General features: G+C 71.6%; 204 protein-coding genes and 12 pseudogenes (2 of these 216 only partly in view). 115 read left to right on the top strand and 101 right to left on the bottom strand.

Annotated features, from left to right (window positions below; genetic code table 11):
* The 4 genes from A4E84_RS04035 to A4E84_RS04020 form a co-directional block, all read right to left on the bottom strand.
* A protein-coding gene (locus A4E84_RS04035) for a PadR family transcriptional regulator (protein WP_062925213.1) crosses the window boundary here: on the bottom strand, window positions 1-420 show its 5' portion. The gene continues 153 nt to the left of window position 1, outside the view; 420 of the gene's 573 nt are visible here — the first part of the coding sequence; its start codon is at window positions 418-420; the stop codon falls past the left edge of the window.
* A gap of 162 nt (window positions 421-582) precedes the next feature.
* Window positions 583-2,286, bottom strand: coding sequence for a SpoIIE family protein phosphatase (locus tag A4E84_RS04030; RefSeq protein WP_062931288.1), 1,704 nt, complete (start codon window positions 2,284-2,286; stop codon window positions 583-585).
* A 138-nt stretch (window positions 2,287-2,424) separates the two neighbouring features.
* Window positions 2,425-3,108 (bottom strand): class I SAM-dependent DNA methyltransferase, encoded by a 684-nt coding sequence (locus tag A4E84_RS04025; RefSeq protein ID WP_062925212.1) that lies wholly within the window; start codon window positions 3,106-3,108, stop codon window positions 2,425-2,427.
* 302 nt (window positions 3,109-3,410) lie between these two features.
* A complete protein-coding gene (locus A4E84_RS04020) occupies window positions 3,411-6,080 on the bottom strand; it encodes a SpoIIE family protein phosphatase (RefSeq protein WP_174569403.1) in 2,670 nt (889 codons plus the stop codon).
* 215 nt (window positions 6,081-6,295) lie between these two features.
* On the opposite strand from A4E84_RS04020, the gene A4E84_RS04015 reads away from it, so the two are divergent.
* Window positions 6,296-7,423 carry a PP2C family protein-serine/threonine phosphatase gene (locus A4E84_RS04015; protein WP_062925211.1) on the top strand — a complete coding sequence of 376 codons (1,128 nt, stop codon included), beginning with the start codon at window positions 6,296-6,298 and terminating at the stop codon, window positions 7,421-7,423.
* Window positions 7,424-7,514: 91 nt separating this feature from the next.
* On the opposite strand, the gene A4E84_RS04010 is transcribed toward A4E84_RS04015, so the two are convergent.
* Window positions 7,515-7,844: a helix-turn-helix transcriptional regulator gene (locus tag A4E84_RS04010; RefSeq protein ID WP_062931286.1), complete on the bottom strand. Its 330-nt coding sequence runs from the start codon at window positions 7,842-7,844 to the stop codon at window positions 7,515-7,517.
* Window positions 7,845-7,951: 107 nt separating this feature from the next.
* Here A4E84_RS04010 and A4E84_RS04005 point away from each other — a divergent pair, with 107 nt between their 5' ends.
* The 3 genes from A4E84_RS04005 (at window position 7,952) to A4E84_RS03995 (ending at window position 15,776) form a co-directional block, all read left to right on the top strand.
* A complete protein-coding gene (locus A4E84_RS04005) occupies window positions 7,952-8,356 on the top strand; it encodes an STAS domain-containing protein (protein ID WP_237304815.1) in 405 nt (134 codons plus the stop codon).
* A gap of 354 nt (window positions 8,357-8,710) precedes the next feature.
* The gene (locus A4E84_RS04000; RefSeq protein ID WP_062925210.1) at window positions 8,711-12,982 is read left to right on the top strand and encodes a HAMP domain-containing protein; all 4,272 of its coding nucleotides are present in this window, start codon (window positions 8,711-8,713) and stop codon (window positions 12,980-12,982) included.
* Window positions 12,983-13,289: 307 nt separating this feature from the next.
* The gene (locus tag A4E84_RS03995) at window positions 13,290-15,776 is read left to right on the top strand and encodes a SpoIIE family protein phosphatase (protein ID WP_079129331.1); all 2,487 of its coding nucleotides are present in this window, start codon (window positions 13,290-13,292) and stop codon (window positions 15,774-15,776) included.
* A 594-nt stretch (window positions 15,777-16,370) separates the two neighbouring features.
* Here A4E84_RS03995 and A4E84_RS40345 read toward each other — a convergent pair.
* Together A4E84_RS40345 and A4E84_RS03985 are read right to left on the bottom strand one after the other, a co-directional pair.
* Window positions 16,371-16,655, bottom strand: a pseudogene (locus A4E84_RS40345) (sigma factor); the annotation flags it as partial.
* 71 nt (window positions 16,656-16,726) lie between these two features.
* Window positions 16,727-18,403, bottom strand: coding sequence for an NAD-dependent malic enzyme (locus tag A4E84_RS03985; RefSeq protein ID WP_062931283.1), 1,677 nt, complete (start codon window positions 18,401-18,403; stop codon window positions 16,727-16,729).
* A gap of 169 nt (window positions 18,404-18,572) precedes the next feature.
* Between A4E84_RS03985 and A4E84_RS03980 the strand changes: the two genes are divergently transcribed.
* The 9 genes from A4E84_RS03980 to hypA all read left to right on the top strand — a co-directional run bounded on the left by A4E84_RS03980 (window position 18,573) and on the right by hypA (window position 25,988).
* Entirely contained in the window at window positions 18,573-19,025 is a 453-nt protein-coding gene (locus A4E84_RS03980) for a DUF6069 family protein (RefSeq protein WP_062925208.1), read from the top strand.
* 213 nt (window positions 19,026-19,238) lie between these two features.
* Window positions 19,239-21,059: a hypothetical protein gene (locus A4E84_RS03975; protein WP_062925207.1), complete on the top strand. Its 1,821-nt coding sequence runs from the start codon at window positions 19,239-19,241 to the stop codon at window positions 21,057-21,059.
* Window position 21,060: 1 nt separating this feature from the next.
* The gene (locus A4E84_RS03970) at window positions 21,061-22,149 is read left to right on the top strand and encodes an NADH-quinone oxidoreductase subunit B family protein (protein WP_062925206.1); all 1,089 of its coding nucleotides are present in this window, start codon (window positions 21,061-21,063) and stop codon (window positions 22,147-22,149) included.
* Between the two features lie 79 nt (window positions 22,150-22,228).
* On the top strand, window positions 22,229-24,022 hold the full coding sequence (locus tag A4E84_RS03965; protein WP_062925205.1) for a nickel-dependent hydrogenase large subunit: 1,794 nt from the start codon (window positions 22,229-22,231) through the stop codon (window positions 24,020-24,022).
* On the top strand, window positions 24,015-24,563 hold the full coding sequence (locus A4E84_RS03960) for a NifU family protein (protein ID WP_062925204.1): 549 nt from the start codon (window positions 24,015-24,017) through the stop codon (window positions 24,561-24,563). Before A4E84_RS03965 ends, A4E84_RS03960 begins: the two co-directional genes overlap by 8 nt.
* Complete coding sequence (locus A4E84_RS03955; protein WP_062925203.1) at window positions 24,560-25,156, top strand: DUF5947 family protein; 597 nt, start codon at window positions 24,560-24,562, stop codon at window positions 25,154-25,156. The genes A4E84_RS03960 and A4E84_RS03955 overlap by 4 nt, the downstream gene beginning before the upstream one ends.
* Window positions 25,157-25,197: 41 nt before the next feature.
* Window positions 25,198-25,404 (top strand): hypothetical protein, encoded by a 207-nt coding sequence (locus A4E84_RS03950; RefSeq protein WP_062925202.1) that lies wholly within the window; start codon window positions 25,198-25,200, stop codon window positions 25,402-25,404.
* A gap of 34 nt (window positions 25,405-25,438) precedes the next feature.
* Window positions 25,439-25,630, top strand: a complete 192-nt coding sequence (locus tag A4E84_RS42820; RefSeq protein ID WP_062925201.1) for a hypothetical protein — start codon at window positions 25,439-25,441, stop codon at window positions 25,628-25,630.
* Between the two features lie 7 nt (window positions 25,631-25,637).
* Window positions 25,638-25,988, top strand: a complete 351-nt coding sequence (hypA, locus tag A4E84_RS03940; RefSeq protein WP_062925200.1) for a hydrogenase maturation nickel metallochaperone HypA — start codon at window positions 25,638-25,640, stop codon at window positions 25,986-25,988.
* A gap of 55 nt (window positions 25,989-26,043) precedes the next feature.
* Here hypA and hypE read toward each other — a convergent pair whose 3' ends face one another.
* From hypE to A4E84_RS03905, 7 genes are read right to left on the bottom strand one after another with little or no spacing between them, the layout of a single operon-like run.
* Window positions 26,044-27,114, bottom strand: a complete 1,071-nt coding sequence (gene hypE, locus A4E84_RS03935; protein WP_062925199.1) for a hydrogenase expression/formation protein HypE — start codon at window positions 27,112-27,114, stop codon at window positions 26,044-26,046.
* Window positions 27,107-28,252 carry a hydrogenase formation protein HypD gene (hypD, locus tag A4E84_RS03930; protein WP_062925198.1) on the bottom strand — a complete coding sequence of 382 codons (1,146 nt, stop codon included), beginning with the start codon at window positions 28,250-28,252 and terminating at the stop codon, window positions 27,107-27,109. Before hypD ends, hypE begins: the two co-directional genes overlap by 8 nt.
* Entirely contained in the window at window positions 28,249-28,530 is a 282-nt protein-coding gene (locus A4E84_RS03925) for a HypC/HybG/HupF family hydrogenase formation chaperone (RefSeq protein ID WP_062925197.1), read from the bottom strand. The genes hypD and A4E84_RS03925 overlap by 4 nt, the downstream gene beginning before the upstream one ends.
* 3 nt (window positions 28,531-28,533) lie before the next feature.
* Window positions 28,534-30,846: a carbamoyltransferase HypF gene (gene hypF / locus A4E84_RS03920; protein ID WP_062925196.1), complete on the bottom strand. Its 2,313-nt coding sequence runs from the start codon at window positions 30,844-30,846 to the stop codon at window positions 28,534-28,536.
* A complete protein-coding gene (hypB, locus tag A4E84_RS03915) occupies window positions 30,843-31,586 on the bottom strand; it encodes a hydrogenase nickel incorporation protein HypB (RefSeq protein ID WP_062925195.1) in 744 nt (247 codons plus the stop codon). The genes hypF and hypB overlap by 4 nt, the downstream gene beginning before the upstream one ends.
* Window positions 31,587-31,626: 40 nt before the next feature.
* Entirely contained in the window at window positions 31,627-32,214 is a 588-nt protein-coding gene (locus A4E84_RS03910) for a hydrogenase maturation protease (protein WP_062925194.1), read from the bottom strand.
* Complete coding sequence (locus A4E84_RS03905) at window positions 32,211-33,956, bottom strand: enoyl-CoA hydratase-related protein (RefSeq protein WP_062925193.1); 1,746 nt, start codon at window positions 33,954-33,956, stop codon at window positions 32,211-32,213. The genes A4E84_RS03910 and A4E84_RS03905 overlap by 4 nt, the downstream gene beginning before the upstream one ends.
* Before the next feature lie 811 nt (window positions 33,957-34,767).
* On the opposite strand from A4E84_RS03905, the gene A4E84_RS03900 reads away from it, so the two are divergent.
* Window positions 34,768-35,526 carry an IclR family transcriptional regulator gene (locus A4E84_RS03900; RefSeq protein ID WP_062925192.1) on the top strand — a complete coding sequence of 253 codons (759 nt, stop codon included), beginning with the start codon at window positions 34,768-34,770 and terminating at the stop codon, window positions 35,524-35,526.
* A gap of 114 nt (window positions 35,527-35,640) precedes the next feature.
* On the top strand, window positions 35,641-36,855 hold the full coding sequence (locus A4E84_RS03895) for a PP2C family protein-serine/threonine phosphatase (RefSeq protein ID WP_079128852.1): 1,215 nt from the start codon (window positions 35,641-35,643) through the stop codon (window positions 36,853-36,855).
* A gap of 22 nt (window positions 36,856-36,877) precedes the next feature.
* Here A4E84_RS03895 and A4E84_RS03890 read toward each other — a convergent pair.
* Together A4E84_RS03890 and A4E84_RS03880 are read right to left on the bottom strand one after the other, a co-directional pair.
* A pseudogene (locus tag A4E84_RS03890) lies at window positions 36,878-37,196 on the bottom strand (phenylacetate--CoA ligase); the annotation flags it as partial.
* A 482-nt stretch (window positions 37,197-37,678) separates the two neighbouring features.
* Window positions 37,679-39,013 carry a S8 family serine peptidase gene (locus A4E84_RS03880; RefSeq protein ID WP_079128850.1) on the bottom strand — a complete coding sequence of 445 codons (1,335 nt, stop codon included), beginning with the start codon at window positions 39,011-39,013 and terminating at the stop codon, window positions 37,679-37,681.
* Window positions 39,014-40,495: 1,482 nt separating this feature from the next.
* Here A4E84_RS03880 and A4E84_RS03870 point away from each other — a divergent pair.
* Window positions 40,496-40,783, top strand: a complete 288-nt coding sequence (locus tag A4E84_RS03870; protein ID WP_237304813.1) for a DUF6247 family protein — start codon at window positions 40,496-40,498, stop codon at window positions 40,781-40,783.
* Between the two features lie 616 nt (window positions 40,784-41,399).
* Here the strand turns inward: A4E84_RS03870 and A4E84_RS03865 are convergent.
* Window positions 41,400-42,248 carry a helix-turn-helix transcriptional regulator gene (locus tag A4E84_RS03865; RefSeq protein ID WP_062925187.1) on the bottom strand — a complete coding sequence of 283 codons (849 nt, stop codon included), beginning with the start codon at window positions 42,246-42,248 and terminating at the stop codon, window positions 41,400-41,402.
* 136 nt (window positions 42,249-42,384) lie between these two features.
* Here A4E84_RS03865 and A4E84_RS03860 point away from each other — a divergent pair, with 136 nt between their 5' ends.
* The 6 genes from A4E84_RS03860 (at window position 42,385) to A4E84_RS03835 (ending at window position 47,748) form a co-directional block, all read left to right on the top strand.
* Window positions 42,385-43,239 carry an NAD-dependent epimerase/dehydratase family protein gene (locus tag A4E84_RS03860; RefSeq protein ID WP_062925186.1) on the top strand — a complete coding sequence of 285 codons (855 nt, stop codon included), beginning with the start codon at window positions 42,385-42,387 and terminating at the stop codon, window positions 43,237-43,239.
* 220 nt (window positions 43,240-43,459) lie between these two features.
* Window positions 43,460-43,855, top strand: a complete 396-nt coding sequence (locus tag A4E84_RS42815) for a peptidase inhibitor family I36 protein (RefSeq protein ID WP_062925185.1) — start codon at window positions 43,460-43,462, stop codon at window positions 43,853-43,855.
* 119 nt (window positions 43,856-43,974) lie between these two features.
* Window positions 43,975-44,727 (top strand): hypothetical protein, encoded by a 753-nt coding sequence (locus A4E84_RS44040; protein ID WP_062931281.1) that lies wholly within the window; start codon window positions 43,975-43,977, stop codon window positions 44,725-44,727.
* Window positions 44,728-44,813: 86 nt separating this feature from the next.
* On the top strand, window positions 44,814-46,166 hold the full coding sequence (locus tag A4E84_RS44035) for a protein kinase domain-containing protein (RefSeq protein WP_107308461.1): 1,353 nt from the start codon (window positions 44,814-44,816) through the stop codon (window positions 46,164-46,166).
* 51 nt (window positions 46,167-46,217) lie between these two features.
* Window positions 46,218-47,165: a peptidoglycan DD-metalloendopeptidase family protein gene (locus A4E84_RS03840; protein ID WP_079128848.1), complete on the top strand. Its 948-nt coding sequence runs from the start codon at window positions 46,218-46,220 to the stop codon at window positions 47,163-47,165.
* A gap of 193 nt (window positions 47,166-47,358) precedes the next feature.
* Window positions 47,359-47,748 carry a peptidase inhibitor family I36 protein gene (locus A4E84_RS03835; RefSeq protein ID WP_062925183.1) on the top strand — a complete coding sequence of 130 codons (390 nt, stop codon included), beginning with the start codon at window positions 47,359-47,361 and terminating at the stop codon, window positions 47,746-47,748.
* Here the strand turns inward: A4E84_RS03835 and A4E84_RS03830 are convergent.
* Entirely contained in the window at window positions 47,697-48,002 is a 306-nt protein-coding gene (locus A4E84_RS03830) for a hypothetical protein (protein WP_062925182.1), read from the bottom strand. The genes A4E84_RS03835 and A4E84_RS03830 overlap by 52 nt on opposite strands.
* 291 nt (window positions 48,003-48,293) lie before the next feature.
* On the opposite strand from A4E84_RS03830, the gene A4E84_RS44255 reads away from it, so the two are divergent.
* Both A4E84_RS44255 and A4E84_RS44250 read left to right on the top strand, forming a co-directional pair.
* On the top strand, window positions 48,294-48,482 hold the full coding sequence (locus tag A4E84_RS44255; protein WP_079128847.1) for a hypothetical protein: 189 nt from the start codon (window positions 48,294-48,296) through the stop codon (window positions 48,480-48,482).
* Window positions 48,479-48,755: pseudogene (locus A4E84_RS44250) on the top strand (hypothetical protein). Before A4E84_RS44255 ends, A4E84_RS44250 begins: the two are co-directional and overlap by 4 nt.
* A gap of 358 nt (window positions 48,756-49,113) precedes the next feature.
* Here the strand turns inward: A4E84_RS44250 and paaI are convergent.
* Window positions 49,114-49,527: pseudogene (gene paaI, locus A4E84_RS41990) on the bottom strand (hydroxyphenylacetyl-CoA thioesterase PaaI); the annotation flags it as partial.
* A gap of 172 nt (window positions 49,528-49,699) precedes the next feature.
* Here paaI and paaA point away from each other — a divergent pair.
* Genes paaA through paaE form a run of 5 tightly spaced genes read left to right on the top strand, consistent with a single transcriptional unit; the run spans window position 49,700 to window position 53,438 of the window.
* Window positions 49,700-50,686: a 1,2-phenylacetyl-CoA epoxidase subunit PaaA gene (paaA, locus tag A4E84_RS03820; protein WP_062925180.1), complete on the top strand. Its 987-nt coding sequence runs from the start codon at window positions 49,700-49,702 to the stop codon at window positions 50,684-50,686.
* Window positions 50,683-50,976 (top strand): 1,2-phenylacetyl-CoA epoxidase subunit PaaB, encoded by a 294-nt coding sequence (gene paaB, locus A4E84_RS03815; protein ID WP_031142175.1) that lies wholly within the window; start codon window positions 50,683-50,685, stop codon window positions 50,974-50,976. Before paaA ends, paaB begins: the two co-directional genes overlap by 4 nt.
* Before the next feature lie 10 nt (window positions 50,977-50,986).
* Entirely contained in the window at window positions 50,987-51,814 is an 828-nt protein-coding gene (gene paaC, locus A4E84_RS03810) for a 1,2-phenylacetyl-CoA epoxidase subunit PaaC (RefSeq protein ID WP_062925179.1), read from the top strand.
* Window positions 51,808-52,323, top strand: a complete 516-nt coding sequence (paaD, locus tag A4E84_RS03805; RefSeq protein WP_062925178.1) for a 1,2-phenylacetyl-CoA epoxidase subunit PaaD — start codon at window positions 51,808-51,810, stop codon at window positions 52,321-52,323. Before paaC ends, paaD begins: the two co-directional genes overlap by 7 nt.
* Complete coding sequence (gene paaE, locus A4E84_RS03800; protein WP_237304810.1) at window positions 52,323-53,438, top strand: 1,2-phenylacetyl-CoA epoxidase subunit PaaE; 1,116 nt, start codon at window positions 52,323-52,325, stop codon at window positions 53,436-53,438. Before paaD ends, paaE begins: the two co-directional genes overlap by 1 nt.
* Here the strand turns inward: paaE and A4E84_RS03795 are convergent.
* From A4E84_RS03795 to A4E84_RS03780, 4 genes are all read right to left on the bottom strand, one after another.
* Complete coding sequence (locus tag A4E84_RS03795) at window positions 53,375-54,619, bottom strand: acyltransferase family protein (RefSeq protein ID WP_237304808.1); 1,245 nt, start codon at window positions 54,617-54,619, stop codon at window positions 53,375-53,377. The two genes, paaE and A4E84_RS03795, sit on opposite strands and share 64 nt — an antisense overlap.
* Entirely contained in the window at window positions 54,616-55,143 is a 528-nt protein-coding gene (locus tag A4E84_RS03790) for a hypothetical protein (protein WP_062925177.1), read from the bottom strand. The genes A4E84_RS03795 and A4E84_RS03790 overlap by 4 nt, the downstream gene beginning before the upstream one ends.
* Window positions 55,140-55,745 carry an RNA polymerase sigma factor gene (locus tag A4E84_RS03785; RefSeq protein ID WP_062925176.1) on the bottom strand — a complete coding sequence of 202 codons (606 nt, stop codon included), beginning with the start codon at window positions 55,743-55,745 and terminating at the stop codon, window positions 55,140-55,142. The genes A4E84_RS03790 and A4E84_RS03785 overlap by 4 nt, the downstream gene beginning before the upstream one ends.
* 62 nt (window positions 55,746-55,807) lie before the next feature.
* Complete coding sequence (locus tag A4E84_RS03780; protein ID WP_062925175.1) at window positions 55,808-57,454, bottom strand: PucR family transcriptional regulator; 1,647 nt, start codon at window positions 57,452-57,454, stop codon at window positions 55,808-55,810.
* Window positions 57,455-57,681: 227 nt separating this feature from the next.
* On the opposite strand from A4E84_RS03780, the gene A4E84_RS03775 reads away from it, so the two are divergent.
* The 3 genes from A4E84_RS03775 to A4E84_RS03765 are packed head-to-tail and all read left to right on the top strand — an operon-like array spanning window position 57,682 to window position 63,250.
* Window positions 57,682-58,950, top strand: a complete 1,269-nt coding sequence (locus A4E84_RS03775; RefSeq protein WP_062925174.1) for an aspartate aminotransferase family protein — start codon at window positions 57,682-57,684, stop codon at window positions 58,948-58,950.
* Window positions 58,947-61,814, top strand: coding sequence for an FAD-binding and (Fe-S)-binding domain-containing protein (locus A4E84_RS03770; RefSeq protein ID WP_062925173.1), 2,868 nt, complete (start codon window positions 58,947-58,949; stop codon window positions 61,812-61,814). The genes A4E84_RS03775 and A4E84_RS03770 overlap by 4 nt, the downstream gene beginning before the upstream one ends.
* On the top strand, window positions 61,811-63,250 hold the full coding sequence (locus A4E84_RS03765; protein ID WP_062925172.1) for an NAD-dependent succinate-semialdehyde dehydrogenase: 1,440 nt from the start codon (window positions 61,811-61,813) through the stop codon (window positions 63,248-63,250). Before A4E84_RS03770 ends, A4E84_RS03765 begins: the two co-directional genes overlap by 4 nt.
* 148 nt (window positions 63,251-63,398) lie before the next feature.
* Here A4E84_RS03765 and A4E84_RS03760 read toward each other — a convergent pair whose 3' ends face one another.
* Window positions 63,399-64,145, bottom strand: a complete 747-nt coding sequence (locus tag A4E84_RS03760; protein WP_062925171.1) for an IclR family transcriptional regulator — start codon at window positions 64,143-64,145, stop codon at window positions 63,399-63,401.
* Between the two features lie 323 nt (window positions 64,146-64,468).
* The gene (locus A4E84_RS03755; RefSeq protein WP_062925170.1) at window positions 64,469-65,215 is read right to left on the bottom strand and encodes an IclR family transcriptional regulator; all 747 of its coding nucleotides are present in this window, start codon (window positions 65,213-65,215) and stop codon (window positions 64,469-64,471) included.
* Between the two features lie 282 nt (window positions 65,216-65,497).
* Here A4E84_RS03755 and solA point away from each other — a divergent pair, with 282 nt between their 5' ends.
* The 13 genes from solA (at window position 65,498) to A4E84_RS03690 (ending at window position 80,529) form a co-directional block, all read left to right on the top strand.
* Window positions 65,498-66,634, top strand: coding sequence for an N-methyl-L-tryptophan oxidase (gene solA, locus A4E84_RS03750; protein WP_062925169.1), 1,137 nt, complete (start codon window positions 65,498-65,500; stop codon window positions 66,632-66,634).
* Window positions 66,635-66,646: 12 nt separating this feature from the next.
* Window positions 66,647-67,618 (top strand): succinylglutamate desuccinylase/aspartoacylase family protein, encoded by a 972-nt coding sequence (locus A4E84_RS03745; RefSeq protein WP_062925168.1) that lies wholly within the window; start codon window positions 66,647-66,649, stop codon window positions 67,616-67,618.
* A gap of 86 nt (window positions 67,619-67,704) precedes the next feature.
* Window positions 67,705-68,808, top strand: coding sequence for an ABC transporter substrate-binding protein (locus tag A4E84_RS03740; protein ID WP_062925167.1), 1,104 nt, complete (start codon window positions 67,705-67,707; stop codon window positions 68,806-68,808).
* The gene (locus tag A4E84_RS03735; RefSeq protein ID WP_062925166.1) at window positions 68,801-69,940 is read left to right on the top strand and encodes an ABC transporter ATP-binding protein; all 1,140 of its coding nucleotides are present in this window, start codon (window positions 68,801-68,803) and stop codon (window positions 69,938-69,940) included. The genes A4E84_RS03740 and A4E84_RS03735 overlap by 8 nt, the downstream gene beginning before the upstream one ends.
* Before the next feature lie 3 nt (window positions 69,941-69,943).
* Window positions 69,944-70,840, top strand: coding sequence for an ABC transporter permease (locus tag A4E84_RS03730; RefSeq protein WP_062925165.1), 897 nt, complete (start codon window positions 69,944-69,946; stop codon window positions 70,838-70,840).
* Window positions 70,837-71,703, top strand: a complete 867-nt coding sequence (locus tag A4E84_RS03725) for an ABC transporter permease (protein ID WP_062925164.1) — start codon at window positions 70,837-70,839, stop codon at window positions 71,701-71,703. The genes A4E84_RS03730 and A4E84_RS03725 overlap by 4 nt, the downstream gene beginning before the upstream one ends.
* Complete coding sequence (locus A4E84_RS03720) at window positions 71,700-73,055, top strand: aminotransferase class III-fold pyridoxal phosphate-dependent enzyme (RefSeq protein WP_062925163.1); 1,356 nt, start codon at window positions 71,700-71,702, stop codon at window positions 73,053-73,055. The genes A4E84_RS03725 and A4E84_RS03720 overlap by 4 nt, the downstream gene beginning before the upstream one ends.
* Window positions 73,056-73,078: 23 nt before the next feature.
* Window positions 73,079-74,032 carry a succinylglutamate desuccinylase/aspartoacylase family protein gene (locus A4E84_RS03715; protein WP_062925162.1) on the top strand — a complete coding sequence of 318 codons (954 nt, stop codon included), beginning with the start codon at window positions 73,079-73,081 and terminating at the stop codon, window positions 74,030-74,032.
* The gene (locus tag A4E84_RS03710) at window positions 74,029-75,492 is read left to right on the top strand and encodes an aldehyde dehydrogenase family protein (protein ID WP_062925161.1); all 1,464 of its coding nucleotides are present in this window, start codon (window positions 74,029-74,031) and stop codon (window positions 75,490-75,492) included. The genes A4E84_RS03715 and A4E84_RS03710 overlap by 4 nt, the downstream gene beginning before the upstream one ends.
* Window positions 75,489-76,427 carry an aldo/keto reductase gene (locus A4E84_RS03705; RefSeq protein WP_062925160.1) on the top strand — a complete coding sequence of 313 codons (939 nt, stop codon included), beginning with the start codon at window positions 75,489-75,491 and terminating at the stop codon, window positions 76,425-76,427. The genes A4E84_RS03710 and A4E84_RS03705 overlap by 4 nt, the downstream gene beginning before the upstream one ends.
* A gap of 36 nt (window positions 76,428-76,463) precedes the next feature.
* Entirely contained in the window at window positions 76,464-77,135 is a 672-nt protein-coding gene (locus A4E84_RS03700; protein WP_062925159.1) for a haloacid dehalogenase type II, read from the top strand.
* A gap of 49 nt (window positions 77,136-77,184) precedes the next feature.
* A complete protein-coding gene (locus tag A4E84_RS03695; RefSeq protein ID WP_062925158.1) occupies window positions 77,185-78,468 on the top strand; it encodes an NAD(P)/FAD-dependent oxidoreductase in 1,284 nt (427 codons plus the stop codon).
* A 96-nt stretch (window positions 78,469-78,564) separates the two neighbouring features.
* A complete protein-coding gene (locus tag A4E84_RS03690; protein WP_062925157.1) occupies window positions 78,565-80,529 on the top strand; it encodes a heavy metal translocating P-type ATPase in 1,965 nt (654 codons plus the stop codon).
* A gap of 10 nt (window positions 80,530-80,539) precedes the next feature.
* Here A4E84_RS03690 and A4E84_RS03685 read toward each other — a convergent pair whose 3' ends face one another.
* From A4E84_RS03685 to A4E84_RS03670, 4 genes and pseudogenes are all read right to left on the bottom strand, one after another.
* Window positions 80,540-81,610 carry a LacI family DNA-binding transcriptional regulator gene (locus A4E84_RS03685; protein WP_062925156.1) on the bottom strand — a complete coding sequence of 357 codons (1,071 nt, stop codon included), beginning with the start codon at window positions 81,608-81,610 and terminating at the stop codon, window positions 80,540-80,542.
* An 87-nt stretch (window positions 81,611-81,697) separates the two neighbouring features.
* Window positions 81,698-84,084 (bottom strand): annotated as a pseudogene (locus A4E84_RS03680) (beta-galactosidase).
* Window positions 84,078-85,841, bottom strand: coding sequence for a glycoside hydrolase family 35 protein (locus tag A4E84_RS03675; protein ID WP_062925155.1), 1,764 nt, complete (start codon window positions 85,839-85,841; stop codon window positions 84,078-84,080). The pseudogene A4E84_RS03680 and the gene A4E84_RS03675 overlap by 7 nt, the downstream one beginning before the upstream one ends.
* A 32-nt stretch (window positions 85,842-85,873) precedes the next feature.
* On the bottom strand, window positions 85,874-87,055 hold the full coding sequence (locus A4E84_RS03670) for an MFS transporter (RefSeq protein ID WP_237304806.1): 1,182 nt from the start codon (window positions 87,053-87,055) through the stop codon (window positions 85,874-85,876).
* A gap of 309 nt (window positions 87,056-87,364) precedes the next feature.
* Here A4E84_RS03670 and A4E84_RS03665 point away from each other — a divergent pair, with 309 nt between their 5' ends.
* Window positions 87,365-87,763 (top strand): SseB family protein, encoded by a 399-nt coding sequence (locus A4E84_RS03665; RefSeq protein WP_062925154.1) that lies wholly within the window; start codon window positions 87,365-87,367, stop codon window positions 87,761-87,763.
* 69 nt (window positions 87,764-87,832) lie between these two features.
* Here A4E84_RS03665 and A4E84_RS03660 read toward each other — a convergent pair whose 3' ends face one another.
* Window positions 87,833-88,258, bottom strand: coding sequence for a MarR family winged helix-turn-helix transcriptional regulator (locus A4E84_RS03660; protein ID WP_062925153.1), 426 nt, complete (start codon window positions 88,256-88,258; stop codon window positions 87,833-87,835).
* A 74-nt stretch (window positions 88,259-88,332) separates the two neighbouring features.
* Entirely contained in the window at window positions 88,333-89,358 is a 1,026-nt protein-coding gene (locus tag A4E84_RS03655; RefSeq protein ID WP_062925152.1) for a LacI family DNA-binding transcriptional regulator, read from the bottom strand.
* 152 nt (window positions 89,359-89,510) lie between these two features.
* Between A4E84_RS03655 and A4E84_RS03650 the strand changes: the two genes are divergently transcribed.
* Entirely contained in the window at window positions 89,511-90,707 is a 1,197-nt protein-coding gene (locus A4E84_RS03650) for an RNA-guided endonuclease InsQ/TnpB family protein (RefSeq protein ID WP_062925151.1), read from the top strand.
* Between the two features lie 38 nt (window positions 90,708-90,745).
* Here A4E84_RS03650 and A4E84_RS03645 read toward each other — a convergent pair whose 3' ends face one another.
* The 3 genes from A4E84_RS03645 to A4E84_RS03635 are packed head-to-tail and all read right to left on the bottom strand — an operon-like array spanning window position 90,746 to window position 93,944.
* Complete coding sequence (locus A4E84_RS03645) at window positions 90,746-91,654, bottom strand: carbohydrate ABC transporter permease (RefSeq protein ID WP_062925150.1); 909 nt, start codon at window positions 91,652-91,654, stop codon at window positions 90,746-90,748.
* Entirely contained in the window at window positions 91,651-92,628 is a 978-nt protein-coding gene (locus A4E84_RS03640; protein ID WP_062925149.1) for a carbohydrate ABC transporter permease, read from the bottom strand. Before A4E84_RS03640 ends, A4E84_RS03645 begins: the two co-directional genes overlap by 4 nt.
* Window positions 92,625-93,944, bottom strand: a complete 1,320-nt coding sequence (locus A4E84_RS03635; protein WP_062925148.1) for an ABC transporter substrate-binding protein — start codon at window positions 93,942-93,944, stop codon at window positions 92,625-92,627. Before A4E84_RS03635 ends, A4E84_RS03640 begins: the two co-directional genes overlap by 4 nt.
* Window positions 93,945-94,128: 184 nt before the next feature.
* Here A4E84_RS03635 and A4E84_RS03630 point away from each other — a divergent pair, with 184 nt between their 5' ends.
* From A4E84_RS03630 to A4E84_RS45420, 15 genes are all read left to right on the top strand, one after another.
* A complete protein-coding gene (locus A4E84_RS03630; RefSeq protein WP_062925147.1) occupies window positions 94,129-96,150 on the top strand; it encodes a beta-galactosidase in 2,022 nt (673 codons plus the stop codon).
* A 134-nt stretch (window positions 96,151-96,284) separates the two neighbouring features.
* Window positions 96,285-97,844, top strand: a complete 1,560-nt coding sequence (locus tag A4E84_RS03625) for a glycoside hydrolase family 53 protein (protein ID WP_062925146.1) — start codon at window positions 96,285-96,287, stop codon at window positions 97,842-97,844.
* 184 nt (window positions 97,845-98,028) lie between these two features.
* Window positions 98,029-98,286, top strand: coding sequence for an ArsR/SmtB family transcription factor (locus tag A4E84_RS03620; RefSeq protein WP_062925145.1), 258 nt, complete (start codon window positions 98,029-98,031; stop codon window positions 98,284-98,286).
* A 49-nt stretch (window positions 98,287-98,335) separates the two neighbouring features.
* A complete protein-coding gene (locus A4E84_RS03615; RefSeq protein WP_062925144.1) occupies window positions 98,336-99,295 on the top strand; it encodes an SMP-30/gluconolactonase/LRE family protein in 960 nt (319 codons plus the stop codon).
* 168 nt (window positions 99,296-99,463) lie between these two features.
* Complete coding sequence (gene crcB, locus A4E84_RS03610; protein WP_062925143.1) at window positions 99,464-99,916, top strand: fluoride efflux transporter CrcB; 453 nt, start codon at window positions 99,464-99,466, stop codon at window positions 99,914-99,916.
* Window positions 99,913-100,293 carry a DUF190 domain-containing protein gene (locus A4E84_RS03605; RefSeq protein WP_062925142.1) on the top strand — a complete coding sequence of 127 codons (381 nt, stop codon included), beginning with the start codon at window positions 99,913-99,915 and terminating at the stop codon, window positions 100,291-100,293. The genes crcB (A4E84_RS03610) and A4E84_RS03605 overlap by 4 nt, the downstream gene beginning before the upstream one ends.
* Window positions 100,290-100,637, top strand: coding sequence for a fluoride efflux transporter CrcB (gene crcB, locus A4E84_RS03600; protein WP_062925141.1), 348 nt, complete (start codon window positions 100,290-100,292; stop codon window positions 100,635-100,637). Before A4E84_RS03605 ends, crcB (A4E84_RS03600) begins: the two co-directional genes overlap by 4 nt.
* An 80-nt stretch (window positions 100,638-100,717) precedes the next feature.
* Window positions 100,718-101,554 carry an undecaprenyl-diphosphate phosphatase gene (locus A4E84_RS03595; RefSeq protein ID WP_062925140.1) on the top strand — a complete coding sequence of 279 codons (837 nt, stop codon included), beginning with the start codon at window positions 100,718-100,720 and terminating at the stop codon, window positions 101,552-101,554.
* Between the two features lie 122 nt (window positions 101,555-101,676).
* Window positions 101,677-102,426 (top strand): FadR/GntR family transcriptional regulator, encoded by a 750-nt coding sequence (locus A4E84_RS03590; RefSeq protein ID WP_079128845.1) that lies wholly within the window; start codon window positions 101,677-101,679, stop codon window positions 102,424-102,426.
* Complete coding sequence (locus A4E84_RS03585; protein ID WP_062925138.1) at window positions 102,423-103,865, top strand: amino acid permease; 1,443 nt, start codon at window positions 102,423-102,425, stop codon at window positions 103,863-103,865. Before A4E84_RS03590 ends, A4E84_RS03585 begins: the two co-directional genes overlap by 4 nt.
* A 32-nt stretch (window positions 103,866-103,897) precedes the next feature.
* A complete protein-coding gene (locus tag A4E84_RS03580) occupies window positions 103,898-104,914 on the top strand; it encodes an asparaginase (protein WP_062925137.1) in 1,017 nt (338 codons plus the stop codon).
* A gap of 123 nt (window positions 104,915-105,037) precedes the next feature.
* The gene (gene aspA, locus A4E84_RS03575) at window positions 105,038-106,447 is read left to right on the top strand and encodes an aspartate ammonia-lyase (protein WP_062925136.1); all 1,410 of its coding nucleotides are present in this window, start codon (window positions 105,038-105,040) and stop codon (window positions 106,445-106,447) included.
* 34 nt (window positions 106,448-106,481) lie between these two features.
* Entirely contained in the window at window positions 106,482-107,414 is a 933-nt protein-coding gene (locus A4E84_RS03570) for a glutaminase (protein ID WP_062925135.1), read from the top strand.
* A gap of 158 nt (window positions 107,415-107,572) precedes the next feature.
* Entirely contained in the window at window positions 107,573-108,967 is a 1,395-nt protein-coding gene (gene mptB / locus A4E84_RS03565) for a polyprenol phosphomannose-dependent alpha 1,6 mannosyltransferase MptB (RefSeq protein ID WP_062925134.1), read from the top strand.
* Entirely contained in the window at window positions 108,964-110,349 is a 1,386-nt protein-coding gene (locus A4E84_RS45420; RefSeq protein WP_062925133.1) for a glycosyltransferase 87 family protein, read from the top strand. Before mptB ends, A4E84_RS45420 begins: the two co-directional genes overlap by 4 nt.
* 59 nt (window positions 110,350-110,408) lie before the next feature.
* Here A4E84_RS45420 and A4E84_RS03555 read toward each other — a convergent pair.
* The 4 genes and pseudogenes from A4E84_RS03555 to A4E84_RS03540 all read right to left on the bottom strand — a co-directional run.
* Window positions 110,409-111,182: pseudogene (locus A4E84_RS03555) on the bottom strand (D-alanyl-D-alanine carboxypeptidase family protein); the annotation flags it as partial.
* A 151-nt stretch (window positions 111,183-111,333) separates the two neighbouring features.
* Window positions 111,334-112,476: a transcription termination factor Rho gene (gene rho, locus A4E84_RS03550; protein ID WP_062925132.1), complete on the bottom strand. Its 1,143-nt coding sequence runs from the start codon at window positions 112,474-112,476 to the stop codon at window positions 111,334-111,336.
* Between the two features lie 251 nt (window positions 112,477-112,727).
* Window positions 112,728-113,555: a class I SAM-dependent methyltransferase gene (locus A4E84_RS03545; protein ID WP_062925131.1), complete on the bottom strand. Its 828-nt coding sequence runs from the start codon at window positions 113,553-113,555 to the stop codon at window positions 112,728-112,730.
* A 69-nt stretch (window positions 113,556-113,624) separates the two neighbouring features.
* A complete protein-coding gene (locus tag A4E84_RS03540; protein WP_062925130.1) occupies window positions 113,625-114,023 on the bottom strand; it encodes a nuclear transport factor 2 family protein in 399 nt (132 codons plus the stop codon).
* Between the two features lie 68 nt (window positions 114,024-114,091).
* On the opposite strand from A4E84_RS03540, the gene A4E84_RS03535 reads away from it, so the two are divergent.
* Complete coding sequence (locus A4E84_RS03535) at window positions 114,092-114,694, top strand: PadR family transcriptional regulator (RefSeq protein WP_062925129.1); 603 nt, start codon at window positions 114,092-114,094, stop codon at window positions 114,692-114,694.
* Window positions 114,695-114,698: 4 nt separating this feature from the next.
* On the top strand, window positions 114,699-115,424 hold the full coding sequence (locus tag A4E84_RS03530; protein ID WP_062925128.1) for a class I SAM-dependent methyltransferase: 726 nt from the start codon (window positions 114,699-114,701) through the stop codon (window positions 115,422-115,424).
* A gap of 21 nt (window positions 115,425-115,445) precedes the next feature.
* On the opposite strand, the gene A4E84_RS03525 is transcribed toward A4E84_RS03530, so the two are convergent.
* From A4E84_RS03525 to A4E84_RS03490, 8 genes are all read right to left on the bottom strand, one after another.
* Window positions 115,446-116,267 carry an alpha/beta fold hydrolase gene (locus tag A4E84_RS03525; protein WP_062925127.1) on the bottom strand — a complete coding sequence of 274 codons (822 nt, stop codon included), beginning with the start codon at window positions 116,265-116,267 and terminating at the stop codon, window positions 115,446-115,448.
* 68 nt (window positions 116,268-116,335) lie between these two features.
* Window positions 116,336-117,145, bottom strand: a complete 810-nt coding sequence (locus A4E84_RS03520; RefSeq protein ID WP_062925126.1) for a GntR family transcriptional regulator — start codon at window positions 117,143-117,145, stop codon at window positions 116,336-116,338.
* 130 nt (window positions 117,146-117,275) lie between these two features.
* Window positions 117,276-118,442, bottom strand: coding sequence for a serine hydrolase domain-containing protein (locus A4E84_RS03515; RefSeq protein WP_062925125.1), 1,167 nt, complete (start codon window positions 118,440-118,442; stop codon window positions 117,276-117,278).
* Window positions 118,443-118,554: 112 nt separating this feature from the next.
* Complete coding sequence (locus tag A4E84_RS03510; protein WP_062925124.1) at window positions 118,555-119,523, bottom strand: acetylxylan esterase; 969 nt, start codon at window positions 119,521-119,523, stop codon at window positions 118,555-118,557.
* Window positions 119,524-119,664: 141 nt separating this feature from the next.
* On the bottom strand, window positions 119,665-120,249 hold the full coding sequence (locus A4E84_RS03505) for an Rv1733c family protein (RefSeq protein WP_062931278.1): 585 nt from the start codon (window positions 120,247-120,249) through the stop codon (window positions 119,665-119,667).
* Window positions 120,250-120,459: 210 nt separating this feature from the next.
* Window positions 120,460-121,215: a ferredoxin reductase gene (locus tag A4E84_RS03500; RefSeq protein WP_062925123.1), complete on the bottom strand. Its 756-nt coding sequence runs from the start codon at window positions 121,213-121,215 to the stop codon at window positions 120,460-120,462.
* The gene (locus A4E84_RS03495; protein ID WP_062925122.1) at window positions 121,208-121,813 is read right to left on the bottom strand and encodes a sulfite oxidase-like oxidoreductase; all 606 of its coding nucleotides are present in this window, start codon (window positions 121,811-121,813) and stop codon (window positions 121,208-121,210) included. Before A4E84_RS03495 ends, A4E84_RS03500 begins: the two co-directional genes overlap by 8 nt.
* Window positions 121,814-121,925: 112 nt before the next feature.
* Window positions 121,926-122,300, bottom strand: coding sequence for a MarR family winged helix-turn-helix transcriptional regulator (locus tag A4E84_RS03490; protein ID WP_418082254.1), 375 nt, complete (start codon window positions 122,298-122,300; stop codon window positions 121,926-121,928).
* Between the two features lie 309 nt (window positions 122,301-122,609).
* Between A4E84_RS03490 and A4E84_RS03485 the strand changes: the two genes are divergently transcribed.
* Window positions 122,610-123,416 carry a putative protein N(5)-glutamine methyltransferase gene (locus tag A4E84_RS03485; protein ID WP_107308258.1) on the top strand — a complete coding sequence of 269 codons (807 nt, stop codon included), beginning with the start codon at window positions 122,610-122,612 and terminating at the stop codon, window positions 123,414-123,416.
* Here A4E84_RS03485 and A4E84_RS03480 read toward each other — a convergent pair.
* Window positions 123,406-125,508 carry a SpoIIE family protein phosphatase gene (locus A4E84_RS03480; protein WP_062925119.1) on the bottom strand — a complete coding sequence of 701 codons (2,103 nt, stop codon included), beginning with the start codon at window positions 125,506-125,508 and terminating at the stop codon, window positions 123,406-123,408. The genes A4E84_RS03485 and A4E84_RS03480 overlap by 11 nt on opposite strands.
* Window positions 125,509-125,757: 249 nt before the next feature.
* Between A4E84_RS03480 and A4E84_RS03475 the strand changes: the two genes are divergently transcribed.
* The 3 genes from A4E84_RS03475 to A4E84_RS03465 all read left to right on the top strand — a co-directional run bounded on the left by A4E84_RS03475 (window position 125,758) and on the right by A4E84_RS03465 (window position 129,056).
* Window positions 125,758-126,126 carry a hypothetical protein gene (locus tag A4E84_RS03475; RefSeq protein WP_062931277.1) on the top strand — a complete coding sequence of 123 codons (369 nt, stop codon included), beginning with the start codon at window positions 125,758-125,760 and terminating at the stop codon, window positions 126,124-126,126.
* 334 nt (window positions 126,127-126,460) lie between these two features.
* Entirely contained in the window at window positions 126,461-128,476 is a 2,016-nt protein-coding gene (locus A4E84_RS03470; RefSeq protein WP_062925118.1) for an NADPH-dependent 2,4-dienoyl-CoA reductase, read from the top strand.
* A gap of 28 nt (window positions 128,477-128,504) precedes the next feature.
* Window positions 128,505-129,056 (top strand): PadR family transcriptional regulator, encoded by a 552-nt coding sequence (locus A4E84_RS03465; RefSeq protein ID WP_062925117.1) that lies wholly within the window; start codon window positions 128,505-128,507, stop codon window positions 129,054-129,056.
* An 85-nt stretch (window positions 129,057-129,141) separates the two neighbouring features.
* Here A4E84_RS03465 and A4E84_RS03460 read toward each other — a convergent pair whose 3' ends face one another.
* Both A4E84_RS03460 and A4E84_RS03455 read right to left on the bottom strand, forming a co-directional pair.
* Window positions 129,142-129,681: a hypothetical protein gene (locus A4E84_RS03460; RefSeq protein WP_062925116.1), complete on the bottom strand. Its 540-nt coding sequence runs from the start codon at window positions 129,679-129,681 to the stop codon at window positions 129,142-129,144.
* Window positions 129,682-129,850: 169 nt separating this feature from the next.
* Window positions 129,851-130,840: a fibronectin type III domain-containing protein gene (locus A4E84_RS03455; RefSeq protein WP_062925115.1), complete on the bottom strand. Its 990-nt coding sequence runs from the start codon at window positions 130,838-130,840 to the stop codon at window positions 129,851-129,853.
* 409 nt (window positions 130,841-131,249) lie between these two features.
* Here A4E84_RS03455 and A4E84_RS03450 point away from each other — a divergent pair, with 409 nt between their 5' ends.
* Window positions 131,250-131,948, top strand: coding sequence for a glycoside hydrolase family 75 protein (locus tag A4E84_RS03450; protein WP_062925114.1), 699 nt, complete (start codon window positions 131,250-131,252; stop codon window positions 131,946-131,948).
* Between the two features lie 99 nt (window positions 131,949-132,047).
* On the opposite strand, the gene A4E84_RS03445 is transcribed toward A4E84_RS03450, so the two are convergent.
* From A4E84_RS03445 to A4E84_RS03425, 5 genes are all read right to left on the bottom strand, one after another.
* Window positions 132,048-132,458: a PTS-dependent dihydroxyacetone kinase phosphotransferase subunit DhaM gene (locus A4E84_RS03445; protein ID WP_062925113.1), complete on the bottom strand. Its 411-nt coding sequence runs from the start codon at window positions 132,456-132,458 to the stop codon at window positions 132,048-132,050.
* Window positions 132,451-133,050, bottom strand: a complete 600-nt coding sequence (dhaL, locus tag A4E84_RS03440; protein ID WP_062925112.1) for a dihydroxyacetone kinase subunit DhaL — start codon at window positions 133,048-133,050, stop codon at window positions 132,451-132,453. The genes A4E84_RS03445 and dhaL overlap by 8 nt, the downstream gene beginning before the upstream one ends.
* A gap of 49 nt (window positions 133,051-133,099) precedes the next feature.
* On the bottom strand, window positions 133,100-134,092 hold the full coding sequence (gene dhaK, locus A4E84_RS03435; protein WP_062925111.1) for a dihydroxyacetone kinase subunit DhaK: 993 nt from the start codon (window positions 134,090-134,092) through the stop codon (window positions 133,100-133,102).
* Between the two features lie 833 nt (window positions 134,093-134,925).
* Window positions 134,926-135,300, bottom strand: coding sequence for a hypothetical protein (locus tag A4E84_RS03430; protein ID WP_062925110.1), 375 nt, complete (start codon window positions 135,298-135,300; stop codon window positions 134,926-134,928).
* Window positions 135,297-135,884 carry a TetR/AcrR family transcriptional regulator gene (locus A4E84_RS03425; RefSeq protein WP_062925109.1) on the bottom strand — a complete coding sequence of 196 codons (588 nt, stop codon included), beginning with the start codon at window positions 135,882-135,884 and terminating at the stop codon, window positions 135,297-135,299. The genes A4E84_RS03430 and A4E84_RS03425 overlap by 4 nt, the downstream gene beginning before the upstream one ends.
* A gap of 881 nt (window positions 135,885-136,765) precedes the next feature.
* Between A4E84_RS03425 and A4E84_RS03415 the strand changes: the two genes are divergently transcribed.
* The gene (locus A4E84_RS03415; protein ID WP_062925107.1) at window positions 136,766-137,392 is read left to right on the top strand and encodes a hypothetical protein; all 627 of its coding nucleotides are present in this window, start codon (window positions 136,766-136,768) and stop codon (window positions 137,390-137,392) included.
* Window positions 137,393-137,454: 62 nt separating this feature from the next.
* On the opposite strand, the gene A4E84_RS03410 is transcribed toward A4E84_RS03415, so the two are convergent.
* Complete coding sequence (locus A4E84_RS03410) at window positions 137,455-139,902, bottom strand: SpoIIE family protein phosphatase (RefSeq protein ID WP_062931276.1); 2,448 nt, start codon at window positions 139,900-139,902, stop codon at window positions 137,455-137,457.
* Between the two features lie 295 nt (window positions 139,903-140,197).
* Window positions 140,198-141,163, bottom strand: a complete 966-nt coding sequence (locus A4E84_RS03405; RefSeq protein WP_062925106.1) for a glycoside hydrolase family 6 protein — start codon at window positions 141,161-141,163, stop codon at window positions 140,198-140,200.
* A 446-nt stretch (window positions 141,164-141,609) separates the two neighbouring features.
* Here A4E84_RS03405 and A4E84_RS45415 point away from each other — a divergent pair, with 446 nt between their 5' ends.
* From A4E84_RS45415 to A4E84_RS03385, 4 genes and pseudogenes are all read left to right on the top strand, one after another.
* Complete coding sequence (locus tag A4E84_RS45415) at window positions 141,610-141,831, top strand: glycoside hydrolase N-terminal domain-containing protein (protein WP_335340820.1); 222 nt, start codon at window positions 141,610-141,612, stop codon at window positions 141,829-141,831.
* Window positions 141,832-142,034: 203 nt separating this feature from the next.
* Window positions 142,035-142,816 (top strand): annotated as a pseudogene (locus A4E84_RS45650) (glycosyl hydrolase family 95 catalytic domain-containing protein); the annotation flags it as partial.
* A 40-nt stretch (window positions 142,817-142,856) separates the two neighbouring features.
* A complete protein-coding gene (locus A4E84_RS45405) occupies window positions 142,857-143,108 on the top strand; it encodes a glycoside hydrolase family 95-like protein (RefSeq protein ID WP_062925103.1) in 252 nt (83 codons plus the stop codon).
* A gap of 236 nt (window positions 143,109-143,344) precedes the next feature.
* Complete coding sequence (locus A4E84_RS03385) at window positions 143,345-144,475, top strand: hypothetical protein (RefSeq protein ID WP_237304804.1); 1,131 nt, start codon at window positions 143,345-143,347, stop codon at window positions 144,473-144,475.
* 12 nt (window positions 144,476-144,487) lie between these two features.
* Here A4E84_RS03385 and A4E84_RS03380 read toward each other — a convergent pair.
* Window positions 144,488-145,046: pseudogene (locus tag A4E84_RS03380) on the bottom strand (DMT family transporter); the annotation flags it as partial.
* On the opposite strand from A4E84_RS03380, the pseudogene A4E84_RS44230 reads away from it, so the two are divergent.
* From A4E84_RS44230 to A4E84_RS03370, 3 genes and pseudogenes are all read left to right on the top strand, one after another.
* Window positions 145,045-145,134, top strand: a pseudogene (locus tag A4E84_RS44230) (LysR family transcriptional regulator); the annotation flags it as partial. The pseudogenes A4E84_RS03380 and A4E84_RS44230 sit on opposite strands and share 2 nt — an antisense overlap.
* A 78-nt stretch (window positions 145,135-145,212) precedes the next feature.
* A complete protein-coding gene (locus tag A4E84_RS03375; RefSeq protein ID WP_062931275.1) occupies window positions 145,213-145,812 on the top strand; it encodes a hypothetical protein in 600 nt (199 codons plus the stop codon).
* A gap of 58 nt (window positions 145,813-145,870) precedes the next feature.
* Window positions 145,871-146,404, top strand: coding sequence for a hypothetical protein (locus A4E84_RS03370; protein ID WP_062925101.1), 534 nt, complete (start codon window positions 145,871-145,873; stop codon window positions 146,402-146,404).
* 9 nt (window positions 146,405-146,413) lie between these two features.
* Here the strand turns inward: A4E84_RS03370 and A4E84_RS03365 are convergent, their stop codons facing one another.
* The 3 genes from A4E84_RS03365 to A4E84_RS03355 form a co-directional block, all read right to left on the bottom strand.
* On the bottom strand, window positions 146,414-146,788 hold the full coding sequence (locus A4E84_RS03365) for a hypothetical protein (protein WP_237304802.1): 375 nt from the start codon (window positions 146,786-146,788) through the stop codon (window positions 146,414-146,416).
* Window positions 146,785-148,497, bottom strand: a complete 1,713-nt coding sequence (gene ctaD, locus A4E84_RS03360; protein WP_107308459.1) for an aa3-type cytochrome oxidase subunit I — start codon at window positions 148,495-148,497, stop codon at window positions 146,785-146,787. Before ctaD ends, A4E84_RS03365 begins: the two co-directional genes overlap by 4 nt.
* 139 nt (window positions 148,498-148,636) lie before the next feature.
* A complete protein-coding gene (locus tag A4E84_RS03355; RefSeq protein ID WP_062925100.1) occupies window positions 148,637-149,311 on the bottom strand; it encodes a hemerythrin domain-containing protein in 675 nt (224 codons plus the stop codon).
* A 279-nt stretch (window positions 149,312-149,590) separates the two neighbouring features.
* Between A4E84_RS03355 and A4E84_RS03350 the strand changes: the two genes are divergently transcribed.
* Together A4E84_RS03350 and A4E84_RS03345 are read left to right on the top strand one after the other, a co-directional pair.
* A complete protein-coding gene (locus A4E84_RS03350) occupies window positions 149,591-150,685 on the top strand; it encodes a carboxylate-amine ligase (RefSeq protein ID WP_062925099.1) in 1,095 nt (364 codons plus the stop codon).
* A gap of 139 nt (window positions 150,686-150,824) precedes the next feature.
* Entirely contained in the window at window positions 150,825-152,114 is a 1,290-nt protein-coding gene (locus tag A4E84_RS03345) for a PP2C family protein-serine/threonine phosphatase (protein ID WP_062925098.1), read from the top strand.
* Window positions 152,115-152,440: 326 nt separating this feature from the next.
* Here the strand turns inward: A4E84_RS03345 and A4E84_RS41975 are convergent.
* Window positions 152,441-152,548: pseudogene (locus A4E84_RS41975) on the bottom strand (hemerythrin domain-containing protein); the annotation flags it as partial.
* 411 nt (window positions 152,549-152,959) lie between these two features.
* Here A4E84_RS41975 and A4E84_RS03340 point away from each other — a divergent pair.
* Both A4E84_RS03340 and A4E84_RS03335 read left to right on the top strand, forming a co-directional pair.
* Window positions 152,960-154,060, top strand: a complete 1,101-nt coding sequence (locus A4E84_RS03340) for a winged helix DNA-binding domain-containing protein (RefSeq protein WP_062925097.1) — start codon at window positions 152,960-152,962, stop codon at window positions 154,058-154,060.
* A gap of 113 nt (window positions 154,061-154,173) precedes the next feature.
* Window positions 154,174-154,755, top strand: coding sequence for an Rv1733c family protein (locus A4E84_RS03335; RefSeq protein WP_062925096.1), 582 nt, complete (start codon window positions 154,174-154,176; stop codon window positions 154,753-154,755).
* An 89-nt stretch (window positions 154,756-154,844) separates the two neighbouring features.
* Here the strand turns inward: A4E84_RS03335 and A4E84_RS03330 are convergent, their stop codons facing one another.
* The 10 genes from A4E84_RS03330 to A4E84_RS03285 all read right to left on the bottom strand — a co-directional run bounded on the left by A4E84_RS03330 (window position 154,845) and on the right by A4E84_RS03285 (window position 163,753).
* A complete protein-coding gene (locus A4E84_RS03330) occupies window positions 154,845-156,077 on the bottom strand; it encodes a cation:proton antiporter (RefSeq protein ID WP_062925095.1) in 1,233 nt (410 codons plus the stop codon).
* 6 nt (window positions 156,078-156,083) lie between these two features.
* Window positions 156,084-156,572, bottom strand: coding sequence for a cation:proton antiporter regulatory subunit (locus A4E84_RS03325; RefSeq protein ID WP_062925094.1), 489 nt, complete (start codon window positions 156,570-156,572; stop codon window positions 156,084-156,086).
* A gap of 128 nt (window positions 156,573-156,700) precedes the next feature.
* Window positions 156,701-157,156 carry a hypothetical protein gene (locus A4E84_RS03320; protein WP_062925093.1) on the bottom strand — a complete coding sequence of 152 codons (456 nt, stop codon included), beginning with the start codon at window positions 157,154-157,156 and terminating at the stop codon, window positions 156,701-156,703.
* Between the two features lie 174 nt (window positions 157,157-157,330).
* Complete coding sequence (locus A4E84_RS03315) at window positions 157,331-158,995, bottom strand: purine-cytosine permease family protein (RefSeq protein ID WP_062925092.1); 1,665 nt, start codon at window positions 158,993-158,995, stop codon at window positions 157,331-157,333.
* Window positions 158,996-159,116: 121 nt separating this feature from the next.
* Entirely contained in the window at window positions 159,117-160,379 is a 1,263-nt protein-coding gene (locus A4E84_RS03310; protein ID WP_079128840.1) for a glycosyltransferase family 39 protein, read from the bottom strand.
* Window positions 160,376-161,650, bottom strand: coding sequence for a bifunctional glycosyltransferase family 2/GtrA family protein (locus A4E84_RS03305; RefSeq protein WP_079128839.1), 1,275 nt, complete (start codon window positions 161,648-161,650; stop codon window positions 160,376-160,378). Before A4E84_RS03305 ends, A4E84_RS03310 begins: the two co-directional genes overlap by 4 nt.
* 137 nt (window positions 161,651-161,787) lie before the next feature.
* Window positions 161,788-162,312 (bottom strand): hypothetical protein, encoded by a 525-nt coding sequence (locus A4E84_RS03300; protein ID WP_062925091.1) that lies wholly within the window; start codon window positions 162,310-162,312, stop codon window positions 161,788-161,790.
* Between the two features lie 11 nt (window positions 162,313-162,323).
* Entirely contained in the window at window positions 162,324-162,830 is a 507-nt protein-coding gene (locus tag A4E84_RS03295) for a SigE family RNA polymerase sigma factor (RefSeq protein WP_062925090.1), read from the bottom strand.
* A gap of 161 nt (window positions 162,831-162,991) precedes the next feature.
* Window positions 162,992-163,345, bottom strand: a complete 354-nt coding sequence (locus A4E84_RS03290) for a DUF8129 domain-containing protein (protein WP_062925089.1) — start codon at window positions 163,343-163,345, stop codon at window positions 162,992-162,994.
* 48 nt (window positions 163,346-163,393) lie between these two features.
* On the bottom strand, window positions 163,394-163,753 hold the full coding sequence (locus tag A4E84_RS03285; protein WP_062925088.1) for a DUF6479 family protein: 360 nt from the start codon (window positions 163,751-163,753) through the stop codon (window positions 163,394-163,396).
* 128 nt (window positions 163,754-163,881) lie between these two features.
* Between A4E84_RS03285 and A4E84_RS03280 the strand changes: the two genes are divergently transcribed.
* A complete protein-coding gene (locus A4E84_RS03280) occupies window positions 163,882-164,256 on the top strand; it encodes a four-helix bundle copper-binding protein (RefSeq protein ID WP_062931270.1) in 375 nt (124 codons plus the stop codon).
* Window positions 164,257-164,352: 96 nt separating this feature from the next.
* Window positions 164,353-165,531, top strand: a complete 1,179-nt coding sequence (locus tag A4E84_RS03275; RefSeq protein WP_062925087.1) for an acyl-CoA dehydrogenase family protein — start codon at window positions 164,353-164,355, stop codon at window positions 165,529-165,531.
* 65 nt (window positions 165,532-165,596) lie between these two features.
* Here the strand turns inward: A4E84_RS03275 and A4E84_RS03270 are convergent, their stop codons facing one another.
* Together A4E84_RS03270 and A4E84_RS03265 are read right to left on the bottom strand one after the other, a co-directional pair.
* Complete coding sequence (locus A4E84_RS03270) at window positions 165,597-165,911, bottom strand: hypothetical protein (RefSeq protein WP_237304800.1); 315 nt, start codon at window positions 165,909-165,911, stop codon at window positions 165,597-165,599.
* A 151-nt stretch (window positions 165,912-166,062) separates the two neighbouring features.
* Complete coding sequence (locus tag A4E84_RS03265; RefSeq protein WP_062925086.1) at window positions 166,063-166,764, bottom strand: response regulator; 702 nt, start codon at window positions 166,762-166,764, stop codon at window positions 166,063-166,065.
* Between the two features lie 215 nt (window positions 166,765-166,979).
* Between A4E84_RS03265 and A4E84_RS03260 the strand changes: the two genes are divergently transcribed.
* The 4 genes from A4E84_RS03260 (at window position 166,980) to A4E84_RS03245 (ending at window position 172,038) form a co-directional block, all read left to right on the top strand.
* Window positions 166,980-167,885 (top strand): universal stress protein, encoded by a 906-nt coding sequence (locus A4E84_RS03260; protein WP_062925085.1) that lies wholly within the window; start codon window positions 166,980-166,982, stop codon window positions 167,883-167,885.
* A gap of 177 nt (window positions 167,886-168,062) precedes the next feature.
* Complete coding sequence (locus A4E84_RS03255; protein ID WP_062925084.1) at window positions 168,063-170,756, top strand: bifunctional acetate--CoA ligase family protein/GNAT family N-acetyltransferase; 2,694 nt, start codon at window positions 168,063-168,065, stop codon at window positions 170,754-170,756.
* A 39-nt stretch (window positions 170,757-170,795) separates the two neighbouring features.
* A complete protein-coding gene (locus A4E84_RS03250) occupies window positions 170,796-171,527 on the top strand; it encodes a CBS domain-containing protein (RefSeq protein ID WP_062925083.1) in 732 nt (243 codons plus the stop codon).
* 16 nt (window positions 171,528-171,543) lie between these two features.
* Window positions 171,544-172,038: a flavodoxin domain-containing protein gene (locus A4E84_RS03245; protein ID WP_062925082.1), complete on the top strand. Its 495-nt coding sequence runs from the start codon at window positions 171,544-171,546 to the stop codon at window positions 172,036-172,038.
* Between the two features lie 75 nt (window positions 172,039-172,113).
* Here the strand turns inward: A4E84_RS03245 and A4E84_RS03240 are convergent, their stop codons facing one another.
* On the bottom strand, window positions 172,114-172,692 hold the full coding sequence (locus tag A4E84_RS03240) for an STAS domain-containing protein (RefSeq protein WP_418082168.1): 579 nt from the start codon (window positions 172,690-172,692) through the stop codon (window positions 172,114-172,116).
* Window positions 172,693-172,974: 282 nt separating this feature from the next.
* Between A4E84_RS03240 and A4E84_RS03235 the strand changes: the two genes are divergently transcribed.
* Window positions 172,975-173,856 (top strand): universal stress protein, encoded by an 882-nt coding sequence (locus tag A4E84_RS03235; protein ID WP_107308256.1) that lies wholly within the window; start codon window positions 172,975-172,977, stop codon window positions 173,854-173,856.
* A gap of 50 nt (window positions 173,857-173,906) precedes the next feature.
* On the opposite strand, the gene A4E84_RS03230 is transcribed toward A4E84_RS03235, so the two are convergent.
* Entirely contained in the window at window positions 173,907-174,794 is an 888-nt protein-coding gene (locus A4E84_RS03230; protein ID WP_062925079.1) for a universal stress protein, read from the bottom strand.
* A 240-nt stretch (window positions 174,795-175,034) separates the two neighbouring features.
* Between A4E84_RS03230 and A4E84_RS03225 the strand changes: the two genes are divergently transcribed.
* The 4 genes from A4E84_RS03225 to A4E84_RS03210 all read left to right on the top strand — a co-directional run bounded on the left by A4E84_RS03225 (window position 175,035) and on the right by A4E84_RS03210 (window position 180,073).
* Window positions 175,035-175,907, top strand: coding sequence for a universal stress protein (locus A4E84_RS03225; RefSeq protein ID WP_062925078.1), 873 nt, complete (start codon window positions 175,035-175,037; stop codon window positions 175,905-175,907).
* A gap of 85 nt (window positions 175,908-175,992) precedes the next feature.
* A complete protein-coding gene (locus A4E84_RS03220) occupies window positions 175,993-178,761 on the top strand; it encodes a cation-translocating P-type ATPase (protein WP_079128838.1) in 2,769 nt (922 codons plus the stop codon).
* The gene (locus A4E84_RS03215; RefSeq protein ID WP_062925077.1) at window positions 178,758-179,417 is read left to right on the top strand and encodes a potassium channel family protein; all 660 of its coding nucleotides are present in this window, start codon (window positions 178,758-178,760) and stop codon (window positions 179,415-179,417) included. The genes A4E84_RS03220 and A4E84_RS03215 overlap by 4 nt, the downstream gene beginning before the upstream one ends.
* A complete protein-coding gene (locus A4E84_RS03210; protein ID WP_062925076.1) occupies window positions 179,414-180,073 on the top strand; it encodes a potassium channel family protein in 660 nt (219 codons plus the stop codon). Before A4E84_RS03215 ends, A4E84_RS03210 begins: the two co-directional genes overlap by 4 nt.
* Before the next feature lie 100 nt (window positions 180,074-180,173).
* Here the strand turns inward: A4E84_RS03210 and A4E84_RS03205 are convergent, their stop codons facing one another.
* The 10 genes from A4E84_RS03205 to A4E84_RS03160 form a co-directional block, all read right to left on the bottom strand.
* Window positions 180,174-181,061: a universal stress protein gene (locus A4E84_RS03205; protein WP_062931268.1), complete on the bottom strand. Its 888-nt coding sequence runs from the start codon at window positions 181,059-181,061 to the stop codon at window positions 180,174-180,176.
* 100 nt (window positions 181,062-181,161) lie between these two features.
* Window positions 181,162-181,773, bottom strand: a complete 612-nt coding sequence (locus A4E84_RS03200; protein ID WP_174569401.1) for a V-type ATP synthase subunit D — start codon at window positions 181,771-181,773, stop codon at window positions 181,162-181,164.
* Entirely contained in the window at window positions 181,770-183,173 is a 1,404-nt protein-coding gene (locus A4E84_RS03195; RefSeq protein ID WP_062925075.1) for a V-type ATP synthase subunit B, read from the bottom strand. Before A4E84_RS03195 ends, A4E84_RS03200 begins: the two co-directional genes overlap by 4 nt.
* A complete protein-coding gene (locus tag A4E84_RS03190; RefSeq protein ID WP_062931266.1) occupies window positions 183,170-184,933 on the bottom strand; it encodes a V-type ATP synthase subunit A in 1,764 nt (587 codons plus the stop codon). The genes A4E84_RS03195 and A4E84_RS03190 overlap by 4 nt, the downstream gene beginning before the upstream one ends.
* Window positions 184,930-185,457, bottom strand: a complete 528-nt coding sequence (locus A4E84_RS43680; RefSeq protein ID WP_062925074.1) for a V-type ATP synthase subunit E — start codon at window positions 185,455-185,457, stop codon at window positions 184,930-184,932. Before A4E84_RS43680 ends, A4E84_RS03190 begins: the two co-directional genes overlap by 4 nt.
* On the bottom strand, window positions 185,454-185,687 hold the full coding sequence (locus A4E84_RS03180) for a hypothetical protein (protein WP_062925073.1): 234 nt from the start codon (window positions 185,685-185,687) through the stop codon (window positions 185,454-185,456). The genes A4E84_RS43680 and A4E84_RS03180 overlap by 4 nt, the downstream gene beginning before the upstream one ends.
* Window positions 185,684-186,100, bottom strand: a complete 417-nt coding sequence (locus A4E84_RS03175) for an ATP synthase subunit C (RefSeq protein ID WP_062925072.1) — start codon at window positions 186,098-186,100, stop codon at window positions 185,684-185,686. Before A4E84_RS03175 ends, A4E84_RS03180 begins: the two co-directional genes overlap by 4 nt.
* Window positions 186,097-187,596, bottom strand: a complete 1,500-nt coding sequence (locus A4E84_RS03170; protein WP_237304798.1) for a V-type ATPase 116kDa subunit family protein — start codon at window positions 187,594-187,596, stop codon at window positions 186,097-186,099. The genes A4E84_RS03175 and A4E84_RS03170 overlap by 4 nt, the downstream gene beginning before the upstream one ends.
* Entirely contained in the window at window positions 187,583-188,539 is a 957-nt protein-coding gene (locus A4E84_RS03165) for a V-type ATPase subunit (protein WP_062925071.1), read from the bottom strand. Before A4E84_RS03165 ends, A4E84_RS03170 begins: the two co-directional genes overlap by 14 nt.
* The gene (locus A4E84_RS03160) at window positions 188,539-189,039 is read right to left on the bottom strand and encodes a hypothetical protein (protein ID WP_062925070.1); all 501 of its coding nucleotides are present in this window, start codon (window positions 189,037-189,039) and stop codon (window positions 188,539-188,541) included. The genes A4E84_RS03165 and A4E84_RS03160 overlap by 1 nt, the downstream gene beginning before the upstream one ends.
* A 173-nt stretch (window positions 189,040-189,212) precedes the next feature.
* Here A4E84_RS03160 and A4E84_RS03155 point away from each other — a divergent pair, with 173 nt between their 5' ends.
* Both A4E84_RS03155 and A4E84_RS03150 read left to right on the top strand, forming a co-directional pair.
* On the top strand, window positions 189,213-190,067 hold the full coding sequence (locus tag A4E84_RS03155; protein ID WP_062925069.1) for a CBS domain-containing protein: 855 nt from the start codon (window positions 189,213-189,215) through the stop codon (window positions 190,065-190,067).
* 46 nt (window positions 190,068-190,113) lie between these two features.
* A complete protein-coding gene (locus A4E84_RS03150; RefSeq protein WP_079128836.1) occupies window positions 190,114-191,436 on the top strand; it encodes a PP2C family protein-serine/threonine phosphatase in 1,323 nt (440 codons plus the stop codon).
* 68 nt (window positions 191,437-191,504) lie between these two features.
* Here A4E84_RS03150 and A4E84_RS03145 read toward each other — a convergent pair whose 3' ends face one another.
* The 8 genes from A4E84_RS03145 to A4E84_RS03110 all read right to left on the bottom strand — a co-directional run bounded on the left by A4E84_RS03145 (window position 191,505) and on the right by A4E84_RS03110 (window position 201,064).
* Window positions 191,505-191,756: an acyl carrier protein gene (locus A4E84_RS03145; RefSeq protein ID WP_062925068.1), complete on the bottom strand. Its 252-nt coding sequence runs from the start codon at window positions 191,754-191,756 to the stop codon at window positions 191,505-191,507.
* Window positions 191,753-193,240 (bottom strand): dihydrolipoamide acetyltransferase family protein, encoded by a 1,488-nt coding sequence (locus A4E84_RS03140; RefSeq protein ID WP_062925067.1) that lies wholly within the window; start codon window positions 193,238-193,240, stop codon window positions 191,753-191,755. The genes A4E84_RS03145 and A4E84_RS03140 overlap by 4 nt, the downstream gene beginning before the upstream one ends.
* Window positions 193,241-193,242: 2 nt before the next feature.
* Entirely contained in the window at window positions 193,243-194,238 is a 996-nt protein-coding gene (locus tag A4E84_RS03135) for an alpha-ketoacid dehydrogenase subunit beta (RefSeq protein ID WP_062925066.1), read from the bottom strand.
* Window positions 194,239-194,240: 2 nt separating this feature from the next.
* Window positions 194,241-195,335: a pyruvate dehydrogenase (acetyl-transferring) E1 component subunit alpha gene (pdhA, locus tag A4E84_RS03130; protein WP_079128835.1), complete on the bottom strand. Its 1,095-nt coding sequence runs from the start codon at window positions 195,333-195,335 to the stop codon at window positions 194,241-194,243.
* Window positions 195,332-197,122, bottom strand: coding sequence for an acetate--CoA ligase (gene acsA / locus A4E84_RS03125; RefSeq protein ID WP_062925065.1), 1,791 nt, complete (start codon window positions 197,120-197,122; stop codon window positions 195,332-195,334). Before acsA ends, pdhA begins: the two co-directional genes overlap by 4 nt.
* A 303-nt stretch (window positions 197,123-197,425) precedes the next feature.
* Window positions 197,426-198,454, bottom strand: a complete 1,029-nt coding sequence (locus tag A4E84_RS03120) for an alcohol dehydrogenase catalytic domain-containing protein (protein WP_062931262.1) — start codon at window positions 198,452-198,454, stop codon at window positions 197,426-197,428.
* A gap of 161 nt (window positions 198,455-198,615) precedes the next feature.
* A complete protein-coding gene (locus tag A4E84_RS03115) occupies window positions 198,616-200,091 on the bottom strand; it encodes a bifunctional aminoglycoside phosphotransferase/ATP-binding protein (RefSeq protein ID WP_062931261.1) in 1,476 nt (491 codons plus the stop codon).
* Window positions 200,092-200,194: 103 nt separating this feature from the next.
* The gene (locus tag A4E84_RS03110) at window positions 200,195-201,064 is read right to left on the bottom strand and encodes a universal stress protein (RefSeq protein WP_062925064.1); all 870 of its coding nucleotides are present in this window, start codon (window positions 201,062-201,064) and stop codon (window positions 200,195-200,197) included.
* A 193-nt stretch (window positions 201,065-201,257) separates the two neighbouring features.
* Here A4E84_RS03110 and A4E84_RS03105 point away from each other — a divergent pair, with 193 nt between their 5' ends.
* The 5 genes from A4E84_RS03105 (at window position 201,258) to A4E84_RS03085 (ending at window position 205,053) form a co-directional block, all read left to right on the top strand.
* Window positions 201,258-202,079 carry a universal stress protein gene (locus A4E84_RS03105; RefSeq protein WP_062925063.1) on the top strand — a complete coding sequence of 274 codons (822 nt, stop codon included), beginning with the start codon at window positions 201,258-201,260 and terminating at the stop codon, window positions 202,077-202,079.
* A gap of 163 nt (window positions 202,080-202,242) precedes the next feature.
* Complete coding sequence (locus tag A4E84_RS03100) at window positions 202,243-202,848, top strand: Rv1733c family protein (protein ID WP_062925062.1); 606 nt, start codon at window positions 202,243-202,245, stop codon at window positions 202,846-202,848.
* Window positions 202,849-202,885: 37 nt separating this feature from the next.
* Window positions 202,886-204,238, top strand: coding sequence for a nicotinate phosphoribosyltransferase (locus tag A4E84_RS03095; protein WP_062925061.1), 1,353 nt, complete (start codon window positions 202,886-202,888; stop codon window positions 204,236-204,238).
* Window positions 204,239-204,272: 34 nt separating this feature from the next.
* A complete protein-coding gene (locus A4E84_RS03090; RefSeq protein WP_062925060.1) occupies window positions 204,273-204,560 on the top strand; it encodes a DUF1876 domain-containing protein in 288 nt (95 codons plus the stop codon).
* Between the two features lie 34 nt (window positions 204,561-204,594).
* Window positions 204,595-205,053, top strand: coding sequence for an Hsp20/alpha crystallin family protein (locus A4E84_RS03085; RefSeq protein ID WP_062925059.1), 459 nt, complete (start codon window positions 204,595-204,597; stop codon window positions 205,051-205,053).
* Window positions 205,054-205,155: 102 nt separating this feature from the next.
* On the opposite strand, the gene A4E84_RS03080 is transcribed toward A4E84_RS03085, so the two are convergent.
* Window positions 205,156-205,830, bottom strand: coding sequence for a CBS domain-containing protein (locus A4E84_RS03080; RefSeq protein ID WP_062931260.1), 675 nt, complete (start codon window positions 205,828-205,830; stop codon window positions 205,156-205,158).
* A gap of 133 nt (window positions 205,831-205,963) precedes the next feature.
* Between A4E84_RS03080 and A4E84_RS03075 the strand changes: the two genes are divergently transcribed.
* Window positions 205,964-206,890 carry a pyridoxamine 5'-phosphate oxidase family protein gene (locus A4E84_RS03075; RefSeq protein WP_062925058.1) on the top strand — a complete coding sequence of 309 codons (927 nt, stop codon included), beginning with the start codon at window positions 205,964-205,966 and terminating at the stop codon, window positions 206,888-206,890.
* 96 nt (window positions 206,891-206,986) lie between these two features.
* Entirely contained in the window at window positions 206,987-207,940 is a 954-nt protein-coding gene (locus tag A4E84_RS03070) for an Acg family FMN-binding oxidoreductase (protein WP_062931259.1), read from the top strand.
* Between the two features lie 52 nt (window positions 207,941-207,992).
* Here the strand turns inward: A4E84_RS03070 and A4E84_RS03065 are convergent, their stop codons facing one another.
* Complete coding sequence (locus A4E84_RS03065; RefSeq protein ID WP_062925057.1) at window positions 207,993-208,670, bottom strand: CBS domain-containing protein; 678 nt, start codon at window positions 208,668-208,670, stop codon at window positions 207,993-207,995.
* Between the two features lie 24 nt (window positions 208,671-208,694).
* On the bottom strand, window positions 208,695-209,150 hold the full coding sequence (locus tag A4E84_RS03060) for a Crp/Fnr family transcriptional regulator (RefSeq protein WP_062931258.1): 456 nt from the start codon (window positions 209,148-209,150) through the stop codon (window positions 208,695-208,697).
* Window positions 209,151-209,413: 263 nt separating this feature from the next.
* On the opposite strand from A4E84_RS03060, the gene A4E84_RS03055 reads away from it, so the two are divergent.
* From A4E84_RS03055 to A4E84_RS03030, 7 genes are all read left to right on the top strand, one after another.
* Window positions 209,414-210,289 (top strand): universal stress protein, encoded by an 876-nt coding sequence (locus A4E84_RS03055; RefSeq protein ID WP_062931257.1) that lies wholly within the window; start codon window positions 209,414-209,416, stop codon window positions 210,287-210,289.
* 57 nt (window positions 210,290-210,346) lie between these two features.
* Window positions 210,347-212,746, top strand: a complete 2,400-nt coding sequence (locus tag A4E84_RS03050; RefSeq protein WP_062925056.1) for a glycoside hydrolase family 65 protein — start codon at window positions 210,347-210,349, stop codon at window positions 212,744-212,746.
* Between the two features lie 113 nt (window positions 212,747-212,859).
* Window positions 212,860-213,738: a potassium channel family protein gene (locus A4E84_RS03045; RefSeq protein WP_062925055.1), complete on the top strand. Its 879-nt coding sequence runs from the start codon at window positions 212,860-212,862 to the stop codon at window positions 213,736-213,738.
* A 120-nt stretch (window positions 213,739-213,858) separates the two neighbouring features.
* Entirely contained in the window at window positions 213,859-215,700 is a 1,842-nt protein-coding gene (locus tag A4E84_RS03040; protein ID WP_269465891.1) for a cation-translocating P-type ATPase, read from the top strand.
* Window positions 215,670-216,494, top strand: a complete 825-nt coding sequence (locus A4E84_RS45350; protein WP_269465890.1) for an HAD-IC family P-type ATPase — start codon at window positions 215,670-215,672, stop codon at window positions 216,492-216,494. Before A4E84_RS03040 ends, A4E84_RS45350 begins: the two co-directional genes overlap by 31 nt.
* A 232-nt stretch (window positions 216,495-216,726) precedes the next feature.
* Entirely contained in the window at window positions 216,727-217,476 is a 750-nt protein-coding gene (locus A4E84_RS03035) for a glucose 1-dehydrogenase (RefSeq protein WP_062925054.1), read from the top strand.
* 82 nt (window positions 217,477-217,558) lie between these two features.
* Complete coding sequence (locus tag A4E84_RS03030) at window positions 217,559-218,236, top strand: hypothetical protein (RefSeq protein WP_062925053.1); 678 nt, start codon at window positions 217,559-217,561, stop codon at window positions 218,234-218,236.
* Between the two features lie 128 nt (window positions 218,237-218,364).
* Here A4E84_RS03030 and A4E84_RS03025 read toward each other — a convergent pair whose 3' ends face one another.
* Entirely contained in the window at window positions 218,365-218,892 is a 528-nt protein-coding gene (locus A4E84_RS03025; protein ID WP_062925052.1) for a DUF6448 family protein, read from the bottom strand.
* 173 nt (window positions 218,893-219,065) lie between these two features.
* Between A4E84_RS03025 and A4E84_RS03020 the strand changes: the two genes are divergently transcribed.
* The 3 genes and pseudogenes from A4E84_RS03020 to pspAB form a co-directional block, all read left to right on the top strand.
* Window positions 219,066-219,842 carry a PspA/IM30 family protein gene (locus A4E84_RS03020; RefSeq protein WP_062925051.1) on the top strand — a complete coding sequence of 259 codons (777 nt, stop codon included), beginning with the start codon at window positions 219,066-219,068 and terminating at the stop codon, window positions 219,840-219,842.
* Window positions 219,839-220,117: a PspA-associated protein PspAA gene (pspAA, locus tag A4E84_RS03015; protein ID WP_062925050.1), complete on the top strand. Its 279-nt coding sequence runs from the start codon at window positions 219,839-219,841 to the stop codon at window positions 220,115-220,117. Before A4E84_RS03020 ends, pspAA begins: the two co-directional genes overlap by 4 nt.
* A 67-nt stretch (window positions 220,118-220,184) precedes the next feature.
* Window positions 220,185-220,351 (top strand): annotated as a pseudogene (gene pspAB / locus A4E84_RS45645) (PspA-associated protein PspAB); the annotation flags it as partial.
* 46 nt (window positions 220,352-220,397) lie between these two features.
* On the opposite strand, the gene A4E84_RS03010 reads toward pspAB, so the two are convergent.
* Window positions 220,398-221,990, bottom strand: a complete 1,593-nt coding sequence (locus tag A4E84_RS03010) for a multicopper oxidase family protein (protein ID WP_062925049.1) — start codon at window positions 221,988-221,990, stop codon at window positions 220,398-220,400.
* Between the two features lie 70 nt (window positions 221,991-222,060).
* A complete protein-coding gene (locus A4E84_RS42810) occupies window positions 222,061-222,507 on the bottom strand; it encodes a hypothetical protein (RefSeq protein WP_063827550.1) in 447 nt (148 codons plus the stop codon).
* Between the two features lie 504 nt (window positions 222,508-223,011).
* Between A4E84_RS42810 and A4E84_RS03000 the strand changes: the two genes are divergently transcribed.
* Window positions 223,012-224,037, top strand: a complete 1,026-nt coding sequence (locus tag A4E84_RS03000; RefSeq protein ID WP_062925047.1) for a 6-phosphofructokinase — start codon at window positions 223,012-223,014, stop codon at window positions 224,035-224,037.
* 4 nt (window positions 224,038-224,041) lie between these two features.
* Here A4E84_RS03000 and A4E84_RS02995 read toward each other — a convergent pair whose 3' ends face one another.
* Window positions 224,042-224,923, bottom strand: a complete 882-nt coding sequence (locus A4E84_RS02995) for a universal stress protein (protein ID WP_062925046.1) — start codon at window positions 224,921-224,923, stop codon at window positions 224,042-224,044.
* A 245-nt stretch (window positions 224,924-225,168) separates the two neighbouring features.
* Between A4E84_RS02995 and A4E84_RS02990 the strand changes: the two genes are divergently transcribed.
* On the top strand, window positions 225,169-226,221 hold the full coding sequence (locus tag A4E84_RS02990) for a class I fructose-bisphosphate aldolase (protein ID WP_062925045.1): 1,053 nt from the start codon (window positions 225,169-225,171) through the stop codon (window positions 226,219-226,221).
* A 192-nt stretch (window positions 226,222-226,413) separates the two neighbouring features.
* A pseudogene (locus tag A4E84_RS41970) lies at window positions 226,414-226,539 on the top strand (IS5/IS1182 family transposase); the annotation flags it as partial.
* Window positions 226,540-226,767: 228 nt separating this feature from the next.
* Here A4E84_RS41970 and A4E84_RS02985 read toward each other — a convergent pair.
* Window positions 226,768-227,952 (bottom strand): ROK family transcriptional regulator, encoded by a 1,185-nt coding sequence (locus A4E84_RS02985; RefSeq protein WP_062925044.1) that lies wholly within the window; start codon window positions 227,950-227,952, stop codon window positions 226,768-226,770.
* Window positions 227,953-228,268: 316 nt separating this feature from the next.
* Here A4E84_RS02985 and A4E84_RS02980 point away from each other — a divergent pair, with 316 nt between their 5' ends.
* Window positions 228,269-228,400, top strand: partial view of a hypothetical protein gene (locus A4E84_RS02980; protein ID WP_062925043.1) — the 5' end (the start) only. The gene runs 162 nt beyond the window's last position; 132 of the gene's 294 nt are visible here — the first part of the coding sequence; it begins with the start codon at window positions 228,269-228,271; the stop codon falls past the right edge of the window.

The raw sequence follows: 228,400 nt of genomic DNA, 5'->3' as shown, positions 1-228,400 counted from the left end.
GGCCCCCGTGAAGTCCCGCTCCTCGCCTGCCAGATAGTGCGCCAGCCGGTCCCGGTGCGCGTGCCGGTGCCGCTCCACCTCGCGGATCAGGGCAGCCGGGTCGTCGAAGGCGGCACCCCGGATCTTCACGGCCAGGTCGTGGCGGACGCTCTCCGGCTCGATCGGATCGTGCAACCACGAGGACAGCGCGGCCCGGCCGAGGTCGGCGACGGAGTACTCCTTCTTGTCCGGCCGTCCTTGCTGCGGGACGTCCCGGGCTTCGACCCAGCCCTCGCTCTCCATGCGCTTCAGTACGCGATAGATCTGTTGGTGGGTCGCGGTCCAGAAGTAGCCGATGGACCGTTCGAAACGCCGGGCCAGCTCATAGCCGGACCCAGGCTTCTCCAAGAGCGACACCAGGATCGCGTGTTCGAGCGCCATGACGACGATCGTGCTATGCAACTTGTTGCATAGCAAGCCTCACTCGTCGATGCGACGCGGCTCACGTCCGCACGTGCTCCCCACCTCAGCGCCAGAGCCTCGCCCGGTGACGGCACCCGGCGGACGATGCCGACAGAGTGCGCCGCACACCCCCATCCCCTGTCATTCCAGGCCGGGCAGCGCCAGCTCGAACCAGACGACCTTGCCCGTGCTCACCCTGGTCGCCCCCCAGCGCTCCGCCAGCTGGTCGACCAGAAAGAGTCCCCGGCCACCCTCGTCACTCAGCCTGGCGTGCCGCATTCTCGGCACCTGCGGCGAGTCGTCGCCCACTTCGCAGCGGAGTACGTCCGTGCGGAGCAGGCGCAGGGTGATCGGCCGGGACGCGAAGCGTACGGCGTTCGCCACCACCTCGCTGACCAGCAGTTCGGCCGGCTCCACCATCGCGTCGAGGCCCCAGTGGTGCAGGGTCCTTCGCGTCAGCCGGCGTGCCTGCCCGGCGGTCTGCGGCCGTGGAGCCATGTACCAGTACGCCACCGCCTCGGGCAGGATGCCCTCGAACCGTGCCGCGAGCAGCGCGATGTCGTCGTCCCGGTCGCGCGTGCCCAGCGAGCCGAGTGCCTGGTCGCACAGGACTTCCAGCGCCGGGGGCTGCGGACCGGCAGTGGCGGCGCGCAGGTGTGCGCACAACCGCTCCACGCCGGACAGCACGTCCGAGTCGCGGGACTCGACGAGCCCGTCGGTGTACAGCAGCAGAGTCGCTCCGGGCGGCGCGTGCATCTCGGTGGTCTCGAAGACGCTCCTGCCGACACCGATCGGTGCCCCGGGCGGGATCGGCAGTACCTCTTCCCGGCCGTCCGTGTGGAGGAGCACCGGGGGTGGATGACCGGCGTTGGCGACCAGCAGTCGATGCAGTACGGGGTCGTACATCGCGTACAGACAGGTCGCCATGTGCTCGTTGCCCAGCCGCTCCGCCTGCTCGTCGAGGTGGTGCAGGACCTCGTCGGGAGGAAGGTCGAGCCCGGCCAGGGTCTGCACGATGGTGCGCAGCTGGCCCATGATGGCGGCCGACGTCATGGAATGGCCCATGACGTCGCCGATCACCAGCGCGACACGGTTGCCGGGCAGGGGGATCGCGTCGTACCAGTCGCCGCCCACCTGGGAGGCCTGCGAGGCGGGCAGGTAACGGCTTGCCAGCCGGACTCCGGTCGGCTGGGGCAGTGCCGGAGGGAGCATCGTGCGCTGCAGTGCGGCGGCGACCGAGGTCTCGCGGAGGTAGAGCGCGGCCTTGTCGGCGCCGAGTGCGGTGTGGGTGGCGAGCTGGGAGGCGACGAGCAGGTCGTCTTCGGTGAAGGCGGGCCGGTCGGCGCGGCGGATGAGGACGACGCTCCCCATGACGTGGCGGCGGCCGTGCAGCGGGGCGATGATCAGCCACGGTCCACGTTGCGCCGCTCCGGCAGCACTGCCCGGTCCCAGCAACTCGGTCAGGGCGGGAGCGACTCCCGGGGCGTCTCCCGTCACGGGCTGCCCGGCTTGCAGCAGCTCGGCCAGCCGGCCGTCGGCAGCCGGACGTATGACGTCCGCCGGCCGCACGTCCGCCGAGGTCTCCGGTGGGAGACCGGGCCCCTGGTCGGCCGGATCCCTCGGCGGCGCCCGGTCCGTGCTGTGCAGCCGCAGCACGGCGGGGGAGCCGGGACCTTCGTCCCCGACCGGCAACGGATCGGACAGGTGGACGAAGGCCGTGTCGGCGAAAGCCGGCACGGCCGCCCGGCACAGTTCGTGCAGCGTCTCGTCGAGATCGATGCCGCGGGCGATCCGGCGCGTCGCCTCGTCGAGGTAGCGGAGCCGGTCGGTCAGCGGTCCCCGCAGCTGTGGCCGAGGCGTGGGCGCGACATGCCCGCTCGCCCTGGCCTCCCTGCCGGGGTGTTCATGAGCTCCCAGGTGCTTCGTCACAGCGTCGCTTCCGTCCGGGTGTTCCCCTGCCGGTGCGGGCGGAGGGTGGAGCCGTCAGTCGCGCCGCCTGCAGCGCAGGAAGATCTGCACCTCGGGCGGTACGTCGGCGCTCGCGGGCGCGTAGGTGTAGGAGGCCTCCTCGACGATCTCGAAGCCGGTCGCCTCGACGGTCTCCCTCAGCTCGTCCCGCAGGTACCCGGACACCCGGATGGTCCTACCGAGGAACGGGATCGAGAAGTCGTCCACGTCGGCCTCCACCATCGACAGCACGAACATGCCGTCCGGCACGAGTAGATGGTGGACGGTCCGCAGCGCGAGGGGGATCTCGGTGCGCGGCAGCATGAGCAGGGAGAAGAAGGCGGCCACCGCGTCGAACCGGCCGAGGTCGCGGGGTCCTCCCGGCCGCAGATCAGCGATGTCCACATGGTGGAAAGTGCCGTCGGGCACGTGCTTGCGGGCAAGGGCGACCATTCCGCCTGACAGGTCGACACCGACGACCTCGAAGCCCGCCTCCGCCAGCTGTCGGGCGGTCGGGAGCCCGGTGCCGCATCCCAGGTCCAGGACGCGGGACCCGGCCAGCAGGGAGTCGACGAGCCACTCGGCGGCCGCGACCTGCCCTTCCTTGTGCGGGAAGGCCTCGTCGTAGTGGTCGCCGATGGCGTCGAAGGCCTCGGCCTGGCCGGTGCGGTCAGGCACTGCGTCCTCGTAGCCCAGGTCGCCGGGAGGGCTGCTGCTCACAGGCGTTCCCCCTTGCCCATCCTGCGTACTTTCCGCATATATCCTCCCCTATCGGGTCCGGGTCGACATCCCGCATACGCACGGTATCCCTTGCGCAACGCCATGTTCCGACCACGGTCGCGACGATGAGGTCACTTCGTGGGATCCGCCTGGCTCCATCGTCCTCAGGCACGGCTCCGGACCGGTGTCCTCCTGGTTGTCCGTGAAGAACCGGCGACTCGTGCTGACGCGAGGGCAGGGAACCGCCCCTGTCCGAGCCGGCCGGTCGATCGGCCTCGGGACAGGCTGCCGGAATCACCTAACTAGGGCAGGGCCTGTTCGGCCCAGATCACCTTGCCCTGCGGGGTGTACCGGGTGCCCCAGCGCTCAGCCATCTGCGACACCAGGAACAGGCCCCGGCCACCCTCGTCCGTCGACGCCGCGTACCGCAGATGCGGTGAGGTGCTGCTGCCGTCCGCCACTTCGCAGATCAGCGTACGGTCGTGGATCAGCCGCACGTGGATCGGCCCGGAGCCGTAGCGGATGGCGTTGGTGATGAGCTCGCTCAGGATGAGCTCCATGGCGAAGCCGAGCTCCGACAGGCCCCAGGAGTCGAGCCTTCGCGACACGGCGTCGCGCATGCCCGCGACGGCGGCGGGGTCCGGCGGTACGTCCCAGTCGGCGACCCGGTCGGGCGGCAGTTGCCGCGTGCGGGCGACGAGCAGGGCGACGTCGTCCTTGGGACGCTCGGGGAGCACACGGTCCAGCACGGCCTGGCAGGTCTCCTCGGGCGCTCGGCCGGGGTGGCCGGTGAGCGCATCGCGCAGCAGCCCCATTCCCACGTCCAGGTCGCGCCTGCGGTCCTCGATGAGACCGTCGGTGTACAGGACGAGCTGGGTCCCCTCGGCGAGGCACAGCTCCGCGGTCTGGAACGGCATGCCGCCGAGGCCCAGGGGTGGGCCGGCGGGCACGTCCGGGAAGGTGACGGTCCCGTCGGGCCGGACCAGCGCGGGCGCCAGATGCCCCGCCCGCGCCATGACGTAGCGGCGCGTCACGGGGTCGTAGATCCCGTACAGGCAGGTGGCGCCCACGACGCCCGCCGCGCTCTGAGCCGCCTCGTTCTGGTCGATGGTTCCGACCAGGTCGTCCAGATGGCTCAGCAGCTCGTCCGGTGACAGATCCAGGGAGGAGAAGTTGTGCACCGCGGTACGCAGTCGTCCCATCGTGGCGGCGGCGTGGAGGCCGTGGCCGACCACGTCGCCGACGGCCAGTGCCACCCGGCTGCCCGGCATGGGAATCACGTCGAACCAGTCTCCGCCCACACCCGACTGGGCGGGGAGGTAGCGGTAGGCGATGTCGAGGGCGTTCTGCTCGGGCATGGCCTGCGGCAGCAGACTGCGCTGGAGGGTGACCGCCAGGGCGTGCTCGCGGGTGTAGCGGCGGGCATTGTCGATGCTGATCGCGGCACGGGCCACCAGCTCCTCCGCCAGCGACACGTCCTCCTCGTTGAAGCGCTCGTGCTGTCGCGTGCGCCAGAAGCCGGCCACGCCCAGCACGACGCCACGGGCCTGGATGGGTGCGGTGATCAGGGAGTAGATGCCGTGGTCGATGATCGCCCTGGCCCGCTCCGGGTCCTGCACGCGCCAGCCCGTGGCGGTGGGCAGATCGCTCACCAACTCGGAGCGGCCGCTGCCGTAGCCGCGCGCGTGGGGCGTGGAGGGAACATAGTCGAACAGCCGGCCCTGTTCGGTGAGCGGATGGTCGTCCACGATGCCGGACACGGCCGCGCGTCGCATGTCCGTTGCCGTGGGGGCCGGCTCCTCGCCGTGCAGGACGGCGTCGGCCAGGTCCACGGTGACGAAGTCCGCGAAGCGGGGAATGGGGACCCGCGCCAGTTCGTCGGCGGTGCGCAGCACGTCCAGGGTGGTACCGATGTGGAGTCCGGCGTCGTACAGCAGCCTGAGGCGCTCCCGGGCCACCTCCGCCCTGCCCGTCACCGCCTGCAGCTCGGTGGAGTCGCGCAGGGTCACCACCGTTTCCCGGGGGCCGCCCGTGCGACCCGTGGGACGCTGGTTGACGGCGATCAGCCGCTCTCCCGCGAGGTGCACCTCGTCGGTGGCCTCGCGCCCGGAGACGAGCAGCGCCTTCAGCTCGGGATCGAGGCCTGGCAGCTCCGGGACGAGCCGCCCCTCGATGTCCATGGGCAGCTCCAGCAGTCGTCTGGCCTCGTCGTTCGCCAGCATCAGCCGCCCGTCGGCGGCCACGATCAGCACCCCTTCCCGAACCGAGTGGAGCACGGTGTCGTGGTGCTCGTACATCAGGGTCATCTCGTCCGGGGCCAGGCTGTGTGTCTGCCGCCGCAGTCGCCGGCCCAGCAGTGCGGTCACGCCGACGGACAACAAGAGCGCTCCGGCCCCGGCGCCCAGGATGATCGGTAGTTGCCGGGCCAACTGACCCTCGACGTTCTCGACCTTCATCCCGGCCGAGACGAGCCCGACGACCTCGTTGCCGGCGTCCTTGATCGGCACCGTGGCCTGCACCTCGCGACCGAGCGGGCCGTCGACGCTCTCCACGTAGAGCATCCCCGCCAGCGACGGTCCGATCTCGCCCACGAACCGCTGTCCGATGCGGTCCGGCAAGGGGTGCGTGTACCGGATGCCCTCGGTGTCCATGACCACGATGAAGTCGACATCGGCGGCCCGGCGTGCCGCTTCCGTGAGCGGCTGGAGGATCTTGCTGGGGTCGGGGGACCGCAATGCCGCCAGGACACCCGGTGAGTGCGCGAAGGTCTGTGCCACGGCCGTCGAGCGGCGCCTTGCCTCGGCGCTGGTGTCCCGCTCCGACTGCAGGATGAGGGCGAAGACACCGCAGGCCACGAGCAGCACCACCAGGGCCACCTGGAAAACCAACACCTGCCCGGCCACGCTCCGCGTGCTCTTGCTGATCAGGCGCTTGACCGACAGGCGTTGAAAACGGGCGAAAAGACTCGCCATGCGACCTTTTTAACACCGGTGATCCCGAGTGGCCAGGGCGCAACCGACCTTGCCCGGCTGACCTGGGGCGCCTGCGCGGCCGTGCCGCGCACGGCCTCGGCCCCTCCGGACATGGCCGTGTCCCCTCGCGGGCAGGGCCGTCAGCCGCGCAATCTCGCGTGTGGCGCATGATCCTTCCGCGCCCTGTGTCCGATTAGGTCGATATGATGCTTTTTGTGATCTCGTCTGCACGGCTGTGGCGCCGTCGCCCCGCCTACAGCGGCCGATGGGAAGCCGCCAGGCTGTCACCCCTGGTCCTGACCGTCCTCATCGCCGGCCTGGCGTTCTCCACACCCAGGGAGATCGCCTTCAGCCGCCTTCTGCCCGCCGCACCCGCCCTCGCGGCCGCGATGTGGCCCGTGCTCCCCACGGTGGCGCTGGGAGCGTTCTGCTTCCTGCTCATGATCGTCCTCAGCTTCTTCCACACCGATCTCGGGACGCAGTACACCTCGGCCGCGATCATCGCGGTCACCTTGGCGGCCGCATACGGCAGTCATGTCCGGCATCAGCGGGAGGAGATGCTCTTCCAGGTCCGCCTCGTCGCCGACGCGGCCCAGAAGGTGCTGCTACGCCCCCTGCCCCGCCGCATCGAGGGCGTCGAGATCGAATCGCTGTATCTGGCGGCCCAGGAACAGGCCAGGATCGGCGGCGACTTCTACGAGGCGATCGGCACCCCGTACGGGGTCCGGCTGCTCATAGGCGACGTCCGAGGCAAGGGCCTGGACGCGGTGGGGGCGGCCTCGGCGGTGATCAGCTGCTTCAGGGAGGCCGCCTATGACGAGCCCGACCTGCGGGGCATCGTCCACCGCCTGGAGACCGCCGTCACGCGCCACAGCGCCGCGTTTCCCGTCCAGGACCAGCCCGAGCACTTCGCCACTGCTCTCCTCGCCGAGATCCCGCACGGCGGCGACCGGCTGCGACTTCTCAACTGCGGGCATCCCCCGCCGCTGATCGAGTATTGCGGGATCGTCAGGGTCCTGGAGCCCACCATCCCCTCCCCGCCCCTGAACCTCGCAGGGCTCATCGGTGACCGCTACTGGGTCGACGTCGTCCCCTTCGCCCCGGGCGAGCAGTTGCTGCTCTACACGGATGGCGTATCCGAGACCCGGGATCACACCGGCCGGTTCTTCCCGTTGCCGGACTGGATGCGGCGGCAGGGCACGGAGTACCCCCGCGAGCTGCTCGACCGGCTGCACGGGGATCTGCTCCGGCACAGCGGCGGAAGGCTCGGCGACGACATCGCGGCCCTCGCGCTGAGGCGCACCACAGCGCAGGACAGGGGAGTCCTGGGCGCCGGGGACTGAATCCCGGTGCCGGGTGGAGGGCCTCCTGTGGCGCATGGGTGCCCGGAACCACCGGATGGGCGCCGCCGACAGGCAGCCGGTTTGGTGACGGCTACCGGGCGACCGGTTTCCTGATGCGGTCCGTCTCGTCCTGGACGAGCAGGGAGAGCAGGGAAGCCACCGACAGGCCCGCTTCGGCCGGGTGGCGCAGCACCTTGTCCGGCTCGATGCGGTAGTTGTTCGTGCGCCCGTCCCGGGTGTGGGACAGGTAACCGTCCTGCTCCAGATCGGAGATGATCCGCGACACGGCACGCTCCGTGAGCCGGCAGCGGGCGGCGATGTCGCGGATGCGGGCGTTCGGATTGTCGGCAATGGCTGCCAGAACGCGCGCGTGGCTGGTGATGAACGTCCATCCGGTGTGGGACTGGGGCACTCCGACCATGCGCAGCATTTTAAGGGACACCGTTGCCGGAACCTAGATACGTGACATACTTTTCATGCAACAGATGACGTGCTCCCGTTCGGGAGAGCCACAGAAGGAGCCCGAAGGTGCCCTGGGACGAGGCCGGCATGCCCGCGCTCACGCGTGACACCGGTGCCATGCCGCTGCCGCAGCAGGCTTCCGCGCATACCCGTCCGGGGGCTGCGCCGTCGCAGTACGAACGGCACGGGGCCTGGGTCGTCGTCGCCCGCGGCGCCTACGACATGGACTCGATCACGCCACTGGCGGAAGCGCTGGACGCCGCGGTCAGGGCGTACCCGAAGGTGATCCTGGACGCCGCCGGCATCACCTTCGCGGACTCGACGCTGCTGAACCTGCTGATCCTCACCCACCAGGGGGGCACCCTGCGCGTGGTCGCCCCGTCACCGCAGCTCCAACGGCTCTGCGAGATCACCGGAGTCGACAGCATCCTGGAGACACGGGATTCGGTCGAGGATGCCGCCGTCTCCTGAACCGCCTCGGCGTGCTCACGTCTTCTTCACAGAAGAGGACCGGCGGCATAGCCTGCGGAAGATCCGTCAGACAGCGGCGGAAAACAGGGCTGGCCCGGGCGTGTGCGGCACTGCCGCAGACCTTGATCGAGGCGTCGCCCGAGGGGCTCGTGACAGGGCGCCGCTGTTGGGCCGAGGACGGCGGCTCCTGCTTTGTTCAGGGCTTGAAACGTGGGTTAACCTGCGGCGTATTTCCACATCACATACACATTGGTGACTGCGGAGATGCATGCACGACAGCCGGGCCGCCCATCGGTCCGGGGGTTCCGAGTCCTCGGTTTCCGAGGGCTCTTGGGGAGCGGAACGAGGGTGCGCATGACCAGCGACAGCACTGGCGTCGTCGATGCGGTGCCGGGCGACCAGGAGTTGCGACGACTGCTGGCCGGCCTGACAGCCGTACGCGACGGGGACTTCGGCACCCGGCTGCCGGACGACGCGGACGGCCTCATGGGCGACATCGCCAAGGTCTTCAACGGCATGGTCGACCAGCTGTCCGTGTTCACCTCCGAAGTCACCCGGGTGGCCCGCGAGGTCGGTACCGAGGGGACACTCGGCGGGCAGGCGGAGGTGCCGGGGGTCTCGGGCACCTGGGCCGACCTCACCGACTCGGTCAACGCCATGGCGGGCAACCTGACCACCCAGGTCCGCGACATCGCCCAGGTGGCCACGGCCGTCGCCAAGGGCGACCTTTCGCAGAAGATCGACGTGCCCGCCCGCGGCGAGATCCTCCAGCTGAAGGAGACCGTCAACACGATGGTCGACCAGCTGTCCGCGTTCGCCGACGAGGTCACGCGTGTCGCCCGCGAGGTCGGCAGCGAGGGGCGGCTCGGCGGCCAGGCCCAGGTGCCGGGCGTGGCCGGGGTCTGGCGCGATCTGACCGACTCCGTGAACCACATGGCGGGCAACCTCACCAGCCAGGTCCGCTCCATCGCCCAGGTCACCACGGCGGTCGCCGAGGGGGACCTGTCACAGAAGATCACCGTGGACGCGCGAGGCGAGATCCTGGAGCTGAAGAGCACCATCAACACGATGGTCGACCAGCTGTCCGCGTTCGCCGACGAGGTCACGCGTGTCGCCCGCGAGGTCGGCACCGAGGGGCGCCTCGGCGGCCAGGCGGACGTCAAGGGCGTCAAGGGCACCTGGCGCGACCTCACCGACTCGGTGAACTTCATGGCGGGCAACCTCACGGGCCAGGTCCGCAACATCGCCCTGGTGGCCACGGCGGTCGCCAAGGGTGACCTGTCACAGAAGATCACCGTGGACGCGCGCGGGGAGATCCTGGAGCTGAAGAGCACCATCAACACGATGGTCGACCAGCTGTCCGCGTTCGCCGACGAGGTCACGCGTGTCGCCCGCGAGGTCGGCACCGAGGGACGCCTCGGCGGCCAGGCCCAGGTGCGCGGTGTGTCGGGGACCTGGAAGGACCTCACCGACAACGTCAACGTGATGGCGTCGAACCTCACCGGCCAGGTCCGCTCCATCGCCCAGGTCGCCACCGCCGTGGCACGCGGCGATCTCTCGCAGCGCATCACCGTGGAGGCCGCGGGCGAGGTCGCGGCGCTGGCCGAGGTCATCAACACGATGGTCGACACGCTGTCGGCCTTCGCCGACGAGGTCACGCGCGTCGCCCGCGAGGTCGGCACCGAGGGGCGCCTCGGCGGCCAGGCCCACGTGCCGAACGTCGCCGGCACCTGGAAGGACCTCACCGACAACGTCAACTCCATGGCCAACAACCTCACCGGCCAGGTGCGCAACATCGCGCTGGTGACGACCGCCGTGGCCAAGGGCGACCTGTCGAAGAAGATCGACGTGGACGCCCGCGGTGAGATCCTCGAACTCAAGACGACGATCAACACGATGGTCGACCAGCTGTCCGCGTTCGCCGACGAGGTCACCCGTGTCGCCCGCGAGGTCGGGACCGAGGGCCGCCTCGGCGGACAGGCCGAGGTCGAGGGCGTCTCCGGAACCTGGAAGCGTCTGACGGAGAACGTCAACGAACTGGCGGGCAACCTGACCCGGCAGGTCCGCGCCATCGCCGAGGTCGCCAGCGCCGTCGCCGAGGGCGACCTGACCCGCTCCATCACCGTGGAGGCCTCCGGCGAGGTCGCCGAGCTCAAGGACAACATCAACTCGATGGTGGAGTCCCTGCGCGAGACCACCCGGGCCAACCAGGAGCAGGACTGGCTCAAGACCAACCTCGCCCGGATCTCGGGCCTGATGCAGGGCCACCGCGACCTGCCCGTGGTCGCCGAGCTGATCATGGACGAGCTGGTGCCGCTGGTGTCGGCCCAGTACGGGGCCTTCTACCTCGCCGAGGACGGCGACGACGGGCCCGAACTGCGGCTCGTCGGCTCCTACGGCTACCCCGAGGAGAGCAGCCGGCCCTCCCGCATCGCCTTCGGCCGCACCCTGGTCGGCCAGGCCGCGCGCAGCCGGCGCACCATCATGGTGGAGGAGCTGCCGGAAGGCTACGTGACCATCTCCTCGGGGCTGGGCCAGGTGGTGCCGACCGCGCTGGTGCTGCTGCCCATCGTCGTCGAGGGCCAGGTCCTCGGCGTCATCGAGCTGGCCTCGGTCACGCCCTTCACCCAGATCCACCGGGACTTCCTGGGCCAGCTGATGGAGACCATCGGCGTCAACGTCAACACCATCGTGGCCAACGCCCGCACCGACGAGCTGCTGGTCGAGTCGCAGCGCCTCACGGTCGAACTCCAGGCCCGCTCCACAGAGTTGCAGGTGCAGCAGGAGGAACTCCAGCGTTCCAACGCGGAACTGGAGGAGAAGGCCTCGCTGCTGGCGGCGCAGAACCGGGACATCGAGGCGAAGAACCTCCAGATCGAGCAGGCCCGCCAGGAACTGGAGACCCGCGCCCAGCAGCTGTCGCTGGCCTCGAAGTACAAGTCGGAGTTCCTGGCCAACATGAGCCACGAACTGCGCACCCCGCTCAACAGCCTGCTCATCCTGGCCCAGTTGCTGGCACAGAACCCGTCCCGCAACCTCACGCCCAAGCAGGTCGAGTACGCGCAGATCATCCACTCCGCCGGGTCGGATCTGCTGCAGCTCATCAATGACATCCTCGACCTGTCGAAGGTCGAGGCCGGGAAGATGGACGTGACGCCCGAGCGGGTGACGCTCCGGCAGCTCATCGAGTACGTCGAGGCCACCTTCCGGCCGATGACGACGCAGAAGAGCCTGGACTTCACCGTGACGACCGCTCCCGGCGCGCCCGCGGACGTGCTGACGGACGACTCCCGACTGCGCCAGGTGCTGCGCAACCTCCTGTCGAACGCCGTGAAGTTCACCGAGCAGGGGGGCGTGGAACTGAGCATCGAACCCGCGTCGGACGACGAGGTGCCCGCGGGCGTGGTCCGGGGCGCCGCCGTGGTCGCCTTCCGGGTCAAGGACACCGGCATCGGCATCCCCGAGCAGCACCTGGAGACGATCTTCGGCGCGTTCCAGCAGGCGGACGGTACGACGAGCCGCAAGTACGGCGGCACCGGCCTGGGCCTGTCCATCACCCGCGAGATCGCCCAACTTCTGGGCGGCGCCGTGTCCGTGCACAGCACGCCCGGCCAGGGCAGCACGTTCACGCTCTTCCTGCCCGTGGCCCGTCCCGACTTCGAGGAACTGCTCAGCCACGGCAGGCCCCTTGAGCGGACCTCGGTCGAACCCGTGCCGCAGGGCCTGGCCGGCTCGGTGCCGGTGCCCCAGATCGGGCCCGGCCCGCGGCCCCGGCGCCTGCTCGTCGTGGAGGAGCGCTCGCGCGGTCTGCTGACCCTCGTCGCGGAGAGTGTGGTCGCCGACCTGGCACACGGCCGCGCCGACGGTGCTCAGCGCCCCGCGATCGACATCATCACCGCCGTCGGAGCGCAGGAGGCGGCCGGTGCGCTGGCGTCCGAGCCGTGCCACTGCGTCGTCCTGGAGCTGGGCATGCGCGACGACGAGGCGTCCCGCTTCCTCCAGGCACTGGAGGGCGACTCGGCGCTGACGAGCGTGCCGGTGCTGGTGCACAGCAGCCACCCCATGGACGTGCCCCTGGACGAGACGCTGCGCTCCCGCTCGGCGGGCGGTGCGCTGGAGCTGCTGTCCAGCCTCGACGAGCTGCGCGAGCGCATCGCCCTGCACCTGTCCGCCGAGGAGCCCGGTGACGTGCTCTCCCTCGTCCGGACCGAAGGGCCGCAGCATGTGACGCCGCCGTCCGTCGACGACACCGCGGCCGGCCGCACCGTCCTCGTCGTCGACGACGACGCACGCAACCTCTTCGCGCTGAGCGGGATCCTGGAGCTGCAGGGCTTCCGCGTCCTGCACGCCGAGAACGGGCGCAGAGGCATCGAGACGCTGGTGAACAACCCGGACATCGCCCTCGTGCTGATGGACGTGATGATGCCGGAGATGGACGGCTACACCGCGACGGCCGAGATCCGGCGGATGCCGCAGTACGCGGAGCTGCCCATCATCGCCGTCACGGCGAAGGCGATGCCGGGCGACCGGGACAAGAGCCTCGCCTCGGGTGCCAGCGACTACGTCACCAAGCCCGTCGACACGCGCGACCTCATGGCCTGCGTCCGCCGCTGGCTGCCCGCATGAGCACCCCGGCGCCCGGTCCGCCGACCGGCGGACCGGGCGCCCCGCAGCGCCTGTCGTTCCGCGCCTCAGGGCGCTCCAGCCGAGGAGCATCCACACCGTGAGCATGTCCGAGCAGCCGCGCGAACCGGGTCAGGACGGTGAGCCGGAGCGCCACTCGGCCACCGGAACCGGGTCGGCCCCGCCGTCGGCGACGTCCGACGCCGGGGCTCAGGCCACCGACGCCGTGTCTCCGACCCCCGACGAGGAGCCGAAGACTTCCGACGAGGAGCCGAAGACCTCCCCCGGGGAGGCGAAAACCTCCGACATGATGGCGCGGACCACCGACGCGGAGTCCGAGACCTCCGACGGGGCCGCGGCGGCACCCGACGAGAACGCGGCGGCACCCGACGGGCGGCCGTGGGCTTCGCCGGGCGAGGCGTGGGCCTCCGACGACCCGCCCGCCGACCTCATCGCGGACCCGTCGTCCGCTTCCCCGGTGGGCCGGCTCGCCGCCACCGTGGAGCGGCTCAGCCGGGAGGTGCGGGCCGCCCAGGCGGAGGCCGAAGGGCGTGCCCTGATCGAGCTCGCCAAAGGTGTCCTCGTCGAACGGCTGAAGTGCGGACCGGCCCAGGCCGCCCGACAGCTCGCCCAGTTGGCCGAGCAGGCCCAGGTCACCCCCCTGGAACTCGCCGTCGACGTCATCAACCAGGCCGCCCGGGACCGGATGTCCGAGGTGACGGACGCCTTCCTCGCCGCCACCCGGGCCGCCGACGACGCCGAGAACGAGTCGGCCGCCGTACGCCTGCGCGCGGCGGAGAGCGGCGTCCTGGCGGCGGACGACGCCCAGGCCGTCGCCGACGCGCTGCTGGAGCAGGCGCTGCGTCCCCTCGGCGCCGTGGCCGTGGCCGTATGGGCCGCGGGCGCCGACGGCTCGCTCACCCTCGCGGGCAGTGCCGGGTTCTCACCGGCTGAGGCCGCGCGCTGGCGTTACGTCCCGCCGGACGTGGTGACCGTGGCGCGACGGGGCCTCATCGAGCGCGAGGGGCAGTGGATCACCACCCTCGCCGCGACCGGGCTGCCCACCATCGGCCTGCACCACCATCCGGACGGCGGCCGGGTCGCCCTGCCCGCCGGCACCGGTGGCCGCATCCACGGCGTGCTGGAGATCGCCTGGCCGGAGCCGCTCACGCCCCAGCCCCCGCAGATCGTCCGCCAGGTGGAGGCGCTGGCCGAACTGTGCGCCCACACCCTGGAGACGCACACGCCGGCCCAGGGCGCGGCCCACGAGCCCCGCGTCCTGCCGGACGCCGCCGAGCTGATGGACCTGGCCGACGGACTGCACGATCCCGCCCTCGTCCTGGTGCCGCACCTCGACGGCGACGGGCACCTGGTGGACTTCCGCATCCAGCACGTCAACAGCAGGTTCCTGGACCCGGCGGGCAGGCCGCGGGCGGTCGTGAACGGTGCGCTGCTCCTGGAGGCCTACCCGATGACCGCCGGGGACAGCGAGTTGTTCCAGCGCGTCGAGCGGGTCTACGCCACCGGAGAGCCCTTCCGGACCCGACGGATGAACCTCACCGCCCTCGTCGACCAGGTGCCCCTCTCGGCTGTCGCGGACATCAGCATCAGCCGCCACGGCATGTCCGTCCTCCTCATCTGGCGCATCGAGGACGAGACGGCACGACTGGCCAGCCTGCTCCAGCACGCCCAACGGCTCGGCCGCATCGGCGGGTTCGAGGAGAACGTGCTCACCGGTGAGATCACCTGGAACGGGCAGCTCTTCGACCTCTACGGACGCCCCCAGACGAGCACCCCGGTCCCCCTGGAGGAGCTGCCGGCCCATGCCCACCCTGACGACGGCGTCTCCATCCGCCGCTTCCTGCGCACGCTGCTGCACCACCAGCGCCCTGCGGCGGCCGCCTTCCGGCTCCAGCGGCCGGACGGGGTGACCCGGCACATCCGGATCGTCGCCGAACCGGTGCTGGACACCGACGACCGCCTGCTCCTCGTGCGCGGGGCCTGCCAGGACATCTCGGCCCAGCACTGGACCGAGGTGGCGCTCGCGGCCACCCGCGACCAACTGGCGCACACCGAACAGCAGGCCACCGAACGCAACCGGCTGACCCTGCAGCTGCAGCACGCCATCATGCCCCCCACCCAGGCACCGTTGCAGGTGTCCGGTCTCCAGGTCGCCGTACGCTACCGGCCCGCGGAGACCGAGCAGCTGGTGGGCGGCGACTGGTACGACGCCGTCGTCCTGCCGTCCCGCAAGGTGCTGCTGTGCGTCGGGGACGTGGCCGGCCACGGTATCGAGGCCGCCACCAGCATGGTCGTCCTGCGCAACGCGTTGCGCGGCCTCGCGGTGACCGGCGCCGGGCCGGGTCAGTTGCTGTCCTGGCTCAACATCGTGGCGCATCATCTGACCGGCAACGTCACCGCGACGGCGGTGTGCGGGCTGTACGACCCGGTCCGGCGGACGCTGCGCTGGGCCCGGGCGGGACATCTGCCGCCGGTTCTCGTCCGCGACACCGAAGCGGCCCCCCTGCCCCTGGTCAAGGGGCTGTTGCTCGGGGCGGTGCCGGAGGCCGTCTACGAGGAGACCGAGCTGCAACTGGCCCCCGGGGACACCCTGTTGATGTACACGGACGGCCTGGTCGAGCGACGGGACCGCCCCATGGAGGAGTCCCTGACCCACCTCCTGACCACCGCCCGCTCGGCCCCCAGCACACTCGACCAGCAACTGGACCGCCTCCTGACCTACAGCAAGTCGGACACCGACGACGACACGTGCATCGTGGGCATCCGGGTCGGGTGAGGGACGCGAGTCCTGAAGCAGCGGACGGTCACCCGCCGCGCGGCGCTCACCCCGGCTGTCACAGATCCGGGCCCCGCCCTGTCTCTCTGGTGAGTCAGCACCTCAGCGAACGGAGACAGCGATGAAGATCGTGGTAGTCGGCGGTACGGGCCTCATCGGCTCCCAGGTGTGCGCCGTCCTGCGCGAGGGCGGACACGAGGCCGTGCCGGCCGCCCCCTCCGCGGGCGTCGACACCCTCACCGGCGAAGGACTGACAGATTCCCTCAAGGGCGCGGACGTGGTCGTGGACGTGTCGAACTCGCCGTCCTTCGACACGGGGCCGACCCTGGACTTCTTCACCCGCTCGGCCCGGAACCTGTTCGCCGCCGAGAAGGAGGCAGGCGTCCGCCATCACGTCGTACTCTCGATCGTCGGCGTCGACCAGTCCCCGGCTACGCGACCGCATCCCCGCGACCGAGGCGACCATGACGCCCGGTGTACTACGAGGCCAAGGCCGCCCAGGACAACGCCGTGCGCGGCAGCGGCGTGCCGTACAGCATCGTGCGCGCCGCCCAGTTCTTCGAGTTCGTCGCCCCCGTGACGGACATGTCCACCGGGTTCCGGCAGCCACGGGCCCACATAGGCTTCGCCGCGCACCCCCGCCGACCGGGCCACGTTGACCGCCAGCCGCGTGGTGATCTTCGCGAGGAACGCGCCCTGGTCCAGCACCGTGCTCCGGTCGGCGCCCTGCCAGCGCACCCACACGTCCTGCACCACGTCCTCGGCCTCCGACACGCTGCCGAGGACGCGGTAGGCGATGCCGAACAGCCGCGGACGCAGCCGCTCGAACGCGTCCGCCGCCGCCTCCAGCGCGTCGGGGAGGGGCCGCTGCTGGTCCATGAAGCCGATGCCTCCGGGGCCGACGGTCGTGTCCTTCGACAGTACGTCCCCCGGAGGACCGGCAAACGCTCCTAGTCCTCGTACAGAGGCGTCCACTGCGCCCGGGCGACGGCCCCTCGCAACTCCTCCTCCGTGGCCTGCGGGGCCACCCCGTCCTCGACGGCGGCGAGGGCCGCGGCCAGGGCGATCTCGCGGGCCGACTCCCGCATCCCGGCCAGCGGCGGCAGCAGCGGCACGGGGCCGTCGTCGCCGTCCGCCGCCCGCACGGCGCACCGAGCGACGGCCTGGGCGGCGGCCACGAGCATGCGGTCCGTGACCCGCGTGGCCCGGCTCGCGGTCACCGCGAGGCCCATGGCAGGGAAGACGTACACGTTGTTCGACTGCGCCACCGGCACCTCGTGCCCGTCGACCGTCAGCGGAGGGAAGGGTGAGCCGGTGGCGATCAGCGCCCGCCCGTCGGTCCAGCGGGTGAGGTCCGCGGGCTCGGCCTCGGAGTGCGAGGTGGGGTTGGAGAGCGGGAAGACCACGGGCCGTTCGCAGGTCGAGGCCATCTGCCGCACGATCTCCTCGGTGAAAGCGCCGTGTGCCGTCGACAGCCCGATGAGCGCCGTCGGCTCGACGCGGCGCACCACTTCGGCGAGGCCGGTGCCGTCCCAGTCGGCCACCTCGCTGTCGTCACGCGCGAACACCCGCTGCTGCGGGGTCAGTTCGGAGCGGGAGGACACCAGCAGGCCGTCGACGTCGAGGATCCAGAACCGGGCCGTGGCTTCGTCCTGGGACAGGCCCTCGCCGATCATGGCCGTACGGATCATGTCGGCGACGCCGATGGCGGCCGACCCCGCGCCCAGGATCACCACGCGCTGCTCGGGCAGCGGGGTGCCGGCCACGTTCGCCGCGGTGGACAGGGCGCCGAGCGTGACGGCGGCGGTGCCCTGGATGTCGTCGTTGAACGTGAGCAGCCGGTCGCGGTAGCGGGCGAGGATCGGGTGGGCGTGTGCGGTGGCGAAGTCCTCCCATTGCAGCAGCGTCCCGGGTAGCTCCGCCTCGACCGCCGAGACGAACGCCTCGATCATCTCGTCGTACTCGGCACCGGTCAGCCTCCGTGCGCGGCGGCCCAGGTAGCGGGGGTTGCCGAGCAGGGTCTCGTTGTCGGTGCCGACGTCCAGCAGGATCGGCAGGGTGCGGGCGGGGTGGATGCCGCCGATGGCCGTGTAGAGGCTGAGCTTGCCGATCGGGATGCCCATGCCGCCGACGCCCTGGTCGCCCAGACCGAGGATGCGCTGCCCGTCGGTGACGACGATGACGTCCACCTCGTGGTCCCGGTGCGGGCGGTTGCGCAGGATCTCCCGGAAGCGGTGCCGGTCCTCCCAGGTCAGGAACAGACCGCGCGGCCGCCGGTAGATCTCGCTGAACTTCTGGCACGCCTCGCCCACCGTCGGCGTGTAGACGACGGGCAGCAGTTCCTCCAGGTGCTCGGTGACCAGACGGTAGAAGAGCACCTCGTTGGTGTCCTGGAGCTGCCGCAGGTAGATGTGCCGGTTGAGGGGCTTGTCGTAGCCGTGGAACGCCTCGTAGGCGCGGGCGACCTGCTCGTCCAGGCTTTCCACGGCCGGCGGCAGCAGCCCGTCGATCCCCAGCTCCTGGCGTTCGCGTCGGCTGAAGGCGGTGCCCCTGTTGACCAGGGGGTCGGCCAGGGTCGTCACGGCGGGGCTGGTGGTGGGGCGGGGGTGATGTGTGGGCTGGTCCATGAGGTAACGCCTTCCCGTGACGCGCCGGTTCGTGCGGGTGACGTGTGCCATCCGGATGAACACCGGCCTGCTGGAAACGTCCCCCGGCCACCGATGAGTTCCGCCTCGCCGTCCGGTCTACCTCTCCGTACGACCCACCGCGCCCCAACGCCCGTCAGGAGACAGTGACATGAGTGCGATTCAGGCACAGGCACAGCAGACCGAGTCCGGCCTTCTCTCCACCCGCCCCGTGTGGCTGGTCGGCATACTCGCCACCCTCGCCGGAGCCGCCGTGACGGAGGCGTTCGCGCTCGTCGCGCGGGCCGCCGGCGTCCCGATGGAGGCGGCCGGTCCCGGCGCGACGGAGGCCGCGGAGATCCCGGTCGGCGGCTTCTTCGGCGGGGTGGTGTTCTGGTCGGTCGCCGGAATCGTCCTCGCCGTCGCGCTCGCCCGCTGGGCCGGGCGGCCCGCCCGCACGTTCACCGTGACCACCGTCGCGCTCACCGCACTGTCACTCGCCGGCCCGGCCGTCGCCCCGCACACCGCCACGTCCACCCAGATCGTCCTCGCCGCGTCCCATGTGGTGGCCGCCGCGGTCGTCGTCCCGCTGCTGGCGCGCCGGCTCGCCCACGTGCAGCGCTGAACACGCCGCACCCCCTCCACACCACCGACACGGGCCCGTCGCGCCTCGGCGCCGACGGGCCCGTCGCTGCGCTCCCGTCCCGCGCCACGCCGCGCGGCCCCATGCCCATCACCCCGAACGGCCCAATCCCGCTGCGCCGTAGGAGGCGACCGTCGATGAGTGGTGTGACCGTGGTGGAAGGGATGCGTGTGCACCCAGGGACGAGGAGGCACGATGGCGGAGGCATGGGCCGAGGGCAGCACGAAGAGCGCTGCCCCGAGGGGCGGCACCGGCCCGTCCCCGGGCGTCTTCGAGCAGCTCGGGGCCGTCGCCGACGCCGTCCTCTACGAGGGCTACCTCCTCTACCCCTACCGCCGCTCCTCCGCAAAGAACCGCGTGCGCTGGCAGTTCGGCGTGCTGTTCCCCCGGGACTGGGTGGAGGCGGACGGCCCCGTCACGCCCGGTGTCTCCGGCTCCGCCGACTCCTGGTACCAGCAGAGCGAGTGCCTGCTGCGGGTGCGGCAGCCCGGCAGCGCCCGCGTACGGGTGCGAGTGCGCTACCTGCAGATGCAGCGCAAGCAGGTGCAGGAAGCAGGTCACCGCCCGGTCGAGTCGCTGCGCACCGACGACGGCACGGTGCATCTGACCTTCGACGAGGCCCTGCCGCGCGAGTGCGAGGTGGGGGTCCCGCTCGGTGAACTCCTGCGGGGCGGACACACCTTCGTGGTGGGCGCCGCGGCAGGTGAGGACGTCGAGACGCTGCCGGAGGGCGCCGGGCGGGTGGTGCGCACCCGCGAGGAGATCCGGGCCGACACCACCGTCACCGCCGAACGGCTCTCCGACGACCTCTGCCGGATCCGCGTACGGACCACCAACACCGCGCCCGCGCCGCCGCCGCGCACCACCCGCGACGAGGCACTGCGCCGGGCCCTCATCGCCACCCACACCCTCCTCGGCGGCGACGGGGTGGAGTTCGTCTCGCTGATCGATCCGCCGACGGGCCTGGAAGCCGCCGTGCGCGCGTGCCGCAACGAGTTCACCTTCCCCGTGCTCGGCGGCGAGGCCGGCGACACCGGGCCCGTCCTGCTGTCCGCGCCGATCATCCTGCCCGACCACCCCCAGGTCGCCCCCGAAAGCCCTGGCGACCTGCACGACGCCGCGGAGATCGACGAGATCCTCACCCTGCGCACGATGCTGCTGACCGACGAGGAGAAGCGTGAGGCACGGGCCACCGACCCGCGGGCCGCCGCGATCCTCGACCGGGTCGACACCATGCCGCAGGAGGTCTTCGAACGGCTGCACGGCGCCGTCCGCTCCCTGACACCGGCCATCCCGACGGCGTCCGCCGACCGGCTGTCCGACGCAACGGTCACCCTCGCCGCGGCGCCTGCCGACCGGCTGCCCGGCGCTGTCGGCTCTCCGGCACCGGCCATCCCGACGGCGTCCGCCGACCGGCTGTCCGACGCACCGGTCACCCTCGCCGCGGCGCCTGCCGACCGGCTGCCCGGCGCCGTCGGCTCTCCGGCACCGGCCATCCCGACGGCGTCCGCCGACCGGCTGTCCGACGCACCGGTCACCCTCGCCGCGGCGCCTGCCGACCGGCTGCCCGGCGCTGTCGGCTCTCCGGCACCGGCCACCCCCACAGCACCCGTCGACCGCCCCGCCTGGTGGCAGGAGGGCGCCGACGACGGGCTCTCCCCGACCAGCGACACCGTGATCGTCGACGGTGTCCCCCTCGGCGGCGGCAGCCGGGTACGGCTCCGTCCCCGGGGACGCGGCGCCGACGCCCAGGACATGTTCCTGGCCGGGCGCACCGCCGAGGTCGCCGCCGTCTTCCACGACGTGGACGGCAGCGTGCACCTCGCCGTCACCCTCGACGACGACCCGGCCGCCGAACTCAACAACTGGTACGGCCGCTTCCACTACTTCCGGCCCGACGAGCTCGAACCCCTCGGGCCCGCCGGATCCCCGGACGAGCCGTCGGCACCGGCTCCCGCCGCAGCTCAGGCGCGGCACACGACCGACTCCGAGACCCCCGCAGCGGAGGCCGAGTGACATGACAACCCACAGCAGCACCACCGAAGTCAGCAAGGAACCCGAGCGGTCCGAGGACCGGCAGGGCATAGACGAGATCCACATCCTCTGGATCTCCGAGGGCATGAGCTGCGACGGGGACACCGTCTCGCTCACCGCCGCCGACCAGCCCTCCATCGAGGACCTGGTGCTCGGGCTGATCCCGGGCCTGCCGAAGGTGAACCTGGTCAACAAGGTGCTCTCGCCCAGCCTGGGCGGCGAGGACTTCCTCGCGCCCTACCGGGCGGCCGTACGCGGCGAACTGGGCCCGTTCATCCTCGTCATCGAGGGCTCGATCCCCAACCAGAACATCATCGAGGGCGACGGCTACTGGACGTCCTTCGGCAACGACCCGGAGACCGGCGAGCCGCAGACCCTCAACTGGTGGATCGACCAACTGGCCCCCAAGGCCTGGGCGGTGGTCGCCGCCGGCACCTGCGCCACCTTCGGCGGCATCCACGCCATGTCCGGCAACCCGACGGGCTGCATGGGCCTCGCCGACTACCTGGGCTGGGACTACACCTCCCAGGCCGGCCTGCCGATCGTCAACGTGCCCGGCTGCCCGATCCAGCCCGAGAACTTCATGGAGACCCTGATCTGGGTCCTGTACCACGCGGCCGGCTCCGCGCCCCCGCCCCCGCTGGACCACATGCTGCGCCCGCAGTGGCTGTTCGGGAAGACCGTCCACGAGGGCTGCGACCGCGGCTCGTACTACGAGCAGGCCAACTTCGCCACGGACTACAACTCGCCCAAGTGCCTGGTCAAGACGGGCTGTTGGGGCCCGGTCGTGAACTGCAACGTGCCCAAGCGCGGCTGGATGGCCGGCATCGGCGGCTGCCCCAACGTCGGCGGCATCTGCATCGGCTGCACGATGCCCGGCTTCCCCGACGCGTTCATGCCGTTCATGGACGAGCCCCCGGGCAGCACCCTGTCGTCCCTCGTCGTCAAGCCGTACGGGGCCGTCATCCGACGGCTGCGCGGCGTGACCAACGAGCTGGTCAACCACGAGCCCAGGTGGCGCCACAACAAGCACAAGCTGACCAGCGGTTACGACCCGCACTGGCGTCCCTGATGACGCGTCTTTGGACGAAACGTCCCCTGACGCACCCCACCACCCCACACATCACCGACAGCGAGGGGCAGTACCGCAGATGACCACCACCGAGGCCCGGCCCACGGACCGCAAGCCGCCACAGCTCGTGGACATGTCCTGGGACCCGATCACCCGGATCATCGGGAACCTGGGCATCTACACGAAGATCGACTTCGCCAACCGGGAAGTCGTCGAATGCCACAGCACCTCGTCGCTCTTCCGCGGCTACTCGGTGTTCATGAAGGGCAAGGACCCGCGAGACGCGGGGTTCATCACGTCCCGGATCTGCGGCATCTGCGGCGACAACCACACCACCTGCTCCGACTACGCCCAGCAGATGGCCTACGGCGTCAAGCCGCCCCCGCTGGCCGAACACATCGTCAACCTCGGCGAGGCCGCCGAGTACATGTTCGACCACACCATCTTCCAGGACAACCTGGTCTTCGTGGACTTCTGCGAGGCGATGGTCAAGGCCACCAACCCCGGTGTCCTGGCCCGCGCCGAGCGCACCGAGGCACCCCGCGGCGAGATCCACGGCTACCGCACGATCGCCGACATCATGAAGGCCTTCAACCCCTTCGAGGGCGAGGTCTACAAGGAGGCCCTCAAAGTCAGCCGGGTCACCCGCGAGATGTTCTGCCTGATGGAGGGACGGCACGTACACCCCTCCACGCTGTACCCGGGCGGCGTCGGCACGATGCCGCAGCCGACCGTCTTCACCGACTACCTCAGCCGTCTCATGCGGGTGATCGACTTCGTGAAGAAGGCCGTCGCCATGAACGACGACGTCTTCGACTTCTTCTACGAGGCGCTGCCCGGCTACGAGGAGGTCGGCCGCCGCCGCGTCCTGCTGGGCTGCTGGGGCGCCTTCCAGAACCCCCAGACCGTCGACTACCGCTACGAGAACATGAACTCCTGGGGCAAGGACATGTACGTCACCCCGGGCATCATCGTCGACGGCGAACTGGTCACCAACAACCTCGTCGACATCAACCTCGGCCTGCGCATCATGCTCGGCAGCTCGTACTACGAGGACTGGGTCAACGAGTCTCCCTTCGTCACCCACGACCCGCTCGGCAACCCCGTCGACATGCGCCACCCGTGGAACCAGACCACCGTCCCGGTCCCGCAGAAGCGCAACTTCGACGACAAGTACAGCTGGGTGATGAGCCCCCGCTGGTTCGACCAGCGCACCGGCGACCACCTCGCCCTCGACACCGGCGGCGGCCCGCTGGCCCGCCTGTGGTCGACCGCGCTCAGCGGCCTGGTCGACACCCCGTACGTCAAGGCCACCGGCCACAGCGTGCGCATCTCCCTGCCCAAGGGCGAGTCCCTGCCGGAGACCACTCTGGAGTGGCGCATCCCGCAGTGGAGCAACACCATCGAACGCGACCGCGCCCGGCCCTACTTCATCGCCTACGCGGCCGCCATGGCCCTGCAGTTCATCGAAGAGGCCATGGGCATGGTCCGCGCCGGCGAGACCAAGGTGTTCGAGAACTACGAGGTGCCCGACGAGGCGATCGGCTGCGGCTTCCACGAGGCGGTGCGCGGCGTCCTCTCCCACCACCTGGTGATCAAGGACAAGAAGATCGCCAACTACCACCCGTACCCGCCCACCCCGTGGAACGCCAGCCCCCGCGACATGTACGGCACCCCCGGCCCGTACGAGGACGCCGTCCAGGGCCAGCCCATCTTCGAGGAGAACGGGCCGGACGACTTCAAGGGCGTCGACATCATGCGCACGGTCCGCAGCTTCGACCCCTGCCTGCCGTGCGGTGTGCACATGTACGTCGGCAAGGGCAAGACGCTGACCACCCTGCACTCGCCGACCTACGGGGCTAACCATGGCTGAGGCCGCCGACGCACGGCTGGCCGACCCGGACGTCGAGGCCAGGCTCGGCCGGCTGGACGAGCTGCTGGAAGGCCTCGAGTCCGCGCCCGCCCCCACGACCCGCTCGGCGACCGAGGCGGTGGCGCTGCTGACCGAGGTCTACGGCGAGGCCCTGGCCCGGGTCCTGGACCACGCGGACGAGCGACTGGCCGAGTGTCTCGCCGAGGACGAACTGCTGGCGCACCTCATGGTGCTGCACGACATCCACCCCGAACCCGCCGAACGCCGGGCGGCCCGCGCGGTCGAACGCCTGCGGCCCGCCGTGCAGGAGCGCGGCGGCGACGTGGAGTGGGCCGGAGTGGAAGGACAGGTCGCCCGGGTGCGTCTGACGGCGGGCGGCGGATGCGGATCCGGCTGCGGAGGCGGAGGCTCCGAGGTCACCGACGCGGTCCGCGCGGCGGTGCTCTCCGTGGCGCCCGAGCTGACGGCGGTGGAGCCCGTGACCGAGACGGCCCCCGCGTTCGTCCCGCTGACCACGCTGACGCACCGGAGCGCACCGTGACCACCGACGGGGCATTGGCCCGCCTCATCCGCTCCTCGGCCGACCGCACGGCGGCGGCCGAGCGGGAGGTGTGCGACCTGTGCGCCGCACCGGTCGCCGACGAGCACGCCCACCTGTACGACACCGGGCAGGAGGAGGTGCGCTGCGCCTGCGGCCCCTGCTCCGTGCTGTTCGCCGACGCGGCGGCGGGGGAGGGCACGTACCGGCTCGTGCCCCGGCGCCGGGTCCGGCTGCCCGAGATCGACACGGCAGTGCTGGGCGTACCGGTCGGTCTGGTCTTCTTCGTGCCCCGCGCGGACGGCTCCGTCACCGCCGAGGGGCCGAGCCCCGCGGGGGCCATGCGATGGGAGGTGGAAGCGGCCGCCTGGCAGAAGCTGTCCGGCACGGTTCCGCAGCTCGCCACCGTGGAACCCGAGGTGGAGGCTCTGCTGGTGAACACCGTCCACGGCCTCGACCACCACTGGATCGTGCCGATCGACGACTGCTACCGGATGGTCGCCGTCGTACGCCGGGAGTGGCGCGGCCTGTCCGGCGGCGGCCGGATCTGGCCGGCCCTCGAGCGGTTCTTCGAGGACCTCACCGAGCGGTCATGACCACGCACTCCGCAGGCCGGAGGCGAGGAAGGAGAGCACCCATGGGAAGCATCAGAGTGGGCCGACCCCAGGCGAAGCCCGACACGCCCCGGCACATCGCCGGTATCCATCAGGGCAACCGGGGACCGCGCGAGCGGCAGAAGGGACACCACGAGGACGGCACCGCCGACGCGCGCCGCTCCACGGGGATCCACTGGAAGCGGCATGACACCCTCGCCGAGACCATGCCGAACATCTCCCCGGGATGAGCACCGTGATGAGAACGAGCAGGGAGTCACTGCGATGAAACGAGTACGCAGACCCGTCGCGCGCAGACGGGGCGGGATGAGCGGACAGCGGGTGCTGAAGACCGAGGCCGTCCTGGTGGGCGGTGTGGCCCTGGTCCTGCTGTGCTGGGAATGGCCCAGCCTGAGGCGCGAGATGCGGATCTGGCGGATGGCCGGCGGATTCCGCGCCGGCCGCCGCTACCCGTGAGCCGGCCGTGCACGAACTGTCGATCGCGACCGCGATCATCGAGCGGGCCGACGAGCTGGCCCGGGCGGACGGGACGGACGCCGTCTCGAAGGTGACCGTCCGGGTCGGCGAGCTGGCGGGCGTCGTGCCGGACGCCCTCGGCTTCGCCTTCGAGGTGGCCCGCGACGGCACCGCCCTCGCGGGGGCCCGGCTCGTCGTCGAGCAGATCCCCGCGCAGGCCTGGTGCGGCCCGTGCGCCGAGGAGTTCGCGGTGGGCATGCCGCCGTTCTTCTGGTGCCCGCGCTGCGACCAGCCCTCCAGCGACCTGCGCAGCGGCCGGGAACTGGAGATCGCCGGGATCGAACCGGTACCGGCATAGACAGGACGAAGGGCCCTGCCGATCCGCCGGCGGGGCCCTTCGTCCTGTCCTGCGGTCAGCAGATGCGCGGCAGCTGCTCCCCGAGCGGCAGGTCCACCACCCGCGTCCCGCCGAGCCCGGTGGCGACCACCACCATCCCCGGGTGCTCGGCGACGCACTCGCCGATCAGCGTCGCCCCTGCACCCTGCGGATGGGCCCGCATCGCCGCCAGCACCTCCTCCGCCTTCGACGGGGGCACGAAGGCGACCAGCCGCCCCTCGTTCGCCACGTAGAGCGGATCGAGCCCGAGGAACCCGCAGGCGTTCGCCACCGCGTCCGGCACCGGGATCGCCCGCTCCTGAAGCCGGACACCGGTCCCGGAGGCCCGTGCGATCTCGTTGAGGGACGCGCCCAGGCCGCCCCTGGTGGGGTCGCGCAGCACATGCACTTCCGGGGTGACGGCCAGCATCGCCGCCACCAGGCCCGCCAGCGGCGCGGTGTCGCTGGCGACCTCCACCCCGAACTCCAGCCCCTCCCTCACGCTCATGATCGCCACGCCGTGCAGCCCGATCGGGCCGCTGACGATCACCGCGTCGCCTGGCCGGGCACGCGACGGCCGGATGTCCACCCCGTCGGGCACGAGCCCCACACCGGCGGTGGTGACGTACACGCCGTCGCCGTGCCCGGACTCCACCACCTTGGTGTCACCCGTGGCGATCGTGACCCCGGCGGCCTCGGCCGCCGCACCCATCGAGCGGGCGATCCGCTCGACGACCGTCAGCTCCACGCCCTCCTCCAGGACGAAGGCCGCCGAGAGGTACGCGGGCACGGCGCCGCTCATCGCGAGGTCGTTGACGGTGCCGTTGACCGCGAGGTCGCCGAGGCAGCCGCCCGGGAAGAACAACGGCCGGACCACGTAGGAGTCCGTGGAGAAGGCCAGCCGCGCGCCGCCCAGTTCGAGGACGGCGGAGTCGGCGAGCCCGGCCAGGGTGGCGTTGCCGTAGGCAGGGGTGAAGATCTGCTCCATCAGCTCCGCCGACAGCGCGCCCCCGCCGCCGTGCCCCATGACCACGACCCCCTGGTCGCGCAGCGGGGCGGGACAGGTCCAGTTGGCCGGGTCCACCACATCGGCTCGTCGCTCAGGCAACGGGAGCCACCTCCTCCCGCTGTGCGGAACCGCCGGTCTGTACCGCCGGGGCGTTCATCCGGCGGTACAGGTAGTAGGCCGCGCAGGCGCCCTCGCTGGAGACCATGGTGGCGCCGAGCGGGGTGCGCGGGGTGCAGGTGGTGCCGAACGCGGCGCACTCGGTCGGCTTGATCAGGCCCTGGAGGACCTCGCCTGCCCGGCACTCGGCGGGCTCCTCGGTACGGATCCCGCTGACGTCGAAGCGGTGCTCGGCGTCGTACGCGCGGAAGGCGTCGGTCAGCCGCCAGCCGCTGGCCGGGATCCGGCCGATGCCGCGCCAGTTCCGGTCGGTGACTTCGAAGACCTCCTCGATCATGCGTACCGCGGCCGGATTGCCCTCCTCGCGCACGGCACGCGGGTAGGCGTTCTCCACCCGGTGCTCACCGCGCTCCAGCTGGCGGACCGCCCGGCGGATCCCCTCCAGGATGTCCAGCGGCTCGAAGCCGGTCACCACCATCGGCACACGGAACCGCTCGGCCAGCTCCGGGTACTCGGCCATGCCCATCACGCTGCACACGTGCCCGGCGGCCAGGAAGCCCTGCACCCGGCACTCGGGCGCCGTCATGATCGCCTCGACGGCCGGGGGCACCCGCACATGCGACACCAGCAGGCTGAAGTTGGACAGGCCCAGCCGGCGCGCCTGGTGCACGGCCATCGCGTTGGCCGGGGCGGTGGTCTCGAAGCCGATCGCGAAGAACACCACCTCCCGGTCCGGGTTGCCGCGGGCCAGCTCCAGGGCGTCGAGCGGCGAGTACACCACCCGCACGTCGCCACCCTCGCCCTTGACCCGGAACAGGTCACGGTCGGTGCCCGGCACCCGGAGCATGTCGCCGAAGGAGCAGAAGATCACCCCGGGGCGCGAGGCGATCTCCAGCGCCTTGTCGATGACCTCCAGTGGCGTGACACAGACCGGGCAGCCCGGCCCGTGAATCAACTCCACCTGTTCGGGCAGCAGTTGGTCGATGCCGTGCCGGATGATCGAGTGGGTCTGCCCGCCGCACACCTCCATCAGGGCCCAGGGCTCGGTGGCCGTGGCGCGGATCTCGTCCAGCAGCCGCCGCGCCAGCTGGGGGTCGTTGAACTCGTCGATGTACTTCACGCCGTACCCGCCTCCTTCTCCGCCTGCTCCCAGGCGTCCCCGAACTCCTCCTCCAGCAGCCCCAGTTCCTCGAACAGCTTCAGGGAGGCCAGGGCCGACTCCTCGTCCAGACGCTGGAGCGCGAAGCCGACGTGCACGATGACGTACTCACCCACCTTCACGTCGGACACGTACTCCAGGCACGCCTGCTTCTGCACGCCGCCGAAGTCGATCAGCCCGGTGAGCGGATCGGCGCTGTCGTCGATGGACACGACCTTGCCGGGCACTGCCAAACACATGGGTCACTCCTCCTGTCGTAGGTGCGCCGCGACCACCAGCTGGCCGAGGGCCAGCCCGCCGTCGTTGGGCGGGACCTCGCCGTGCCGGAGCACCGCGAAGCCGTCTTGGGCCAGCAGCCGCGCGCACTCCTCCTCCAGCAGCGCGTTGGCGAACACCCCGCCGCTGAGGGCGACGGTGGCCAGACCGGTGTCCTGACGCGCCCGCCGGCAGATCTCCGCCACGGCCCGCGCCACGCCGCGGTGGAAACGGGCCGCGAGCACGGCGGCCGGGGTGCCCCGCCGCAGATCGGTGATCAGGGCGCCGAGCGCGGGTGCCGGGTCGAGTCCGCCGGCGAAGGCGTACGCGGTCGTGTCGGCGCCCCACACGGAAGCGGCCGCCGCCTCCAGCTCCAGCGCGGCCTGCGCCTCGTACCCCGCGCGATGGCACACGCCGACCAGCGATGACACGGCGTCGAAGAGGCGGCCCATGCTGGAGGTCGGCACACACGCCAGACCGCAGGTCAACTGCCGCCGCAGCACGGCCCGTTCGTCCGGCGCGCACGCGGTCACGCACGGCAGGTCCGCGTCCCACGGAAGTCCCGCCGCCCACAGCCGGGCCAGGGCCAGCCGGCACGGGTTGGCGACGCCGGCGTCGCCGCCGGGCAGCGGGGCGGGCGAGAGGCGGGCGTAGCGCCGGAAGCCGGTGTAGCCGGCGAGGAGGACCTCCCCGCCCCAGACCGTGCCGTCGTCGCCGTAACCCGTGCCGTCGAAGGCGACACCGATCACCGGGGTGGTGCCGTCGAGGCCGTGCTCGGCCATCGCGGAGGCGATGTGCGCGTGGTGGTGCTGGACCAGCACGGGCGCGCGTCCGGCCAGCCGGGCGGCCCACCGCGTCGAGTGGTACCCGGGGTGCCGGTCCGCGGCGACCAGTCCGGGGCTCACGCCGGTCAGGCCGCGCAGCCGCGCGTCCGCCCGCCGGGCCGCCTCCAGGGTGGCCAGATCACCCATGTCGCCGATGTGCGGCCCGAACCAGGCCTGGTCGCCCTCGCCGAGGCACAGGGCGTTCTTGAGGTCGCCGCCCACGGCGAGGGCGGGCCGCACCGGGACCGGAAGTCGCAGCGGACGGGGCACGAACCCCCGGGACCGGCGCAGCACCTGCTCGGTGCCGTCGGGCCGCACCCGCAGCAGGGAGTCGTCGCAGGGCGAGGCGATGGGCCGGTCGTGGGCGAGCCAGGCGTCGGCGAGACCGGCGAGCCGGGCCAGCGCCTCGTCGTCGTCCGTGACGATCGGCTCCCCGGAGCGGTTGCCGCTCGTCATGACCAGCACGCGCGGGCCGGGCGGGTCACCGGGCAGGCCGAACAGCAGGGTGTGCACGGGCGTGTAGGGCAGCAGCACGCCGAGGTGCGGGCTGCCGGGGCAGACGCCGGGCGCGAGGCCGTTCGCCTCCGGTCGCCGGCGCAGCAGGACGATGGGGCGCCGGGGGCTGGTGAGGGCAGCCAGTTCGGACGCGGAGACCTCGGCGATCCGGCGGACGTCGTCGAGGTCCGCGCACATCACCGCGAACGGCTTGCCGCCGCGTGCCTTGCGGGAGCGCAGCGTGTCGACGGCCCGGGCGTCGGCGGCGTCGCAGGCCAGGTGGTAGCCGCCGAGGCCCTTCACGGCGACGATCCGCCCGGCCGCCAGCAGCGCCCGCGCCGCTGCCAGGGCCTCGGCGTCCCGCGCCGGGCGCACCCCGCTCCCGGCCGCCGGCACCAGACGCAGCCGGGGACCGCACCCGCGGCAGGCCACCGGCTGGGCGTGGAAGCGCCGGTCCAGGGGATCGCCGTACTCCCGGGCGCACTCGCCGCACATCGGGAAGCCGGACATGGTCGTGACCGCCCGGTCGTACGGCATGCCCGTGGCGATGGTGAAACGGGGGCCGCAGTGGGTGCAGGTGACGAACGGGTGCCGGTGCCGGCGGTCGGCCGGATCGCCCAGTTCGCGCAGGCAGTCTGCGCAGATCGCCGTGTCGGGCGGGAGGAGGGTGCTGCCGGGGGAGCGGTCGGTGGAGCGGATGGTGAAGGTGCCGTCGACGCCGGTGACGGGCAGGTCCTCGACCCCGACCCCGGTGACGGAGGCCAGCGGCGGGGCCTCCTCGGCCAGCCGGTCGCAGAAGGCGCCGACCCCGTCCGGCGGGCCCTCCACCTCGATGAGGACACCGCTCGCCGTGTTGCTCACGAAGCCCGTGAGCGCGAGGTCGGTGGCGAGGCGGTGCACGAAGGGCCGGAAGCCCACACCCTGCACGGTGCCGCGCACGGTGACGCGGCGGCGCACGGCCCGGGTGACGGGCGCTGTCACGGGACGAGGCCGGCTTCGGCGCCCTCGTGCGTGTGCGTGTGGCTGTGCGGGCGGGGTGCCAGGGGCGGCCGGTGGACAGGGGCCCCGTCCCGGACGGCCAGCACGCGTTCCAGCAGGGCGTCGACGCCGGCGCCGGAGCGGGCGCAGGAGCGGAGCACCTCCACCCCCGGGTTGACCCGCTGGACGTTCGCCTCGAAGGCCACCTCGTCGAACCCGGCCGGCCCGGCCAGATCGGTCTTCGTCAGCACCACCAGATGAGCGGATCCGAAGGCCGTGGGGTACTTCAGCGGTTTGTCCTCGCCCTCCGTCACCGCCATGAGCACGATCCGCAGGCTCTCGCCGAGGTCGTAGGACGCGGGGCAGACGAGATTGCCGACGTTCTCCACGAACAGCAGCGAGGTGCCCTCGGGCAGCCAGTTCTCCACATGACCGCGCAGCTGCCGTGCCTCCAGATGGCACAGGCCGTCCGTCAGCAGCTGCTTCACCGGGGCGCCCGAACGGGCCAGCCGGCCGGCGTCGTTCTCGGTCGCCAGGTCGGCGGTGAGGGCGGCCACCGGAAGGCTCCGCTCCACCGCCCTGGCCAGCACCCGCCCGAGCAGTTCCGTCTTGCCGCTGCCCGGGCTGGACAGCAGGTTGACCACGCTCACACCACGCCGGGCCAACGCGTCGCGCAGGCTCGCGGCCAGGCCGTCGTTCTTCGCCAGGACGGCCCGGGTGACCTCGTCCACGGAATCGCACATGGGCGCCGCTCCTCGCGGGTCGGTGGGGAAAATCGTTCCGCTACCGATCCTCCGGGCTGCCGCTCACCGTGCCCGGGAGCCCGGCCGACGACAGGGCTGCGGATTCGTCCGGGCGGCTCAACGGGGGCGTGGCGGCCGGGTCGGCGAGCAGCACCGGCACCAGGGTGTGCAGCGCCGCGACCGCCTGCCCGACCGCCTCGCGCACCGTCGCGCTGATGCCCGGGGCGATGTCCTCGTCGGCGGGTGCCCGCAGCTCGGGCTCACAGGCCAGGACCAGGACGCGGGGGAGGGGCTCGTCGCCCAGGTGGGCGGCCAGGGCGAGCACCTTCGCCGGGTCCATGCCGTGGGCCTCGGGCGGGGCGTCCGCCGTGGAGCCGTCGGGCAGGTCCGGCTCGATCAGCGACAGCGTGCCCGGCTCGTGTCCCCGCACGGCCGCGTCGACCAGGACGGCCGTGTCGTAGCCGTCGAGCAGTTCGTATGCCAGGTCCATGCCGCGGATGCCGAAGTCCCTCACCCGTACCTCCGGGGGCAGCGGGTCCTGGTCCAGGGCGCGGATCACCTCGGGGCCGAAGGCGTCGTCGGCGAGGAAGATGTTGCCGACCCCCGCCACGAGCAGCCGCGCGCTCATCGGGCGTCCCCGGTGGCCAGCGGCCGGGCGGAGCCGTTCGGGAGTTTGCGGACGAAGGCGGACCGCAGCGCGTGGTAGGGCGCCTCGGGGTCGAAGAAGACGGCGCGCATCTGGGCGAGTTCGGCCCGCCGGTATTCGGCGAGGGGCCGCGTCAGCTCGTCCGCGTGACGGGCCGTGGCCTTGGCGGTGATCCGGCGCGGAAGGTCCGGGTCGGCGGCCAGGTCGGCGGCCAGGCGCTCGACCTCGGGGGCGAACTCCTGGGCCGCGACCGGCACCAGGCGGTCCACCAGCCCGATGCGCTCGGCCGTCGCGGCGCTCACCGGCAACGCCTCGGTCGTCAGCCGCTCGGCCGTCTCGGCGCCCACCCGGCGGGGCAGCGAGTACGTCCAGTACTCCGACCCGTACAGGCCCATGTTCCGGTAGTGCGGGTTGAGGACGCTGCCGGCGCGGCACCAGACCTCGTCGGCGGCCAGGGCGAGCATCACGCCGCCCGCCGCCGCGTTGCCGCCGAGGGCCGACACGACCAGCCGGTCGGTGGTGCGCAGCACCGCCTCGACCAGGTCGTTCATGGCGTTCAGGTTGGACCAGGACTCGCCCGCCGGGTCGTCCGCCGCCTCGATGACGTTGAGGTGGATGCCGTTGGAGAAGAAGTCGCGGGCACCGCCGAGCACCAGGACCGAGGTGGGGCGGGTGAGGGCGTATCGCCAGGCGGCGAGCAGCCGGCGGCAGTGGGTGGTGCTCATGGCCCCGCCCGGGAAGGAGAAGGCCAGAAACCCGATGGGGCCGCGCTGCCGGTAGCGGATGTCGGTCCAGGTGATGCGGTCCGGGGGCAGTTCGAGCGGGGCGGCGATCTCGGGCAGCCAGTACGGGCGGTCGTACGCACCCGGCATGCCCGGGCTGCTGCCGGGCGGGGCCGGGAAGTTCGCGAGGACCGAGGCCGCCGGGCGGCGGAACGGCGCGGGGTCACCGGAGCTCTTGCGGGGCCGCAGCTCCGGGATCCACACCGCGCCGTCCCGGGTGGCCCGGCAGAGCGCGCCGGCCCGGGTCGCGAGCAGTTCCCCGGGCTCCCCGCGCAGCCGGTCTTCGGGATGCCCGCCGTGCAGGAAGACCTCCCGGCCGCAGATCTCGTCCCTCACACCCGGCTGGGAGTCGGCGCCCCGCAGTTTGCGCAGCACCGTCGCCGTGCTGTCGTTCTCCCAGTCGATCCGCCGCTGCTCCTGGCGGAAGAAGTCCCGCCACACCACGTCGGTCCCGGGTTCGCTCTGCGGGCGCGGCTTGTACGACCCCTCGGCGTAGCGCCGCACGGCCAGCAGCACGGCGGCCGTGGCGGCGTCGGCCACCTCGTTGCGGTACATGTCGCTCTTGCCCGTCGGCGGCACCGTGAAGGAGCCGTCCGCCCACACGTCTCCCGCGTCCATGGCCGCCTCGGCCTGGAGTACCGTCACGCCCCACTCGGACGCCTCCTCGGCGATCGCCCAGTCCAGCGACGACGGGCCCCGGTCCCCGGGCGGCCCTGGGTGCACGATCAGGCAGGTGTGCTCCCGCCACACGTCCTCCGGCAGGGCCGACTTCAGCATCGGGGCGACGATCAGCTCCGGGCACCCCTCGCGTACGGCGGCCCGGACCGCGTCGGGGCCGTGCGAGGCGAGCACGACGTCCACGTGGTGCCCCTCGTTCGACAGTTCGGCGAACACACGCTGGGTCAGGCTGTTGAACGCGCTGGCGACGAGCAAGATGTCCATGACATGGCATGGTCGCCCGTCCGGGGAGGGCCGCGAAGGACCGCTGCGGCGTTTCGCGGCCCTCAGCCGCTTCCGGCCGAACGGGCACGCGGGCGTGCGGGCGCCACCAGGGGACCAGGACCTCGCGCGGCCGGGCCGCGCTGTCCGGTGCCTCGGTCGTGAGGGCCCGTGCGTCCCGGTCCGGGGAGACGCCCTGGCGCCCGTCACCGGGGCCGACGGCGGTCGGCCACGCACCGAGACCGGCCGGCCTGGAGGCGCTGCCGCACCTCCCGCCCTCGGCGACGACGCCTTGGGCCACGCGGAGGGCTCCGACGGATGCGATCGCCTTCACCGCGAGTGGTCTGCCCCGCGCCGCATGGCTCGATCGGGAAGCCGGGGGGGGGCGGGTCTGCCGCCCGCGAGCGACCGGCCTCGTCGGCCTCGTCGGCCGCACGTCCAGCGCTCCTGGGCGCCCGCCAGGCCCGCCAGGCCCGCCAGGCCCGCGGGGCCGCGGGGCGCGGCCCGAGTCCGCGCGACGTTCCGACTCCGCCGCTCACGGTCGCCCTGGCACGAGGCCCGGCCACCGGCCCGCGCCGCTCCGCCCCTCTCCCCTTAGGGGTCCTTTCACTATGCCCGTCCGGGGCGCGCGGCCTGGCACCGCACCTCGCCGCGTTGACGAAAAGCCCGGGAGCTCCGCTACAAGGGCTTCCCGGCGCCTTGCGGTGCACGGCACCAGACCACGCGCCCTGATCGGACGCCAATAGTGAAAGGACCCCTTAGGGCCTGTCCTGCTCCCCTTGCCCGGGCCGTACGCCTGACGCACGCTGTTCGTATGGGTGCGCAAGACGGCCCAACACTCATCAACTCCGTCCAGCGGGCCATGCGGCTGCTGGAGGCGGTGAGCGCGCACGAGAACGGCGCGCCGGCCAAGCTGCTGGCGCGCGAGACGAGCCTGCCCCTGGCCACGGCCTATCACCTGCTGCGGACCCTGGTGCACGACGGGTACGTGCGCAAGCTGGACGACGGCGGCTTCATCCTCGGCGACAAGCTCCAGACCCTGCAGTCCACCGGGCGTGCGCAGGCGCTGCTCAGCCGGGTCCGGCCCACCCTCGCCGCCCTGCGGGACGAGCTCGCGACCGCCGCCTACCTCACTTTCTACGAGGAGGGCGAGATCCGGGTCGCGGAGATCGTCGACGGCCCCGGTACCCCGCGCGTCGATCTCTGGGTGGGTTTCGAGGACGCGGGGCACGCCACCGCGCTGGGCAAGTCCGTCCTGCGCGAACTGGACGAGGAGGCCCGCCGGGACTACCTGTCCCGCCACCACCTCGCCGACCTCACCCCCCGGACCATCACCAGCCTCCCGGAACTGCTCCGGCGACTGGAGACCCCGCCGCTGGCCCCGGCCATCACGGACGTGGAGGAGTACTCCCTCGGCACGGTCTGCGTCGCCGTCCCGGTCTACAGCGGGGACACCGTCGGCTCCCTCGGTGTCTCGCTGCCGTCGAACCGGCTCTCCCGGCTGCCGGAGATCCGCGAACGGCTGCTGCCGACCGCGAGCCGCGTGACGAGGGGCCTCTCGCTCACTATCTGAAAATCCGCTCCTTGCCCGCGCCCCGGCTCACCCCGTTTCCTGGATAAAACGGACATTCCGGGGGCGCGCCCCGAGCCTCGCGCCCCCGCTCACAGGTGAGGACCCGATAGGAACATGAGCCATGCGCGAGACCTTGGTGGCAGCCACCGGCCTGCACGGCCGTTCAGCGTCCGAGTGGCCGGTGCCAGGGGGTCGGCCCGCAAACGCGCGCTCGCGCAGCTGGCCGCCGGCACTCCCGTCCTGCCCGCGCTGGTCGTCTGCGTCGTCGTGCTCTCCGGCCTCGCCGACGGTGCCGGGATGATCTGGCTGCCTCTGCTCGTGGCCGGTCCCGCGCTGGCGGCGACGACCAACGGGCCGCGGGGTGTCTTCTGGGTCGGTTTCCTCACCGCGCTGCTCGGCGCCCTGCTCGGGGTCCGGGACGGTGTGCCCGGCCGGGAGCTGATCGCCGTGCTGGCGGCGCTGGTGACGGTCACCCTCGCGAGCGGCCTGGCCAGCGTCCTGCGCGGGCGTCGGGAACGGGTGCTCGCCGCCGTCCGCTCGGTCGCGGAGACCGCCCAGCACGCACTGCTCAAGCCCGTGCCGGCGACGGTCGGGCCGTTCCAGGCCGCCGTCCGCTACAGCGCGGCGGCGGCCGAGGCCCGGATCGGCGGGGACCTGTACGCACTGATACCCACCCCGCACGGGGTCCGGCTGATCGTCGGCGACGTGCGCGGCAAGGGGCTTCCGGCCGTGGGAACCGCGGCGCTGGTGCTCGGTGTCTTCCGGGAAGCCGCCCACGACGAGCCCGATCTGCTCGCCGTGGTCGAGCGCATCGAGCGGAGTCTCGCCCGCAACCTCGGGCACGACGACTTCGTCACCGCCGTGGTCGCCGGATACCCCCGGGCCGGGCACCTGGAGGTGGTGAACTGCGGGCACGCGCCTCCCCTGCTGGTCAGCGCGTCAGGGAGCATCAGCGCAGTGGAGCCCCCGCACCCGGCCCCGCCGCTCGGTCTGCGGGCGCTCGCGGGCCACACGCCCGCGCTCCAGACGCTGCCCTTCGCCGACGGCGACCAACTGCTGCTCTACACCGACGGGGTCACCGAGGCCCGCGACGGAGGACGGGCCTTCTATCCGCTCGCCCAGGGGCTGGAACGCCACGTCTCCCACGAGCCGGCGCGCACCCTCGACGCCCTGCACGACGAACTGCTGGCCCATGTGGGCGGCCGGCTGCACGACGACGCGGCCCTGCTCCTGATCCGCAAACCGGCCGCCGACCGGGCGGTGGCTTCCGGGGCCGGCCACCCCGGCCCCACCGCCGCCGCCCCGGCGTCCGAGGCGAAGTGCTCCTGAGAGCCGCCGGGGCCGCGGCGGATCACGCCTCGCGCAGGTCCTTCACCCGGCGGATCTTGCCGATGGAGCGTTCCAGGGTCTCCGGTTCGACGACCGTCACGTCGGCGGTGATGCCGATGCCGTCCTTGACGGCTTTCGCGATCGCCCCGGCCGCGGCCTCGCGCTGCTCGGTGCCGGTGCCGGTGCCGGGGTGGGTCTCGACGAGGACGGTCATGTGGTCCAGGCGGCCGCGCCGGGTCAGCCGGATCTGGAAGTGCGGGGCGACGCCGGGCGTGCGCAGCACGATCTCCTCGATCTGACCTGGGGAAGACGTTCACGACCAGGAGATGCGTGGAATCATCGCCGAAGGATTCAAAGAGGTCTGTTTCCAGGACGGCGGTAGCCGGGCTAGCGACCGAGGTAAAACGAGATACACAACTCCGTTGCCTGACCCCAGGAAGGGAGGGGGCTTGAGCGCGTGGTTTCAACACCGTAGAGGTGATTCCAGTTGCCCTGAACTGGGGATCAGGGCGCATCACACAGTGATCACCCGACGACGTCCAGCTCCGGGACGAGGCCCCGTGCAACAGCTTCTCGACTCATTGGTTCGGGGAGTCGGGCGGGGGAAGCCGGATGGTGCGCTCCCGGTCGACGGCGTTGACGCCGTCGACCGCTACCAGGGACGGAATCCGGTCCTCCGCGACCGTTCCGGAGAGTGTGCCAATGGTCGGCTGCTCTCGCTCAACCGTCAGCCCGGCTCGCCGCAAGGCTTCCACCACTCCCGCAAACCGGTCGGGGGCGACAGCGATGATGACCTGGACCGGCTCGGACTGGGACGACTCACTCACGGGGCCTGCAGCAAACCCACGCCGACGTCCCTGGCGAGCTGTGTCAGCGGGAACGCACCGGACAGCAGACTGGCAGTGAGCTCGGCCGCAGAAGCGTCGGGGTTGCCCTGGGAAAGCAGTGCGAGCACACCCGCGACATGCGGCGCGGCCATGCTGGTGCCCGACATTGTCACGTAACCGCCGCCAACGGCAGCCGAGTGCACGACCTTGCCGGGAGCCGCGATGTTGACCTCGCCGCCCTGGCCGTTGATGCCTCCGCAGGAGGTGGACGCCGTCTGCAGTGCCTTGTCCAGGGAGGCTACGGCGAGGATTGAGGGGCAGTTGGCGGGTCGCTCTACGGGTGCAACAAAGCCGGGCCTCAGGCTGCTGTTGCCAGCCGCGGCAACGATCACCGCCCCGCGTGTGAGCGCAAGTTGTGCCGCGAGCTCGTATGTCTGCGGGAAGAGTTCACCGGGCCGGACCGGAGCACCCAGCGACAGTGAGATCACCCGCGCGCCGCGATCGATCGCCCAGGCCATACCTGCAAGGATTTGGCCGTCTGTGCCGTCGCCGACTCTGTTGAGCACCTTGCCGGCAAGCACCCGCGCCTCGGTCGCCACGCCGTAGCGGGGCTGCTGCTGGGGGTTGGCCGGACCAGCGGCGGTGCCAATGCAGTGTGTGCCGTGGCCATGAACGTCCTCCACGGTCTCACCGAACACGAAGGAGGCCGTCTCTTGTATGCACCCGACTAGGTCCGGGTGGTCGGTGTCCACACCGGTGTCGAGGACAGCGATCTTCACTCCGCGTCCGGTCATGCCGGAGATGGTGGCCCTGATCGCCTGGAGGCCCCAGGTCGTGTTCTCCTCTTCCACGACTGGCCCCTGGGAAGTGGCGATTTCGATGCGGGAATGGCGGGTGACCACGTCCTCGTCGCTACGGTAGGCCGGGAAGAACTCGGTCGGAGCCTGCTGCGGCGCGGTGATCGGCGAGGCGTGGACCTTGCGCTCCGGCTCGGCCGCGAGGATCGAGGCTTCGGCCTCGGCCGTGGCAACCAGCGTGTGGCGCTGCTCGGGCCGTACTTCGACGATGGCAACAGCGAGGCCTTCGAAGAGCACTGAAACGTTGGGGCGCTCGAGGAGTTCGACGGCGTTCGCGACTGCGGCTCCTCGGACACGTTCCACAGGCGCGATGTCGGCGGAAGAACGCAGTGCGTTGAATCCGCTCTCCTGCTCACTCGGGTCGAGTGCAATCACGTACCGGCCGGTGTACTCCGTGCCCTGGCCCATGACCTGGCCACTGTGCCGATCGGGCTGCTCGCCGGAGGCACGCCCGTTCATAGGTGCGTTCGCCATTTGAGTTTCCCGCCTTCTGTGCGTTCCCCTGTTTGTGGTGCGGTTTGTGGTGCGCCGATCAACCGAGTGGGAGGCGCCCAGGTTCGTGGGCCGCTCGCGGCGGTCAGTAATCGCGCCCTGAACGACACCCATGCCCGTTGTATCCAACGGCTTGAACTACGCCCAAGAACCGTGCTGGCGAGCGATCAGTCGCCTGTCGGCTTCCACGACCAGAGAAATAGGCCCCGCTACAGCTCCACATCACTTCCGGCCACCGCCGGCGCAGGGGGACCTGCGCCGGCGAGGAGGCATTAACACCCCTGCCCTCTCGTTGAGACCAGCCGCTGTTGTTCGGACTGTGAGACCGATCTAGACCGGTCCTGCCTTCCGATGGACGTTATGGAGCCACCAGGATGTGGAGTCGAGCGTTGACATCAGCGTCCCAACCGATCGAACCCCGTACGGAGATTGTTCCATCGTTGTGCGGCACAATGTTGTGGACTTCCATGCTGGCGGCCCCTTGGAACGGGAGAACTTGCCCGCCGAAGACACCGACTTCACAGATCGATGCGAGCACTACACTGGAAGCGTTGACCCCAGCGACGCCAATCCTCTTTTCGAAACCATGGTGGTCTCGGAAAGGGAAGGTGAAGAGGCGACCCGCGCTCGGTCCCGTTTCGCTAGCTCCAGTTGCTGGTTCAACTGACTCGGCAGGATGCGATACCTGCCACCCGTCCGGGGCCTCACCGTTTGTCGATGTTGTACGCGATTCCCTCGTTTCGCTTTCAAGTTGCATGACTAACTCTCCTCTTGCGCACGTCCCTTGAGAAGGAATGTCACTTCCAGCGTTGCATCCTGAGGCAACTCATGCATCTGGAGAACCCGGCGGCCGGCCTTCGTATCTGCCACTGCGGTCTTCTCGGCAAGTGCGGTTAGCCTCGGCGTTTCAGTTGGGGCTGGTGGGCGGCTGGGAGAGATTGTTTGGGGTCGTGTCGGCCAGTGGACATGGTGAGGGCCTGACGCGGAGTCGGGTTCTCCGAGGTCCTTCAGTCGAGGGTGGGCGGGGACGGTGAGTCAGCCGGCGGGGCGGGGCAGTGCGGCCAGGCGGTGGAATGCGGCCGCGAGTTCACCAGGCGTTGAGCTCCTCGACCCCGGCGCCGGGGAGGTGTCGACCCCGGCCACCGACGTCGCGGCCGCCGCAGACCCGGTTCTCATCAGCAGCCCGAGCGACTCGACCGCTCCGTGGCCGAACTCCTCAACTACGTCGCCGCCACCTGGGAGAAGCCGGACATCCCGCTGCGCGAGCACGCTCAGGCTGTCGCCCACAACCTGATCCGCTCCCTGACCCGCTGGACCCGCGCCCCAGACGCGCCAGCGCGCTGTGGCCCTGGCCCCGGTTCTGTAGGAGGGATCTGCTCGATGCCCGCATCCACGGCGCCCGGTGCGCGTACCGTGGCGGTACGCGCCGCCGGGAGGAACAGCCGATGAGCGCGCAGCCCGACCATGCACCGGTCACGCCCTACGCCCCCCGCGCCCGGGGCTCCGGCCGAACTGCTCGCCCAGTTGCGCGCCGACCGCCGCGCAGAGAGGTGGGTGCCGGCTTTCGAGCAGGAGTGGACAGCGGCGCTGGAAGAGTCGCGCCGCACCTTCTCCCTCGCCGCGCTGTACGAGGTCGTCCAGGTCTGGCAGGCCCGCGTCGCCTCCGCTCCGGCGGTCGACGCGTTCCTCGCCTCCGGCCGTGACGAGTCCGGGTTCGTGGAGCTGCAGAAGATCCGGAGCAGGCGCCGGTGACCGGTCAGCCGTACGCGGTCCGGCTGTCTCCTCCGGACCGCGAAGGTGCTCGATGCCCTGCCCGAGCACGCGGAGCACATGGTCTGGGACGTCCTGGACGCCGCGGCCGCCAACTCGTGGGGCTTCCCACAGATGGGACGCCGGTGATCCGGAGGGCGAGGACGTGCGCATCGCGTCCAGGTACCAGGCTGTCCACCACGCTGCGGTTATGCCAGGACGCTTCGTCCCGTCCCCACTTCTTCTCCGTCTCTTCGGCGCTCATGCGGAGGTCGTCGCCGATCACGTGAAATTCGCGGACGTGGAGTGGCTCGATATCAAGTTTTAGGCACGCCGAATTCGGGGCTCGCCGCCAAGTCTGCGTGAGCCGAAGCACGATAGTTGTCATATAGGCAGGCTTGTTGTCACTGGCGGGGCCGCGGTGTGCTGTCGATCGTCTCGGCCCCGCTGCTGGCGTGGCCGTCGGGCGGGGGCTTGAGTGCTCGGTAGTAGGGGTGGTCGTCCGGCTGCCTCCTGCCAGTGGCAGACGTTGTGCCGCTGTCGGCACCAGATGCGCGGAGTTCTCGATCGTGGGCGATGTGCGGTGGGCAGGGAGCGAACTCAGACGGCGCGCACGCGTTCACGAGCTCGTCGGCATCAGGTCCTGGAAGCCGACCACCCGCAGCAGCTGCAAACGCTGGTGCGACTCCGTGCCCGGGCGGGCTGTGTGGATGACGAGCTGCTGGTTGTGGTCGGAGTTGACGAGGACCTCGCAGTCGAGTTCGAGGATGCCGATCGCAGGGTGTCGGAAGCGTTTCGTGGCGGCGCGGCGTACGGCGACGTGGTGTTCGTCCCAGAGGTGGGCGAACTCCTCGCTCGCGGCGCGTAATTCGGCGACGAGTGCGGCGGGTTCGGGGTCTGTGGGGCGGGCCGAGGCCACCGCTCGCAGGCCTGCGACCTGCTCGCGGGCGCGCTCGGGGCGGTCCTCGGGTGGGAACAGCTCCTGGACCGCCGGGTCCAGGAAGAAGCGGCGGATCATGTTGCGTCCTCGGGACGGGAGGGCGAGGACGTCTCCGCTCAACGCCCGCGACAGCGCGTTCTGGGCCAGGACCTCGCCGCAGTCGGTCGCCACCATCGCCGGGGTGTCGTGCAGCCGGTCCAGCACCAGGAGCAGAGCCGGGCGCACGTGCGTGCTGGTCACCTCCCGGCGCGGCGGCCGTTCACCGGTGAGGTGGAAGAGGTGGTCGCGTTCGTCCTCCGTCAGGCGCAGGGCGCGGGCCAGCGCGGTGAGCATCTGGCGGGACGGGCGCGGGCCCCGAGACTGTTCCAGCCGCGTGTAGTAGTCCACGGACATGCCGGCCAGCTGGGCGACCTCCTCGCGGCGCAGCCCCGGCGTACGGCGGCGGGCTCCGGCCGTGAGACCCACGTCGGAGGGGTCCAGGCGGGCGCGAGCGCGGCGCAGGAAGTCGGCGAGTTCGGCTCGGTTCACCTCTCCAGGGTGCGACAGACCGGCCGGCTTATCCAGGGACTCCCGATCCCCCGACGAAGAGTGCTCTCCCGGTCGCTCCCGCATCCGCCGAGGCTGGTCATCAACAACAGGCGACACAGTGCGTAGGGAGCACATCATGCTGACTTTGGTGACCGGTACGACGGGACAGGTCGGACGCCGCTTCGTGCCGAGGCTGCTGGCCCAGCGGCAGCCGGGCGAGCAGGTGCGGGTGCTGGTACGGGACGCAGCCCGCAGCGAGCGCTTCGCGGATCTGGGGGCCCAGGTCGCCGTAGGAGACATGCGCGACGAGGAGACACTCGGCAAGGCACTCGCCGGCGTGGACGCCGTCGTGAACATCGCCGCCTCCTTCCGCGGGGTGCCGGACGAGGAGATGTGGGCCGTCAACCGGGACGCCGCGGTGGCCCTGGGCCGCGCTGCGCAGGCCTCCGGCGTGAAGCGGTTCGTGCAGGTCAGCACAGGCAATGTGTACGGCGCTGGACGGGGCCGCCCGCTGACCGAGGAGGACGAGAGCCGGCCGGGCGGCGAGATGTGGGGCGCCTACCCCGAGTCCAAGGCCGAGGCCGAGCGCGAACTGCTCGCGCTCGAGAGCCTGGATGTACGCATCGGGCGACTCCCCTTCGTCTACGGTGAGGGCGATCCGCACCTCGCCGACTCTCTGGATTGGGCCGCCGGTTGGGCGCCGCACCAGCGTCTGCAGATGGCACACCACGCGGACGTCGCCCAGGGTCTGATGCGTCTGCTGTACGCGCCAGGCATCGTCGGCCGGATCTACAACATCGCCGATGACGCCCCCGTCACGACGGTCGAGCTGTACCAGCTCAACGGCGTTGAGGCGCCCGCCGGGCTCCATGACCTCACGGACCCCGACCCGTGGTTCGGGATCATGTCCAACCAGCGCATCCGACGGGAGCTCGGCTTCCGGCCGATCTATCCGAGCGCCTGGACGGCCCGGGACGCCGGATCCTTGTGACGGTCACTGCGCGAGGTCACTCCATCCTCTGATCCGCCCCACCAGCAGCGTCCCCGCCAGCCGATCACGACCACCACCGGGCGCAGCCCCCGGCAGCCGCGCGGGTACGTCACGATCGGCACCGCGCGGGCAGGATCTGGTGGCCTTCTGCCCTTATCCCCGCCGCCTCCGCCGACACCAGTCACCTCGTCCTGCCCACCAACCACTACGCCTCGGAGGAGTGGCGCTGCTCGGAGCGTCGGGGGCGTACTTCCTGCGGGAGGACGAGCCGTCGTACGGATATCACCACTGCCCGCTGGGCTCCGTCTGCTTCTTCAGCGAACAGAACGGCAACGGCGACATCTGCAGTTGGAAAGGAGACGACACGGACTGGCTCGCAGGGAAGGAGACCTGCGCCTGGACCCGGGACCGCCCGGTGAAGTCGGTCTTCGTCAACGTTCCCGACGACGGCCGGGCGCCGGGCGGCGTGGAGTACTTCCGGGGCCGCGACTTCACCCCCACGGGCATCGACCGCACCCGGCACAGCCGGCGGACCGGCTGCACCGCGGTCCGCCAACAGGGCAACCTGGCGGGCACGTACGCCCCGCTATCCCACCGTTGGATCGATCACTGCTGAGGCGGTCCTCACCGCGTCCGCGATGCACGCCGCTCTCCCCAGTGGAACGCGTTCCCTTTTCCTGAGAAGGGAACCACCCCTAACTTTAGGGCTCGTTAGGACAACAAGGGGGACAAATGATGTACAGCATCATCGTGGTGCCGCCCGAGTACGGCGGGCCCGGGGAACAGATCCGCCTCGCGCCCGGGGAACAGCTCGACTTCGGCCGGAGCACGGGGGCGCCAGGCCCTCACCTCACCATCGCGCACGAAGGGGTGTCCCGGGCCGCCGGCCGGATATCCGCACACGACACCTTCTGGATACTGAGCAACCTCAGCCACTCCCAGACCTATGTCGTGGAGAACCCGGAGGGTGCGGGCGAGCACATCAAGGTCGCACCGGGCCGCCTCAACGCCCCGGTACCCTTCGAGTTCGCCCGGGTGGTACTGCCCGCCGGCGGCGAGCTGCTCAGCTTCGAAGTGTGGGCGCCACGCCACGACTACCTCGACACCCGGGCGACGGACCAGGAGTCCCCCGGCGGCGCCACCACCGCCCCGGCGTTCGCCCTGGACCGCTCCAAGCGCTACTTCGCGGTGCTGACCGCGCTGTGCGAGCCCCGGCTGCGCGGTGCGCCGCACGCGCAGCTGCCCACCGTCGAGCAGCTGGCCGAGCGGCTGCGACCGATCTGGCCCACCACCAACCGCGCCGCCGTGCAGTGGAACATCGACTACCTGGCGGTGAAGCTGCGCCTCAAGCCCGCCCCGGACACGGCGGAGTCCGGTCCCCGGCTCAACGGCAAGAAGGAGTCGCTCGTCTCGCTCGCGCTCCGCTTCGACCTTGTCCGGGAGGACGATCTCGTCCTGCTCACCCGCCCCCGCGAGGCGGTGCGGTGAACCCGTCCCGTACGAGCCCGGGACATCCGTACTCCGTGCACGTCCCCAAGGGCTATCGCGTCGGCGGCTGGGAGGTCCGCGAGCCCATGGCCGCCGGGGCCTTCGGCAGCGTGTACGCGGGCCGACGCGTCGGCCCGTCCGGGGAGCCACCGTCCGTGTCCGCGCTGAAGTTCCTGCCCACCGGCACCAGCACCCCACGCCAGCTGCGTCATCTGCGGGAACTCGCCGAGCGCGAGGTGAAGTTGCTGAGCCGGCTGCAGGCGCCACGCCTCATCCGGTTGTACGAGACGCTGACGGTGGACGACCCCGGGCACCCGGAGCTCGACGGCGCCACCGTCCTCGTACTGGAGAAGGCCGAGGAGTCCCTCGACGCCCTGCTCTCCCGGACGCCGAGACCACGCGGCGGGCCCGAGCTGCTGGCCCAGATCTGCGCCGGCCTGTACCAGCTGCACCACGCGGGCTGGGTGCACGGCGACCTCAAGCCGCCCAACGTCCTTCTAATGAAGGACGGTTCGGTGCGCCTGGCCGACTTCAACATGGCCGCCGAGATGGAGGGCACGCACGCGTACACCCCCGCCTTCTCCACGCCCGACTACACCCCGCCCGAGCTGCTCTGGTCCGAGATCGGCGAACGCGGCCGCCAGATCCGCCCGGCGGCGGACGTCTGGGCCTTCGGCGTACTCGCCCATGTCGTGCTCACCGGCTCCCAGCCGCTGCCGGGCCCCACCCCGTCCGCCCGCCGGGACGCGGCGGTGCGCTACGCGCAGGGCCATGACGAGTTGCGCCTCTCCCCGGAACTCCCCTCCTCCTGGCAGCAGATCATCGCGGACTGCCTGGCCCGCACGCACCGGGAGCGCGCCGTCCACGACGCGGCGTCACTGCTGCGCAGGGTGGAGTCGGCGGCGGGCACGGCCCGCTCGCCCCGGTCGCACCCGCTGCCTCGGCGGTGGCGCTGGGCCGCGATGGCGGCGGCCGGGCTCGCGGCGCTCGGCCTCGGGGTGAACAACGCCCTGGCGGGGGCGGGCGAGACCGCCGCGGGCGCCGTGGGTTATGACCGGTGCGACAAGGGCAGCGTCTGCTTCTTCACCGAGCGGGACGGCATGGGCGAGATGTGCGCGTGGGACGGCGACGACAACGACTGGACAGCAGGCGAGAACCATTGCGGCTGGGCCGCCCCGAAGAAGGCCCGGTCGGTCTTCAACAACGGCCACGACACCGACGCGGGCGAGGAGTTCGTCGATGTCGCCTACTACGCGCAGAAGCGGCTGCGCGAGCCTCTGGGCTGCGTCGAGGTGGGCGCCAGGGAGAACTTCACCGCGCCGCTGCGGACCCGGTCGCACATCTGGGAGAAGAAGTGCCGAGCCAGTGATGCGCGCCCTTCGGCGGCCCAACCCTCTGAGATACGAGTACGCGGTGACGCCCCTCCGGCGGGACGGTGAGCGGAGCACACCTCCGCCGGGCACGCCGCCCGGCCCTGCGAAAGGGGTCCGATGCCGCAGAGCAAGAGGAAAGTCCGGCGCCTTGGACACCGGCTGCGTACGGCGATGCTCGCCTGTGCGGCCGCGCTGTCGCTGGGAGCCGCCACGATGTCCGGCGCTTCGGCTTCCGGTTCCGCTTCGGCTGCTGGTTCCGCATCCGCCGACGGGGCATCGCTCACGCAGGCGCCACCCCCGGGCAAGCCCGCCTTCCAGATGCCGTTCTCCTGCCAGAGCCAGTGGCAGCTCAACACCTACGACGCCGGGCACGACCCCGCACTCGACATCGTGGTGAAGGGCAACACCGGATCCGACGGCCTGCCCGTACAGGCGTCCGCCACGGGGACGGTCACCGCGACCTACTGGGACAACGGCTCGGGGAACACCATTCAGGTCAAGCACGCGGGCGGCTGGTTCACGGCGTACTACCACCTCAAAGACGCCCCCGACCGCTACGTCAAGAAGGGCGACAAGGTCCAGCCCTCGACGCGCATCGGCCGGATCGGCGCCTCCGGTGGCACGAGTTGGGCCCATCTCCACTACGAACAGCGCTACTTGGCGGCCGGCGACTTCACCGACGAAAGGCACCGCAAGCCGGTCCATTTCAACGGCGTCGAGTACACGGGCGTCGGCAGGCAGTGGCCGAGCGTGACCAGCGCCAACTGCGGCGACTCCGCCGCCTGGAAGGACTGCCCGCCGGGCTCGGTGTGCTTCTACTCCGGCACTGACGGAACCGGCAGTGTGTGCCGGACCGACAGCGACGACCCCAGCAGCGCGTGCGGTCTGCGCAAGTCGTTCTTCAACAACGGCAACGTTCAGGAGGGCTACGACCACGTCCAGGTCACCTTCGTGGAGGGCGGGGGCGCCTGTCTGCACCGCGGCTGGGACGAGGGCCGGGGCAACTTCGCCTCCGGCGGCCGGACCATCGACTCCGTGCGGTGGCGGGGCGAATGCCCGGCCTGAGCGGGGGTTTCGCCGGCGCGTACCGCCACTCCTCTGATGTACGAGGTACCGGCACCCGGCCCGGGTCGGCCATGGTGTGAACACGTCACCGGGAGCGGCGTGGCACACCGGAAGCGACATCACTGAACGTCGCCCACAACGCCCGGCCGCACCGTCATGCGCCTCGATCGAGGCAGACCAAGGGGGAACAAACATGCGCAAACTAGGTGTCACCATCGCCACACTCGCCCTGACGGCCGTCGGCCTGGGCGTCCCGGCCACTTCAGCCCAGGCCGCCAGCGGTTACGACCGCTGTGCGAAGGGCGACGTCTGCTTCTTCTCCGGCAGCGGCGGTAGCGGAAGCATGTGCAGCTGGGACGCCGACGACAGCGACTGGCGGGGCGGTGCCATCACGTGCTCGTGGTCGGGCACCACGACGGTCAAGTCGGTATACAACAACGGCTACGCGGGAGGCTACGACGCCGTCAAGTACTACCGCTACGCCAACTACAGCACCTACGAAGGCTGCGCAGTCAACGGCTTGAAGTACACCTACTCGACCCCGAAGACCCTCCGCTCCCACAAGTGGGCCACCAGCTGCTGATCGGGCAGGCTGTCGTGCCCCGGCGCCGCGCGAAGCGCGGACGGCGCCGGGGCGCTGGGCTGCCCCCCCCGGGGGGCACGGCCGACCCCGACGACGAGACCGGTCGCGGTCCTGCCCTGATCGACGCGATCACCCTGTGCCGAGCCGCCGGGCGGGATCAGCGCACGGCCGGACCGCCACTCGGCGCGCAGCACGGCCGCCCCGACCGGGGTGAGGGTGTGCAGCACCGACGGGCCGTTGCGGTGGCTGGTCACGCACCCCGATCCGGCTGTCACGTCGGAGTGTCACGCTGACGATCCGGCCCGGCACCACGGGCCCGGCCCCGGATCTGGGCCACCTCGCCAATCAGCGTGACACCCCTCCCGGAGCGACTACGGTCCGCATCCGGCTGCGATCCCTCGTGCCCTGTGTCACCGAACTCTGACCGCGTGCCACCGAAGCGTGACGGACGCGAGTTTGCGTCATCGAAGGTTGATCGCGCTGGTCAGAGCCCTGACAGGGTCCGCCCCGATCCCATCCCTGGCACAGGACAGCGGTGAGGGTCAGTGTCCGCGCAGGAGGTCCTCATACGCGGCCACGGCTCGCTCCCTCAGCTCGTCTTCAATGGACTGGACGACCTTGAGGGCCTCCTCGTCGATGCGTTCCGCGTCCAGAACCTCGAAGAGGCTGTGACCTCCGAGCTCCAGGCGCAGCTGCTGCTCGGGGAGATCGCGGAGGGCCCGGCCGTCGCCTGACGCCGTCGGTGCACGGCCCCCGCCGCGCCCGTATAGCCTTCTCCGACTCCGCCGCGAAGCGGCTGGGAGAACATCACCAGCGAGGCGGAGATCCACGCCCTGGACCGCGCCCTGGTCGTCCTCTCCGTCGCCCCGGACGTCGGCGAGCCGATCCCCGGCGACACCGCCGGCCCCCAGCTGCGCCAGTACACCGACCAAGTCGAAGCTGTCCGCGTCCTGTACTTCGTCACCGCGCTGCGCACCGTCGTGGTCGTCGCGTACATCGAGGTCTAGCCGCCGAAGGAGCCCAAGGTGCCGTCCGGCATCGAGCAACTCGACGCCGGCCGACAGCTCACCGGGCTCCGCCAGGTGCTGGACTGCCCCACCACGGCGACCACGCTCCGGCAGGGCCGCGCCACCGAGCCGGGGGAGCCGCCGGACTGGCTCGCACTGCTGTGCCCCGCCCACTGCGAGGCCCTGCCCGGGTGGCCAGGCACCGCCGCCGACACCGACGGGCTGCGCCTCTCCTGCGGATCCGTCCTGGACTACCGGTCGGCCGAGCAACTGCTCCAGTCGCACGCCGACCTGTGGCTGACGCCCCTGAGCGGGGTGGACCCGAAGACGTACGCCGGGGTCTGGCCCGACGTCCTGGACCAGGCCGACCGCGTACTGCGCGCCTGCGGCCCCGGAACTCCGCCATCACCTCGCCACCCCGCCGGACGGTCACGTCGTAGACGCCGCTGCGGCCGTGGCGCACGCGCTCCTCGGCCCGCGCCACGAGGGTGTCGCCCTCGTGCGCCGGGGCCACGAAGGTGATGTCCGCGCCGGCCGCGACGGTCACCGGGCCGTGGCTGTCCCACGCGCAGGCGAAGGCGCTGTCGGCCGGCGGGAAGACGTAGCCGCCATGGGCGGTCCCGTGGCCGTTCACCATCGCGGGGGGCACCGTCATCCGCAGGACGGCGGCCCCTTCGCCCTGCTCCAGCAGCTCGATCACGAGCCCGCGGGAAGCCCGGTCCGCGGCGAACATCGCCTCCGCGGCCGCCGTCGCGCCGGCGGTATGGGTCATGTCTCGCTCCACCTTGTAGCCCGACCGACCATTCGGTTAGTTTGGTGCTGCCAAGTGATCCAGCCGCCCCGGTGGCTGTCAAGGGTCCAGGACTTCCCCGGGAGGTCTTACCAAGGCGCGCCGGCTTGTCCTACCATGGGCCGAACGAATGGTCGGTTGGGAAGTGGGACGGATGGATACGACACGCTCCAGCCCCGCGGGGGCGGACGGCGCCGAGCCGGATCTCCAGCAGCACTTCGACGGGACGATCGCGCGGGACCAGCGGATCGAGCCCCGCGACTGGATGCCGGAGGGCTACCGGAAGACACTGATCCGGCAGATCGCGCAGCACGCGCACTCGGAGATCATCGGCATGCAGCCGGAGGGTGAGTGGATCACCCGCGCACCGTCGCTGCGCCGCAAGGCCATTCTGTTCGCCAAGGTCCAGGACGAGGCCGGGCACGGGCTGTACCTGTACTCGGCGGCGGAGACGCTGGGCGCCGACCGCGCCGACCTCACCGAGCGGCTGATCGAGGGCCGCCAGAAGTACTCGTCGATCTTCAACTACCCGACACTGAGCTTCGCGGACGTCGGCGTGATCGGCTGGTTCGTGGACGGCGCCGCGATCTGCAACCAGGTGCCGCTGTGCCGCTCCTCGTACGGACCGTACGCACGCGCCATGGTGCGGATCTGCAAGGAGGAGTCGTTCCACCAGCGGCAGGGCTACGAGTTGCTGATGACGATGATGCGCGGAACCCCGGAGCAGCGCGAGATGGTGCAGGACGCCGTGAACCGCTGGTGGTGGCCGTCGCTGATGATGTTCGGCCCGCCCGACGACGCCTCGCCCAACTCCGCGCAGTCCATGGCCTGGAAGATCAAACGGCACAGCAACGACGAACTGCGCCGGCGCTTCGTCGACATGACCGTCCCGCAGGCCGAGAAGCTCGGTGTGACGCTCCCCGACCCGGAGCTGCGCTGGAACGAGGAGCGGGGCCACCACGACTTCGGCACGCCCGACTGGGACGAGCTGATGCGGGTCATCAAGGGCGACGGCCCGTGCAACGACCAGCGGATGGAACGGCGCCGCACGGCCCACGAGGAGGGCTCCTGGGTGCGCGAGGCGGCCACCGCCCACGCCGCCAAGCAGGCGGCCCGCGAGCGGAAGGGAGCGGTGGCATGACCGCCGACAAGCAGGACTGGCCGCTGTACGAGGTGTTCGTGCGCGGCAAGCGCGGCCTGAACCACGTCCACGTGGGCTCGCTGCACGCCGCCGACGACCGCATGGCGCTCACCCACGCCCGCGATCTCTACACCCGGCGCAACGAGGGCGTCTCCATCTGGGTCGTGCGCTCCGAGCACATCGCCGCCTCCACCCGCGACGAGAAGGACCCCTTCTTCGAGCCCAGCGCCGACAAGGTCTACCGGCACCCGACCTTCTACGACATCCCCGACGACGTCCCCCACATCTGAAGGACAGGGCATGAGCGACGACCACGTCTACATGACCCTCGCCGAGGGTCACGAGGACGACACCCGCTGGGCCTACGGCACCGGCTTCGAGGACCCCCTGCACGGCGTCGACACCACGGTGCCCGACGACGTGGACGCCGGTGAACTGGCCGCCCTCTGCGTCACGCTGGCCGACGACGCCCTGGTCTCCGCCCAGCGGCTCGCCGAGTGGACCACCCGCGCCCCCGAGCTGGAGGAGGAGGTGGCGCTGGCCAACATCGGGCTCGACCTGCTCGGCCAGGCCCGCCTGCTGTACTCCCGCGCGGGCCAGGTCGACGGCACCGGCCGCGACGAGGACGCCTACGCCTACTTCCGCGACGCCGGCGACTTCCGCAACGTGCGCCTGGCCGAACTCCCCAACGGCGACTTCGCGTTCACCGTCGTGCGGCTGCTGGTGCTCGCCAGCTGGCGCCTCGCGCACTTCGAGCGGCTCACCGCCCACGGCGACCCGGTGCTCGCGGCGATCGCCGCCAAGGGCGTGAAGGAGCTGGCCTACCACCGCCAGTACGCGGCCGAGTGGGCCGTGCGCCTGGGCGACGGCACCGAGGAGTCGCACCGCCGGATGCGCAAGGCGCAGGAGCAGGTGGCGCCCTACCTGGGCGAGCTGTTCACGGCGTACGACGTCCGGGACGAGGTCGTCGCGGTGCTGCGTCAGGTCACCGAGGCGGCCGGGCTGCCCATGCCCGTCTACCGCCCGCTGCCCGGCTCGGGCCGCACCGGGGAGCACACCGAGCATCTCGCCCCGCTGCTGGCCGAGTTGCAGGGTGTGGCCCGCGCCCACCCGGGGGCGACATGGTGACGGCACTCCTGGACGCGCGACGGGCCCGGCGCATCGCCGAGCAGGTGCCCGATCCCGAACTGCCCATGCTCACCCTGGCCGACCTCGGAGTGCTGCGCGAGGTGTCACTGACCGAGGACGGCACGGTGGTCGCGAGCCTGACCCCGACCTACTCGGGCTGTCCAGCGATGGCGGAGATGCGCGCGGGCGTGGCCGCCCGGCTGCGCGAGGCGGGGTACGCGCGCGTGGAGATCCGCACGGTCCTCGACCCGCCGTGGAGCAGTGACTGGATCACGGCCGCCGGCCGGCGCAAGCTCGCCGAGCACGGCATCGCCCCGCCCGGCGCAGCGCCCGCGCACGCCGCCGGCCCGGTCCCGCTCGTCCTGTCGGCGACCCGCCGCTCGGTGCCCTGCCCCCGCTGCGGTCACCCCGACACCGAGGAGACCTCCCGCTTCGGCGCCACGTCCTGCAAGTCCCTGTGGCGCTGCCTCGCCTGCCGCGAGCCGTTCGAGTACGTCAAGGAGATCTGATGGAGGACCTGATGGAGCCGGCCCCCGCCCCGGCGCCGCGCCCGCGTGCCCGCCGACGTCCGGTCTTCCACCCCCTGCGGGTCGCCGCCGTGCAGCCGCTGTGCGAGGACGCGGCAGCCGTCAGCTTCGACATCCCGGCCGAGCTGGCCGAGGAGTTCACCTTCGCGCCCGGCCAGTCCCTTACCCTGCGCCGCGACATCGACGGCCGGGACGAGCGCCGCTCCTACTCGATCTGCGCCCCCGCCGGCACGGCACCGCGCATCGGCGTCCGGGTGGTGCCGGGCGGCCTGTTCTCCTCCTGGCTGGTGCGGGACGTACGCCCCGGCGACACCGTGCAGGTCATGGCGCCCACCGGCGCCTTCACCCCCGACCTGACCACCCACGGCCACCACGTCCTGATCGCCGCCGGCTCCGGCATCACCCCCATGGTCTCCATCGCCGAGTCCGTCCTGGCCGCCGACTCCCGTTCGCGCGTCACCCTCCTCTACGGCAACCGCCGCACCGGCACGGTGATGTTCGCCGACGAACTCGCCGACCTGAAGGACCTCTACCCGACGCGGTTCCAACTCGCCCACGTCCTGTCCCGCGAGCCCCGCGAGGCCGAGGTGCTGTCCGGCCGCCTCGACGCCGAGCGGCTCTCCGCCCTCGTGGACGCCCTGGTCGACGTGGAGTCCGCCGACCACTGGTGGCTGTGCGGCCCGCACGGCATGGTCCGCGCCGCCCAGGAGGTCCTCACCGGCCTCGGCGTCCCCGCCGACCGCGTCCACCAGGAGCTCTTCTACGCCGACGACGAGCCCGTCCGCGAGGTCCACCACGCCGAGAGCGGCCCCACCGGCCCGGTCAGCCAGGTCACCGTCACCCTCGACGGCCGCTCCACCACGTCCCCGCTGCCCCGCGACCGCACCATCCTGGAAGGGGCCCAACAGACCCGCCCCGACCTGCCCTTCGCCTGCAAGGGCGGTGTCTGCGGCACCTGCCGCGCCCAGGTCACCGACGGCAAGGCCGACATGCGCCGCAACTTCGCCCTCGAACCGTCCGAGGTCGACGCCGGCTACGTCCTCACCTGCCAGTCGTTCCCGGTGTCCGGGGAGCTGACGGTGGACTTCGACACCTGATCCCCCGGGTGGTGCGCCGCCCTCCGGCCCCAGGCCTGGGCGGGCGCTTCGACGTACCGGTGGGTCAGCACGCACAGGGGCAACAGCACGGCGAGGAAGGCCACTTCGTGTACGAGGCTGTCCTGCCGCCGTCGGCCCACGGTGCCGTCGACCGCCGCCAGCAGCACCGGATGCACCAGATAGACCGAGTAGCTGATCGTGCCGAGACCGGTCAGCGGCACCGGTATGCGGCGGTGGCGCGACGCCGACGCGGCCGCGAAGGTGAGCACGGCCAGCAGGAAGGCCACGATCCAGCCCCGCCGGGTGAAGTGGTGGCCGTCGCCGTACCGGTAGGCACTGGCCACGGCACCCCCGACCACCAGGACGGCGGTGCCCGCCGCGCACCGCCAGGTGATCAGGCCGTGTTCGGCACGGTGGACGGCCGTACCGAGGAACATCACGGCCAGGATCACCAGGCCCTCCCACAGGGGGACCGTGCCGTTGAACACAACCAGGACGAGCGCCAGGGCTCCGCCCAGCACACCGCCGAACAACCGCAGTCCGGGTGACCCGGCGCTCGCACAGCAGAGGGCGGCCCCCATGCCGATCGACGCACACGCGATCAGAGGGCCGGAGCCGACCGCACCCGACAGGGCGGAGACCGGCAGCCCGGCTCCTGCCGTGACGCTCACCGCCGCGAGCACGGCGAAGACGACGGCGACCGCCGCGGACCGCTGATGCTGCCGCACCGTGAAGAGCGCGACGACCAGCAGGTAGAAGCACATCTCGTACGACAGCGTCCACAGGACGAGCAGCAGATTCGGCGTCCCCAGCAACTCCTGGAGCAAGACGGCGTGTGCCACGGCCACGGCGACCACGCTCTGCCCGTCGAAGCCCCGTACCTCGGCGAGACCGAGAAAGTCGATGACGAGGAGCCCCCCGACGACAGCCGCCCACAGCGGGTAGATCCGGAAGACCCGCCCGATCCAGAACGCCCGGACACAGCCCCGGCGTTCCAGCGACGCCGGGATGATGTAGCCGCTCACCAGGAAGAACACCATGATGCCGTAGCGACTGGTGTTGAACTGCGGCATCAACTCCCCGCGCAATTCCGGCATGAAGGTGTGCGACGAGTGGTCGAACACCACGACGAGTGCCGCGAGTCCGCGCAGCGCGTCGAGCCGGCCCAGCCGCCCGCTCACCGTGTGCAGGGCTTGACCTCGTAGTGCTCGATCTCGTCCCTGGGAACCGGCTCGCCCCAGGAGTTCTCGATCACCAGCGTGCTGCCGCGGCGCAGGGTGACGGGCCAGGCGCGGATGGGGTCGCCTTCGGCGGTGAGGACCATGACCCGGGGGATCTCCCACGAACTGCACATGTCCCCGGGAGCGACCACGTCCACCCGAATGCCCCACGGGCGCATGCGTTCGGCGAGTTCCAGCTGGTCGTCGATGCCGAAGCCCTGTTTGCTGACGGTGAGTTCGACACTGCCGTCGTCGTGGCGTGCCACCGCGAACGCGCTGGGTTCGGCGGGCGAGCCGGGCATCGTCACCGTGGCGGCCAACGCCGCCGCGCAGGCCGCCAGCATGACGATGCGGACCGGGGCGAACCGGCGGCGCACCGGAGCCGTCGTCGTGCCGGTGTCCGCTCCGGACCCGGCTCCGCGCAGCTCGATCTCCTTCTTCAACTCACCCAGCAGCCGGTCCTCGAACGTCGTCCTCGTGCTCATGCTTCCCCCCTCGCGACGTGCACCAGCGATGCCTCCGCCGTCTGTGCGGTCCGGCAGTCCGTCTCCTCGCGCAGCGCCTTGCGCGCCCGGTGCAGCCGGACCCGGGCCGTGACCTGGCGGATGCCCAGGGCGGCCGCGGCCTCGGTGACCGTGAGCTGATCGACCGCGACCAGTTCCATGACGGCCCGCTCGCCCTCGGGGAGCATCGCCAGCGCGGCCAGGACGCGCCGCCCGGGGCTCTCCGCGTCGAGCTTGTCCTCGATGCGGGCGATGTCGTCCGGCTCCAGCAACCGCCGCCCCGAGATGCGCAGATCGCGTGCGGTCTCCCGGGCGACCCGGCGGCGCTCCGACGACACGACGTTACGGGCGATGCCGTACAGCCACGCCGTTTCGCTGCCGAGGTGCGGGCGGTAGGTGCCGGCCGAGTCGAGAACGGCGAGGAAGATCTCGGCCGTCAGATCGGCCGCCGTGTGCGGGTCGTCCACTCGCCGGGCCACGAAGCGCAGCACCGCGTCGACATGGCGCCGGTAGAAGTCCTCGAAGAGCCGCGGGTCGCCGACTGCCGCAGCGGGCCCACTCCGTAACCGTTCCGCGTCGTCCACCGATGTCCCCTTCTCGTCGACAGGTGCCTGTCACTTGTTCTTGGAACGGGACGGGCGAAGCGTTACAGGGGATGCGGCCCCCGGTCGGCGCGCAGGACCCGCAACGCCGTGAGGGCCACGTGGAGTTCGGTGCGGCGCTCGCCGGATTCGAGGTCGGTGTCGAGGAGGCGCTCGATGGTGCGCAGCCGCTGGTACAGGGTCTCCCTGGACAGGCCGCCGCGACGGGCCGCCGTGGTTTTGTTGCCGGCGGCGTCGAGGTAGTGGCCCAGGGTCGCCAGCAGGTCGGTACCGTGCCGGGTGTCGTGGTCGATGAGCCGGCCCAGCCGGCGCTCCGTGTAGTCCTGGATCCGGGTGTCCTCGCGCAGCGCGTACAGCAGCCGGGGCAGGCCGATGTCCGGCAGCTCGTGGAAGGAACGGTCCGCGGGGAGGGGCTGGCCGGGCGGGGTGGCCTCTATGACCCGGGCCGCCTCCCGGAACGAGCGTGCGCTGTCGGCGAGATCCGCCACCTCCGAGCCCACGCCGACGATCGCCTCCGGCGCCAGCGCCAGCGCGGTGCGGCTGAGGCGTTCGGCCACGGGCCGCCAGGGCTGGGCAGGCCGCAGGGCCAGCAGGACACCCAGGCGGCGCGGGGACAGTTCGCCGACCAGCGCCGGGACCCCGGCCGACCGCAGCTCCCGGTGCAGTCGGGTCTCCGGCTCGGCGCCCGCCCCTCCGGGTCCCAGATCCACGAGGACGGCCAGGAAGACGCCGGCCTCCGTGGGCAGACCCAGCGCGGCGCAGCGGGCCCGGACGTCCTCGGCGGGGTGGCGTTGCTCCGCCAGCTCGCGCAGGGCGTTGCGGTGGGCCGTGTGCTCCCATGGCGTGGAGTGGATGAGCCGGGCCACGGTCAGGGCCATCGCCGTCCGCTCCAGCACGGTGACGTGCTCCGGACCGAAAACCGGCCCGTCGGCGGGCAGCATGGCCAGTCGCCCCCAGCGTTCGCCCTGGTAGGAGACGGGGGCGGTGAGCCACCCCTCCGGGCCGCCCACCTCGGTGCGGTCGCCGGGCTCGGCCGCCCGGGAGCGCCGCTCCCAGTCCCCGAGCGCCTCCTCCACCGTGCTCCCCGAGGGCTCGCAGATCAGCGCCTGGTGCACCAGGTTCTCCAGCACGACCGTCCGGCCGCTCATCTCCGCCGCCGCGCGCACCACGTCCTCCGGCCCCGCCCCGCGCAACGTCAGAGCCGTGAAGGCCTCGTGGATCCGCTGCGTCCGCCGCATCGCGTCGGTCTGGTTGCCGAGGATCAGCGCGTGCACGACCTGGGTGACCTCCAGGAAGTTGACGTCCCGGGCGAGGGTGACCAGGGGCAGCCCCCGGGCCCGGCACGCCTGCACGAGGGCGTCGGGCGGCCGGTGGTAGCGGCGTACGAGTTCGATGACCAGGGCGGCAGCCCCCACCTCGGTGAGTTCGTCGACGTACCGGCGGACCCCCGCGGCGTCCTCGGGCAGCGGCATGCCCGTCGTCAGGACCAGCTCGCCGCCCTTGAGGAAGGAGGCCGGGTCCGTCAGCTCGGTGATGTGAACCCAGCGCACCGGCCGGTCCAGCTCGGTCAGGCCCGTGACGACCTGGGGCTGTCCGGCGGCCAGGACCGGCAGGGCGAGGACGTCGGCCAGGGTCGGTGCGCGACCGGCCGGGGCGGAGTCACGGCCGGCCGGCGGGGGGTGAACGGTCACGGGGCCTCCCTGCGTGCCCGGTCACTCTGACAAGCGGGGCTGACCTGCGCAAGAGCTGTCCACCGGAGGGGCAGGCGGTGCCTGGGGGGTCCGGCGGTTGACACAACGTCCGAACAACGGGTTCCGGCTGGACAGATCACGCGTTGTCGCGTTTCGCGGCGGCTTGGATGCTCGGTAACCGGAGCTGAGCCAAGCAACCAGACCTCGTCGTACGGCCGGGAGACACCATGACCGCACTGTCGCCGCACCTTCGCCAGGCCACGCCCGTCGTGGCGGACCGGGGCGAGGGCGTCCACCTCTACGGTGAGGACGGCCGCCGCTACCTCGACTTCACCGCCGGCATCGGCGTCACCAGCACCGGGCACTGCCACCCCAAGGTCGTGGCGGCGGCACAGGAGCAGGTGGGCACGCTGATCCACGGCCAGTACACGACCGTCATGCACCAGCCGCTGCGCCGCCTGGTCGACAAGCTGGGCGAGGTGCTGCCGGCCGGCCTGGACAGCCTGTTCTTCACCAACTCCGGCAGCGAGGCCGTCGAGGCGGCGCTGCGGCTGGCCCGCCAGGCCACCGGCCGGCCGAACGTCATCGTCTGCCACGGCGGCTTCCACGGCCGTACGGTCGCCGCCGCCTCCATGACCACCTCCGGCATCCGCTTCCGGTCCGGGTTCTCGCCGCTGATGAGCGGCGTGGTCGTCACCCCGTTCCCGACGGCCTTCCGGTACGGCTGGGACGAGGAGACCGCCACCCGCTTCGCCCTGAAGGAACTCGACTACACCCTCCAGACGATCTCGTCGCCCGCAGACACGGCAGCGATCATCGTCGAGCCGGTCCTCGGCGAGGGCGGCTACGTGCCCGCGAACCGCGCCTTCATGGAGGGCCTGCGGGAACGGGCGGACCGGCACGGCTTCCTGCTGATCCTCGACGAGGTGCAGACCGGAGTCGGCCGCACCGGCCGCTTCTGGGGCCACGACCACTTCGGCGTCACCCCCGACATCCTCGTCACCGCCAAGGGCCTGGCCAGCGGTTTTCCCCTCTCCGGCATCGCCGCCTCCGAGGAACTGATGACCAAGGCCTGGCCCGGCTCGCAGGGCGGCACGTACGGCGCCAACGCCGTGGCCTGCGCCGCCGCCTGCGCGACGCTCGACGTCGTACGCGACGAGAAGCTCGTCGAGAACGCCGAGGCCATGGGCAAGCGGCTCCGCCAGGGCCTGGAGGCCGTGGCCGACCGGACCCCGGGCATCGGCGACGTCCGCGGCCTCGGCCTCATGCTCGCCACCGAGTTCGTCACCGAGGACGGCAGCCCCGACTCCGAGACCGCGGCCCGCGTGCAGCGCGCCGCGATCGACGAGGGCCTGCTCCTGCTGCTGTGCGGCGCCTCGAACCAGGTCGTCCGCATGATCCCGGCACTCGTGATCGACGAGGCGGGCGTCGACGAGGGCCTTCAGGCCTGGACGAACGCGGTCGAGGCCGGCACGTCGGGAGCCGGAGAGCGATGACCACCGCCACCCGCGACCTGGCGGGTCTCAAGGCGCGCCTCGCCGAGTTCGCGCCCGGTCTGCGGGTGGAGACCGGGGTAGGTGCCACCGGTCCGTACGCCTACGACGCCTCCAACTACCGTGTGCCGCCGCGGGCGGTGGCCTTCCCGCGCACAGCCGACGACGTGGTCGCGGTGCTGCGGGCCTGCCGTGAGGCGGGTGTGCCGGTCACGGCCCGGGGCGGCGGCACGAGCATGGCGGGCAACGCCGTCGGGCCGGGGGTGGTGCTGGACTTCTCCCGGTACATGAACCGGATCCTGGACATCGACGTCGAGGCGCGCACGGCGCGGGTCGAGGCGGGGGTGGTGCTGGACGCGCTGCGCTCCGCCACCGCGTTGCACGGGCTGGACTTCGGCCCGGACCCGTCCTCGCACAGCCGCTGCACCCTCGGCGGGATGATCGGCAATGACGCGTGCGGGAACCGGTCGGTGCGCGACGGGCGGACCAGCGGGCATGTGGTGTCGCTGGAGATCGTGACGGCTGACGGCGTGCGGGCCGTCGCCGACCACGCAGGGCTGCACCCGGTCGATCCTGGCGATGCCGGGCCGGTCGCCCGGCTGGAAGCCGATCTCAAGCGTCTGGTCGGTGAGAACCTGGCGCTGCTCCGGACCGAGCTGGGCCGCATCCCGCGGCAGGTCTCGGGTTATCAGCTCCACCACCTCCTGCCGGAGAACGGCTTCGACCTGGCCCGCGCCCTGGTGGGCACCGAGGGCACCTGTGCGGTCGTCACCGCCGCGACGGTCCGCCTGGTGGCGACCGCACAGGCATCCACCCTGCTGACCCTGGGCTACGAGGATGTGGTCCAGGCGGCTGAGGACGTGCCGGAGATCCTGCGCTTCTCGCCGAGTGCGGTGGAGGGAATGGACGAGGCGATCGTCGCCACCATGCGCGCCCGCCGCGGGGCCGATTCCGTCACCGGCCTGCCCGAGGGGCGGGCCTGGCTGTATGTCGAGCTCGAAGGCGACGACCAGGCCGAGGTGAACGCGCGGGCCGCCGAGTTGCTCGGCGTACTGAAGGACCTGGGGCGGCTGACCGGGGGCCGGGTCGTGCAGAGCCCGGCGGAGCGACGGTCGCTGTGGCGGGTGCGCGAGGACGGGGCCGGGCTCGCCGCCCGGCTCGTCGACGGCGGGGAGTCCTGGCCGGGCTGGGAGGACGCGGCCGTCGCCCCGGAGAATCTGTCCGCCTACCTGCGCGGCTTCCGCAAGCTGCTCGCCTCCCACCAGCTGACCGGTGTGCTGTACGGGCACTTCGGCGCCGGATGCGTCCACGTGCGGATCGACTTCGACCTGGCCAGCGAGACGGGCCGGGAGGTCATGCGCCGCTTCCTCACCGAGGCCGCCGCGCTGGTCGTCGAGCACGGCGGCACCCTGTCGGGTGAGCACGGTGACGGACGCGCCCGCAGCGAACTGCTGAAGGTCATGTACAGCCACCGCATGATCGCCGCGTTCGCCGCGTTCAAGCAGGTCTTCGACCCCCACGGGCTGCTCAACCCCGGGGTGATCGTCGATCCCGCGCCGCTCGACGCCGACCTCGCGCTGCGCGAACTTCCTTTGGTAGAAGCCAAGTTCACCTTTCCGCATGACGAGGACGGCTTCGCCGGTGCGGTGCGCCGGTGTGTCGGTGTCGGCCGTTGCCGCAGTGACGCGGGCGGGGTGATGTGCCCGAGCTATCGGGCCACGGGCGAGGAGAACGACTCCACCCGCGGCCGGGCCCGCATGCTCCAGGAGATGGTCCGCGGCGAGACAGTGACAGAGGGCTGGCGCTCCACCGAGGTGCGCGACGCCCTCGACCTGTGCCTGTCCTGCAAGGCCTGCTCCAGCGACTGCCCGGTGGGTGTCGACATGGCCACCTACAAGGCCGAGTTCCTCCACCAGCACTACAAGGGCCGCCTGCGCCCCCGCTCCCACTACTCCCTCGGCTGGCTGCCGAAGACCTCGGCCCTGGCCGGATACGCCGCCCGCCCGCTCAACCTGCTGCTGCGCGGCCCGCTCGGCAAGCTCCTGGCCCGCCTGGGCGGCGTCACCACCCAGCGCAGGATCCCCGCCTTCGCCTCCCGCCGCACCCTGCGCAAAACCCTCCAGGCGGCGAAACCCAGCGAACCGGCCAAGGCCATCCTCTTCGTCGACAGCTTCACCCGCGCCTTCCGCCCCCAGGTCGCAGGAGCCGCGAGCCGGGTGCTCGCCGACGCCGGAATCCCCTGCACCCCCCAGGACGGCTTGTGCTGCGGACTGACCTGGGTCAGCACCGGCCAGCTCGCCACGGCCCGCAAGATCATGGACCGCACGGTCACCGCTCTCGACGACGGCGACGACCGGCCCATCATCGTGGCCGAACCCAGCTGCGCCGCCGCCCTCAAACGCGACGTACCCGAACTCCTCGGCACCGAGGCCGCCCGGCGCGTGGCGGACCGCGTACAGACCTTCACCGGGGCACTGACCGATCTCGCCGACGATGGCTGGACCCCACCGCCACTGCCCCAGAACGTCGTGCTCCAGACCCACTGCCACGAGTACGCCACCTTCAAGGGCCGCCGCCCCGCCGACCTGCTGCGCCGCCTGGGCGTAGGCAGCGTCGACGAGGCCGAGGGCTGCTGCGGACTCGCCGGCAACTTCGGCTTCGAAGCCCAGCACTACGACACCTCCATCGCCGTCGCCGACCTCGCCCTCACACCGCGCCTCGACGCACTCGACGGCCGATCCGTCGTCGCCGACGGCTTCAGCTGCGCCGCCCAGATCGACCACCTCGCCGGCGACCAGGGCATCCGCGCCCTGCACCTCGCCGAACTCCTCGACCCCGCCGCCGATCAACCAGGAGAGACGACATGACCGAGGTACTGACTCAGTTGTTCATCGGCGGTGCCTGGGTGGATGCCGCGGACGGCGCCACCATGCCCGTCGACGACCCCGCCACCGGTGAGATCCTCTGCCACGTCGCCGACGCCGGCCCCAAGGACGCCCGGCTCGCCGAGGAGGCGGCCGTCCAGGCCCAGCCCGACTGGGCCGGCACAGCGCCCCGGGCACGCAGCGAGATCCTGCGCCGCGCCCACGAGCTCATCCTGGAACGCACCGACGAGCTCGCCCACCTGATGACGTCCGAGATGGGCAAGCCGCTCGCCGAGGCCAGGGGAGAGGTGGCGTACGCCGCCGAGTTCTTCCGCTGGTTCTCCGAGGAGGCCGTCCGTATCGACGGCGGCTGCGGCACCCTGCCGGACGGCCGTAACCGCATGCTGCTCTCCCGCCGCCCGGTCGGCCCCTGCCTGCTGATCACGCCGTGGAACTTCCCGCTGGCCATGGGCACCCGCAAGATCGGCCCGGCGATCGCGGCGGGCTGCACGATGATCCTCAAACCCGCCCCGCAGACCCCGCTGTCCAGCCTGGCGCTGGCCGGGATCCTCAAGGAGGCGGGCCTGCCGGACGGCGTGCTGAACGTCGTCACCACCTCCCGCGCCGGTGAGGTGTGCGAGCCGCTGCTGCGCGGCGGCCGGATCCGCAAGCTGTCCTTCACCGGTTCCACCGCCGTCGGCCGGCTGCTGCTCGCGCAGTGCGCCGACACCGTCGTGCGCACCTCGATGGAACTGGGCGGGAACGCGCCTTTCATCGTCTTCGACGACGCCGACCTGGACGTCGCCGTGGACGGGGCGATGGTCGCCAAGATGCGCAACATGGGCGAGGCCTGCACCGCCGCCAACCGCTTCTTCGTCCACCGCTCGGTCGCCGACGAGTTCGGACGGCGACTCGCCGAGCGGATGGGCGCCCTCGTGGTGGGCCCAGGCACCCGGGACGGCGTCGATGTCGGCCCGCTGATCGACGCCGCCGGGCGTGCCAAGGTGGAGGAACTGGTGGCCGACGCGGTGGAGCGCGGTGCTCAGGTGCTCGTCGGCGGGCGCACTCCGGAAGGGCCCGGCTGCTTCTACCCGCCGACCGTGCTCGCGGATGTCTCTCCCGAGAGCCGTCTGATGGACACGGAGATCTTCGGCCCGGTCGCCGCGATCCTCACCTTCGACGACGAGGACGAGGTCCTGCGCCGAGCCAACGACACCCCCTGGGGTCTCGTCGGTTATGTCTTCACGCAGGGTCTGGACCGCGGTCTGCGCGTCAGCGAAGGACTGGAGGTGGGCATGGTGGGTCTGAACACCGGCCTCGTCTCCAACCCGGCGGCTCCGTTCGGCGGGGTCAAGCAGTCCGGGCTCGGGCGTGAGGGCGGCCGGGTGGGGATCGACGAGTTCCTGGAGTACCAGTACGTCGCTGTGCCCGTGCGGTGACGATGCCACCGCCGAGGCGGCCCGCCTCCCCTGACATCGCAGAAGGGCACCGCTGCGTGGACGCCCTCGCGGCAGTGGTGCGCAGGCCGCGGGCCTGATCACGAGGTAGCCATGCCCCCTGGTGCCGGTCGCACCAGGGGGCATCGCGCTATGCGCCCAGTCGGCGCCCTGTGATCTCCGCTGCCGTGCCGGCGACCAGGCTGCCCCACTCGTCCAGCCGGTCCGCGTCGTAGCGGGAGTCGGGCATGGAGACGGCCACGGAGGCCAGCGGTCTGCCGTCCTCGTCCAGGACGGGCGCGGCGATCGCGCAGACATCGGGACGGTACTGGTTGCGGTTGAGGGCGTAGCCGTCGGCGCGCACCCGCTTCAGTTCGGCACGCAGCCCGACCGGATCGACCATCGTCGCGTCGCTGTAGCGCTCCAGCCCGTGCTCGACCAGTTCGTTCACGTCCGAGGGCGGCAGGTGGGCCAGGATGGCGCGCCCGGTCGCGGTGGCGTGCAGGGGAGAGGTGTCGCCGATCGTGTAGTACGTCCGCACCGCGTGCGCGCAGTCCACCCGGTCCACGACGACCATGCACTGCAACGCGTCCGGCACCGACAGATGGATGGTTTCGTTCAGCGCGTCCCGCAGCCGGATCATGGGTTCTCGCGCCGCCGCGAACAGGCTTGAGCCCTGGAGCGCCGCCGGGCGTACGGCGAGTACCCGGGCGCCGATCTCCCACCGGGTGGTGTCCTGGCGGTTCGCCCGCAGCCAGCCCGCCTCGTTCAGGGTGAGCAGCGTGCGCTGGACCGTCGACTTGGGCAGCCCGAAGAGCTTCGTCAACTCGCCCACCGTCACGGGCTGGTGGTGGGCCACCGCCTCCAGGACACGCAGCGACCTGGTCACACTCTTCATTTCCACAGGGGGCACCGTCAGTTCTCGTTCGCCGGTCTCACCACTTGACTCCGTCCGGAGCCACGAGGCATGATCGTGCCGGATTCTAGCATGGCGTTCCACTATATGGCATGCTCGGGAATCCGCGCCCCCGCGGTGATGAACGGTGGTAGCGCCCTGACCGCGCCTGCCCTCCGCGGGGCAGCCCCCTGTGCCCGGCCTTCCCCCCGGCCGGGCACAGGGTGGCGACACCGGCCGCGACGCGAAGAGCCCCGACGCGACAGATGCGAACGTGAAAAGGACCGGCCCCTGAGGGCCGGCCCTTTGTGATGTCGTGCTGTCGTTCAGGCGCCCAGCCGGCGCCCTGTGATCTCCGCTGCCGTGCCGGCGACCAGGCGGCCCCACTCGGGCAGCCGGTCCTCGTCGTAGCGGGAGTCGGGCATCGAGATGGCCACCGTGGCCAGCGGGGTGCCCTCCTCGTCGAGGACCGGCGCGGCGATCGCGCACACGCCCGGCCGGTACTGGTTGCGGTTCACCGCGTAGCCGTCGGCCCGGATCCGGTCCAGCTCGGCGCGCAGTTCGTCGGGGTCCGCGGGCGTCGTGTCGCTGTAACGCTCCAGGCCCTGCTCGATGAGTTCCTCGACGTCCTGCTTCGGCAGCTGTGCCAGGACGGCGCGCCCGGTCGCGGTGGCGTGCAGGGGCGAGGTGTCGCCGACGGTGTGGAACGTCCGTACGGCGTGACCGCAGTCCACGCGGTCCACCACGACCATGCATTGCAGGGCGTCCGGCACCGACAGGTGGATCGTCTCGTTCACCGCGTCCCGGAGCCGGACCATGGGCTCGCGCGCGGCGGCGAACAGGCTGGACCCCTGGAGTGCGGCGGGCCGTACGGCCAGGACGCGGGCGCCGATCTCCCAGCGGGTGGTATCCCTGCGGTTGGCCCGCAGCCAGCCGGCCTCGGCCAGCGTGACCAGCGTGCGCTGCACGGTCGACTTCGGCAGGCCGAAGATCTTCGTCAATTCCCCCACGGTGACCGGCTGATGCTGGGCGACCGCCTCCAGGATGCGCAGCGACCTGGTGACGCTCTTCATTTCCATCCGGTTTCCCCCTGTTAATCCTCGGAATCTCTTGTGGACACCCTCTTGACTCCCTCCGGAGCCGCTGTCATTCTCTGTGCCAGATTCTAGCACAGCATTCCACAATGTGGCACGGCTCTCCGGGAGATCCGCCGGAAGATGTGAGCCGGACTCCGAGAACCGGGCGAATGCAGTCGGAGGGCCCCGAAGGGCCCGATCGCCGCCCAGACACCCTCGAATCGAACAGCCTCACGCAGGGGCTCAGCATGCGCCCCTGCGATACGAAAGGAAAGCCCCGTGTCAGCTGCCAGGAAGCGCGTCGCCGTCGTCGGCGTGGGAACGATGGGCAGTCAGGCCGCCTGGCGGCTCGCCGCCCGTGGCGCGGAAGTCGTCGCCTACGACCGCTTCGCCCCTGGTCACGACCGCAGCGCGGCCGGCGGCGAGAGCCGGATCTTCCGCAGCGCGCACTTCGAGGACTCCCGGTACGTCCCGCTGCTCAAGCACGCCGACTCGCTGTGGGAGCAGCTCCAGCAGGAGACCGGCCGCGAGCTGCGCCGCCTGACCGGCTGCCTGCTGATGGGGCCCACCGAGCACCAGCAGATGGCCACCGTCCTCCACTCCATCGCCGAGCACGGACTCGACCACGAGGCGCTCGACGCCGAGGCGATGGCCAAGCGCTTCCCGCAGCACCGGCTGCAGGACGGTGACGCGGCCGTACTGGACCGCCGTGCCGGCTTCATCCGGCCCGAGCTGACCGTCCAGACCGCCGCCCGCCGCGCCGAGCAGCTGGGCGCCCGTATCCACCGCTACACCCCGGTCCGTGAGATCGTCCCCCTCGCGAACGGGGTGGAGATCCGCACCGACGCCGGCAGCGAGCGCTTCGACACCGCCGTCGTCACCGTCGGCCCCTGGGTGAACGACCTGCTGCCCGACCTGCCGTGGGAGGTGGACATCCGCCGTCTCATCAGCGCCTGGTACGTGCCCACCACTGACGCCTGGTTCGGTGAGGAGCGCCCCGCCTTCATCCGCACGGCTCCCACGCACTGCTACGGACTGCCCTCACCGGACGGCGTCTCCGTCAAGCTCGGCCTGTCCCGCGCCCTGCACGAGCCCGCGGGCGACCCCAACGCGCTGGACCGCACCGTCCGGCCGGAGGAACTGGAGATCTTCACCGAGCTGATCCGCCGCCACATGCCCGACCTGCACCCGGACCCGACCCGCCTGGCCGTCTACATGGAGGGCTACACCGAGAGCAGCCGCCCGCTGATCGGCTCGCTGCCCGGCGCCGACGACGTCGTACTGCTCGCCGGGTTCTCCGGTCACGGCTTCAAGCTGTCGCCGGCCTTCGGTGACATCGCCGCCGACCTCGCCCTGGAGGGCCGCACCTCCCAGCCGATCGACTTCATCAGCACCCACAGCCGCACCGCGGCCTGAACGAGGTACGACATGACACTGACCATCGGAGCGCTGAGGGCCGAACCGGGCCGCAAGACCCGGGGCACGATCCCCGTGGACCTCGGCATCACGACCGTCGAGATCCCCCTGGTCCTCGTCAACGGCTCCCGTCCCGGCCCCCGGGTCGTCATCACCGGCGGTGTCCACGGCGGCGAGTTCGTCGGCGTCGACGCGGCCACCCGGCTCGGCGGAATCCTGGACCCGGACGACGTGGGCGGCCAGGTGGTGATCTGCCCGGTGGCCAACCCGCCGGCGGTGTACGACGGCCGCCTGGGCAAGTCCCCGCTGGACGACGTCAACATCAACCGCGTCTTCCCCGGCGACCGGGAAGGAGGCCCCACCGAGCGCCTGGCCGCCTGGCTCTTCGAGAACGTCATCGCCGGCGCCGACGCCTACGCGGACCTGCACAGCGGCGGCATCGACGAGACCCTGCTCGACTTCGTGGGCTACCGGCTGACCTCCGACGCGGAACTCGACGCCAGGACACGGGCGCTGGCCCACTCCGTCGGCTACGAGCGGGTCCTGTTCGGCCGCAACGCCGAGGGGGGCAACAGCCACGCCGCGGCCGCCCGGCTGGGCATCCCGGCCATCCTCGTCGAGACCGGCCGGCTCGGCGAACGCCACCCCGAGCAGACCCGGACCCTGCTCGACGGCCTGTACCGCATGCTGCACCACCTCGGGGTCGTCGCAGAGCCGCAGCACACCGCACCCGTGGCCGTGCCCCCACGCGACTGGGTCTGGACCGGCTCGGTGGTCTCCCCGGCCACCGGCCTCTGGTACCCGGACGCCGTCACCGGCGACGAGGTGAGCGAGGGCCAGACCATCGGCCGCGTCATCGACCCGGCCGACGGCAGCGAACACAAGGTCACCTCCCCGGCCACCGGCCGGATCCTCTACGGCATGAACGGTCTCACCGTCGCCCCCGGTGCGGAACTCGCCGCCATCGCCCAGCCCAGCGACTGACCGGCCTCCTCCCGACCAACCTTCCGATCCCCCCCCCTCACCCCCCGCTCATCCGGCCCTCCACGCGCCAGTTCAGGAGATTTGTCATGAGTGATCCAGCAATCGGCCGCAGAGCGCTCCTGCGCGGAGCAGGCGGCATCGCCGCTCTCGCCGCCCTGCCCTCCCTCGCCGCCTGCGGCACCGGCACCAGCCGCGCCTCGTCCGGCGGCGGCAAGGCCGGCGGCAAGTCGGTGGTCGTCCGCGACAGCGGCGGTACCTACGGCGAAGCCCTCCAGAAGGCGGTCTACACGCCGTTCACCCGGGAGACCGGCATCGGCGTCCAGGTCGTCAACCTCCAGGGCACCCAGATGCTGGCCCAGATCAAGCAGGGCCGGCCCCAGTTCGACCTCATCAACAACTCGATGATGGACCACCTCAAGTTCGTGGCCCAGGACGCCCTGGAGGAGCTGGACACCGAACGGATCAAGAGCCTGAAGAGCGCCAGGATCCCCGACAACCAGATCACCGGCCACGCCGTCGGCAACAGCTTCTACGGCCAGTGCATGGCCTACCGCACCGACGCCTTCGACGGCCGCAAGCCGCAGTCGTGGGCGGACTTCTGGGACACCAAGGGGTTCAAGGGCAGCCGCTCGATGTGCAACCCGGACGCCGACCTGCCCGAGCTGGAGTTCGCGCTGCTGGCCGACGGCGTCCCGATGGACAAGCTGTACCCGCTCGACCTGGACCGCGCCTTCAAGGTACTGACCCGGCTCCGCTCCGACATCAAGAAGTTCTGGGACAGCGGCCCGCTCCCCGGTGTGCTCCTCAGCCGCCAGGAGGTGACCATGTCCACCGTCTGGGACGGCCGGATCGCCGACCTGCAGAAGCAGGGCGTCCCGGTCGCGCGGCAGCTCAACGGCATGCGCCGTCAGTTCCAGGGCTACGGCATCGCCAAGGGCGCCGCCCACGTGGACGCCGCCTACCGGCTCATGGACTACGCGCTGCAGCCCGAGGTCCAGGCCCGCCTGGCGAAGACCTTCCCGTCGAACCCGTCCTCCCCGGTGGCCTACCAGAAGCTCACCAAGGAGGAGCGCAACGCTCTCGCCGGTGCGCCGCAGTACTACGACAAGGGCTTCGACGCGGACATCAACTGGTGGATCAAGAACGAAGCGACCGTCACCAAGCGCTGGTTGGAGTGGGCTCGTGGCTGAATTCGGTGTAGTCGCGCCATCCGTCGAGGTGGCCGGTGGCAAGCTGCCCACCGCGACCGGCAAACCGCTGTCGGTGGTGGCCCTGCGCAAGACGTACGGGGACGTCGTCGCCGTCGACGAGGCGTCCATGGAGATCGCCGCCGGGGAGTTCGTCACCTTCCTCGGCGCCTCCGGGTCGGGCAAGACCACGACCCTCATGATGATCGCCGGGTTCTGCGAACCCGACTCCGGCACCATCACCGTCGGGGACCGCGACGTCACCCGGCTCGCTCCGCAGAAGCGCAACCTCGGCTTCGTGTTCCAGCAGTACCTGCTCTTCCCGCACATGACGGTCAGCGAGAACGTCGCTTTCCCGCTCACTCTGCGCGGTGTGCCGAAGGACGAGATCCGCCGGCGGGTGGGGGAGACCCTGGAGATCGCCGGCCTGTCCGGCTTCGGCGGCCGCCGCCCCCGCGAGCTGTCCGGCGGACAGCAGCAGCGCGTCGCCCTGTGCCGCGCACTGGTCTACCGGCCGCCGGTGATCCTCATGGACGAGCCGCTCGGCGCCCTGGACAAGAAGCTGCGCGACCAGCTCCAGATCGAGATCAAGGCCATCCAGCAGGAACTCGGCCTGACCGTCATCTATGTGACGCACGATCAGGAGGAGGCGCTGGTCCTGTCGGACCGGATCGCGGTGATGCGCAACGGCCTGATCGAGCAGTTCGACACGCCGCGCGAGTTGTTCGAGCGGCCGAGGACCCCGTTCGTCGCGGACTTCCTCGGTGCGGCGAACTTCCTGCCCGGCCGCGTGCTGCAGAGCACCGATGAGCACACCGTGGTCCGCCTCGACCAGTCCGGCGGCCTGCTGAAGGCACGACGCCACGCATTGGCCTCCGGCACCCCGGTCAAGGCCGCCGTCCAGCCGGGCCGGCTGCGCGCCTGCGCCCCGGACGACGGTTTCTGTACCGGCACGGTCGAGACCGCCACGTACGTCGGCACCCTGGTCCGCGCCGGCGTACGCATCGACGGCGGTGACGCGCCGCTGATCCGCCTCGAAGTACCGGCCGGCCGCGGGCCCGTCGCAGGCGAGCGGATCGGTCTCACCGTCGACCCCGAGGACGTCAACCTCTTCCCCGTCGAACAGGGCGGGTGAGCCATGGCCGCCACACTGACCGCCAACGCCCCCGCCCGTCCGCGCAAGCTGCTGGCCTCCCGCAGAACAAGGGCCGGCATCCTCTACGCGCTGCCGGTCGTCGTCTATCTGCTGGTGCTGTTCGTCTACCCGATCCTCAGCACGCTCTTCCTCAGCCTGAAGAACACCGACGGCTCCCTGACCCTGCAGTGGTACGTCGACGCGCTGACGGGCGTCAACCTCTCCGTGCTGTTCACGACGCTGCGGATCTCCGCGGAGACGGCGCTGTTCAGCCTCGTCTTCGGGTTCATCCTGGCCAACGCGATCTCGCGGCTGAAACCCTTGTGGGCGGGCGTGGCGATGCTGATCGTGGTCGTCCCGCACTTCATCAGCGCTCTCGTGCGCACCTATGGCTGGATCATCCTGCTCGGTGACAAGGGCCTGGTGAACGAGGCCATGGCCAAACTGTGGGTCCCCGGGGCGCCGTTCCAGCTGCTCTACAACGAGATCGGCGTGGTCATCGGCACCACCTCCGTGATGCTCCCCTACACGGTGCTGCTGCTGTACGGAGTGATGCGCGGCGTGGACCGCCGCCTGCTGGCCGCCGCGGCCAGCATGGGCGCCGGGCGTGTGACGATCTTCCGCCGGGTCTACCTGCCGCTGGTCGCTCCCGGCCTGGCCAGTGCCGGACTGCTCAGCTTCATCCTCTCGCTGGGCTACTACATCACCCCGGCCCTGATGGGCGGCCCGCAGCAGACGATGATCGCCTCCCTCATCAACCAGCAAGTGATGAAGCAGAACCAGTGGAACGGCGCGGCTGCCGAGGGCGTGATCCTGCTGCTGCTCACCTTCGCCGGGTTGCTGCTGGTCAAGCTCATCACCTCCCTCGGCGCGAGCCGGAAGAAGAGGAGCGCGTCATGATGGAGCTGCGCAGAACCGTCACCGGGCGGATCACCCTGACCGCGGTCGCCACCGTCATCCTGCTGTTCCTGGCGCTGCCGATCGTCGTCATCATCGTCACCTCCTTCAGCAGCAACGCGTTCGCCGCGTTCCCGCCCAAAGCGTGGACGTTCACCTGGTACACGTCGTTGTTCGCCGACGGCAGCAAGTGGCCGGCGGCGCTGTCGCTGAGCGCCCTGGTCGCCGCCTTGAGCACCGTGTTCTCGCTGGTCATCGGCGTGACCGCGGCGACCGCGCTGACCCGCAGCGAACTGCCGCTGCGCTCCGCGGTCTACGCCCTGGTCCTCGGACCGCTGCTCATCCCGCAGATCGTCACCGCCCTGGGCCTGTTCCTGCTGTTCGAGCCGGCCTCGATGCTGGGCAGCCCGCTCGCGATCGCCCTGGGGCACACCGTGCTGGCCTCGCCGATCGCGGTGCTCATCCTGGTGGCGACCCTGCGCGGCATCGACGAACGGCTGGAGGACGCCGCCGCCAGTATGGGTGCCGGCCGACTGACCATCGCCCGGCGGATCACCTTCCCCCTGGCCGCCCCCGGCATGATCGCCGCGGCGATCTTCTCCTTCATCACCAGCTTCGACGAGTTCTACATCTCCCAGTTCCTGTCCTCGGTCGACACCGTCACCCTGCCGGTGCAGATCTACAACTCCCTGACCTTCGACATCGACCCGAGCGTCACCGCGATCAGCGCGATCCTCATCGCCTTCGCGATCCTCGCCCTCGCCCTGGTGGCCCTGGTGCGCTGGCTCGGCTCCGGACGGCAGGAGCCCCTGCTGTCGGTCGAGAACACGGCAGGGATCGCCGCCCCCGGAGGTGAGGCCGTATGACCGCCACCGCTCAGCGGCACCTGCTGCTGAACATGACCGCCAACGGATCGCTCGCCAAGCCCGGCAAGGACCTCTTCGTCGTGCGCCACGGCGAGGGCCCCTACGTCGACGACACGGCCGGCAACCGCTTCATCGACGGCTTGTCCGGGCTGTACTGCTGCCAGATCGGCTACTCCTACGCCGACGAGATCGCCGAAGCGGCCCAGAAGCAACTGCGCGAACTGTGCTACAGCCCGTTGTGGTCGGATTCCGCGCACCCCACCGGCCTGGCTCTCGCCGAGCGGCTGGCCGCCCTGGCCCCCGACGGCATCGAGCACGTCTTCTTCAGCGGCGGCGGCGCCGAAGCCGTGGAGACCGCCTGGAAGATCGCCCGCAGGTACCACACCCTGCGCGGTGAGGCGGGCCGCATCAAGGCCATCGCCCGGCGCGGCGCCTACCACGGACTGACCCTGGGGGCGCTGTCCTTCACCGACGACCCCGGCCTCACCGAGCCGTACGGGCCGCCCGCAGTGGAGACCCACTTCGTCGCCAACACCAACCGCAGCGACCTGGAACAGCCCCTCGACGACGCGGCCTTCACCGCGTACCTGCTCGCCGACGTGGAGGCCACGGTCCTCGCCGCGGGACCGGAGAGCGTCGCCATGCTCATCGCCGAGCCGGTGCAGAACCGGGGCGGCTGCATCACCCCGCCGGAGGGCTACTGGCAGGGCCTGCGGGCGCTGGCCGACCGCTACGGTTTCCTGCTGGTCGCCGACGAGGTCATCACCGCTTTCGGCCGGCTGGGGGAGTGGTTCGGCGGCGAGTGCTACGGCGCCCGCCCGGACATCGTCACCGTCGCCAAGGGCATCACCGCCGGCTACGCCCCCATGGGCGCGACCCTGGTCGCGGACCACGTCGCCGAGGTGATCAACCGACCTGGCGAGGTCCTCAACCACGGCTACACCTTCAGCGGTCACCCGCTGAGCGCGGCCATCGCCCTGCGCAGCCTGGACATCATGCAGCGGGACCGGATCCTGGAGAACGTCCGCGGCCATCAGGGCCACCTCGCCCGGCGCATGACCTCATTGGGTGAGCTGCCGATCGTCGGCGACGTCCGGGGGGCCGGATTCTTCTACGCCCTCGAACTCGTCGGCGACCTCGACGGCGGCGGCTTCAGCGACACCGCCCGCACCGCGCTCGTCGCCGACCTGATCCCGCGTCGGCTGCGCGAGGCCGGGCTGCTCGCCCGCGTGTACAACCGCGCCGCCCCACTGGTCCAGATAGCACCCCCGCTGATCAGCGACCGCGCGCTGCTGGACCGTATCGCCGACATCATCGCGGACACCCTCGACGAGGCCTCCGCCCGACTGTGACCCATGTTCTGGAAAGGAATGACATGTACTCCATCGGCCCCCTGACCGTCGCCCCCGGCGAGCGCGCCCAGGGTCTGATCCCGGTCGGCACCAGCAGCTACGGCGTGGAGCTCGGCATACCGCTCATCGTCGTCAACGGCACCGAGGACGGCCCCGTCCTGTGCGTGGACGCCGGTGTGCACGGCGATGAATACGACGGGCAGGAGGCCATCCGCCGCGTCCTCGCCGCGATCGCCCCGGCCGCCCTGCGCGGCACCCTCGTCGGCATTCCGTGCATGAACACCCCGGCCTTCGAGGCGGCGGCCCGCACCAGCGGCCTCGACTACCTGAACCTCAACCGCATCTTCCCCGGCGACGCGGACGGCTCGTACTCCCTGCGCCTGGCCGCCACCTTCGTCGAGCAGGTCGTCCCGGCCATCGACGCCCTGGTCGACCTGCACACCGGCGGCACCTTCGGCGAGATAGCCCCGCTCGTCATCCTCCAGGGCGGCTACGAGGAACTCGCGACGGACCTCGCCCTCGCCGCCGGACACGAACTCGTCTGGAAGGGCGGCAAGTGGGGCGGCACGGTCCGCCACCCCACCCTCGCGGCCGGCAAGCCCGCCATCACCATCGAGGCGGGCGGCGGTACCTACCGCGAGCAGAACGTCGCTCTGCACGTGCACTCGATCCGCAACGTCATGCGCCAACTGGGCATGATCGACGGTGACGCGGAGCTGCGCGACACCTACACGACCGTGTCGGGCACCTTCGCCCGGTCCGCCGCGGGCGGCTTCTTCCTCGGCCACGCCGAACCGGGCGACAACTGCAAGGAAGGCGACCTGATCGCCCAGATCGTCGACCACTACGGCAACACCCTGGAAGAGGTCCGCGCCCCACAGGACGGCATCGTGCTCTGGGTCCGGCGGATCCGCACCGTCCGTCCCGGCGACGAGGTCGTCATCTTCGGCGAGGTGCAGGGAGAGATCCAGCCATGAGCGGCGACCTCCCGCTGACCGAGTTGCTGCTGATCGACGGCAAACCGGTCCCCGCCGCCGACGGCCGCAGCTTCACGGTCCTCGACCCGTCCGACGGGACGGCTCTCGCCGAGGTCTCGCTCGCCGGTCAGGCGGACGTGGACCGGGCGGTGGCGGCGGCACGGGCGGCCTTCACGGCACCCGAGTGGGCCCGGATGCGCCCCGCCGACCGGGGCAGGCTGCTCCACCGCATCGCGGAGGGGATCCGGCGCGAGGGCGACTGGCTGGCGCGCCTGGAGTGCCAGGACGTCGGCAAGCCTCTTCGCCAGGCCAGGGCCGATGTCGAGTCCGCCGCCCGCTACTTCGAGTTCTACGCGGGCATCACCGACAAGCTCGGCGGCTCCACGGTCCCCCTCGGCCCCGGCCTGATGGACTTCACCCTCCGGGAGCCCATCGGGGTCTCCGGCCAGATCATCCCCTTCAACTATCCGCTGCAGAACACCGCACGAGGATCCGCACCCGCGCTGGCCGCGGGCTGCACGGTGGTGCTCAAGCCCTCCCCGGAGGCGCCGCTCACCCCGCTGGAGGTCGCCCGGATCGCGCTGGAGTGCGGGCTGCCACCGGGCGTGCTGAACGTCGTCCCCGGCGGCGCGGAGACCGGCGCGGCCCTCGCCGGGCATCCCGGCATCGACCAGGTCACCTTCACCGGCTCGGTACCGACCGGCATCAAGGTCGCCCAGGCCGCAGCCGCCAATGTGGTGCCCTCCGTCACGGAGCTGGGTGGCAAGTCGCCGTTCGTCGTCTTCGCCGACGCCGACTTCGACCTGGCGGTCAGCGCGGTCCTCGGCTGGTCGTTCAGCAACGCCGGCCAGATGTGCTCGGCCGGTACCCGGCTGCTGCTCCAGCGCGGCGCCGAGGAGTTCCTGGACCGGCTGGTCGACAGAATCGCGGCCCTGCGGGTCGGCCCGGGCCTCACGGACCCGGACGTCGGCCCACTGGTCGCCGCCCGCCAGCGCGACCGGGTCCTGGACTACCTCGAACTGGCCCGGCAGGAAGGCGCGGTGGCCAAGGCCGGCGGCGGTGCCCCGTCCGCTCCCGAACTCGCCGACGGCTTCTACATCGAGCCGACCGTCCTCACCGGCCTCACCAACCAGGCCCGGTGCGCCCGAGAGGAGATCTTCGGCCCCGTCGTCACCGTCATCGACTTCGACGACGCCGACGAGGCCCTGGAGATTGCCAACGACAGCCCGTACGGCCTGTCCTCCTACGTCTGGACCCGTGACATCGACAAGGCGATGCGCCTGGCCGAGGGCATCCGGGCCGGGCAGGTCTACGTGAACGTCACCAGCGCCGGCACCGGCATCGAGCTGCCCTTCGGCGGCTACAAACACAGCGGCTGGGGCCGGGAGAAGGGCCTGGAGGCGCTGGCGAGCTACACGCAGACCAAGAACGTCTGCATCGGATTCGGAGACCGCTCATGAGGTATCGCACGCTGGGCGAACGCGGCCCGGTCGTCTCCGTGGTCGGCGTCGGCGGCAACAACTTCGGCTCCCGCCTCGACGAGGACGGCACGAAGGCCGTCGTCCACGCCGCCCTCGACGCCGGGATCACCCTGTTCGACACGGCCGACATGTACGGCGGGTTCGGTGAGAGCGGTGGGTCCCGGGGTGACGGTGAACGCCTCCTCGGCGCCGCCCTCAAGGGCCGCCGGGACGACGTCGTCCTCGCCACCAAGTTCGGCATGGAGATGGGCCCTGAGGCCGACCTGTACGGCCGGCGGGGCGCCCGTCCCTACATCCGGTACGCCGTCGAGTCCTCCCTGCGCCGGCTCGGCACCGACCGGATCGACCTGTACCAGTACCACGAGCCCGACGGTCTCACCCCGCTGGAGGAGACGGTCGCCGCGCTGGATGAACTCGTGGCCGAGGGCAAGATCCGGTACATCGGCTGCTCCAACCTCCCGCCCGCGCAGCTCACCGACGCCTTCGTCTCCACCCAGGCCCGCTACCACCTGCTCGACCGCAGTGTGGAGAACGACCTGATCCCCGCCTGCCTGCGTCACGGCCTGGGCCTGCTGCCGTACTACCCGCTGGCCAACGGCCTGCTCAGCGGTAAGTACCGGCGGGGCGAGGAGCCCCCGCCCGGCAGCCGGCTGTCCTGGCGGCAGGGCTGGCTCACCGACGCCGCCCTCGACAAGGCCGAGGCGCTCACCGCCTACGGCGCCGAGCGCGGCCTGACCCTTCTCCAGATCGCCGTGGGCGGGCTGGCCGCGCTCCCCGCGGTCGGCTCGGTCATCTGCGGTGCCATGACCCCCGCCCAGGTCACCGCCAACGCGGCGGCGGCCGACTGGCTCCCCGACGCGGCCGACCTGGCCGCTCTGGACGCGATCGTCACCCCCGGCGAACGAGTCGTCTGAACCCCTTGTGACAACCGGAAATCGAGGCTGAACACCATGCGAGAGATCGTTACTTTCGACGCCTACGGCACCCTGGTCGACTTCCAGCTCGGCCCCACCACCCTGAAGCTCCTTGCCGACTCCGGCCGGCTGGACCTGGACAACCTGGACGTCGACGAGTTCCTCGACGACTTCCGCGTCATGCGCTTCCAGGCCGTCCTGGAGGCCTACCGCCCCTACCACGAGATCCTGCACTCCAGCCTGCGCAACGCCATGCGCCTGCACGGCCTGGAGTACCGCACGGCCGACGGCGACGCCCTCGTGGAAGCCGTCCCCACCTTCGGCCCCTTCCCGGAGGTCCCGGAGGCCCTGCGTCAGCTGAAGACCAAGTACGAGATCGCCATCATCTCCAACACCGACGACAACCTGATCGCACGCAACGTCGAGAACATCGGCGTCGAGTTCGACCACGTCATCACCGCCCAGCAGGCCGGCGCCTACAAGCCCGACCGGCAGACCTTCGAGCACGCGTTCAAGGCCATGGGTGTGGAGCCCTCGCAGGTCATCCACACGGCTCAGGGCTGGGAGTACGACCACATCCCGACCCGCGACCTCGGCTTGAAGCGCCGTGTGTGGATCAACCGCTTCGGCCGCCCCGGCAGCGCCGACTACCAGCCGTACGACGAGCTGCCCGACCTGACGGGCCTGCCGAAGCTGCTCGGCTGCTGACCCGCGGCGGCACAGAGACACAGGACAGAGAACACAGAGGACGCACGCCATGAAGCAGATCCCCTACTGGCTGGACACCGCTCCCGCCCTGCCCGACCGTTCCGGAAAGGACCTGCCCGACGAGGCGGACGTGGTGGTCATCGGCGGCGGCCTCACCGGCCTGTCCACCGCCTACCACGCCGCCCGCAAGGGAGCCCGGGTCGTCCTCGTCGAGAAGGACAAGGTCGGCTCGGGCGCCTCCGGGCGCAACGGCAGTATGTGCACCCAGGGCCTCACCATCGGTGTCGGCGAGGCCCGCAAGCGCTACGGCCAGACGCGCGCCCGCGAGCTGTACGACTCCTTCCGCGAGGCCGTCGACGTGGTCGAGGAGCTCACGTTGTCGGAGAGAATCGACTGCGACTTCAACCGTTCCGGCCGCCTCGGAGTGGCCTTCAAGCCGCAGCACTTCGAGTCGATGCGGGCCACCCAGCGCGACCTCGCCGAGAACTTCGGCCACGACACGCAGCTGCTGACCAGAAGCGAGCTCAAGTCCGAACTGGGCTCGGACTACTACCACGGTGCCCTGCTCGACCCGCTGAGCGCCGCCCTGCACGTCGGCAAGTACGTGCACGGCCTCGCCGAGGCCGCCGAACGGGCCGGTGCGGAGATCCACGAGCGCAACGCGGCCACCGGTCTCACCCGCCTGCCGGGCGGCGGTTTCGTGGTCGAGACCCTGAACGGCACCATCCGAGCCAAGCAGGTGATGGCCGCGACCGACGCCTACACCGACAGGTCGCTGCCGTGGTTCCGCAAGCGGCTCATCAACGTCGGCAGCTTCATCATCGTCACCGAGCCGCTCGGCGAGGAGCGTGCCAAGGCGCTGATCCCGAACGGCCGTCTGGTGGTCGACTCCAAGAACATCGGCCACTACATCCGTCTCACGCCGGACAACCGCCTCGCCTTCGGCGGCCGGGCCCGGTTCGCCCCCTCCGACCCGGCCTCGGACGTCAAGAGCGGCGACATCCTGAAGCGGGAGATGACCGAGATCTTCCCGCAGCTCGCCGGGGTGCGGATCGACTACGTGTGGGGCGGCATGGTCGGCTTCTCCTGGGACCGCCTCCCGCACGCGGGTGAGTCGGACGGCCTGTACTACTCCATGGGTTACTGCGGCCACGGCGTCCAGATGGCCACATACATGGGCCGCGCGGTCGCCGAGATGATGGACGGCCGCCCCGAGGCCAACCCGCTGCGCGGCCTCGGCTTCCCGAAGGTCCCTGTCCCCTTCTACAACGGCACCGCGTGGTTCCTGCCGTTCGGCGGCGCCTATTACAAGGCAAAGGACAGGCTGCGCTGATCCTCGGCCCCGGCCAGCGAATGAAGATATGAACCAGTCTTCATGTGTTCCTGTATGGTGGGAGGCGCCGACGCGCCTCCGCCAGAAGGACCCCTGATGACCTCCACCCTCACGCCGCAGCCGGTCGAACGGACGAAGCCCGAGCGCCCCGGGGCGGTGGCCCGGCGGCGTACCCGCGTCCTCGCGCTCCCCGAGGCACGCTGGGCCGCCGCGGCCACCGCCCTCTTCCTGCTCGCCCTGCCCTTGCAGCTGACCGGCGCCCCGGCCTGGACCTGGGGACCGCTGTACGCCCTGTCGTACGTCACCGGTGGCTGGGAGCCGGGGTGGGAAGGGCTCAAGGCACTGAAGGAGCGCACCCTCGACGTCGACCTGCTGATGGTCGTCGCCGCCCTGGGCGCCGCCTCCATCGGGCAGGTCATGGACGGCGCCCTGCTCATCGTCATCTTCGCCACCTCGGGTGCGCTGGAGGCCCTGGCCACGGCCCGCACAGCGGACTCCGTCCGCGGTCTGCTCGACCTGGCCCCCGCCACGGCCACCCGGCTGGGCGCCGACGGCAGTGAACAGGCCGTGTCCGTCGAGGAGCTGGCGGTCGGCGACACCGTCCTGGTACGCCCCGGCGAGCGTGTCGGAGCCGACGGCCGGGTGCTGGACGGGGCGAGCGAGGTCGATCAGGCGACCATCACCGGCGAGCCGCTGCCCGTGCCGAAGGAGCGGGGCGACGAGGTCTTCGCGGGCACCCTCAACGGCACCGGCGCCCTCCGGATCCGGGTGGAGCGCGACGCCTCCGACTCGGTGATCGCCCGGATCGTGCGCATGGTGCAGGAGGCGTCCGAGACCAAGGCGCCCACGCAGCTGTTCATCGAGAAGGTCGAACAGCGCTACTCGCTGGGCATGGTGGCCGCGACCCTGGCCGTCTTCCTGGTCCCGCTCGCCTTCGGTGAACAGCTCACCGACGCACTGCTGCGCGCCATGACGTTCATGATCGTCGCCTCCCCGTGCGCGGTCGTGCTGGCCACCATGCCGCCGCTGCTGTCGGCCATCGCCAACGCCGGACGGCACGGCGTGCTCGTGAAGTCGGCCGTGGTGATGGAGCGGCTCGGTCAGGTGGACGCGGTCGCGCTGGACAAGACCGGCACGCTCACCGAGGGCAGCCCCCGCGTCACCGACGTGCGGCCGCTGCCCGGATCCGGCCTGGAGGAGGACGAGCTGCTGACGCTGGCGGCCGCCGCCGAGCGGCCCAGTGAACATCCGCTGGCCGGGGCGGTGGTGGAGGCGGCCCGCGAGCGCGGCCTCGGCCTGCCCGACGCAGCTGACTTCACCTCTGCGCCCGGTGTGGGAGTCACCGCCGTCGTCGGCGGCCGCACGGTCGCCGTGGGCGCACCGGCCCGGCTGCTGGACGACCCCCCCGGCACCGCGGCGGAACTGGAGGAGTCCGGCCGTACCGCCGTCCTGGTCGTCGTCGACGGCACCCCCGCGGGACTGCTCGGCATCGCCGACCGGCTGCGCCCGGACGCCGCCGCCACGGTCGCCTCCCTCGCCACGCTCACCGGCACCGCCCCGGTGCTCCTGACCGGCGACAACCCCAGGGCCGCCGCGCACCTCGCCGCAGAGGCCGGCATCGACGACGTGCGCGCCGGGCTGCTGCCGCAGGACAAACTGGCCGCAGTGCAGGAGATGGAGCGCGCAGGCCGCAAGGTGCTGGTCGTCGGGGACGGCGTCAACGACGCACCCGCCCTGGCCGCCGCGCACGCCGGGATCGCCATGGGCCGGGCCGGCTCCGACCTGGCCCTGGAGACCGCGGACGCCGTCGTCGTGCGCGACGAACTCGCCGCGGTCCCCGCCACCGTCGCCCTGTCCCGCCGCGCCCGCAGGCTGGTCGTGCAGAACCTCGTCATCGCGGGGGTGTTCATCGCCGGACTCGTCGTCTGGGACCTGGCCGGTGACCTGCCGCTGCCGCTGGGCGTCGCGGGCCACGAGGGTTCCACGGTCCTGGTCGGCCTGAACGGGCTGCGGCTGCTGAGGGAAGGGGCCTGGCAGCGGGCCGCCGGGGGCAACGGCTGACGAACGTCCCTCAGCGCACCGGTGGGGGACCGCTGCTGGCCCGCACCACCAGGTCCACGGGCACCAGGGTGTCGACGCGGGGCCGGTCGCCCGGACCGTCGATCCGGTCCAGGAGGAGCCGCAGCGAACGGGTGCCGATCTCCGCGAAGTCGGTGCGGACGGTGGTCAGCGGCGGCAGGAAGTGCGCCGCCTCGGGAACGTCGTCGTAGCCGACGACGCTGACGTCCCCGGGGACGGACCGCCCGGCCTCGTGCAGGGCGTGCAGCAGGCCGAGCGCCATCTGGTCGTTGGAGGCGAACACCGCCGTCACGTCGGGGCGCCGGGCCAGCCGATGGCCCAGGTCGTAGCCGGAGCCGGCGCTCCAGTCCCCGACGAGAGGGGCCGGGACCGCGGCACCGGCGGCCCGGAGCGTCCCCTGCCAGCTCGTCAGCCGGTGGTCGGCGGAGGTCCAGCCGGCCGGGCCCGCGATGTGCCACACGGTGGCGTGCCCGAGGCCGAGGAGGTGCTCGGTGGCCTTGCGGGCGCCGGTGCGGGAGTCGCCGGTGACCAGGGGAGTCTCCTCGTCCAGCGCGCTCTCCAGCACCACCAGGGGAGTGCCCAGGCCGGTCGTCTCCGCCAGCGCCCGGCCCACCCACAGCTGCGGCGCGATCGCGATCACGCCGTCCGCGCCCTCGGCCGACAGCCGGTCGACGGCCTCGACGACGGTGTCGTGGTCGGCCGTGTCCAGGGCGATGGAGCTGACGAGGTAACCGGCCTCCTGGGCCGCCGTGTTGATCGCGGTCAGGATCGAGGCGGGTCCGTACCGGGCGGCGTCGAAGGAGATCACCCCGAGCATCCTGGTCCTGCCACTGGCCAGGGACCGCGCACTGCGGCTGGGCCGGTAGCCGAGCGTGCGCATGGCCTCCAGGACCGCCTCGCGTGTCTCACGGCGAACGGCCGGATGGTCGTTCAGCACCCGCGAGACGGTCTGCTTGGAGACCCCGGCCATCCGGGCCACGTCGGCCATCACCGGCCGCGCCCCCGCGAAGTTGCGCCTGCTGCGGCCCTTGGGCACAGGGCCGTCGGGGGCGCTCGGTGTCATGGCGGGTGACTTCCTCGACGTCGGTACGGCGGTCCTGAACCCGCCCGGCAGGAGCACAGCATAGGCCGGACAGCAGGCCCGGAGTCTTCAGCCGGTCCGGACCGTCCAGCGTCGCGTGACCACCCACGCGGCGTCCAGTACCCGCGCCTCCCGCCAGGCGTCGACCGGCCGCCCCGGCACGTGCACGGGCGCGTCCGGGGCCAGCGGCAGCACCTTCAGCCGCAGTCCCTCCGTGCGCAGCGCCCGGCCCGGCAGCCGGTCCAGCCCGATGTCCCAGACCCGTCCCGACCAGAACTGGTCGGCGACCAGTGCGTCTCCCACGTAGGCCCGGGCCAGGTCCCCCGTCCAGCGCAGCCGCAGCAGCACACCCGAGGGGTTCCGCAGCAGGTCCTCCGGTACGTCGACCCGGTACTCGGCGGCCGCCGCGGCCACGTCCTTCTCGCCCGGCACACTCGCCCGGCCCTGCACGCCCGTCACCGGCGCGGGCGCCGGGCCGCCGGGCCTGACGGACGTGACGGTCGCGACGGTGCCCGCCGGCGGCCCGGCGGCGACCGTGTAGCGCGTGAACACACCGTCGGCCGCCTCCCGGACACCGGCCCCGTCCACCACCAGGGCGGCATCCGGTGCGGGCAGCACCGCGAACGACGGCTCGGCGGCCGGGCTGTGCAGCCGTACCTCGCTTCGGTGCTCGTCGAAGACGACGCCGTCCCCGCACAGCACCAGCCGTTCGGCACCCCACGCCCGGCCGCGGTAGACCGTACGGGCCGTCGCCGCGTCCAGGACCAGCAGGCCGACGCGCGAACCGTCGGCCGCCTCCACCTCCACCAGGGCGTCGGTGCCGGGCCGCACCCCGCTGACCAGGAGACGCCCGCCGACCGGTGTGATCTCCCCGGACGGCACGGCGACGGACGCCACCGTGTCGGCGTCCAGGGCGAGTTCGGGGGCGATGCCGTCCGTCGCGGACAACACCAGGACCGTACGGCCCTCCGCCTCGACGGTGCACACGGGCTGCGCCGTGGCCCACTCCAGCCGCAGCCCGGCCACGTCCAGCCGGAGCGGCCAGCAGAAGTACGCGCCGGAGGGCACGGTGACGGGAGCGCTCGGGAGCGTCAGCGGGGGCGCGTGGGGGAAGTCGACCGTGAAGGCCGTGTCCGGGTGGTCCGGCAGTGGCTCGTGCGGCTGGTGGTTGGTCACGAAGAGGAAGCCCGAGGTGCCGTCGGTCCGCACGGCCCAGCGCAGGGTCTCCCGGTCGTGCTGCCCGGCCGGCGACCGCTCGGGCAGCGCGGACCGCATGGGGGCGATCCGGTGCCCGAAGCCGGCCAGCAGCAGGTGCTGGAGGCGCAGTTCGTGGTAGGAGGGCCGCACCTGTCCGTACTCGCCGAGCGGGGCCTGGAAGTCGTAGGTCAGGACGGGCAGGTCGTTGGGGTAGCCGGTGGCGTGCGACTCCTGCAGGGGGGTCAGCTCGCCGGCCGGGTTCGTGCCGCCGTGGAACATGTAGTAGCCCTGCCACACCGACCCGCAGCCGATCTTGGTCAGCGCGAGGGCACCGACATCTTCGGCCTCCACCCTCGGCCGCCGGTGATAGGCCACCGCCATGCCGCCGCCCAACTCGCAGGTGGCCCAGGGGAAGCGGTCCGTCGGAGCCGGGCCTGCCCCGCGCACGGTCGTGGGCCGCAGATCGGCGCCGATGCCCTCGTCGTCGCGCTCGTGGGTGAAGAAGAAGTGCTTGCGGCAGGTGTCGGGCCAGCCGCCGTCGGCCTCCGTCCAGAACGCCTCGGAATAGCCGCCGTACAGCGGGAGCAGGTCCTCGCCCGGCAGCCTGACCCCGCCCCAGGCGGTCGACGTCCACAGCGGCGCGCTCAGCCCGGCCTCCTGGGCGAGGCGCTTGAGCGTGCGCAGATGGCCCGGTCGGTCGTAGAGCTCGTTCTCGATCTGGATCGCGACGATCGGGCCGCCGTTCGCCCGTTCCAGGCCCCTGAGTTGCACCCCGATCTCCGTGAACCAGGCGCGTACGGGCGACAGATAGGCCGGGTCGTCGGTGCGCGGTGCGCCCGTCCGTGCCAGGACCAGTCGGGCAGGCCGCCGTTGCGTACCTCGGCGTGGGACCAGGGGCCGATCCGGGGGACGAAGTCCAGGCCGTGGCGGGCGCAGAGTTCGGCGAAGCGCCTGAGGTCGCGGTCGCCGTCGAAGCGGACGCGGCCCTCGACCTCCTCGTGGTGGATCCAGATGACGTAGGAGGCGACGGCGGTGACCCCGCCCGCCTTCATCTTCAGCAGCTCCTCCTCCCACTGCCCGTGCGGGTAGCGGGAGTAGTGGAACTCGCCGGAGACCGGGAACCAGGGGCGGCCGCCCCGGGTGAGCCAGCGGCTGGTGACGACGATCGGGTCGGGCACGCCCGGCGCGTCCGTGAAGGGCAGGTGGCCGGTCAGCGGGGCAGCGGCGGGCGGGGGCACGCGCAGGAGATGCGTCACCACGTGTTCTCCGGGCCGAGGTCGGGGGTGTCGGTGAGCAGGGCACGGGTGGCGGTGCTGCCGTGCAGCTCCAGCAGGACGAGTTCGTTGGAGCCCGGGCGCAGCACCGGCGCGGGGACGTACAGCGTGCGCTGCGGGCCGCGGTTCCAGTAGCGGCCGAGGTGGAAGCCGTTGACCCAGGCCTGGCCCTTCGTCCAGCCGGGCAGGGCGAGGAAGGCGTCCGCCGGGGTGCCGACCTCGAAGGTGCCGCGGTGGAAGGCCGGCACGGTGACCGGCGCGTCATCGGCCGGGGCGAACGGCAGCGCGTCCGGGGCCGGCGGCAGCGGGTGGCAGTCCCAGCCCGTGAGGTCCGTGCCGTTGAAGGAGACGGGTCCGAGCAGACCCTTGGGCGCGCCGATACGGGGGCCGTAGTTGACGCCGCCCATGTTCTCGACGAGGACCTCCAAAGTCGCACCGGGACGCGGCACCCGCACGGGCAGCGACGTGTCGTGGCGTTCGCTCTCCAGCACGCCGACGGGCGCGCCGTCGACGAAGACCTGGGCGCGATCGCCCACCCCGCGGGCGAAGTGCAGCAGTCCGTCGCCGTCGGCCGGGAAGGTGGTGCGGTAGAGGGCGTAGCCGGTGCGCTGCCCGAGCTCGTCCATGGTCACGGGCGCGTCGGTGCGCACGGCCCCGGGGAGCGAGGCGGCCAGGGGCAGGAGAGCCACCCGGCTGTCCACATCGACGGGCGTGGGCGGGAGTTTGGGACCCGGCGCCGGGGCGGGTTCGTCCGGCACGGTGGCATGGCGGGCGATGACCTCGCGGAAGGCGTGGTACTTCGGGCCCGGGTCGCCGCACTCGGTGAGGGCGGCGTCGTAGTCGTAGGACGTGACGGTGGGCGTGTAGGCGTGTTTGTGGTTGGCGCCGTTGGCGAAGCCGAAGTTGGTACCGCCGTGGAACATGTAGATGTTGACGGAGGCCCCCGCGGACAGCAGCCGGTCCAGGTCGGCGGCGGCGTCTGCCGCGTCCCGCACATGGTGCGGTCCGCCCCAGTGGTCGAACCAGCCGATCCAGAACTCGGCGCAGAACAGCGGGCCTTCGGGCTGGTGTTCGCGCAGCCGTGCCAGGGACTGCTCGACGCGGCTGCCGAAGGTCCCGGTGGCCAGGACGCCGGGCACGCTTCCGGTGGCGAGATGCTCCGGGTCGGCCTGGTCGCAGGTGAACAGCAGCTCCTCGACGCCGCGGGCGCGGAAGGCGTCGGCGAGGTGCTTCAGATAGGCGGAGTCGTCGCCGTAGGCCCCGTACTCGTTCTCCACCTGTACGCCGATGACGGGACCGCCCGCCGCGGCCAGGTGCGGCCGGAGCGCGGGCAGCAGCAGGTCGAGGTAGCGGTCGACGGCGCCGGTGAAGCGGGGGTCGCTGGTGCGCAGCCGGATGTCCGGGTCGGAGGTCAGCCAGTCGGGCAGGCCGCCGCCGTCCCACTCGGCGCAGATGAACGGCCCCGGACGCAGCAGCACCCGCAGTCCCTCGTCCTGGGCGAGCCGGAGGAACCGGGGCAGGTCGAGGAAGCCGTCGAGGGCCAGGGGGGCCTCGGGATCGGGCTGGTGGTGATTCCAGGGGATGTACGTCTCCACCGTGTTGAGGCCCATCAGCCGCGCCTTGCGCAACCGGTCGGACCACAGGCCGGGATGGACGCGGAAGTAGTGCAGCGCGCCGGAGATGATCCGGAACGGCTCGCCGTGCAGCAGGAATCCGTCGGACGTCGTCGTCAGGGCGGGCATGCGGAGCTTCCCTTCGGGACAGAGGAGTGGAGTCAGCGGGAGCGGGTCGCGCGGATCAGCCAGAGCGTGGCGGCCAGGCAGAGCGCCGAGACGCCGCACAGCAGGAGCGGCACGGCGCGGACCCCGGACCATTCGATGGCCTTGCCCAGCGCCGGCCCCGCGGCGACACCGCCGATCATGGAGGCCGCGATGACCAGGGCACCGGCCCGCCGGGCCTGCGGGGCGGCGCGGTTCAGCCACGGCAGCCCGGTGGGGAAGATCGGCGCGATGAACAGACCGACACCGGCGTACGCGTAGGGCGCGAGGGCCGGGACGGTCGCGGCCAGCAGGCACACCGTCATGCCCGCGCAGGAGACGGTGATGATGGCCTGGGGGGAGAAGCGCAGTGCGAGCGGGGCGACCAGGAAGCGGCCGACGGTCATCATCAGCCAGTACACGGAGGTGGCGGTCGCGGCGACGCCCGCGCCGTAGCCGACGGTCTCCAGATGCGTGGGTTCCCAGCCGCCTACACCGGCCTCGATGCCGACGTGCAGCACGTAGAGGACGACGAAGACGGCGATCACGGAGCCGAGGCTCCGCCCGAGCACGCCCGTGCCGGCGCCCTGCTCTCCGGCCGGGACGGGCGCCTGGCTCCGCACGCCCCTCAGGCACAGCAGCAGCGGCAGGTTGGCGAGGGCGAAGGCGAGGAAGACGGCCGGGTAGTGCTCGGAGCCGACGGCGCCGATCACGGCGGGGCCGAGGACGGCGCCGATGCCGAAGTGGGCGTGGAGGATGTTGAGCATCGCGGTCGAACGGTCGCCGAAGCCCACGGCGAACAGCTGGTTGAGGCCGTAGTCGATACCACCGAAGCCCAGCCCGGCGACCAGGGCGGCCGCCAGGGCCGTGGGCCAGCCGGGCGCCAGCGCGAAGCCGGCCGCGCCGACGGCCATCAGCAGATACGAACCGCCGAGGATGTGCCGGTTGCCGATCCGCCCGTAGAGCCGGTCGGACAGCAGCACCCCGGCCACACCACCGACGAAGTGCGCGCTCAGCCCCAGCCCCGCGGCGGAGGGCGACAGCCCGAACTCCGCGCGGAAGGCCGGGATCGCCGGTCCGTACAAGGCCTGCAACACCCCCATGAGCACGAAGCCCACACAGGAGGCGACCACGGCGGCCCTGCTGAACAACGGACCGGGCTGGGCGGGGGAGAGACGGGCAACGCGCTCTTCGATCACGCGGACTCCGAAGGACGGGCCACCGGGGCGGGTGGGCGGAGGGCACAGTCGCGTACGTCTGGATCAGCAAGTGATGTTACCGGTAACATCAGTCAGGTCAACAGTCCCCGGGCAGCTCCCTGGCAGCCCCGCTGTCCTTCGCCGGCCCGCCGCCCCCCCGGCTCGCCACGAGATCTCCCGCGAGCTCCCACGAACCCCCGAGATCCACCAGGGTTGCCCCCGCCCCGTTCGGGTACGCGAGCAGGACCGTTCCCGGGGCGGATCATGCCCGGGGCGGGCCGCACGACCGCCGCTACCAGGGAATCTGCCATGGAGACACCCGCAAACGACCCCACGCCCACGCCCGCCCAGCGGGCTCTGGACGTCCTCTCCGAGAACACCGAGGACACGGTGGCTCTGGACGCGCTCGCCAACAGCGACGTGCTCATCCCCGTGCCCGACGACGCCAACGACTCGGACGCCGCCAACCCCTCGGCGGTAGCGCTGCCGGTGCTGGAGCAGCCGGGCGGCGAACCGGTGGTGCCCGTGTTCACCTCCGAGGTGGAGATGGCCGGGCTGCTGCCGTTCGTCTCCCGCTACCGCCTGGTGCCCCTCGGGGCCCTCGCCGCGCAGTGGCCGGCCGACGACCTGTCGCTCACCATCGACGGCAGCTCGGAGCACCGCCTGACGCTGACCTCGGAGGGAGTGCGCACCCTGCTGGCCCGCTAGCGCGTGTGCGAAAGGTCCCGTCGCCCGCCGGAGAGCGGGTCAGGCGGGACTGTGCGGACACGGCCCGGCCTAGGAAGGCGACCGGCGCGATCCGGGCCTGGGCGGTTCCTCGCCCAGCGCCCGGGTCAGTGCTGCCCGCTGCAGTGGGAGCACCTCGGCATGCAGGTCACGGCCCTTGGCCGTCAGTGCGACCCACACGCCGCGGCGGTCCTCCGCACACACCGACCGCGCCACCAGCCCGTCCTTCTCCAGCCGGGCGATCAGCCGCGACAGCGCGCTCTGACTGAGGTGGACCCGCCCCACGAGGTTCTGCACGCGGCACTGCTCGCCCTCCTCGGGCGCCGCGGTCGCGAGCATGTCCAGGACCTCGAAGTCGGACGCGCCGAGGCCGTGCGGATGCAGCGCCCGGTCGATCTCGCACATCGTGCGCGCGTGCGCCGACAGGATGTCCCGCCACCGATCCTCGAGCTGCCCACCAGCCGTCTTCGCCGCCATATGGGAACGGTAACACCGGAGCACGGTTAAATGACCGTGCATGCAATACGGGCTCCCGCCCCGTACGCCCGGCCTTACGTGGACTCCCGCTTCACCAGCTCCGTCGGCAGGATCACCGCCGCCGGATCCTCGCCCCCGATCTGCGCGAGCAGCACCCGCACCATCTCGTTGCTGATGCGGTCCCAGGGCTGCCGGATGGTCGTCAGCTCGGGGCCGGCGGCCACCGCGGCCGGTGAATCGTCGAAGCCGCCGACGGCCACGTCCTGCGGCACCCGCCGCCCGGCCCGGTGCAGGGCCGTGAGCACTCCCTGCGCCATGAGGTCCGAGGCGACGAACACCGCGTCGACGTCCGGCGCCCGTGCCAGCAGGCGCTCGGCGCCGGCCTCACCGCTCGCCCGGCTGTAGTCGCCGGAGACGACCAGCCGCTCGTCGAACTCCAGACCCGCCTCCGCCAGCACCTCCTTGTAACCCGCCAGGCGCTCGACACCGCCGGGTGTGTCCAGCGGACCGGTCACCGTGCCCACCCGGCGCCGCCCGAGCGACAGCAGGTGACGCACCATGTCGCGGGCGCCGTCACGGTCGTCGGCGGCCACGTAACTGACCTTGGACGCCAGCCCGATCGGCTTCCCGCACGCCACCAGCGGCACCCCCGCCTCGCGCAGCTGCTCGGCGACGGGATCACCGGAGTGGCTGGAGACCAGCAGCACCCCGTCCACGTGCCCGGCGGTGATGTACCGCGTGATGCGCCGCCGTTCGTCCTCGGTGCCCGCCAGCATCAGCAGCAGCGGGATGTCGTGCGCTGCGAGCGCCTGGGTGCAGCCGCGCAGCAGGACGTTGAAGTTGGGGTCCTCGAAGAACCTCTCCTGCGGCTCCGTGAGCAGGAAACCGATCGAGTCGGACCGCCCGGTGATCAGAGAGCGGGCGTGCCGGTTGACCACGTAACCCGTTCTGCGGATGGCAGCGTTGACCGCCTCCTGGGCGGCCGGACTGACGTAGTGCCCGCCGTTGAGGACGCGCGAGACGGTACCGCGCGAGACACCGGCCTCGCGCGCCACGTCATGGATCGTGGGCGGCCTGCGCCTGCCTCCCGCAGCGTTCATCTGATTCCTCCGTGGATACCCCCGCCTCCGGGCGGGGGAGGGAGCGAAGCTCCTGCGGGCGCGGGGCAGGAAGCGGGGATCGGCGCCAGGGTGGATCGCGGTGCCCTGACCCGCAGGGTGAGCTTTACATGCAGCGATCCTAGTTTGTGAGCATGTCGGGGAACCACGAGAAGCGAGCGTTCAAGTACCGCTTCTATCCGACTGGTGCGCAGGCAGCGGAGCTGTCGCGCACGTTCGGGTGCGTGCGCAAGGTCTACAACCTCGCCCTCGGCGCCCGCACAGAGGCGTGGACGCGACAGGAACGGGTCAACTACAACGCCACCTCTGCCATGCTGACCGCGTGGAAGAAGACTGAGGAGCCGGCATTCCTCAACGACGTGTCGTCGGTGCCGTTGCAGCAAACACTGCGGCACCTTCAGACGGCCTTCACCCACTTCTTCGCCAAGCGGGCCAAGTACCCGCGCTTCAAGTCGCGGAAGAAGTCGCGGAAGTCCGCCGAGTACACCACCAGCGGTTTCCGCTTCCGGGCCGACGGCCGGCTGACCCTGGCCAAGATGGCGGATCCGCTCGATATCGTGTGGTCCCGGCCGCTGCCCGAAGGCGCCGAGCCGTCCACCGTAACGGTGTCGCAGGACGCGGCGGGACGGTGGTTCGTGTCCCTGCTGTGCGAGGACCCGGCCATCAAACCGCTTCCCGCCGCCGATGAGGCCGTCGGGGTCGATGTCGGTCTGGACCACCTGCTGACTCTCTCCACAGGGGAGAAGGTCGCCAGTCCCAGGCACGAGCGCCGCGACCGCGCCCGTCTCGCCAGGGCCCAGCGGGAGCTGTCCCGCAAGGCCGCGGGTGACGGAGCCAACCGCCGCAAAGCCCGGCGCAAGGTCGCGAGGGTGCACGCCCGGATCGCCGACCGGCGCCGTGACCATCTGCACAAGCTGACCACTCGTCTCGTTCGTGAAAACCAAACGATCGTGATCGAGGACCTGGCCGTGCGCAACATGGTCAGGGACCACACGACGGCCCGAGCCGTCTCGGATGCCGCGTGGGCCGAGTTCCGTCGCCTGCTGGAGTACAAGGCTGTCTGGTACGGGCGGGAAGTGATCGCAGTAGACCGGTTCTTCCCCTCTTCCAGGCTGTGCTCCGCCTGCGGCACCCTGCAGGGGAAGATGCCGCTGAGCGTCCGCACCTGGACGTGCGCGTGCGGCACCAGGCACGACCGCGACACCAACGCAGCGCGCAACCTTCTGGCCGGGCTGGCGGCGTCGGCCTGTGGAGCCGGTGTAAGACCTCAACGGAGCACTCCGGGCGGGCAGTCGGCGACGAAGCAGGAAACTCCACGGCGCAAGCCGTAGGAATCCCCCTCGGTTCACCGAGGGGGAGACAGCCAAGGTCATGACTTTACGGCTCCGGAGAGCAGATCCAGACTCCAGAACCGCTGGATGACCAGGAAGAGGACGACCAGCGGGAACACCGCGAGCAAGGCCCCCGTGATCACCAGGGTGTACAGCGCCGGGGTGTTGGCGCCCTGCTCCAGCAGCGTGAACAGGCCGAGCGTGATCGGGAACTTCTCGTCGTCGCTGAGCATGATGTACGGCAGCAGGAAGTTGTTCCAGATCGCCACGAACTGGAACAGGAACACCGTCACCATCCCGGGGATCATCATCGGCAGGGCGATCCGTGTGAAGATCCGCCACTCGCTCGCCCCGTCCATGCGCCCCGCCTCGATCACGTCGGCGGGCACCGCGGCGGCGGCGTAGATCCGCGCGAGGTAGACGCCGTACGGGAAGAGGATCTGCGGCAGCAGGACGGACAGGTACGAGTCGGTGAGGTCGGCCTTCGCCAGCAGCAGGTACTGGGGGACGGCCAGGATCACGGGCGGCATCAGCACCCCCGCGAGCAGCACGTTGAAGAGCGTCTCGCGGCCGCGGAAACGGTAGATCGCGAGCGCGTAGCCGCTGATCGCCGACACGCACGTCGACAGCAGGGCCCCGAGGCCGGCGTACAGCGCGGAGTTGCCCATCCACTGCCAGTAGACGCCGTCGCGGTAGGCGTCGAGGTCCCGGATGTTGCCGGCGAAGCCCGTGCCGGGCAGGAACGTGAACGTGGAGAACAGCTCCCGTCCGGACTTGGTGGCGGCGATGACCACCCAGGCGACAGGGAGCAGGCAGTAGAGGGCGCCCAGCAGCAGGGTGACCGTGGGGATCAGGGCGATCCGGCGGCGCAGCGGCGGGCGGTCCTGGGCGGTGCCGGGCGTGCTGTCCGCCACCGGCTCGGTCCGGGGGACGGCGAGGGAGCTCATCGGGCGGCCTCCTGCTTCTGGCGACGGTTCGCGGCCCGCAGGAAGCCGAAGGAGAGGAGGAGCGTGGCGAAGGCGATGATCACGGCCTGCGCCGCGGCCCCGTAGATGTCACCCTCGCCGAAGGCGTCCCGGTGCACCTTCATCAGCGGGCTCCACGTCGTGGACACCGAGTTGGTGAGCGGCTTGAGGGTGGTCGGTTCGTTGAAGACCTGGAGCGTCGCGATGATCGAGAAGAAGAAGGTCAGTACCAGCGAGGGCGACACCATCGGGATCTTGATCCGCAGCGCGATCTGCAGCGGGGTGGCGCCGTCCAGCTTCGCCGCCTCGTACACCTCCGCCGGGATCGCCTGGAGCGAGGTGTAGATGACGATCATGTTGAAGCCGGTACCGCCCCAGACCGCGATGTTCGACAGGGCCACGAACAGCGGCCCGCCGTCCAGCAGGTCCGGCTGCGGCATCCCGAGCCGGTCGAGCACGAAGTAGAAGGGGCTGACGTCCGGCAGGTAGAGGAAGCCCCACAGCAGGGCCGCCACCACACCGGGGATGGCGTACGGCAGGAAGATGGCGAGCCGGGTGACGGGCGCGAGCCGCACCTTCTCCGAGTCGAGCATCAGCGCGAACAGCAGGGCCAGGCCGAGCATGACGGGTACGACGATGCACCCGTAGCCGAGGACGCGCAGGGTGCCGTGCAGCAGTTCGCTGTCGGAGAGGGCGTCGGTGTAGTTCTCCAGGCCGGCCCAGACCTCGTTGCGGGCGCCGGAGCCGAGGCCGAGGCCCGACACCTTCACCTTGCGGAAACTGAGCCAGACCGCGTAGCCGATGGGCAGCGCGAAGAACAGCGCGAAGAGCAGTACCGCTGGGAGGAGGAAAAGATAGGGGGCGCTGCGCGCTCGTTTGAGGGTGGTGGTGGGAGACGGGTGGGCGTACGGGGCCCCCTTGACCCCGTACGACCACCGGCGTGCCGTGCTTCTCACTCCGCGACCTCGAAGCCCTGCTTCTTCATGTCGGCGACGGTGTCGGCCTGCATCTCGTCCAGCGCGGCGCCGAAGTCCGACTTGCTCTTCGCCGCGGCGCCGAAGGCGTCCTTGAACGTGGTGTAGGCGACGTTCACGTTAGGGCCCCAGGCGGAGGGCGCGGTGGTCTCCGCGATGTCGGCGGCCTTGGTGTAGAAGTCGGCCTGGTTGGCGAAGTAGGCCGGCGGCTTGAGGAAGGCGCCGCTGGTCTGGGCGTTGGTGGCGGCCGGGTAGATGCCGCTCTCCTTCGCCAGCGCGTTCAGGGCCTCGCTGTCGGTGTTCAGCCAGGCGGCGAACTTCGCGGCGGCGGCCCGGTGCTCGGAGTCGGTGGTCACGGCGGTGGAGGAGCCGCCCCAGCTGCCGGTGCTGTTGTCGCTCGCGGACCACTGGGGGAGCGGGGCCATGGCCCACTTGCCCTTGGTGTCGGGCGCGGCCGTGGTCAGGGTGCCCGGCGCCCACACGGCGCTGACCCAGGCGATCTGCTTGCCGGTGTTGAGCGCCTTGTTCCAGGCGGGCGTGTACATCGGCTGGTTGTCGATGGCGCCCTCCTTCACCAGGCCGCCCCAGAACTTCGCGACCTTCTGACTCGCCGCGTCGTTGATGGAGACCTTCCACTGGTCGCCGGACGTCGTCCACCACTTGGCGCCCGCCTGCTGGGCGAGGCCCGCGAAGAGGCCCGAGTCGTTGGCGGAGAAGGTGGTGAGGTCCTTGCCGGGCGCCGCCTTCTTCAGCTTGCGGGCGGTCTCGGCGAACTCGTCCCAGGTCGTCGGTACGGTGAGGCCGTACTCCTTGAACAGGTCCTCGCGGTAGTAGAACATCATCGGCCCGATGTCCTGCGGGACCGCGTAGACCGCGTCCGTGCCGAGGGTCGTCTGCTGCCAGACGCCGTCGGCGAACTTGCGCTCGACCCCGCCGACGTTCTCCGAGATGTCGGCGAGCGCGTCGTTGCTGACCAGCGTGGGCAGCGCCTGGTACTCCGCCTGCACCAGGTCGGGCGCCTTGCCCGCCTTGTGCGCGGTGAGGATCTTGGTGACCAGCGTGTCACCGGACGCCTGCTTCTTCACGGTGACGGTGATCCGGTCCTTCTTGCCCGGCCCCTTGTTCCACAGGTCCACGACCTTGTCCATGCCGGGCGTCCACGTCCAGTACGTCAGCGAGGCCGGGCCCGACTCGGTGTCGCCGTCCCCGGATTCCGAGCCGCAGGCGGCGAGGGTGGTGGCGCCGAGGGCTATGGCGACGGCGGTTCTCACGAGGCGGCGGCGCTTCGTGTACGGCATGGATCTCTCCCCTGACCTGGGGCCCTCGCCTGCTGCGAGGACCTGCCATGCTTCTGTGAGCGTTCACAGTAGAGAAACGTCCCGGACACTTGTCAATGGTTGTTGCTGTGCGGTTATGTTGGGCCCTGCGCTGCGCCGTTGTGTGTGCACGTTCCCAATTGATCGATCAACCGGGAGACCTTCCATGCCGGAGACCACCCCCAGGGGCCTCACCAGGCTCGCCTTCGGTGGGGACTACAACCCCGAGCAGTGGCCGGAAAGCGTCTGGCAGGAGGACGTCCGGCTGATGCGGGAGGCCGGCGTCACGATGGTGAGCGTCGGGATCTTCTCCTGGGCGCTGCTGGAGCCCTCAGCCGGCCGTTACGACTTCGGCTGGCTGGACCGGCTCCTGGACCTGCTGCACGAGCACGGCATCCGCGTCGACCTCGGCACCCCCACCGTCGTCCCGCCCGTCTGGTTCTACCGGGCCCACCCCGAAGCACTGCCCGTCACCGCCGAGGGCGTGCGCTACGAGTTCGGCTCCCGCGCGGCCATCTGCCACAGCAACGCCGACTACCGCTCCGCCGCCGCGGCCATCACCACGAAGCTCGCCGAGCGCTACGGCGACCACCCGGCCCTGGCGATGTGGCACGTCCACAACGAGTACGGCGTCCCCGTCTCCGCCTGCTACTGCGCGTCGTGCGCCGCCCACTTCCGCCGCTGGCTGGCGACCACGTACGGCACGGTCGACGCGGTCAACGAGGCCTGGGGCACGGCCTTCTGGGGCCAGCGCTACGGCGGCTTCGAGGACATCAACCCGCCCCGGCTCACCCCCGCGGCCGTCAACCCCGGCCAAGCGCTGGACTACAAGCGGTTCGCCGACGCCACCATGCGCGAGAACTTCCGCATGGAGCGGGACATCCTGCACCGCCTCTCACCCGGCGTCCCGGTCACCACCAACTTCATGACGGCGCTGAGCCAGTGCGACTCCGTCGACTACTGGGCCTGGGGCCGCGAGGTCGACCTCGTCACCAACGACCACTACCTCATCACCGACGGCCGCCGCACCCACGTCAACCTGGCCATGGCCGCCGACCTCACCCGGTCCGTCGCGGGCGGCGCCCCCTGGCTGCTGCTGGAGCACTCCACCTCGGGCGTCAACTGGCAGCTCCGCAACCCCGCAAAGGCCCCGGGGCAGATGGCCCGCAACTCCCTCGCCCATGTGGCGCGCGGCTCCGAGGGCGCCCTGTTCTTCCAGTGGCGCCAGTCCCGGCGCGGCGCCGAGAAGTTCCACTCGGCGATGGTCCCGCACGGCGGCACCGACACCCGCGTGTGGCGCGAGGTCGTCGGACTCGGCGCGAGCATCGAGGCGTTGAGCGAGATCCGCGGCACCCGCACCGAGGCAGACGTGGCCGTGCTCTGGGACTGGCACTCGTGGTGGGCGCAGAACCTCGACTGGCGCCCCAGCGTCGACCATGACGCCCGCGAGCGCGCCGACGCCTTCTACGAAGCCCTCTACGACCGCCACCTCACCGTCGACTTCGCCCACCCGGAAGCCGACTTGTCGAGGTATCCCCTTGTCGTCGTACCGGCCCTGTACCTGATGACGGAGGCGGCCGGGCACAACCTCACGGCGTACGTCGAGCAGGGCGGCACGCTGGTCGTCTCCTACTTCTCCGGCATCGTCGACCAGCACGACGCCGTCCACGAGGGCGCCTACCCGGGCCCGCTGCGGGACGTCCTCGGCCTCATCGTCGAGGAGTTCTCCCCGCTGCTTTCCGGCGAACGGGTGCGCGTCACCGGCCTCGACGGAACCGAGCTGTCCGCCGACGTGTGGACGGAGTTCGTCGTGCCGCGCGGCGCCGAGACCGTCTCGGCCTACGCCGACGGCCCGGCCGCCGGGCTGCCCGCCGTCACCCGGCACCGCCTCGGCGAGGGCACCGCCTGGTACGTCTCCACCCGGCTCGGCGCCGACGGCCTCGACGCGCTGCTCGGCCGGGCGGGCGAGGACGCCGGGCTCGCCCCGCGCGCCGATCTGCCCCGGGACGTCGAAGTGGTCCGCCGCACCGGCGCGTCGGGCACCTACCTCTTCGCCGTCAACCACACCGGCTCCGACGCCAAGGTGCCCCTGGCGGCCCCCGGCACCGAGCTGCTGACCGGTTACCGCGCCGCCGGCCGCCTCGCGGTCCCGGCGGGAGCCGTCCGGGTCGTCCGGCTCGACGGCTGAACCGACTCCCTCCGCCCGTGCGAGCCACGAGCCGCGGGCGGAGGGATCCTCATCCGCCTCCGCGTGAGAGGCACTCCGCCTCCGCCTGAGAGGTACTCCCCAACACCCCCACGTCGAAGGGACGACGGACGGCGATGTTCCATCCCAGACGCACCCTCAGGGCCCTGCTGCTCCCGCTCGCCGCGGGCCTCGCCCTCACCGCCCTGCCCGCCGGCCCGGCCCACGCCGCGAGCACGCTGGCCAACGGCGGCTTCGAAGCCGACGGAGCGGGCGCCGCGACCCCGAGCGGCTGGTCCGAGTACGGCGACGCCGACGCCTCGTTCACCGAGTCCGGCGGCCACGGCGGCAGCCACCGCCTCAGCCACTGGTCCTCCTCGGCTTACAAGGTGGAGACCTACCAGTACCTGTCCGGACTCACCAACGGGAACTACAAGCTCACCGCCTGGGTTCGCTCGGGCGGCGGGCAGAAATCCGCTTACCTGGCGCTGAAGAACTGCGGCGGCGCCGAACAGCGCACCGACCTGCCGGTCTCCGCCAGCGGGTGGATCCGGATCGTCGTGCCGGTCCGGGTGACCGGCAACCAGTGCACGATCAGCGTCAACAGTGACGCCAACGCGGGCAACTGGATCAATGTCGACGACCTGACCCTCACCTCCGGCACCACCGGTACGTCGATCAAGGGCGCCGACATTTCGTCGCTGGCCAAGAGTGAGGCCAGGGGCGGCGTCTACCGCAACGGCTCGGGCACCGCTGCCGACCCCCTGTCCGTCCTCAAGTCGTCCGGCATGAACTACGCCCGCCTCAAGGTCTGGGTGAACCCGGCCGACGGCTACAACAACAAGGCCCGCGTCCTGGCCACGGCAAAGCGCGTCAAGGCCCAGGGCATGAAGCTGCTGGTCGACTTCCACTACTCGGACTTCTGGGCCGACCCGGGACGCCAGGACAAGCCCGCCGCCTGGGCCGGACACTCCTACGGTCAACTGAAGACGGACGTGTACAACCACACGTACGACGTGCTGAACGCCTTGAAGGCACAGGGCACCACCGCCGACATGGTCCAGGTCGGCAACGAGATCAACGGCGGCATGCTGTGGAACGAGGGATCCACCTCCAACTGGACGCAGCTGGCCGGTCTGCTCAACTCGGGCTACGACGCGGTCAAGGCGGTCAACCCGTCCACCACCGTGGCGCTGCACCTCGCCGAGGGCGGTGACCTGGAGGGCACCCGCTGGTGGTTCGACAGCGCGCGCTCCAACGGCGTGAAGTTCGACGCGATCGGCCTGTCTTTCTACGGCTACTGGCACGGCACCCTGGCCGACTTCCAGACCACCCTCGACGACGCGGCCGCCCGCTACGGCAAGCCTGTCTTCGTCGCCGAGACCGCCTACCCGTTCCGCCTCGACAGCGAGGACACCCACGAGAACATCATCGACACCAGTGCCGAACTGGTCGCCGGCTACCCGGCGAGCGTGACCGGCCAGACCCGGTGGATGAACGACATGATGAGCATCGTGGAGGCGGTCCCGAACGGCCGTGGCCTGGGCATCTTCTACTGGGAGGCGACCTGGACCGCGGTGAACGGCAACGGCTGGGACCCGACCGACGCGGCCTCCGGCAACGCCTGGGAGAACCAGGCGCTGTTCGGCTACGACGACCGGGCGCTCTCGTCGATGTCCTGGTTCCGGCACCGCTGAGGGCGCGGGGGTGGGGCCCGGCTTCCGGGTCCCTCCTCCCTTGCCACGCCCCTGCCCGAACTCCGCCTCACCGTACGGCAGTTCGGTATCGGTCAACGATGACGAACCCCGGACGCGGCGGCATCGACTGCGAGACAGTGGGAAGACGCGGTGAGAGGGCGAAGCCGCGAGGCAGGGGCACGACATGCTGAGGACTCCCACGGACGAGACGCGGCTCCGCATCCTGGCCTGGCTGAAGGAACCCCCGGCCGCGGCGGACGGTGTCACCGCGGACGCCGTCGCCGAGCGGTTCTCGCTGCCACGCCCGGTCGCCGTCACCCATCTCCGGCTGCTGGAGGCCACCGGCATGCTGCGCACCAGCAGGTCCGCGGGCCGCGTGCGCTACCACCGCGACGACGTGCGGATCGCGGAGGTCGCCCGGATGTTTGAGAAGGGCTGGTAGGCGACCCGGTACAGCGGTATCGCCCCCGACGGTGAAGGACACGCGCGCGATGGACCGCCCCACGGCACTCCTCCCACGTCACTACGTCGAGGTGGGCCCCGGCCCCGAGGACGTGGTCGCCGACCCGCGCGGCCGGGTCCTCACCGGCGTCGCGGACGGCCGCATCCTGCGGCTCGACGCCCTCGCCGACCCGGTCGCGGCCCGCGTCGAGGTGATCGCCGAGACGGGTGGCAGGCCACTCGGGCTCGAACTCCTCCCGGACGGCGACCTGCTGGTGTGCGACGCCGAACGCGGACTGCTGCGCGTCGACACCGGCGACGGCACGGTCCGGATCCTCGCTGACTCGGTGGCGGGAGAGCCGCTGCGCTTCTGCAGCAACGCCGTCTCCCTCTCCGACGGCAGCGTCTACTTCACCGTGTCCAGCCGCCGGTACCCGCTGGAGCACTGGATCGGCGACATCGTCGAACACACCGGAACGGGACGGCTGCTGCGGCTCGCCCCCGGCGGTGACACACCCGAGGTGGTGCTGGACGGCCTGCAGTTCGCCAACGGGGTCGCCGCCGGCGCCGACGAGTCCTTCCTCCTCGTCGCCGAGACCGGCGCCCGCCGGCTCCTGCGCCACTGGCTCACCGGCCCGAAGGCCGGCCGGAGCGAGCCGTTCGCCGAGAACCTCCCGGGCATGCCCGACAACCTCTGGCGCGGCGCGCCCGACGGACCGGTCTGGGTCGCGCTCGCCGGGCCCCGCGTCCCGGCCCTCGACCTGCTCCACCGCGGCGCGCCCGGCGTCCGTGCCGCCGCCGCGCGTCTGGCCGTGCGCGCACCCTTCCGCCCCACGGGCACGATCGGCGTCATGGCCTTCGACGACCAGGGCCGCGTGGTCCACCACCTGGGCCGCCGTCACTCCGGCTACCGCATGGCCACCAGCGTGTGCGAAGCGGCCGGGCACCTCGTCCTGGGCAGCGTCCGGGAACGGGGCGTGGCGGTCTGCGCGGCACCCGCCCCGAAGTGACCCCGCTCCGATCCCGGGGTTAACCTGAACGCGGCCGCGGGCATCCACCGCGGCGCGGCGGTGGGGCCCGCCGTACCCGAACCGCGGCAGTGACGCCGCCAACGGTCCCTACTTGCGACGGCACGCGCCCGCACGACCCGGGCCCCGGCGAGTAGGAGTCGTACCACCATGACAGCCCCCGAAGAGAGTCTCCGCCGTCCGGTCCGGCGTCCGCCCTCCTGGCGCGCCCAGGCGCCCGTCGTCGCGGTCGTGTCGATCGGGGGAGCGGTGGGCGCGACCGCCCGCTACGCGGCCTCCCTCTGGTGGACCACGCCCCTGAAGGGCTTCCCCTGGACGACCCTCTGGGTCAACATCGCCGGCTGCGCCGTGATCGGCGTGTTCATGGTGGTCATCACCGAGATCCGGCCCGCCCACCCCCTCCTCCGCCCCTTCTTCGGCACCGGCGTCCTGGGCGGCTTCACCACCTTCTCGACCTACGCCGTAGACATCCGCAGACTCATCGACGGCGGCCAGGCCGGAACCGGTCTGGCCTACCTCGCCGCGACCCCGCTCGCAGCGCTCACGGCGGTGTGGCTCGCGGCCGGGACGACCCGCCGCGTCCTGAAAGGGAGGCAGCCATGACGAGACTCACCGGCAGCGCGCTGCGCCTGACCGTCCTCATCGGCGAGAGCGACACCTGGCACCACAGGCCCCTCTACTCGGAGATCGTCCACCGGGCCCACGCGGCGGGCCTCGCGGGTGCCAGCGTCTTCCGCGGCATCGAGGGGTTCGGCGCGTCCTCCCTCATCCACACCTCCCGGCTGCTGTCCCTGAGCGAGGACCTGCCGATCGCGGTCGTGATCGTCGACACCGCGCCGCGCGTGCGCGCGTTCCTCCCGCAACTCGACGACATCGTCGCCGAGGGGCTCGTGAGCCTGGAGGACTGCGAGGTGATCCGGTACGCCGGACGAGGGGACGATCCCGGCACAGCGGACACCAAGGGTAAGAGGTCGTTGTGAACTGGCTGCTGGTCGTCTGCGGTGCGATGGTCGGCGCCCCGCTGCGCTATCTCACCGACCGGGCGGTCCAGGCCCGGCACGATTCCGTCTTCCCCTGGGGCACCTTGACGGTGAACGTGACCGGCTGCCTGCTCCTCGGCCTGCTCGCCGGAGCCGCCACCCACCTCCAGCTGCTGCTGGGCACCGGCCTGTGCGGGGCCCTGACGACGTACTCGACGTTCTCCTACGAGACGCTGCGGCTGGCGGAGACCGGGGCACGTCTCCAGGCCGCCCTCAACGCCGCGGTCAGTGTGGCGGGCGGTCTCGCCGCGGCCTTCGCGGGGGCGGCACTGGCGCGTATGTGAGAGGCGCCCATGAGATCCGTTCTCGTCCGGGTGTAGTAAGACGGTCCCCTCCGCTCCAGCCCCGAGCAGAACTGGATCCCATGAGCGTCATCAGCGTCGGTCAGGCCGTCGTCCTCGGAGCCGTCGAGGGGGTGACCGAGTTCCTGCCCGTCTCCTCGACCGGCCATCTGAAGATCGTCGAGGGACTGCTGGGCATCCCCGTCGACGACACGGCCGTGGTCGGGTTCTCGGCCGTCATCCAGGTGGGCGCGATCGCCGCGGTGCTCGTGTACTTCTACAGGGACATCGTGCGGATCGTCTCCGCCTGGGGGAGGGGCCTGCGCGACCGCGAGGAGCGGTACCACCACGACTACAAGTTCGCGTGGTGGGTCATCTGCGCGACCATCCCGATCGTCGTCGTCGGACTCGCCGCCAAGCCGCTCATCGAGGGCCCGCTCGCCTCGCTGTGGGTGGTCGCCGGCTCGCTGATCGCCGGCAGCGGCGTGATGTGGGCGGCGGACCAGATGGGCCGGCACAAGCGGGGCGAGGACGACACCTCGTTCAAGGACGCGATGCTGGTCGGCAGCTCGCAGATCCTCGCCCTGCTCTTCCCCGGCTTCTCGCGCTCCGGCGCCACCATGTCCACCGCGCTCATCCTCGACCTGGACCGCGTGGCAGCCACCCGGCTCTCCTTCTTCCTCGGCATCCCCGCCCTGACCGGCGCCGGCCTGTACGAGCTCAAGGACGCCCTGGGCACCGGGGTGGGCGCGGCGCCGCTGGCCGTCGGCACGGTCGTCTCGTTCGTCGTGGCGTACGCCTCCATCGCCTGGTTGCTGAAGTTCGTCGCCAAGCACTCGTTCAACGCCTTCGTGATCTACCGGGTCGTGGTGGGTGTGCTGCTGTTCGGGCTGCTCGGGGCGGGTGTGCTGCACAGTTGAGTGTTCTGCCGGGAGGCGCCGTCGGCTGTCCGCGGCGCCGTCGTGGTTCGTCGCGCAGTTCCCCGCGCCCCTGTGGGGCGCCCCCTTGACAGCCGCCTCCCGTCGGCCGGAGTATCTCTCCCGTGAACCTGTCAGACAGCCGGACAGCCGGACAACCCGCAGGGCAGCCCTTGCGACGCGTCAGTGCCATGGAAGCGGTGCTGGCGCACCTGCGCGGTGCCATCGAACGCGGTGAGTACGCCATCGGCGACAAGCTCCCCTCCGAGGCGGAGCTGTGCCGGGCCCTGGAGGTCTCCCGGCCGGTGCTGCGGGAGGCGCTGCGGGCGCTGCAGACCATGGGTCTGACCGTGTCCAGGACCGGCAAGGGCACCTTCGTCGTGGCCAGTACCGTCGAGGACCCCACCTTCGGCGACTACGCGGCCAGCGACCTGCTGGAGGTGCGCCGCCACGTCGAGATCCCGGTCGCCGGCTACGCGGCCCGGCGCCGCACCCCGGAGAACCTCGACCACCTGGCCCACCTGCTGGACCGGATGGAGCGGGAGACGGACACCACCGCGTGGGTCGCCATGGACACGCTGTTCCATCTCGCCGTCGCCGAGGCCGCCCAGAACCCGGTCTTCCGCCGGGTCATCGAGGAGATCCGGGACGCGCTGGCCCGCCAGTCCGCCTTCCTCAACGAGCTGGGCGGCCGCCGCGAGCAGTCCAACCGTGAGCACCGGGCGATCGTCGAGGCGCTGACCGACGGTTCCGAGCACGACGCGGTGGAGGCCATGGCCCACCACCTCGACCGCGTCGAGACGACCCTCACCGACATCGTGCGTTCCCCGCGCACGGACTCGGACCTCCCCACGGAAGGTGAACCCCAGGCGTGAGCGAGCAGTCCCTGCACGACGATGTGCAGAAACGTTCCGGCCATGTCGACGCGGGAGACGCGGGCTACAGCAAGTCCCTGAAGTCCCGGCACGTCAACATGATCGCCATCGGCGGAGCCATCGGCACCGGCCTCTTCCTCGGCGCCGGCGGCCGCCTCGCCGAAGCCGGCCCCTCCCTCTTCATCGCCTACGCGGTCTGCGGCCTCTTCGCCTTCCTCGTCGTGCGCGCTCTCGGCGAACTGGTGCTGTACCGGCCCTCCTCCGGTGCCTTCGTCTCCTACGCCCGTGAGTTCATGGGGGAGAAGGGCGCCTACACCGCCGGCTGGATGTACTTCCTCAACTGGGCGACCACCGGCATCGCCGACATCACCGCCGTCGCCACCTACACCCACTACTGGGGCATGTTCTCCGACATCCCGCAGTGGGTCATCGCACTGATCGCGCTGGCCGTGGTGCTCACCGTGAACCTGATCTCGGTGAAGATCTTCGGCGAGCTGGAGTTCTGGTTCGCGATCGTCAAGGTCGGTGCGCTCGTCGTCTTCATGTGCATCGGCATCTTCCTGCTGGTCACCCAGCACCCCGTCGACGGCCACACCCCCGGCCCGTCCCTGATCGGCGACAGCGGCGGCCTCTTCCCGCACGGCCTGCTGCCCATGCTGCTGATCATCCAGGGCGTCGTCTTCGCCTACGCCTCCGTCGAACTGGTCGGTGTCGCGGCCGGGGAGACCGAGAACCCCGAGAAGATCATGCCGAAGGCGATCAACTCGATCATGTGGCGCGTCGGCGTCTTCTACGTCGGCTCGGTCGTGCTGCTGTCGATGCTGCTGCCCTGGAACAAGTACACCGCCGGTGAGAGCCCCTTCGTGACGGTGCTGTCCAACATCGGCATTCCGGCGGCCGGCGGCGTGATGAACCTCGTCGTCCTGACCGCCGCCATGTCCTCCCTCAACTCCGGCCTGTACTCCACCGGCCGCATCCTGCGTTCCATGGCCATGGCCGGATCAGCGCCGCAGTTCACCTCCGTGATGAGCCGCAGCCAGGTCCCCTACGGCGGCATCCTGCTCACCAGCGGCATCTGCGTGCTCGGCGTCGGCCTCAACTTCGTCGTGCCCGCCGAGGCGTTCGAGATCGTGCTGAACTTCGCCGCGATCGGCATCCTCGCCACCTGGGGCATGATCATGATCTGTCACCTCCTCTTCTGGCAGAAGACCCAGAGGGGCGAGCTGACCCGCCCGGGCTACCGGCTCCCGGGCTCCCCCTGGACCGAGATCGTGACGCTGGCGTTCCTCGCCTCCGTCCTGGTCCTCATGTACGCCGACGGCGGCGCGGGACGCACCACCGTGCTGTGCCTGCCGCTGATCGTCGGGGCACTGGTCGCCGGATGGTTCGCCATCCGGGGCCGTATCGCGCGCAAGTCCACCACCGGAGCCGGCGCGTGAGGAACGCGCCGCTCCCAGAGAAGCAGGCAGTGATGTTCAGCAGTTCCCTCGCGGACGCACCCCTTGTCCGTGAACCCGTCCACGCCCCCGTCGCCCACCTCGTCCGCGGCGGAATCGTCGAAGGCATCCACTACGGCTCCGTCGTCGTCCTCGACGCCGACGGAGGGGTCGCGCTCCAGATCGGAGACATCGAGGCCGCCTTCTACCCCCGTTCCGCGATCAAGCCCGTCCAGGCCGTCGCCATGGCCCGGGCCGGGCTGCCGCTCGACGGCGAGCTCCTGTCCCTGACGGCGGCCAGCCACTCCGGAGAGGAACGCCACCTCGCCGGTGCCCGGCGCATCCTCGACCTCGCCGGGCTCACCGAGGACCATCTGCGCAACGTCACGGACATGCCGTTCGACCCGGTCGTCCGGGACGCCTGGGTGCGCGAGGGCCGGCTGCCCTCGCGGCTCGCGCAGAACTGCTCCGGCAAGCACGCCGCCATGCTCTACACCTGCATGCTCAACGGCTGGCCCCTGGAGGACTACCTCGACCCCGGCCACCCGCTCCAGCAGGCCATCGCCGAGATCGTCGAGGACCTCACCGGGCAGCGCATCGCCCGGGTCACCGTCGACGGCTGCGGCGCACCCCTGTTCTCCATCTCCCTGCACGGCCTCGCCCGCGCCACCGCCCGGATCGTCACGGCCGCCCCGGGTACGCCCGAGGCGCGGGTCGCCGACGCGATGCGCGAGCACGCGGAGATGGCCTCCGGCTCCGGGCGGGACGTCGCCGCGCTGATGCGGGCCGTGCCGGGGCTGTTGTCCAAGGACGGCTTCGAGGGCGTACAGGTCGCCGCGCTGGCCGATGGGCGGACCGTTGCGGTGAAGATCGCGGACGGTGCGAACCGGGCGCGTGTGCCGGTGATCGCCGCCGCGCTGGCCCGGGCCGGTGTCGACCCGGAGCTGCTCACCGAGTTCCAGGGCGAGGCGTTGCTCGGAGGCGGGCGGGAGGTCGGGCGGGTCCGGCCCGTTCGCTCGCTGGAGCCGGTCGCCGGTGCGGCCCGCGCCTGAACGCGTGCCGGATGCTCCCGTTCGGCGGCTGCGGGTCCCCTGTGACCGGTCGCGCAGTTCCCCGCGCCCCTGGAAGGGGCGCAACCCACCCTCCCTTCTGTCAGAAAGAAGACCCTCACCGTCATGACCGCCGCCACCCGCTCCGAGCACGATCTGCTCGGCGACCGTGACGTTCCCGCCGAGGCGTACTGGGGTGTGCACACCCTGCGGGCCACGGAGAACTTCCCCATCACGGGCATGCCCATCTCCGCCTACCCGCACCTGATCGACGCCCTCGCCGCCGTCAAGGAGGCCGCCGCCCTCGCCAACGAGGAACTCGGCCTGCTGGATCCGAAGAAGGCCGCCGCCATCGTCGAGGTCTGCCGTGAGATCCGCGACGGCAAGCTGCACGACCAGTTCGTCGTCGACGTCGTCCAGGGCGGCGCCGGCACCTCCACCAACATGAACGCCAACGAGGTCGTGGCGAACCGGGCGCTGGAACTGCTGGGTCACGCCAAGGGCGAGTACCGCTTCTTGCACCCCAACGAGGACGTCAACCTCGGCCAGTCCACCAACGACGTCTACCCGACCGCCGTCAAGATCGCGACGGTGTTCGCGGTGCGCGGGCTGCTCGACGCGATGTCCGTCCTCCAGGACGCGTTCGCGGCCAAGGCCGTCGAGTTCCGCGACGTGCTCAAGATGGGCCGCACCCAGTTGCAGGACGCGGTGCCCATGACGCTGGGCCAGGAGTTCTCGGCCTATGCCGTCATGCTGGACGAGGACCGGTCCCGCCTCGCCGAGGCCGTCCAGTTGATCCATGAGATCAACCTGGGCGCGACCGCGATCGGCACCGGCCTCAATGCCCCCGCCGGCTACGCCGAGTCGGCCCGCCGCCACCTCGCGGCCATCACCGGGCTCCCGCTGGTGACGGCGGCCAACCTGGTCGAGGCGACCCAGGACTGCGGGGCCTTCGTGCAGATGTCCGGCGTGCTCAAGCGCATCGCGGTCAAGCTCTCCAAGAGCTGCAACGACCTGCGGCTGCTGTCCTCCGGCCCGCGCGCCGGCCTCGGCGAGATCAACCTGCCGCCCGTGCAGGCCGGTTCGTCCATCATGCCCGGCAAGGTCAACCCGGTGATACCCGAGGTCGTCAACCAGGTCGCCTTCGAGGTCATCGGCAACGACGTCACCATCACCATGGCCGCCGAGGCCGGACAGCTCCAGCTCAACGCCTTCGAGCCGATCATCCTGCACTCCCTGTCGGAGTCCATCACGCATCTGCAGAGCGCGTGCCTGACCCTGGCCGAGCGCTGCGTGTCCGGCATCACCGCCAACACCCAGGCGCTGCGTGCGAGCGTGGAGAACTCCATCGGCCTGGTCACCGCCCTCAACCCGCACATCGGCTACACGGCCGCCACCGACATCGCCAAGGAGGCCCTCGCCACCGGCCGGGGCGTCGCCGAACTCGTCCTGGAGAAGGGCCTGCTCCCCGCCGAGACCCTCGCCGCACTGCTGCGCCCCGAGGTCCTGGCAGGCAGTGGCCACAGCCCGGCCTGACCCCCACGAGCGCACCGGGACCGGCGGAGGGACAATGGCGATCATGACGTCGTCGACGACCTTCCAGCCGGTCCTGGAGCGCATCGCAGAGGAGATCGAGCGGACCCCCGGCCGTGGCCGGCCCGCCGACTACATCCCGGCGCTCGCCGCCTGCGACCCGCGCAGCTTCGGCATGGCCGTCGCCGACCCCGACGGCACGGTGTACGGCGTGGGGGACTGGCGGCGGCCGTTCTCCGCGCAGTCATTGACCAAGGTTTTCACGCTGGCCCTCGACCTGGCCCGCGAGGGCGACGCCCTGTGGGAGCACGTGGGCCGCGAGCCCTCCGGCAACCCCTTCAACTCCCTCGTCCAGCTGGAGTACGAGAACGGCATCCCGCGCAACCCGTTCATCAACGCGGGCGCCCTCGTCGTCACCGACCGGCTGCACACCCGTACCGGCGACGCGTCGGGCGAACTGCTGTCGTTCCTGCGGACGGAGAGCGGCAACCCCGGCCTGACCTTCGACCGGGAGGTCGCCGCCTCCGAGTCCGCCCACGGCGACCGCAACGCCGCGCTCGGGCACTTCATGGCGTCCTACGGCAACATCGACAACCCCGTGCCGACGCTCCTGGAGCAGTACTTCCGGCAGTGCTCGATCGCCGCGTCCTGCGCCGACCTCGCGCTCGCCACGGGCTTCCTCGCCCGGCACGGCATCCGCGCCGACGGCACCCGTCTGCTCACCCGCAGCCAGGCCAAGCAGATCAACGCGATCATGCTGACCTGCGGCACCTACGACGCTGCGGGCGACTTCGCGTACCGCGTGGGCCTGCCCGGCAAGAGCGGGGTCGGCGGCGGCATCATCGCGGTCGTGCCCGGCCACTGCACCCTGTGCGTGTGGAGCCCGGGCCTCGACGAGCGGGGCAACTCGGTGGCGGGCGTGGCGGCGCTCGACCGCTTCACGACCCTGACCGGCCTGTCGGTCTTCTGACCACCGGTCCCACCCGGGCCGCCGGCGAGGCAGGGCCGTGGCCGCGTCGGACACGCTTCCGCCGGTGATCACCGGCCGGTCACACGCGGGCCGCCCGCTGGAGAGGGAAGCGTCCCCTCCCGGTCATGCGCCGTTGACACGCTGCCCGAGTGTTGGCCATGGCTTTCCCCGTCGATCTCCGCCGCTGCCAGGTACTCGGCCTGGCCGGTACCGCCTGCCTCGCCCTGGGCGGTGAGACGGCCGGCGCCCTGCCCGTGGCGGACCTTCTCCACCCGGCATCCGCCCGCGCCGCCCTCGGCCTGGTCGGCGTGTACTTCGGCGTCGTCCTGCTGATCGCGGCCTGGCTGCTGCTGGGCCGGCTGGTCCGCGGGCCGAGACCACCCGCTCCCCGCGCCCTGCTGCTCGTCCTCGCCGTCTGGGCGGCCCCGCTGCTGATCGCCCCGCCGCTGTTCAGCCGCGACGTCTACAGCTACCTCGCACAGGGGGCGATGGTCGAGGCGCACATGGACGTGTACGCGCACGGGCCGTCCCGGCTCGGCGGCCCGCTCGCCGACGAGGTCGCACCCCTCTGGCGGCACACCGGCGCCCCGTACGGCCCGGTGTTCCTCGCCGTCGCGGCGGCCCTGTCCGGTCTGACCCGCGGTGAACTGCCCGCCGGACTGTTGGGGATGCGGCTCGTCGCCCTCGCCGGCGTGGCCCTGATGGCGGCCGCACTGCCCCGCCTCGCCCGCCACAGCGGCGCCGACCCGTCCGCCGCGCTGTGGCTCGGCGCCCTCAACCCGCTGGTGCTGCTGCACCTGGTCGCGGGCGCCCACAACGACGCCGTCATGCTCGGCCTGCTCGGCATCGGCCTGGTGGCGGCGCTCGGCCGGTGGCCGGTCCTCGGCGCCGTCCTCGTCACCCTCGCCGCCCTGGTCAAGGCGCCCGCCGTGCTCGGCCTCGCCGCCGTCGTCGTCCTCCAGGTCCGCGCGGGCCGCAGCCCGGTGCAGGCCCTGGTGCAGACCGCCGTCGCAGCCGCCGCGACCACCGTCGCCGCGACGGCCGTGGCCGGCACCGGATATGGCTGGGTCGGCGCCCTGAACACCCCCGCCTCACCCCAGAACTGGGCCCTGACCACCCTCCTGGGGCGCGCCACCCGCGCCCTGCTGGAGCACCTCGGCAGCGGTCTCGCACCACTGGCGGTCCCCGCCTGGCACGCCCTGGGCATCGCGACCGCGGTGACCGCGATCGTGCTGATCTGGCTGCGGCTGCGCCCCCGGCCGGTGTACGCGCTCGGCCTGTCCCTTGCGGCGGTGGCCGCGCTCGGCCCGGCGATCCGCCCCTGGTACGCCCTGTGGGGTCTGTTCCTCATCGCCGCCGCCGCACCCAGTACGTCCGTACGCCACCGCACGGCGGCGGTGACCGGCGTCCTCGCGCTGTGCGTCCTGCCCAGCGGCGGCCCCGCGGACATGGGACAACTCGTGCTGGCCGTCTCCGGCGGCGCACTCGCGGTCGTCGTGCTGTGGCAGGCCCGCCAGGCCGAACTCGCCCCGGCGCCGGGAAGCGCCGCATGACCCCGGCCCTGCCGCGCACCGACCGGGGCCGGCTGCTGCTGGTGCTCGCCCTCGCCACGCTGGTGACGCTCTTCACCGCGACCGTGCCGCTGCTGCGCGACTGGTTCGACCTGCGCGTCTACTACGGCAGTATCGACTCCTGGGTCCACCACGGGGGCCGCGTCTACGACTACCGGGTGCCCGGCACGCCGTACGGCTTCACCTACCCGCCGTTCGCCGCCGTCGCCATGCTGCCCATGGCCCTGCTGGGTCTGCACGCCGCGATCGCCGTCGCCCTGCTGCTCAACCTGGCCGCCCTGGCCGTCGTCCTGCGCCTGCTCGCCGGACCGGACTGGCGGCGCCCCGGCTGGTACGGCTGGGCCCTGACCGTCTGTCTGCTCGCCCTGTTCGAACCACTCCGCGACACCTTCAGCTTCGGGCAGGTCAACCTCCTGCTGCTGGCGCTCGTGCTCGCCGACGCGACGCTGCTCGCCACCGGACGCGGACGCCTCGCGGGCGTCGGCATCGGTCTCGCGGCCGCGATCAAGCTCACGCCCGCGCTGTTCATCGGCCTGCTGCTGGTGGCCGGACGCCGACGCGCGGCGGCGGTCGCCACGGCTGTCGCCGCGGGGGCCACGGCCCTGGCGGCCGGGGTGGACCCGGACGCCTCGCGCTTCTACTGGACCGAGGCGCTGTGGGACACCAACCGCGTGGGGCGCCTCGGTTACGTCTCGAACCAGTCGGTGCAGGGCATCCTGGCACGGCTCGGTGAACCGGACCGCGCGGTGTGGGCGGTGGCGGTCCTGCTGGTCCTCGGTGTGTGGGGCCTGCGGACGCGCCGGGCGGCCGCAGCGGGGGACTGGACGGCCGCGTTCGCCCTGACCGGCCTCGCCGCCTGCCTCGTCAGCCCGATCACCTGGGTGCACCATCTCGTCTGGCTGCTCCCGTCCTTCGCCGTGCTGGTCCGCGCGGGGCATGCCCGGGTGGCGGGCGCACTGTACGGGGTGCTGTGCACGAGCGTGGTGTGGCTGTGGTTCGACGACGCGTCCGGCGTCGACGGGTTCCTGGGGAGCAACACCTACGCCTGGATCACCCTGGGGCTGCTGCTGTGGCTGCCGGCCGGTCAGCCCCGGCCGGGCCTGCGGACCGGGAGCCGCAGCACCAGCACCACGACCGCCGCGCCCGTACCGACGGCGCCCACGATCAGCCCCGCCTCCGTCCAGACGGACCCCTGCTCGGCCTGCACGGCCGCCGCGACCGCGGGCGGCGTCGTCACCGCCGGCCGCGCGGGTGCGGGCGGCGCGCCGAGCGAGCCCACCGCCTCGACCCTCCCGGCCGATCCGAAGCCCCAGTCGAGCAGCGAGCGTGCCTCCTCGTACACGGCGGACCCGCCGCCCTCCTGAGGGTTCATCACCGTCACGACCAGGGTGCGCCCGTCCCGTCGCGCCGCCGCGACGAGCGTGCTGCCGGCCTTGCTGGTGTAGCCGTTCTTGATCCCGATCAGCCCCCGGTACGGCTTCACGCCGTTGGCGCCGCTGAGCAGCCGGTTGGTGTTGAGGATCGGGTACGACCAGTTGCCGCCGCCGGGGAACTTGGCCTCGACCGTGGCGCAGTACCGGGCGAAGTCGGGGTTGCGCAGCCCCACCCGGCCGAACACGGCCAGGTCGTACGCCGACGACACCTGGCCCGGTGCGTCGTAGCCGTCGGGCGACACCACGCGGGTGTCATGGGCGCCGAGGGACCGGGCCTTGGCCTGCATCCGCTCGGCCGTGAGCCGCCAGCCGCCGTTGAGCTCGGCCAGGACGTGCACGGCGTCGTTGCCCGAGTTGAGGAAGACACCGCGCCACAGGTCGGCGATCCGGTACGTACGGCCCTCGGCGACCCCGACCAGGCTGCTGCCGGCCCCGATGCCCCTCAGCTCCCGTGCGCGGACCGTGTGGCGGATGCCCGCGGGCAGTCCGGGCAGCACGGTGAGGGCGAACAGGGTCTTCAGGGTGCTGGCCGGGGGCAGCCTTCGGTGCGCGTTGTGCGCGGCGAGCACATCACCCGTGCGGGCGTCGGCCACCACCCAGGACAGTGCGGAGACCTTCGGAACGCGAGACGCCCCGGCGCGCAGGCGGACCTGGGTGCCGGGACGGTACAGCAGTGAGGGGTGCGGCGCCGCGGCCCTCGGCCCGCCCGGCGGGGTGGGCTCCGCCACGCCGGGGCCGGCCGCCGCGGCGGGCGTCAGCGCCATGAGCCCCGCGAGGCAGAGCACACCCGCCGACACGGTCACCCGGGAAGAGAATCCGATGATCATATGATCAACGTAGAAACGGACCCGCTCCGCACGGCGACGACGGGGCCGCACACCGCGCTCCGGCACCCGAATGGCTGAGCTCTGCGCGTCAGCCCGAGGGCAGGGTCGGCTGGATGCGGCGCAGGAACGTCGCGTTGTCCGGTGTCTCGCGCATCCGCTCCAGGAGCGTCTCCAGAGCGCCCTGCCCGTCCCGGCCCTGCAGCACGCGCCGCAGACCGTGGACGGCCGTCAATTCGGCGGGCGGCAGGAGCAGTTCCTCGCGGCGGGTGCCCGAGGGGATGATGTCGACGGCCGGGAACACCCGGCGGGACGCCGGGTCCCGGCTCAGGCGCAGCTCCATGTTGCCGGTGCTCTTCAGCTCCTCGAAGTAGAAGTCGTCGGCCCGGGAGCCGGTCTCCACCAGGGCGGTCGCGAGGATCGTGAGGGAACCGCCCTCCTCGGCCGACCGGGCGGCGCCGAAGAACCGCTTGGGCCCGGCCAGCGCGGAGGCGTCGACGCCTCCGGTGAGGATGCGGCCGCCGTTGGCGGCCGCGTTGTTGTGCGCCCGGCACAGCCGGGTCAGCGAGTCGAGGAGGACGACGACGTCCTCACCGGCCTCGACGCGCCGCTTGGCGCGCTCGACCACGAGGTCGGCGAGCGCGATGTGCTGCTTGGCGCTGCGGTCGAACGTCGAGGCGTACACCTCGCCCCGCACGCAGCGCCGCATGTCGGTGACCTCCTCGGGCCGCTCGTCGAGCAGCAGCATCATCAGCCGGCACTCGGGATGGTTGCCGGTGACGGCGGCCGCGAGCTGCTGGAGGAGGACGGTCTTGCCGGTCTTGGGCGGGGCGACGATGAGTCCGCGCTGGCCCTTGCCGACCGGAGCGATCAGGTCGACGACGCGTCCGGCCAGTCCGGCGGCCGGGTGCTCCAGCCGCAGCCGCTCGTGCGGATGCAGTGGTGTCAGGTCCCGGAAGCCGCGCCGGTCGCGCAGGTTCCCGGCCGCACGGCCCTCCACCCGAGCGACCCCGGTCAGGACACGCCGGTCGCCGAGTACCCCCTCGACGAGGTCCCCCTTGCGCAGTCCGTACCGGCGGATCAGCGCGGGGGAGACGGCGGCGTCGGCGGGCGTGGGCAGGCAGTTCTCGCCGCGCAGATGCCCCTTCCCGCTCGCGTCGACGTCGAGGACACCGGACACGGTCCGGTCCGGGGACAGCTGCTGTACGGATGGGTTTTCGAGTGTGGTGGTCATGGGTGGTGTGTGTCCTTTCACGGACGGCAGGTGCGGGACATGCGAGGGGAGGGGGAGAGGGCCGCGAGAGGAGGGCCTGGGGCACGCTTCCGGGCGGCGGGGAAAACAGCACCTCGGATACGACGGAAAGACGTCGTGGTGCTGGAAGGGATGAAGAGAGAGGAGAACTGGCACCGGCGCCCACGAAGAGGGGCGTGCACGAGTGCTCTTCGCACTGTACCACTGAAAGAGCTGGACGGGGACGGGTTGTCTCAGCGCGTGGCCAGCAGCCCGTACAGCAACGGGATCCGCGGCTCGGGCAGCCGCCACCAGCCGGACTCGGTGCGGACCATCTGCGGCCAGCGCGGCCAGGGGAGTTCGTCACCTTCCCGCAGCCGCCGCACGGCGAGTCCCGCCTCCGTCAACGCGGTGACGACCTCACCCATTCCGTGCATCCACTCGTAGCTGTCCGTGGCGCCCTCGACGGCCGGGCCGTCCGTGTAGGTGTGGGTCCCGTCGCGGTGCACCGGTCCGGCACCGCCCAGGTAGTCGTGGCGCAGGAGCAGCTCGGGTCCCTCGCCCGGAGCGCGCTTCGGCCCGAGCGAGTTGAGCAGGGGATGGAACTCGACGACGTACAACCGCCCGCCGGGCCGCAGGAGTTGGCGGACGGTCCGCGCCCACCGGTCCAGGTCGGGGAGGTAGCACAGGGCGCCCTTGCCGGTGTACACCACGTCGAACCGCCGCCCGTCCAGGGCCGCCACGGCGTCGTACACGTTCGCCCGGACGTACGTCACGTCGGCGCCGGCGTTCGCCGCGATGTCCTGGGCGGCCGCCACGGATGCCTCGGAGAAGTCGAGGCCGACGGCCCGGGCGCCGCGCCGCGCGAAGGCGATCGTCTCCGTGCCGAGATGACACTGGAGGTGCAGCACGTCACGCCCGGCCAGCTCGCCAAGGTCCTCCCACTCGAACGGGGCGAACCAGCGCTCGGGGTCGAGGTCCTGGTCGAGACCGTAGAACCGGCTGGCGAGATGAACGGGCGTGCGGGCGTCCCAGTTCGCCTGGTTGGCCCGCATCAGCCGGTCGTGCTCGGCGGACGTCATGGGGACATCCAACCCTGAACCGACCGCGGGCGACGGAGAACGCGGGAAACGGATCGGTGGACGTGTCGCTCAGACCGAGCGGGCGCGCGCCTCCTCGGCGATCCTCTCGAACTGCTCGCCCATGGCCGCCGCGAGGGCCTGGGCCCCCGACAACGGGCGCACCATCACCGTGAATTCGTCGATGAGCCCGTTCTCGTCGACGTGGATGAAGTCGCAGCCGTTGATCTCCCGGTCACCCACGCGCGCGGTGAAGACCAGGGCGTGGTCGCGGCCGTTCACGTCGTTGATCTCACGCACGTAGCGGAAGTCCTGGAAGACCCCGGAGACGGCGCGCAGGATCGCGGCCGTGATCGCCTTCCCCGCGTACGGCTTGAACACGACCGGGCTGGTGAAGACCACGTCCGGCGCCAGCAGCGCCTCGGCGGCGTCGAGGTCGAGCTTCTCGACGGCCTCTCGGAATGCACGCATCGAACCGCCTTGGTCAATTTGTTGAGTAGGTGCAGAATAGATTAGTCAACCGTTGATACGCTGTCCACATGTCTCTCAAGTACGCCGTTCTCGCCGCGCTCCTGGAGGGCGAGGCCTCGGGGTACGAGCTGTCGAAGGTCTTCGACGTGTCGCTGGCCAACTTCTGGGCCTCGACTCCGCAGCAGCTCTACCGGGAACTGGAGCGCCTCGCGCGGGACGGACTGATCGAGGCCAGGGTGGTGCGCCAGGAGCGGCGGCCCGACAAGCGCATGTTCACGCTGACCGAGACCGGCCGTGAGGACCTGCGCACGTTCGCCGCCACACCGCCCCGGCGTCCCACCGCCATCCGCGATGAACTCCTCATCAAGATCCAGGCCATGGACGGCGCGGACCCGGAGGCGACCCGTGCCCTGGTCGAGGAGCGCGAGGCGTGGGCCCGCGGCAAGCTCGCCCGGTACCGGCGGGTGCGCGAGCGCCTCCTGGCCGGCCGCAGCGAGGAGGAGTACCTCAGGGCGGCCGACCGTGTCGGCCCGTACCTCACCCTGATGGGAGGCATCGGCTTCGAGGAGGAGAACCTCCGCTGGTGCGAGCGCGTGCTCACCGTCCTGAAGCAGCGGGCCCCCCTGGAAGGGGCTCCTGACGCGTCTCCGCGTCGGCGCGCCCTAGGCTGAGCCGATGTTCAGCCCCGAAGGCCCCAGTCTGCGCGAGCTCGCCGTCCAGGCGCTGTCGTCCGTCGAGCGCGGCTACGACCTCCTCGCGCCGAAGTTCGACCACACGCCGTTCCGGACACCCGACGCCGTCCTCGACGCCGTCGGCTCGCTCCTGCGGCGGACCGGGCCCTACGACGCCGGGCTCGATCTGTGCTGCGGCACCGGAGCGGGCGTCGAGGTCCTGGCGCAGGTGTGCCGCGAGCGGGTCACCGGCGTCGACTTCAGCGCGGGCATGCTCGACGTCGCACGGGAGCAGGCCGGGCCGACGGGCCCGCCGGTCTCCTGGGTCCGGGCCGACGCCCGTGCCCTGCCCTTCGCGCCCGCATTCGACCTGGTGGTGAGCTTCGGGGCCTTCGGGCACTTCCTGCCCCGCGAACTGCCCGGGCTGTTCGCGCAGGTCCGGTCCGTCCTGCGGCCGGGCGGCCGCTTCGCGTTCCCGCTGGTCGCCCCGCCCCGCCCGGGCTCGCCCGGCTATTGGACGCTGCTCGTCTTCGACACCGTGATGCGGGTGCGTAACGCGCTCTGGCGGCCTCCGTTCGTCATGTACTACCGCGCGTTCCGTCTGGGAGACGTGCGGCGCGAACTCACGGAGGCCGGCTTCCGGGTGGAGCTCCACGCGCTGCCCGAGTTCGGGCGGCGACCGGACGGCAGCCCCCGGGTACGGCTCGTCATGGCCCGGCTGCCGGGCTAGGCCCGGGCGCCACGATGCCCGTCAGCCGCGCAGGAAGTTCAGCAGATCGTCGTTGAACGCCTTCTCGAAGTCGCCGACCAGGCCGTGCGGCGCGCCCGGGTACACCTTCAGCGTCGCGTCCTTGACCAACTGGGAGGTCCGGTGGGCCGAGGCGGCGATCGGCACGATCTGGTCGTCGTCCCCGTGCGCGACGAGCGTCGGCACGTCGATGCGCCCAAGGTCCTCGGTGAAGTCGGTCTCCGAGAACTGCGCGACGCAGTCGTAGGCGCCCTTCAGCCCGGCCTGCATGCTCCACATCCAGAACGCCCGCCGCACGCCCTCCGACACGGCGGCGCCGGGCCGGTTGAAGCCGTAGAAACTCTCGCTCAGCTCCCAGTAGAACTGTGAGCGGTCCGCCGCGACGCCGGCCCGGATCCCGTCGAAGACCTCCTTCGGCGTGCCTTGCGGGTTGGCCTCGGTCCGCAGCATCAGCGGCGGCACCGCGCCCAGCAGCACCACCTTGGCGACCCGTGCGGTCCCGTGCCGCCCGATGTAGCGGGCCACCTCGCCGCCGCCGGTCGAATGCCCCACCAGGACCGCGTCGCCGAGGTCCAGCGCCTCGATCAGCTCGGCCAGGTCGTCGGCGTACCGGTTCATGTGGTTGCCCTGCCAGGGCTGTCCGGAGCGGCCGTGCCCGCGGCGGTCGTGTGCGATGGCCCGGAAGCCGTGCTCGGCGACCAGCCGGGCCTGTCCGTCCCACGTGTCGGCGTTGAGGGGCCAGCCGTGGCTGAACACCACCGGCTGCCCCTCGCCCCAGTCCTTGTAGTAGAGCTCGGTTCCGTCGGAGGTCGTGAACGTGGCCATGGGGATCCTCTCGAAGATCGTCCGGGGAAGCCGTGCGGGTAAGCCGTGCCGTGTTCCGATGATCTCTGTCATCTCCGGTGACTGGGGCCGGCGGTCCGCCGAACGGGTGGCCGGCGCCGGTCCGTCGCGGTCTGCGCCGCCCGGCCCGGCAGTGTGAACTCGTAGATGAGTGCGTCCCGTTGGGCGTCCACCACGAGATCGGTGATCTCCAGCGGGCGCGCGTACTGGTCGTGCACCCGCCGGGTGACCCGTACCGACGGAGTGCTCGCGAGAGGGGTGATGGCATCGCGGTGGTGCAGGGTCAGACCGGCCCGGCGCATCCAGTCGTAGGCCCGCCGCAGCTGTGCGGAGGCGGTGCCGTCGGCGCGGTCGCGATAACGCGCCAGCTCCTCCACCTCCGCGAGTGCCACGGCGGAGAACGAGGTCACGGCGGTCCGCAGGCCCTGCCCGTCGGCGGCCGCGTACCGGTAGCGGTGAACCAGGGTCGGGCGGCCGGGGGCCAGTTCCAGGGCCTCGGCGTGGTCCGCCGGGGGAGCCTCCCAGGTGACCGTGGCGCGGGCGACGCCGCCCGGGGCCGCCGTCCGGGCCCCGACCGGAAAGGTGAGCGACGCCGGGGTCTCGACCGGCAGGCCGGGCAGGGTGGCGTGACTGCCGCGCCGGTCGGTGGCGACGAGGCCGTCGCGGCGCAGCAGCTCCAGCGCCTGCCGTACGGTCTCCCGGCTCACCCCGAAGTGACCGGCCAACCGCCTTTCCCCGGGCAGTCGTTCACCGGGCGGGACGGTGCCGTCGTGCAGTTCGCCGAGCAACTCCGTCGCGATCCGGCGGTACAGGGGCTCTCCCCCGGCCGACGGGGGGGCGTGCGGGGTGGTGCGGGCCATGCCGCCCCTCCTGTGGGTGACGTTCGGTAGCCGTTCGGGCTCGGTGCGCCATCACATCTAGCATTGGTCTAAACCAATTGGGAAGGGTGGCCGGGCGGATCGGCCGAAACCGGCCCGCCCGTGCCCGCCGTCACAGCGCGCTGTACAAGGCGCCGACCAACGCCGTCTTCCGCGGGTCGTTGGCGATACGGGGCCCCATCCGGTTCATCACATAGCCCAGGGACACCCCCGCCTCCGGGTCGGCGAGTCCGCAGGAACCACCGAAGCCGTCGTGTCCGAAAGCGCGCGGGTTGGGCCCGTACGAGCCGTCGGGGCCGCTGAGCCAGAGCCCGAGGCCGACCTCCGTCTCGTGCTCGAACCCGGCGCCGAGCACCAGGTCCCGGCAGCTGCCCTGCCCCTCGCGCACCCGCTCTGCCGCCTCCGGGGACAGGATGCGACGGCCCCCGTACGAGCCGCGCCCCGCGAAGACGCCGTACAGCCCGGCGACGGCCCGCGCGGTGCCGTGCCCGTTCGCCGCCGGGATCTCCGCGGCCCGCCAGCCGGGCGTGCCGGCCGCGGCGGCGGACACCGCCGGGTTGGTCAGCGCCGCGACGGCTGCGGGCGCCAACTGGGCAAACAGCGCCGCCTGTTCACTGCTCGCCGCGACCGCCGGCTGGACCGGTTCGGCAGCCCGGCCGGCATCCCGCTCCGGCAGTCCGATGCGGAAGTCGATGGCGAGCGGCTCCGTCACCTCCCGCGCCAGGAAGGCCCCCGGCCGCAGACCCGACACCCGCCGTACGACCTCGCCGACCAGGTGGCCGTAGGTCAGCGCGTGGTAGCCGGACCGGGTGCCCGGCTCCCACCAGGGCTCGGTCGCCGCGAGCCGCTGCGTGGTCAGCTCCCAGTCGTAGAGCTGCTCCAGCGCGTGCGGCTCGCGCAGGCCGGCCAGGCCGGCGCGGTGGGACAACAGGTGCCGGACGAGGACCTTCTCCTTGCCCGCCGCCGCGAACTCGGGCCAGTACACGGCCACCGGCGCGTCCAGATCCAGCAGACCCCGGTCGGCGAGGATGTGCGCGCACAGCGCCACCGGCCCCTTGGTCGTGGACCACACGTTGACCAGCGTGTCCCGCTCCCAGGGGCGGGAGCGGGCCGCGTCCGCCCAGCCGCCCCACAGATCCACCACGGTCTCGCCGTCGACGGTGACGGCCACCGCGGCGCCCAGCTCGTCCCGCTCCCGGAAATTCTCCTCGAACGCCTTGCGTACGGCCGTGAACCGCGCGTCGCAGTGACCGCGCACCTGCATCTCGTTTTCGGACATGAGCCCCCTCCGCCGACCGTCTCAGGCCCGGGCCGCCGCGTCGCGGCCCGGGCGCGATGAACGTACCGACCGGTCGGACCGGGTGGAACCCCGCCGGGGGTGAACGGCCGGATCAGATGTACGAGCGCATCCAGCGCAGCTTGAGCGCCTGCTGGAACGGACCGCCGCCCTCGTGGTCGTTGAAGTCGTAGACCTCGATCGCCTTGTCCTCGTGGCTCCACGCGTTGAACGCCGCGAAGACGGTCGAGGGCGGGCAGGTCTGGTCCTCCAGGGCGGCCGAGAAGAGCGCCGGTGCCCGGCCGCGGGCGGCGAAGTGCACGCCGTCGAAGTAGGACAGCGTGCGCAGGGCGTCCTCGGTGCGGCCGCGGTGCGTCTTGAGGTAGAGGCCGATCTCCCGGTACGGGTGCCGGTCCGTGATCGTCGCCGCACGCGGGAAATCGCACAGGAACGGCACGTCCGGCGCGATACCCGCCAGGTCCGGGACCAGGCCGCCCACCGCGATCGTGATGCCGCCGCCCTGGCTGGAACCCACGGCCACCGTGCGCGCCGGGTCGGTCAGGGGGTGCGAGCGGGCCGCCTCCACGGCACGCACGGCGTCCGTGTAGACCCGGCGGTAGTAGTAGTTCTCCGGGGCGTCCATGCCGCGCGTCATGAAGCCGGGGTACGCGGGCGCACCGCCCACCGGGTCCGCCGTGCCCCCGCCCCCGCCCCAGGCGCTGCCCTGCCCGCGGGTGTCCATCACGAAGTGCGCCCGGCCCGAGGACGCCCACAGCAGGTGTTCGTGGGGCAGCCCGCGTCCGCCGCCGTAGCCGATGAACTCCACGACCAGTGGCAGCGGCCCGTCCGCCCCGGCCGGGAGTATCAGCCAGCCTTTGACCGGATGACCGCCGAAACCGGCGAACGTCACGTCGAACACCTGCACGGTGGACAGGCCCGTGTCGACCGGTTCGAAGCGGGCGTCCAGATCGTGCCCCCGCGCCTCCTGGAGGGTCTTGGACCAGAACGCGTCGAAGTCCTCGGGTTCGGTGGCCGCGCTGCGGTACTCGCGGAGTTCGTCGATCGGAAGGTCGAACAGGGCCATGGAGGACCGCCTTGGATGAGGAGCAGCTACGAGGGCAGTACGGATGATCACATTACGTGAGTGATCGGAGGACTGGCCAGGGTGTTGATCCGGCCGGACTCCGGGGTACCGGCCACCGGCGCGGGGATCCGCCGCCGCGTCTCACGCGTCGCGGTGCGTCCACTGCGGTTCCGTACGGGCCCATGCCCGGTCCCACTCGGCCAGCCGGTGGCGCAGCGCCACCCGGCGCACCAGGACATGGCCGAAGAGCACCACGAACACCGCACCGCCCGCCGCGCAGGTACCGATGGTGAGGGTGTGCTGCCAGACCGCCGCTCCGTCCACCGGCGGCAGCACGTTGCGGCCCCGGGCGTCGAACCAGACATCCACGGTCTCGCCCTGCCGGGTGTCCGCGGGAACCCGGGCCGTCGCGGTGCGCGTGCCTTCACCCGGCTCGGTCCAGCGCACGGTCGCCCGGTAGGCGTGCTGCCCGCCCGCCTGCACCGAGGGCAGCGAGTCGCCGTTCCTGTCGATCACCTCGGCCCGGACGCGGTGCCGCTCGGCCCGCTGCTCCGCCGACACCGACTTCGCCTCGCCGTGCGCCCACCGGGCGGCCGCCGTTCCGGCCAGCGGCGCGCCCACGAGGATGAGGACGGCCACCGCCAGTACCGTCCACGCTTCCACGACATCCGACCGGCGTCGCAGCGGACTGCTCCGCCAACGCCAGCCGCGCACCCGGGTTCGCATGTGCACCTCCTCGCCGTCACCCCGCGGCCGGAGGCCCGGACCGGCCGTGCGCCGCCGCTCCCTCCGCATCACGCCACGCGCGCGAGTGCCCTCACGGACGGAGTACCCCCTCCGGCGCTCGCCGATCGCCCCGCGTTTGTGGGCACAGCGGAGCGGCCCGCCGCGGCCCTCCGGCTGGGTGCCCGGCGTCACCGCGGCAAAACAGCGGGGTCAGCCGAAACGTTCGATGCGGATCCGGTCCACCGGCTGACCGGCCGTCACGAGCAGCCGGGAGGCATGCTCGGCGAAGGAGTTGGAGCCGCACACATAGGCTTCCCACCCACCGGGGGGCTGCTCGGCCAGGAGCGGCACCATATGTGCGGCCGCCATACGTCCCACCTTCACACCTTCCGGCGCGCTCCGGGTGAAGACGGCGGTCGTCTCCGCGCCCAACTCCCGGGCGTAGACCAGCTCCTCGGGGCTGCGCGCCGACACCACCAGCCGCAGTGGCACGGTCAGGTTCCGGGCCCGGTGGTGCCGGACCATCGACATCAGCGGTACGACGCCGGAGCCCGCCCCGATGAGCAGCGCGGGCCGGTCCCCCGGCCAGGCGAAGAAGCCGCTCACCGGCCCCCGCACCTCGACCCGGTCGCCGGGCCGGGCGACGGTGTGGAACCAGCCCGACACCTCGCCGCCCTCGACATGATCAAGGGTCAGCTCGATCTGCCCGGAGTCGTCCGGCGCGGACGCGATCGAGTAGTGCCGCTGAGCCGCGTAACCGTCCTCGGCGGTCAGCCGCACCATCAGGTGCTGCCCGGGCAGGTGCCCCGGCCAGTCCGGCACCGCGAGCCGGAAGGTGGTCACCCGCGGGGTCTCGCGGCGGATCCCGGTGATGGTGGCGCTCTGCCACTCGGACGCGGCCTGCTCGCTCACGGCGATGCGCCCGGGCACGGCGAGCCGCGTGGGGGGCACGAAGGTCTCAGTCACCGGAGTACCTCTGCTCCTCCCAGGGGTTGCCCCGCTCGTGGTAGCCGTTGCGCTCCCAGAAGCCCGGCTCGTCGTGGTCGAGGATCCGCAGGCCCGCGATCCACTTGGCGCTCTTCCAGAAGTACAGGTGCGGCACCAGCAGCCGTGCCGGCCCGCCGTGCTCGGGGGCGAGGGGCTTCCCGTCGTACTCCCAGGCGATCCAGGCGCGGCCGCCGGTCAGGTCGGCGAGCGGGAGGTTCGCGGTGTAGCCGGTGTGCGCGTAGGCGACGGCATGGGTGGCCGACACGTGGGGCCGGGCCGTGTCCAGGAACGCGTCCAGGGACACGCCCGTGAACCGCACCCCGAACTTCGACCAGCCCGTCACGCAGTGGATGGCGCCCTCGTACGCCGACGGCGGCAGCCGGTGCGCCTCCTCCCAGTCCCAGGTGCGGGGCTCGGCCACCAGTCCGTCGACGCGGAAGGTCCAGTCGGCGGGCGCCAGCTCGGGAGTGACCTCGGCGGACAGCACGGGCCAGTGGTCGCCCGCGTTGTACTGGCCGGGCGGCAGACCGGGGTCGGCGACGCGCGGTCGCCCGGTGAAGCCTCGGGTGATGTGCATGCGGTGGTGCCTCCGGGCCGGGCCGGCGGTGCCCCGCCGGACCGGTGTGCTCGGTGTTTGCGTCCTCAACCGTACGTGCAGGGTGTCCTGGTCCCGCCGGCCGGGACCGGGCCTACGCGTTGTAGCGCACGAGGTACTCCGCGAACCGGCTCAGGTCCTCCTCCGGCCAGCCGGCCAGGCGCTCCCGGAAGGCCGCCCGGCGGCTCTCGGTGACCTGGGCCAGGATGTGCAGCCCGGACCGTGTCAGGTGCAGGACCTGGACACGCTGGTCCGCCGGGTCGGGGCGGCGCTCGATGAGGCCGGCGCGCTCCAGACCCGCCACCTGGCGGCTGACGGTGGACTTGTCCAGGGCGTAGTGGGCGGCCAGGTCGGTGGCCCGGCATCCGCCGCTCTCCTCCAGGTGCCCCAGCAGCGTGTACGACACCAGCGACAGCTCGGGGTGCATCCGGCCCGCGGCGGCCCGGGCGCGGCGGGCGAAGACCGTCATCTCCCGCTGGATGGTCTCCACGGCGTCGGCGCTGTGCACGGGACCTCCTCACCACGGTGCTGCACGGCTCCTTCCATGGTTGCACAACCCAACCACTTGACCGGGCGGCGTCATGATCGTCATATGGGGCGGCCGGTCGTTCGGGTAGGGTTGCCGTCCGGCCGGGGAGGACCCGGTCGTCGGAAGCCGAGGAGGTGAGACCCATTACCGCTGTGTCAGCTCGGGTGCTCTCCCCTCGACGTCGCGCGGATCGCCGGTCGTAGGCGATCGCCGGAGCGCCCTTCGGTTCCCGAAAGGCTCTGGGCTTCCATGCCGTCTGTGTCTTCCTCCATGTCCCCTTCCGCGCCGCCGTCCCGTGACGCGGTGGTCACCGCCCTGCGCACCGCGGGGTGCGTCTTCGCCGAGGACGAGGCCGAGTTGATCCTCGCTACCGCGCGCACCCCGGCCGAGGCCGCCGCCATGGTCGAGCGCCGCGTCGCCGGTCTGCCGCTCGAACTCGTCGTCGGCTGGGCCGAGTTCCGGGGTCTGCGCATCGCCGTCGCCCCCGGTGTCTTCGTGCCGCGCCGGCGCACCGAGTTCCTGGTGGAGCAGGCCCTGGAGCGGGCGCCCGCGGCCGCCGTCGTCGTGGACCTGTGCTGCGGCTCGGGCGCCGTCGGAGCGGCGCTGGCCGCCGCGCTAGGCGGCGTCGAACTGCACGCCGCCGACATCGACCCGGCCGCCGTGCGGTGCGCCCGCGGCAACGTCGCCGCGGCCGGCGGGCAGGTCCACCAGGGCGATCTGTTCGAGGCGCTGCCCGTCGCTCTGCGCGGCCGCGTCGGCATCCTCGCGGCCAACGTGCCGTACGTGCCGAGCGACGAGATCGGCCTACTGCCGCAGGAGGCCCGCGACCACGAGCCGCTGGCCGCCCTCGACGGCGGCACGGACGGCCTCGACGTGCTGCGCAGGGTCGCGGCCGAGGCGCCCCGCTGGCTCGCCCCCGGCGGCTGCGTCCTGGTGGAGACGAGCCGGCACCAGGCCCCGGCCGCCGTCGAGGCCTTCGCGCGCACCGGCCTGGCGGCACGGCTGGCCGTGTCGGAGGAGCGTTACGCCCACGTGGTGATCGGCGTCAGGCCGTAGAGCCCGTAGGCCCTCGCTCCGGCGGGGTCGCCCGCGCGATGAGCAGCGCCACGTCGTCGAAGTTGTCCGGCTCGTGCAGGGTGCGCAGCAGCAGGTCGCAGACCTCTTCCAGCGGCCGGTCGGGTCCGTCTAGCAGGGACAGCAGGGTGCCGAGCCGTTCGTCGAGCGGGTCGCGCCGGGTCTCGACGAGGCCGTCGGTGTAGAACACCAGCCGGTCGCCGGGTTCGAGGTCGACGGTGGTGGTGGAGAAGGCGACACCGCCCACGCCGAGCGGCACTCCCGTCGGCAGGTCGAGCAGCTCCGGGGGCAGGCCCGGCCGGACGCGCACCGGCGGCAGATGTCCGGCGTTGGCGATCCGGCACTGTCGCAGATGCGGGTCGTGAACGGCGTAGACGCAGGTGGCGATGGTCTGTTCGAGACCCGCGGTGATCTTGTCGAGGTGCTCCAGAAGGACGTTCGGGTCGAGGTCGAGGGAGGCGAGGGTGTTGGTCGCCGTGCGCAGCCGGCCCATGGCCGCCGCCGCGGGGATGCCGCTGCCCATCACATCGCCCACGACGAGCGCCGTCTTCCCGGCGTCCAGCGGGATCACGTCGAACCAGTCGCCGCCGACCTCGCTCGTGGCCCCGGCCGGCTGGTAGCGGGAGGCGACCTCCAGTCCGCCCGTGACCGGCGGATGGCTGGGCAGCAGGCTGCGCTGCAGGGTGAGCGCGGTCTCGCGGGCACTCTGGTACCAGCGGGCGTTGTCGATCTGCACGGCGGCCCGGGCGGCCAGCTCGCGTGCCAGCAGCAGGTCGTCCTCACTGAACGGCAGCGGATTGCGGGTGCGCTTGAGGTCCAGGGCCCCCAGCACCTCGCCCCGCGCGATCAGCGGCACCGCGAGATACGAGTGCACCCCGGCCCGGCTCAGCAGCTCGGCCGCCTCGGAGGAACGGGCGATGAGGTCCAGGTCCTCGTCCTTGACCTCCGGCAGCATCACGGGGCTCGCGGTGCGCACGCACTGGGTGACGAGCCGGTCGGGGGCGTACCGGGCGACCTGCCCGGGCGGGTCCGCCGCCTCCAGGGCCTCGGCGGAGTCGTACCCCTGTACCGCCAGCGCGCGGATCACGGCCGACTCGGCGGGGCCCAGGCTGGTGCGCCGGCCCTGCACCACCGCGTCCAGGAGGTCGACGGCCGCGATGTCGGCCAGCTCCGGCACGGCCACCTCGGCCAGCTCACCGGCCGTGCGGTCCAGGTCCAGCGTGGTGCCGATCCGGCCCGAGGCGTCCGCGATCAGGGCCAGCCGCCGGCGTGCGGCCTCGGCCTCGATGCCCGCCCGGTACTGCTCGGTGACGTCGACGATCGAGACGGCCACGCCCAGCACGGTTCCGAAGGCGTTCTCCAGCCGGTACAGCGAGATCGACCAGGCGTGGTCCTGGTGCGGGTCGGCCGGGGTGCGGCCGATCGTGGACTGGTCGACGACCGGGGTGCCCGTCTCCAGAACCCGGCGCGTCGCGGCCTCCAGGGCGGCGACGTCCATCCGGGGCACCACCTCGCGGGGGGTGCGGCCCAGGTGCTCCTCGGCCGGCACGCCGTTGATCTCCTCCAGCGCCCTGTTGACCGAGACGTACCGCAGCTCGGTGTCGAGCACGGCCAGCCCGATCGGTGACTGCGCGATCATCCGCGTCGACAGCGCCACCTCCCGCTCCAGCCGGTGCACGGTGCTCTGGTCGGCGCACAGCCCGAGCGCGTAGACGTCGCCCTGGTCGTCCAGCAGCCGCATGTTGCGGAACTCCACCAACCGGGTGCCGCCGTCCTTGCGGCGGATCGGGAAGGCCCCCGCCCAGCTCTGCCCGGTGCCCATGACATCGGCGAACAGCTTGACCACGAGGTCCACGTGCTGCTCGTGGACCATGATCCGGGCGGCGTACTGCCCGAGCGCCTCCCGTGCCTCGTATCCGAACAGCTCCTCGGCCTGCGGGCTCCACAGCACGATGCGGCCCTCGGCGTCCAGGACCACCGAGGCCACGCGTAGCACGTCCAGCAGCCCGCTCGGGCGCGCCGACCCGCGCACCGGACCGTCACCCTCGGACTCGGGAGACCCGGCTGCACTCATCCCACGCCCCGCCTTCGCCGTCCTCGCGGCACGCCGTCGTGTGCCGACACCCCATGTTCTACCGCGCGGAGCCGCTTCCCGAAGGCCCCTTCCGTCACCTTCCACCATCTCCCAGCCCGGCGCGGACCGCCCCGCAAACCCGCCATGGAAGCGGGGCACCGCCGGTAGTGCTCGCCGGAAGGTGGTGCTTTGCTGGGGTAGGGGTGGATACGGCAATCGGTGGCCACGAGAGGAGCGATCACGATGGTGATGGACCACGAGCGACCGCACCCCCACTCCGTCTCGGTGGAGATCAGCGGGTGCAGCAAGCACGACGCCCGGATCGTGTTCGACGCGCTGTGCTCCTGCTTCGAGTCCGACCGGTGCGCCGACGACGTGCCCGAGGAACTGCACGAGACCCGCCCGACCGTGTGGCTCGGCACCTTCGACGTCGCCGACGAGCACGAGGGCGCGCAGCCGGTGCACCTGTCGTCCTCCGTGGAAGCCGACCTGCACGGCGGTTACTGGGCGATCGAACGGTTCCGCACGACCCTGGACTCGCTGTTCGACGTGCACGATCTGAGCACGGTCTCCGGCGACCAGGAGAAGGAACTCCACGTGCGTCTGCAGAGCCGGTGACCGCCCCTCACCCCGTCGGCGGACCGAGCCGACACCGCACCGACCACCTCCCGGCGCGCCCCGGAACGCCCTGACGCCCCGGACACGGCGATCCGGGCCCGCCACAGCCGGCGCCCGCCGACCACGACCTCGCGCCCACCAGGGCCCGGGCCGGTCCGCGGCGGCCTCCACCGGCAGCGCGACCGGGCCGCGGTTCAGCTCACCCGCGAGGTCCATCGATCCAAGGCCCCTGGTCATGGCCCTGTTGTGCCCTCCATCACCTTGTGCAACTAGTTGCACAAACCGTCGGTAGTCCTCTACAACTACAGGCACGACACCGCGCACGGAGGGCCCGATGAGCCGTTACCCGCACCTGCTGACCCCTCTCGACCTGGGCTTCACGACCCTGCCCAACCGGGTCCTCATGGGCTCCATGCACGTCGGCCTGGAGGAGGCCGAGGGCGGCTTCGCGCGCATGGCCGCCTTCTACGCCGCCCGCGCCCGCGGGGGAGTGGGCCTGATCGTGACCGGCGGCATCGCCCCGAACGACGAGGGGCGCCCCTACGAGGGCGGCGCGAAGCTCACCACCGACGCGGAGGCGGAGCAGCACCGGGTCATCACCGACGCCGTGCACCGCGAGGGCGGGCGGATCGCGATGCAGATCCTGCACTTCGGCCGGTACGCGTACCACAAGGACCTCGTCGCGCCGAGCCCCGTCCAGGCGCCGATCAGCCCCTTCCCGCCCCGCGAGCTCACCGACGCCGACATCGAGCGGACGATCGAGGACTACGTCCGCGCCGCCCGCCTCGCCCGGCAGGCCGGCTACGACGGCGTCGAGATCATGGGCTCCGAGGGCTACCTCATCAACGAGTTCATCGCCCTGCAGACCAACCACCGCGCCGACCGCTGGGGCGGCTCGTACGAGAACCGGACGCGCTTCCCGCTGGAGATCGTGCGCCGGGTCCGCGAGGCGGTCGGCGAGGACTTCATCGTCGTCTACCGACTGTCCATGCTCGACCTCGTCCCGGGCGGCTCGACGCTCGACGAGGTGATCACGCTCGCCAGGGCCGTGGAGGCCGCCGGGGCGACGATCATCAACACCGGCATCGGCTGGCACGAGGCCCGCATCCCCACCATCGCGACCTCCGTGCCGCGCGGCGCGTACACCTGGGTGACCAAGCGGCTCATGGGCGAGGTGTCCGTCCCGCTCGTCACCACCAACCGCATCAACACCCCCGAACTCGCCGAGGAACTGCTCGCCGAGGGCGCGGCCGACATGGTGTCGATGGCCCGCCCGATGCTCGCCGACCCCGACTTCGTCACCAAGGCCGCCGCCGGCCGGCCCGAGGCGATCAACACCTGCATCGGCTGCAACCAGGCCTGCCTCGACCACACCTTCAGCGGCCTGATCACCTCCTGCCTGGTCAACCCGCGCGCCTGCCACGAGACCGAGCTCGTGCTCTCCCCGACCCGGCTGCGCAAGCGCGTCGCGGTCGTCGGCGCCGGTCCGGCCGGGCTGGCCTGCGCGGTCTCCGCCGCCGAGCGCGGGCACGACGTGACGCTGTTCGACGCGGCGAGCGAGATCGGCGGCCAGCTCAACGTCGCCCGCAAGGTCCCGGGCAAGCAGGAGTTCGACGAGACGCTCCGCTACTTCCGCACCCAGCTCGACTGGCACGGCGTCGACGTTCGCCTGAACACGCCCGTCACGGTCGCGGACGTCGACGGCTACGACGAGGTCGTCGTCGCCACCGGCGTCACCCCGCGCACCCCCGAGATCCCGGGAGCCGACCACCCGAGCGTCGTCGGCTACCTCGACGTCCTGCGCGACGGCGCCCCCGTCGGCGACCGGGTCGCGATCCTCGGCGCGGGCGGCATCGGCTTCGACGTCGCCGAGTTCCTCACCGACGGCGGCGACAAGGCCCACGAGGACCCGGCCACGTACTTCCGCCAGTGGGGCGTCGACATGGACTTCCGCGGCCCCGGCGGACTCGCGGCGCCCGAGCGCCCCGCCCCGCCGCGCACCGTCCACCTGCTCCAGCGCAAGACCTCCAAGGTCGGCGCAGGCCTCGGCAAGACCACCGGCTGGATCCACCGCGCCGAACTCAAGCACCGCGGCGTCACCATGGTCCCGGGCGTGCGCTACGACCGGATCGACGACGCCGGAGTGCACATCACCGTGGGCGAGGAGAGCACGGTGCTGGAGGTCGACACGGTCGTGCTCTGCACGGGGCAGGAGCCGCGCCGCGCCCTGTACGAGGAGCTGCTCGCCGCCGGGTGCAGCGCGCATCTCATCGGCGGCGCCGACGTGGCCGCCGAGCTCGACGCCAAGCGCGCCATCAAGCAGGGCACCGAGCTCGCGGCCGCCCTGTAGTGCGGTGACGCGTCCCTAGGATGAGGCCATGTCACTCCCGCACGCGATCCTCACCGCCCTGCTCGAGAAGCCGTCGTCCGGGCTGGAGCTGACCCGCCGGTTCGACCGGTCGATCGGCTACTTCTGGTCGGCGACGCACCAGCAGATCTATCGCGAACTCGGGAAACTGGAGGCCGACGGCCTCATCAGGGCCCTGCCGTCACAGCAGCCGGCCCGCGGGCAGAAGAAGAGCTACGAGGTCCTGCCAGCGGGCCGCGCCGAACTGGCCCGCTGGACCTCCGCCTCCCAGGACCCCAAGCCGCACCGTGACACCCTGCTGCTGCGGCTCAGGGCGGCGGCCGTGGTCGGCACGGCGGGCCTGGAGACCGATCTGCGACGCCATCTGGAGCTGCACGAACGGCAGCTGGCGGAGTACGAGGAGATCGAGCGGCGCGACTTCCCGCCCGGCCGGGACGGCACCGAGGACCGGCTGCGGCATCTGGTGCTGCGGGCCGGCATCGACCTGGAGACCTTCTGGACCCAGTGGCTGCGGCGCGCCCTGGCGGACTTCGCCGAACTCCCGGACGGAGAACCGACCTGAGTGTCCCGCCCGTCCTCGCCACGACATGACGGCGGCCCGCCCGACCGGAGCGCTTCGGAAGGGGCGGGCCGCCGTTCGCACCGGATCAGAGCCGGTGCGGCTTGTTGCGCCGGCGCAGGTACAGGGCCGTTCCGAGCAGACCCGATCCGACCAGCGTGCCGCCCGCCACCAGCGTGACGGTGCCGTAGTCCGTCGAGGACCCGCCGACCCCGCCCATGACGCCGCGGGACGGTGAGGCCGAGGGGGTCACGGACCGCGAGGGGGAGGGGGCGGTGGACACCACGACGGACTGCGTGCCGGCGGTGGTGCCGTCCGAGCAGATCACGATCACGGTGTACGTGCCCGGGGTGACGCTCGACCAAGCGGCGGACTGGCTCGTGGACGTCCCCGACAGCGTCACCTGGCGGCCCTGGGCGAAGCTGCCCTGGCTGCTGGTGAGGAGCGAGGCGGTGCCCCAGCTGCCGGTGATCTGCGTGCACGAGCTGGTCGTGACCGACACCGTGGACCCCGTGGTGCTCACGGAGATTCCCGGGCCCGCGGCAGCGGCCGAGGCCAGGGCGAGGGGCAGCGCGGCGGCGACTGCCACGGTCAGGCCGGAGCGGAGAACTGACGATGAGTTGCGCATGTGGACTGCCCTCCGGCGGCACGGTTGGCGGTACATCCCTTGCGCCGCCGAGGGTCGGGGAACGCCCGTGCTGCCTCGGGGCCAGCCAAGGCGCCCTGGGCCTTCGCCGCACTCCGAGCGCCCCCGAGCAGGTGACGGGTTCCCGCTTCCGGCCGTACCGAGGGGTACGTCAGCGCCCCGCGCCCGTCGTCACCGCCCGCTCCGCCGAGAATCCTCCCCAGGTGCCGTCCGGCAGCATCGCCCGGACGCGGACCCGGTGGGTGACACCGGCCTTCCGCCCCACGTAGAAGCTGTACGCGGCCCGGTCGCGCGGTGCGCTGCCGCCGTACACCAGGGACGTGGCGGGCCGGCCGTCCAGATGGATCTGGTACTCGGCGATCTCACCGTCCACGCGGGGCGGCACCCAGCTCAGGTCGACGTGGTACGCCCCGTCCTCGCGGTGGCTCGTCGCCCGGAAGCCGGTGGGGGCCGTGGCGCGTCCGTCGCCCGTGCCCGGGGTGGCGAGGCGGACGGTGGGGCTGGCGGGGGAGACGTTGCCCGCCGCGTCCCGGGCCCGGACGGTGAACGCGTAGTCCGTGGCGGGCCGCAGCCCCGTGAGCACGGTGGCCGTGTGGCCCCCGCCCACGCTGTGGATCTTCGTGTCCCCCTGGTGGATGTCGTACGAGACCACGCCCCGGTCGTCCGCCGAGGCGGACCAGGACAGCTGGACGGCCCGGCTTCCGGCCGCCCGGCCTTCGGGCGCCGCCGGGCGGGTCGGCGCGGAGCGGTCGTCGGCGACGGCCGCGGGCGTCTTCGCCCGCACCGGGCGGCTCGGCGGCCCCAGCCGCCCGTCGGCGCCGCGCGCCCGTACGGAGAAGGCGTACTGCGTCGAGGGCCGCAGCCTGGTGACATCCACCATGTGCTTCGAACCCGGCACCTCGGTGACCTTCGTGGTGCCGCGATACACCTCGTAGACCTGCGCCCCGGCGATCGCGTTCCACATGACGTGCACACTCGTCGCGCTGCCCGCCGCGGCGGTGACACCCGTGGGCGCACCGGGCACGGCACCGGCATCCCCTGCTCCCGCTCCGGCCCAGCCGCAGGAGGCGACCAGGGCGAGGGCGCCGCAGAGCGCCAGGTTGCGCAGGAGGGACGAGGGCGCGGCGGAACGGCTTCGCACGGCACTGCCTCCCCGGGGTGGCACACGGGAATGGTCCGTACCAATATGACGCTGTTGGCGCGCTCACATCAAGAGGACGTCACCCGTGGCGAGGAAGCCGCCCCCGGAAGAGAGCGTCACCCCCGCCGGACGCGACCACCCGGGAGAGTTACGTATGCTGAAGGTCCTCGCGGCCGAACTCCTGGCGGACACCAGGGAGTTCGGGCCTGTTGCGCGGACAGCTGTCGTCGCAGATCCCGCGCCGGCGCAGGCGGCCGGGCGGCCGGAGCCTCACACGGACTCAGGCCCCCGGCCCCTGTCGGGGATTGGGGCCGTGCACCGTCCGGCCCCCCAACGGTGGCCGGGTGATCGCCCCGGGCCCAGATTGGGCTGAGTGCCCGTCAGGTCCCCCACGAGAGGCTCCCGTATCGTGCGTGTCCAGTCGCTCACCCTGGCCGCGGCCAGCGCCGCCCTGCTCGCCCCGACGACACCGCCCGCCGCGCAACCCCACCCCGCGGTATGGCGCGAGAGCACCGTCAGCGCCGCCGAGCTGCTCGCCAAGGTGCGGGACTGCGCTCCCGTCTCGCGCGGCCGCTACCGCAGCGACAACGGAGCCCCTGCCGACATCCCGGTCTGCGGCACCCGCGACGCCGTGTTCTGGAAGGCCGACATGGACATCGACTGCGACGGCCGCCCCGGACCCCGCTGCAACAGCAGCACCGACCCGTACTTCGCCGCGAGCACGGCCTACGCCCAGTCCGACGGCCGCCCGTTGAGTGCCGAACGCCTGCCCTTCATCGTCGTACCCGCGCCGAGCAGCCTCTGGGACTACCGGGACCACGGTGTCGGCGGCGGTTCGGTGGTGGCGGTCGTCTACCGCGACCGGGTGCAGTACGCGGTCGTCGGCGACACCGGCCCGCAGGGCATCATCGGAGAGGCGTCCTACGCGACCGCCAAGGCCCTCGGCATCCGCGCCGACCCGCGCGGCGGCGGCGCGCCCTCCGGCGTCACCTACATCGTCTTCAAGAACACCAAGGTTTCGCCCATCGAGGATCACGCGGCGGCCGTGACGGAGGGGGAGCGGATGGCGAGGCGGTTCGCCGACGGGAGCGGGGCGATCGGGAGCTGAGCGGCTGACGGCGTGTCGCGGTCACGACCGCGGCCCGGGCACACCGCCGTCCGGGCGTGCCCGGGCCGCAGCCGTCGATCACACCTTCCGGTAGGTGTCTCAGACCTTCCGGTAGGTGTACGCCTCCGTGGCGGCCGCCTCCACCGCCGCCAGGTCCGCTCCGGTGGACGCCGTGACGACCGCGGCGACGGCACCCTCCACGAAGGGCGCGTCCACCAGGCGGGTCCGCTCCGGAAGTTCGTCGCCCTCCGCGAGCAGCGCCTTCACCGTGAGCACCGCGCTGCCCAGGTCGGTCAGGACGGCGACCCCGGCGCCGCGGTCGACGGACGCGGCCGCCGCGGCGATCAGTTCCGAACTCGTACCCAGCCCGCCGCCCTCGGTGCCGCCCGCCGGAGCGACGGGCACCACCGGGCCACCGCCGGCGAGCCCCTTCGCCAGCTCCGCGACGGACGCGGCCACCTCCGCGCTGTGCGACACCAGCACGATTCCCACCAGCTGCTCGTCACTCACCGGCGGCCTCCGCGAGTGCGGCGATCAGCAGCGCCGCCGATGTGGCGCCCGGGTCCTGGTGGCCGATGCTGCGCTCGCCCACGTAGCTCGCCCGGCCCTTGCGGGCCTGCAGGGGCGTCGTCGCCACGGCGCCCTCCTCGGCGGCGGTCCGGGCCGCCGCGAACGAGTCACCGAGCGCGTCCACCGCGGGCACCAGCGCGTCGATCATGGTCGCGTCGCCCGGGGCGGCACCGCCGAGCGTCATCACCGCGTCCACCCCGGTCCGCAGCGCCTCGGTCAGCTGCTCCGCACCGACCTCGCCGGCATCGCCGAGCGCCTTGCCGGTGCGGCGCAGCAACGTCCCGTACAGCGGCCCCGAGGCGCCGCCGACCGTCGAGATCAGCTGGCGTCCGGCCAGCGTCAGGACGGCGCCGGGCGTGCCTGGAGCCTCCTTCTCCAGAACGGCCACGACGGCCGTGAACCCGCGCTGGAGGTTGCTGCCGTGATCGGCGTCCCCGATGGGGGAGTCGAGGGCGGTGAGCCGTTCCGCCTCGCGGTCGACGGACGCGGCGGTGGCCGTCATCCAACGGCGGAAGAAGTCGGCGTCGAGCACTGGATCTCCTTGCCTGGTAGGTACGTGGTGATCCTCTACCCTCTGTGTGTCACACGCCCCAGCGCAGACCCGGGGTCTTCACCGGCGCGTCGTACAGCCGCAGCAGCTCGTCGTCGACCTGGCACAGGGTGAGCGAGGCGCCCGCCATGTCCAGGGAGGTGACGTAGTTGCCCACGAGGACGCGGGCCACGGGGACGCCGCGCTGGGCGAGCACCCGGTGCACCTCGGCGTTGAAGCCGTACAGCTCCAGCAGGGGCGTCGCACCCATGCCGTTGACCAGGACCAGCACCGGATTGCGCGGCTGCAGGTCCTCCACCACCGCCTCGACGGCCGCCTCGGCGATCTCGCCGGAGGTCATCATGGCGCGCCGCTCCCGGCCCGGCTCGCCGTGGATGCCGATCCCCAACTCCAGCTCCCCGGGCGGCAGATCGAAGGTCGGGCTGCCCTTGGCGGGGGTGCTGCAGGCGCTCAGCGCGATCCCGAAACTGCGGGAGCCCTCGTTCACCTGCCGGGCGATGGCCTCGACCCGCTCCAGAGGCATGCCCTCGGCAGCGGCGGCGCCCGCGATCTTCTCCACGAACAGGGTCGCGCCCGTGCCGCGCCGCCCGGCCGTGTAGAGGCTGTCGGTCACCGCCACGTCATCGTTGACCAGCACCTTCGCGACCTGGATGCCCTCGTCCTCGGCCATCTCGGCGGCCATGTCGAAGTTGAGCACGTCACCGGTGTAGTTCTTCACGATGAACAGCACGCCGGCCCCGCTGTCCACGGCGGCGGCCGCGCGCAGCATCTGGTCGGGCACGGGGGAGGTGAACACCTCGCCCGGACAGGCCGCCGACAGCATGCCGGGACCCACGAAACCACCGTGCAACGGCTCGTGCCCCGAGCCTCCGCCCGAGACCAGTCCCACCTGTCCGGCGACGGGGGCGTCCCGCCGCACGATCACCCGGTTCTCCACGTCCACGGTCAGCTCCGGGTGGGCAGCCGCCAGACCGCGCAGCGCGTCCGCGACCACGGTCTCCGGGACGTTGATCAGCATCTTCATGGGTATCTCCTAGCGGGCTTAGCAGGTGAGCTCTTGACCTGCGTTTTTGCTGGCAGAAGGCGTTTCTTCAGTCGTCGGTCTTGGCGGTCCACGGCGGTCGGAAGCGGGTTCTGGCGGTACTGATGCTGACTTAACGCTGACGTTGGTAACGGTGCGTCAGGTGGCTGGCTGCGGGTCGGATGCGTGTCAGCGAGAGCCTCATGTCTGCAGTATCGACCTTGCGCTTGCGAAGGTCACGTGGGGCCGTACTCGGGCGTGCTGCGACAGGTCGATCTTGGTGAAAGATCACCAACGTGACCTCGCTTGCCAGTGGTCCGCGGCCGGGGTGCTGCAAGGGGTCACGCATGCGCAGGCCCGTGGCGGTGGTGATGCCCTGACCTCGCAGCGAGTCCGTTCAGGGCACTGGTGGCGTCTCGGTGAGGCCGGGCTACGACTGCCTACCGGGCTGGTCGTCGGCAGCCTCGCGGCCCTTCTGGGCGCCTGTGCTGCGCTGCCGCGAGGACGTCCTGTGATGGGGGAACTTCCCTCCGTCCGGGCGCCTGCTTGCGTTTATGACCACCGATGTCCGTGGCGGGGCGTCCGGGCTGGTCCGGTGACAGCCATTGCGTCGTGATTCCTTGCTCACATCGCGTTGCAACTTCCCGTTCTTCCAGGTTGTTCACGTCCTCGGGCCTGGCGGCTTCGGCACCCGTCTGTCCGGGGCGCGGCGGCCTCTTTGCGGACCGGTGCAGTCCGCGGCCTTCCCTGCCGTGCCGGCGTTGGGCCGCGTCAGCCTCCGGCGTGGATTCTGCCTGCGTTGCGGCGGTGGCGGGTCGCCTGATGCGGGTGCCGGTTCACGTGATGCCGATGAGGGCGAGGGCTGCGACCGGTGCCAGCAGCATCCACTGCGGGAGTTGCAGCAGCGGGCGTGGCCAGTCGGCGGTCAGGGTGACGATGAGGAACAGTGCGGCGTATGCGAGGTACTGCGCGGCGATGAACAGCACGAGTGCCGTGCTGGGCGCGGCGGCGAAGGCGAGGGCCAGCAGGGCGATGGAGCTGATCAGCAGGTCGGCGGTGACCATGTGCCACACGACGTGCAGCGTGCGCTTGGGCTCGGCGGCCACCGCACTGCCCAGCAGCGGGCGGACGACCGACCGGCCCCCGGCGGTGGCGTGGACCAGGGCGGTCGCCGCAGCGATGCCGCCCGCGGTGAGCAGCCAGCCGTTCACCGGGCCTCGATTCCTTTGACGATCATCGCGGCGATGCGCCGGGCCAGATCCGGAGCGGGGCGTTCGCCGGTGATCCCCAAGTGGAAGAAGACCGCCCCGGCCAGGGTGTCCAGCACGAGGTCGACCGGCAGGTTCGCGCTGGTCTCCCCGCGCTGCCCGGCCCGGTCGAACACCGCGACGAGTCGTTCCTTGGCCGGCTGGAGGAACCGGGTGCGGATGGTCGCGCGCAGGTGCGGTGCGGCGGCGAAGTCGGCGAGCAGGCCGGGCAGGGCCGCCGCGGCCGCCGGTGCCGAGAACTCCTCGACCAGCGACTGGACCAGTGCGGTCAGGTCGCCTTCCAGTGTCCCGGTGTCCGGCAGGTCCGCTGTCTCGGCGGCGGTGAAGACGGCCTCGTAGACCAGTTCCGGCTTGCCGGACCAGCGGCGGTAGATGGTGTCCTTGCCGACACCCGCTCGCGCGGCGACCGCGCCGATGGACGTCGCCGCGTAGCCGCCTTCAGCGACCAGTTCGGCAGCCGCCTGGATGATCGCGGCCCCGGACCGCTCGTCTCTGGGGCGCCCTCGCCCGGCAGGGGAAGAAGTCATGCTCCAGAATTACCATACAGGTCGTCCCGTATGGAATATGGGAGACGATCAGAAGTCAGAAGCCAAGACGGAGCGCGGCCAGCGCCGCGGATACGGCCAACTCGTCGCGTCTGTGCCGGAGAGGCGGAGCAACGTCCAGTCCGTCACCGGAGGCCTGGCAGCGGCCACCGCACGTCAGGAGACACCGTTCTCCAGCTCACCGACCTACCCGGCGACGTCAGCCGCCGGCTTCCGCTGAACGCGGCCCAGGCACCGGTGGCACTGGACACGACGAGTACGGCAACCCGTACCGGCCAGGCAGCGCCCCGGTACGGCTGGCTCGGTGAGAAGCAGCGCTCGGCCGAGACCCGGACCGGTCTCACGACGACGGTGTCCGCCTCCACGACCCCACCCGTGGGTGGGCGCTTCCTGCAGACAGACCGGTGCCCGGCGGTTCCGCCAGCGCCTACGACTACTCCAACGCGGATCCGTGCAACGCCACCGACACCGAGGACATGAGCTCGAAGTGCGGCAAACGCCGGATCAAAAGCGGTACGGATGCGCATCATCGTCAGCCGACAGGGCGGCGGTACCGCGAAGAACGGCTACCCCTACATCGGCTACTACATCAACGTCCGAACCAGGTGAAGCCAGGGACGGGGATCTGGACCTCCGGGGCGGTCATCGTCTCCGGCTTCAACGGACATTCGGCTGACATGTTCTACTCCTGCATGGCCAAGTACTCCGGCGTGCAGGACGGGCGACCCGTACAGGCGTCGGCTGCCCCGCACCTTGAACCGGTGACAGGGGTGGCTTGGCCTCGCCGCGCGTCACCCCCACAGGTCGCCATGAACGCAGGGCCCGTTCGAGGAACTCCGAGAAGACGAGGAAGCAAGAAGATCATGAGACAGCCGATGGTCGACATCGCTGAGACCGCCCTCCGGCTGGGGCACCCGCCAACCGACCGCGCGGCGGCCCGCCCCTTGGTCATCCCCGTCGACACTGTCATCGTCGCTGACGTGTGGATCAGTGGCGATCTCGGGTTCGTCCTGCTCCTGCACCGCAGGGACGACGGTCTCATCGCCGAAGAGCTGTACTACTCCACACGGCGCAGGGACAGAATCTGGGAGCGCCCGGACCACCTCAGTGGGGGCATCGTCGGCACGGAGTTGGGCACATCGGCCATGGCCGAGGACGCGCTGGCCGGGGCTTCCCTGTCCGTCGTGGCCGAATCCGAGTCTCTTGTTCACACCGGGCGTGGCCCAGACGGTGACGAAGGAGAACTCGTACATACCTGGGAGCTTCTGGTGAGCGGTGACGCGGACCTCGTCGAGACCGAGCGCTACTCACCAGCCGCCGCCGGGACACCGGCGATCTCCAGACGGGACGTGGCAGGGCCCTTGATGCTCCTCGTTCTGTTGCCCGGTGAACGAGCGCGTGTTTCCGCTATGCGCAGAGAGAACTCATCGTTCACCCAGTTCGGCAACGTGTTGGACCTGCACAACCCGGAGAGCAGTGACCCGCACTGACTCCGCCACCACGATCCGCCCGTGGGACGGATCTGGCGGTTGCCGACCGCGGTTACGAACCGTCAGGTACGGGACGGTGGCGCTTGCGCGCACCAGATCGTCTTGCCGTTGCCGGTGTGCCGGGTGCCCCACCCCTGGGTGAGCTGGGCAACGAGCAACAGGCCCCGGCCGCCCTCGTCGAAGGCACGGGCCCGGCGCAGGTGCGGAGCGGTGTTGCTGGCGTCGGAGACCTCGCAGATCAGCGAGGTGTCGCGGATCAGTCGCAGTCTGATCGGCGGCTCTCCGTACCGGATGGCGTTGGTGACCAGCTCGCTGACGACCAGTTCGGTGACGAACGCCGCCTCCTTCAGGCCCCAGGCGTCCACCTGGTCGACGGCGAACTTCCTGGCGTGCGGCACCTGAGCGGTGTCGGGCTCGACGTCCCAGTCGGCGACGTGGTGGGGATCCAGCGCGCACGTGCGAGCGAGCAGCAGGGCGGCGTCGTCGGTCCGGCTGTCCAGGAGCATGCCGTCCATCACCGTGTCGCACAGGTCCTCCAGCGAGGTGGCCGAGGGGTTCAGGACCCGCTGCAGTTCGGTGATCCCTTCGTCGACATCGCGCTCGTGGCTCCTCACCAGCCCGTCGGTGTAGAGGGCCAGCAGGCTGCCCTCGGGCAGTTCGAGCTCGGCGGCCTCGAACGGCAGTCCACCGAGGCCGAGCGGCGGCCCCGGATGGGCGGGGACCGGGGGCCGGGTGCCGTCCGGAGAGACGATCAGCGGCAGCGGATGGCCGGCGCTCGCGAACGTGAGGCGGCGGGAGACGGGGTCGTAGACGGTGTACAGACAGGTGGCGCCGGACTCGCCGGTCGGCTGGAAGTGGCCGTCGGGCCGGTGGTCGCCGGCGAGGTGCAGGACCAGGTCGTCCAGGTGGGTCAGGAGCTCGTCGGGCGGCAGGTCGACGTCGGCGAGAGTGCGCACCGCCGTGCGCAGCCTGCCCATGCTGGCCGAGGCGTGCAGACCGTGCCCGACGACATCGCCGACGACCAGGGCGACCCGGGCGCCGGACAGCGGAATGACGTCGAACCAGTCACCGCCCACTTCCGCGCCGGTCCCGCCGGGCAGGTAGCGGGATGCCACCTCGACCGCCTCCTGTTTCGGCAGCCCCTGCGGCAGCAGGCTGCGTTGCAGGGTCAGTGCGGTGGTGCGCTCGCGCGAGTACCGGCGGGCGTTGTCGATGGCGACGGCCGCCTTGGCGGTCAGCTCCTCGGCGAGGATCAGGTCGTCGGCGGTGAACGCCTCGGGCCGGTCGAGGCGGGAGAAGGAGACGACCCCGAGCAGCGCGCCGCGCGCCCGGAGCGGCACGGTGATCCGCCCGGTCAACCCGTCTGCGGCGATGGACCCGTCGATCACCGGGTTGCCCGGTGGCCAGTGGGCCGGGTCGGCGGCGAGTCCGGGCCCGAAGGCCCATTCGCCGCCCTCGCCGGGCTCAGCGGTGAGCTCGACCGTCGACCTGCCGGTGGCCATGCAGCGGGCGCCGACGGAACCGGCAGTGTGCGTGACCGGGGGCGCGGGCCCCGGAGCCCGGTCGGCGTCCGCCTTCGCGCCGTGCTGGGCGGCACGGCTGAGCCTGATCGTCTCCACGGAGGTGAACGCGGACACCGAGGGCGGTTCCTCTCCGCGCAGCACCTCGTCGAAGAGATCCACGCTGACGAGGTCGACGAATCCCGGCACCGGGGTCCTGGCCAGCTCCTGGGCGGTGCCGATCACGTCGAGTGTCCTGCCGATGCCGCCGCTGGCCTCGTTGAGGATGAGCAGGCGTTGCCGGGCCCAGTACTCGGCGCTCATGTCAAAACCCCAGTTGGCGATCGCGCAGACCCTGCCCTGGGCATCCCGGACGGGCCAGATACTGGTGGCCCAGGCATTGGCGTAGTCACTGCCGCGAGGACGGAAGACGGTGATGAGACGCGCGGGCTCGCCCGTCCTCGCCACTTCGGAGAGCTTGTCGGTGTAGGGCTTGTCGTCCCTTTCGGGGAACAGCGTGCGGTCGAATTCGGGAAGCACCTCGCGGTACTTCCTGCCGAGCACCTCCTCCTCGGAGTGCGCTATCACCCGGCCCGAGGAGGCGTTGATCCACAGGAACCGCAGCTCAGGGTCGTAGACGCCCAGAGCGAAGGGAGACTGCTCGAAGGCCCGGTCGGCGACCACCGGGCGGCGTCCCCAGCGCTGGACGGTCACCGCGTGCCCCATCGCCCGCCCGTCGGGGCCGAACAGCGGGTGAGCGGTCAGCACGGCGTCCACCGTGGAACCGTCCCGGTGCCGCAGGGCTGTGAACCCGGTGGGATCGGGGCCGGTGCCATAGCCCTCGGGGAAGCCGCGGGGCGGGGGATCGACCAGCAGGTCGGCCACGGGGCGGCCGACGGTGTCCTGCGCGGTCCAGCCCAGCAGCAGCCGACCCCCTTCGCTCCAGCCGCTCACCATGCCGTCCGGGTTCACCACGACAACGGCAGTGGGCGCGTCCTGCTTGCCGGCCATCTCCACGCGGCACGCCTCCGTCCGGACAGCGGTCCCCGTCAGGGCTCGTTTCCAGCGGCCGCTTCCAGCCTAGGTCCGCCGTGGCGTCACGGCGCCCCGGGACCGTTGTGCCGGGGCGGTGCGGGGCGATCGAGTACCGCCCCGGGACCGGTGTTCCGGGGCGGTTCGGGGCGACCGAGTACCGTCGAAGCGCTTCGACTCTTCTCGTCCGTTCGACGTCGCGACGCCGCAGCCGACAGTCCGTCGCCGGGTGGGCCGAGTACGGAAATCCCAGGCGCTCCCGAGCCGCCCCGGATCAGTAGCCGTAGATCATCTTGTAAGCGACCTCCGGCAGGAACTGCCCCGCCGAGGAGCCGCTTCCCACGCCGCAGTTGCCGTCGGACTCGCCCGGCACCTTGATCCACAGGAGCATCTCGGCGCCTCCGCCCAGCTGGGTGGGGGTGCCGATACGGCGGCCTGAAGGGTTGCACCACTGGCCGTTGGAGCCGTTGCCGTTGCGGCTGGAGTCCACGACGAACGGCTTGGTGTAGCCGTACCGGGCGCCGAGTTCCCTGTTCACGGCGTTGCCGTACGCGGTGTTCTCGGCCGTGGTCAGGTAGTTGGAGACGTTGAGCGAGAAACCGTGGGCCTGCCGGAGACCCGCTTCGTGAAGGCGCCGGGCCATGGTCGCCGCGCTCGCCCAGGCCGGGTTGCCGGCGTCGAGGTAGACCCAGGTGTTGGGGGCCTGGCGGCTGAACTCGGCGAGCGCTCCGGTCAGCATGCTCTCGCGTTCGTCGATCTGGGCCTGGGTCATGCAGCCGTAGTCCCCGAGGGAGTCCGGTTCGAGGACGACGAGGGCCGGGCGGCCGGCGATCCCGCCCGCGAACTGGGCGATCCAGTTTCTGTAGGCCGACGGCGAGGAGGCTCCGCCCGCGGAGTGCCCACCGCAGTAGTCGCGGTTGTAGATGTTGTAGGCGACGAGCACGGGCAGTTTGTCCCGGGCGTCGGCGGCGCCCACGTACGCGCCGGTGGCGGTGCCGATGGTGCCGCTCCAGGAGCCGAACCAGCGGGCGGTCGGGGTGTTCGCGATCGAGGCGTTGATCGCGGACGCCCGGCCGTCACCGGGGTTGGCGGCGACCCACCGTTTCGCGCTGGAGTCGGGATCCACGTAGAACCCGTTGGTCATGGTCGTCGGGTCCGCCGCGTGGGCGGCCGGGGCGGCGGCGAGTGCCAGCGGCAGGGCAAAAAGCGCTGCCACCAGGGCGAGGAGGCTGCGGGGCATGACGGGTACCTCGGCTTTCTGGCAGGGGTGCGTCCGAAGGTCGGCGGTGAGCCAAGGGGGAGCGCTCCGGGGTGGGTGGGGGGTTGCGTGGTGCGATCGGTGGCCCCGGCGTGGCGTGGACAAGGAACCGCCGGCCGAGCAGTACTTGATGAAGGCTTGATGGGGTCATGACATATCTTTGCGTGGCGGTTCGCGCCTTGCTGCGCACGAGAGGAGCGCCGGTGTCTGGTTCGGGATACCGAACATGCCTCGACTTGCCGAGCACTCTGGATGATAGAAGGACCGTGGGCCCCGTCAATCCTCCTCGCAGGATTCGATTTACAGCTCGAAACATTCGGAGCCTGGTGGTCGAATCGCGGCAGTTCAGTCGCCTGCTCGACAGAGATACCCGTGGTGTCGACGTGGTCGAGCCGCTGTCGGTCATCCGTGACGCCGAGAGTTTCCGAATGGCATGCGAAATTTCGAACCTCTCGGGGCTGTCATGGATGCCGCGCGAGGCGCTGACCTACTCCGTGCCCGCCGCAGACTGGCAGTCGCAGGCCCTGCCCATCGGCAACGGCCGGCTCGGTGTCATGCTCTTCGCCGACCCCTGCGAAGAGCGCATCCAGTTCAACGAACAGAGCCTCTGGGGCGGTGTCAACCACTACGACAACGCCCTGGCGGGCTAGCCGGACAGCGACTTCGACACCGGTATGACCGGCTTCGGCTCGTACCGGAACTTCGGCGACCTCGTCGTCACCTTCGCTCCCCGTGCGACTCCGAAGGTCACAGATCCTGGCGGACGTACAGCAGCAGCTCGTCGGAGGGCGTCGACAGGACGTACGACGGTGACCCGAACACCAAGTGGTGCATCGAGGGGCCGGGTCCGAAGGTGCGGTGGCAGGCCGAGCTCCCGGCCCCGGCCCCGGTCGCGACCTACCGGCTGACGAGCGCCGACGACGTACCGCAGCGCGACCCGCAGGAATGGACCTTCTCCGGTTCCACCGACGGCAAGAGCGCCTGGTACGCGCAACACCTGTACGAACACTGGGCGTTCACCCAGGACCAGAACTACCTCCACACCGTCGCACACCCGATGATCAAGGAGATCTGCCGGTTCTGGGAGAACCATCTCGAGGAACGCGAGGACGGGCTCCTCGTCGCACCCGACGGCTGGTCCCCCGAGCACGGGCCGCGCGAGGACGGCGTCATGTACGACCAGCAGATCACCTGGGACCTGTTCCAGAACTACCTCGGCTGCGAGTCGGTGCTCAAGCGGACCCCGCCTACCGGGCCAGGATCGCGGACCTGCAGGCGCGTCTCGCACCGAACAAGATCGGCAAGTGGGGCCAGTTGCAGGAGTGGCAGGAGGACATCGACAGCCCCACCGACATCCACCGCCACACCTCGCACCTCTTCGCGGTGTACCCGGGCCGTCAGATCACCCCGAGGACACCGGACTTCGCGGCCGCCGCCCTCGTCTCGCTCAGGGCGCGCTGCGGCGAAAAGGAAGGCGTCCCGTTCACGGCCGGGACGGTGTCGGGCGACAGCCGCCGCTCGTGGACCTGGCCCTGGCGGGCGGCCCTCTTCGCCCGCCCGGGCGACGGGCAGCGCGCCGGGATCATGCTGCGCGGCCTGCTGACGTACAACACGCTGCCCAACCTGTTCTGCAACCACCCGCCCTTCCAGACGGACGGCAACTTCGGCATCTCCGGTGCCGTGGCGGAGATGCTCCTCGCAGAGCCACGACGGCGTCATCCACCTGCTGCCCGCCCTGCCGGACGCCTGGAAGGCCAAGGGCTCCTTCACCGGACTCCGCGCACGGGGCGGCTACGAGGTCGGCTGCACCTGGCGGAACGGAAAGGTCACGTCGTACACCGTCACGGCCGACCGGGCCCGGAACCGGAGCAAGGTCACCGTGCGGGTGAACGGCACCGACAGGAAGGTGACGCCGGCGAAGCCCTGACCTCCGGACTCGGAGGAAAAGGCCGTCCCACAGCCTTCCCACGGCTGTCCCGTGCGCCGCGGTCTGCGAGGATCGCGGCGAACGGGCCTCTCCGCCCCCCTGCACGAGTTTCCGGAGGACCGGCGATCCACCACTCCACCGCCCCGGCCCGCACCACGGGCGTCGGGCAGATCATGGCGCCACCGAGCCCGGCCACGGCGGGACCGGGGAACCCCAGGAAGCCCACCGTCCGGCTCGTGGCCGCCGTGAGTGCGGCACTGGCACTGGCCGCCTGCGGTCCGAGCGGCTCCGACGACCGGGGCCCCGGGGACCGCGAGGCCAGGTACAGGCGCGTCGTCGAAGACCCCCACCCGCGCCCCGCCGACGTCATCGAGGCGGCCGGGGCCCCCACGGGAGTGGCCCGCGCGGACGACGGCTCGCTGCTCCTGACCTTCGACGCCGGCAACGTCGAGGACGACGAGGGGCCGGCCGCCTCCGCCTGGCGCATCGTCGGCCCTGACGGCCGTACGGTCGCCGAGCACGCGGAACACGGGGACGCGGAGGAGGTGCGCGCCGAGTTCAAGGGGGTGCCCGGGGGCTTCGTGCGGGTGCCGGCCGGGGAGAGCGCCGACGGAGCGTACGCCCTCGACGTACGAGGCAGACGGCACGCGGTCGACATCACCGGCACCCCGCTGCGCACCCGCCCCGGCGACATCCTGCTCGCCGAACCGGAACCGGCCCTCGTCTACCGCCCCGCCACCCGCACGGTGGCGCCCCCGGCCGGGGTGCCGGACGACGCCGTCCGCCTCGCCGTCGACGAGCGGGGCACCGCCTGGAGCCTGGACCAGTCCCTGACCGAGGCCCCCGACCGGGTCGTACGACAGCGCGACGGCCGCACCCTCGGTTCCACGGCCGTCCCGCGGCCGTACGCGGGCGGCGCCCTCACCGTGCGGGGCGGCACCGCGGCGCTGTCCCTCCTCCAGGGCGACGACGCGCGCGGCCTGTTGGTGACGACGGACGCCGGCGGGCACTGGCGGACCGTGCTCGGCGGCGGTGTTCCCTGGAGGGAACTGAAGCGTGGCCCGGAGTTCCTGGTCCTGGAACTGCTCGCGGACGGGCGGCTGCTCGTCGGCGAGGAGGGCGGCCGCTACTGGCTCGCGGACGACCGCGGCAACAGTGCCTTCCACGAGCTGCGGACCCCTGCGACGTTCACGTCGGTCGCCGTCGCCGGCACCACTCTCTACGGCATCGCCGACGCGACGACGGCGACGTACGACCTGGTGAAGGGCGAAGGCCTGTGGATCTCCCGCGACGGCGGCGGCGAGTGGCGGCGCCATGAGCGGCACGGGCGTCGGAGTCCCGCCGAGGTGGCGAAACCCTCGATGTGATCTCCGGCCGTGTCAGCCGCGGCGTACGAGCATGCTCGCGGAGTTGGCCGGCACGATGGCGCCGGTGCCCGCCCACTCGGCCCACCCCTGGCCGACAGGACACCGGAGGCGACGGCACATCCGACGGACTCCGCGGTCGGCGGCTGACGGAGGACGAGGACCACGCCGACCGGCAGGAACATCAGGGCGGACAGCCCCGCCGCTGCCGCGGAGCCCTGAGCGCCCGGGCTGCGCTGTCCGACGGTGCGGTTCGGCAGGACGTACGACGCCCAGCACACGGCGGCCAGCAGACCCAGCCCCATCCCCACGTGGTCGGCGGACGGCTGGGGCCGCATCAGGACGACGACCCCGCCGCCGTCACCGCACAGCACGCGTCCACGCGGCGACGTGCGGCGGCCGGGGCGATGGTGAGCGGGCCGAGGAACTCCAGCGTCACCGCGAGGCCCAGCCCGATGTGGTCGATGGCGCTGTACAGGGGCAGGTCCATCGTCCCGGACACGACGGCCGGCGACAGCACCGGACACCACTGCCGCCAGGCGAAGGATTGCAGCGGGGCCGGCTCACCGCCCGCCGAGCCCATCGCCGTGCGCCTCGCCTGGTGGCACGACGAGCCCAGCCCCGCCACCCAGCCGGTGATCGAACTCCTCACCGCCCTCTACGCAACGACCGAAGGTGCGCCGGGCCGGTCTGCCGCATCAGGCCCGCAGGGAGCCGGCCGCGATGAGAGGGTCGGTTTCATGTCCACTTCAATGCCCGCTCGCCCGGTCGGTCTGGCCGCCGTGGCGCTCGCCGCCCTGGCGACCCTCACCGCCTGCGGCGACCTGCACGCCCCGGACACCGGGCCGCGGGCGGCCGCCCGGCCGTCCGGCGCGTCCTCGCCCAGTGCCTCGGGAGCCTCGCCGTACGTGGAGCCGGGCGCCGGTGACCGGGCGCCGCACTACAACGAGAACAACGCCTACCGCCGGGCCGGTGAGATGGCTCCCGCCCACGCCGCGGACGCCGAACGGGAGGCCGCCCGCATCCGGCCGGTGCTCAAGCGGCTGTGGGAGCAGCGCAGGTGGAACCCCGCGACCGTCCGGACGGCCCTGCTCCGGCTCGGCTACGAGGAGGAGCGGGTGGCGAAGGACGGCAAGCGCCTCGGCGGCACGCTCACCGTCACGGGACTGCCCTCGCACTGGGAGGGCGACGGCCCGGTCACGCCCGAGGGATCGCGTGTCGCCCTGCGCGTGCACGACGACGCCTGCGTCACGGCCTTCCTGCAGAAGTCGAACTTCGCGGTGTCGACCAACGGCCCGTACCCCGAGACCGGCTGCTTCCAGCCGCCGTACGGCCACTGAGGCGCCGGGCGGCGATGTCCGTGGGTGAGGCAGTGGCCGCCGGGGTACTCGCCGACGCATGATCAGGCGCGCACTGTGGCAAGGGCTGCTCGCCGGTACGGCCGGAGGCGTCGTGATGACCCTCGGCGAGAAGATCGAACAGGTCGTGACCGGCCGCCCCGACTCCCATGTGCCCGCCCGCGTCCTCCAGCGTCTGACGGGCCTGCCCGAACGCCCCGGCACTCAGTCGCCGCCCCTCAACCGGGCCATGCACTTCGGCCAGGCCGCCCTTCTCGGCGTGCTCCGCTCGGTCATGGCCCAGTCGGGTCTGCGCGGCCCGGTCGCGTCCGCCAAGTTCACCGTCGTGCGACTCACCAACGACCAGATCCTGGAGAACGCCACCGGAGTCGGCGCTCCGCCCACCACCTGGCCCCGCGCGGAACTCGCCGTGGACGTCCTGCACAAGGCCGTCTACGGCTTCGTCACCGGTGCCGTGGCCGACGCCTTGGCCGCCCGGAACGGCCCCGGCCCCGGCCAGCGCAATGCCGCTCGCCGCCCGGGCCGCCACGCCGACGCCGGGCCCCTTCCCCGCCGGGAGGGGCACAGCCGCTGATCCGGCACGTCAGCGGATGAACACACCCGCCACTGCGCCCGCCCCGGCGGCACAGGCCAGCACCGCGCACGCACCGGCCGCGTGACGCCGCAGCAGGACCCCCCGGAGCTCGGCGTAGCGGCTCTCGTACTCCTGCCGCAGCTCTGCGGCCCGTCGCACGGTGCCGAGCATCAGCTGCCGGGTGACGTCGAGCCGCCGGTGGACGTAGAAGGCGGTGAGTTCCTCGGCCTGGGCCGTGGTCAGCCACGGCATCAGGGCGCAGAGTTCCTCGGCCTCGTGCTGCGCCTGGTGACGGTGGGCGTGGGCGAGGAGGTAGCCCTCGGTCTCGTCGGCCAGGACGCTGCTCGGCTCACCGGCCGGTGTCCCGCGCCTGCCGCGTCTCACCGCCGGTCGCCCTTGTGCCCCTCGGCGTCGAGCACATCGCGCCGCCCGGTGTTCTCCGCCTCGTCGAAACTCGCCACGTCCGGGTGACGCAGGTCGAAGGCGGGGGACTCGGAGCGGATCTTGGGCAGGGTGAGGAAGTTGTGGCGGGGCGGCGGGCAGGACGTGGCCCATTCCAGGGAGCGACCGTAGCCCCATGGGTCGTCGACCTCGACCTTCTCGCCCTTCTTCGCGGTCCGCCACACGTTGTAGAGGAAGGGCAGGGTCGACAGGCCGAGCAGGAACGCGCCGATCGAGGAGAGGGTGTTGAGGGCGGTGAAACCGTCGGCGGCCAGGTAGTCGGCGTAGCGGCGGGGCATGCCCTCGGCGCCGAGCCAGTGCTGCACCAGGAACGTGGTGTGGAAACCGACGAACAGCGTCCAGAAGTGGATCTTCTCCAGACGCTCGTCGAGCATCGTGCCGGTCATCTTCGGCCACCAGAAGCTGAATCCGCCGAACATCGCGAACACGATGGTGCCGAACAGCACGTAGTGGAAGTGGGCGATCACGAAGTAGCTGTCGGTCACGTGCCAGTCGAGCGGCGGGGAGCCCAGGATGACGCCGGTCAGGCCGCCGAAGAGGAAGGTGACCAGGAAGCCGAGCGCCCAGAGCATGGGTGGCTCGAACGACAGAGAGCCCCGCCACATGGTGCCGATCCAGTTGAAGAACTTCACGCCCGTCGGCACGGCGATCAGGTACGTCATGAAGGAGAAGAACGGCAGCAGTACCGCGCCGGTGGCGAACATGTGGTGCGCCCACACCGTCACCGACAGCCCGGCGATGGAGATGGTGGCGCCGACCAGACCGGTGTAGCCGAAGATCGGCTTACGGGCGAAGACGGGGATGATCTCGGTGATCACCCCGAAGAACGGCAGCGCCAGGATGTACACCTCGGGGTGGCCGAAGAACCAGAACAGGTGCTGCCACAGGACCGCGCCCCCGTTCTCGGCGTTGAACACCTGGGCCCCGAAGCGCCGGTCCGCCTCCAGCACGAGCAGCGCGGCGGCCAGCACCGGGAAGGCCAGCAGTACCAGCACCGAGGTGAGCAGCACGTTCCAGGTGAAGATGGGCATCCGGAACATGGTCATGCCCGGGGCGCGCATACAGATGATGGTGGTGATGAAGTTGACCGAGCCGAGGATCGTGCCGAAGCCGGACAGCGCCAGCCCCATGATCCACAGGTCGCCGCCGACCTGGGGGGTGCGCTCCCCGCCGCTGAGCGGGGTGTACGCGGTCCAGCCGAAGTCGGCGGAGCCCTGCGGGGTGAGGAGGCTGCCGAGCACGATCAGTCCGCCGAAGAGGAACAGCCAGTACGAGAGCATGTTCAGCCGCGGGAAGGCCACGTCGGGCGAGCCGATCTGCAGCGGCATCACCGCGTTGGCGAAACCGGCGAAGGTGGGCGTCGCGAACAGCAGCAGCATGATCGTGCCGTGCATGGTGAACGCCTGGTTGTACTGCTCGCTGGAGACGATCTGCAGCCCGGGCCGGGCCAGCTCGGCCCGGATGAGCATCGCCAGCGCCCCGGCGATCAGGAAGAACCCGAACGACGTGATCAGATACAGGTGCCCGATCTTCTTGTGATCGGTGGTCGTCAGCCAGGAGACGACCACCTTCCCTCGGCCGCGGCGCTCCACCGCGGGCACGGGCGCAACCGGTTCAGTGTGTGTCGCCATCAGTTCCTCGATCGCCAGCAACGGTGCACGGACGGCCATCCGCCCGGAGGAACCTATTCCGTCCGGTCCGTCACCCTTGTCTGTCGCCGAGTGTCCCTGGGCCGAATGGCGGAGTGATCCATTCGACCGAGCGGTGGAGTCAACGCCGTCTGCGCACGATGGCGGCGACCGCGACGGAAACGAGGAGGCCGGTGAGTCCGGTGAGAAGCCTCTTCAGCATGGCGGAAGGGAGGACCGGTCCGAGCCCGTCACGCATCCGGTCGTAGAGACTGAGCGGCACACCCAGCAGCGCGTTGCCGGGCGGGCGTCGCGGGACGATCGCGTGGGGGTGCGTGGGCGCGGTCCTGCGCACCGTCTCCCACGCGGTGCCGAGCCGGCGCAACTGGGCGTCGTCCAGGGCTTCTTGCAGCTTGGGGAGGACCAGGTCCTCTTCGTCCCGGATGTCCTGGCGGATCAGGGCGAAGACGCGCTCCACCTTCTCCTCGCGCTCCGGGTCGCCCGGGCTCAGGCGCTCGATGCCGGCGACGAGATCATTGATCTGCTGATGTTCCTCCTCGACCCGTGAGGTCAGTTCCTCGCCGTGCGTGACCGAGCGCCGCACGGCCGGCCACAGGACGGTCTCCTCCGCGAAGGCGTGGCTGAAGACGAGCTGGGCGAGTTCCTTGAGGACCCGCTCGCGCTCCTCACTGTCCGCGAAGGCCCGGTACCGCTCCATCAGCCGGTCCAGCTCTGCGTGATCACGCCTCTGCCGCGCGAGGACGCTGCTCGGACCGCCCAGTTGCTCCACCGTCTGCTCTTCGATCGTCCCGGGCATGGGCCGCTCCCTTCGGCAAGCCGGTGATGACTCCGGCACCGTGTCGGCGGCGGCCGGCGGGCCGCCCGTGCGCGAGTACCCCGGCCCGTCGGCAGGCGGCGCCACAGCGGCGTCCTTTTCCGGGTAAGCGGTTTCTATGTCTGTGTCACGTTTTGTTCCGGTGTGAGCGCGGCACTCGGTAACCCACGGGCGGGCCCCCGAAGGTGGTCACCGCTGCGTGCGGCGCGCCTTCCGTGCGCCGGGATCCGGCCCGGCCACCGGGCGGAACAGAGGGTGTCGATGACGACGATCGGCGTGGAAGAGGAGTACCTGCTGCTCGACCCGGTCACGGGCCTGCCGGTACCTCAGGCGGACAAGGTGCGCGCCGCCGCTGGGGTGGGGCATCTCGTGACCGACCAGGAGGTGCAGTACGAGCTGCTCCAGGCGCAGGTCGAGGTGGCCACCCCGGTCTGCGCCACCCTGGAGGAGGTCGGCGGCCACCTGCTGCGGCTGCGGCACGCCGTCGGTGTGGCCGCGGAGGAGCACGGCTGCCGGATCGGGGTCTGCGGAACCCCACCCCTGCGGCACGGCCGCCCCATCGCCGTCACCGACCAGGCCCGGTACCGGGCCATGGTCACCCAGGCCCCGCAACTGGTGGCGGAGCAACTGGTCAACGGCACGCACGTGCACGTCGCCGTACCCGACCGGGAGGCGGGCGTGCAGGTCCTGAACCGGATCCGCTACCGGCTGCCGACGCTGACGGCCATGGCCGCGAACTCCCCGCTCTGGGACGGCCACGACACCGGCTTCGCCAGCTGGCGCACGGTGATCTTCAGCCGGTGGCCGGTCAGCGGTATGCCCCCGCACTTCGAGGACGCCGCGGACTACGACCGGCGCGTGGAACGGCTGCAGGAGGCCGGCCTGATCTCCGACACCGGTCAGCTCTACTGGCAGGCCCGGCTCTCGGCCACCTACCCCACCATCGAGGTGCGGTGCCCGGACGTCCAGCTGCGGGCGGACGAGGCGGTCATGCTCGCCGCGATCATCCGGGCCCTCGTGGAGACCTCACTGGCGGAAGCGGCCGCCGGTACGCCCCTGCCCGACTGCGCGCCCGAACTGCTGCAGGCCGCCATGTGGCACGCCGCCCGCCACGGGCTCGGCGACACCCTGATCGACCCCGACGGCACACCGCACCGCGCCGGCGACGTGCTCTACGAGTTCCTGCGGCATGTAGCCCCCGCCCTCGACGCATCCGGCGACACCCGTCAGGTCACCTCCCTGATCCACCGGCTGCTGCAGGACGGCACCGGCGCGGACCGGCAGCGCGCCGCCCTCGCCCACGGCGGTCTGCGCGCGGTCACCGAGCTGATCAGCGCGCAGAGCACGATGCCGTGACGCCGCGGAACGACTCCTCGGGCCGCCGCGCGAACGCCGCGGGGATGCGCGCCCCGTCTCTGAGACGCCGTCTCGCGGGTAGCCGCCCGGTGCGGCGATCTGCACGGCGATCCCGCGCGGCGACCGGAGGTGAACGCTGATGGAGCGGAGCGGCGAGGGCGGCCGGCGGATGCTCACCGACCTGCTGGCCGCCAGCCATCTCATGCCGATCGAGTCGCTTCCCGCCAAGGCGACCGAGTGCGCCCGCGCGGCCTCGTTCCACCAGGTGCTGATCTACGTGGCAGATCTGCAGCGCACCACCCTGCGCCTGATCCCCGGGGCCGAGGCGGCGGTCCAGGGGCACGAGCCGGAGCTGCACGTCGAGGGGACTGTCGCGGGACGGGCCTACCAGTACAGCGACGTCCTGCCGGCCGCACCACCGGGCGGCGGCGTCTTCGAGTGGTGGGTGCCGCTGCTGGACGGAACGGAGCGCATCGGGCTGCTGCGGGTGAGCAGCGAACACAACGACGCCGGGGCCCGCGCCGACATGGAGGCACTGGCGGCACTCATCTCACTGATCATCGTCAGCAAGCGGGGCACCAGCGACGCGCTGGCCAGGCTGGTGCGCGCCCGGCCGATGAGCGTGGCGGCGGAGATGCAGTGGAACCTCCTGCCACCGCGCACGTACGCCGACGGAAGGGTGGCGATCTCCGCGTCCCTGGAACCGGCCTACGACATCAGTGGTGACGTCTTCGAATACGCCGTCGACGGGCCCCTGGTCCATCTGACGATCCTCGACGCCATGGGGCACGACACGGCCGCAGGCCTGTCCGGAGCGCTCGCCCTGGGCGCCTGCCGCAATGCCCGCCGCCAGGGCGCCGGTCTCGTCGACAAGGCCGACGCGGTCGAAGCCGCCCTCCTCGAACAGTACGATCGCCGGCGCTACGTCACCGGAGTCCTGGCCACGCTCGACACGCGCACCGGCGTCCTGCAGTGGGTCAACCGCGGCCACCATCCGCCGATCGTCATCCGCGGCAACCGCTGGACCAGCCATCTCGCCTGCCCGCCGGCCCACCCGATGGGCACCGATCTCGGTCTGCGCAGCATCGTGTGCGAGGAGCATCTCCAGCCCGGCGACCGGATCGTCCTCTACACCGACGGCATCACCGAGGCGCGGCGTTCCGGGGGCCGCGAGTTCGGCCTGGCGCGCTTCACCGACTTCCTCATCCGCCACCACGCCGACGGCCTGCCCGTCGCCGAGACGCTGCGCCGCCTCATCCAGGCCGTGCTCGAGTACCACGACGGCCGACTCCAGGACGATGCCACCGTGTTGCTGTGCGAGTGGATCGGCCCGCACCTGGAGCCGGCCGGCATCGCGGCCGGCCTGACCGGCCTGGCGTCGAACGGCCTCCGCCACGCCGATGGACCGGAGGGGGACCCCCGGCGGTGAGCAGCTGGCCGGGACGCGCTGCATCGAGGCGCAGCAGAAGGCGGTCAACTGGCTGCTTCCCGGAGTGTGGCCGGAAACCGACCTGGCGGAAACAGTGGGGGAGGCGAACGTGTCTCGCAGGCCCTGGCGGGGCGCTCCGGCGAGGCACTCAGTCGGACACCCGCTGCCGCATCATCGCGATGAACGGCATCGAGGTCGAGGCGATCATGTTCAGCCACCAGCGCGCCCGCAACACCGTCGATCCCGAGGTGAAGCACCGGGGGCGGCGGCGCCGACTGGACCGAGGCCTACGCCGTGGTCCGGGAGATCGCGGCGGCCGACGGCGCCCCACCGGGCAGGCTCCGCCGGGCGAAGGGGTGCACGACCTCCTCCTCTGCGGTCTCGTGCACCGCCAGCAGCCGCACCAGGCGGCGGAAGGCCTCACGGCGTTCCTCCCTCCGCCGTCTCCCGGGCCACGCGCAGCCAGTGCGCACGGCCGGGCCCGGCCTGCTCGGGCTCCGTGGCCGGGCCGGACGGCGCCGGGGCAACGCCCATCGCAGGGATCTCCTCAAGTCCGGGTGCGCAGTGGGGCGTTGAGCCTCACCGACGGGAAGGATGTGTGGGCCATGCGCATCATCCTGCGCAGGGGGCGCAAGGTGCCGCCCCTGCTTTCCTGGTAACTCGGTAGGAAACGCAGGGAAGAGAGCCGCGCGCCGGCCGGGCCGACTCCCGGCCATCCCCGCGGGCCGGGGCCGCGCGCCGGATGCGGTCACGAACTGACCGCATCCCGTGCGACGGTGAGCGAGCACGCCGCCCGGACGCCTGGACCACGGGCCGGCACACGACGCAGAGGCCGAGGTGCACCGATGACCGTTCTCGACGCCCGGGCGCTCAACCGCGCCACCCTCGCCCGGCAGTTGCTGCTCGACCGCGCCGACCTGCCGGTCCTCGACGCCGTCTCGCACCTGTGCGGCCTCCAGGCGCAGGAACCGCAGGAGCCGTTCCCCGGCCTCTGGTCCCGGCTGCGGACGTTCGACCCGGCGGAGCTGTCGGACCTGCTGACCGGGCGGCGTGTCGTGCGCACCCACCTCATGCGCCGCACCGTCCATCTCGTCACCGCCGACGACGTCCTGGCCTGGCGCGCCCGCCACGACGGCATGCTGCGCCAGCGGGTCCTCGGGGTCTACCGGCACGAGCTCGACGGGGTGGATCCCGGCGAACTCGCCAGGGCGGGCCGGAACGTCATGGCGGACGGCGAACCCCGCTCCATGCCCGAACTCGCGCGTGCCGTCGTCGACCGCTGGCCCGCGGCCGGCCCCCGACCCCTGGGCGAGATGCTGGTCGCAGCTCTCCTCCCCACGGTCCAACTGCCGCCGCGCGGGCTGTGGCGGACGAAAGCCGGGGTGCGCTATGCGCTGATCTCCTCCTGGCTGGGACGCGAGGTCGACCCGCCCGCGACGGACGGCTCCGACCCGGTCGGCCAGGCACTGGTACGGCGCTACCTTACGGCCTTCGGCCCCGCCGCCTCGGCCGACCTGCGCGCCTGGTGCGGCCTCGCCGGACTGCCCGCCGCGGTCTCCGCCCTGCGCGGGGAACTGGTCGTCTTCCGCGACGAACGCGGCCGGGAGCTGCTCGACCTCCCCGACGCGCCCCGCCCCGACCCCGACACGCCGGCGCCCGTGCGGTTCCTGCCGGCGTTCGACAACGCGATCCTCGGCTACCACGACCGCAGCCGCATCATCGACGACGCGCACCGCCACCTGTCCGTCGCCGGCGAGCGCGTCGTACTGGTCGACGGCAGGGTCGCCGCGACCTGGACCGTCGAGGCGGACACGGTGCTGGTCCACCCGCTGCGCCGTTTCTCCCGGACCGACCGCACCACCGTCGCCGAGGAGGGCCACGCGATGGCCTCCTTCCTCTCCGGCGGCGCGAGCGACCGGGTACGGATCGCGGCGTCTGCCGCATGAACCACGTCCTCACCCCCTCGCGACGGGCCGCCCGGTACTGATCGGCGAGCGTCAGCGCCAGTCAGGCGCACACTGGAAGGGTGCTGCCGGTGCTCACGAGGGGGTGTCGGCCCATGAAAGCGTCGGAGCGGGTGACCGTGCGATGGTGGCGGTGGCGGCGCAACGCGCTCAAACGGCGCGTCGACGTCGTCGAAGCCTGGGTCGTGCTCGCCGGCTGGGTGCTCGCCCTGCTGGGCGGGCTGGTCGCCGGGATGATGGCGGCGGGCGCGGTCGAGCGGGCCGCCGAACGGCAGCGCGCCGAGAGCCGCCAGGTCACGGCGGTGGTCGTCGAGGACGCGCCCGGCCCGTCTCCGGCCCGCACCGCGAGCGACCACCGTGTGTGGGGGAAGGTGCGGTGGACCGCGCCCGACGGCTCCACGCACCGGGAGGAGGTCCGGGTGGCGCCCAGGGCCCCCGCCGGGAGCACCATCTCCGTGTGGGTGAACCGGAGCGGTGACATCACGAGCCGGCCGGTGTCCAGCGGCGAGGTGTGGCTCCACACCGCGATGGGCGGCGCACTCGCAGGGGTCTTCGCGGGCGGAGCGGTCCTGGGAGCCGCCTGGCTGACCCGGCTGGCCCTCGACCGGCGGCGCCTGGCCCAATGGGACGCGGAGTGGAAGCGGATCGACTCGCGCAGGGGCTGGAAGACGGGATGAACGCGGCGGTCCCGGCTGTCCCGCTGGGCGTTTCGCTTGCTCCGGGCGGGTCGTTGTGGGCGCCCTCACCGGCTGTCCCGGCCGCTCGCTCAGGTGCGGCCGACCGTGTCCTGGTCGTCGAGTGCCTCGTGCGCGCCCGGTGGAACCGGTGCGCTGCGCCGGCGGGACCGTCCGCTCAAGCGCGTGGCCAGCGGTTCCGTCCAGCGGGCGGTCAGCGGGCCGAGCAGGACCAGGATGAGGACGTACGCCGTTGCCAGGGGGCCGAGGGAGGGCTCGATGCCGGACGTGACGGCCAGCCCGGCGATGACGATGGAGAACTCGCCGCGGGCGACGAGCGTGCCGCCGGCGCGCCAGCGGCCCCTGGGGCCGATGCCCGCGCGGCGCGCGGCCCAGTAGCCCGTGGCGATCTTCGTCGCGGTGGTGACGGCGGCCAGGGCGAGGGCGGGCAGCAGCACCGGCGGAATGCTGGCCGGGTCGGTGTGCAGGCCGAAGAAGACGAAGAACACCGCGGCGAACAGGTCCCGCAGCGGCGCGAGCAGACTCGTCGCGCCCTCGGCGACCTCACCCGACAGCGCGATGCCCACCAGGAAGGCGCCCACCGCCGCCGACACCTGCAACTGCTGGGCGATCCCGGCGACCACGAGCGTCACACCGAGGACGACCAGCAGGAGCTTCTCGGGGTCGTCGCTGGAGACGAAGCGCGAGACGAGGCGGCCGAAGCGCACCGCGAGGACCAGCACCAGGGCCAGCACACCCACGGCGATGGCCAGGGTGACACCGCCCGCGGCCAGGCCCACCCCGGCCAGCAGGGCCGTGACGATGGGCAGGTACACCGCCATGGAGAGGTCCTCCAGGACCAGGATGCTCAAAATGGCCGGGGTCTCGCGGTTGCCCAGCCGCCCCAGGTCTCCCAGGATCTTGGCGATGACGCCGGAGGAGGAGACCCAGGTGACACCGGCCAGAACGACGGCGGCGACCGGGCCCCAGCCGAGCAGCAAGGCCAGGACCGCGCCCGGCAGGGCGTTGAGGACGGCGTCGAGGAGCCCGGCCGGGTAGTGGGTCCTGAGGTGGGAGACGAGGTCGGTGGCCGTGTACTCCAGGCCCAGCATGAGCAGCAGCAGGATGACGCCGATCTCGGCTCCGACGGCGACGAAGTCCTCGCTGGCGCCCAGCGGCAGCAGCCCGCCTTCCCCGAAGGCGAGCCCGGCCAGCAGGTAGAGGGGGATCGGCGAGAAGCGGAAGCGCCCGGCGAGGCGGCCGAGCAGTCCGAGCCCGAGGATGAGACACCCGAACTCGATCAGGAAGACCGCGGAGGAGTGCATGGCGGATCACTCCCGCCCGAGTATCGTGGCGGCCGCCTCCACGCCCTCGCGGGTCCCGATGACGATGAGGACGTCGCCACCGGCCAGCCGGAAGTGCGGGGTGGGGGAGGGGATCGCCTCCGCCCGGCGCAGCACCGCCACCACGGACGCCCCGGTCTCGGCACGGATCCGGGACTCGCCCAGCAGCCGCCCGTTCCAGCGCGAGGAGCCGGGCAGTTCGATCCGCTCGGCTACGAGCCCCAGGTCGGTGGTGGACAGCAGGTTCGGCGTGTGGTGCTCGGGCATCAGGGCGTCGATGAGCGTGGCCGCCTCCTCCGACGTCAGGCGCACCGAGAGGTCGCACGCGTCCGGGTCGTCTCTGCGATAGGCGCTGACCGTCCGGTGCCCGTCGCGGTGCGCGACCACCGAGAGGCGCCGGCCGTTGTCCCGTGTCGTCAGGTCGTAGCGGACCCCTATGCCCGGCAATGGGGTGCTGCTGAGGCGTGGCGCGCTCATCTCCGTCCCCCTTCGGTCGGTGCCTGCGCGTTCCTGCCTGTGGGGGGCCGCGCCCGGACGAGCGCCCAGATCCGGCCTGTGTGGCTCATCCTAGGCGGCGGGGCGCGGCCGTACCCCCCTTGCGTGGGCTATCGGGACGGCTGCGGGAAGGGGGATGCGGGCGGGACGGGCGTGGCTGTGGGCAGCCGGGCGGTCGCCCCCTCGACCTGCCCCACCGTGCTCTCGCCGGGCCGGGGCCCCGTGCCCGCGCCGGTGGACAGCTGGGACCAGGCCCCCAGGGCCAGGGCGACGGCGGCCGCGGTGGCGACGACCCGTCCCACGCGCCGGACCTTGGCGCGGCGGTCCAGGTCCTGCCACGCCACGCGCACCCACAACTCCTCCGGCTGCCACAGGTCGCCGACGGCGTGCGGGGGCTGCAGCCGCCGCCCCGCCGCCCGTTCCTCGGCGGAGGGCTCCCGGGGAGCGGAGACGCGTATGGCGGACTCGCTGTCCGTGAGGAATTTCAGCCACACGTCGTCGGGGGCCGGGGGGACGCCGGGCGGCTCGTGGGGAGTTCCCCGTCCGTCATGCTCATCGGTGGTCACGTCCCGTCATCCCCTCTCCGACCGTCGGCCCGCTCACTGGGCAGCGCAAGATCAGTATGCCGCCCCGGCCCCGGAGCCGCCGCCCCGACCGGCCCCGCACAGCGCGTCCGAGACCGAGTTGGAACGTGAACGTGCCGTACGGCGGGAGCGCCCGGCCGCGCTCCCGCCCATGGGTCAGACCGTGGCCGGCAGGACGTGGTCCCCGACCTTGTCGGTGCTCAGGCACAGCGAGCAGACGACCGCATCGTGCGTCAGGCATGCGGTGACGTCCGGCCGCTCGAACTGCTGCCGGCACACATGGCACTCGTAGGCGACGGCGCTGGGGTTGCCGTCCTCGTCCCAGAGGGGCTCGGCGATGCCGTCGTCGCTGCGGCGCAGGTAGTACCTGCCCTTGGTGACCACGGCCATCAGCGGCGTGAGGACGAAGGCGATGACGGCCGCGGCGACGGGGGAGTACGGCTGGAGCGTGTCGCCGAGGGCGTGGAAGTACATCGCGATGGACAGCCCCGAGGCGGCGACGAAGGAGACGACCCCGACCGGGTTGACGGCGTAGAGCATGCCGCGGCGGAACTCGGGAGCGTGCGGGGACAGCTTCAGCACGTACTTGTTGATGCCGATGTCGGTGGCCACGGTGACGACCCAGGCGATCGCGCAGTTCGAGTAGAAGCCCAGGATGCCGTTGAGGAAGCTGAACATGTCCGCCTCCATCAGCGCGAGCGCGAAGCCCAGGTTGACCAGGACGAAGACCATCCGGCCCGGGTAGCGCTTCGTGACCCGGGTGAAGGAGTTGGTCCAGGCGAGGGAGCCGGAGTACGCGTTCGTGACATTGATCTTGATCTGGCTGATCACGACCAGGGCCACGGCCAGCGGGAGGACGATCCAGGACGGCATCATCGCGTCGAAAGCGTGCTTGAACTGCTGGATCGGCTCGGGCGCGGCGGAGGCACCGACCTCGGCGATGATGTACACCGCGAGGAACACGCCGATGGCCTGCTTCAGCGCGCCCAGCACCACCCAGCCCGGACCGGCCATCACCACCGCTGTCCACCAACTGCGCTTGTTGGCCTCGGTCTTGGGCGGCATGAAGCGCAGGTAGTCGATCTGCTCGCCGATCTGCGCGATCAGCGACAGGCACACGCCCGCGCCGAGCAGCACGGAGGCGGTGTTGACGCCGCCCTCCCCGTCGGTGCCCGCGTAGGCGAGGAAGCGGTCGACGGTGCCCGGGTCGGTGGCGACCAGGTAGACCAGCGGGCCGACCATCAGCAGCAGCCAGACCGGGGTGGTCCACACCTGGAGCTTGCTCAGCGCCGTCATGCCGTAGATCACCAGGGGGATCACCATCAGGGTGGAGACCAGATAGCCCAGCCACAGCGGCAGTCCGAGGCCCAGCTTCAGGCCCTGGGCCATGATCGAGCCTTCGAGGGCGAAGAAGATGAAGGTGAAGCTGGCGAAGATGACGCTGGTGAGGACCGAGCCGAAGTAGCCGAAGCCGGAGCCGCGGGTGATGAGGTCCAGGTCGATGTTGTAGCGGGCCCCGTAGTAGGCGAGCGGAAAGCCGGTCACGAAGATGACGACGGCGGCGACGGCGATCGCGAGCAGCGCGTTGCCGGTGCCGTGGGCCAGGCCGATGCCGGCCCCGATGGAGAAGTCGGCCATGTAGGCGATGCCGCCGAGCGCGGTCGTCGCCACCACCATCGGGGTCCAGCGCCGGTAACTGCGCGGCGCGAAGCGGAGGGTGTAGTCCTCCAGGGTCTCCTTGACAGCCTGGTCCGTACCCTGCGCTGCCTCCTGCGCGGGTTCCGGCTCGGCGACTTCTGCCAGTCGTGGCTCGGCACTCATGCCACGCCTCCTTGTTGCGGGTCGGGGACGACAAGGCAGGCACGGTAGACAGCGGTCGTTACCCCTAAATACTTCCTGCGTGAAGGGAATGTTTCGGAGACATCTCATGCGTCGACGGCGGCTACGGCACTCCGAGCTCGAAGAGCACGTACCCCGCGTACGACCCGGAGGCCAGCGCGGCCGTGCCGAGGACCGTGGCCAGGGACGGCCATCCGAGCCGGCTCATCGCGAGGGCGAGCGGCACGAACAGCGGGAAGAGGGGCAGCAGATAGCGCGAGACGTTGCCGAAGATCTGCTGGGTTGTCATCACCATGAGGTACGACAGCACCGTGTAGACGACGAGGACGGCCGGCGGGCGCAGACGCAGCAGCAGCACCGTCAGCACCGGCACCGCCAGCACGACGCAGACGCCGATGACGTCCTCGAACGCCCTGGCGAAGAGATAGTCGAAGTGTCCGACGGGGAGGGACGTCAGCACCTTGAACGTGTGGGCTCCCCCGTCGAACTTGTGGGCCCACGCGCCGTCCTGGAGCTTGGAGTAGCCGTTGATGTCGCCCATGCGGTAGTTGACCCAGGCCAGATAGCCGAACAGCCCCAGCGGTGCGATCGCCACGGCTGCCAGCGGACGCACGACACCGTCCGCGCGCCGGCGCAGGGACAGCAGCGCGGCGACGGCGAGGGCGGCGACCAGCGCCGCGGCGGTGGGCCGGCAGAGCCCCGCCGCGCAGGTCAGCAAGCCGGCGGTGAGCCAGCGCCGGGACATGACGGCGTGACAGGCCCACGCGGCCAGGGCCGTGTAGAGGGACTCCGAGTAGCCCGACCACTCCGTGCCCGAGCCGGGCCACACCGCCCACAGACCGGCCGCGACCAGACCGGCCCGGTGACCGCCCAGCCGCTTGGCGACGGTGTAGACGCCGAGGGCCGCGACGAACGAGGCGATGACGGAGACCGTCATCCCGGCGCCGTACAGACCCAGTCCGGTGCACTCCGAGACCAGTCGCATCAGGGTCGGGTACAGCGGGAAGAACGCCGCCGAGTTGCCCTCCAGCGTGATCAGGCCCTTCGCACCCGGGACCGGCTCCAGTGCGGGGTCGTACCCGTGCTCCGCGATCTGCTGGTACCACCAGCCGTCCCAGCTCGCCAGGACGTCCCAGGCGTGTTCGCCGCCGCCGAAGCGCGGGTTCTTCTTCCGGAAGTCGCCCGCGGAGTCCAGCAGGTACATGAAGACGGCGAAGCCGGCCAGCTTCAGCACGCCGTACGTCAGCAGCACGGGCCCGTAGCGGACGGTGGCGGCGCGCAACCTCGGCCACAACTGCCGCCTTCGGAAGGGAACTTCGGGGCCGACGTCGGTGGAGGGAGGGCGGCGCAGCTGGATGGTGCTCACGGCGAGACGGATCCTGTCGTACGGCGGGCCGGGAACACCCAGGCCCGGAAGAGGAGGAAACGCAGCAGCGTCGCGGCCAGGTTGGCGGCGATCAGCGTCGCCAGCTCGACCCGGTGGCCGGCCCCGGGCGCGGTGTGGTGGAGGGCGGCCAGCGAACCGCTGGTCAGGGTCAGCCCGACCGCGAAGGCGGCCAGGCCCTTGAGCTGGTGGCGGAGCGCGCCGTCGCGGCCCCGCACCCCGAACGTGAGCCGCCGGTTGGCCGCCGTGTTGGCGATCGCGCTGGCGAGCAGGGCGAGCGCGTTGGCGGCCTGCGCTCCCGTCGCCGGTCTGAGCAGGGCGTACAGCAGCAGGTAGCACAGGGTGCTGGCGGCGCCGACCGCGGCGAAGCGCACGACCTGCCGGGCCAGGCCCGCGGGCAGCTCCCCGTCGAGGTCGCCGCCGCTGCGGCGCAGCGCGGTCAGCGGCAGCCGGCCACCGGACAGGGCCCGGCCGAGTCTGGCCATGCCCCGCAGATCGGCCAGTGCCGTGGACAGGATGCGGACCCGGCTGTCGGGGTCGTCCACCCAGTCCACCGGCACCTCGTGGATGCGCAGCCCAGCGCGCTCGGCGATCACCAGCAGCTCGGTGTCGAAGAACCACTCGCGGTCCTCCACCAGCGGCAGCAGCCGCTCGGCGACGTCCCGCCGCACCGCCTTGAACCCGCACTGCGCGTCGGAGAACCCCACGGCGAGCGTGGAGCGCAGCAGCCCGTTGTAGCAGCGGGAGATGATCTCCCGTTTCGGTCCGCGCACCACCTGCGAGCCCCGGGCCAGCCGGGTGCCGATGGCGATGTCCGAGTGGCCCGAGATCAGCGGCGCGACCAGCGGCAGCAGTGCGGCGAGGTCGGTGGACAGATCCACGTCCAGATACGCGAGCACCGGGGCGCGGGAGCGTGACCACGCGGTGTGCAGCGCCCGGCCCCGCCCCTTCTCGGCGAGCCGGATCCAGTCCGTGCCGGGCAGCTCCGCGGACAGCCGCGCGGCGATCCGCGGGGTGGCATCGGTGCTGGCGTTGTCGGCGATGGTGATGCGGAAGGTGTAGGGGAAGGTCTCGCCGAGGTGCGCGTGCAGCCGCCGGACGCAGGGCTCCAGGTCGTTCTCCTCGTTGTACACGGGGACGACCACGTCGAGGACGGGCTCCGGGTGGTGCGCGGGCAGGGGCATCCGCCGGGGCAACGCGGACGACTCGGGGAGCGGGCGGTCGATCAGGGCCGACCGCCGTACGGTTCGCATGGCTGTTTCACGGTCCTCTTCTGGCGCGGGGCAGGCCTGGGCGCCGGTTCCGGGCATGGCGAAGGCGCCCGTGGCGGGTGGTGCGGTGAAGGAGGCTCGGGGCGAAGGCGCCCTGACGGGGAGAGCCGCTCAGGCGGCTACTCGGGGTAGACCGACGCGGAGGGTTCCTCGGAGTCCAGGGGGGAGGGAGGGGCCGTCGGTGTGGGGGAGGGTGGCGGCGTGGCGGGCCGCGTCGTGCCGGGCCGGCTCTCGGAGGCCGTGGCCGTCGGCGTGGGGTCCTGGGACGGCTCGCTCGTCGGCCCGGACGGTGTGATGCCGCCGGTCATGGTCGCGGACAGGGCCGTTTCGGGCTGCTCGGTCGGCGTCGCGCTCGGAGCCGTTGGCGCGGTCGTCGGCGAGCTGTCCGGCGAGGTCGTCGGGCTCGTCGTCGGCTGCGGCCGGTGATCGGCGGGCTGGGCGCGGGTGAGCATGCTGGGCAGCAGGGCCAGCCCGACACTGAGCCCCGCCACCGCCACGGCGGAGCCGCCAGCCTTCCACAGCAACCGCGACCGGCGGCGGGACCGGATGCCCGCGTGCAGCCGCTGCCGGTGCTCGGGCTCGTAGGGGGTGTGCTGCTGGGTGTCGCGCATCAGCCGCGACAGGTCCCGCTCGAAGTCGTCCATCGGTTCTCCTTTCACCCCACGGGCCTGACGGCGTCGGACAGGATCTGGCGGAGCCGCGCGACTCCGCGAGACGCATGGGACCGGGCGGTGCCCACCGGGCAGCCCAAGGCATGGGCGACCTGGGACTCGGGCAGGTCCTCGTAGTAGCGCAGCACCACCGCGGCCCGCTGCTTCGGCGACAGCAGGGCCAGCGCCGCCTCCAGCCGCGAACGCTCCGCGACGGCGGACGACATGTCGCCCGGGTCCGCCCGGTCCGGCAGTTGCTCCACCGGGCGCTCCCCCCACCAGCGCCGCCGCGCCGAGCGGGCCGCCAGCCGCACCAGCACGGTGCGGACATATGCCTCCGGAGCCTGCTCGGCGACCTTCGGCCAGGCGAACCACAACTTGACCAAGGCCTCCTGCACCAGATCCTCGGCACGCTGCCGGTCACCCCCCGTGAGCAGACGCGCGACATGGAGCAGCGCCGACCAACGGGCGGCCGCGAACTCGTCGAAGCCGTCCGCCCGAACCTGCTCCATCCTCACCGTCCTGCGTCTCAGTGGCCCCCTACACCTCTCAAAAGACGCTGGACCCCGCCCCGCGCTGCACCCTCGATCTGTGATCCACCTCACTTAGCCCGGGACAGGGCATGGAAGAGGGCCCGTGCACAGGCACGGGCCCTCTTCCGTACGGCGGCCTCTTACGTGCGGTCACCCTTCGGCTGGGCCGGCTGGTCCGGCGTGCCGTGCGGCGGCGGACTGTGCGGCTGAGGCGAGGTCGCCGGCGACACGGGAGAGCCTCCCCGGCCGCCCGGCCCCGCTTCGGGGCGCAGGGCGTTGGGGTCGCCGGACGTCGGTTCGGCGCCCCCCTGCAACTGGTCCGGCCGGGAGCCCAGCAGCTGGGGCACCGGCAGCCGGTCGGCGTGCGACCGCTCGTACGCGAGCAGCCGCTCGACCTCGTCCGCGGACAGCGAACGCACACGGCTCTCCAAGCCACCGATCGGCAGGTGGTCGTAGTCGGGCAGTGGCAGGGTGTTGCGGGCGGGATCGGCCAATGGTTCTCACATCCCTGAGTACGACGTGCTGTGCGAACCGGTGGCGGTTCAGCGGGCTCCCGGGCCGCCGCTGCCGAAGCCACCGCTGCTGCCCTCGTTCCAGCGCGGGCGCGTCTGCGAGGCGCTGCTCCGGTCGCTCTGGTTGCCGTGCGTCTGCAGCTCGTGCGGCGTCAGACGCTCCTCACTTCTCGGCATCTCGTCGGGCTCGCGGCGCTCCAGCGTCTCGCGGACCGGGCCGCCGTCGGGGAGCCTGGGCTGCTCGTCGGGCCTCGGCGGGCGCCGGCGCTTGTGCCGCAGGCCCAGGATGAAGGCGCCCAGCAGCAGGGCCACGACCACCAGTCCGGTCACGACGAACCCGAAGCCGGGGGCGGCACCGCCCGCGGCCATCTCCATCCATGCGCTATTCATGGCACGCGGGTACCCCTGGTCCGCACCATGAACCCGGCCCCTCTCGACCGGTGCAGGGGGCCGATTCGTGAACGGTTCTCCCCCGGAACACCGGTTTGGCCGGTGCCGACCGGGGCTACCCGCGCGGTGTGACTTCGACGACATCCCAGCAGGAGCTGTTCCGGTTCCTGGAGGACCGTTTCGCCTGTGCGCAGGCGTGCACCGAGTGCGCGCGGGCGTGCGCGCTGCGCGCAAGCCTCGTGGATCCCGACGGCACCGAGAACCAGGAACTCGTACGACGCAAGGGCATCATGTGCGCGGAGGTCTGCGACGCGACCTGCCGTGTGCTGTCCGAGCAGAACCAGGTGGACGAGGGCACCATCCGGGTCCAGGTGGAGTGGTGCCGGACCGTGTGCCTGGAGGCCGCCCACGTCTTCGACCGGCAACCAGGAGCGGAGGACTCGGCGGCGGCATGCCGCGCTTGTGCGCGGGCGTGCACGGACTTCCTCGCCACACTGAACTGACCGACACCATTCCCTCTGACCGACGCCATTCCCTATTTCTGGAACACGTTCTACGGTGTGCGCCGACAGGACCGGCCTTGGGAGCCTGGAGGCGCCGTGCACCTCGAATACACGCCCGAGCAGCAGCGGCTGCGCACCGAACTGCGGTCCTACTTCGCGGAACTGGTCCCGGACCACCTGTACGCCCGGCACGGCGACCCGGCCGCACAGAAGCGGTTCTACCGCGCGACCATCCGGCGGCTCGGCACGGACGGCTGGCTCGGTGTGGGCTGGCCGAAGGAGTACGGCGGGCGCGGCCTGACGGCCATGGAGCAGTTCATCTTCTTCGACGAGGCCGCCCAGGCCGGCGTCCCGCTGCCGCTCATGGCACTGAACACCGTCGGCCCGACGATCATGCGGTACGGCACCGACGAGCAGAAGGCGTACTTCCTGCCGAAGATCCTCTCCGGCGAGATCGACTTCGCCATCGGCTACAGCGAGCCGGGCGCGGGAACCGACCTCGCGTCCCTGCGCACCAGGGCGGTACGGGACGGCGACGAGTACGTCGTCAACGGCCAGAAGATCTGGACGACCAACGGCGACACGGCCGACTGGGTCTGGCTGGCCGTGCGCACCGACCCCGACGCCCCGCCGCACAAGGGCATCACCATGCTCCTGGTGCCGACCACCGACCCCGGCTACTCCTGCACCCTGATCAACACCCTCGCCTCGCACGACACCACCGCCAGCTACTACGAGAACGTCCGCGTCCCCGTCTCCCGCCGGGTCGGCGCCGAGAACCAGGGCTGGCGGCTGATCACCAACCAGCTCAACCACGAACGCGTGACCCTGGCCGCTCACGGAACCATGGCGATCAGGGCCCTGCACGACGTGCAGCGCTGGGCGATGGAGACCAAGCTCGCCGACGGCCGCCGCGTCGCCGACCTGCCCTGGGTACGCCGCCTCCTGGCCCGCACCCACACCCGGCTGGACGCGCTGAAACTGCTCAACCGGCAGATGGTGGGCGCGGTCCAGGACGGCACCCTCACCCCGCAGGACGCCTCCGCCGTCAAGGTCTACGGCTCCGAGGCCCGACGCGACGCCTACGCCTGGCTGATGGAGATCGTCGCAGCCCCCGGCGCCCTGAAGGAGGGCTCGGCCGGCGCGGTCCTGCACGGCGAACTGGAACGCGGCTACCGCTCGGCGGTCATCTTCACCTTCGGCGGCGGCAACAACGAGATCCAGCGGGAGATCATCTCGTGGATCGGGCTGGGGATGCCGAGGGTCCGGCGCTGACGGGCTGTGACGAGGATTTTCAGTTGGCACAAAGAGGGGTAGTTGGCACCAAGATCACGAGCCGTTCAGAGGTGTTGGCGCATCACCTCGATGCATGTGGCTCGGGCCGCGTTCGATCGGTCCCGGGGATACGGGATTCCGAGGTTCATGCCGCTGTCGGTGGTGATCGGTGGTTGCTGCCAGGCGAGGCTCATCTGCGCGTCGGCTTCCGCTCGCGCCGTGGCCACGAGGGTGGCGTACGGGCCCGCGACGGTTGTGGCCTCGATCTGGAGCCATGCCTGGTGGAAGGCCATTCGCGCCAGCAGACTACTGACCTCGTCGGTGAGCTGCTGTCGTATGGCGGACGAGGACTCGGGGCGGCGTCGTATGCGGTACGGCATCTCCAGGTACTCCTCGACCGCCGTCAGGGCCTCGCGCTCGGCGGGGAGCTGCGGATCGGTAAGCGGCCGGAGGGAGGCGGTACCCGGGTGGTGTGGCGGGTTCCGGTGCGGTCGCCGCAAGGATGACCGTCGGCTTGCCGGTGACTCAGGCTCAGTGCGCCGGGCGCCCGCTCGCCTCGGAGCGCTCCAGGTGTGACGCGAGGACAGCGGCCTGGACACGTCGCTGTACGCCGAGCTTGGCCAGGAGCCGGGAGATGTGGTTTTTGACGGTCCTCTCGGAGAGGTAGAGCTTCTTGCCGATCTCGCGGTTGGTGAGCCCGTCGCCGATCAGGGCGAGGATCTCCCGCTCCCGTGGCGAAAGGCTCGCCAGTTCGGGTGAGACGGCCGGTTCCTCGCAGGGGTCGGCGCGCAGCGAGCGCATCAGCCGGCCCGTGGTCTCCGGGTCGAGCATGGACTGTCCCGTGGCGACCGTGCGCACCGCCGAGACCAGGTCGGAGCCCCTGATCTGCTTGAGCACATAACCGGCGGCCCCAGCCATGATCGCGTCGAGCAGCGCCTCCTCGTCGTCGAACGAGGTCAGCATCAGACAGGCCAGCTCGGGCATGCGGCTGCGGAGCTCGCGGCAGACGGTGATGCCGTCGCCGTCCGGCAGGCGCACGTCGAGAACGGCCACGTCGGGGCGGAGCGCAGAGCCCCGGGCGAGCGCATGCTCGTCGTTCTCGGCGTCCCCGACCACCGAGATGTCGGATTCGGCATTCAGGAGGTCAGTCAGACCGCGGCGCACGACCTCGTGGTCGTCGAGCAGGAAGACCCGGATCGGGTGCTCCTCGGTGAAGGTGCGCGGCTCGGTCATCTCGACCCCTCGTTCCCCGGAACGCCGGTAGGGCGGACTGCGGACTGCCCCTGACAACGATCGTTACGCGCCGGGGCCGGATGCACCAGGGCCGATCGGCCCCAGTTGTGCCGGGTGGGGCCGGTCGGTCCCTACAGGGGACCTGTGGCCCCTCGACGACGACCGCTCGCGCAGGCACGCTCGAACCATCAGCCGTTACTCAGGAGGTGGAGACCATGACGCGCACGATCATCGTCGGCCTCGACGGCTCGCCGGAGAGCCGGGCCGCCGCCGAGTGGGCTGCCCGTGAGGCGAAACTGCGCGGCCTGCCGGTCAAGATCCTCCACGTGTGGGAGCCGGTGCCGGAGCCCGTGGCACAGGCCCCGCTGCTCGGCGCCGAGACCCGTCAGCACTGGAGCGAGAAGATTCCCCGCGATTCTGCCGAGGGTCTGCGGCTGCGCCACCCCGGTGTCGAGGTGACCGCCGAGCATCTGGCCGGTCGCCCGAGCGAGATGCTGTGCGAGGCCGCGAAGGGAGCCGAGTTGCTCGTCCTCGGCTCGCGTGGCCTGAGTGGGATCGGCGGGTTCCTGGTCGGCTCGGTCGGCTTGGCCGTCGTCGCGCACGCCGAGTGCCCCGTCGTCCTGGTCCGGGCCGGTGAGCAGGCGGCGGACGAGCACGAGATGGACCCGACGGGCATACCGTCGGCCGCGACGCGGTACCGGCCGGTCGTGCTCGGCCTCGACATCGACAACCTAGATGCCTCGGTGATCGAGTTCGCCTTCGACGAGGCTGCTCGGCGCGATACCGGCTTGCGGGCCGTGCACGGGTGGAGCCTGCCCCCGTACTACATGGACGGCCCGACCACCGACCTGGAACGGTACGACCAGATCGCCCACTGGCACGCCTCCGCACTCGCCGAGGCACTGAGCTTGTGGCGGCAGAAGTACCCGTCCGTCGAGGTAGCCGAGGAGTCCCCATCAGGCAGCCCGGCGGGCCGCCTGATCGACGCCTCCCACAGGGCCTCGCTGGTCGTCGTCGGCCGACGGATACGCCGCCACCCGTTCGGGGTGCACATCGGTCCGGTCACGCATGCCGTCCTGCACCACGCCACAGCGCCCGTCGCCGTCGTCGCCCACGACTGAGACACAACCCAAGAGGCGGTGGTCCGGCCGACCAGCCGCGCGGCGTACCAGGGACTTACCGTCGGCGCCGTAGGGCCGATCGGTCCCCGGCTGCCCCGGACGGCCCATAGGGCCGCTTCAGGACGCGCTGGATGCTCGAAGCGTCGGCAGCCGCCGAGCGGCTCGGAGGAGACCACCATGACGAACGATCTGCTCGACCGCCCCCCGGTCCACGCGCTGCTCGCGGACGGCACCACCGTGTGCATACGCCCCGTGCGGCCGGGCGATCACGAGCGGCTGCGAAGCTTCTACGAGGAGATGTCCCCGGAGAACCTGCGGCTGCGGTTCTTCGCGGCGAGCCGCCGTTCCGCCGCGATGGCCGCCGACCGGGCCTGCGCGCCGGCGCGCCCGGGCTACCGGGCCCTGCTCACCGAGACGCAGGGCCGGGTGATCGGGCTCGCCGAGTACGACAGTGGCGGCGAGGAGGATACGGCCGATATCTCCGTCGCGGTCGCGGACGGCGTGCACCACCGTGGGGTGGGCACCCTTCTCGTCGAGCACCTGGTTTCCGCCGCCCGCGCGAACGGCATCACCGCGTTCACGGCCGACGCGTTGGGTGAGAACCATGAAGTGCTCCGGCTCTTCGCCGACCTCGGTCTGCGCACGGCCCGGCACTTCGACGGCCCCGAGGTGCGCTGCACCATTCAGCTGGACCAAGACGATGCCTACCTGTCGGCCGTGGAGGAGCGGGGCCGGGCCGCCGACGTGGCCAGTCTGCAGCCGCTCTTCCGGCCGGACGCGGTCGCCGTCGTCGGCGCCGGGCGCAGGCCCGGGTCAGTGGGCCGGGCGATCCTTCACCACCTGAAGGCCGACGGCTTCACCCGGCGCCTGTTCGCAGTGAACCCCGCCGCCACCGCGATCCTCGGCGTGCCCTCCCGCCCGTCGGTCAGCGCCCTGCCAAAGACCCCCGATCTCGCGGTTCTCGCCGTGCCCGCCGCTGCGGTGCCGGCTACCGCCGAGGAGTGCGGCAAGGCGGGCGTACGGGCTCTCCTGGTCGTCACCGCCGGCCTCGACGCCGACCAGGCACGGGCGCTCATGGCCGCCTGCCGCACGTACGGCATGCGGCTCGTCGGCCCGAACTGTCTGGGCATCTCCAACACGGATCCGCACGTCAGTCTCGACGCGACCTTCGCCGCCGACCATCCGCGCCTCGGTACGGCGGGGGTCGCCGTGCAGTCGGGCGGCGTCGGCATCGCGCTCCTCGACGGACTGTCCCGCCTCGGCATCGGCGTGTCGACCTTCGCCTCCCTCGGCGACAAGTACGACGTCAGCGGCAACGACATGCTTCAGTGGTGGGAAAGCGACGGCCGCACCGACCTCGCCCTGCTGCACCTGGAGTCGTTCGGCAACCCGCGCGCGTTCTCGCGTACGGCCCGGCGCGTGACCCGCCGCATGCCGGTCCTCACGGTGGACGCCGGCCGCACGGAGGCGGGCCGGCGGGCTGCCGCGTCGCACACCGCGGCTGCCGCCACCCGCACCATGACCCGGCAGGCGCTGTTCACGCAGGCCGGAATCACCGCCACCCGCTCGGTCGGCGAACTCCTGGAAGCCGCCGCCTTGCTGCACTCCCAGCCGCTCCCGGCGGGCGACGGCGTTGCCGTCGTCACCAACGCGGGCGGCATCGGCGTGCTTGCCGCCGACGCCTGCGCGGAGGCGGGGCTCGCGCTGTCGTCGTTCGGCAACGAGCTGATCCATGACCTGAAAGCCGTGCTGCCTGACGGAGCCGCGATCGGAAATCCGGTGGACGCCACGGCCGCGGTGACCGAGGAGCAGCTCAGCGCGTGTGTCGAGCGGCTGATGACGTACGTCGGCATCGACGCGGTCCTCGTGGCCCTGGTGCCCACGGCGGTCGCCGAGGCGACCGGCGACGACCTGACGCGGGCGGCGACCCGCGTCCCGGGCCGCCGGGACCGGCCGGTCGCCGTCGTACGCCTGGAGCAGGGCGTTCCGGTGACACTGCTGCCTGCTGCCGACGGCGGCACGATTCCCTCGTACGCCGAGCCGCAGGCCGTGGCCCGGGCGCTGGCCCACGCGGCGCGCCGCGCTGCCTGGCTCAGCCGGCCCGTCGGCACGGTCCCGGAACTGGAAGACATCGGCACAGGGCGAGCTCACGAGATCGCCGAGGAGTATCTCGCCGTGTGGCCGGATGGCGGCTGGCTCGATCCACGCGCCTGCGCTGAACTCCTCGACTGTTATGGCATCCCCCAGATTCCGTGGGCCTGGGCGGAGACAGAGGATGAGGCGGTCCTCGCGGCCCGGCGGCTGCGGGGCCCGGACGGCCGGGTGGTGCTGAAGGCGTACTGGCCGGGACTGGTGCACAAGACCGAGGAGCGTGCCGTCCATCTCGACCTCGAAGGAGACGCCCAAGTGCGGGCGGGCTTCCGGGATTTCGGGACACGTTTCGGCGACCGGCTGAGCGGGGTGGTCGTCCAGCCGCTCGCCGAGCGCGGCACCGAGCTGTTCGCCGGCGTCGTCAAGGACGAGGTCTTCGGGCCGCTCGTCCTCTTCGGGCTCGGCGGCACGGCCACAGACGTACTTGCTGACCACGCCGCCCGGCTCGCGCCGCTCACCGACCATGACGTGCACGACCTGATCACGTCTCCGCGCTGTGCACCGCTGCTGTTCGGCTCGCGTGGCGGCCGGCCCCTGGACCTCCCGGGGCTGGAACAGTTGCTCCTGCGCCTGTCGCGGATGGCGAGCGACCTTCCGCAGCTCGCGGAGGCCGACTTCAACCCGGTCCTCGCGACTCCCGGCGCGGTCACCGTGCTCGACGCCCGACTGCGCCTGCTGCCGCGCCGGGCCCAGGATCCCTATCTGCGCCGACTCCGCTGAGTCAGCCGCGTCGGCCGAGCCAGCCGAGGAGGACACACCATGAAACACAACAAGGTCGGCTCCGTCATGACCACGGACGTGGTCCGGGCCGCCTGCGGAACCCCGTTCACAGAGGTGGCCCGGCTGCTCGCCGACCACCGGATCAGTGGACTGCCCGTGGTGGACGAGGACGACCGAGTCATCGGCGTCATCTCCGAAACCGACCTGATGGCCCACCAGGCCGCGCCCCCCGCCCCGTGCGAGCCCAGCCGCCGCTTCCGATTCGCTGTGCTGAATCCCGGCGTGCGGCGCCGGGCCGCGAAGGCGACGGCGCGCACGGCCGGCCAGCTGATGAGCACGCCACCGTTCACCGTGCACGCCGACGACACCATCATCGAGGCCGCGCGGACCATGGCCCGGCGGCACGTGGAGCGGTTGCCGGTGCTCGACGAAGAGGACCGGCTGGTCGGCATCGTCACCCGGCGCGACCTGCTCCAGGTCTTTCTGCGGCCCGACGCGGAGATCCGCGACGAGGTGATCGACGAGGTACTGGTACGTGCGCTGTGGCTGGCACCGAGCAGTATCGACGTCTCCGTCACCGAAGGCGTGGTCACGCTCGCAGGCCAACTGGAACGCAGGAGTGAGACGGCCATCGCCGCATCCATGACCCGGCAGATCGACGGCGTGGTCGCCGTCGCCGACAGGCTCACCTGGCGCCTGGACGACACGCGTCTGCGGTCGGACGAACAGGCGCTGCACGGCGTGACCGACGACGTTCTGCGAAAACTGTGAGAGGAGGCGGACCATCATGCCGACGAACGTGCTGGTCGCCTACGGAACGACGAACGGATCCACCGCGGAGATCGCCGAGACCATCGCCGAAGTCCTGCGCGAGGACGGGCTGACGGTCGACGCCCTCCCGGGCCGGTCCGTGCCGAGCGCAGCGCCGTACGACGCCGTCGTGGTCGGCGGCGGGCTGTACGCCGGTCGCTGGCACAAGGACGCCCGCCGCTTCGTCCGGCGCCACGGCAAGGTCCTGGCCGAACGCCCGCTGTGGTTCTTCAGCAGCGGTCCGCTCGACCCCTCGGCATCGGAGCGGGACATCCCGCCCGTGCCGGGAGTGAAGAAGGCCAGGGTCCGGCTCGACGCCAGGGAACATGTCACCTTCGGCGGCTGCCTTCGGGAGGGCGCGCAGGGATGGGTCGCCCGGATGATCGTCCGTAACGGAAAGGGCGGGGACTTCCGGGACTTCGACCAGATCAAGGCATGGGCGGCGCGGATCGGCCAGGAGCTGACGAGTTGACGGAAAAGGCTGGCCGGGGACGTGTGGACGAAGGCGAGTCCTGCCCAGGCCACGGCCTCGGTCTCAGCCTGGCGGTCAGCGGAGCCCTGGGACCGGTCGGGCCGCCGTAACTGCGTCAGCTTCGGTGGCCGGCGTATCGGCCACGTCATCGGGCAGGGACCGGAGCAATTCGAAGACGCCCGCCAGACCGGCGTGCCGGAGGATCAGCCGGATGAGGGTGCTGTCGGTGGCCAGACGTAGACGGCCGTGCCGTGCCATGACCCGGTTCCGCGCCCGGCACAGGACCCCCAGCCCGGTGCAGTCCATGAACGACACCTGACTCAGGTCCAGTACCAGGTCGGGGCACGGACCGGCGGTCAGTACGTCGAGGCGCGCCGCCAGACCCGGTGCCGTGAGCAGGTCGATCTCGCCACGCACTGTCACGACGGTGGTCCCGCCGACCGTGCGCTCCGTGGGATGCGGAGTGCGCTGCACGGTGACGGCGGTGCCCAGGTCGTCGGGGATGCGCTCGCGGCGGCGGTAGAGGCGGGCGCGTTCGCCGTTCCAGGAGCGGAAGACGGCTAGGATCGCGCGGCGCAGCTGCTCGGTCGGGACTGGGGGAAGTAGTCCCCCGTTTCGTCGTGGATGAGCATGAGTGCGCCGCGACTCGCACAAGGGGTTCGCAGCGATCCGCTCTTCCGGTTGCTCCCTCGTGTGCCCAGGAGCTGCCGGTCCCCGGCAGGAACGGCGGTTGAGCAGTTGCGTCCCCCGAGCGGCTCATGCCCGGCATGCGGTTTTGCGACCGCCCGCGAACGGCCCGCTTGCCGGTCACGGACGGGCCCGACCGTTGAACCGAACGTCCCCGGCAGGGACCGAACAGCCCCTCGCCACCGGCTGTTCCGGGTGTGACGGCGAGGGTGAACCTGGAGACTGCCCGACAGTGAGGCGGTGGGAACGATGAGGCTGGAACTGCCCCTGGTCGTGGGCGTGGACGGATCGGACGGTTGCCTGGTGGCGCTCGACTGGGCGGTGGATGAGGCCGCCCGGCACGGACTCTCGCTGCGGCTGGTGTACGCCTCCCTCTGGGAGCGTTACGAGGGCATCACCCCGGCGGTCAGTGCCGAACGCCCGTCGGAGCAGGTGATGGCCGACCACATCGTCGCCTCAGCGGCGAAGCGGGCCCGGCGGCGCAACCCCGACGTGAAGGTGTCCGCCGTCGTCCTCCCGGCCGAAGCGGCGGACGCGCTTCTGCGGGAGAGCAACAGCGCCTCCGCCCTGGTCACCGGTTCGCGGGGCCGTGGCGAGCTGAAGGGACTGCTGCTCGGTTCCGTCGGGCTGGCCGTCGCAGCCCGTGCGCACTGTCCGGTGATCGTGGTGCGGGGCGACAAGGCCGGCCTGGCCGGTACCCACGAGCGGATCCTCCTCGGGGCCGGGGATCCCGCATCCGGCGGAGAAGCGGCGCGGTTCGCCCTTCGTGAGGCCGAGGTGCGAGGGTGCACCCTCGACGTGGTCCGGGCCTGGCGCAAACCCGTGCACGAGACCACCGACACGGGCGGGCTCGCCGAGGCACCCGCCCGGTACCACGAGGAGCGGGCCCGCGCCCAGCTGGACGAGCTGATCCGTGACCCGGTCGCCGGCCACCCGGACGTGCGGTTGCGCCGCACGACGGTCGAGGGGCCCGCCCGCAAGGTACTGGTGGACCGCTCGGCCGCGGCCGACCTCGTGATCGTCGGAGCGCGGCGACGGCAGGACCCCTTCGGGCTCCAGCTCGGCCGGGTGGTACACACACTCCTGCACCACGCCCAGTGCCCTGTTGCGGTCGTGCCGCAGCACCTATGAGTACTGCGGCGTCGGCAGCCGCGCAGGCGTCACTCGAGGGTCATGGCCCATCAGCTTTCCCGCTTTCCGCCACGTACTACGGCGACGGGGCAGTGCGCGTGGTGCAGCAGTGCCTGGCTGACCGAGCCGAGCAGCAGTCCCGTGAAGCCGCCGCGGCCGCGGGCACCGGCCACGACCAGCTGTGACTCGCGGCTGGCCTCGATCAGGGCCGGGCGGACCCGGGAGCGGACCAAGCGCCGCTGTACGGTGACGCCGGGGTGGCGTTCCTGCCACGGAGACAGCGTGTCGTCCAGCAACCGCTGCTCCTCCTCGCGGAGCCGCTCGATGTCCACCACCACGTTCAGAGGATCACCAGGACCCTCGTAGGCCCGCTCGCTCCAGGTGTTCCACACGTGCAGGGCCACCAGGTCCACGCCGCGCAGAGACGCCTCGGCGAAGGCGAACTCGACGGCTTTCTCGCCCGCCGGTGAGCCGTCGACCGCCAGCAGCACCGGACCGTTCGGGTCCGGCCGGCCACGCACCACAAGCACCGGGCAGCGGCCGTGCGCGGCCAGGTGCACGGCGGTGGAGCCCAGCAGAATGCTGCCGAACGCGCCCAGCCCGCGGCTGCCGACCACGACGAGCGCCGCAGAACGCGACTCGATCTCCAGCACCATCAGTGGCTCACCGACGGTGACCTCTCGCGTTGTCTCCACTTGTGGCGCTGCTCTGCGGGCCCGCTGCTCGGCCTCGATCAGTGTGCCGTCCACCAGCTCACGCACCCCCGCCGCAGCCGCATTCCACGGGGGCCCGCCAGGCGGTACGTGCATCGACGGCCACCCGAAGGCGTGCACGAGCCGTAGGCCCACGCCGCGCAGACCGGCCTCGAGTGCCGCGACCTCCACCGCGTGCAGGCTCGATGGCGAGCCGTCCACTCCCACGACGACCGGATTCGCCACGACAGACTCTCCTTCTCACCTGGCGGCCGGTCCTGACCGCCGCAGGGGTCGGCAGGCACTGGTGCACCGTCGCCTTCCTTCCAGCCTTCACCAGCCTGCGACACCCCGCATCGTGCGGTGGAAACAGACGAGCCAACAGGCCACGCGCCCGCGCAGCCGTGGCGTGGCGGCACCCGACGGCAGGGGCGAGGCTGGAAGAACAGTGAACGGACGGGCGGCGGGGAGATCCCTGGAGGTGCCATGACTGGTGCGGACGGGCGTCGGCCGATCGTGGTGGGCGTCGACCCGGACCCTTCGAAGCGGTTGGTCCTCGCCTGGGCCACCGACGAGGCGGACCGACGTCACCTGCCGCTGCGGCTCGTCCACGCCCAGGGTGTGCCGACCGGCGGATACCGGTCGGGCGAGGCGCGGCCGTCCTGGGAGGAGTGGAACCGGGCGCTGCACGGGCTGGGTGAGCAGGTGCTCAAGGAGGCGGTCGCCTTTGTCGAGTCCCGGCGTCCGGCGGTGGAGGTGTCGACGCTGCTGGCGGAAGGAGAGCCGGCGTGGGTCCTGCGCGAGGAGGCTCGGGGCGCCGCCCTGGTCGTGGTGGGCTCCTGGCACCTGAGCAGGCGGCGCGAGATGTTCTCCGCCGCCTCTGTGGTGCTCCCGCTCACCGCCCACGCTCCCTGCCCGGTCGCGGTCGTGCCGGAGCCGGAGCACGTCACCCAGCAGCCTGCGTACTTCGTGGTCGGCGTCGACGGCAGCCCGCATTCGGCCGCGGCGGTGGATGTGGCGTTCGAGGAGGCGGCCCTGCGCGGAGCGTTCCTGCGGGCCCTGTACGTGTGGCATCCGCCGCTCCTCGGTGTCCTCGATGAGGAAGCCGCGGTGCGGGAGTGCCGCCGGGTGCTCTCGGAGACGGTCGCGGGCCGCACCGCGTTGCATCCGGACGTGGAGCTGCACCACGAGGTTGTCCGCGGACACCCGGTGCGGGTCCTGACGGAGTCCTCGGAACACGCCCTGGGTCTGGTCGTGGGAACCAGGGGACACGGAGGGTTCACCGGCATGTTGCTGGGCTCGGTGAGCCAGGGAGTGCTGCACCACGCCCGCTGCCCCGTCATCACGGTCCCGGCGTGAGGCAGCTAACGGCCCGGGACCTGTCTCCTGGACGGCTCTGTCCTTGCCGGTCGGACCGTCACACGATGAGAGAGCGCCGCCGGACATGAGCGGCGAACAGGCGAGCACGGACCCGCTGGTACCGGATCTCCCCGCCGGTGAGGTCCTCACCGCGCTGGGCACCTCACGACGCGGCCTGCCGACGGCTCAGGCACGGGCCCGGCTGGAGAAGTACGGGTCCAACGAACTGCCGCGCGCCGGCCCTCGCGCCGTGTGGCGGCAGTTGGGTGCGCAGTTCACGGATCTCTTCGCGGTGGTGCTGATCGTCGCCTCGGGGATCACCTTCCTGGCGTACGGGCTGGAGGAGCCGCGTGACATCGGCACCTTTCAGCTTGCGGTGGCGATCCTGGGCGTCGTGGTCGTGAACGCCGCCATCGGCTTCGCCCAGGAGTACTCGGCCGAGCGAACGGCTCAGGCCCTGGAGGCGATGGTGCCCCACACCTGCCGGGTGCTGCGCGGCGGCGAACGGCTGGAGCTGCCCGCCCGGGAGCTGGTGCCGGGCGACGTGGTGGTGCTGGAGGCCGGGGACGCCGTGTCGGCGGACTGCCGGGTGGTGGAAGCGCACGAGCTGGCCGTGAACAACGCGCCGCTGACCGGGGAGAGCAACGCCGTCGGCCGCACGGCCGACCCGGTGGCCGCCGGACCGCCGTTGGAAGCCCGCAACTGTGTGTTCATGGGGACCGACGTCGTCGCCGGATCCGGGCGGGGCGTGGTCTTCGCCACCGGCGAGGCGACCGAGTTCGGAAGGATCTACCGGCTGGCCGCGGCCGCGCCGCGGCAGAAGACCCCGCTGCAGCTACAGGTGGCTTCGATGGCGCGGCGGGTGGCGGGGGCGGCCCTGGCGATCGGTGCCCTGATGTTCGCCGTGCGACTGCCCACCGGCGAATCCGCGGTGGCCCTGTTCGTGTTCGCACTGGGGGTGATGGTGGCGCTGGTGCCGGAAGGCCTGCCCGCGACGCTGTCGGTGTCGCTGGCGATCGGCGTACGGCGGATGGCACGCCGCCACGCCCTGATCAAACAGCTGCTGGCAGTGGAGGCGCTCGGGTCGACCACGGTCGTCTGCACCGACAAGACCGGGACGCTCACCCAGGCGGAGATGACCGTCACACAAGTGTGGGCGGGAGGTGCGCCGCACCCGGTGAGCGGTGTGGGGTACGAGCCGAGCGGCGCGGTCGCCGACGCCGCGCCGGTGCGCGAGCTGCTGCGGGTGGCGGGCCTGTGCTGCAACGCCCGGCTTGTTCCACCAGCGGGCCTCCGGGAGCACTGGCGGGTGCTCGGCGACACCACGGAGGGAGCGCTGCTCGTCGTCGCGGCCAAGGCCGGTCTGGATCTGGGCGCGGAGGAGGCGGCGGCGCCGCGGGTGACGGAGTTCCCCTTCGACTCGGACCGCAAGCTGATGACCACGGTGCACAAGACCGGCGCCGGCTACCAGGCGTGCGTCAAGGGAGCGCCCGGAGAGCTGCTGGCGCGGTGCACCGAGGTGGTGTGGGACGGGCGGCATGGGCTGCTGACTGGGGCGGACCGGGCGGCGGTCGCCGCGGCGGGTGACGCGCTGGCGTCGCAGGGGCTGCGGGTGCTGGCCGTCGCGTGGCGGGAGCTGGACGGGCCCCGCCCGATGCAGGAGGAGGCGGAGTCGGCGCTGACGCTGCTGGGACTGGTCGGCATGCTGGACCCGCCGCGTCCGGAGGTCACCGACGCGGTCGCCGTCTGCCGCCGGGCCGGCATCCGGATCGTCATGGTCACCGGCGACCACCCGCTGACCGGGGAGGCCGTGGCCCGCCGGGTCGGGCTCGTACGGCGGCCGGACCCGCTCGTGGTGACGGGCGCCCGGCTCGACGCGATGGACGACGAAGCGCTCGACTCACTTCTGGCCGAACCGTCCGAGCTGCTGCTGTGCCGGGTCAGCCCCGAGCACAAGATGCGCGTGGTCACCGCCTTCCAGCGGCGGGGCGAGGTCGTGGCGGTCACCGGGGACGGCGCGAACGACGCACCAGCACTCAAGCACGCCGACATCGGCGTGGCGATGGGAGCGTCCGGGACCGATGTCGCCCGGGAAGCTGCCTCGATGGTGCTGCTGGACGACTCGTTCGCGTCCATCGCAGCGGCGGTGCGGCTCGGCAGGTCCGTCTACCAGAACATCCGCAAGTTCCTGATCTACGTCTTCAGCAGCAACATCGGCGAGCTCGGCCCGATTCTGGCGGCGACGTTCGCCGGATTTCCGCTGGTGCCTATCAGCGCGGTGCAGATCCTTGCGATCGATCTGGGCTCGGACGTGATGCCCGCCCTGGCGCTGGGTGCGGAACGGCCTGAGCCGGATGTGATGGACCGCCCGCCGCGCTCCCGGCGCGAGCGGCTGTTCTCGGCAGCGGTGGTGGGGCGCATCCTGTTCCTCGGCGGCATCCAGGCGCTCGGCGTGTGCGCCGTGTTCTTCTGGCACATCCATTCCTCCGGCATCCCGTTCGACGACTTCACCGAGGACCACCCCGTCTACCGGGAGGCCGTGACGCTGGCCCAGGGCGGGATCGTGCTCAGCCAGTTCTTCGTCTCCCTCGCGGTGCGCACAGAGCGTCAGAGCATTCTGAAAACAGGTCTGCTGTCCAATCCGGCCCTGCTGGCGGCAGGCGGCTTCGGTGTCGCCGTCATGGTCGCGATCAGCTATCTGCCGCTGCTGCAGGCCGTCTTCAACACCGCCCCGCTCGACGCCGCCGACTGGGCGGTCCTGGCCGGGCTCGGCACCCTGCCCCTGCTCGCGGACGAAGGCCGCAAGGTGTGGTTGCGCCGACGCGCCGCCCGCCCGAAAGGAGGCTCACGGTGAAGGTGATCGTCGTCGGCTGCGGACGGGTGGGCTCGACCCTCGCCGGTCTGCTCGCCACCGAAGGGCATGACGTGCGGGTCGTCGACCGGCGTCCCAAGGCGGCCCGGCGGCTGCCCGACAGCCCCCACATCCGCTTCCACGAGGGCAACGGCTACAGCCGGGCCGTGCTCCAGGCGGCCGGGATCGAGCACACGGACGCCTTCGTCGCCGTGACCTCCGGGGACAACAGCAACATCGTCTGCGCACGGACGGCGAAGGAGACTTACCGGGTGCCGATCGTCGTCGCCCGCATCTACGATCCCCGGCGTGCCGACATCTACCGCGAACTCGGCATCCCCAGCATCGCCAGCGTCCGCTGGACCGTGCACCAGATCCACCAGATGCTGCTGCACCGCCACCTGGGCCCCGAGCTCACTTTCGGCAATGGAGAGACCCTGCTCATCCGCTCCGAGGTGCCGGCCTATCTCATCGGGCGGCGGCTGACCGAATTCGACGTCGACGGCGAGATCCGCGTCGTCGAGGTCACCCGCGCGGGCCGTTCCCTGATCCCCGCGCACAGCGCGTCCGCGCAGGAGGGCGACCTGGTCACCTTCGCCGTCGCCGCCACCGCGCTCGGCAGGCTGCGCGGCTTTCTCGACAAGGAGCTGGGAACGTGAACGTCCTCATCGCCGGCGCGGGACGGCTGGGAACCCAGATCGCCCAGGTACTCTCCGCGGCACGCAACGAGATCACGCTGATCGACATCGACGACGACCGCATGGCCGAACTGGAAGGCCGCCTCCCGGGAGTGCGGCTGGTCACCGGAGACGCGTGCGAACCGGCCCTCCTGGAAGACTCCGGTGCCCTGGCCGCCGACCTTGTCATCGCCACCACCGGTGACGACGAGGACAACCTCGTCATCAGCCTGCTTGCCAAACGCCAGTTCTCGGTGGCTCGCGTGGCCGCCCGGGTCAACGACGCCGACAACGCCTGGCTGTTCGACGCGCGATGGGGTGTCGACGTCGCCGTACCCGCCGCCACCCCGCTGATCTCTCTCATCGAGGAGGCCACCGGGGCCACCGACACGGTCGCCCTGCTGCGGCTCAGCAAAGCCGGCGTCGACGTCATCGAAACGGCCATCACCCCGCAGTCCAGGGCGGTGGGCCGCACTCTGGGCGAGGTCCGGCTGCCCGAGGGAACCGTTGTCGCCACGATCGTCCGCGGCGGCCAGCCCACCGTGCCGGACCCGGCGATCCGACTGCATGCCGGGGACGAACTCCTCCTCGTCTCGCACTCCGCGACCGAGCAGGAGATCCACGCGGCGTTCCAGTGAGTCGGGCCCGGACCAGGAGTATCCGGGGCACGGTCACACCTCGGTGTTCGGAGCGACCCAGCGCCCGCTGCCCAGGCACCGAACTCCGTGACCGGCGTCCTCAGTGACGCTCTACCGCTCCCCGCACCACAGCCACCGGGCAGTGCGCGTGGTGCAGCAGGGCCTGGCTGACCGACCCCAGGAGCAGCCCGGCGAAACCACCGCGCCCCCGGGCACCGACCACCATCAGTTGAGCGGACCGACTCGCCTCGATCAACGACTCGCGCGTCCCGCCGTGCACCACCTTGTGTTCCACCGGCACACCCGGATAGCGCTCCTGATGGCCGGCGAGCGCCTCGGACAGCAGCCGCTCCTCCCCTTCGGCCAGCGCTCCGGGCGGGTTCGCGTACGGCATCGACGGGTCCTGCGGTGCGGGCATCGGCGCGTTCCAGGTGGTCCAGGTGTGCAGCGCCACCAACGGCGCATCGCGCAGGGCCGCCTCGGCGAAGGCGAAATCAACGGCCTTCTGCCCCGCGGCCGAGCCGTCGACGCCCAGCACGATCGGACCGTCGGCGTGCGGCTGCTCGCGTACCACCAGGACCGGACACGAACCGTGGGCCGCCAGATGTACCGCCGTCGAGCCCACCAGCAGTCCGACGAACCCGCCCATGCCCCGGGACCCGACCACCACCAGCTCGGCGGCACGGGACTGTGCCTCCAGAACCGTCAATGGCTCGGCGGTGACCACGACGTGACTGGTATCGACGTCCGGCGCCACCGCGCGCGCTCGCTCGACCGCCTCCGTCACCAGGCGATCGACCATGTTCCGCAGCCCGCCTTCCGGCGGCCCCAGCGGCGACGGCTCCAAGGGCACGTGCGCCGCGGGCCAGACGAACGCATGCACCACCCGCAGCCCGGCCCCCCGCAACCGGGCCTCCCGTGCTGCCACCTCCACCGCGGCGAGACTCGACGCCGAACCATCCACGCCCACGACCACGAGACCACTCACCATGCCTCCCTCAGACAAAACCGTTGCCTCTCACCCTCAGGTTCACCCGGGCCGCGCCCCGCCGCCTCGGGACCGAGCGGAGCAGTGAGGCGTGGAGCGGTCACTGTCCGGCAGCCCATCGCCGCCGGACGCTGTCCTCATGCTCGGTCTGTTCCAGGGCCAGATCGGCCCGGTCGAGCGCTTCCCGCAGGCGGGGTATCCAGTGGCGACGCAGGGCACGGGCCCGGTGCCGGGTGCTGACGACCTCCGCGCCCACGAGCTCGGCGGCGGCGTGTGCGGCCGCGTACTCGGCGGCGGCACGCACGGCACGGCCGTAGGCCGCCTCGGAGTGCACGAGGGCCGTATTGGTGGGAGCGGCGGCGGTCGGCGAACGGGCAGGTACGGACACGGCGACCGCCGCCGGATGGCTTACCCCCATGGAGACGGTCCACTGAACCGTGACATCGGTGGGGCAGATGCCCGCGGCGGCCGAATCCAGGGACTGTTCCCCGCCCAGGAGCAGTCCCCGCAGCAGCCAGCTCTCGGCCTCGGCCAGCAGATCCCGCCAGGCGCTGGCGGCTGCCTCCTGCGCGCGGAGCAGCCGCTGGTGCTCGGAGCGGAGGATGCGGAGTTTCTGCTCCAGCAGATCGGCTCCGCGCTCCGCGACGTCGAGGCTGTGCCGCAGCCGGAGTCGTCCCGCGCGACCGGGCGGCGTACGGCGGGCGCCGGTCATGGGGATGCCTCCGTGTCCGGGGCGTCCTTCGCGCCGTGGGCGTCGAGGAGGTGGGCGGGGAGCATGGAGAGTTGGCTGCGAGGCAGGGTGAGCAGGGCCCGCCAGCCGCGTTCCAGCGACGTGTCGAGGTCCCGCGGTTCGTCACTGCGCTGGTCGGCGAAGTCCCGCAGGAACGCCTCCTCGAAGGCCAGGTATCTGCGGTCGGTGGGGCTCAGCGCCGCCTGACCGACCAGGTCCGCGAGATCGCGAACCTGCCGGGCCCGGGCCAGAGCGGCCAGCAACTGGGCAGCGACATCGAGATGGTCGTCGCGGGTACGGCCCGGGCCCGCGCCCTTGCGCATCAGCCGGGAGAGAGAGGACAGGGCGTCGAGTGGCGGGTACACGCCGCGCGCCTGAGTCTCGGATGAGAGCACGATCTGGCCCTCGGTGATGTAGCCGGTCAGGTCCGGCACGGGGTGGGTGATGTCACCCGCGGGCATGGTGAGCACCGGCAGCACGGTGACCGAGCCAGGACGGCCCCTGACACGTCCGCAGCGTTCGTACAGGGAGGCCAGGTCGCTGTAGAGGTAGCCGGGGTAGGCGCGGCGGGCGGGGATCTCCCCGCGGGCGGCGGAGACCTCGCGCAGGGCCTCGGCGTACGTCGTCATGTCGGTCATCACGACGAGGACGTGCCGTCCCCCGGTGAAGGCGAGGTGCTCGGCGACGGTGAGCGCGATCCGCGGGGTGAGGAGCCGTTCGATCACCGGGTCGTCGGCCGTGTTGAGCAGCAGGACCAGCTCTCCCGCGGCGGACCGCTCCTCCAGGGCGGCGCGTACGAAGGAGGCGTCGGCGTGGGTGAGACCCATTCCCGCGAAGACGACGCTGAACGCCTCACCGGCGGCGGTGGACTGGGCGGCGATCTGGGCGGCCAGTTCCAGATGCGGCAGCCCGGCCACGGAGAACACCGGCAGCTTCTGCCCGCGTACCAGCGTGGTCAGCGCGTCGACGGCCCCGACCCCGGTGAGCACCGCCTCGGACGGCGGCTCGCGCCGCACCGGGTTGATGGGGGCGCCGCCCACGTCGGCGTCGTGGGAGCCGAGAACGGGCGGGCCACCGTCCAGGGGCGCTCCCCGGCCGTTGCAGACGCGGCCCAGCCAGTCCGTCCCGACCGGGACGCGCAGGGGACTGCCCGAGAAGGCCGCCCGGACACCCTCCGGGTCCATGCCCGCCGTGCCCTCCAGCACCTGCAGGACCGCCAGGTCGCGGTCGGCGTCCAGGACGATGCCGTGGCGCCGTTCGCCGGAGGCGAGGGTGACGCGTACGTACTCGTCCCAGCCGACCCCCGAGACGCCCTCGACGATCACGATCGGCCCCCTGAGCTCGCGCACCGTCGTGTACTCGATCCCGCCGGACAGACTCATGACCGCACCTCGTCCAGCCTGGAGAGCATGGCGTCCCGGCACGCAGCCACCCCGGCGCTGTCGTGCGGGCCGCTGTCCTCCCTGGCGCGCAGCAGCGGACCGAAGTCGATCTCCTCGACCTTGGCGGCCGGGACGCCGGAGTCCACCAGATCGTGGCAGCGGCCGGCGACCGCGAGGACGGCGTCGGCCAGCGCGGCCGTCTTCTCCGGCCCGCAGTACGCGTCCTGCTCCGACAGCGCGCTCTGCTGCAGAACACCCTCGCGGACCAGCCTCCCCGCCAGCACGCTGACGCGCTCCCGCGCGGGCAGGGCGGCGATGCCGATCAGGTCCACCAGATCGGCCAGCCGGTCGGCCTCCGCCAGTACCGCTCCCACCCGTTCGCGGCGCCGGGCCCACTCCGGATCGCCGTCCAACCGGTGTCCGGCGGCCAGAACCGGGACGTCGCGAGAGAAGGACCCGGCCCAGGAAACCGCCGGGTAGTGGCGGGCGTAGGCGAGATCGCGGTCGAGGGTCCACAGGCAGCGGACGAAGCGTTCGGTGTGCGCGGTCACCGGTTCCGTCATGTCGCCGCCCGGCGGGGACACCGCGCCGATCACGGTCACCGAGCCCCGTTCGCCGCCGAGAGTGGTCACGGCGGCGGCCCGTTCGTAGAAGGCCGCGATGGCGGAGGCCAGCCCGGCCGGGTACCCCTCCTCGGCGGGCAGCGCGCCGGTACGTGAGGCGAACTCGCGCAGCGCCTCGGCCCACCGGGAGGTCGAGTCGGCGATGACCACCACGTCGAGGCCCATGTCCCGGAAGTACTCCGCGACCGTCACCCCCGTGTGGACGCTCGCCTCACGGGCCATCATCGGCATGTTGGAGGTGTTGGCGATCGTCACGGTGCGGTCCGCGAGGCGTCCGCCCGTGCGCGGATCCTGGAGCTCCGACAGCTCCGTGATGACATCGGCCATCTCGTTGCCGCGCTCCCCGCAGCCGACGTAGACGATGACGTCCGCGTCGCACCACTTGGCGATCTGCTGCAGCAGGACGGTCTTGCCGGTGCCGAAGCCACCGGGCACCGCCGCCGTGCTGCCCCGGGCCACGGGGAAGAGCTGGTCGATCACCCGCTGGCCGGTAGTGAGGGCCTCGTGGCTGTCGACCCGCTCCCGCACCGGGCGCGGCCGACGCACCGGCCACAGAGCGCCGGCCGTCACCTCGGTGTCGCCCACCACGGCCACCACCGCGTCGCGCGCACGCTCCGCCGCGACGCTGACCTCCGCGACCGTTCCCCGGCAGCCGGACGGCACGAGCACCTTCACCGGCACCGGCCCCGCGCCGCGGATCGTCCCGAGCGACTGCCCCTCGGCCACGTGCTCGCCCCGCGCCACCACTGGAGAGAAGAACCAGGTGCGTTCCTCGGCCGCGGCCCCCTGCGCGCCGGGCAACAGCCAGTCGTCGGCCCCGGACAGGGGGCGCAGCAAGCCGTCGAAGATCCCGCCGAGCAGCTCCGGCCCGAGGCGCACCGACAACGGACGGCCCTGGGGCACCGCGGTCTGCCCCGGGGCGAGGCCGCCGGTGTACTCGTACGCCTGGACGGTGACCACGTCACCGCTGATGGCCACAACCTCGCCGGGCAGCCCGGCGGGACCGAGCGAGACCAGGTCGTACATGGCGATGCCGCCCGTGTACCCCATCTCCACCAGCGGTCCTGTGACGCGCAGGATCCGGGAGGCCGGCTGCCGGTCGGTCGGTCGTCGACGTCTCTCAGCGGCTTCCGTCACGGCTCCCACAGGCTCCGCACCTCCGCTCCCATGCGGTCCAGTGCGCGGTCGGCCAGCGCGGTCAGCGAGAGGTCGACCCGCCTTCCCGGCGCCCGGGCCACCACGCCCCCGTCGGGGTGCTCGCTCACCTCGGCGCAGGGACCGAGGAGGACACGGGCCCGGTGCTCCAGTCGTTCCCGCACGGACGCGTGGCCGTCGGCCCGGCGCAGGTCCCCGGCCCGTTCGGCGACCTCGCGGCGCAGTCCGTCGTACGCCTCCCGGCGGGCGGCGAGCGTGCGGGACCTGGCCTCGCGCCTGGCCCTGACGAGGAGGTCGCGGGCTGCGTCCGCGCCGTCGGCCTCGCCCTGGCGCCGGGCCTCGTCGAGGATCGCCCGGGCCTCGGCGCGGGCCTGGTCCAGCAAGGCGACGGCCTCTCGCTCGGTGCGGGCCAGGAGCGCTTCCGCGTCGGCGTGAGCGGCCCGCAGCAGCCCCGCCCGGACCGGGTCGAGCGCGTCCGTCGTCTGGTCGGTGGCCGGGGTCGTCATGGCGGCATCACGGCGGTCAGCGGGCGGCTGCCTGCGGGCACCGGAGGGTGCGGCTCAAGCGCTTCGGCCGCGGCAGGGGTGAGGATCACCAGGTCGATGCCGTCCGGCAGGCCGCGCCAGACCCGGCGTACGGCTTCGGCGTCCTCCGCGACGAGGACGGCTGCTCCGGCCAGGGCCAGACCGGCCACACGGGCCCGCTCTCCGATGGCGGCGACGCGTCCCATGGTCATGCCTTCCCGATGAGGATGACCGCGACGACCAGCCCGTAGATGGCGATGCCCTCGGCCAGGCCGACGATGACCATCGCCCGGCCGAAGAGTTCCGGCCGCTCGCTGAGGGCCGCCAGGGCCGCCGCACCGGTGTAGGCGACGGCGATACCCGCCCCGATCGTCGCCCCGGCCACCGCGATCGCGGCGCCGATCAGGGCGGCGGATCCGGAGCCCGAGTCCTGTGCGACCGTGGTCGCGGCCTGCGCGGAACCGCCGCCGAGCGCCAGGGTCATCACCACGGTGGCGGCCACCAGCAGCACGGCGTCGGCGGCGACCATCCACCACAGGGCCGCCCTGCGCGAGCGCCGCAGCACAAGGCGCACGGCGACGAATCCAGCGACAATGACGGGCAGGGCCAGGAACCAGGTGATCACGACTTCTCCTCCCTCGCCGGGCCTTGGCGGACGGCCCCCGCCGCTGTGGGCGGCCCGGCGGCAGTGGCTGAACCCGGGCCGTGCTCCACGGGCAGGTGCCAGGGCCTGAAAGGGCGGCCCTCACCCTCGAAGAGCCGGGAGAACAGCTCGTAGAACTCCAACCGGAGTGCCTGGACTCCCGCCACCAGCGCCTCCAGACAGAAGGCCAGGGCATTGCCGAGCAGGAAGACGAGCACCGCCGCGACGACGGCCACCGGGCCCCGGCCCGCCAGAGCCGTCGTACCGTCCCAGACGATCGCGCCGAGCGCCGCATGCGTCAGGCCGAAGGCCGCGAGCCGCGCGAAGGACACGACGTTGGAGCCGATCCGGACCACCGCGTCGAAGAGCTGGATGCCGGTCTGCACGGCGCCGCCCGGGCCGCCCGCCGTGGTCGCGAAAAGCCCCACGCCGGCCAGGGCCAGGCCGACAGCCGCGATCACGGCCCCCACGACGCCGTACAGCGCCAGGCCGAGCCAGACGCACCCGGCGACGATGGCGAGGCCGAGGTAGAGCGCCGCCCCGGCGATCCCGGTCGTCGCGTACAGGGCCGCTGACGGCCCGCCCTCCCGCCAGCGGTTGACGATCCCCGCCGCATAGGCGATGGCCAGCAGCACGGCTCCGAGCCCGACGGCGACGGCCAGCAGCCGCATGGGCTCCTCCAGTGGCTCCAGCCACAGCACCGGCAGCACCCCGGTCGGGCCGAAGAACTCGCCGTACGCCACCCCGGCCAGGGTGGCGGTCAGCCCGGCCCCGGCGACGAAGGGCCACAGCGGACGCAGCGCCGCAACTCGGCGCGGCCGTCCCGCACGGAGCAGGAGCGCGACGGCGACCAACAGCAGCCCGTGCCCGGCGTCGCCGAACATCAGGCCGAACATCACCACGTAGACGATCCCGGCCGCCATCGTCGGGTCGAGGTCGGCATAGGGCACGGTGCCGTACGTCGTGACCAGGGGTGTGAAGGAGCGCCGTACGGTCGTCGCCGCAGGCCCCGGAGGCACCGCGTCCGCTCCGGTCAGCAAGGTCGGCGGGTCGACACCACGCGGGGCCCGCAGCGGCACCAGCGCGCCCCCGGCACCGGCGATGCGCGCCGCCGTGGCGCCCACCTCCGCCTCGGGACACCAGCCGGCCAGTGCCGCGACCGCTCCGTGCCGGACCGCGCTGCCGAGCCGTTCCTCCAACTCCGCCTCACCCGCCAACAGGTCCGTGCGGCCCTCGCGCTCCAGGGCATCCAGGTCGGGAGGAGCCTCGCCGAGAGCGGGATGGGCCGGCTCGGCGCGCAGCTGCGTCAGGCGCGTCGCGGCCGGTCCACGGATGTCGGGCCCGCCATCCCCGGCCAGGTCGATCTCCACACAGCCCGCCTCGGCGATCCGCACCAGGCTCTCCCGCAGCGCCTTCTCGGGGGCCACGATGGCCACCCTGCGCATGCGGACCGGGATCGCGGTCTCAGCCCGGAGCATCGAGCACCTCCGCCGGCCAGTCCCCGGGGCCGCCGCCCCGGGCGGCCAGTTCCAGCGCGCCGCGAGTTCGCCAGGCGTCGGCGGACAGCACGGCCACGGCCCCCACCACCGGCTGGGGGCCGAAGTGGGACCGGCGCAGCAGTTCCCTGCCGTCCTGCTCGACCGCCTTCCACCACCACGCCTCGGCCCGCCACAGGTCAGCCGCTTCGTCGACGCCCTCCAGCAGCCACCTCGCGGTGGCCGGCAGCGCCTGCCGGAAGTCGACGTACGATCCCGCGCTCACCGCCCGCGGGCCGAGCAGACGGGCCGACCGGCGGGCGGAAACGTCCGGCATCCGGCGGCCGACGACGAACACCTCGCGGGCGAACAGCAGGGCGAGCCGGGCCGCCGCCCACCGCGCCGCGTCGGGAACGGCGGTGGCCAGCCGTAGGGCTGCGGAGACCCGCATACCGGTGGCGACCGAGGCCGAGGACTCGCCCCCGGGGTCGCCCCAGACGGAGGCCGCCAGTGCGTTGCGCAGCTCCGACGGCGTACGGGCGCGGGCGAGCCGCGTCCAGGCGGTCGCCAGCGCGCCCAGACGGTAGGGCGGTACATGGGGGCCTGGGGTGCCTCGCGCACGAGGGTCGGCCGCGAGGGCCCTCACATGGTGTTCGGCGTTGGAGATCTCGAATCCCGCCGCGAGTGCCCGGATGGCGTCCGCGCCGGTGGCCGGTTGCCAGCCGGCGAGGACCCGCAGATGCCACAGCAGTGTCGCCGAGACCGCCCTCTGGGCTTCGGCCGGCGTGGCACCGGCGGTGGCGTGCCGGTAGGGGGTGGCCGCCAGGTAGCGCAAGGCGTCATCGAGGGTGGGGGACGCGGCCACCTCCCTGATGCCCTCGCCCCCGAGGCACCTGGTCCGCAGGGCGCGTGCCCGAGTCACACCGGCCACCCATCCGGCGCTCATCAGGGACCACCCTTCCGGGCCCGCCACTGGCCGGGCGACCGGTGTCCCTTGACTGACGGGGGAGATGGCTGCTCCGTCGCGATGTCCTCCCGCACCAGCGCCACCACTCGTCCGGAGAGCTCTGGCGTCCGGCTCCTGGCACGGTCGCGTACGGCGGCGGCCTCGCGTTCTGCTTCGGCGCGCAGCGCCGCCGACTCGGCCTCGGCGGCCCGCAGCACCTCCTCGGCAGTGCGCGCCCTTACCCGGTCGGCCTCCTCACGGGCCTCGGCCACGATCTGCTCGGCCTGCCCTTGTGCTTCCCGCCGGTGTGACGCGGCGGCTGCCTCAGCCCGGGCGCGTACGGCCCGTGCTTCCTCCTCCGCCTGTCCGAGCAGCGCCAGGGGCGGTGACAGCTCCGCATTCAGTTCGGCGGAACGGTCCGCGGGGACACCACCCGGTGCGGCCCGGCCGGGCGATGCCACCGGCCGGAACCGTGCCAGAAAGTCCCGGAAACCCGTCACGAACTTTCCTCCACTGGGTCCAGACCCCACTTCCAGTCTCCTTGCCAGGCGCCGGCGTGTCGCGCCGCGCCGGGCCGCCTGTCCGACAGGAGCGGCCGTTCGGCCCGGAGGCCGCTCCAGCCGATCGATGGAAGACTGACCGCGTAGGCGGACGGCATCCACGGGAGGCAGCCGTGAGCGACTTCGAGCACCGCTCCGCGGAGAAGGAAGCGCGCCGAAGCACGCCGGGCCGCCCCTGGACAGCTCAGGAGGAACCGCGTCAGGACGCGCTGCGCCGCTACCTCGCGGCTGTCGCCGCCGCCGCGTCGGCGAGGAGCGCCGAGGAGCCCGAGTCCGGCGGGGAGAGGTCCGAGACGCTCGCCACTGCCGCACCCGAGCCCCCCGCCGGGGAACCAGCCACCCTGCGCGTGCGGGACGTCATGCAGGTGCCGGCGGCTTCCGTCCACGGCGACCTGCCATTCCTGGACGTGGCTCACACACTCGCCCGCGAGCAGGTGAGCGCCGTACCGGTGGTCGACGCGGACGACCACGTGATCGGCGTCGTCTCGGAGTCCGATCTGCTGGCCAAGGCAGCCGTCATGGCGGAACCGCACCGGCACGGACCTGTCGGCAGGCTGCGGCAGCACCGCCTGTACGACAAGAGCCACGGCGACACCGCGGCCACGTTGATGACCTTTCCGCCGGTCACCGTCCATCCGGCGGAGCCCGTGGCGGACGCCGCGTGGACCGCCGCCCACTCACGGTTGAAGCGGCTCCCCGTGACCGACCATCGTGGTCGGCTGGTCGGCGTGGTGAGCCGGCGCGAGCTGCTGCGGGCCCTGATCCGTGACGACGCCGAGATCCGGGCCGAGGTCGAGTCCCTGGTCGCTCAGCATCTGCTGGATCCGAGCGCTGTCGAGGTCGCCGTGGAGAGCGGGGTGGTGACGATGGCGGGGCGACTGGACAAGGCCCTTGTCCCGGAGCTGCTGGCATCGGTGCGGGACATCGACGACGTGGTCGATGTGATCGACGAGACGGAAGCCGACTGAGAAGGCCATAGAGCCCGAACGAACAGCAGACGGACAGGCGTCGGTGATGCCAAGGAAACCCAACCAGCCCGAGCCGTTGGACGTCCCCCGGCGTCTGCGTCTGGGCGCCGAGCTGGAGGTGATCGCCGAGCAGCTCAAGTCGCTGGCCAAAGCGCAAGACCGGTTGCATGACCTGTACGAGGCGGTCATCGGCCGGGAGGTGGACTTGTCCGTCGTGCTGCAACTGATCGTCGATACCGCGATGGAGCTGGTCGGCGCCCGCTATGGCGCGCTGGGCGTGCTCGGTGAGAACGGCAGATACCTCGATCGATTCATTCCGGCCGGCCTGTCCGAGCAGGAGCGGGCAGACCTGGCCGGGGTGGAGTTCCCGCACGGCCGCGGCTTGCTGGGCCGCTTGATCACCCACCCGGAACCGCTGCGGGTCGACGACATCTCCGCCCATCCGGACTCGGCCGGCTTCCCGCCCGGCCATCCGCCGATGCGCACCCTGCTCGGTGCCACGATCAGCACCCGCGGGAAAATCTACGGGGACCTCTACGTTGCCGAGCGGCGCGACGGGCAGCCCTTCGACGTCCACGACGAAGCCCTCATCACCGCACTCGCCGGCGCCGCGGGCCTGGCCATCGACGACGCCCGTCTCTACGAGCAGACCCGCCTCGACGCCGAACATTTCCAACGACTCCTCCTGCCTCGCCTGCCCGACCTGCGCCCCTTCAGCGCCGCGGCGGACTATCGCCCCGCCACCACACCGGGCCACATCGGCGGAGACTGGTACGACGCCCTCCTGGTGCCCGACCACGCCTGCGCCGCAGTCATCGGCGACGTCGTCGGCCACGACCTGCAGGCCGCGGCGGCCATGGCCCAGATCCGCAACATGCTGCGCGCCCTCCTCTACGACCAGCGCACCCCGCCCAGCACCGTCCTCGCGCACCTCGACCGGGCCCTCGCCGCGATCACCGACGATCCCGTCACCACCGCCTGCCTCGCCCGCATCGAACCTGTCCAGCCGGACGCCTGGACGCTGCGCTGGAGCACCGCCGGTCATCCTCCGCCCCTGCTGCTCACCCCCGACCACCCAGTCGGCTATCTGCACGCCGACCCAGACCTGCCGCTCGGCGTCGACACCGCCCAACCGCGCAACGACCACACCCACCCCCTGCCGGCAAGCTCCACCCTGGTCTTCTTCACGGACGGGCTCGTCGAGCACCCCGCGTACCCCATCGACACCGGACTGGGGCGCCTGGCCGCCCTCGCCACCGAGCACGCCGCCCTGCCCCTGCAGGAGTTCGTCCAAGCGCTGGCAGACCACCACCCCAGCGACGGCCACGACGACATGGCCATCCTTGCTCTTCGCACCCCGCGCGCCTGACAAAGCATCTCGGGCAGGCACACGAGGAACCGGCCCACAAAGCACAGCAGGTCACCCTGAAGTTCACGTCACCGGGTGTGGGCGACGAGGAAGTCGGCGCTGTCGGCCAGGGTGGTGAGCCGGGTCGTGTCCTCGTCGTCGATGCGGACACCGGACCGTTCGCTGAGGACCTCGACGAAACTCAGGAAGTCCAGCGAGTCCATCTCGAGAACGTCGCGGAACGCGTCGTCGGGCCGAAGAGCGGTGACGTCGGCCTCCGGGATGACGGAGGAGATCGATTCCCTGACCATGTCCAGTGCATCGGCCCGGTTCATGTTCATAGCTGCTCCGGGTTCTGCAGGAGGCGGGTGACCGCCGTGAGGTAGCGGGCACCGACCGCACCGTCTGTCGCCCGGTGGTCGGCCGAGAGGGTCACCGTGACCACGGGGCGCACACCCAGCAGGCCGTCGACGGCGCACGGCCGGTCGACCAGCCGTCCGAAGCCGACCAGGGCCACCTGCGGCGGGTAGATCACACCGAAGACGGCCTCCACGCCCTGATCGCCGAGGTTGGTGACCGTGATGGTGGCGTCGGACACCTCGGAACCGCGCAGCCTGCCGGTACGGGCCCGGGTGACGAGGTCCTTCAGAGCACTCATCAGCTGCGGGAGCGCCAGGGTGTCGGCGTGGTGCAGCGCAGGGGCCACGAGCCCTCCGCCGCGCAGGGACACGGCCACGCCGAGGTGCACGCCCTCGCCTGCCGTGAAGTGGTCGTCGGTCCAGAAGCCGTTGAACTCCGGGACCTCAGTGGCCGCCAAGGCCGCCGCCTTGAGCAACAGGGCCGAGGGGAGCAGCCGTTCACCGACCGGGCTGCGTCGGTTGTGCTCGTGCAGCCAGGCCATCGCGGCGGCCATGTCCACGGTGGTGGAGAGGTAGTAGTGGGGGATGTCCCGGTTGGCGCGGGTCATCAGACCGGCGATCGCCTGCCGCATGGCCACCGTCCGGTTTCCGGACGGGCGTGCCACAGAAGGGCGTACAGCGGAAGGACGGAGCGGCGCGGCGCTCACGGGCGGGGATGGGGCTGGGGCCGAAGGGCCGGGGGCTGCCTGACGTACGTCCGCTGCACGGACGGCCGACCCCCTGCCCGTTCCCGTCACCGTGGCCAGATCCACGCCCAGTTCGGCGGCGAGGCGCCGGGCGCGGGGGGTGGCCCGCACCCGCGGTGCCTCGGTGCCGGCTCGGGCGGCTGTCGCATGCTCGACATCGGTCCGGGTGACACGTCCTCCTGGTCCGGAGCCGTGCAGTGTCTCCAGGTCGACGCCGCTGTGCTCCGCGAGATGCCGGACCAGGGGGCCCGCCTCGATGTGGCCACTCGGGCGAACGGCGGACTGCACCGGGGCCGGGGAGGGTTCGGGTGGTGGGGAGGGGTGCTCGGAAACCGGGCCTTTCTTGGGTGTGTGACGGACCGGTCGTCGCTCCTCGGCCTCCTCGGCTTCCTCGGCCTCCTCGGCTTCCTCGGCTTCCCTCGGGCCCTCGGACTTCCCGGGCTTCGCCGGCTTCCCGGGTTCCTCCCGCTTCCCCGGCTTTTCCGCCTTCGGCCCGATGAGCGCGAGGGGCGTCCCCACCGGCACCGTCGTACCGGGCTCGACGAGCAGCTCCGTCATGGTCCCGGTTTCAAAGCACTCCACCTCGATCGTCGACTTCGCGGTTTCGACGACCGCGACCGGATCGCCCTTGTGCACGGTGTCACCGGGCCCTACCAGCCATTCCAGGAGCGTGCCCTCATCCATGTCCGCGCCGAGGGACGGCATGGTGAACCCGGACATGATCAGTCCACCGCCCGGTGTGTGGCCGCGACGATGTCGGCGGTCTGTGGCAGAGCGGCCTCTTCCAGTTGCCGGGCGTACGGCATGGGCACCTCCGCGCTGCACACCCGCTCGACGGGAGCGTCCAGGTCGTAGAACGACTCTTCGGTGATGCGGGCGGACACTTCGGCGGCGAAGCTTCCCGTGCGCCAGGCCTCGTCGACGACCACCGCACGGTGGGTGCGGGCCACGGAAGCCGTGATGGCCGCGTCGTCCAGGGGACGGAGCGTGCGCAGGTCGATCACCTCGGCGCTGATGCCCTCGGCTGCCAGCTCGTCCGCCGCCGCGAGGGCCTTGGGCAGCGAACCGCCGTAGGTGACCAGGGAGATGTCGGTGCCGGGACGACGGATCGCCGCGTGGTCCAGGTTCACGGGTTCGCTGGGCGGGAGGAGTTCGCCGGAGAAGTTGTACAGGCTGCCGTGTTCGAAGATCAGTACGGGATCGGGGTCGGCGAGCGCCGCTGCAAGCATGTGGCGTGCGTCCTCCAAGGTGGCGGGGGTGAGGACGCGGATGCCGGGGATGTGCGCGTACCAGCCTTCCAGGCTGTGGGAGTGCTGGGCGCCGAGTTGCCGTCCGGCGCCCGTGGTCATGCGGATGACCAGCGGCACGGGCAACTGCCCGCCCGACATGTGCAGCAGGGTGGCGGCGTTGTTGAGGATCTGGTCGAGGGCGAGCAGGCTGAAGTTGACGGTCATGATCTCGACGATGGGCCGCAGCCCGGCCAGGGCGGCGCCGATGCCGGCGCCCACGAACGCGGACTCCGACAGGGGGGTGTCTCGGACGCGTTCGGGGCCGAACTCCTCCAGCAGGCCGAGGCTGACGCCGAAGCATCCGCCGTACCGGCCGACGTCCTCGCCCATGAGGAAGACGCGGTCGTCGGAGCGCAGCGCCTCCCTGAGCGCCTCGCGCATCGCCTCGCGGTAGGTCGTCTTCGAATGCTGCGTCGTGTCGGCGCCCATGGTCAACTCACCGCCTCCGCCGAGGAACTGGTGACGTGGCGGAGCAGGTGCCCGACCGGCTCCTCTGGAGCCTGTTCGGCCGCTTCGACGGCGTGGTCGATCTCGTCGGTGACCCGCTGCTCGATCCGGGCGAGCTCCTTGTCATCCAGCTCACCGTCTTCGCGCATGCGGTCCATGAGCAGGCTGATCGGGTCCCGGGACTTCCACTGCTCGATCTCTCCCTTCTGGCGATACCGGTCAGGGTCGTACATCGAGTGGGCGCGGAAGCGGTAGGTGCGCAGCTCCAGGAAGTGCGGTCCGGTACCGGCCCGGATGCCCTCGACGGCCCGTCGGGCGGCCTGCTCGACGGCTTCGCCGTCCATGCCGTCCACGGCCCAGGCGACCATGCCGTAGGAGGCGGCGCGCATGGCCAGGTCGGTCTGTGCCTCGTGCCGTTCGAGGGCCGTCCCCATGGCGTACAGGTTGTTCTCGCAGACGAGCAGCAGGGGCAGCTTCCACAGGGCCGCCAGGTTCGCGGTCTCGTGGAACTCGCCCTCGGCGAAGGCTCCGTCGCCGAAGAAGCAGCAGGTGACATTGGCCCGTTCGCGTATGCGGTCGGCGAGCGCGAGGCCGGCGGCCAGGGGGAGTCCGCCGGCGACGATGGCGTTGCCGCCGTAGAAGCGGCGGCTCGCGTCGAACAGGTGCATGGATCCGCCGCGGCCGCCGCTGCACCCCGTCGTCCTGCCGTACATCTCGGCCATGACGGCCTCGGCCGTGATTCCACGGGCCAGGGCGTGGCCGTGTTCGCGGTACGTGGAGACGACCGCGTCCTCGGGCGTCAGCGCCTCGTTGACGCCGATGGCGACGGCCTCCTCGCCGATGTAGAGGTGGACGAAGCCGCGGATCTTCGCTGCGCTGTACAGCTCGACGCACCGCTCCTCGAAGCGCCGGATGCGCAGCATCGCCTCCAGCAGATCCGTCCGGTGTTCCGGGCCCGTTCGACCGGTCGGAGGCCCGGTGTTCGCTTTCCGCTGGGCCGACTTGGTCGTCGCGGCCTTCTTGCCGGCTTTCGGGTGCGCCGGGTCCTTCCGCGTTCGGGTGGGGCGGGCCACGCTCATGTGGATCCCTCCAAGGTCGACAAGTCGCCTGTGGGCAGGCCCAGTTCACGGGCACGCAGGAGACGGCGCATCACCTTCCCACTGCGGGTCTTGGGCAGGTTCTGGTCGAACGCGATCTCCCTGGGAGCGACGGCGGGACCCAGCTTGCGGCGGCCGAAGGCCAGCAGCTCCCGCTTCAGATCCGCGGTCGGCTCGACACTCGGCCGCAGTGACACGAACGCCTTGACGACGTTCCCGGCGACCGGGTCCGGCCGTCCGATCACCCCGGCCTCGGCCACCGACGGGTGCTCCATCAGCGCGCTCTCCACCTCGAACGGGCCGATCAGATGCCCGGCCGACTTGATGACGTCGTCGGCGCGCCCCACGAACCAGTACCAGCCGTCCGCGTCCCGCCGCACCAGATCCCCGGTCAGGTACCAGCCGTCCGCGAACGCGGTCTCATAGCGCTCCTTGTCGTGCAGATAGCCGCGGAACATCGACGGCCAGCCCGGCCTCAGCGCCAACTCGCCTTCGACGCCGGGGCTTTTCACCTCCGTGACCCTGCCGTCGGCGACTTGCGCCCGGCCGTCCTCACCCTGCTTCAGCACGGCCGCCTCGACGCCGGGCAACGGACGGCCCATCGATCCGGGCCGGATCTCGCACGCCGCGAAGTTCGCGATCATGATGCAGCCGGTCTCCGTCTGCCACCAGTTGTCGTGCACCGGCAGACCCAGCACGTCCCGGCCCCACACGACGGCCTCCGGGTTGAGGGGCTCGCCGACGGACGCGATGAAGCGCAGGGCCGACAGGTCGTAGGAGCGCGGCAGGTCGTACGGGCCCTGTCGCGGGGTTGCGCGCATGAGCATGCGCAGGGCCGTAGGGGCGGTGTACCAGACGGTGACCCGTTGTTCGCCGAGGATCCGGTACCAGCGCCGGGCGTCGTAGTCGCCCTCGTCGACGACGACCGTCACGCCGTGGACGAGCGGGGCGATGATGCCGTACGACATGCCGGTGACCCAGCCGGGGTCGGCGGTGCACCAGTACACGTCCTCGGGGTGCAGGTCGAGCGCGTACGCGGCCGTGGCGTAGTGGGCGATCACCGCCTCGTGGACGTGGACCGCGCCTTTGGGGGTGCCGGTGGTTCCGCTCGTGAAGTGCAGCAGCGCCATGTCCTCGGGGGACGTCGGCGGGGTGGTGAGGGTGTCCGGGGCGGCGGACATCAGGTCGTCGAAGGATGCTGTGCCGGGCAGGTCCTCCGAGCCGGGCCCGACGATCAGGATGTGCTTCAGTCCGTGAACCGATGCGCGGCGCTCGACGACCTTGCGCCGGTAGAGGGCCGCGGTGGTCACCAGGACCTGCGCATCGCCCAACCGCAGCCGCTGTTCGACCGGGTCGGGGCCGAAGGCGGAGAAGAGCGGGCACAGCACATTGGTGTTCTTCAGCGTGCCCAGCACCGTGGTGTACAGCTCGGGACAGCGGCCCAGCAGCGTGAACACCCGGTCCCCGTGGCCGACGCCGAGGGAGCGCAGGACGTTCGCGAAGCGGGCGGTACGGTGGGCCAGTTCCGCGTAGGTGACGGTGGACACGGAGTCGTCCCGGGCGATGCAGCGGAGCGCGGCCTTGTCCCCGTGATCGGACGCCGCGTGTCGATCGACCGCCTCGTGCGCCATGTTGAGGCCGCCCCCGGGAAGCCCGGCCAGGTCGGTGCGCGCCTGCGACCAGCTGAAGGCCGAGCGAGCCCGGTCGTAGTCGGTGAGACGGGGCGGGACGACCGGCGGGGCGTCCTTGTGAATGGTTTCCCAGTGCATCGGTGCTCCTCCCGGCACTGCCCCCGCTTTCCAGAGTCGCCGAGCCCGGCCCGCGCTGCACTTCGGCGGAAGGACACGGCCCGAAAGGGCGGGCGCCGACCTGGGGCCGACGTCATGGAGCCGAGGGCCGCCCGCTTCTTGCGGGCCCGAATCACACGGTGCGCGGCTCTGGTCCGCTTCTCCGTGTCTCCTTGTGGCCCTCGGCTCAATTCCATGGCACCACCCATCACCGGCGTGCTGTAGGGCCGGACGGCCCTGACCTGGGGACCGGTCGGCCCGCTCCGGCCCCTGTCGGCTGGTCTGTCACTCGCGGTGCACTACGACCTTGAGAGCGCCCGTGGTGGTGCCGCCGGCGAACGCCTCGTAGGCGTCCTCCATCCGGTCGAGGGGGAGGGTGTGGGTGACCAGTCCGGAGATGGGCAGGTCTCCGTACCTCACCAGCTCCAGCAGCCACCGTGTGGAGGACGTGTCCACCTGGCCGGTGCTGATGGTCAGGTTCTTGCGCCACAGGGACCTGAGATGCAGTGTCACCGGCTTGCCGTGCACCCCGATATTGGCGATGTGCCCTCCGGTACGGACGGCGCGGGTAGCCAGAACGAAGCCGTCCGGTTCGCCCGATGCCTCGATGACCACGTCGGCACCCGGTCCCTCGGACAGCTCGGCGATCATCTTGCCGGGCACTTCGGCGGCATCGGCCCCCACACCGGCGGCGGCTTCGAGCCGCTCGGCGGACAGGTCCACCACGATGATCCGCCGGGGCGAGTACAGCCGCGCGATGACCACCGAGGCGAGACCGACGGGACCCGCCCCGACCACGACCACGGTGTCACCCGGGCTCACGTGGCCGTTCCGCACCCCGACCTCGTAGGCCGTGGGGAGGAGTTCTGCGAGCAGGACCGCTTCGTTCAGCGGGACCTTCCACGGCCGCCGGTGGGTGGAGTGGTCGGCGAAGGGAATCCGCACCAGCTCGGCCTGGGTCCCGTTGATCAGATTGCCCAGGATCCATCCGCCGCCCCCGCTGCACTGCCCGAGCTTGGTGTCACGGCATTCCCGGCAGCGGCCGCAGGCCGAGACGGCCGACATGATCACATGGTCCCCGGGACGCACGTGGTGAACGTCGCGTCCGACCTCCAGAACCTCGCCGACGGCCTCGTGCCCGAGGACCGTCCCCGGCTTCACCTCGGGGAGATCGCCTCGCAGGATGCGCAGGTCACTGCCGCAGACGGTGGCGGCGTCAACGCGCACGATCGCGTCGGTCGGCTCCTCGATCGCGGGGTCCGGGACGGGGTCCCAGGAGATCTGTCCGGGGCCGTGGTAGACGAGCGCTCGCACGATACTCACTCCCTAGCTCCCCCACTCCACGGTCACTCCCGTGGGATGTGCGGGCAACCGGAGTCATCAGCCCGTTGGACCGCCGACACGGCGGGCTCCGTCGTCTCGTTGTCCGGCCGGCGTTCATGACCGCATGGATGGACACGGGGCAACCCGCTCATTCAGTCCGGCTCCATGTAGGGGCGGCGGAAGACCGGGGCCTGGCCGGAGCCCCACGGGCGTACGGCTGTCAGCGCCCGGGCGACCGCGGACTCCAACGGGCCGCTGGTATCGACCGCGACCGCCTCCGGCCATGGCGGTTCCCTGGCCGCCATGGCGGCGGCGATGCCGAGGCCGGCGTCGGAGATTCCGGAGGCGCGCGTGGTCAGGCGGGCGGCTGTCACGTCGCCCGGCACGTGGCAGTGCAGGGCCACCAGGTCAGCGCTGGTGTGTTCGGCCAGTTGGAGTGCCGCTTCGCGCTGTGCCGCGTCGTGCCAGGTGGCATCCAGCACCACGGACTCGCCGGAGGACAGCAGGGCGGACGCACGGTCGAGCAGGGTGGCGTAGGTTCTGGCCGTCCACTCGGGGGTGTAAAGGCCCTCGCCGTAGTCGGCGGCCGCGCGCTGCTCGGCGGGGATGCCCGCCAGCTCCTTGCGGAGGCGGTCGCTGCTGAGCAGCGTGACCCCCAGCCGGTCGGCCAGAGCCCCGGCGAGGGTGGATTTCCCGCTGCCCGGCAGCCCGCCGACGAGCGTCAGGCCCACGGCGGAGGTGCGCAGATGGCGCAGCGTCGTCGAGAGCAGCCGTCGTGACGCCGTCTCCGCGTCCGGCGCGCCCTGGCGTGCCTGGATCAGGGAGACCTTGGCGCGGACGAACGCGCGGTAGGCGACGTAGTGGTGCCACAGGGAAGGGGGTGCGGGGTCGCCGGAGTACTCGCTGTACCGGGCGAGGAAGTACGCGGCGGCCTCCGGGGCGCCGAGCTGTTCCAGGTCCATGGCGAGGAAGGCGGCGTCGTCGAGACCGTCGACATAGCGCAGATGGTCGTCGAATTCCAGGCAGTCCAGGACGCGAGGACCGTCGTCGAGGCTGAAGATGTCTTCGGCGAGCAGATCACCGTGACCGTCGACCACCCGCCCCTGCTCGATACGTGAGGCGAACAAACGCTCGCGCCCGGCGAGATAACGGCGCACAAGCCGCTCCACCTCCGCAACGCCCTCGGGCACCAAGCCGTCGGCAGCCAGCGCGCGAACCTGCTCGAAACTGGCCTCCCAGCGGGACGACAGCGCATCCCGCGTGCCCTGTGCGTCGACGTCCCGGCCGCGGGGGGCCTCCGCGTGCCACGTCGCTACCTGCCGGGCGACGCCCCGCAGGATGTCGTCCACGGCGGCCCTTTCCCGCACCAGTCGGGACAGGCGGCGATCCGAGGGCATGCGGCGCATCACCACGAGCGGTTCGGACGCTTCCGCGTCGGGGCTGCGGATCTCGCCCAGACCCAGGTAGACGTCGGGGGCGAAGCGGCGGTTGAGAGTGACTTCGCGTTCGCACGCGGCTCGGCGGGACGCCAGCGCGGTGTAGTCAAGAAATCCCAGATCCACCGGCTTCTTGAGCTTGTAGGCGTGGTCGCCGACGAAGAACACGACGGACGTGTGCGTCTCGCACACCTCCGCGCGCGCCGGCGGCTCGCCGTGGTGCCGGGCAGCGGAGCGGGGCACTGACGCGTCGTCCGGCGAGAGCGACCGGACCGATGTCTCACTGCGGCCGGGTTCAGTCATGAGGGACGACGGCGACGGGGCACCGTCCATGGTGGATGGCGGCCTGGGCGACGGGACCCAGGTGGGGCGCCAGACCCGGACGGTGTGCGCGTCGGCCGACGACCAGCAGCGTGGCGCCCTCGGCGGCCTGTACGACGGCTTTGGCCGGGCTTGCCAAACGGATGCTGTCGGCCACGTCCACCTGCGGATACTTCTCACGCCAGGGGCGGAGCGCCTTGTTCAGGTGCTTCTGCGCGTCCCGCTTCATCTCCTCGGTGACGTCGTGGTCGACACCCCAGGGCACGCGGGCATGGAGTGGCACGCTTCGGCCGTGGACGGCCAGAAGAGACACGCCCCTGGCCGCAGCCGTGTGGAAGGCGAAGTCGAGCAGACTTTCCGATGAATCGCGCAACTTCATTGCCACGACCACGCGGCTCCCGGGTGCCGGGACCGGTCCCTCCTCCCCGGTGTCGGCGCGGACCAGCACCACTGGCCGCTGGGCCCGTGCGACGACCGGCATGCTGATGTCGCCCAGGAAGTAACTTGCGACAGACTCCAGCCCTCGTGAACCGAGCACGAGTGCCTCGGACTCCGAGGCCGCTTGCACCAGAGCGTTCTCGGCGTCTTCGGCGACCAGGCTCCCGATGACGGACAGGCCCGGATGGCGCGCCTGAAGCTCCGCCTGTGCGGTGTGGACGAGACGCTTTGCCCAGTAGTTCTGATCGACTTCGGAGGGGACGCGGGCCGGTTCCGGCGCCAGCAGCGGCCACGCGTGCAGCAGGCGCAGGGTGAGCTTGCGCTTCTCGGCCTCGTCGGCCGCCCAGCGGGCGGCCGCAAGGCTCTCGGGTGAACCGTCGAGGCCCACGGTGAGGACTGGTTGCATGGCACCGGCCTCCGTCTCATAGCAGGCTGGAAATGACGGCTGACGATTCTGATTGCCGGACTGTTCGCATGTTGCCGACATGCCGAGCGTGGCGCGTTCCTCATTCGAGGAGTACCCCAATCCCTTCCGCGGCGCATGTGCACCCGCAAGGGAGGGGGCCGGAGGCGGGCCGGCCGGAGAGGAGGCAGGGGCGATGACGATTCCCCTGGTGGTCGGCGTCGACGGGTCCGAGGCGAGCCTGGAGGCGGTGGACTGGGCCGCCGACGAGGCGGTCCGGCACGGAGTGCCACTCCACCTCCTGCACGCGGCGCCGCGGGATCACGAGGTGCCCGACGTCATCGGTCACGCCTCGGAACGTGCCGTCAAGGGGGCGCCCACGGTGCGGCTGTCGAGCGAGGTACTGAACGACGACGCGGCCTCCGCCCTGGTCGACAAGGGACGCAACGCCTTTGCTCTGGTGCTCGGCTCCCGGGGGCTCGGAGACCTCGCCGGGATGCTCCTGGGGTCGGTCAGCCTCGCCGTGGCGGCACGCGCGGACTGCCCGGTCGTCGTGGTCCGCGGCGCGGCGGAGCACCGGAATACCCGGTTCGGAAGCATGGTCGTAGGTGTCGAGGAGGGCGAGGGCAGCGGCACGGCCGTGCAGTTCGCCCTCCGCGAAGCTCAGGTGCGGCGCTGCCGGCTGGTCGCGGTACATGCCTGGAGCGCACAGCCGGGTGCCCTCACCACGCCTCAGGCCCCCTCGCGGTACGCCCGGGAAGCCCACCGCCGCTCGCCGGCACAGGTACTCGACGACGCCCTGCACGCCTCGGAGGAGCAGTACCACGACGCCCGGGTGAGTCGACGGGTGGTCGAGGGACCGCCACGCCAGGCACTCCTGGAAGCCGCGTCGGAGGCGGACCTGCTGGTCGTCGGGGCCCGTAGACGGCAGGGGCACCTGGGGCTGCAACTGGGCCTGACCAACCACGCGCTACTGCATCACGCGCCGTGCCCCATCGCGGTCGTTCCCCGGATATGACCGCGGCCGGCAGGGACGGACAAGGTCGGCGGGCCGGTCCCCGACCAGGGCCGGAAGTCGGCCGGTCAGGGACCTTCGGCCCTGTGACCGAAAGCCCGCAGTTGTCCGATGGTGGATACCAAGCGGTGGGAAACGGGACCAGCGACCTGCTGGAGGCCTACTCATGAGTGCACAAGGTTCGCCGCACGCGTCAGGACCATCCCCGTCGCGCAGGGAATCCCCGCCCAAGGGGACGAACCCCTTGCTCCGTCCGTCCGACAGGTTCGAAACCTGGATCCGCCGCTTCCTGATGCTCGTTCTGGTCCTCGGACTACCGGTGGCAGCGCTCAGCGCGGGGCTGACAGCGTATGAGTCGTCGATGCGCGCGGTGCAAGCCCAGTCGGCCGAACGGCAGGAGGTCACCGCCCGGCTGACGTCGAGTGTCAAGGGCTCCACCGCGGACGGGAAGCAACAGGCGCAGGTCCGCTGGACCGACGACAACGGCACGGTCCGGACGGGGACGACCCTCGTGAAGTCGGGAACGCCCGCGGGGGCCACCGTGCCGGTGTGGCTGGACCGGGAGGGAATCATCACCAGCCCGCCGATGACCACGCTCACCGCGACAACCAACGGCTGGTTCGTGGGCGGCATGGCCGCGGTCGGAGTGGTCGGCGGGTTCTTCGCGGCGCGTGCAGGCACACGCCGCGTGCTGGACCGGAGAAGGCACGCGCAGTGGGACGCGGAGTGGGACCTGGTGGAGCCCGTATGGTCCGGGCGCTTCCGCAGGTGACGGGCAGAGACCGGACGTGCACGAGGAGGCGACGTCGATGTCCGAAGCGACGACCACCGATCTGTACGAGGTGACGATGGCCATGTCCTACCTGCGGGAGGGGATGACCGGCCCTGCCACCTTCAGCCTCTTCGTCCGCGACCTTCCTCCTGAGCGGGGCTTCCTGGTCGCCGCAGGACTGGAGTCGGCCCTGGACTACCTGTCCGGCCTCCGAGTGGGGCCCGAGGACGTCGACGCTTTCGCTTCCGCGCTGCACCGGCCCCCGCGGGATCTTCAGCCCCTGCTCGGCCTGGAGTTCACGGGTGACGTGCGGGCCGTACCGGAGGGCCGGATCGTGCTCGCGGGAGAGCCGCTGCTGGAGGTGACCGCGCCGCTTCCACAGGCGCAACTGGTCGAAACGTACGTGCTCAACCAGATCAGCCACCAGACGGCCATCGCCTCGAAGGCAGCGCGTTGTGTGCTCGCGGCGGCCGGGCATCCGGTCGTGGACTTCTCCCTGCGGCGCGCCCACGGCCCGCAAGCCGGCTTCCAGGCCGCCCGGCTCGGTGCGATGGCCGGCTTCGCCGGCACCAGCAACGTGGCCGCGGCCACGGCTCTCGGCATCCCCGCCGTCGGCACGATGGCCCACTCCTACGTGGAGGCGTTCGCCACGGAGGAAGAAGCGTTCCGCGCGTTCGCACGCTGCCACCTCGGCCCCGTGACGTTGCTGGTGGACACGTACGACACCGAGGAGGGCGTCCGCGTCGCGGCGCGCGTCCTGCGGGACTTGGACCGCGGTCCCGGCTCGGCCGTACGGCTGGACAGCGGCGACCTCGGTGCCCTGGCAGCCCGGGCACGCTCCATCCTCGACAGCGTCGGCCTGCCCGACGTGCGGATCATCGCCAGCGGAGGGCTCGACGAGTACGCCGTGGACGACCTGGTCCGCTCCGGAGCGCCGATCGACACCTACGCCGTCGGAACCCGGGTCGGGGTCTCGGCCGACGCCCCGTACCTGGACTCCGCGTACAAGATGGTGGAGTACGACGGGCGCCCGGTGATGAAGCTGTCGTCGGCGAAAGTGACCGCACCCGGCCCCAAGCAGGTGTTCCGCCGAACGGCATACGCCGACGTGATCCGTCTCACCGACGAGCAGTCGTCCGGCGACGGCAGCCCGCTGCTGGAGACGGTGATGCGCGGTGGGCAGCGCACCGGCGGCAGGGCCACGCTCGACGCGTGCCGGCAGAGACTCGCCGCCGATCTGGCCGGTCTGCCACCGGCCGCCCGCCGGATACGGGACCCGGTCGCGCCCCGCGCGACGGCCTCCGAGCACCTGAGCGCACTCGCCCGCCGCGTCCGGCGCCACATCGACGAACAGACGTCGGCTTCCTACGCACGGCCCGCGAGTCCATGACGGCCGCATCCGGATCGCAGTGAGGAGAAAAGTGATGCCACATACGGTGGAATGGAAGGTTCGTCTCCACCTCTTCGAGGATGACGAGGGAGCGACGAAGGCACATGTGGTCCTGGACACCGGCACCACGGAGCTCACCGGCCATGGAACCGCGCACCGTCATCCGGCGGACACGAACGTGCCGGAGATCGGCGACGAACTGGCGGCGGGCCGTGCCATGCGAGAACTCGCCCAGCAACTGCTGGACATCGCCGAGCGCGACATCGAGGGCGTGGGGGCGTCCCGGCCCAGCACCCGTCCGTCCGTCGGCTGGCGCTTGTGACCGACGGCGGCAAGCAAGTCAAGGAGGATCACTCATGACGCATCCAGCACGACACGGCAGGGGTGGGCTTCCGGCAGCCCTGCGTGAGCTGGAGGACCTCCGTACCAGGGTCGACCAGCTCATGCATGCCGCCTTCCCTGGTGGCGGCACCTCCCAGTTCGGCGCGGCCGAGCCCTGGGCGCCGCTGGCCGACATCGAGGACACCGAGGACGCCTACCTGGTGGAACTCGAGCTTCCCGGAGTGGAGAAGGACCAGATCACCGTGGAGGTGGACGAGGGAGAACTCGACATCCACGGAGAGATCAAGGAGAAGGAGCACGCAGGGGTGGTACGCAGGCACACCCGCCGCATCGGGCAGTTCGACTACCGCACGACGCTGCCCCCGAACTCCGACACCGAGCACATCAGCGCGGATCTGACCAACGGGATCCTCACGGTGCGCGTCCCGAAGACCGAGCAGGGCAAGGCACACCGCGTCGAGATCACCGGCTGAGCCGACTGCGGGCCAGCCACCGGGCCCGGCAGGTACCCGCTTGTTTCCGGAGGGCCGGCGGTTCTGGCGTCGGCCCTCCGCACGACCACGTTTCTGCGGGGCTCAGCCGCCGGCGGATGAAGGGCGGGCGTCGTCGTTCCGGTAGGCGATGTGCCCGGCGACCGAGACCACGCCGTCGACGCTGCCGCACAGCCGCTCGATGACGGGAATCAGACTCCTGAACTCGACGGAGCCACCGAGTTCGACCCGTCCGTCGCGCACCTCGGCCGTCACCTCCGAAGGAGCAAGGCCCATCGTGCGCCACAGCACGTCCTCGGTGATCTCGTCGCGGATGGCGTCGTCCCGGCGCAGGAAGATCCGCAGCAGGTCACCACGGCTGACGATGCCCAGCAGCCGGTCCGTCTCGTCCACCACGGGCAGCCGCTTGATGTGATGGACCTCCATCAGCCGGGCGGCCTCGACCACGCTCCACTCCGGACGTGCGCACACCGCGGGAGCCGACATCAGCTCCTCCGCGCGGGACCCCTCCGCCTTGGCCCGCTCCCATGCCTCGAGGTGTGGAACCGGGCTTCGACCGGAGGGGTCGGTCCGGTCGGCGCTCTTGCGCAGCAGATCGGCCTCCGACACCACACCCGCGGGACGGTCCAGATCGTCCACGACGGGTACGGCGGTGACGTCGTTCTCCGCCAGCAGCCTGGCGATCTCCTTGAACGGCGTGTCACGCCGCGCTCGGACGACGTCCCGGGTCATGAGTTCCGCGACCGTTCGGTGACGCATGTCGGCTCCCATCCGGTACGTGACAGTCAGTCATCCCGGCCCACCCTGCGGATGGGGACCGGTCGGCCCATGCGGTGGTCTGTCGCGCGTGGCACGTTGGTTACAACACCATTCTGAGGAGAGGGCGGCGATCATGCGAGCTCACCTCGGCGACCAACTCGTCATCGAAAGCCCGGCGACCGGCGCCACCAGGCGCGACGGCGAGATCGTCGGACTCCACCACGAGGACGGAACACCTCCCTACGACGTGCGCTGGTCGGACACGAATGAAGTGACGCTCGTGTTCCCCGGCCCCGACGCGCACCTCCGCCACGTCGAGCACGGACAGCGGCCCGGGACTCCCCAGGGGGCCTCCCAGCCGGACACGGCCGAGCCGGGGCCCGTCTCCGCGGCAGCCCCGCCGACCGGGACTCCCAACCCTGGCGACATCGGCCGGCGCGTGGCCGCGGACCGCCACAGGAGTGGGCTCAGCCTGAGAGAGACGGCCCGCCGCGCCCGCATGTCGCCCGACTACCTGGCGTACCTGGAGGATCAGCCCGCCGACCCGAGTCTGGGCACTCTCATCAGGCTGGCCGACGCGCTGGGCACCACCGTCGCTGCCCTGCGTGGGGGCGGCATCGATCTGCCTCCCGGCCAAGGCCAGGCGCTCCTGCACCCTCAGCTGAGGGATCTCAGCCCGCAGGAGTGCCGCACTCTGCTGTCCACGCACGGTGTGGGGCGCATCGCGGTCCCGGCGTCCGACGGGCGCCCGGCGGTGGTCCCCGTCAACTACGAGGTCGTAGACGACGCCATCGTTTTCCGGACGGCGCCCGGCTCGGCGCCGGCAGCGGCCGTGGGGAAGGAAGTCGCCTTCGAAGTGGACCATGTGGACGAGGCCATGAGTCAAGGCTGGAGTGTGCTGGCAGTCGGCCCGGCGCACGTCGTCACGGAGCCCGACGCCGTGCACGGGCTCACCCGGCGCGCCCACACCACGCCCTGGGCAGGCGGTGAACGCGAGATGTGGGTGTCGATCCGGCCCGCGAGCCTCACGGGCCGGCGCATCACCCCTGCCGACGAGTGAGCCACCGCAGGACCGGCCCCCTCCTGGCCTGCTGCCGATCCGCGAGAGGAGACTCCGGTGAGCGGACAAGAACCGTCCGAGGAGCGCCTGACGGACATGGTCCACGACGCTGCCGCCGCCCCGTCGATGCACAACGCACAGCCCTGGCGCTTCCGCTACGTCCGGCGCAGCCGCACGTTCGAGATGCGCGCCGACTTCGAGCGTGCCATGCCCCGCTCCGACCCCCGTACCCGCGGCCTTCACATCGGCTGCGGCGCCGCCCTGCTGAACCTGCGGGTCGCCGTGGCCCACGAGGGCTGGCATCCGGAGACCCGGCTGCTGCACGACCCGTCCGATCCGGCGCTCCTCGCGAGCGTGCGGCTGACCGCACCCGGAATCGGGGAGAACGACCTCGGCGCGCTGTATCCGGCGATCCACGAACGGCACAGCAGCCGCTTCCCGTTCGACGAGACGGAGATTCCCGATGCCGTGCGGGAGGCGCTCAGCGAGGCCGCCCGGCGTGAGGGAGCCGAGCTGACGTTCCCCACCTCATGGCATCTGCAGGAGGTGCTGGAGATGGTCCGAGAAGCCGAGGCGCGCAACCTCACCGACCGCGGCAGCGACCAGGACCTGGCCGAATGGACCCGTATCGACGCTCCGTCGGCGAACATGACCGACGACGGAGTCCCGGAATACGCCTTCGGGCCGCGCAAGCGCGGGGGCCAAGCTCCCATGCGGGACTTCGCGGGCCCGCGGCAGGTGGCGGGACGGGACGCCGCAGACTTCGAAGAGAGCCCTCAGGTAGCCCTGGTCAGCACGAGCCACGACCGTCCGGAGGACTGGCTGCGAGCCGGCCAGGCCATGGAACGCGTCCTGCTGCTGGCCACCCTGGAGGGCCTGTCCAGCTCCTTCGCCACCCAGCCCCTCGAATGGACGGACCTGCGCTGGCCGCTGCGTGATCCGGTCACCGGGACGGGTTACATGCAGATGCTGCTGCGCCTGGGATACGGCCCCAAAGGCCCCCGCACGCCGCGCCGACCAGTGGCGGAGGTACTCGACATCCGGCCCTGACCTGCCCGAGGGACCGCAGCCCGTCGGTGCCGGGCGCCGCCCGGTACACGGGTCACGGACCTTCCTCCGGCCTGTCCGGACCGGCTGACTGCCCGGTGAGCTGCGGCTCGACGTCCACGACGCCCTCCACGGCGCGCACGAGGCGCACGGCGACCGAGATGAGCGAGGTGTCGTGGATGTGTCCGCGGAGGGTGACGACTCCCTCGTGTACGTTCACGTGGATGGCGTGGCTGAAGGCCGGGAAGAGGTAGGACACCACGGTGCGGCGGACCTCCTCCTCGATGTCCTCGTCCGACCGCAGGAAGACCTTCAACAGATCGGCACGGCTGACGATGCCTTGGAGCATGCCGATGTCGTCGACCACGGGCAGTCGCTTGACGTGCCGGACGGCCATGATCCTGGCCGCCTGTGCCAAGGTGGCGTCGGGGTGGACCGTGATCGCGGGGGTGCTCATGAGCTCTTCCGCCGTCACGCCCCCGGCCTTGGCGAAGTCGGACAGGCGCCGGCGCTGCTCGAAGAGGTTCGGGTCGCTGTCGCGGAACTCCTCCTTGGGCAGCAGGTCGGCCTCGGACACGACGCCGATGACGCGCCCTTCACCCTCCAGGACCGGCATGGCACTGACCTTCCACTGCTCCATGGTCCGGACGATCTCCTTGAAGGGCGCGTCGCGTCCCACGGCCACGACCGTCTGGGTCATCACATCGCTGACGATGTGCGGGGTCTCGGACACCGCGAACCACCTCGTCTCGCCTCGTCAGGGCACCTCGCCCGCGCCGTAGGGCGCGTACAGGTCGAGCAGCCGAACCCGCGCGGACCTGAGCCGCCCCGCGATCACTGCGGCGACATAGGCCAACAGTTCCTGTCTCAGTTCCGGGTCCTTCCCGCACAGCTCACTGACCGCGGCCGCGTCGAACTCGTAGGCGCGTACCGGGCTGGTGGCCTGGGCCCCCAAGTGCCAGTGATGGGGAGGGACCAGCCAGGACCAGCCCAGCAGTTCCCCGGCACCGAGGGTCTCGATGACCGCCGCGCGGCGGCCGGGAACATGGACGTCGAGAGCGACGGTGCCCGTGTGGATGATCCAGAAGCGGTCGGCTTTGGCGCCCTCGTTGAAGATGCGCTCGTCGATCGCGAACGACACTTCACGAGCCAGCGGCATGAGCTGCTCCTGATGCTTCTTGGTCAGGGCGCCGAAAGCGCCGGTCCTCACCACCACGATCGTCTCCCTTCACCGTGACCTCGGCGCGGAGCGGGCCCTGTCCGGCCGACGAGACGGCCGTGGCTGAGATGGCAGGAGCGGCACCCGTTCCTTCTCTCGGCCACCTGACTCCACGATCGTCGCAAATCGGCGCAGTGCAACCTGGGCGTGGCTGCCCCTGCCAAGGGTCGGTCCACGTGTCGCGACGGGCCCAGGGCGGTGCGACGGTATTGACAGGGACTTCCCGCAGCGCCCGGGGCAGGAAGGTGATGGTGACCATGGAACTCCCGCTGGTCGTGGGTGTCGACGGATCGGACTCCAGCCTGCACGCCGTGGACTGGGCGGTGGACGAGGCGGCACGTCTCGGGCTGTCTCTGCGGATCGTCCACGCCTCTTTGTGGGAGCGGTACGAGGGACGCCTCCCCTCCTTCAGCACCGACCGTCCGGCCGAAGAGGTTCTGGCCGAGCACATCGCGGCGTCCTGCGCGGAACGCGCCCAACTGCGCAACCCGCAGGTGAAGGTGTCGAGTGACGTGCTGCCCGACGACGCCGTGTCCGCGCTCCTGCACGCGGCTCATGAATCCTTCGCCCTGGTCGTTGGTTCCCGCGGTCGCGGCGAGGTCGCCGGGTTGCTGCTGGGGTCCGTCAGCCTCGCGGTGGCCGCCCGTGCGGTGTGCCCGGTCTTCGTGGTCCGCGGCGGGGAGCGAAACCAGCAGGGCACCTTCGGCAAGGTCATGGTCGGCGTCGGCGATTCGATGGAGGGCTCGGCCGCTGTGCGGTTCGCCTTCCGCGAGGCCGAGGCGCGCGGCAGCGCCCTGCACGCGGTACGGGCCTGGCGCCGCCCCGCCCATGAGCACGTGGACCATCCCCTCATCGCGGACGACGCCGCCGGTGCCCACGAGGAACGGGCCTCCGCGCTCCTCACCGACGCACTGCGCGACGCCGTACGGGACCATCCGCAGGTCGATGTGCATCGCCGAGCGGTCGAAGGCCCCGCACACAAGGTCCTCCTGGATGCCTCGACCGAGACCGATCTGGTGGTCGTGGGCGCATTGAGGCGGCACGGTCACTTCGGTCTGCAGCTCGGCAGGGTCGCCCACACCCTGCTGCATCACGCCGAGTGCCCGGTGGCCGTCGTCCCGCAGCGGGCCTGATCCGGCGCGCGGCTCACGCTCCCGCACATCTCGTCGAGCGAGAAGGGCAGGGCGCGGATGTCGGACTGGACATGGGAGTACGAGGGCTACGATCCCACGGCCGAGCGGCTGCGCGAATCACTCTGCACGCTGGGCAACGGCTACTTCGCCACGCGTGGCGCGGCGCCCGAGTGCCGGGCGGGCCTGGTGCACTACCCGGGGACCTACGCCGCCGGGTGCTACAACCGCCTGGAGTCGCCCGTAGCGGGACGGCACGTGGTGAACGAGGACCTGGTCAACCTTCCGAACTGGCTGCTTCTGCGGTTCCGTGTACGCCGAGCCGGGGGAGCGTGGTGCCCGTGGTTCTCCCCGGACACGAGCGCACTACTGGACTACCGGCATGTCCTGGACCTGCGCTGGGCCACGCTCACCCGCACCCTTCGTTTCCGGGACGACGATGTGGGCGTGCTCGGCGTCCGGCAGACCCGCCTGGTGCACATGGGGGACCCTCACCTGGCGGCCCTGCGGACGGTCTTCACGCCCGAGGACTGGTCGGGGGAGATCGAGATCCGGTCCTGCCTCGACGGTGACGTGATCAACGGCAATGTGCACCGCTACCGCGCCCTCAACGCGAGCCACCTGACCCATGTGCGGACGGGGGCACAGGAGTCCGACACGGTCTGGCTGAGCTGCCGCACCAGCACCTCGGGCATCGGTATCGCCATGGCCGCCCGGACGGTCGTCGTCGGCCGATCCGCGGCCTCTTCGGAGCTGCGTCCCGCCCGGCGCCGTGCCGTCCACCGCTTGGTGGTCCCGATCGCTCCGGGCCGACCCGTCGACGTGGAGAAGACAGTGGCGCTGTTCACCTCCCGCGACACGGCGATCAGCGACCCGCTCGAGGCAGCACTCGACCGGGTGTCCACGGCAGCGGGCTTCTCGGCCCTGCTGGACTCCCACGTCGCCGCGTGGGAGCGGTTGTGGCGGCGCGCGGACATCCAGGTGCCCGGCCGGGCCGGCGGCGTCCTGCGCCTCCATCTCTTCCACGTCCTGCAGACGCTCTCGCCGCACACCGCGGACCTGGACGTGGGAGTGCCGGCCCGGGGCCTGCACGGTGAGGCGTACCGGGGCCATGTGTTCTGGGACGAACTGTTCGTGCTGCCGTATCTCAACCTGCACTTCCCGGAGGTCTCCCGGGCGCTGCTGAACTACCGCTACCGACGCCTCCCGCGAGCGTGCCGGGCGGCCGCCGCCATCGGCCGGGCCGGGGCGATGTACCCGTGGCAGAGCGGCAGCGACGGCCGCGAAGAGACTCAGGTGTGGCATCTCAACCCGCGCTCGGGGCGCTGGCTGCCCGACCACTCCCGGCTTCAGCACCACGTGGGCTCGGCAGTCGCTTACAACGTGTGGCAGTACTGCGAGGCCACCGGCGACACGGAGTACCTGCATATCAAGGGCGCGGAGATGCTGCTGCAGATCGCCCGCTTCTGGGCGGACCTCGCCGACTTCGACGACGGCGCGGGCCGCTACCGCATTCGCGGCGTCGTCGGCCCCGACGAATACCACGACGGCTACCCGGGTGCCACGACGCCGGGGCTGGACGACAACACGTACACCAATGTCACCGCCGCCTGGGTCCTCACCCGTGCCCTGGACCTCGTGCGGCGCCTTCCCGCCTGGCGCCGCGAGGAACTGTTCGAACGCGTCCGGCTGGGCGGCGACGAACTCCCCAAGTGGGAGGAGGTCTCCCGACGGTTGCGGGTGCCCTTCCACCAAGGCGTCATCAGCCAGTTCGAGGGCTACGACGACCTCGCCGAGCTGGACTGGGACGCCTACCGGGCGCGCTACGACGGTATCCGGCGACTGGACCGGATCCTGGAGGCCGAGGGCGACACGGTCACCCGCTACAAGGCGTCCAAGCAGGCCGACGTCCTCATGCTCGGCTACCTCTTCTCGCCCGCCGAACTGCGGGATCTGTTCCGGCGTCTCGGGTACGACCTGGACGACGAGGTCTGGCGCAGGACCGTCGACTACTACCTCCAGCGCACCAGCCACGGCTCCACGCTCAGCGGGCTGGTCCACGGCCTGGTCCTCGCCCGCGCAAGACGAGCCGAGGCATGGAAGTACGTCCAAGAGGCATTGGAGGCGGACATCGCCGACGTCCAGGGCGGCACGACCGGCGAGGGCATCCACCTCGGGGCCATGGCCGGGACCCTCGACCTGGTCCAGCGTGGTCTGACCGGACTCGAGACGCGTGAGGACGCCCTCTGGCTGGATCCGGTCCCCCTCCCGGCGCTGTCCGAGTACGGATTCTCGCTGCGCTACCGCGGTCACTGGGGTGTCGCCGTACGGCGCCGAAGAGGGCAGCTGGAGATCGGTGTGCCCGACTCGGAGGAATCGCCGATCCGCGTGGTGCTGGCCGACCGGGCAGTGACCGTCGCGCCCGGGGAGACCTGCACGCTCGAGCTGCCGACGAGTTGATCAGCGCACATGGGCGTGCCGGGCCCCGCGGCTGCCGCATGATCCACCACACAGGCCATAGGCTCCGGGAAAGCGGGTTCCGCTTCGGGCGACGAGGGCCGTGGGAGACGTGGATGAAGTGGCTGGTCTCGCTGGCCGGTGCCGGACTCGTCATGATCACTCTGCGGGACCTGTTCCACACCCTCTGGCACCCCACCCGCCACGGTGGCCTGAGCCGCCTCGTCATGACGGCCCTGTGGCGACTGGCCCGCCGCTTCCGTGGGCGCAGACGGGTGGTCGGGCTCGTGGGACCACTCGCCATGGTGACGGTGGTGAGTATGTGGGCCGTCACCGTCATCCTCGGCTGGGCCATCGTCTACTGGCCCCACATGCCTGAGGCGTTCACCTTCTCGCCCGGTTCCGAGGCGGCGCGGGAGCCGGCGCTGCTCGACTCCGTGTACCTGTCGCTCGTCACGGTCGCGACCCTGGGCCTGGGGGACATCGCACCCGCTGAGAGCTGGCTTCGCCTTGTCTCACCGTTGGAGGCCCTCGTCGGCTTCGCCCTCCTGACGGCCACGGTCTCCTGGGTCCTGGAGATCTACCCGGCGCTGACCCGTAGGAGGGTCCTGGCCATCCGCCTGGCGCTGCTGCGCGACTCGGACCCGACGACGCAGCAGATCGACTGCACGGCGGGGGCGCTCCTGCTGGACAGCCTGGCCACCGAGGTCGTACGCGTTCGTATCGACTTCACCCAGTACGCCGAGGCGTACTACTTCCACGACGGTGAGGACCACTCGTCGCTGGCGGCCGTGGTCGGTTACGCCGATGGCCTTGCCCGCCGCGGGCAGGCGGCGCGGCGGCCGGAGGTGCGACTGGCCGGCGACCTGCTCGCCGGTGCGCTGAGAGACCTCGCCGCCATCCTTGACCAGCGCTTCCTCCATACGGGCGGAACATCGACGCAAGTGTTCGCCGCGTACGCCGACGACCACGGCCGCAGCCGCGCGCAGCCTTGAGTAAGGGCGCACTCTGAGAAGACGGGAGGTACGTCCCTCGGGTCGGTGGCCGGATACACGACGGGAGCGGTGGATGGCATCCCATGCACGGAACCGTCCGGACGCGGCTCTGTCACGGACATGAACCGGCGGGAAGGCGCCCGGAGGCCCACCGCGAAGGTCGGCCTGCTCCGGGGCACGACTCCCGCCACGGGGCTGTCGTCGGACGAGGCGGCGCGGCGGCTGGAGCTCCACGGGCCCAACGAGATCCCCGCGGAGCCGCGGACCCCGGTGTGGCGGCGGGTGCTGCAGCAGTTGCGCGATCCGCTGATCCTGGTCCTGCTCGTGGCGGCCGCCCTGACGATCGCCACGGGCGATCTCTCCGACGCCGCGGTGATCCTGCTCGTGATCACCGTGAACACCGTGGTAGGCGTCGTACAGGAGGTACGGGCGGAACAGGCGGTGATGGCCCTGTCCGCCATGAGCGCCCCCGCCGCCAGGGTGGTGCGGGACGGTGAGGAGCGTTCCGTCGCGGCAGCCGAGGTGGTGCCGGGAGATGTGGTGCTGGTGGCCGAGGGGGACATCGTCCCCGCGGACGGAGACGTGCTCGCGGCGGCGTCGCTGCTGGCGGACGAGTCGTCGCTGACGGGCGAGTCCGTTCCTGTGGAGAAGGCCCCCGACGGTGACGAAGTGCGCGGGGCAGTGTCGGCGGGCACCGTCATCGTCCGCGGTCACGGACGGGTTGTGATGACCGCTACCGGGGCCGACAGCGCGCTGGGCAGGATCGCTTCCCTGATGGGCGGCGCGCCCGGTCTCACCCCGCTGCAGCACCGGCTGGTGAAGTTCGGCCGGACGCTGGCGGCTGTCACGGTCGCGCTGTGCGCGGTGGTGCTCGCTCTCGGGCTGGTGCGCGGCCAGCCCGTGGAGCTGATGATCGTGGCGGCGATCAGCCTCGCCGTCGCCGCCGTTCCGGAGTCCCTTCCCGCCGTGGTGACGCTCGCTCTGGCGCTGGTAGCACGGCGGATGGCGGACCGGCACGCCATCGTCCGCCGACTGCCCGCGGTGGAGACCCTGGGCTCGGTGACCGTGATCGCCACCGACAAGACGGGCACCCTGACCGAGGGCCGGATGGCGGCCGAGCAACTGTGGACGTCACTCGGCGAGGCATCGGTCGTGGGGACCGGCTACCAACCCGAGGGCCGGGTCGTCCGAGACGGCGAGGCGGTGACCGCGGGTGACGCTCCCGACCTGGCGGCGCTGCTGAGCGTCGCGATGCTGTGCAACGACGCGGCGCTGGAGCCCCCGTCGCACCGGTCCCCGGAGTGGAGTGCGCTCGGCGATCCCACCGAGGCCGCCCTGCTGGTGGCCGGGTCCCGCCTCGGACTGGACCGGGCGGCGCTGGACAGCGAACTACCGCGCCTGGAGGAGATCCCCTTCGACAGCAGCCGCAAGCGCATGACGACCGTGCACCGCCGCCCGGACGGCGGGGTGCGCATCGCGTGCAAAGGAGCGCCGGAATCCGTGCTCCGCCCGCAGATTCTGGCCGACCGCCCTGAGGCGGTCGCCCGCGCGGCCGCACAGGCCGAGGCGTTGGCACGCCGTGGGTACCGGGTGCTCGCCGTCGCATCGGCCGACCACGACGGCCGGCCGCAGCGACCCCCGGCCTGGGAGACGGGCTTGTCGCTCCTCGGCCTCGTCGGCCTCCTGGACCCGCCCCGCAGCGCGTCCGAGCCGACGATCACCGCCTGCAAACGGGCCGGCATCGTCCCCGTACTCATCACCGGTGACCACCCGCTGACCGCGCGGGCCGTGGCCGGGCGCCTCAGCATCGCCACCCGGGACGACGAGGTCACCACAGGCGACCGGATCCGGGCAGGCACAGCAGGCGATCTGACGGAGGTACGCGTCTACGCCCGCACCACTCCCGAGCAGAAGCTGGACATCGTCCAGGCGTGGCGCGGGGCGGGCACGTCGTCGCGATGACGGGAGACGGCGTCAACGACGGCCCGGCCCTGCGCCAGGCCGACATCGGTGTGGCCATGGGCCGACGCGGCACCGAGGTCGCACGCCAGGCGGCCGATCTGGTGCTCGCCGACGACAACCCGGCCACGATCGTGGCGGCCGTCGAAGAGGGACGCCGGGTCTACGCCAACGTGCGCCGGTTCCTGCTCTACGCGCTCGCCGGGGGTACCGCGGAGATCCTGGTGATGCTCCTCGGCCCCTTCCTGGGGATGCCGTTGCCGCTGCTGCCCGCGCAGATTCTGTGGATCAACCTGCTCACGCACGGCCTGCCCGGTGTCGCTCTCGGCGCGGAACCCGTCGACCCGCACACGATGCGCTACCCGCCCCGGCCTCCCGAAGAGAGCGTGCTGGGGGCCGGTCTGTGGCCGCGGATCCTGTTCATGGGGGCCTTCGTCGCCATGGTGACCCTCGTGGTCGGCGTCTGGGCCCGGGAGACCGGACGTCCCTGGCAGTCCATGATGTTTCTGGTGCTCGGTGCGACCCAACTCGGCGTGGCGCTCGGCTCCCGGGCCCGCCCGGGCACCCTGGCCAACCCGTTCCTGCTGGTCGCCGTTGGAGTGGCACTGGGCCTCCAGGCGGCCGGTGTCTATCTGCCACCCCTGCGGGACCTGCTGGGCACGGAGCCGCTCCCGCTCACCGACCTGGCGATCGCCTGCGTGCTGTCCGGCCTCGGCCATGTCGTCATGCGACTCCAGGCGCGACTGAGACCGGAACGCCCGCCGCGCTCGGGCCCACCGGCAGCCCAGGGACATTGAGTGACGTGGGCGGCTCTTCCCGGCATGCGCACGGGAGGCGAGGAATCCACACTGGTCTGGAGGGCACCGGCCTGGGTGGGCCATGTCGTCGAGATCATCTGTGCGACCCCTTGACCGACCTGTTGTCCTTCGGCCTGCGGCCCTGAGACCGGACATGGCATGTCGTCGTGCCGAGTCCGTCGCTGCCGATGCGCACTTACGCATTTCGTCGAGGCAGGTTCAGGAGGTCATGATGGGACGTCTCAACGAGCGGGTGGCGATCGTCACCGGTGGAGCAAGGGGGATCGGCGCCGCTGTGGCACGGCTGTTCGCGTCCGAGGGCGCGGCCGTGGTGGTCGCCGATGTCCTCGACGCCGAGGGGGAGAAGCTGGCGGCGGAGCTCGGTGGCCCGGCCCGCTACGCGCATCTGGACGTCAGCACCGAGGACGGTTGGCAGACGGTGGTCGCGGAGACGGAGCGGGACCTTGGCCCGGTCTCGGTGCTGGTCAACAACGCCGGGATCCTCGAGTGGGGGACCGTCGAGGAGCAGAGCCTCGAATCCTTCCGGCGGGTCATCGACGTCAACGTCCAGGGCGCCTGGCTGGGAATGCGTACGGCGGCACCATCTCTTCGCCGGGCCGGCGGCGGCGTGATCGTGAACATCTCCTCGATCGCCGGCATCACCGGCTACGCCGGCATCGGAGCGTATGTGACCAGCAAGTGGGCACTGCGCGGGCTGACCAAGGCCGCGGCTCTGGAACTGGCCCCGGACGGGATCCGTGTCTGCTCGGTCCATCCCGGTGCGGTGCGCACCGCGATGACGGCCGACTTCGACGACTCGTTCACAGCCGGCCAGCCCCTCCCGCGGTTCGGTGAACCCGAGGAAGTCGCCCGTATGGTCCTCTTCATCGCCGCCGAGGCCACCTTCTCGACCGGCGTGGAGTTCGTCCTGGACGGTGGTGTCACCGCCGGCCCGCCCACCGTCCTGACTCCCGCCGACTGACCCTGAGAGCCAACGACAGGTCGTGCCTCGGCGGCGCCGAGTTCCTGTGGTGGGACTGACAGGGAGCTGCGAGGCTGAAGACATGAGCGAGCACCGGCCCGGGGCCGGGCGACGCCCACTCGGTGTGGCGGCCGCCATGCTGGCCCTGTACGCCGTCTTCCTGCGGCCACGGGTGCTGACCTGGGGTACGACACACGACGAAGCCGACCGCAGCCTCCCCGGCGATGGTCTCATCCTCGATGCCGACGGCACCTCGACCATGGCCACGACCCTGCCGGCGCCGCCCGAAGAGGTCTGGCCCTGGCTGGCACAGATGGGCTGCAACCGCGGCGGCTGGTACAGCTGGGACCGCCTGGACAACGGCGGACGCCCGAGCGCGGAGCGCATCGTCCCGGAGTGGCAGCGCCTGGAGCAGGACCAGCACCTGGACGCCCTGCCGAGCGGCGACGCCTGGTTCACCGTCGCGGTCCTGGAACCGGAGCGGACCCTGGTGCTGCGCTCGCAGACGAAACTCCCCTCGGGACGCCCCTTCGACGTGCGGTACGAGCCGCTGCCCAAGGCGTACATCGACTCGATATGGGGCTTCCACCTCCGGCCGGAGCCCGGCGGAAGGACCCGCCTCATCGTCCGCGCGAGCGGTCGCAGCCGCCCGCGGCCCCTCACCCGGGGCATGGACATGCTGTTCTGGGAGCCCGCACACCTGATCATGCAAACCCGCCAGTTCCGCAACCTGCGCACGCGTGTCAGTGCGACGGCCTGAATACGGGGAGGACGCAGTGGCAGCGCAACCGAGGAACGACCTCGCGCCGGTCCTCGTGGGACAGGCGATACGCGCGCCGTCCTCTGCGCCGGACTTCACACGGCAGGCGGGTCCGGACTGTCGTTTCGTCAGGAGTGCCGGGTTGGTGCGTGCGGGACGGCGATCGCCTGTTTGTACACGTGGTGCGCCCACACCTGCACGCCGAGGCCGGCCTCCACGAATGCGCGGGCGGCAGTCACCCCCTCCGCGGCATGCTTCTTGAGCGCCATGGCCCGGCCGTGACGCTCTTCGACCTGCTCACGGATGATCCCGCAGAGTGCCTCGGTCAATGCCTCCGTGGAGCCGACGTCGAGGGCATGCTCAGCAACCGGGATCACCGGCCCGACATCGAGCCCGGCCGGCTTCAGCCCCGTGAAGGGTGCGCCTTCTCCGGAGCGGTGTGCGCGGACGACCGTCTCGAAGAACCAGCGGTCGGTCACTTCCTGCGCCTCCCGGCCGAACGTGCGCGCCTTGGCCGCGAGACTGAACGCCTCACGGACCTCTCGTTCCCCTTCTTCGGGCACGTAGGGCAGGAACTGGTCGACATCCCTGCCCTCCAGGGCTGTACGCGCGGCCGTGACGACGGGACCGTCGAGAGAATCACAGCGCGGTGGCATCGCCGGTCACCTCCTTTGCGGCTCACCTCCATCATCGGCCCGCCAGGCGAGAGCGGGAGAGTGACGACCGTGACCGGATTGCGGCCCGGACCACGCCGCCGGAGGCTGGAAGTGTCCCGCAGACGAGGCATGGCCTGGCTGATTCCTCATCGATCGAGAGGAGGCAGGCCGCTATGACCAGCATCGCCCACCGCATAGCCGCCCTGTTCCGGATCAAGGCGAACAAGGCCCTCGACAAGGCCGAAGACCCGCGCGAGGTACTGGACTACTCCTATACCCAGCAACAGGAATTGCTGCAGAAGGTACGACGCGGTGTGGCGGACGTGGCCACCAGCCGCAAGCGCATCGATCTGCAGATCAACCAGTTGCGCCAATCCGGCGGCAAGCTGGAGGGGCAGGCCCAGCAGGCGCTCGCCGCCGGGCGCGAGGACCTCGCCCGCGAAGCCCTGAGCCGGCGCACCGCCGTGGCCTCCCAGCTCACGGACCTTCAGACCCAGCAGGCAACGCTGCAGGCCGAGGAGGAGAAACTCACCCTGGCCTCACAGCGCCTCCAGGCGAAGGTGGACACCTTCCGCGTCAGCAAGGAGACCATCAAGGCCCGCTACACCGCGGCCGAGGCCCAGACCCGCATCACCGAGGCGGTCACCGGCATCGGGGAGGAGATGGGCGATGTCGGCCTGGCCATGCAGCGCGCCGAGGACAAGACCGAGCAACTGCAAGCCCGTGCCGGTGCGTTGGATGAACTTCTCGCCTCCGGCGCCCTGCAGGACGCCACTCTCCCTGCCGGCCGCGACGACATCCAGGCCGAACTCGAACGGGTCACCGCGGGCCAGGACGTGGACAGGGAACTGGCCCGGATGAAAGCCCGGCTCCGCGCGTCCGCCACCCCGCCGGCCGTAGAAGGCAAGAGCGCTGAGCAGGGCCCACCGGACCAGGAGGGGACATCATGATCATGCGGATCCTCGGCGAGGGCCAGTACGAGATCACGGAAGATCACCTCGACCGGCTCAACGCGCTGGATGCCGCTCTGCAGTCCGCGGCCGACGCCGACGACGACATGCGGTTCGCCACCGCCCTGTCGGCGCTGCTGGACGCGGTACGCAGCTGTGGCACGCCCCTGCCGACCGAGACGATCACGCCGTCCGACCTGGTCCTGCCCGACGAGGACACCAGCCTCACCCAGGTGCGGGAGCTGCTCTCCGACGAGGGCCTGATCCCGGGGTGACGGCGGTGAGCCTGCCGATTGGAGCCCAACCGGCAGCTCACCGCCCGGCCCTCGATGGGCCTGCCCCAAGGCGGCCATCGGCTTCACCCCGACCGGAGCGGGTTCGGTCCGCTTCGCCGGCATCGACGGCGGTGCCTTCGCTGAAGACCAGCAGGACGTACGGGACCTGCTGGACGCCGACCCGAACGCAGCCGCATGCCCGTGGAGTTCAGCCGCGACCACTACGGCTATTCATGTGGCCGGACGGCACGTGAGCGGCGTGCCGTCCGGCCAGTGGGGGTCATGCTCGGTAGGCGATGTTTGCCATCATCCCGGCTTCGCCGTGGTAGGCGTTGTGGCAGTGCAGCATCCACTGGCCGGGGTTGTCGGCGTCGAAGAACACGGACAGTTGCTTCTTGGGCAGCACGATCGCGGTGTCCTTGCGGGGACCGGAGCGGCCGAGCTGGAAGGTGTGGCCGTGCAGGTGCATCGGATGCCACATGGTGGTGGTGTTGACGAAGTCCAGCCGGACTCGTCGACCCTCCTCGACCGGGATGGCGTTGGCGTCCGGATCGGCCATGTCGAACGGCTTGCCGTTGATGGCCCAGTTGTAGTGCATCATGCCGCCGGTGAGTTCGATCCGGTGGGTGACGTCGGCCGTGGCGGACTTCAGTTGCACGTCGTCGGCCGCGCGGAGCCGGGCCGCGGTCATGACCATGCCGTTGAGTTCCCTCGGGCGTACGGCGGCGGTGGGCGCGCGGCCGGAGCCCGTGCGCACGAGGGCCAGCCCGCTGGTGTTCTTCCCCTCGGCCAGGGCGACCAGGGGGAAGACGCCGTCAGCCAGGGTGACCAGCACGTCGTAGCGCTCGCCCATGCCGATCAGGAGTGCGTCAGTTTGCCGGTGCCGGACGGGGAAGCCGTCGGTGTGTGTGACGGTCATCTTGTGGCCGCTGAGGGCGACCCGGTAGGCGGTGTCGCTGCCCGCGTTGATGATCCGCAGGCGCACCTTGTGGCCGGGCTTGCCGGTGTAGACCTCCGGGGCGTCCGGCACGCGGCCATTGACCAGGTGGTAGGGGTACTTCACGTCGCCGGCATCGCCGCCCAGCAGATCGCTCTCCGCGCCCATGAGCATGAATGTCGACGACATCCCGCCCGACGTGGCTGAGACCGACGGGGATGGATCGCCGGCCTTCCCCGTGGAGTGCATGTCGTGGCCCTCCATGCCGGAGCCGGAGTCGCCGCCCATGTCCATGCCGCCCATGCCCTGCCTGAGTTCGGCGAAGACCTCGTCGGGGGTGCCGGTGACACCGTCGACCCAGTCGTCCAGGACGACCACCCATTCGTCGTCGTACGCCAGCGGCTCGCGCGGGTCCTCGACGATCAGCGGGGCGTACAGGCCGCGGTCGAGCTGGACGCCGACGTGCGGGTGGAAGAAGTACGTGCCCGGGGCGTCGGCCACGAACCGGTAGGTGAAGGTGGAGCCGGGTCGGACGGCGGCCTGGGTGGCCGGGGGGGCGCCGTCCATGTCGTTGCGCAGGGCGATGCCGTGCCAGTGGATCGAGGTGGTGGTCTTGCCCGGCAGCTGGTTCGCGAGTTCGGCGACCAGGGTGTCCCCGGCGGAGAGCCGGATCTCTTTGCCAGGGGTGCGGCCGTCGTAGGCCCAGGTGTTGGCCTTGACGCCGCCGCCCAGGTCGACCCTGGCGGGCGCGGCGGTCAGTGCGATCTTGTGCTGTGTGCCGGTGCCGCCCCGCCTCTTCTCTGTGGAGGCGACGGCGGAACCGGATGGGTTGACCAGGGCAGGGGCGCTGCCGGAGTTGGTGCAGGCGGCGAGTGCGCCCGCACCGGCGGCACCGAGTCCGGCGAGCAGGATGGAGCGGCGGTTGATGCTGTTCACGATGTGAGTCCTCTTCTTCGAACTGGCCTGGGGCGCGGCGAGGACGGCACAGGGGTGCCGTGGTCGCGGCCTAGATGCGTAGTCGGGAGAGGACCGACAGGTCGGGTGGCGCGCGGCCGACCGTGCCGGCGGGCCGAGGGCCTGGCTGGGCCTGGTACGGGCTGGCCGTCTGCGTCGGAGTGCCCTGCGGCGTGGGGAGCTTGAGCACCTCGACGTTTCCGGTGGTGCAGTGCTGCATGCCCGGAACGGCGCAGGTGCTGCCGTCGATGCCGTGCGCGGGGGCGGGTGCACCGAACCTGTCCGCGTGAGCGAGGTCGGAGACCTGCCGTGTCGCGGCAGCCGACGAGGACGCCATGCCGGGCATGGCATGCCCGATGTGCGTGGAGTGCGTGGCGTGTTGCGCCGGGGCGTCCAAGACAGCGGCCGTCTCGTGGTGGATCAGTACGGCCAGAGCGGCGAGCAGGGCGATGACGGCGCCCCCTGCGCAGCGAATGGCACGGGCGCGCACTGTCGCCATCGCCATCGCCTCCGCTCGGACTTGTCTCCGCAACGCCCCGCGGCAGGGCTCGCTGTTTGCGAATATACCCCCGTGGGGTTTCACCGGCTCGTCGTCGCGGAGGCCGTCACAGGTCGTCCAATTGCGCCCCGGCGGCCCGATCAGGGCACCGTCCACGTACTCGGTCACGACCATCGTGCCCGCCCGAGTCAGTACGGCGATCAGGTCCACGCCCGCTGTCCACGCCGCAGCGCGGACAGCACCCACCCCACCGCGACTACGAGCGCCGACACCGTGCCCGGCGCTCAGAGGAGGTCGGAGAGACCACCGATGCTGCCCGCACATCGGCCCCGTCGCCCATGCCGTCATGCACCACGCCGTCGCCCCCGTCGCCGTCGAGTGGCCACGGTGGACGGAACCGAGGGAGGCTGTAGGGAGACGGCGGTCCATAGGCCCCGGCAGCGGTATCCGGTCGCGCGCGAAGGCCGCGACCGAACGGGGTGTGCAGCTGATGGGAGAAGACCCATGAAGGTCGGAGTGCTGACCGGCGGAGGTGACTGTCCGGGGCTCAACGCCGTGATCCGCAGCGTCGTCCGCAAAGGCGTCCAGGATTACGCGTTCGACTTCGTCGGTGTGCGGGACGGCTGGCTGGGTCTGCTCCGGAACGACGTCGTACCACTGGACATCTCCAGCGTGCGGGGAATTCTCCCCCGCGGTGGCACCATCCTCGGGTCTTCCCGCACGAACCCGTTCAAGCACGACGACGGGCTGCGACGGGTGCGGGACACGCTCGCCGCGCACGATGTGGACGCGCTCGTCGTGATCGGCGGAGAGGACACGCTCGGGGTGGCCACAGAACTCAGCCGCGAGGGAATCAGCCTCGTCGGTGTGCCGAAGACCATCGACAACGACGTCTCGGGCACCGACTACACCTTCGGTTTCGACACCGCCGTCGGTATCGCGACGGAGGCAATCGACCGCCTCCACACCACCGCCGAGTCACATATGCGCGCCCTTGTGGTGGAGGTGATGGGACGGCATTCCGGATGGATCGCCCTGCACGCCGGCATCGCGGGCGGCGCCAACGTGATCCTCATCCCGGAGCGGCCGTTCGACATGGAGCAGGTCTGTCAGCAGGTGATGCGCCGGTTCGAGATCAATTACGCGCCGATCGTCGTCGTGGCCGAAGGGGCCGTCCCCAAGGAGGGACAGATGGTTCTCAAGGACCGGTCGCTGGACGAGTTCGGCCATGTGCGGTTGTCGGGCATCGGCGAATGGCTGGCCCAGGAGATCACGGCACGCACCGAGAAGGATGCCCGCACAACGGTACTGGGTCACATCCAGCGCGGGGGCACCCCCAGCGCCTTCGACCGGTGGCTGGCCACCCGTTTCGGACTGCACGCCATCGATGCGGTCAAAGAGAGGGATTTCGGCAGCATGGTCGCCCTGCGGGGCACGCGGATCATCCGCCTGCCCCTCGCGGAGGTCACAGCAGAGAACAAGGTGGTGGAGCCGTCGCTGTACGACGAGTTCGAGGCGTTCTTCGGCTGAGCCGTCATCCGTCGTGCGGTACGACCGCGACCGGGCAGCGGGTGTGGTGCAGTACGGCGTGCGCGACCGGTCCGAGTCGGCCTTCGGGCGACGCCCGCTCGGTGCGGCGCCCCACGATGAGCAGGTCGGCACCCCGCGAGGCGTTGAGAAGCGCTTCCGCGGGGTGGAGCAGCATGACATCGGCGCCGACCACCACCCGAGGGTACTTCTCCTGCCACGGCCGCAGGGCGTCGGACAGCCGCAGTACCTCCTCATCCTCCCAGGCGGCGCGGTCCTCCTCGGTCACCACCAGGGTCCGGGGAGAGACCGACTCGGCGGGAAAGGCCCAGGCCTGCACCACTCGCAGACGTGCCCTGCGAGCATCGGCGGCCGAGAACGCGAAGGCCGCCACCCCACCGACCGGCCTGTGCGCGTCGAACCCCAGCACGACCTGGCCTCCGCGGCCTGCCGCGGAGGCCCCCTCCATGAAGGGACGGTGAGGGACCAACACGACAGGGCAGGGGGCCGCTGCGGCCGTTCGCAGGGCCACCGACCCGACCGCCAGCCCCTCGAAACCGCCCGTTCCGCGGGTGCCGGCGACGAGGAGCCCGGCGTCGCGTGCAGCGGTGGGCAGAGCGCAGGCCGGGGGGTCATCGGCCTGCGCGCTCTCCACCTGGAGGTCCGGGTAGCGGTCGGTGAGCTCCGCGGCCGTCAGCTGGAGCAACCGGGCGCCCAGGCGCCGAAGCCGGTCCACGACCGGGCCTGGAACGGCGGTCCCGGGGAGCGGCGGAGACGCGTGCAGCAACCGCAGCGGAACGCCGCGCAGCGCGGCCTCCCGAGCCGCCCAGTCGGCCGCCGTCGCGGCGCCCTCGGACCCGTCGATGCCCGCCAGCACAGGGGGACGCATCCTGGCCTCCTTCGTCCGGCCCGCGCTTTCGCGGGCGCCACAGGCCCATGTCACCTTTCCTCCACTGTTCCATGGCGGGAGTGCTCCGGCGCCCTGACCGGGACCGATGCCCCATCGGCTCGGCGGCCACGGTCGTGGCCGAGCCCGGTGTCCTGTCGGAACGGCGCACGCTGCCACATGAGCCCGGCGGTTGCGGGAACCCGGGCCCCACCTCGGATCACCCGACCGACCGGAGAGGCGAGCCGATGACCGACATACCAGGCTTGCTTGGCGACGAGGCCGAGTCCTTGCTGGCCCATACCGCCCACGGGATCCCCAAGGAAGACCTGATGCTTCCTGGGCCTGACTTCGTGGACCGTGCCGTGGCCCCGACCGACCGCTCGCCCCGGGTGCTGCGCAACCTGCAGTCCCTTTTCGACCACGGCCGTCTGACCGGCACAGGGCACCTGTCGATCCTGCCGGTCGACCAGGGCATCGAACACTCCGCGGCCTCGGCCTTCGCCGCGAATCCCCGCTACCTCGACCCCGTGAACATCGTCGAACTCGCCGTCGAGGGCGGCTGCAACGCGGTCGCCAGCACACTCGGCGTGCTCGGGGCGGTGTCGAGGCGCCACGCGCACAAGATCCCGTTCATTGTGAAGCTCAATCACAACGAGCTGCTGACTTACCCGAACCACTACGACCAGATCATGTTCGGCAACGTCGAGCAGTGCTTCGAACTCGGCGCTGCCGGGGTCGGCGCCACGGTCTACTTCGGCTCGGAGCAATCGGACCGCCAGCTGCGGGAAGCCAGCGAGGTCTTCGCACGGGCCCATGAACTGGGCATGTTCACCGTGCTGTGGTGCTACCTGCGCAACCCGGCGTTCAAGAAGGACGGCGTCGACTACTCGGTCTCGGCCGACCTCACCGCGCAGGCCAACCACCTCGGTGTGACCATCGAGGCCGACATCGTCAAGCAGAAGCAGCCGGAGAACAACGGCGGCTATCCCGCGCTGGGCTTCGGCAGGACCGACGAGCGTCTGTACGGCAGGCTCACCACCGATCACCCGATCGACCTCACGCGCTGGCAGGTGGCCAACTGCTATATGGGCCGCGTCAGCCTCATCAACAGTGGAGGTGCGTCGGCCGGCAAAGGAGACCTAGCGCAGGCCGTACGGACCGCCGTGATCAACAAGCGGGCCGGCGGCACCGGCCTCATCACCGGCCGTAAGGCCTTCCAGCGTCCCACCGCGGAGGGCGTCGAACTGCTGCACGCCGTACAGGACGTCTATCTCGATGAGGACGTCACCGTGGCCTGAGTAAAAATCAAGAAGGTCACCCGCCATGCCAGTCAGGCGGATCTGCTCACGTTCCCACCGAGGAAGGCGTGACGGCCGTATGGATTGGGCGCACGGCAGCCGGCGAGGTGGCGACCGTAGCCGTCGCCCCGTATCTGTCCTGGCTGGCGTAAGCGGACGGGCAGCGGGCGAGCTGAGCAGGCTGCTCGCGGTGGACGCTCCCGCGGCGGACTGACGACGAAGATCCACCTGCCAGTCGACAACCACTGCCGGACGCCCTTGGCCTTCGTTCTCACGGCCGGGCAGGCCGGTGACGCACCCGCCTTCATCGGCGTGCTGAACACGTCGGATGCTACGAGAAGACCACCACCATCTACCTCGCCGGACTCCACCTCGCAGGCATCTTCATGTCGTCCGCTCGATGATCCGACGGAACGGCCTTGCCCGCTCGGCCCAGGACGGCAGCACCCGGAGCAGTTCCAGCCTGCTCGGCAAGAGCTGACGTCCGGCACGTCCGGCGGGTTTGCCCACGGCCGCCGTGGGCAGACCCGCCGGACGTCTGTGAGGTCAGGACAGGAACCCTTCCAGGACGAGGGTCGCCGCGCCGAGGCTGACCGGGTTCCGGTCGATGGGGCAGAGGCTGATCTCGGTGCCTTCCCAGGGTTCGGCGAGTGCGTAGCGGGCGGCGGTGGCGCGTACGTGCGGCAGGACGGCGTTTCCCAGTGTGTCGGCGACCCAGCCGGTGAGCACGATGATCTGGGGGTTGCACAGGTTGATCAGGTTGGCGATGGCGATGCCGAGGTAGCGGCCGGTCGTGGCGATCACCTGCTGTGCGGCGGGGTCGCCGTCCGCGTGGGCGGTGGCCAGGGCGTTGATGGTCGCCGTCTGGTCGTCGGGGTACAGGAGCCGGCTGTCGGGGTCGGTCTCCGCGAGGTGCTGCATGATGCCGGGTGCGCCCACGTAGGTCTCCACGCATCCGACGCATCCGCGGCGGCACTCGCGGCCGTCGATGACCAGGCTGGTGTGGCCCCATTCGCCGGCCGTGTTCGTGGCCCCGCGGTAGAGCGCCCCCTGGACGGCCAGGCCCGCGCCGACGCCGGTTCCCAGGGTGAGGACGGCGACGTTGTCGCGGCCGCGGGCGGCACCGAACCACAGTTCGGCGACGGTGCTCGCACGCAGTGGGTTGTCGAGGAGGACCGGTACATCGGGGACCCGATCGGTGAGCAGGGCCCGCAGCGGCACGTCGTTCCACTGCCAGTTCGGGGCGAAGACCGAGGCCGTGCCGTTTGGCCGTACCTGGCCGGGAATGCTGACGCCGACCCCGAGAATCCTGCCGCGCTCCACCTTGGCCTGCGCGATCGCGTCGTCGACTCCACGGACGATGCGGTCCACGACGTAGTCGGGCGAGTTGGCGTGCGGGTGCAGTTCGTACTCGGCTCTGGCCAGGACCCGCAGAGCGGGATCGAAGACCTCGACGTGGACGTAGGTCTCGGCGATGTCGACGCCGATGAGCCGGGGGCCCTCGGGGTCGGGCGCGAGAAGGTTCCGCGGGCGCCCGCCGCCCGAGGCCTGCTGTCCGATCTCGGCCAGAAGCCCCAGCTCGTGCAACTCGCTGACGATGTCGGAGGCGGTCGCCACCGACAGACCCGTGGCCGCCGCGATGTCGCGCCTGATGACGGGCGCCGAGGCGATGACATGCCGCATCACCGCGAAACGGTTGACCCGGCGAATGTCCTGGTACGTCCGCTTCAACGACGCCGTCCTGTGCTCGATCGGGCTGGGACGCCTGATCGTAACCGCGGCGTGCACGCCGTTGGAACTGCCCGGCAAAGACTTTTTCTGACTTGTTGACGAAGGGGTGTAGCGCGCATAACCTGCGTCTCGCTCCGCTCGCTGCAACCCCGTCAGCGGCAGGAATTTCCCCTCCGATCGCGTGCCCTCACCCCGCGGGCCCTGCGTCGCGCTCTCACCGGCCTACCCCGCGGCCCTCTACAGCGTCATCACCCGCCGGTCGGGGCCTCGCCCTCAGGGCCGGGACCCACTCGCGTCCTTCCCAGCAGAGGTGACCATGTCCCCTGAGCAGAACCCCAGCAGATCGTTCGGCCGCAGATCCCTCCTGCGCGCCTCCGGCACCGTGACGGCGGCGGGATTCCTCGCCGCGTGCGGCGGGAACACCGGCCGCGGCGGCTTCGCCGGCGGT

It is taken from the genome of Streptomyces qaidamensis (assembly GCF_001611795.1).
GTDB lineage: Bacteria > Actinomycetota > Actinomycetes > Streptomycetales > Streptomycetaceae > Streptomyces > Streptomyces qaidamensis.
The sequence above is the reverse complement of the archived record's forward strand: the minus strand, read 5'-3'. Positions and strand labels throughout refer to the sequence as shown.

Bases quoted from the DNA above. Each gene is read 5' to 3' on its own strand.
- A4E84_RS04020 (WP_174569403.1), bottom strand. From the start codon at position 6,080: ATGGCGAGTCTTTTCGCCCGTTTTCAACGCCTGTCGGTCAAGCGCCTG.
- A4E84_RS04010 (WP_062931286.1), bottom strand. From the start codon at position 7,844: ATGGTCGGAGTGCCCCAGTCCCACACCGGATGGACGTTCATCACCAGC.
- A4E84_RS04000 (WP_062925210.1), top strand. From the start codon at position 8,711: ATGACCAGCGACAGCACTGGCGTCGTCGATGCGGTGCCGGGCGACCAG.
- A4E84_RS03995 (WP_079129331.1), top strand. From the start codon at position 13,290: ATGGCGCGGACCACCGACGCGGAGTCCGAGACCTCCGACGGGGCCGCG.
- A4E84_RS03985 (WP_062931283.1), bottom strand. From the start codon at position 18,403: ATGGACCAGCCCACACATCACCCCCGCCCCACCACCAGCCCCGCCGTG.
- A4E84_RS03980 (WP_062925208.1), top strand. From the start codon at position 18,573: ATGAGTGCGATTCAGGCACAGGCACAGCAGACCGAGTCCGGCCTTCTC.
- A4E84_RS03975 (WP_062925207.1), top strand. From the start codon at position 19,239: ATGGCGGAGGCATGGGCCGAGGGCAGCACGAAGAGCGCTGCCCCGAGG.
- A4E84_RS03970 (WP_062925206.1), top strand. From the start codon at position 21,061: ATGACAACCCACAGCAGCACCACCGAAGTCAGCAAGGAACCCGAGCGG.
- A4E84_RS03965 (WP_062925205.1), top strand. From the start codon at position 22,229: ATGACCACCACCGAGGCCCGGCCCACGGACCGCAAGCCGCCACAGCTC.
- A4E84_RS03960 (WP_062925204.1), top strand. From the start codon at position 24,015: ATGGCTGAGGCCGCCGACGCACGGCTGGCCGACCCGGACGTCGAGGCC.
- A4E84_RS03950 (WP_062925202.1), top strand. From the start codon at position 25,198: ATGGGAAGCATCAGAGTGGGCCGACCCCAGGCGAAGCCCGACACGCCC.
- A4E84_RS42820 (WP_062925201.1), top strand. From the start codon at position 25,439: ATGAAACGAGTACGCAGACCCGTCGCGCGCAGACGGGGCGGGATGAGC.
- A4E84_RS03925 (WP_062925197.1), bottom strand. From the start codon at position 28,530: ATGTGTTTGGCAGTGCCCGGCAAGGTCGTGTCCATCGACGACAGCGCC.
- hypB (WP_062925195.1), bottom strand. From the start codon at position 31,586: ATGTGCGATTCCGTGGACGAGGTCACCCGGGCCGTCCTGGCGAAGAAC.
- A4E84_RS03910 (WP_062925194.1), bottom strand. From the start codon at position 32,214: ATGAGCGCGCGGCTGCTCGTGGCGGGGGTCGGCAACATCTTCCTCGCC.
- A4E84_RS03905 (WP_062925193.1), bottom strand. From the start codon at position 33,956: ATGGACATCTTGCTCGTCGCCAGCGCGTTCAACAGCCTGACCCAGCGT.
- A4E84_RS03900 (WP_062925192.1), top strand. From the start codon at position 34,768: ATGGGTGCGCAAGACGGCCCAACACTCATCAACTCCGTCCAGCGGGCC.
- A4E84_RS03895 (WP_079128852.1), top strand. From the start codon at position 35,641: ATGAGCCATGCGCGAGACCTTGGTGGCAGCCACCGGCCTGCACGGCCG.
- A4E84_RS03880 (WP_079128850.1), bottom strand. From the start codon at position 39,013: ATGGCGAACGCACCTATGAACGGGCGTGCCTCCGGCGAGCAGCCCGAT.
- A4E84_RS03870 (WP_237304813.1), top strand. From the start codon at position 40,496: ATGCACCGGTCACGCCCTACGCCCCCCGCGCCCGGGGCTCCGGCCGAA.
- A4E84_RS03860 (WP_062925186.1), top strand. From the start codon at position 42,385: ATGCTGACTTTGGTGACCGGTACGACGGGACAGGTCGGACGCCGCTTC.
- A4E84_RS44040 (WP_062931281.1), top strand. From the start codon at position 43,975: ATGTACAGCATCATCGTGGTGCCGCCCGAGTACGGCGGGCCCGGGGAA.
- A4E84_RS44035 (WP_107308461.1), top strand. From the start codon at position 44,814: ATGGCCGCCGGGGCCTTCGGCAGCGTGTACGCGGGCCGACGCGTCGGC.
- A4E84_RS03840 (WP_079128848.1), top strand. From the start codon at position 46,218: ATGCCGCAGAGCAAGAGGAAAGTCCGGCGCCTTGGACACCGGCTGCGT.
- A4E84_RS03835 (WP_062925183.1), top strand. From the start codon at position 47,359: ATGCGCAAACTAGGTGTCACCATCGCCACACTCGCCCTGACGGCCGTC.
- paaA (WP_062925180.1), top strand. From the start codon at position 49,700: ATGGATACGACACGCTCCAGCCCCGCGGGGGCGGACGGCGCCGAGCCG.
- paaB (WP_031142175.1), top strand. From the start codon at position 50,683: ATGACCGCCGACAAGCAGGACTGGCCGCTGTACGAGGTGTTCGTGCGC.
- paaC (WP_062925179.1), top strand. From the start codon at position 50,987: ATGAGCGACGACCACGTCTACATGACCCTCGCCGAGGGTCACGAGGAC.
- paaD (WP_062925178.1), top strand. From the start codon at position 51,808: ATGGTGACGGCACTCCTGGACGCGCGACGGGCCCGGCGCATCGCCGAG.
- paaE (WP_237304810.1), top strand. From the start codon at position 52,323: ATGGAGGACCTGATGGAGCCGGCCCCCGCCCCGGCGCCGCGCCCGCGT.
- A4E84_RS03790 (WP_062925177.1), bottom strand. From the start codon at position 55,143: ATGAGCACGAGGACGACGTTCGAGGACCGGCTGCTGGGTGAGTTGAAG.
- A4E84_RS03775 (WP_062925174.1), top strand. From the start codon at position 57,682: ATGACCGCACTGTCGCCGCACCTTCGCCAGGCCACGCCCGTCGTGGCG.
- A4E84_RS03770 (WP_062925173.1), top strand. From the start codon at position 58,947: ATGACCACCGCCACCCGCGACCTGGCGGGTCTCAAGGCGCGCCTCGCC.
- A4E84_RS03765 (WP_062925172.1), top strand. From the start codon at position 61,811: ATGACCGAGGTACTGACTCAGTTGTTCATCGGCGGTGCCTGGGTGGAT.
- A4E84_RS03760 (WP_062925171.1), bottom strand. From the start codon at position 64,145: ATGAAGAGTGTGACCAGGTCGCTGCGTGTCCTGGAGGCGGTGGCCCAC.
- A4E84_RS03755 (WP_062925170.1), bottom strand. From the start codon at position 65,215: ATGAAGAGCGTCACCAGGTCGCTGCGCATCCTGGAGGCGGTCGCCCAG.
- A4E84_RS03745 (WP_062925168.1), top strand. From the start codon at position 66,647: ATGACACTGACCATCGGAGCGCTGAGGGCCGAACCGGGCCGCAAGACC.
- A4E84_RS03740 (WP_062925167.1), top strand. From the start codon at position 67,705: ATGAGTGATCCAGCAATCGGCCGCAGAGCGCTCCTGCGCGGAGCAGGC.
- A4E84_RS03730 (WP_062925165.1), top strand. From the start codon at position 69,944: ATGGCCGCCACACTGACCGCCAACGCCCCCGCCCGTCCGCGCAAGCTG.
- A4E84_RS03725 (WP_062925164.1), top strand. From the start codon at position 70,837: ATGATGGAGCTGCGCAGAACCGTCACCGGGCGGATCACCCTGACCGCG.
- A4E84_RS03720 (WP_062925163.1), top strand. From the start codon at position 71,700: ATGACCGCCACCGCTCAGCGGCACCTGCTGCTGAACATGACCGCCAAC.
- A4E84_RS03715 (WP_062925162.1), top strand. From the start codon at position 73,079: ATGTACTCCATCGGCCCCCTGACCGTCGCCCCCGGCGAGCGCGCCCAG.
- A4E84_RS03710 (WP_062925161.1), top strand. From the start codon at position 74,029: ATGAGCGGCGACCTCCCGCTGACCGAGTTGCTGCTGATCGACGGCAAA.
- A4E84_RS03705 (WP_062925160.1), top strand. From the start codon at position 75,489: ATGAGGTATCGCACGCTGGGCGAACGCGGCCCGGTCGTCTCCGTGGTC.
- A4E84_RS03700 (WP_062925159.1), top strand. From the start codon at position 76,464: ATGCGAGAGATCGTTACTTTCGACGCCTACGGCACCCTGGTCGACTTC.
- A4E84_RS03695 (WP_062925158.1), top strand. From the start codon at position 77,185: ATGAAGCAGATCCCCTACTGGCTGGACACCGCTCCCGCCCTGCCCGAC.
- A4E84_RS03690 (WP_062925157.1), top strand. From the start codon at position 78,565: ATGACCTCCACCCTCACGCCGCAGCCGGTCGAACGGACGAAGCCCGAG.
- A4E84_RS03685 (WP_062925156.1), bottom strand. From the start codon at position 81,610: ATGACACCGAGCGCCCCCGACGGCCCTGTGCCCAAGGGCCGCAGCAGG.
- A4E84_RS03675 (WP_062925155.1), bottom strand. From the start codon at position 85,841: ATGCCCGCCCTGACGACGACGTCCGACGGATTCCTGCTGCACGGCGAG.
- A4E84_RS03665 (WP_062925154.1), top strand. From the start codon at position 87,365: ATGGAGACACCCGCAAACGACCCCACGCCCACGCCCGCCCAGCGGGCT.
- A4E84_RS03660 (WP_062925153.1), bottom strand. From the start codon at position 88,258: ATGGCGGCGAAGACGGCTGGTGGGCAGCTCGAGGATCGGTGGCGGGAC.
- A4E84_RS03655 (WP_062925152.1), bottom strand. From the start codon at position 89,358: ATGAACGCTGCGGGAGGCAGGCGCAGGCCGCCCACGATCCATGACGTG.
- A4E84_RS03650 (WP_062925151.1), top strand. From the start codon at position 89,511: ATGTCGGGGAACCACGAGAAGCGAGCGTTCAAGTACCGCTTCTATCCG.
- A4E84_RS03645 (WP_062925150.1), bottom strand. From the start codon at position 91,654: ATGAGCTCCCTCGCCGTCCCCCGGACCGAGCCGGTGGCGGACAGCACG.
- A4E84_RS03635 (WP_062925148.1), bottom strand. From the start codon at position 93,944: ATGCCGTACACGAAGCGCCGCCGCCTCGTGAGAACCGCCGTCGCCATA.
- A4E84_RS03630 (WP_062925147.1), top strand. From the start codon at position 94,129: ATGCCGGAGACCACCCCCAGGGGCCTCACCAGGCTCGCCTTCGGTGGG.
- A4E84_RS03625 (WP_062925146.1), top strand. From the start codon at position 96,285: ATGTTCCATCCCAGACGCACCCTCAGGGCCCTGCTGCTCCCGCTCGCC.
- A4E84_RS03620 (WP_062925145.1), top strand. From the start codon at position 98,029: ATGCTGAGGACTCCCACGGACGAGACGCGGCTCCGCATCCTGGCCTGG.
- A4E84_RS03615 (WP_062925144.1), top strand. From the start codon at position 98,336: ATGGACCGCCCCACGGCACTCCTCCCACGTCACTACGTCGAGGTGGGC.
- crcB (WP_062925143.1), top strand. From the start codon at position 99,464: ATGACAGCCCCCGAAGAGAGTCTCCGCCGTCCGGTCCGGCGTCCGCCC.
- A4E84_RS03605 (WP_062925142.1), top strand. From the start codon at position 99,913: ATGACGAGACTCACCGGCAGCGCGCTGCGCCTGACCGTCCTCATCGGC.
- A4E84_RS03595 (WP_062925140.1), top strand. From the start codon at position 100,718: ATGAGCGTCATCAGCGTCGGTCAGGCCGTCGTCCTCGGAGCCGTCGAG.
- A4E84_RS03580 (WP_062925137.1), top strand. From the start codon at position 103,898: ATGTTCAGCAGTTCCCTCGCGGACGCACCCCTTGTCCGTGAACCCGTC.
- aspA (WP_062925136.1), top strand. From the start codon at position 105,038: ATGACCGCCGCCACCCGCTCCGAGCACGATCTGCTCGGCGACCGTGAC.
- A4E84_RS03570 (WP_062925135.1), top strand. From the start codon at position 106,482: ATGGCGATCATGACGTCGTCGACGACCTTCCAGCCGGTCCTGGAGCGC.
- mptB (WP_062925134.1), top strand. From the start codon at position 107,573: ATGGCTTTCCCCGTCGATCTCCGCCGCTGCCAGGTACTCGGCCTGGCC.
- A4E84_RS45420 (WP_062925133.1), top strand. From the start codon at position 108,964: ATGACCCCGGCCCTGCCGCGCACCGACCGGGGCCGGCTGCTGCTGGTG.
- rho (WP_062925132.1), bottom strand. From the start codon at position 112,476: ATGACCACCACACTCGAAAACCCATCCGTACAGCAGCTGTCCCCGGAC.
- A4E84_RS03545 (WP_062925131.1), bottom strand. From the start codon at position 113,555: ATGACGTCCGCCGAGCACGACCGGCTGATGCGGGCCAACCAGGCGAAC.
- A4E84_RS03540 (WP_062925130.1), bottom strand. From the start codon at position 114,023: ATGCGTGCATTCCGAGAGGCCGTCGAGAAGCTCGACCTCGACGCCGCC.
- A4E84_RS03535 (WP_062925129.1), top strand. From the start codon at position 114,092: ATGTCTCTCAAGTACGCCGTTCTCGCCGCGCTCCTGGAGGGCGAGGCC.
- A4E84_RS03530 (WP_062925128.1), top strand. From the start codon at position 114,699: ATGTTCAGCCCCGAAGGCCCCAGTCTGCGCGAGCTCGCCGTCCAGGCG.
- A4E84_RS03525 (WP_062925127.1), bottom strand. From the start codon at position 116,267: ATGGCCACGTTCACGACCTCCGACGGAACCGAGCTCTACTACAAGGAC.
- A4E84_RS03520 (WP_062925126.1), bottom strand. From the start codon at position 117,145: ATGGCCCGCACCACCCCGCACGCCCCCCCGTCGGCCGGGGGAGAGCCC.
- A4E84_RS03515 (WP_062925125.1), bottom strand. From the start codon at position 118,442: ATGTCCGAAAACGAGATGCAGGTGCGCGGTCACTGCGACGCGCGGTTC.
- A4E84_RS03510 (WP_062925124.1), bottom strand. From the start codon at position 119,523: ATGGCCCTGTTCGACCTTCCGATCGACGAACTCCGCGAGTACCGCAGC.
- A4E84_RS03505 (WP_062931278.1), bottom strand. From the start codon at position 120,249: ATGCGAACCCGGGTGCGCGGCTGGCGTTGGCGGAGCAGTCCGCTGCGA.
- A4E84_RS03495 (WP_062925122.1), bottom strand. From the start codon at position 121,813: ATGCACATCACCCGAGGCTTCACCGGGCGACCGCGCGTCGCCGACCCC.
- A4E84_RS03490 (WP_418082254.1), bottom strand. From the start codon at position 122,300: ATGACGGTCTTCGCCCGCCGCGCCCGGGCCGCCGCGGGCCGGATGCAC.
- A4E84_RS03485 (WP_107308258.1), top strand. From the start codon at position 122,610: ATGCCGTCTGTGTCTTCCTCCATGTCCCCTTCCGCGCCGCCGTCCCGT.
- A4E84_RS03480 (WP_062925119.1), bottom strand. From the start codon at position 125,508: ATGAGTGCAGCCGGGTCTCCCGAGTCCGAGGGTGACGGTCCGGTGCGC.
- A4E84_RS03475 (WP_062931277.1), top strand. From the start codon at position 125,758: ATGGACCACGAGCGACCGCACCCCCACTCCGTCTCGGTGGAGATCAGC.
- A4E84_RS03470 (WP_062925118.1), top strand. From the start codon at position 126,461: ATGAGCCGTTACCCGCACCTGCTGACCCCTCTCGACCTGGGCTTCACG.
- A4E84_RS03465 (WP_062925117.1), top strand. From the start codon at position 128,505: ATGTCACTCCCGCACGCGATCCTCACCGCCCTGCTCGAGAAGCCGTCG.
- A4E84_RS03460 (WP_062925116.1), bottom strand. From the start codon at position 129,681: ATGCGCAACTCATCGTCAGTTCTCCGCTCCGGCCTGACCGTGGCAGTC.
- dhaK (WP_062925111.1), bottom strand. From the start codon at position 134,092: ATGAAGATGCTGATCAACGTCCCGGAGACCGTGGTCGCGGACGCGCTG.
- A4E84_RS03425 (WP_062925109.1), bottom strand. From the start codon at position 135,884: ATGACTTCTTCCCCTGCCGGGCGAGGGCGCCCCAGAGACGAGCGGTCC.
- A4E84_RS03415 (WP_062925107.1), top strand. From the start codon at position 136,766: ATGAGACAGCCGATGGTCGACATCGCTGAGACCGCCCTCCGGCTGGGG.
- A4E84_RS03410 (WP_062931276.1), bottom strand. From the start codon at position 139,902: ATGGCCGGCAAGCAGGACGCGCCCACTGCCGTTGTCGTGGTGAACCCG.
- A4E84_RS03405 (WP_062925106.1), bottom strand. From the start codon at position 141,163: ATGCCCCGCAGCCTCCTCGCCCTGGTGGCAGCGCTTTTTGCCCTGCCG.
- A4E84_RS45415 (WP_335340820.1), top strand. From the start codon at position 141,610: ATGGCATGCGAAATTTCGAACCTCTCGGGGCTGTCATGGATGCCGCGC.
- A4E84_RS03375 (WP_062931275.1), top strand. From the start codon at position 145,213: ATGTCCACTTCAATGCCCGCTCGCCCGGTCGGTCTGGCCGCCGTGGCG.
- A4E84_RS03370 (WP_062925101.1), top strand. From the start codon at position 145,871: ATGATCAGGCGCGCACTGTGGCAAGGGCTGCTCGCCGGTACGGCCGGA.
- ctaD (WP_107308459.1), bottom strand. From the start codon at position 148,497: ATGGCGACACACACTGAACCGGTTGCGCCCGTGCCCGCGGTGGAGCGC.
- A4E84_RS03355 (WP_062925100.1), bottom strand. From the start codon at position 149,311: ATGCCCGGGACGATCGAAGAGCAGACGGTGGAGCAACTGGGCGGTCCG.
- A4E84_RS03350 (WP_062925099.1), top strand. From the start codon at position 149,591: ATGACGACGATCGGCGTGGAAGAGGAGTACCTGCTGCTCGACCCGGTC.
- A4E84_RS03345 (WP_062925098.1), top strand. From the start codon at position 150,825: ATGGAGCGGAGCGGCGAGGGCGGCCGGCGGATGCTCACCGACCTGCTG.
- A4E84_RS03340 (WP_062925097.1), top strand. From the start codon at position 152,960: ATGACCGTTCTCGACGCCCGGGCGCTCAACCGCGCCACCCTCGCCCGG.
- A4E84_RS03335 (WP_062925096.1), top strand. From the start codon at position 154,174: ATGAAAGCGTCGGAGCGGGTGACCGTGCGATGGTGGCGGTGGCGGCGC.
- A4E84_RS03330 (WP_062925095.1), bottom strand. From the start codon at position 156,077: ATGCACTCCTCCGCGGTCTTCCTGATCGAGTTCGGGTGTCTCATCCTC.
- A4E84_RS03325 (WP_062925094.1), bottom strand. From the start codon at position 156,572: ATGAGCGCGCCACGCCTCAGCAGCACCCCATTGCCGGGCATAGGGGTC.
- A4E84_RS03315 (WP_062925092.1), bottom strand. From the start codon at position 158,995: ATGAGTGCCGAGCCACGACTGGCAGAAGTCGCCGAGCCGGAACCCGCG.
- A4E84_RS03305 (WP_079128839.1), bottom strand. From the start codon at position 161,650: ATGCGAACCGTACGGCGGTCGGCCCTGATCGACCGCCCGCTCCCCGAG.
- A4E84_RS03300 (WP_062925091.1), bottom strand. From the start codon at position 162,312: ATGGACGACTTCGAGCGGGACCTGTCGCGGCTGATGCGCGACACCCAG.
- A4E84_RS03295 (WP_062925090.1), bottom strand. From the start codon at position 162,830: ATGGAGCAGGTTCGGGCGGACGGCTTCGACGAGTTCGCGGCCGCCCGT.
- A4E84_RS03285 (WP_062925088.1), bottom strand. From the start codon at position 163,753: ATGAATAGCGCATGGATGGAGATGGCCGCGGGCGGTGCCGCCCCCGGC.
- A4E84_RS03270 (WP_237304800.1), bottom strand. From the start codon at position 165,911: ATGCCGTACCGCATACGACGCCGCCCCGAGTCCTCGTCCGCCATACGA.
- A4E84_RS03265 (WP_062925086.1), bottom strand. From the start codon at position 166,764: ATGACCGAGCCGCGCACCTTCACCGAGGAGCACCCGATCCGGGTCTTC.
- A4E84_RS03260 (WP_062925085.1), top strand. From the start codon at position 166,980: ATGACGCGCACGATCATCGTCGGCCTCGACGGCTCGCCGGAGAGCCGG.
- A4E84_RS03255 (WP_062925084.1), top strand. From the start codon at position 168,063: ATGACGAACGATCTGCTCGACCGCCCCCCGGTCCACGCGCTGCTCGCG.
- A4E84_RS03250 (WP_062925083.1), top strand. From the start codon at position 170,796: ATGAAACACAACAAGGTCGGCTCCGTCATGACCACGGACGTGGTCCGG.
- A4E84_RS03245 (WP_062925082.1), top strand. From the start codon at position 171,544: ATGCCGACGAACGTGCTGGTCGCCTACGGAACGACGAACGGATCCACC.
- A4E84_RS03235 (WP_107308256.1), top strand. From the start codon at position 172,975: ATGAGGCTGGAACTGCCCCTGGTCGTGGGCGTGGACGGATCGGACGGT.
- A4E84_RS03225 (WP_062925078.1), top strand. From the start codon at position 175,035: ATGACTGGTGCGGACGGGCGTCGGCCGATCGTGGTGGGCGTCGACCCG.
- A4E84_RS03220 (WP_079128838.1), top strand. From the start codon at position 175,993: ATGAGCGGCGAACAGGCGAGCACGGACCCGCTGGTACCGGATCTCCCC.
- A4E84_RS03200 (WP_174569401.1), bottom strand. From the start codon at position 181,773: ATGACCGGCGCCCGCCGTACGCCGCCCGGTCGCGCGGGACGACTCCGG.
- A4E84_RS03195 (WP_062925075.1), bottom strand. From the start codon at position 183,173: ATGAGTCTGTCCGGCGGGATCGAGTACACGACGGTGCGCGAGCTCAGG.
- A4E84_RS43680 (WP_062925074.1), bottom strand. From the start codon at position 185,457: ATGACGACCCCGGCCACCGACCAGACGACGGACGCGCTCGACCCGGTC.
- A4E84_RS03180 (WP_062925073.1), bottom strand. From the start codon at position 185,687: ATGACCATGGGACGCGTCGCCGCCATCGGAGAGCGGGCCCGTGTGGCC.
- A4E84_RS03170 (WP_237304798.1), bottom strand. From the start codon at position 187,596: ATGCTCCGGGCTGAGACCGCGATCCCGGTCCGCATGCGCAGGGTGGCC.
- A4E84_RS03165 (WP_062925071.1), bottom strand. From the start codon at position 188,539: ATGAGCGCCGGATGGGTGGCCGGTGTGACTCGGGCACGCGCCCTGCGG.
- A4E84_RS03150 (WP_079128836.1), top strand. From the start codon at position 190,114: ATGCCAAGGAAACCCAACCAGCCCGAGCCGTTGGACGTCCCCCGGCGT.
- A4E84_RS03145 (WP_062925068.1), bottom strand. From the start codon at position 191,756: ATGAACATGAACCGGGCCGATGCACTGGACATGGTCAGGGAATCGATC.
- A4E84_RS03140 (WP_062925067.1), bottom strand. From the start codon at position 193,240: ATGTCCGGGTTCACCATGCCGTCCCTCGGCGCGGACATGGATGAGGGC.
- A4E84_RS03135 (WP_062925066.1), bottom strand. From the start codon at position 194,238: ATGGGCGCCGACACGACGCAGCATTCGAAGACGACCTACCGCGAGGCG.
- pdhA (WP_079128835.1), bottom strand. From the start codon at position 195,335: ATGAGCGTGGCCCGCCCCACCCGAACGCGGAAGGACCCGGCGCACCCG.
- acsA (WP_062925065.1), bottom strand. From the start codon at position 197,122: ATGCACTGGGAAACCATTCACAAGGACGCCCCGCCGGTCGTCCCGCCC.
- A4E84_RS03110 (WP_062925064.1), bottom strand. From the start codon at position 201,064: ATGCAACCAGTCCTCACCGTGGGCCTCGACGGTTCACCCGAGAGCCTT.
- A4E84_RS03105 (WP_062925063.1), top strand. From the start codon at position 201,258: ATGACGATTCCCCTGGTGGTCGGCGTCGACGGGTCCGAGGCGAGCCTG.
- A4E84_RS03100 (WP_062925062.1), top strand. From the start codon at position 202,243: ATGAGTGCACAAGGTTCGCCGCACGCGTCAGGACCATCCCCGTCGCGC.
- A4E84_RS03095 (WP_062925061.1), top strand. From the start codon at position 202,886: ATGTCCGAAGCGACGACCACCGATCTGTACGAGGTGACGATGGCCATG.
- A4E84_RS03090 (WP_062925060.1), top strand. From the start codon at position 204,273: ATGCCACATACGGTGGAATGGAAGGTTCGTCTCCACCTCTTCGAGGAT.
- A4E84_RS03085 (WP_062925059.1), top strand. From the start codon at position 204,595: ATGACGCATCCAGCACGACACGGCAGGGGTGGGCTTCCGGCAGCCCTG.
- A4E84_RS03080 (WP_062931260.1), bottom strand. From the start codon at position 205,830: ATGCGTCACCGAACGGTCGCGGAACTCATGACCCGGGACGTCGTCCGA.
- A4E84_RS03075 (WP_062925058.1), top strand. From the start codon at position 205,964: ATGCGAGCTCACCTCGGCGACCAACTCGTCATCGAAAGCCCGGCGACC.
- A4E84_RS03070 (WP_062931259.1), top strand. From the start codon at position 206,987: ATGGTCCACGACGCTGCCGCCGCCCCGTCGATGCACAACGCACAGCCC.
- A4E84_RS03055 (WP_062931257.1), top strand. From the start codon at position 209,414: ATGGAACTCCCGCTGGTCGTGGGTGTCGACGGATCGGACTCCAGCCTG.
- A4E84_RS03050 (WP_062925056.1), top strand. From the start codon at position 210,347: ATGTCGGACTGGACATGGGAGTACGAGGGCTACGATCCCACGGCCGAG.
- A4E84_RS03045 (WP_062925055.1), top strand. From the start codon at position 212,860: ATGAAGTGGCTGGTCTCGCTGGCCGGTGCCGGACTCGTCATGATCACT.
- A4E84_RS03040 (WP_269465891.1), top strand. From the start codon at position 213,859: ATGAACCGGCGGGAAGGCGCCCGGAGGCCCACCGCGAAGGTCGGCCTG.
- A4E84_RS03035 (WP_062925054.1), top strand. From the start codon at position 216,727: ATGGGACGTCTCAACGAGCGGGTGGCGATCGTCACCGGTGGAGCAAGG.
- A4E84_RS03030 (WP_062925053.1), top strand. From the start codon at position 217,559: ATGAGCGAGCACCGGCCCGGGGCCGGGCGACGCCCACTCGGTGTGGCG.
- A4E84_RS03025 (WP_062925052.1), bottom strand. From the start codon at position 218,892: ATGCCACCGCGCTGTGATTCTCTCGACGGTCCCGTCGTCACGGCCGCG.
- A4E84_RS03020 (WP_062925051.1), top strand. From the start codon at position 219,066: ATGACCAGCATCGCCCACCGCATAGCCGCCCTGTTCCGGATCAAGGCG.
- pspAA (WP_062925050.1), top strand. From the start codon at position 219,839: ATGATCATGCGGATCCTCGGCGAGGGCCAGTACGAGATCACGGAAGAT.
- A4E84_RS42810 (WP_063827550.1), bottom strand. From the start codon at position 222,507: ATGGCGACAGTGCGCGCCCGTGCCATTCGCTGCGCAGGGGGCGCCGTC.
- A4E84_RS03000 (WP_062925047.1), top strand. From the start codon at position 223,012: ATGAAGGTCGGAGTGCTGACCGGCGGAGGTGACTGTCCGGGGCTCAAC.
- A4E84_RS02995 (WP_062925046.1), bottom strand. From the start codon at position 224,923: ATGCGTCCCCCTGTGCTGGCGGGCATCGACGGGTCCGAGGGCGCCGCG.
- A4E84_RS02990 (WP_062925045.1), top strand. From the start codon at position 225,169: ATGACCGACATACCAGGCTTGCTTGGCGACGAGGCCGAGTCCTTGCTG.